Below are 225,704 nucleotides of genomic sequence, written 5' to 3' on the forward strand. Positions count from 1 at the left end.
TGATGGCTTTCTGCACCGAGCCTTCGCCCCAGTTGTAGGCGGCCAGGGCCAGTTGCCAGTCGCCAAACATATCGTACAGGCGCTGCAGATAGGTCAGGGCGGCGTCGGTCGAGGCCAGGATGCCGCGCCGTTCGTCCTTGAAGGCATCCTGCTTGAGGTTGAAGTCGCGGCCGGTGCCGGGCACGAACTGCCACATGCCGGCGGCATTGGCGCTGGACACGGCGGTCGGGTTGAAGGCGGATTCAATGAACGGCAGCAGCGCCAGTTCGGTCGGCATGCCGCGCTTTTCCAGCTCGGACACCACATGGAACAGGTACAGCGAAGCGCGCGCGGTGGTGCGGGCGATGTAATCCGGGCGGGTGGCGTACCAGTTGATGTGCTTGGCGACCAGGTCGTTATTTACATCAGGAATCGCATATCCGCTGCGGATGCGGCCCCAGACGTCTTTCTCGCGGAAAGCCTCTTCATCGACCATCTTGGCCGGCTTGGCAATTTTCAGGGAGGTTACGTCAGGGATGGGGGATTTCGGCAGGGGAGACAGCGCGGTGGTCACCGTCGGCAGGCCCGGCGCCTCGTCATGCGCCTGGGCCAGCACCGGCGCCAGGAGCGCTAACAGTGCGGCGACGGCTGCAGATTTAGGAATTCGTGCTTGCATAGTTTTCCATGGTTGGCGACAAGAAACATCGCGTGGACTATGAATTAAACGTGGAGTGTACGAAGCTCACCCGGTCGAGTCAAGAAATATGTCACGCTTATGACAAATTCTTATATGCAACAATTCCCGGTAAATAAGAGCGAGATGGCGGCAAATATGCGTACAATCCTGTCTTTGCGTAGTTATTGAGGAATTGCAATATGAGTACCCCCATCGATCGCGACGTGGTCATTGCCGACACCGTTCACTGGATGGAAAAGGCCGTCATTGGCCTGAACCTGTGCCCGTTCGCCAAGGCCGTGCACGTGAAGAAACAGGTGCGTTACGTGGTCAGCGAGGCGGAAACGCCGGAAGAGTTGCTGGAAAAGCTGATGGAAGAGCTGCAGCACCTGGCCGATGCTGATCCGGACCAGATCGACACCACGCTGCTGATCCACCCGAACGTGCTGACCGATTTCTTCGACTACAACGAATTCCTCGATGTGGCCGACGCCGCCCTGGAAGACCTGGGCCTGGACGGCTTCCTGCAGGTGGCCAGCTTCCACCCGGATTACCAGTTTGCCGACACCGACAAAAACGACATCGGCAACTACACCAACCGCTCGCCGTATCCCACCCTGCACCTGCTGCGCGAGGAAAGCATCGACCGCGCGGTCGAGGCGTTCCCGGACGCGGCTGATATTTTTGAAAAGAATATCGACAAGCTGGAGCAGTTGGGCCACGACGGCTGGGACAAACTCATGGAGAAGCCATGAGCGATCTGCCGATCCGTCCCGACACGCCGTGCGTGGCGGTATGCTCGACCACCTTTGACGAAGTCTGCCGCGGCTGCGGCCGCACGGTGGTCGAGGTGGCGCACTGGGTGGCCATGACGGCCGAACAGAAGGAAGTGGTGTGGCAACGCATCCTGGCGCAGGGTTACCCGCGCCGCAATACCTGACCGCCGTCGCCCCGGCGCAGGCCGGGGCCCATAGCACCCATGCGAGGCACGGGTCGCAGCGCCTTAGTAGCTGCCAATAAAGTCCTTCTTGCCGATTTCCAGGCCGTTATGGCGCAGGATGTCGTAGGCGGTGGTGGCGTGGAAGTAGAAGTGCGGCAGCGCGTAATGGAACAGATAAGTCTGTCCGACGAAGTGCTTGGTCTTCTCGCCGCTGCCGGTGGTGATGGCGCGGCCTTCGCTGCCCTCGATCTGCGCCTGCGGCACGCTGTCGATATAGGCCAGCGTCTTGACGATGCGCGCCTTCAGCTCGGCAAAGGTTGCTTCCTTGTCTTCATACGAAGGCACTTCCTGGCCGCCCAGGCGGGCTGCGGCGCCCTTGGCAAAATCGCAAGCAATCTGGATCTGGCGGGTGAACGGCAGCATGTCCGGGAACAGACGGTATTGCAGCAGCGCGGCCGGGTCGATTTTCTTGTCCGCGGCGTGGGCTTCGGCCTTGTCCAGGATGGCGTGCAGACTGTTCAAAATCTGCTTGAACACAGGAATGGAGGCGGAGTACATGGAGAAGGTGGTCATGGCAATTCCTATGTGTGGGAAAAAGAGTCGCGATCATAGCGCGCCCGGCGGATTTTTGCTTACGGCGCTGGCTTTTCCGGGCATAATTCCTATCAAGTAACAATTTCAGACCGATGATGCCAATTTACTATTACGCTGCTGGTGCATGACTAGTACTCTTTATAAGCGAGCGCGTGCGCGCCTGAGCGCGCTGTACGGTCTGTCCATCTATGGCGCCCTGTTGCTGGTGGTATTTGGCGGCCTGGTCATCCCGGCCATCATCGGCAGCTATCTGCTGATCGGCGTGCACGAGCAGCAGTCCGCGCGCGTCGCCCTGAATGAATCGCTGCAGCGCAATGCCGACATCCTGGCGCTGGGCATGCAGGAATCGCTGTGGAACATGAATGCCGAATCGGCCCATTCGCTGGTCGAATCGGTGATGCGCGACCGCTCGGTGCTGCAGGTGCAGGTGGTCGGCCAGGCCGACACCCAGTTCATGCACGTGCGTTCGCCGCGCGTGGCCAGTGGTAACGTTTATCGCGCCGAGCGCGAAATCCTGGTGCGCGGCGAGCGCATCGGCCGCATCATGGTGGAGATGGACGACGCCCGCAGCCAGCAGGAGCTGCGCGAGAAGCAGCTGTCGTACGTGTTCGTGCTGGCGGCGCAGCTGATGGTGTCGCTGCTGCTGATCGTGCTGTTCCTGAATGCGCGCCTGATCAAGCCGCTGCGCAAGCTGATGCGCTTCTCCGACCGCCTGTCGCGCGGCGATTTCGAAACCCGGCTCGATGTCACCGGCAGCGATGAACTGGGCCGCCTGGCGCAGCAGCTGGAGCAGATGCGGGTGGCGATCAAGCGCCTGTTCGAGGATATCGGCCAGCGCGAGGAGCGTTTCCGCACCATCGTCACGCAGGTGCCGGGCGCGGTGTTCCGCTTCCGCCCGGACGGCCCGATCGACTTCGTGTCCGACGCGATTGAAGACATCTCCGGTTATTCGGCGGCGCAGTTCATGCGCAGCACCACCCATTCGTGGACCAATCTGATTGCGCCGGAAGACCGCAAGAAGCAGCGCCGCGTGATCGGCCAGGCCATCCGCGATGGCCAGCCTTACGAAATCGAATACCGCATCCTGGACGCTTCCGGCGCCGAGCGCTGGGTGCAGGAAAACGGCCAGCCGCAGCAGCCGGACGGCGAGCGCGATGCGCCGTGGGTGGACGGCATCATCTCCGACATCAGCCAGCGCAAGCACAATGAAATGCGCATCGAGGCGCTGCTGGCCGAGCAAAGCGCGATTCTGGATAACGTGATGTTTGGCGTGATGTTCGTGCGCCATCGTTCGATCGTCTCGGTCAACCGCCGCTGCGAGGAGTTGTTTGGCTACGAGCCGGGCGCCATGACCGGCGCCTCGACCTCCATCCTGTTCCTGAATGCGTTCGATTTCGAGTCTTCCGGCGCGCGCCAGTATCCGTCGCTGTCGCACGGCGACTACTTCAGCGAAGAGCGCCAGTACCGCCGTCAGGACGGCAGCGTGTTCTGGTGCCTGGTCAGCGGCTATGCGCTGGATCACAACCGCGCCAACGAGGGCAGCATCTGGGTGTTTGCCGACATCACCGAGCGCAAGGAAGCGGAAGAAAAACTGCGCCTGTCGGCCACCGTCATCGAGCACATTGCCGACGGCGTGGTGGTGCTGGATGCGCAAGGCATCATCGTGGCCGTCAACCCGGCTTTCACCCTGATCACCGGCTACACCGAGGCCGAAGCGCTGGGCAAGGACCGCACGCTGACGCGTTCCGGCCGCCACGAACCGGCCTTCTACGAAGAGATGTGGCAGGAGCAGGTGGACCAGGGCTTCTGGCGCGGCGAGTTGTGGAGTCTGCGCAAGAACGGTGAGCTGTACCTGGAATTCCTGACCGTGAGCGCGGTGCGCGACACCCACGGCCGCACCACCCATTACGTCGGCGTGTTCAGCGACATCACCAAGGCCAAGGAATCGCAGGAGAAGCTGGACCACCTGGCCCACCACGATCCGCTGACCGCGCTGCCGAACCGGCTGCTGTTCCACGACCGCCTGCAGCACGCCTTGCAGCGCGCTTCGCGCGAGGGCGAACAACTGGCGCTGCTGTTCATCGATCTGGATCGCTTCAAGAACGTCAACGACACGCTGGGCCACCACATCGGCGATGAACTGCTCAAGCAGGTGGCCAAGGCGCTGCAGGATCGCCTGCGCGAAGGCGATACGCTGGCGCGCCTGGGCGGCGATGAATTTATCGTCCTGCTGGAGAACATCGACAACCAGTACGGCGCCAGCCAGGTCGCGGAAAAGCTGGTGCAGATGTTTGAAGAGCCGTTCATGGTGGCCGGCCACGAACTGTTCGTGACCTGCAGCGTCGGCATCAGCCTGTTCCCGGACGATGCCTCCGATCTGAATATGTTGATCCGTAATGCCGACGTGGCCATGTACCAGGCCAAGGCGCGCGGCCGCAATGGCTTCAGCTTCTACGCGCCGTCGATGACCGGCGAGGGCGTCGAGCGGCTGCGCCTGGAGACTTTCCTGCGCCGCTCGATCGAGAAGGAAGAAATCTTCCTCAACTATCAGCCGCAGGTGGAAATCGACACCGGACGCCTGATCGGCGTGGAAGCGCTGGTGCGCTGGAACCATCCGGAACTGGGCCTGATTCCGCCGATCCGCTTCATCCCGCTGGCCGAGGACACCGGCTTCATCAACCAGCTGGGCAAATGGGTGCTGCACGAAGCTTGCCGGCAGATGGTGCGCTGGCAGGAGGCCGGCCTGCATGTGCCGAAGATCGCGGTCAACCTGTCGGCCAAGCAGTTCGAGCGCGGCTCCATCGTCAACATGGTGGCCGACATCCTGCACGACACCGGGCTGGAGCCGCAGCGCCTGCAGCTGGAAGTGACCGAGTCGGTGATCATGAATACCGGCGACGCCATGGTCTTCATCAACGATCTGCACTCGATCGGCGTGGCGCTGGCGATTGACGATTTCGGCACCGGCTATTCGTCGCTGGCCTACCTGAAGCAGCTGCCGGTGCAGACGCTGAAGATCGACCGTTCCTTCATCAAGGACATTTCGACCGACGTCAATGACGAGGCGATTGCGATTGCGATTATCCAGCTGGGCAAGAGCATGAACCTGTCGGTCATCGCGGAAGGCGTGGAGACCGAAGAGCAGGCGGCGTTCCTGCTGCGTCACGGCTGCAACCTGGCGCAGGGCTATTTCTACAGCCGTCCGCTGGCGGCGGATGATATGCTCACACGCTGGCAAAAATAAAAACTTCAGCACAGGAGACGTGCATGCAGGGAGCGAAGAGCAAATCGCGCCGCCGGTTTATCTTGGGCGGGCTGGCGGTGACGGGGGCGTTGGTGGTCGGCTGGGGCGTGATGCCGCCGCGCCAGCGCCTGAACGGATCACACCCGCTGCCGCTGGGCGCCGGCAGCGTGGCGCTGAACGGCTGGGTGGGCATCAACCAGGACGGCACCGTCAGCGTGGCCGTGCCGCGCAGCGAGATGGGGCAGGGCGTGCATACCGCCTTGCCGATGCTGGTGGCGGAGGAGATGGATGTGCCCTTGTCCGCCGTGCAGGTGGTGCAGGCGCCGATCGATAAAATCTTCGGCAATATCGCCATGCTCCAGGACGGGCTGCCATTCCATCCAGACGATACCGGACGTTTGAAAAGCACCGTCAGCTGGGTGGTTGGCAAGGTCGCGCGCGAGCTGGGCTTGATCATCACCGGCGGCTCTTCCAGCGTGAAGGACGCGTGGCAGCCGATGCGCGAAGCCGGTGCCGCCGCGCGCGCCATGCTGCTTGCCGCTGCGGCGGCGGAGTGGAACGTCCGCGCGCAAGACCTGCGCACGGAGAACGCTCATGTGCTGCATGCCGATGGCCGCAAGCTGGCCTATGGTGCGCTGGCTGCCAGGGCGGTCACCGCCAAACCGGGCGAGGTGCGCCTCAAGTCGCCGCAGGAATTCACATTGATCGGCCGTCCGCAGCCGCGCCGTGATACGCCGTCCAAGGTGAATGGCTCGGCCATCTTCGGCATCGATGTGCGTCCGCCCGGCATGCTGTACGCGGCGCTGCGCATGTCGCCGGTGATCGGCGGCACGGTGGCCAGCGTCGACAGCGCTGCGGCGCTCAAGATGCCGGGCGTGGTCAAGGTGGTGAATTACGATGGCGCGCTGCCGGAGCATGCCGGCGCAGGCGCCGGCGTGGCGGTGATCGCGCGCAGTTACTGGCAGGCGAAGCAAGCCGCGCTGGCGCTGGACGTCAAATGGAACGACGGCCCGCTGGCCGGCTTGTCCAGCGCCGCCATCTATGCCGACTTGGCGGCCAAACTGGATAAGGAAGACGGCTTCGCCTACTACAAGGCCGGCGACATGGACGCGGTGGAGGGCAAGGCCGCCGGCGTGGTCAAGACCGTGCAGGCCGAGTATCGCGCACCGTATCTCGCGCATGCGGCCATGGAACCAGTCAACTGCACCGCGCAGGTCAGGGACGGCAAAGTGTACCTGTGGGCACCGACGCAGTCGCCCGGCTTCGCGGTGGACGTGGCGGCCAAGGTGGGCGGCGTTTCGGCCGACAAGGTGGTGCTGACGGTGACCATGCTGGGCGGCGGCTTTGGCCGCAGGCTGGATGTGGACATGGTGGCGCAGGCGGTGGCCATCGCACGGCAGGCGGACGGCTATCCGGTGCAGCTGATCTGGAGCCGCGAGGAAGATACCACGCATGACGTGTACCGCCCGGCCTCACTGGCACGCTTCAGCGCCACGCTGGATGCGAAGGGCAATGTGCTCGGCTACGATAACAAGTCGGCCAGCGGCGCGATCTCGCACCAGTTCTTCAAGCGTAATCTGGGCTTACCGCCGGGAGGTCCCGACAAGACCACCGCCGAAGGCGAATTCGATATGCAGTACCACTTCGCCAACCAGCGCATCCGCCACGTGATCGTGGACAGCGCCGTGCCGATCGGCTACTGGCGCTCGGTGGGGCATTCACATAATGCTTTCTTCAAGGAGAGCTTCATCGACGAACTGGCGCATGCGGCCGGCAAGGACAGCGTGGCGTTCCGGCGCGAGCTGCTGGCGCAGCATCCGCGTCACCTGGCGGTGCTGAACGCGGCGGTGGCCAAAGCCGGTGCCGCACCTGAAGGACGGGCGCACGGTGTGGCCCTGCACCAGTCGTTTGGCACCATCGTTGCGCAGGTGGCCGAAGTGTCGGTGGAAGGTACGGAGATCCGCGTGCACCGCGTGGTATGCGCGGTCGATTGCGGACTGGCGGTGAACCCGAACATCATCGCCCAGCAGGCTGAATCGGGTGTGGTGTTTGGCTTGTCGGCAGCGCTGTTTGGCGCAGTGACCATCAAGGATGGCAAGGTCGAGCAGTCCAACTTCCACGACTATGCTGTGGTGCGCCTGAATCAGGCGCCCGAAGTGGAGACCATTATCCTGCCAAGCGCCGCCCATCCGGAAGGCATGGGCGAACCGGCCACGCCGCCGATCGCGCCGGCCGTGGCCAACGCGGTCTTCAAGCTGACCGGCAAACGCTTGCGCAGTCTGCCGCTGACTTTATAGGGCGTCGCGCAGCAGGGTGCGCAGGTTGCAGGTACGCTGCCACTCGGCGCGTTCCTGGTTGTTGATGATGAGTTCCTGCAGCTCCTCGTCGCTTTGCGCGGCGGTGGATTGCACCAGGCGATGGGCGATGCCGGCGTCCGGCAGCATGGTGCCGAAGAAGGCCACCATTTCGTGGTGCTGGATCAGCAGGGTGGGGAAGTTCTCGACATCCAGGTCGCCAACGATGTCGGCATGGTCTTCGATGTCGATCCAGACGAAGAATTTGTCCGGATGGCGCGCGGCCACGTCGTCGAAGGTGGCGCGGTAGCTGGCGCAGGTGCCGCACCAGGCCGCGCACAGGCAGGCGACGATCCAGCGGTCGCCGGACAGCGCGGCGGCGACGTCTTCGCGGTTTTCGGAATTCAGGGTCAGGCTAGCCATAAGGGAATCAGCAAACAGCGCACTGGGCGCCAAAGCGGTATTCTACCTCTCCGCGCGGGGTCGCGCCTGCTGGCGCGCCGGGTTAAAATACGGGATGCCTAATATTCTTGCCATTGAAACCTCGTCCGAAACCGCCTCCTGCGCACTGCTGCGGGGCGATGCCCTGATCAGCCGCGTCTCCAGCGGCGTGCGCACCCATTCCCAGTCGGTATTGCCGATGATTCAAGAATTGCTGGCGGAGGCCGGCATCAGCTTGCAAGAATGCGACGCGGTGGCGTATGGCTCCGGTCCTGGCTCGTTCACCGGCGTGCGCACCGCGTGCGGCGTGGCGCAGGGGCTGGCGTTTGGCGGCAAGATTCCCGCCGTGCCGGTGGTGACGCTGGATGCGATGGCGCTGGCTTGCCATCAGCAGCACGGCGCCGCCGAGGTGCTGGTGGTGCTGGATGCGCGCATGGGCGAGGTGTATTGGGCGCAGTATCGCTTTGAAAATGGCCAGCCGGTGGCGGTGTTGCCGCCGGTGTTGTCGGCGCCGGGCGAGGTGCAGCCGCAGGGCACGCCGGTGGCGTGTGGCAATGGCTTGTCGGCCTATGCGGAAGCTTTCCCGGCCGGCGGTTTTGCCGAGGTGATGCCGCACGCGGCGCAGGTCGCGCAACTGGCGGCGGTGGCGTTTGCCGAGGGGCGTACGGTCGCTGCTGCCGATGCGCAGCCGCTGTATCTGCGTAACAAGGTCGCTTACACCCAGGCCGAGCGCCGCGAGATGGCGGCCGCCAAGGACGGCGGCGCATGACGGCGCCTGTCTGGGATCTGGCACGGCTCAATTATGAGCCGATGCAGAAGTCCGATCTGGCCGAGGTGGTTGCGCTGGAGCAGAGCGTCTATCCGCATCCCTGGACTCTGGCGAATTTCGAGGATTCGTTGAACAGCAATTACGAAGCCTGGATTCTGCGCGATCGCGATGGGGCGTTGCTGGGGTATTTTCTGCTGATGGCGGTGGTGGATGAGGCGCATTTGTTGAATGTTGCGGTGTCTGCCGCGAAGCAGGGGCAGGGGCTGGGGCGGTTTTTGCTGAATCAGGCGGTGGCTTGTTCGCGTGGTTTGGGCATGGAGTCGGTGCTGCTGGAAGTGCGGCCGTCGAATGCGCGGGCGCTGGAGATTTACGAGCGCTATGGATTTAAGCAGATTGGCCGTCGCAAGGGCTATTACCCGGCGGCGCATGGGCAACGTGAGGACGCAATTGTGATGCGGTTTGGCATATGAGTCAGTCGGCGCGGAGTGCCGTGTTCCTGCAGGAGATGGGGATCGGCGTGCAGTGGAAGTTGCGTCAGGGCGCGCACGAGGAAGATGCGTTTGTCACGGCTGTGCAGGCGTTGGCAGATGGCTTGCCAGAGCAGGATGCACCGCCGGCCGAGGCGCCGGTCGCCGTCTCGCCGCCCGCCGTCCCGCGCGCGCCGGCTGAAGCTGCGCCGCGCCCGGCCGCCGGGATGCCTGCCGTAGTTCCATCTGCCGAAGCGGTCCCGTCAGCTCCCGCCACGCCGGCCCGTCCGGCTGCGCCCGCCGCCTCGCGCCCGCAAATGCAACCACCGGCCGCCGCGTCCGACGACGAATCGACCGCCTGGTTCGACGACGCGCCAATGCCACCGCTGGCACCCGAGCGTCCGGCTGCGGCACAGGCCCGCCCGACGCCGTCCTCGCCCTCGCACGCACCGGAGCTGCCGCCCGCCACTGCGTCTGCCCATGGCGAGCCGGTCAGCGACGAGGCGATTGCTGCGATGGATTGGCCGACCTTGCAAGCTGCCGTCGCCAGTTGCACGCGCTGCACCCTGTGCGAAACGCGCCGTCATGCAGTCAATGGCCGTGGCGCGGAGAAGGCGCGCTGGATCGCCATCAGCGGCATGCCGTCGCGTGCCGACGACGAGCAAGGCCAAGCCGTCACCGGCGAGGCCGGCCAGTTGCTGCACAACATGCTGAAAGCCATCGCACTTCAGCCTGAGGCCGACGTCTACATTACCAACGTGGTCAAGTGCCGGCCTGATGACCGCATGCCGACCGCTGACGAGGTCATCGCCTGCCGCCCCTACCTGGACCGCGAACTGGCGCTGACCGGCGCCACCATGGCCATGACCTTCGGCCAGTTCGCCGCGCGCGGGCTGATGATGGGACCCGCTGCGCGCGGCAAAGTCATGTATTACGGCGCCCACCAACTGCCAGTGGTAGCCACCTACCACCCGGACGATCTGCTGCGCAAACCGGAAGACAAGGCCAAAGCCTGGGTCGACCTCTGCCTGGCGAAAGCCAGCCATGCCTGACCAGCCGCCCGGCGCGCCACCGCTACCGCCGGGCGCCGGCGCCGCATCTGCCGCGCCAGTGCTGTCTTCGCCGGCCACTCACGCCGCATCCGCCGCGCCAGTGCTACCGTCGCCGGCCGCCTCCGCCGTATCTGCTGAGCCGACCGGCGATACCTGTCAAACATTCTTTGAACGCCGCTGGCCGCACCTGACCCATCCGCATGTGCGGGCGCTGGCGTGGCTGCTGGACGCGCCCGACCTGCTCGACCCCGCAGCGCCGGAATGGCAGGGCCGCATCGCCTCGCTGGGCGCCATGCTGCCGGCCACCGCCGACTGGCTGGCCGCACTGGAGCAAGACCCGTCCCCGCTGCAGGCCGCCCTGGGCGACAAACACTATTCGCGTCTGGGGCTGTACGCCGAAAAGCTGATGGCCTTCTATTTCGCCCAGCACAGCCAGCTGTACGACCACGGCCTGCAAGTCCGCGCCGACCGCACCGACACCATCGGTGAATTCGACTTCCTGCTGCACGACGGCGACGGCCTGCGGCACATCGAATTCGCCACCAAGTTCTACCTGCTGGACGCCGACAGCGCCGGCTTCAACGGTCTGATCGGCCCCAACCTGGCCGACACGCTGGGCGTGAAAATGCGCAAAATCTTCGAAAAACAGCTGTCGCTGGCGGCACACCCGGCCGCCCAAGCCATGCTGCCGCTGCCAGTCACCCGCGCGCAGGCTTTGGTGAAAGGCTGGCTGTTCTATCCCAACGGCGTCCAGCCCATGGCCGGCATCACCCGGCAGCACTGCCATGGCTTCTGGATGACGCAATCGCAAGCGGCCAGTCTGCCGGACCAGCAGTACGCCATCATGCCGCGCCTGCAATGGCTGGCGCCGTTGAAAGTGGCCGCCGACGCCGGCATGCACCGCGAAGCGCTGCTGGCGGCCGCAGCAGGCCAGCCGGCACCATTCATGATCGCGGCGTTACGCAAGTCAGGGGAGTGGCTGGTGGAAGAGAGCAGGGGATTCATCGTCCCCGATGACTGGCGCGCGCAGGCCGCGCAGCGCCGTCATGAAGGCGTGCTGCCAGCCTAGTGCTTGGCCTCGCCGATCAGCGCGACCGAATCAAACTCGCGCTGGTTGGCCTTGTGACGGCGCATGATGTACAGCATGGTGCCAGCCAGGAACAGGCCGAACAGCAGAATGATGACATCCAGATTCAGGTGCGCGCGCAGCATCAGCGAGTACACCGCCAGCATGGTCAGGATCGACAAATTCTCATTGAAGTTCTGCACCGCAATCGAGTGACCCGCGCTCATCAGCACGTGGCCGCGGTGCTGCAGCAGTGCGTTCATCGGCACCAGGAAGAAGCCGCCCAGCAGGCCGACCAGTATCAGCAGCGGATACGCAATCTTGACCGAATTCACCATCGTCATGCACATCACAATCACGCCCATGGCAATGCCGACCGGGATCACGGTGAGCGACTTGCGCAGCGAAATGAAGCGCGCCGAAATCACGGCACCGGCCGCCACGCCGATCGCCACCACGCCCACCAGACTGGTCGACTGCTCGTAAGTCAGATGCAGGGTGCGGTTGGCCCACTCCAGCACGATGAACTGCAGGGTCTGCGCCGCGCCCCAGAACAGGGTGGTCACGCCCAGCGAAATCTGGCCCAGCTTGTCTTTCCACAGCAGACCGAAACAGTTGGCGAAATCGCTGATCAGCTTGACCGGATTACGCTCCTGGTGACCGTACACGCAGCCGGTATCCGGAATGCGGGTATTGAACAGCGCCGCCAGCATGTAGATGCCCACCACCACGCACAGCGCAGCCTGGGTAGGCGTCTCGATGCCGGTATCGATCAGCGGCATGTCAAAGCCCAGCAGGAAACCGGAGACGCGGCCGCCCACCAGCGCGCCGCCCATCACCGTGCCGAAGATAATCGACAGCACGGTCAGGCCTTCCACCCAGCCATTGGCCGCCACCAGTTTTTCAGCCGGCAGCAACTCGGTCAGGATGCCGTACTTGGCCGGCGAATACACGGCCGCGCCAAAACCGACGATGGCGTAAGCCAGCAGTGGATGCACGTGGGCGAAAATCAGCAGGCAGCCGCCAACCTTGATCAGGTTGGAAATGAACATGACCTTGCCTTTAGGCATCGAATCAGCAAAAGCGCCGACAAATGCCGCCAACAGCACGTAAAAGAGGGTAAATGAAAGCTTCAGGAGCGGCGTGATCCACCCCGGTGATTTCATATTGACCAGCAAGTCGATCGCAACAAACAGCAGCGCGTTGTCCGCCAGGGACGAAAAGAACTGCGCTGCCATGATGGTATAGAAACCACGATTCATTCTGGGATAGCCTGAAAACTTATCTGGCTTGCTTTATACCATGCTTTGTTCGTATCCCCAAGAATTGAGCAGTGCGTCTGCGCCCGCTCTTGGTAAAATGGCGGCTTCGTTTACCAAGCAGAAAATGTCGTATGCCCCGGCCCATCCTCGCAACCATTCATATTGACTCCATGAAGCATAACTTGACCTTGGCCAAGGCCAAATCACCGGGCGCCAAGGCCTGGGGCGTGCTGAAAGCCAACGGCTACGGTCACGGTTTGGAGCGCGCGATGCGCGGTTTTGCCGAGGCTGACGGCCTGGCGCTGATTGAGGTCGATAACGCCGTCAAGCTGCGCGACCTGGGCTGGAAGAAGCCGATTTTATTATTGGAAGGTTTCTTCAGTTCCGCCGATTTGCACACCATGGCCGGCTACGACTTGCAGGCGGCCGTGCATTGCGAGCAGCAACTGGCCTGGCTGGAAGAGCTGTCCCCGCAGCTGAGCGCGCGCGGCATCCGCTTTGACCTGCACCTGAAAATGAATACAGGCATGAACCGCCTCGGCTTTATGCCGCAGGCTTACGCGGCCGCCCACGCGCGCCTGCAAGCCATTTCCTGCGTCGGCAGCATCACCCTGATGACGCACTTTGCCAATGCCGACGATGTCGACCACCCGCTGCTGCCGATTACCGAGCAGATCCGCCGCTTTGAGCTGGGCGCCGCCGGCCTGCCGGGGCAGCGCAGCCTGTCGAACTCGGCCGGCGTGCTGCTGCATCACGACCACCTGAAAAATGACTGGGTGCGTCCCGGCATCATGCTGTACGGCGGCACGCCGGGCGGCGGCACCGCCGAGGCATTCGGCCTGCAGCCAGCCATGACCCTGAGCAGCGAAATCATCGGTGTGCAGGACATCGCCGCCGGCGAGGTGGTGGGCTACGGCAGCCGCTTCCAGGCCGAAGGGCCGATGCGCATCGGCGTGGTGGCCTGCGGCTATGCCGACGGTTATCCGCGCGTGGCGCCGCTGGGCACGCCGGTGCTGGTCGATGGCGTGCGCACCCGCCTGGTCGGGCGGGTGTCGATGGACATGCTGACCGTGGACCTGACGCCGCTGCCGCAGGCGCGCATCGGCAGCAAGGTGGTGCTGTGGGGGCAGGGCTTGCCAATCGACGAGGTGGCGGAGTCGGCCGGCACCATCGGCTATGAGCTGATGTGCGCGCTGACCCAGCGCGTGCCGGTGGTCGAGGGTTAAGCCATGGCCAAGGCGAAAACCAATTACAGCTGCAATGAGTGCGGCGCCACGGCCACCAAGTGGACTGGCCAGTGCTCGTCCTGCCATCAGTGGAACACCATGGTGGAAACCGTGGTGGAGGCCGGCGGCAATAACCGTTATTCGCAGCCGGCCCACCAGTCGCTGGCGCAGACCGCGCCGGTGCTGTCGCTGGCCGATATCGACGCCATCGACGTGCCGCGCTTCGGCACCGGCATCGAGGAATTCGACCGCGTGCTGGGCGGCGGCCTGGTGGCGGGCGGCGTGGTGCTGATCGGCGGTGATCCGGGCATCGGTAAATCGACCCTGCTGCTGCAGGCGCTGGCCAATGTCTCGCACCTGAAGAAAGTGCTGTACGTGTCCGGCGAGGAATCGGGCGCGCAGATCGCCTTGCGCGCCAAGCGGCTGAATATCGATGCGCGCGACCTCAAGCTGCAGGCCGAAATCCAGCTGGAGAAAATCCTCGGCACGCTGGCCGATCTCAAGCCGGAAGTGGCGGTGATCGACTCGATCCAGACCCTGTATTCGGACGCCCTGACCTCGGCGCCCGGCTCGGTGGCGCAGGTGCGCGAGTGCGCGGCGCAGCTGACCCGTGCCGCCAAGCAGACCGGCGTCACCATTATCCTGGTCGGCCACGTCACCAAGGAAGGCGCGCTGGCCGGTCCGCGCGTGCTGGAACACATCGTCGATACCGTGCTGTATTTTGAAGGTGACAACCATTCCAGCTTCCGCCTGGTGCGCGCGATCAAGAACCGTTTCGGCGCGGTCAACGAGCTGGGCGTGTTTGCCATGACCGAGAAAGGCTTGAAGGGGGTGTCGAATCCGTCGGCGCTGTTCCTGTCGCAGCATGACAATCAGGTGCCCGGCTCGTGCGTGATGGTGACGCAGGAGGGCACCCGTCCGCTGCTGGTGGAAATTCAGGCGCTGGTCGATGCCAGCCACCAGCCGAATGCGCGCCGCCTGTCGGTCGGCCTGGAGCAAAACCGGCTGGCGATGCTGCTGGCGGTGCTGCACCGTCACGCCGGGATTGCGGCATTTGATCAGGACGTGTTCATCAACGCCGTCGGCGGCGTGAAGATTACCGAACCGGCGGCCGACCTGGCGGTGCTGCTGGCGATTAATTCCTCCATGCGCAACAAGCCGCTGCCGCGTGGTTTCGTGGTGTTTGGCGAGGTGGGTCTGGCCGGCGAGATCCGGCCGGCGCCGCGCGGGCAGGAGCGTTTGCGCGAGGCGGCCAAGCTGGGCTTTTCGATCGCCATGATCCCGACCGCCAATGCGCCCAAGCAGCCGATCGAAGGCATGACGATTATCGGTGTTGATCGTATCGATGATGCCTTCAATAAGCTGCGCGAAATCCAATAACGTTGTATTGTTACGTGTTGTAATCGTCAATAGTGCGGATTACGTAACTCATCGGGTAATAAAAGGACAAGAAAGTGTTAGTCGATCAAAGGTCAGGCGCGCGTAAGATCGTGCGTTCCAAGGCAGTGGTAGTGATGGATGGCATGTCGCCCAAGCTGGGCCGCACGCTGGAGATCAGCGCGAGCGGGCTGTCGATCACATTGGATCACAAGCTGTCGACGGGTGATATTGCCATGGTGTCGTTTGAGCTTTTCGTCGAGGGCAAGGCGCAGGTCCTGAGCTGCCAGTCCCGCGTCAATTACTGCATCTTCAGTGGCGACCACTTCAAAATCGGCTTCCAATTCATGAATCCCGACCTGGCCACCATGGCCACCATCAATAAATTCCTGCGTTGAGTATTTCGGCCGGCCCGGTGTAGCGGGCGCGCGGCCGGATCAGGCGGTTGGCTTGCACCTGCTCCAGCGCGTGCGCCAGCCAGCCGACGCAGCGACCCACCGCAAACAAGACAAACGGCGCTTCTTGCGGCAGGCCGCAGTGCGCGGTCAGCAGGGACAGCGCATAGTCGATGTTCGGCAGTTCCCCGGCTTGCTGCTCAGCGGCGATGGCCAACGCTTCATATGGTTGCATTTTCGGCAGATGGCGCAGCAAGGCCCTGGCGCGCGGATCGCCGTCGCTGTACAGCGGATGGCCGAAGGCGGGCAGCGGCCGGTCGCTCGCAAGCCAGTCGCGGACGGCGTCGCTGGCATTACCCGTTTGCGCCTGAGCAATGAGTTGGGCGAATTCCCTGGCCGCACCGCCGTGCAGCGGGCCGGTCAGGGTGGTGAAACCGGCCAGCACACCGGCCGCCAGCGAGGCGCCGGTGGAAATGGCGACGCGGGTGGCGAAGGTGGAGGCGTTCAGTTCGTGATCGGCCATCAGAACGAGTGCGCGGCGGATCAGGTCCGCGTGCTGCTCGGCGTGCCAGCGGCGGGCGAGGCGCAGGCTGATCGCGCCGTCGCCAATGCCAGCCATGGCATCAACCAGCGCGGCCAGCACGCCGGCCGCCTCGGTACGCAATTCGGTCAGCGGGCGGCCCAGCGATGGCGCAGCGGCCGCGCTGCGGCGGGCGAGGACCAGCAGGCCGGCTGCCAGTGCGCTGTCGGCCCCGGCGTCCGTCCGCGCGGCGGCAAGCGCAGGCGCGGCCTCGATCCGGTCGCATTGCCACAGCAGGGCGGCAGCGTCTTCCAGGCTGGCGTGGTCGGCCAGTCTGGCGGCATCGTGGCCGCGGTACAGCAGCTTGCCGTTGGCGGCGGTGGAGATGGCGGAGGCCAGCACCGGATCGCCATACTGCATCGCCTCGCTGGAGACAATGTCGACCTTACGCCGTCCGTTCGCGCGGCGCGCCATGCGCAGCACATCATCGCGGTGGTAGAGGCTGCGGCGTGGATCGCCTTCATCCGCCCTGGCGCGGATTTTCCCCCTGCTGACGTTGGCATACAGGGTTTGCGGGCGGACGTTGAGCACCTCCAGGGCTTGGGCAGCGGTCAGCCAGACCATATTCCCTTCCTATGATGTTGACAGTTCAAGTCAAGATTGACGCTCACGGACCGGCGGTCCTAAGCTGTGCTCAAGGATAACTTATCGGAAGCCGCCATGCCTCATCCACTGCTGAACGCCGCCTGGTCGGCGCTGGACTTGCCCGCTGCCGCGCTGGATGCTATCGCGCTGCGCGGCGAGGGGGAGCTGCCGTCGTATTTCGCCGTCACTGACCTTGCTGCCGCCTCGGTCGGCGCGGCGGCGCTGGCGGTGCAGCAATTGATGGTGGCGCAGGGCGGGGCGTCCGCGCGGGTGCAGGCCGACCGCCGGCTGGCCTCGATGTGGTTCGGCTGGTCCATCCACCCGGTCGGTTGGGAGCGGCCGCCGTTGTGGGACGCGGTTGCCGGCGACTATGCGACTGCGGACGGCTGGATACGGCTGCACACCAACGCGCCGCACCACCGCGACGCCGCACTGGCGGCGCTGGGCTGCGCAGCTGAACGCACGGCGGTGACGCAAACCGTGGCCGCATGGCGCGGACTTGAACTGGAGGAGGCCGTCGTGGCGCACGGCGGCTGTGCAGCGGCCATGCGCTCGATGGACGAATGGCGCGACCATCCGCAAGGCCAAGCTGTCGCCAATGAGCCGCTGATCGCCTTCACGGCTGCCGACAGCTGCGTACCGCGTCCATGGGCGTGGACCCGAGGCCGCCCGCTGGCCGGCCTCAGAGTCCTGGACCTGACGCGCGTGCTGGCCGGCCCGGTGGCGACGCGCTTCCTGGCCGGCTACGGGGCCGGCGTCCTGCGCGTCGACCCGCCGTGGTGGAACGAGCCGGGCGCCATTCCCGAAGTCACGCTCGGCAAGCGCTGCGCGCGGCTGGACCTGACGCGGCCGCAAGACCGTACCGTGTTTGAGGGGCTGCTGGCGCAGGCCGACGTGCTGGTGCACGGCTACCGGCCGGCCGCGCTGGAGCGGCTGGGCTATGGCGAGTCCATGCGTCACCAACTCAATCCCTCGCTGATCGACGTCGCGCTGAACGCCTATGGCTGGACCGGTCCGCTGGCCGGCCGTCGCGGTTTTGACAGCCTGGTGCAAATGAGCAGCGGCATTGCCCATCACGGCATGCAGCGGCAGGGTGCCGACAGGCCGGTGCCGCTGCCGGTGCAAGCGCTGGACCATGCGACCGGCTACCTGATCGCCGCCGCCGTGGTGCGCGCCCTCATCGCCCGCCTGAGCGAAGGCCGCCTATTGCAAGCGCGCCTGTCGCTGGCGCGCACCGCCAGACTGCTGACCGACGTGCCGCCGGCGCAGACGGCCGGCATGCCGCTGGCGGCCGCCACCGAAGCGGACTTCTCGCCCCAGCTGGAACAAACCGAGTGGGGTCCGGCCCGCCGCTACCGCCCGCCGGTGGCGATCGTTGGCGCGCCGATGGCGTGGGCACGGCCAGCCAACAGCCTGGGCAGCGCCCAGCCGCACTGGTAGCCCGGTGACGATGGATAGAGGGGAAAATCCCGCCCTGTTCCACGCTTTGGTGCTTGCGTCCATATTGCATACTAGGTAACCACCAAGGCGGAATCAAATCATGGCTACTTCCAGTATCAGCTCGACCAACGGCTCGACCAGCGCGATGGTCTCGGCCGACGTCTACAACCGCGTCCAGCAAACCATGGCGTCACAGACCAGCGCCGCCGCCAAGCTCAATGCGTCCATTACCAAGGATCAGACCAAGCTGTCCGCGCTCGGCCAGTTGCAGAGCGCGCTGGCCAGTTTCCAGCAGATCGCCGCCAGCCTGACCGGTAACGGTCTGAGCACCAGCGCCGCCAGCTCGGCCAAGACGGTGCTGACCGCCAGCTCCACCGGCACGGCCAAGGCCGGCACCTATGCCATCGACGTCAAGCAGCTGGCGCAGGGGCAGTTCCTGACCAGTGAAGATTTCGACGTCAGTGCCGACGGCAAGGTCGGCTCCGGCGCCACCACCACCGTCAAGATTGAATTTGGCGCCAGCAGCAAGAGCGTGACCATCGACGCCAGCAATAACACGCCGGCCGGCATCGCCGCCGCGTTCAAGGCGGCCGGTATCGATGTCACGGCAGTGAAGGGCGACGATGGCAAGTATGCGCTGTCGATTGCTGGCCAGCCGGGCGCCGCCAACAGCATGCGCATCAGCGTCAGCGGCGACGCCACGCTGAAGAACCTGCTGACCTACGATCCGGCCGGCACCCAAAAGCTCAAGCAGACCAGCGCCGCCATGGATGCCATCCTCACGGTCGACGGCAAGGAAATCAAAAGCCCCACCAATACCATCAAGGATGCCGCCATCGACGGCGCCACGCTGAATCTGGTGGCGACCGGCAAGAGCGATGTCAACATCAGCGCCGGTTCGGCGCAGATCGGCGACAACCTGAAAGCCCTGGTCAGCGCCTACAACGACCTCAACGCCAAGCTGCTCAAGCTGCAGAAGGGCAGCCTGAAGTCCGATACCGCCTTGAACCAGGCCATCAGCCAGCTGAGCACGCTGCTGAAAACCGGCGGCGGTTCGGTCTCGGTCACCAAGCTGGCGGCGGCCGGCATCAGCCAGGACAAGGATGGCAATATGGTGCTGGACGATAAAAAGCTGCAAGCTGCGCTGGCCAGCGATACCGCGGCGGTGGCCAAGCTGTTCACCAGCGATGACAAGCGCGGCATTGCCGACCTGCTGTCTTCCAAGGCCGCCGCGCTGACCTCCACCAATAGCGTGCTGACCAAGGAAACCAGCATGACCAGCAATGAAATCACCAGCCTGAACAGCAAGAAAGCCGCCATGACCAAGGCCATGACGGCCCAGGCCAATGCGCTGGCCGCGCTGTACACCGCCCAGGCCCAGACCGGAGCCGGCAGCGCCCTCACTGCCGGCGGCAAGGGCACCGGTACGCTGTTTGACATGCTAGGCTGAGAATTCTAAGGAACTCCTTGCATCCGGGCGGTGGATGCCCGATCATCACGGCTTATGTGATGAATCCCATTTCGGAGGTGTTATGGCAGGGAAGTTCGTTGGCGCGGCGTTGTTGGCTGCTGGTTTGATGGTAGGCGCGGCCCAGGCGCAAGAGGAAAAAGTCCTCAATATCTACAACTGGTCTGACTATATCTCCGAAGATACGGTTAAAAACTTTGAAAAAGAAACCGGCATCAAGGTCCGCTATGATGTTTTTGATAACAACGAAATCCTGAACTCCAAGCTGGTGGCCGGCAAATCCGGCTACGACATCGTGGTGCCGACCGCGCCTTGGGCGCGCCTGCAGATCGATGGCAAGCTGCTGCGCAAGCTGGACAAGTCCAAGCTGCCCAATCTGAAGAACCTCGACCCGGCCATCCAGGCCAAGCTGGCCAGCATCGATCCGGGCAATGATTACCTGGTTGACTGGCTGTGGGGTTACACCACGGTCGGCATCAACGTCAACAAGGTCAAGGCCGCGCTGGGCGGCATGCCGATGCCGGACAACGCGTGGGAACTGATTTTCAATCCGAAATACGCGGCCAAGCTGAAGTCGTGCGGCGTGTCCTTCCTTGATTCGCCGTCGGAAGTGCTGCCGGCCGCGCTGATGTACATCGGCAAGCCCGCCTACTCGAAGAATGCCGCCGACTATGCCGAAGCCGGCAAGGTGCTGCAGGCGATCCGTCCTTACGTGACCTTGTTCAGCTCGTCGGGTTATATCAATGACATGGCCAACGGCGCGGTGTGCGTGGCGATGGGCTGGTCGGGCGACATCAACATCGCCCGTCAACGCGCCATCGACGCCAAGAACGGCAATGTGATTGAAGCGCTGGTGCCGAAGACGTCCGCCGCGCTGATGTTCGACACCATGGCCATCCCGGCTGATGCGCCGCATCCGAACAACGCCCACCTGTGGATCAACTACATCCTGCGTCCGGAAGTGCACGCCAGTCTGACCAACAAAGTGTTCTACGCCAACCCGAATGCGGCCAGCTTGAAGTTCGTGAAGAAGGATATCGCTAACAACAAGACGGTGTTCCTGTCGGAGGAGGACAAGAAGCGCATGACGCCGCCTGAAGCGGTGCCGGCCGATATCCGCCGCAACATCACCCGCATCTACACCAAGTTCAAAACCGGCGTGTAAACGATGAACGGCGCGAGTGGCGATGTCCGGTGAAGGGCACGCCGCTGGCGCCGTAGGCTTCGATGAAGCTGAGTGCTATTCGTGATAGCGGTCGATCAATCTTTGTTTACTGCCACGCATTTCCTGGACCAATTCGTAAACAACCAGGGCGATCATTCCTCCAAAAATCCCCATAGTGAGCAAGGTGAACATCATGATGGCCTCCCTCATAGTTGATACAATTAAACTTTAGCAGAAGCCCTTCGCTTTGCAAGTTATTTAACTGCGAGGTCAGCGGCCATCACCGCTTTCAGATACACACTCATCGGCTCGCCCGGCTCACGCTGCGCAAACCACCACGCGCTGGCTTTCCGGATGTCCCACTCCAGATCATCTCCGGTCAGCAGCATCGACGCCACCTGGCCCAGCGTCGGCTGATGGCCCACCACCAGCACCGAATCTTTGTTCCCCGGCCAGTTGACGGCTTTCAGGATGTCGGCCGGATCGGCGCCCGGCGCCAGGTCGGTGTGGATCTTGAACTTGCGGCCCAGGGCTTCCACCGTTTGCAGCGTGCGCACGGCCGGGCTAGACAGGATCTTGCAGCTGTCCGGCAGCTGCGAGTTGAGCCACTGGCCCATGCGGCGTGCCTGCTTCTGCCCCTTGTTGGTCAGCGCGCGTTCGAGGTCGGACATGCCGGGACCGGCATCTTCAGCTTCCGCGTGTCGCCATAAAATCAGATCCATGCTTTACTCTCCCAGGTGGGCGTTGGGCGTGCCCAGCGTATCCATCAGGTGTTGCTGGGCGCTGAATGCGGCTTGCTTGCCGCGCGCCTTGCGGCGCTGGTAGTGACCATCCGGTTCCAGTTCCCATGCATTCTGGTTGTCCTTCAGGTAGGGGTTCAGGCCTTCGGCCAGCACCCGGCGTTTCAAAGCCTTGTCCAAAATAGGGAAGGCGACTTCAATGCGGCGGAACAGATTGCGGCTCATCCAGTCGGCGCTGGCCAGATAGGTGTCGTGCGCCAGGTCGTTGCGGAAGTAATAGATGCGGCTGTGTTCCAGGAAGCGGCCGATCACCGAGCGCACCTTGATGTTCTCCGACAGGCCGGGCACGCCCGGCTTGAGCATGCAGGCACCGCGCACGATCAGGTCGATCTTGACGCCATCCTTGGACGCCGCGTACAGCGCGCGGATCACCGATTCGTCCACCAGCGCATTGATTTTAACAATAATCCGGCCCGGCCGTCCCGCGCGCGCAATCCGTGCCTCGTTGCGGATGGCTTTGATGATTTCGTTCTGCAGCGCGAACGGCGCCAGCCACAAATGCGTGAGGCGGTGCGGCTTGGTCAGCGAGGTCAGGTGAATGAACACCTCGTTGACTTCCTGGCTGATGCCGGGGTGGCAGGTCAGCAGGCCGAAGTCGGTATAGAACTTGGTGGTGGTCGGGTGATAGTTACCGGTACCAAGATGGGCGTAGTAGCGCAGCTTGTTATCCTCGCGGCGGATCACCAGCGCCACCTTGGCGTGCGTCTTCAGGCCGACCACGCCGTACACCACTTGCGCGCCAGCCTGCTCCAGCTTGTCGGCCCAGTTGATATTGGCTTCTTCATCGAAGCGCGCCTTCAGCTCCACGATGACAGTCACTTCCTTGCCGGCCTTGGCGGCGGCAATCAGCGATTCCATCAAGTCCGAATTCATGCCGGTGCGGTAAATCGTCTGCTTGATCGCCACCACGCCCGGGTCGTGCGCGGCGCTGCGGATGAAGTCGATCACCGTCTGGAATGACTGGTAGGGGTGGTGCAGCAGAATGTCGCGTTCGCGCAGCGCGCCAAAAATATCCTGGCTGGCGGTCTTGTCGGCCAGGCCGGGGAAGAACGGCGGGAAGCGCAGCGCCGGATTGTGGACATGGTCCATGATCTCGGTCAGGCGCACCAGATTCACCGGGCCGTTGACCGCGTACAGCCGGCTTTGATGCAGGCCAAACTGGTCGAGCAGGAATTGCGACAGCTCGGGCGGGCAGTTCTTGGCCACTTCCAGCCGTACCGAGGCGCCGAACTGGCGGCCGACCAATTCGCCCTTCAGGGCCTGGCGCAGGTTCTTGACCTCATCTTCATCCACCCACAGGTCGCTGTCGCGCGTGACGCGGAACTGCGAATAGCCGATCACCTCGCGGCCGGCAAACAGGTCGGAGATGTGGGCGTGGATCACGGAAGACAGCAGGCAGAAGGAAATGCCGCCGCTCCGGGACAAATGATCCGGCAGGCGGATCACGCGCGGCAGCACGCGCGGTGCCTTCACGATGGCGATGCCGGTGCCGCGCCCGAAGGCATCCTTGCCGCCCAGCTGGACGATGAAATTCAAGCTCTTGTTCACCACCTGCGGGAACGGGTGGGCCGGATCGAGGCCGATCGGCGTCAGCAGCGGCCGTACCTCGGTATCGAAATACTCCTTGACCCAGGCCCGCTGCGCATCGTTGCGCTCGTTGTGGCGCACCAGATGGATGCCGTTGGCGGCCAGCTCGGGCAGAATTTCATTGTTGAGGATTGCATATTGGTGGGCCACCAGCAGATGGCACTCATTGCTGATGCGCGACAGCGTGGCCACCAGCGCAGGGTGGGTGGACAGCGCGCCATCCGCGGCGCCGGCCGCCAGCAGGCTGGCCACGCGCACTTCAAAGAATTCGTCGAGGTTGCTGCTGGCAATGCACAGGTAGCGCAGCCGCTCTAATAAAGGAATGCTCTTATCTTCAGCCTGGGCCAGAACCCGGCGGTTGAACATCAATTGCGAAAGCTCCCGGTCGAGGAAGGCCGAGTTCTTGTTCACTTCTGCATGCAAGTCAGGCTTCATGTCTTTTTAATCACTTTGCAGGTCATCTCATTCTATCCTGTTTGCGGAAGAATGATTGCAACAGTGTAAAGACCAAATATGACAGCTTTGTGACAAACCCTGTCATAAATGCGGGGCAATTATGACAAAGCGATGTCACAAAGGGCGGCAGAGGCCCCGGTTTACAGAGGGAAGGGCGGTTGCGGGGTTAATTTTGAAATATTTTAGCCATGTCATAAAGCTGTCATATTCGCCGGCTAGACTGCGCAGCATCCTAACCTGTCATAACAAAGGACTTGAAATGCGACTGAAACAATTGATCTCTTCCCTGGTGGTTGGCGCAGCAGCCGTGATGGCTTTCTCGTCGGCAGCCCACGCCGCCGATATGACCGGCGCCGGCGCGACCTTCCCGTACCCCATCTACGCCAAGTGGGCTGAGTCGTACAAAGCCGCCACCGGCAACGGCCTGAACTACCAGTCGGTTGGTTCGGGCGCAGGCATCAAACAGATCAAGGCCAAGACCGTCGACTTCGGCGCATCGGACATGCCGCTGGCAGCCGCTGACCTGGATGCCGAAGGCCTGATGCAGTTCCCGGCCATCATGGGCGGCGTTGTGACCGTGGTTAACCTGGATGGCGTCACCCCAGGCCAGCTGAAGCTGACCGGCCCGGTCGTGGCGGACATCTACCTGGGCAAAGTGACCAAGTGGAACGACCCAGCGATCACCGCCCTGAACCCGGGCGTGAAGCTGCCGGCCGAAGACATCACCGTGGTGCACCGCGCTGACGGCTCGGGCACTTCCTTCCTGTTCACCGACTTCCTGTCGAAAACCAGCCCTGAATTCAAGACCAAGATCGGCGCTTCGACCGCGGTGAAGTGGGTGGTCGGCGTGGGCGGCAAAGGCAATGAAGGCGTGGCCGCCAACGTGCAGCGTATCAAGGGTTCGATCGGCTATGTCGAGTGGGCTTACGCTAAAAAGAACAAAATGTCGCACACCCAGCTGAAAAACAAGGATGGCAACTTCCTGCAGCCTGACGACGAGTTCTTCAAAGCCGCCGCCGCCAACGCCGAATGGACCAAGACCCCAGGCTTCGGCGTGGTGCTGACCGATCAAGCTGGCAAAAACTCGTGGCCGATCACCGGCGTGTCCTTCATCCTGATGCACAAGGCACAGGCTGACGCAGCCAAAGGCAAGGAAGTCGTGAAGTTCTTCGACTGGGCCTTCAAGAACGGCGGCACCGCTGCAACCGAACTGGACTACGTTCCACTGCCAGCCTCGGTGGTCAAGCTGGTACAGGATTCCTGGAAAGCCAACCTGAAAGACGCTTCGGGCAAGGCCATCTACTAATCCGGACTGTCCCTTCGCCGCCCCAGTCGCGGCGGCGAGGGGGTTAGCCTGCGGCGCCCAAGCCGGGCACCGCAGGCTAGCTTACATCCACCGAGAAAAAATATGAGCGCAGATATCACTTCCACGCCACTACCCAAGCAAGAGCCGGCCATGCACACCAGCACCGCACCAATGACCGCCGCGGAGCAAGCTGCGATGCAATCCATGCTGCGCACCATGCGCAAGCAGCGCATCCAGGACTTCTTCTTCCACAAGACCACCATGCTGTTCGCGCTGTCCGTGCTGGCGGTGCTGCTGGGGATTATCTTCTCGCTGATGGTGGGGGCCTGGCCGGCCTTCAAGGAATTCGGTCCGGCCTTCATCACCACGGTGGAGTGGGACCCGGTCAACGACCAGTATGGCGCCATGATCGCCATCGTCGGCACCCTGGCCACCTCCGGCATCGCGCTGCTGATCGCCTTCCCGGTATCGTTCGGCATCGCCCTGTTCCTGACCGAGATCTGCCCGACCGCGCTGCGCCGTCCGCTGGGCACGGCGGTGGAGCTGCTGGCCGGCATCCCCTCCATCATCTACGGCATGTGGGGTCTGTTCGTGTTCGCGCCGCTGTTTGGCGACTACGTGCAGCCGCTGCTGAAATCGACGCTGGGCCAGCTGCCGCTGATCGGCCAGTTCTTCAGCGGTCCGACCATGGGCATCGGCATCCTGACCGCGGCCCTGATCCTGGCTGTGATGATCATCCCGTTCATCTCTTCGGTGATGCGCGATGTGTTTGAAATCGTGCCGGCCGTGCTGAAGGAATCGGCTTACGGCCTGGGCTGCACCCGCTGGGAAGTGGTGCGCAAGATCGTGCTGCCTTATACCAAGACCGGTGTGGTGGGCGGCGTCATGCTGGGCCTGGGCCGCGCGCTGGGCGAGACCATGGCGGTCACCTTCGTGATCGGCAACGCCAACAAGCTGTCGTTCTCGCTGTTCGCTGCCGGTAACTCGATCGCCTCCACCCTGGCCAATGAATTTGCCGAATCGGACACCGCGCTGCACACCTCGTCGCTGTTCGCGCTGGCCCTGATCCTGTTCGTGATCACCTTTATCGTTCTGTCCGCCGCCAAGCTGATGCTGGCCGGCATGTCTCGCAAGGAAGGCGTCAAATAATGAGCGCAACTCTGGAAAAAGCCGCGATGAACCCGGTGTACCGCAAGCGTCTGCTGACGCACCGCATCGGCATCGCGCTGTCGGTGGCCGCCATGTCGGTCGGCCTGATCGTGCTGGCCTGGATTCTGGTCACCCTGATCATCAAGGGCTTCGGCGCGCTGAGCATCAATATGTTCACCCAAACCACGCCGGCGCCGGGCAGCGAAGGCGGCGGCCTGATCAATGCCATCTTCGGCAGCGTGATGATCGTCGGCCTGTCGACCCTGATCTCGACCCCGATCGGCATTCTGGCCGGCATCTACCTGGCCGAATACGGCGAAGAAAACAAGATCGCCAGCGTCACCCGCTTCGTCACCGACATCATGCTGTCGGCGCCGTCGATCGTGATCGGCATGTTCGTGTGGGCCATGTACGTGGCCACCACCAAGCACTACTCGGGCTACGCCGGTTCCATCGCGCTGGCGCTGATCGCGGTGCCGGTGGTGGTGCGCACCACCGACAACATGCTGCGCCTGGTGCCGAACAGCCTGCTGGAAGCCGCATTTGCGCTGGGCGCGCCGCGCTGGAAAGTGGCGATGATGGTGCGTCTGCGCGCCGTCAAGGCCGGCGTGATCACCGGCGTGCTGCTGGCCGTGGCGCGCGTCTCCGGCGAAACCGCGCCGCTGCTGTTCACCGCCCTGAACAACCAGTTCTTCAGCTCCGACATGAATGCGCCGATGGCCAACCTGCCGGTGGTGATCTATGGCTTCGCCATGAGCCCGTATGACAACTGGCGCGAACTCGCGTGGGGCGGCGCACTGCTGGTGACCTTCAGCGTGCTGGCCCTGAACATCATCTCGCGCACCGTGTTTGCCCAAAAAGCCCCGAATTAATCTGATAAGCGAATCCATACAATGAATACGCAACTGAACCAGGAAAACGTCGTCGCCATGAACCAAGGCAAACGCAAGACCATTGAAATCGCCGGCCTGAACTTCTTCTACGGCAAAACCCAGAGCCTGCACAACGTCAGCCTGGACATCCACGAAAAGCAGGTGACCGCCTTCATCGGCCCGTCCGGCTGCGGCAAATCGACCCTGCTGCGCACCCTGAACCGCATGTACGACCTGTACCCGGGCCAGCGCGCCGAAGGGGCCATCATGTACCGCGGCCGCAACATCCTCGAAGGCGGCCAGGACTTGAACATGTTGCGCGCCAAGGTCGGCATGGTGTTCCAGAAACCGACCCCGTTCCCGATGTCGATCTACGACAACATCGCCTTTGGCGTGCGCCTGTACGAAGACCTGTCGAAAGGCGAGATGGACGAGCGGGTGGAATGGGCGCTGAAGAAAGCCGCGCTGTGGACCGAAGTCAAGGACAAGCTGAGCAAGAGCGGCCTGTCGCTGTCCGGCGGTCAGCAGCAGCGCCTGTGCATCGCGCGCGGCGTGGCGGTGAAACCGGACGTGCTGCTGCTGGACGAGCCGACCTCGGCACTGGACCCGATCTCGACCTCGAAAGTGGAAGAACTGATCTCCGAGCTGAAGCAGGACTACACCATCGCCATCGTGACCCACAACATGCAGCAGGCGGCCCGTTGCTCGGACTACACCGCCTATATGTACCTGGGCGAGCTGGTGGAATTCGGCGAAACCGACCAGATCTTCATGAATCCGGCTCGCAAAGAGACCCAGGATTACATCACCGGCCGTTTCGGCTGATCCATCTTATAATACTACTCACAATTGGAGTGCAGCATGATCGGTGAACATTCATCCAAACAGTATGACAACGAGCTGGAAGCCATCCGCAGCAAAGTGCTGCTGATGGGCGGCATCGTCGAGACCCAGTTCCTTGACGCCATGACCTGCTTCCGCATTGGCAATTCCGAGCGCGCCGACCGCGTGATGCGCGAAGACGACGCCGTCAACCAGCTGGAAGTGCAGCTGGACGACCAGTGCAGCCACCTGATCGTGCGCCGCCAGCCGGCCGCCAACGACCTGCGCACCATCATGGCCACCATCAAGGTCATCACCGACCTGGAGCGCATAGGCGACGAAGCCACCAAGATCGCCCGCGTGGCCAAGGCGCTGCACGCGCGCGGCGCGGTGACCGTCAACCACTATGAAATGGTGCGCGGGATTGCCAACAACACCTCGGACCTGCTGCACGACGCGCTGGACGCCTTTGCCCGCAACGACGGCAAGCAGGCGCTGCAACTGATCGCCCAGGATGCCGTGATCGACCACGAATTCCGCTCGATCATGCGCAACCTGATCACTTTCATGATGGAAGATCCGCGCACCATCTCGGCCGCGCTGGACACCCTGTGGGTGGCCAAGGCGATCGAGCGCATCGGCGACCACGCCAAGAACATCGCGGAATACGTGATCTACGTGGTGGAAGGCAAGGACATCCGCCACACCAAGTCCCACGCACTGGAAGAACAGCCTGAGCAAGCTGAATAACACCACACATGGCATCTGATAAAACCACTGTACTGATTGTTGAAGACGAACCGGCGATTGTCGAGCTGGTGACATTTTCGCTGCGCGATGCGGGCTGGAACTGCTGCGCCGTGCAAAGCGCGGGGGAGGCCTGGGACTTCATCCAGAGCAAGACCCCGCAACTGATTCTGCTGGACTGGATGTTGCCGGATTCGACCGGTCTGCGCCTGCTGTCGCGCATCCGCTCGGACCGTCAGTTCAACGACATCCCGGTCATCATGCTGACCGCCAAAAGCATGGAAGAAGACAAGCTGGCCGGCCTCAACACCGGCGCCGACGACTACGTCACCAAACCATTCTCGCCGCGCGAACTGCTGGCGCGGGCCAAGGCGCTGCTGCGGCGCAAGGCGCCGGAACACGCGCAGGCGACCATGCGCGCGGCCAACATCATGCTGGACCCGGTCAGCTGCACGGTGTCGATGGACGACCAGAAAATCGACATCGGCCATGCCGAATACAAACTGTTGAAATTCCTGCTGGCGCATCCGGAACGCGTGTTCTCGCGCAGCCAGCTGCTGGACAAAGTGTGGGGCGATCACGTGGTGATCGAGGAGCGTACCGTCGACGTGCATGTGCTGCGCCTGCGCAAGGCCCTGAAAGAAGCCGAGCACCTGATCAAAACCGTGCGCAGTGTCGGCTACATGCTGTCGGAAAAAAGCTGAGTTTTAAATGAATCCAAAACTGGTGTTCTGGGTGCCTGCGGCGCTGCGCACCGCCATCATCCTGGCGGCCTGCGCGCTGGCGGGCTGGATGTTCGGCTGGGTCAACGGCCTGATCCTGGCGCTGATCGCCATGCTGGCGCTGGTGTTCACGCAACTGTCCTACCTCTACCAGCTGAGCAACTGGATGGATGATCCGCAAAGCGCCAAGCTGCCGGACGGCTGGGGCGAATGGACCAACATCTTCTCGCGCCTGTACCGCATGCGGCGCGAAGACGAGAAAAACCAGGCCGAGCTGACCGAATGGCTGGCGCGCTTCCGCCAGGCCATGCACCTGCTGCCCGATGGCGTGGCCATCATGGACGACGTCCTGTTCCTGGAATGGTGCAACCCGGCCGCCGAAAAACACCTCGGCCTGAGCAACGAGCGCGACAAGGGCATGCGCGTGACCAACCTGGTGCGCAATCCGGACTTCATGGATTACATCATCCTGGGCCGTTACGACCAGCCGCTGACCATCAGCTTCCGCGAGCGCAAGCTGATCGTGCACATCATCCCGTTTGAAAACCGGCGCCAGATCCTGGTCACGCACGACGCCACCGAAACCGAGCGCATCGAAGAAATGCGGCGCGACTTCATCGCCAACGCCTCGCACGAACTGCGCACGCCGCTGACGGTGATCGTCGGCTTCCTGGAAATTGCCGCGCAAGAAGGTCTGGACGCCGCCACCCGCGCCGCCCACCTCAAGCTGATGACCGAGCAGGGCCACCGCATGCAGCACCTGATCGAAGACATGCTGACCCTGTCGCGCCTGGAATCGGTGGACTACCCGATGCGGCCCGACCCGGTGGGTGTGGGCAAGCTGATGGACCAGGTGCTGCGCGAAGCGCGCGCGCTGTCGGCCGGCAAGCACGACATCACCATGGAAGTCAGCGGTCCGGACGTGCTGGGCTCCTACGAAGAACTGCACAGCGCCTTCGGCAACCTGGCCTCCAACGCGGTGCGCTACACCCCGGCCGGCGGCAAGATCCACCTGATATGGAAAGAATATGAAGGCGGCGCCAAATTCATGGTGGAAGACACCGGCATCGGCATCAGCCCGGAACACATCTCGCGCCTGACCGAGCGCTTCTACCGGGTCGACAAGAGCCGCTCGCGCGAAACCCAGGGCACCGGCCTGGGGCTGGCGATCGTCAAGCACGTGCTGCTGCGCCACGGCAGCACGCTGCAGATCAAATCGGAAGCCGGCAAAGGCAGCACCTTCATCGTCTGCATCCCGAAAACCGCGGTGGTGCAACCGCAGCCCGAACTGCTGCCGGGCTAAGGCATCAGAGCGCCTCGTGCGCGGCCTGCAGCTGCGCGATCACGCCGGGCGTATGCTGCTCGGCGGTGGCGGCTATTTCCTCCACCTGTCCGGGCGCAATCTGCTCGGTCTGTTCGGGCGTAACGTGCGGCTGGCTACCGTCATCGCTGAAACTGCCGATGCTGCCGGCCAGCGCGGTGCGCATCTCCGGGCTGACATTGGCCAGCAACTGATTGAGCAGCTCCGCGCGCTGCTCCGGACTGCTGCGCAAAAACAGCTGACTGATAGTCAGCGGGAAGGGCGCTTGCTGTTGTGAATGAAGTGCCGCCTTGACGCTGGCGGCGTGTTCGGTATCGCTGGCGAACTGAATAGACATGATAGCTCCTTGTTAGCTTACCAAAGAGCTTACGTTGCTGGCTGAGCAGGTCTGTTCGCAGCCTAACGGAGTGCGCGGCTAAGGATGGTTGATCTGATCGATCACATTGGCGATCTTGGCTGTGGCTTCCGGCGACAGCTTGGTGAACATGCAACCCAGATGCAGCTGTTCACCCAGCAGGAAAGAGCGGAACGAGCGGCCGAAGCGGATTTCCATTTCCGCCACCTCGATCGTCACCTCGCCCATCTCCAGCACCACATTCTGCAGCTTGCGGCCCTTGATCAGGCCCTTGGCGCGGTTTTTCGAGCAATGCATGCCGATGCCGCCCAGCGAGATATCGTAGACCGGCAACTCGTGCTCGGTGCTTTCATTGATGGCGAACGAGGCCATGCAAGTAACCCCGAGCGGCGTTTCCACGCGCTCGGTAGAACGCCGGTTCAGCACCGTGCAGGTTTCCGGGAACACCATGGGAATATGCAGCGGCTGGCCGGGGACCGGGGTCCAGTCATCGCTCGACAGGCGGAACTGCAGCTTGGCCGAGCGCAGGGTGGTGACAAAGGTAATCTTGCCGGGCACCAGCTCGGCGCCGTCATTCAGCTCCACCACAAAATGGGGCAATTCGGGATCGACCGACAGAATGCGTCCGAGGATGGGTTCGCGGCTGCCGGGGGCGTACATGGAAATGGCGTCGCCGTGTTCAGCCAGCAAGGTCAGCGCATCGCCGATCTCGTCTTCGGTGGTCATCTCAAACGAATTGCCGGCCACCGCCGTGAAGGGCGCTATCGCGTCTTGGGGCCGTGGTGGTCCTTTGCGGATCAGGACGGCGTGGGACTCATGGAGCGTCATAATAATTTTTATGCCTCAGACGTTGTTTAGGTCCAGTAACAACTACATCATAGTCCAATTTTTCCGAATGGCAACCTATTTCGGATAACGGGAAACCCCGCCTGTCAAGTCCGGGTAGCGCCCGCAACACAACCCGTTGCCAGATAAACACATCGGGGTCAGCTCTGACATTCGGACACGCAGTGGCAATGTTTGATAAATATCAAAACCTTAACTTCGGTTATGCTATCGGCCTGATATATCCAAACAGGACATCTATGCCGGACGTGACCGCAAAGCTGCACCAATTCCTGCGCGGGACCAGCGACAGCACCGGCCCCAGCCTCGTGCCCGCGACGGCCATGCTTCAGCGTCCGGAAGGCGCGCGCCGTTACCTGGTGGCAGCGCCGTCGGCTGCGATGCCCGGCAAGCGCGGCCTGGTACTGGTGGTGCATGGCGCTGGCGCTTCGGCGGAACAAGTGCTGGGACAGGCATTTCCGCCATCGCCGCTCTCGCTGTGGCTGGACATTGCGGCGCGCGAGCAGTTGGTGGTGATGGCGCCGGACGCAGGCAAGGGCGGCTGGAGCGACTGCTTTGCGTCGCCAGCCCGCATCGCCAGGAAGGATGACGTCGCCTTCATCGGCGCCTTGATCGACCACGCGGTTGCCCATCTGGAGGTGGATCCGCAGCGCGTCTATCTGATTGGCGTCTCGCGCGGCGGCTGGATGGCGTATGCCGTGGCCACCGCGCTGCCGCACAAGCTGGCGGCGTTCTCGGTCGTGCTGGCCGGCATGCCGCTGCCAGGCCGCGCCAGAGAGCCGGCCACGCCGCTGCCGGCACTGATTTTTGGCTGCACCGCCGATCCGCTGATCTGCTATCGCGGCGGCAAGCCCTGGTACGCGCTTGGATTTGCCGAACCGGTACGTGGCATCGAAGCCAGCGTGCACGCCTGGCGCGAGCTGGCCGGCCTGCCGGACACGCCCGACATCACGCATCTGCCGAAAACTGATCCGCAAGCCAGAACCAGCGTCACCCGCCACATGTGGGGGCAGACGGATGGCTTGCAGGTCGGCCTGTACCGCATCAACGGCGCCGGCCATGCCGAGCCCAGCCGCCTGAAGCGCTATCCGCGTTTTATTAACTGGCTGACCGGCTTGCAAAACGCCGACCTCGAAGTCGCGGAAGCGGCCTGGGACTTCTTCCGCACCAAACGGCGTCAGACCGTCGGCAATATCCTGAACGCGTCCTCATAGGAAGCCGCCTCCTCGACGGCGACCTGATCCACACGCGAGGCAGGCGGGCCTTGGCGCGCCCAGCTGATGATGGCATCCAGCGCAGCGGCATCGCCATCCACTTCCGCCTCCACCGAGCCGTCGCGCCGATTGCGTACCCAGCCGCGCAACCCCAGCGCCACCGCCTGCCGCTCAAACGAAGCGCGGTAACCCACGCCCTGTACCCATCCGGTAATCAGCAACCGCTTAGCCATCATTCCCTCCGAAAGTCTGCAGCAAACGGTGCCAGCGCCTGTGCCGCCGCCGCAGGACTGATGGCGGCGGCTTCCAGCGGCCGCATGCTGCGCGCGGCAGTTTTCAGCGTGGCCTGATTATCGGCGATGGAGCGCAGGAGCTGGACAGTGATGCGGTCCAGCTCGGGGCGGATGGTTTTCGCCAGATCGGGCGCGTCGTCGAAGTGCCCGGCTTGCTTGGCTTTCCATTGTGCGTACAGCTCGCGCTGGACAGTCTTGGAAGCTTCAATCTGTGCCTTGAAGACCGTCTCCACCAGCGCATCCGGCAGTCCCAGCGCGCGGCCTTGCTGCACCGCGGCCGCGATCACCTGCGCTTCGCGCGGCAGATCTTCGATCGGCGCCTGCACATTCCATTTGGCGCGCGCCACGGCCGGCGCCAGCAGCAGGCGTTGATCGATTGCCTGCCGCAACGGCTCCAGCTTCCAGGCAAAGTCCAGCCAGCGGTCCAGACTCTTTTTTACGCCGCCATCGGCCATGCGTTGACCCAGCCACTGGTCGACATAGGCTTTGAAAGCATCGTCACGCGGCAGCATGATGGCTTTCTCCGCGCTGTCGAACGGCGTCTCCGGATGCACGGCGCACAGCTCGGGATGCAGGCGCTGCTGCAGGCGCGTTTCGATCGCGTCAGTCATCATCAGATCGGCGGCGCCCGCAACGATCTGGCCGAAGATGGTGACGTTGTCCGGATAGACGATCAGCTGCGCCTGCGGCGCATAGCTGCGCGCAAAACGCTCATTGGTGCCGCCGGGATTGACGATCAGCCGCACGCCCGGCTGGTTGATCTGTGCCAGCGTCTGAAAGCGCGCCTGCTCGCTGCAACGCGTGATCGGCGTCTTGCCATCGCGCAGATAGCTGAGCGAAAACAAGGCCTGCTTCTGGCGCTCGGCCGTCACCGATATGCCGCTCAGTGCGATGTCGAACTTGCCGGCGCCCAAATCACTCATCAGTGTCGGCCAACTGGTCGGCACGATCTGCAGCTTCACGCCGATCGCCTGCGCCAGCTGCCCGGCCAGCTCCACATCCAATCCGATAAATTCCGCCTGACCAGCACGATAGCTGAACGGCTTGTAATCGCCGGTGCTGCCGACCCGCAGCACGCCGCGCGCGTTGATGTCGGCCAGCGTGGTTTGCGCCAGGGCGGGCGCGGCAGCAAGCAGCGTGCCAAACAGGAGCAGGGTTTTCATAAAGTCGCGCGGCCTTTCATGGCCAGCTGGCAGCTGTGCACCGCATCCTCGTACGAGCGCGAGACATGGTCGGCGGTGGGGAAGACGCAGGTTTTCAAATCCGGATTCTCGAACGGGCTCGGCAGCAGCAAGGCAAACTGTTTGCAATGCGGCAGATCGCGGCGCATGCGTTCCAGCGTTTGCGTCATCAGCTCGCAATCCTGCAGCGGATTAACGCTCACCAGGCACACTATCGCCACCAATTCCGGTGACGCTTCCGGCGGTGCCGGCTTGTCCAGATCCTCAAAACTCATGCTGCGCGCATCGATTTTCTGCTCGCGCAGGATGCGCACCAGAATCTCGGTCGCCAGCTCCGCGTACGCCGATCCCAGCCCGATGCTCAGCACCAGGCTGCCTGCCGGCACATCAAACGATCCCTGCCACTCGCCGGTGTCCGAAATACGCCGCTCGCGCAGCTGACGGCCAATGCCGCCGCCGGCCAGCACACTGCTGCGCTTGCGTTTTTTCCACCACTTGGGATTGCCGCTCAGCGCCTCGATCACGGCAATGATGGACGACGTGACTTTCTCTTCTTCATCTGGCGTGATGGCGCTGTCCTTCAAATCGAAATTGGCCAGATGCAGCGCCGGCAGCAGCACGCCGTCGCAATACTCGGCCAGCGATTTGTGCTGCATGTAACGCTTGGCGCTGGTGACGATCTCATGTGCATCGCCCGACAGTGCGCGCTGATAAAAATTCTGCGGCATGGTCAGCGCCGGCAGTTCGCCAAACATGATCTCCAGCACCTTCAAGGCGCGGATGTAGCGGCCCGCCACCACCAGGCACAGGGTCAGCGGCGTCGACAGCACCAGCCCCACCGGTCCCCAGATCCAGCTCCAGAAAATCGCCGACACCACGACCGACAGCGGCGACAGGCCGGTGGTATGCCCGTACAGCTTGGGTTCGATGGTCTGCGCCACGATGATTTCCACCGCCAGGAACAAGCCCAGCGTCATCAAGGCCAGCGACCAGCCCGGATCGACCGCCGCCGCCAGCAGGGTGGCGCAAAACGCCGCCATCCACACCCCGACGTAGGGAATGAAACGCAGCACCGCCGTCATGGTGCCCCACAGCAGCGCCTGCCCGAGCCCCAGCAGACTCAAGCCCAGCCACACCGCCAGCCCGGTGGCGATGTTCACCAGAAACTGCGAAATGAAAAAGCGCGACAGCCGCTCGCCGGCATCGTTGACGGCAATGGTGGTGGCGCGCAAGTCGCCGCCGCCGGCCAGACGGATGAAGCGGTCACGCAGCGATTCATGTTCCAGCAGCACGAAAATCAACACCACGAACACGATGCCGGCGGTCTCCAGCGGCGGCCACACCGAAGCCGCGATCTTGCCCAGCAGCTGGAACGGCTTCAAGGCCGGCTCGTGGATTTCCACCAGCACCGGCGTCTTCACGCTGCCATCGTCCTGCAGCACCGGCTGCGCACCGCTGCCGCTATCGTTGGTGAAATGCTCGATCAACTGGCCCGCCGGCCCGCCCAGGCTGCCCAGCGTGCCGCGCGTCAACTGGTCCAGCGTCTCGATTTTGGCGGCGATGGTGTCCTGGTACTTGGGCAAGCTGGCGCCCATCATGCCGACCTGCTGCACGATCACCGCGCCGATCGCCAGCAGCGTTACGGTCACCACCAGCACGCCGGTGCAGACCGAGGTGGTCTGGCCAAGGCCAAGATGGCGCAAGGCGCGCACGAACGGCGCGATCAGGAAACTGAAAATGAACGCCAGCGTGATCGGAATCAGCACATCGCGGCCGAAGTAGAGCAGGGCCAGCACCGTGGCGGTGCCGACCAGGCCGGCCACCGCGCCGGGCAGGGTGCGGGAAGTAAGGGAAGAATCAGACACCGTGTAACCTGGCCGGGTAAGTAAAACCAATAAAATGCACCGCGTTCAGCGCGATGTGTACCAGAATGGCCGCCTCGATGCGCTGCGTGCGCTGGTAAGCCAGCGCGTAGCCGAGACCGGCGATCGTTGCGAGTATGCCATAGCGCAGCCCGCCGCCGAGGTGCGCCGCGCCAAACAGCAGCGCCGATACCATCACCGCCAGCCACGGTCCCCAGTGCAAACGCGCCAGCGCCGACGCCAGCCGCGCCTGCAGGAAGCCGCGAAAGAACGCCTCTTCCGCCACCACTGTGAACAGCAGATTCACGCCGATAAACAACGGCGCCTGCCGCGGCAGTTTGAAATCGACGCCGACCACGCCGGCCGCCAGCGCAAAGCCCAGCGTGGCCACGATGGTCAGCAGCAGCAGCAGCGCCGTGCGGCGCAGCACCGCGCCCAGCTCGCCCCAGGCGCCTACGCGCTGGCATAGCAAGGCCAGCAGAATCAGCCCGACCGCGCCCTTGTCGAAATTGGCATACAGCGTGAATGGCGCCGCGCCGGCCGACAGCACCACCCCATCCAGCAGCCGCGGATTATGAAAGCCCGGCAGCTTGTGCATGGCCAGCGCCAACGCCAGCACGCCGGTCAGCGCGCCGTACGCCAGCCGCATCCACGTGCGCGGCGCGCGGGCGCAGGCATAGGCAGCGCCAGCCAGCAGCACCAGCGCGGCGATGGCGACCGGTTCCAGCACGCCGGCCACCAGGCCCCAGGCCATGGCCATCACGAACAATAGCAGCCACAGCGGTGGCGCACGGCGCACCGCCCTCAGCGGCGGCGTCCACACCGAACACAGGGCCAGGGCAAGGAGGAGAAAAGCGAGGAGTGTCATTGATTCAACGATGAGTTTTCGTCAATGATACTCCATGGCAGCTTAGAACCTGTACACCAGGGCCGTCAGGACCATCGGCGTGGTTTTGCGCTTGGTCAGCGGGCTGTCGGCGGCGTCGCCGGTCAGATGCGATACGCCCAGCACGCTGCGCACCGCCCAGTTGCTGTCGATGATGTGGGTCCAGTTGACGCCGGCCGTGACGTTCTCAAAGCCGGCCTTGGGCGTATAAGCCCGGTAGCCGGAAGCGGCGCTCTGGCGCGCCGTCACGCCGAAGTAGGTTTGCACGTGCTTGCGGTCGCCATACTCGGCCGAGGCGCCAAAGCCGATCTGGTCGCTGGCGCTGGTATACAGCGGCGCCTCCAGTCCCAGCGTGTAGGTGGCGCCATACTCGCGGTGGCCGAGATTCTGCTTGGTGGTCAGGCTCAGGCCGACCTTGCCGACCTGATAGCCCACGCTCAGCACAGCCTGCGCCGCGCCCTCGATCTTGCCCATGCCTTTCAGCGCATCCGAGCCGGAGAAGTAGTTTTCCTTGCGGTCCTTGCGGCCGCCATCGTAGCCGAGCGCGCCGCTGAACTTGACGTCGCCCACCTCGGTCTGGTAGCCGATGCCGCGCTGGGTGCTGAGGAAGACGCCGTTGGCGTAGGTTTTCTCCAGGAAGGGCAGGGGCAGTACCCGGCTCTTGTCGGCGCCGGCATATTCCGGCACATAGGCCAGGCCGATGCCGGCGGTGAAACTGTCGCCGGGCGTGGCCGGCTTGGCGTCTTCGGCAAAGCTCTTGCCGCTGAAGGCGCACAGGGAGAGGAGGGTTATCGTGATTGCATGGCGCATGGTGGGTTCCCGTTCAGTGGTCCGCCGGTGCCTGATTGCCCGGCTTAAGACCGCGGAAGTTTCCCAGCATTTAATGACCGCCGCTATCGCTGCCGCTGAAGTATCATTTGCTGAAATCTTTGGTATCGCATTCTGGAGCTGACCATGTCACTGACCCTGTATTACCACCCACTGGCCTCGTTCTGTCACAAGGTGCTGATTGCGCTGTACGAGAACGGCACCGCGTTCGACAAGCGCATCATCAACCTCGGCGACGAGGCCGACCGCGCCGAGCTGGAGGCCATCTGGCCGCTGTGCAAATTCCCGGTGCTGCGCGACCAGACCCACCGGCGCGACGTGCCGGAAACCTCGATCATCATCGAATATCTGGACCGCCACTATCCGGGCGCCCAGCCCATGATTCCGGCCGATTGGGATGACGCGCTCGACGTGCGCCTGTGGGACCGCTTCTTTGATAACTATGTGCAAGAGCCGGTGACCACCATCGTCATCGCCCACCTGACCGGCCTCAGTTGCGACCAGACCAAGGAGCGCACCAAGCTCAAGACGGCGTACAAGATGATCGAAAAGCGCATGAGCACGCGCAGCTGGATGTGCGGCGAGGCCTTCAGCCTGGCCGATTGCGCGGCGGCGCCGGCCTTGTTCTACGCCGCCACGCTGTTGCCGTTCCCGGAGGAATACCACCACTTGCAGAGTTACTTCGAACGGCTGGTCACCCGGCCCTCGGTCAAGCAGGTGCTGGATGAGGCCAAGCCGTACTTCTCGATGTATCCGTTCGCCAGCGATATTCCGGACCGCTTCCTGTAAGCGTGCCGCCGCACAGAGCCCGGCGGCGAAACGGCGAATGATGGCCCTTCTCACCGAGAAAGGAACCGTCATGGATACACCGAATCATTCGCGCCGCGCGCTGGTCGGCGCGGCAGCCACCGGCCTGCTGGGCGCGGCAGTGGCGCCCGCCGGCGCGCAACCGGGCGCGGACGCCCCCAGCCAGCTGCCGCGCGACCCCGCCCAGGCCTACCCCAGGCCGCCATTTCCCAAGCAGCAGCAACCGTGGCCCGGCCTGGCCAGCAAGATGTCGCCGCGCCCCGATCACGGCGAAACCAGCTACAAGGGCTCGGGCCGGCTGAAAGGGCGCAAGGCGCTGCTGACCGGCGGCGACTCGGGCATCGGCCGCGCGGCCGCCATCGCCTACGCGCGTGAAGGCGCGGACGTGGCCATCAATTACCTGCCTGCCGAAGAGGCCGACGCGCGCGAGGTGGTGCAACTGATCCGCGCCGAAGGCCGCAAGGCGGTGGCGATTCCGGGCGATATCAAGGATGAGGCGTTCTGCAAGAAGCTGGTGGCCGACGCCGCGCGCGAACTGGGCGGATTGGACATTCTGGTCAACAATGCCGCGCGCCAGTTTTCGCGCGACAGCATCGTCGACATCAGCAGCGCCCAATTCGACGAAACCTTCAAGACCAATGTGTACGCCATGTTCTGGATCACCCGCGCCGCGGTGCCGCTGCTCAAGCCGGGTGCGGCCATCATCAACACCGCCTCGGTCAACGCCTATGATCCCAGCGAAAACCTGATCGATTACGCCGCCACCAAGGGCGCGATCATGATTTTCACCAAGGGACTGGCCAAGCAGCTGGCCTCGAAAGGCATCCGCGTGAATGCCGTGGCGCCGGGGCCGTTCTGGACCCCGCTGCAGGTGACAGGCGGGCAGCCGCCGGACAAGCTGCCCGAGTTTGGCGCCGACACGCCGCTCAAGCGGCCGGGCCAGCCCGCCGAGCTGGCGGGCGTATATGTGCTGCTGGCGTCGAACGAGTCGAGCTACGCCAGCGGCCAGGTGTACGCCGCCACCGGCGCGCGCGGCGGACCGTAACGCCGCTTAATTCTTGTTGCCTTCCTGCGCGTTCTGCATCGAGGCTGGCGGCTGCATGGCCTGGTTTTGCTGGGCCATGGTGGCAAAGCGGCTGGCTTCGTCGATCAGATGCTTGCCGGCAGCCTTGCGGCCGGCGTCGGCCAGCTCGGTGGCGGTGCGCGCCGCTTGCGGCACATGCTCCTGGGCGATCTGGTTGATGTCGGACTGAAAGTCGGTCACCACCTGCGCCAGCTGCTGGTGATAGGCCTGCAGCTTTTGCAGCAGCGCGCCGGCTTGCTGCGGCGTGTTTTCCGGATGGCGTTCGTTGGGCGGGGTCAGCAGCGCATAACGCAGCGCGGCGGTGGATTCGTCCAGCACGTCACGGCTGAACTGGACATTGACCTCGGACAGTTGGCGCAGCGAGCGCAGCACCGACTGGGTCAGGTCGGCGTAATAATCAATGCGGGCTTCTGCGTGATTTCGGGCTGCCGGGGACAGCGTTTCCACAAACGAGTTCATAAGCGTTGCTCCAGTTGGGTTGGGGCCAAAAAAGCAGAGGGGGCGGACGTTTTGGCCTCGCGTCCGATTCCGCTATGATCGCAAATGTCGCCGCTTTTGGGCACTCCAGAGCCTGCTGGAATTATTTGTTTTCCCTACTCAACAGATGGGGCCGGCCGTGGCAGGAGGAACAGCGATTTCTGCCGGCCGTTGATGTAGCGCACGCCACTTTCATCAAAATAGGCATCCTCCTCCAGCATGATGCGCACTGGCTCTTTCCAGCCCGGGATGGTGGCGGCGGCGTTCAGTTCGATCGAATAGGCGGTCTTGTAGCGCAGCAGGTCGTCGCCGGTGCCCGGCACGCCGCCCTGCATGTCCCACATGCCGATGGCCGGACCGGCCGCGTGGCCGTGGTAGCCGATCGGATGGGTGTAGATGGTCGGGTTGATGCCCTCGGCCTTGGCCTGTTGCAGCGCTGCCGCCAGCACCTGATTGCCGCTGCGGCCCTGCTGGAAGTTGGACGTCAAAATATCCTGCAGGCGGTTGGCGCTGGCGAAGGCCTTGGCCAGCGCGGCCGGCGCGGCAGTCTCGCCCGGCTTCAGCACGTAGGCGTGCTGCTGGATGTCGGTGTTCAGGCGCAGGTAAGTGATGCCGATGTCGACGTGCAGCAGATCGCCCGGCACGATCACCTCGGCATTGGCCAGGCCTTTGCCGGTGCGCTGGATTTCCACCGATGGGTGGAACCAGGTGTCATAGCCCAGGTCACGGATCTTCTGGCGGAACCACCACACCACATCGTCGGCGGTGGTGATGCCGGGCGTGATCACGCGCTCGGAGAAGCCTTCCTCGATAATCTTGTGCGTGGCATTCACCAGTTGCGGGTAGATCTGCATCTCACGCTCGGTGCGCGACTCCAGCCAGCGCACCGCCAGCGGTTCGGCCGACACCACGCGCTTTTTCAGCTCGGCCGGCAGGGCTGCCAGCAGCTCGTTATACTCGGTATGGTCAATGCCGTCGGCGTGGGCGAAGTGGGTCGAGGTGTTGAGCGCGATCCTGTTCGGGTTGCGCTGCCTGATGATGTCCACCAGCGCGGCCCACTGGTCCGGGAATTTCTTCATGTCCCAGGCCGCGGTGATGCTCTTGCCGACGTTGTAGCGTGCCACGGCCAGCCGCTCCACCTTGCCGCTGTTGGCGTCGCGGTAGAACACCAGTACCGTGCGACGCCGCGCGTTCAGCCATTCGGCCGGCAGCATGGTCTTCAGCACCGGGTCTTCGTTGTACTCGCGCGAGACCACCACCCACATATCGATGCCGGTCTGCTGCATGATGACCGGCAGCAGATTGTCGAAGCGGTCGACCAGCAGTTCGTTGATGACCGTGGCCTGGTCGCGCACGGACAGCACCTGGGACTGGGCGGGAGCGCCTGCCGCCAGCAGCAGGGAGAGGGCGAGGAGATATTTTTTCATGCAGCGATCTTGAGCCGGGTTTTTGGCAATGTCAATCAACAATATTTATAATGGCCGTTGCATATGCAAAGGAGAGAACATGGCAGCACCTTCGGTTTTTTATCTGCACGGCGGTCCCGGATTGGGTCCGGTGTTTGAGCGCGCCCGCTATCCGGACGCCCGCCACGTCCACTGGTGGCACCAGCCGCTGGCCAAACCCTGCGCCGAACGGCCGTACCGCGATCTGCTGGACGCCACGCTGGCCGAGTTCCGCCGCGTTGCCGCCGAAGCCGGCCAGCCGCTGACCGTGATGGCCAGTTCCTTCGGCGCCCATCTGGCGGTGCATCTCGCGCGCCAGGCGCCGGAGCAGGTCAGGAACATCGTGCTGCTGGCGCCGACCTACAATCCGGAAGATGCCGCCTTGCGCTTCGCGCGCCGCGCCTTCCGCGTGCATACCGACCACGAACATGCCGGCAAGCTGGCCACCGCCCTGGCCATGTATGAGGAAGACCCGGGCCGTCCGCGCTTCTGGGATGTGTTTGGCGCGCTGTCGCTGCTGCCGGATGTGACGGAGCTGTATTTCGGCCCGAACGGCGGCGCGCAAGCAGCGCGTTCGTTTGCGGAACTGATTCAGCAGCCGGGCGCCTTCGATGGTCCCACCTCGGTGGCCACCTCGGACGATTTTTCCGCGCTCGATCACACGCCGGTACAAAGCCCGTTCACCGGGCCGGTATCGGTGCTGTTCGGCGCCTACGACCCGATGATCGATGCGGAAAAAGACCGCGCTGTGTGGGAAGCGATCTTCCCACAGGCGGCCTTCTTCAAAGTGGAGACGGGCCACTTCCCACTGCTGGAACTGACGCTGGAGGAATGCCTGGCTCCGGCCTGAGGCGCACATCCATGATCCCACGCCTCCTTGCCTCAGTGTTGTGCTGTTACGCGTTCAGTGCCGGCGCTGGCAGTATCGAAGAAGCCAACGACCTGACGAAGCAGTCAATACAAAATATTATGCAGGAGCAGCGCATACCCGGCCTGCAAATCGCTGTGGTCAAGGACGGGCGGGTCGTCCTTTCGGAAAGCTACGGCCTGGCCAACGTCGAGAACCGTATCCCGGCCACGCGTGCCATCCGCTTTCCGCTGAATTCCGCCACCAAGGCTTTCACCGGTGTCGCCATGATGCAATTGGCGGAAGCGGGACTGGTCGATCTTGACGCGCCACTGTCCCGCTACCTGGATGACTTGCCAGCGGCTTGGCGTGGGATCCTCGTGCGCCAATTGCTGGGCCATACCTCTGGCCTGCCAGATATCGTGGGCCAGCAAGGCTCCATTGAGGGTGGCGGCGAAGCGGCTGCGTGGCGCGGCGCGAAATCCCGCCCGGTCGCCGCTGCTCCCGGCGAAGTGTTCGCCTATAACCAGACTAACTATGCCTTGCTGGCGCAGATCATCAGCAAGCAGGGCAAGCTGCCGTATGAGCGTTACATCGCCGAGCGTCAATTCGCTGCGGTCGGCATGCCGCTGTCGACGTTTGGCGACAGCTACGATCTGGTCTCCAACGCGGCGATCATCTATGCTTACTCCCCGCGTGGCACGTCGGCAAAAGATGATAGCAATCGCCTGTCCCACTGGTTCTATGACATTCCCTACGGCTTGTGGGCTGGCGGCGGCATTCAGTCGACAGCCGACGAAGTCGCGCGCTGGCTAATCGCGTTATCGAAAGGGCAGTTGATCAGCCAATCGAGCTTGCAGCGGATGTGGACTCCGGAAAAGCTCAATAGCGGCGCCGATGGCGCCTGGGGCGCGGGATGGCCGGTGCTGCAGACCAAACCGGAGCTTCAGGTGGCCGGGATAGGCGGCGCCCGTGCCGCCTTTATCGTCTACCCCGAGCAGCGGCTGGCCGTCGTCGTGCTGACCAACCTGGCGGGAGCCCACCCGCAGCGCTTCATTCCGCGCATCGCGGATCTTTACCGCGATAACGCTCAGCGGGCGAAGTGAGCCTCGATTTCTTCCAGCGTCTTGCCTTTAGTTTCGGGCAGCAGGAAGGTGGCGGTCAGGAAGTACAGCAGGGTGGCGCCGGCCCACCAGAAGAACATGGTCGCGTAACCGTACTGGCCCACCGTCGGCAGGAAGGTGGCGGCGATCATGGTCGAAACGAACTGGTTGATCAGCAGCGCGATGCTCATGCCGTTGGAGCGGATGCGGGTCGGCATCAGCTCTGACAGCGCCAGCCACACGCACACGCCCGGACCGACCGCGAAGCCAGCTACAAACAGGCACATGGCCAGCGCCACCTGCCAGCCGTGCGTGGCGGACGGCACGGCGGCCAGATCGGCGCGCTCGATGTGCAGCGGCGCTGTCTTGCCTTGTGCCGGATCGGCAAAGGGATTCAGATGCAGCTTGCGGAAGAAGGCGCCGATCACGCTGTCGGCTTGCACGGTGTCTTCGCGATTCATGTGCAGCACCGGCAGGGCGGGGTCGTCGCTGCGGCGGGTTTGCACATTGGTGAACGGGCCGTAGGAATAGGCGACCGTCAGCTGCACCGGCGCGCCGCCGGCGTTGGCCGTGCCGAAGCTTTGCAGGGTGGCGGCGTCCAGTTGCAGCGACAGGCTGTCGGACTGCACGCGCGCTTGCAGGGCGTGGCGCACGTCGTGCTGTCCGGATTCCGCGCTGCGGAACAGCAGGCCGGCCGCCAGCAGCGCGGTGACGATGCCGCCGGTGCCCAGCATCAGCAGGAACTTGCGGCCCTTGCGGTCGACCAGGATCACGGCCACCACGGTCATCAGGGCGTTCAGTACTTTCAGCACCACGTCGCCGGCGTTGGCGGTGGTGCCGGGCAGGCCGGCCTGATTCAGGATGTTGACCACGTAGGCCAGCACCGAGTTGATGCCGGTGGCCTGGTTCAAGGCGAGAATCAGGCAGGCCAGCAGGAAAGGCAGCAGGTAGCGGCGGCTCAGAAGCGGATCGGCCGGCACGGCGCGCGCGTGCGCGGTGGCGCTTGCGCCCTTGGCCGTTCCGCCTGCGGCGGCATCCGCCGCAGGGGCAAGGACTTGCAGGATCTCGCGCAGCTCGGCTGCGGCTTCGTCGGCGGGGCGGGTGCGCAGCAGGGCGGCGCGGGCTGCCTCGATCTGGCCGCGGCGCGCCAGCCAGCGTGGCGACTCGGCCAGCAGCAGCGCGCCCACCGTGAAGACGATGCCAGGCGTCAGGCACCACCAGAAGATGCTGCGCCATGCGTGGTCCTTGGCCGCAAACACCGCCGCCGCGCGCTCGCCTTCCGCCAGGTGCCGGGCGGCGGCGGTGGCCGTCTCCACAGAATGCGCCTGCATCAAGCCAATCACCGCGGCCGCCACCAGGCCCACGGTCAGCAGCAACTGGAACAAGGCCGCGCCGCGTCCGCGCTGGCGCGCATGCAGGCATTCGGCCAGATACAGAGGCACGATCACGCCAATCAGGCCGCCGCTCACGCCTTGCAGCAGGCGGCCCAGCAGCAGCGGCACGTAGCCATCGGCCAGCGCAATCAAGGGAATGCTCAGGGTGAACAGCAGTCCGGACAGCACCATGGCCCAGCGGCGGCCGATCCAGTCCGCCAGCGCGCCGGCAAACAGGGAAGACAGCACAGAACCCAGCAACACCGCAGCCACAATAAAACTCAGCTGCTGCGCGCTGAGGCGCCAGGCCACCGAGGCGGTGGATTCAAGATAAGGCAGCGCGCCCGCGATAATGCCAACGTCGATACCGTAAAGCAGTCCACCCATCCCCGCGATGAACAATAAGAATCCCATGGCGCGTGCTTGCATCGAGTCTCCGTCTAGTTGGTCGTCAGATCGATGGCTTCACCTTCCACGAAGACGGCCACCGGTTGTAATTCCGCGTTGAGCACCACAATATCTGCCCAGGCGCCCGGCGCCAGACGGCCGCGCTCCGTCTCGCCCAGATAATCCGCCGGGTAAAGCGACAGGCGATTCGAGGCATCCGCCATATCCAGCCCCAGGCCGACAAAATTGCGCAAGGCCTGGTCCATGGTCAGCACGCTGCCGGCCAGCGAGCCGGTGGCCAATCGCACGCAGCCCAGGCATTTGTAGACGCGCTGACTGCCCAGGCCATATTCGCCGTCCGGCATGCCGGTGGCCGACGTCGCATCGGTCACACCGTACAGACGTGGAATCGCGCGCAGGGCCGCGCGGATCGCGCCCGGTTCGACGTGCTGCAGGTCCGGAATAATCTCCGCATATTCGGCATGCGCCAGGGCCGCGCCGGCGATGCCCGGCTTGTAGTGATTCAGGCCCGTCATGCCGTTGTACAGATGCGTGAAGCCGGCGGCGCCGGCTTCCAGCGCCGCCACCCCGTCTTCATAGGTGCCGTTGCTATGGCCGATCTGCACCCTGATGCCCAGTGTATTCAGCTGCGGGATCAGCGCCAGATGGCCATCGACTTCGGTTGCCAGCGTCATGGCGCGGATCGGCGCCAGTTCGTGGTAGCTGCGCACCAGATCCATGCTGCCCACCACAACCGGTTCGGCCGGCTGCGCGCCCAGGCGGTGAATGCTGAGGAAGGGACCTTCCAGGTGCACGCCCAGCATGCGCGCGGCACCAGTCGGGCGCTGCGCAATGACCGGCGCCAGTCCGCGCAAGGCGCGCCGGATCGAATTGTCGGTGGCGGTCATGGTGGTGCCCAGCATGGCGGTGGTGCCATGCTTCGCATGCGCGCGCGCCACGGTGGCGCCGGCGTGGCCGCCCTGCATGATGTCCACGCCGGCCGCGCCATGCACGTGCAGGTCGATGAAGCCGGGCAGAATGGTCAGCGTGCTGTCCGCGCCATTGTCCTCGCGGATGTGCCGGATGCGCTGGTCGAAAGCGATGCTGCCGTTGATCCAGCCATTCGGGGTGAGAATACGTCCGCTCAGCACAACGTCACTCCGCGATCAGCAGCTCGATGCCGGCTTCCAGCAGGCCGTCGCGGTATTCCGGGCTGATGCCGGCGTCGGTGACCACTGTGTGCACGCTGTCCAACTGCACGATTCGGTGCAGGCTCACGCGGCCGAACTTGGACGCATCCGCCAGCACGATGATCTTCTTGGCACGCTCCACCATCTTGTGATTCAGGCTGGCCTCCGCTTCGTGGTGGGTGGTGACGCCGAACTGCAGATCAAAACCGTCCACGCCGAGGAACAATTTGTCGAAGCTGTAAGCCTGCAGGCAGGCTTCGGCCTGCGTGCCCTGGATCGACAGCGACTGCTTGCGCAGCAGGCCGCCGGTCAGGATCAGGTCCACGCCCGGCGCATCGGCCAGCTCCCAGGCGATGTTCAGGCCATTGGTCATGACTGTGATGTTTTGCGCCTCGCGCAGATGACGCGCCAGCGAAATGGTGGTGGTGCCGGAGTCGATGATGATGTTGTCGCCCGCTTGCACCATGCGCGCGGCGTAAGCGCCGATGCGCTCTTTCTGATCGTGGTTGATGGCGTCCTTCTGGCGGATGCTCTGTTCTGCCGGCGGCGTGCGGGCCAGCATGGCGCCGCCATGGCTGCGCGTGGCCAGGCCCTGGGATTCCAGTGCACTGAGGTCGCTGCGGATGGTCACCGCGGAGACCCCCATTTGCTCCACCAGTTCGTTGACCTGCACTGAACCGTGCTGGGTCAGCGCTTCCAGAATCGCGGCGCGGCGTTGACTACTGAGTCGCATGGGTTTTGCTGTTGATTTGTCAAAAATGGCAGCTTACCAGATCGTGGCTGCCATGCCATCAAACATTGTTGAATCGAAACACAGAGAAAGATATTTCACGTAGAAACGAAAGAAAACGAAAATACAACATCAAAAAGAAATAAATCGAAAGTCTATTGTGTTTTCGTTCTTTGCTAATTACTATCCTTACATAAGTCACAAACCACAGGCAAAACACAGTACAACAAGGGAGAATTGGTATGGGCAGCAGAATGGAAAAGGGACTTCGGCGCAGCCTGATCGCGGCGGCGGTGGAGATGGCGGTATGCGGCATGGCTTTCGCTCAGGCGCAGACGGAAGCGCCGGCGCCTGCCGATGCGTCCGCGCCGCCGGTGGTGGTGGTGAGCGGCGCGCGTGCCGCCCTGGCCAAATCGCTGGAACTGAAACGCAATGCCGACGTCATTCAGGATTCGATCTCGGCCACTGAGCTGGGCCGCTTCCCCGACGATAACGTGGCGGACTCGCTGACCCACATCTCCGGTATCTCGGTATCGCGCACCCGCGGCGGCGAGGGCCAGTACATCAATGTGCGCGGCCTCGGTTCCGGTTACAACATCGTGACCCTCAACAAACGCATTCTGGCAACCGATGGCGACGGCCGAGATTTCGCGTTCGACGTGCTGCCATCGGAGGTGATCAGCGGCGCCGATGTGATGAAGTCGGCCGATGCGGCGCAGATGGAGGGCAGCATCGGCGGCTCGGTCAATCTGCGTTCCGCGCGCCCGATGGACAATCCCGGCTATCACGCCTCGGTGCGATTCGAGGCCGACCACAATGACCTGTCGCGCAAGGATGGCGGCAAGCTGTCCGGCGTAATCAGCAACACCTTCAATGACAACACCATGGGCGTGCTGGTGGGCGCGGTGGTGTCCCGCCGCAAAGTGCGTACCGATTCGCTGGGCTACCAGACCTATAACGCCGATGCGCCGGGCAGCTTTGATGTGAATGGCGATGGCGTGATCGGATCTGGTGAAAGCAATCTGCTGGCGCCATGCTGCATTTCGTTTGGCTCCGTGTTTGAAGAGAAGAAGCGCACCGCGCTGTCCGGCGCGTTTGAGTGGAAAGTCTCGCCGACCTTCAAGATGACGGTGGATGGCCTGGCCACGCGCCTGGACTCGCCGCAAATCGGCTATCAGCAGTCCTACTACATCGAGCATGCGCCGGACCGCTGGTCCGATGTGGTGGTCAAGGATCACCTGATCACCAGCATGACCGTGCACGACCTGATTCCTGAAATGTCCAACGTGACCGCCGACCGCGTGGTCGATACCATGCAGGCCGGCTGGCGCGGCGAATGGAAACCGTCGCCCGATCTGAAGCTGACGGGTGACCTGTACCGCTCGACCTCGAAGCGCGATTCGGGCGGCAAGAATACTTTCGTGGTGGCGGGCATCGCCGGCCATAACACCGGCTACTACCGCGCCAACAACGGCAGCTTCCCCGACATCCGCGTGACACTGCAAGATGGCCGCGACCTGGCCACCGAACTCGCGGCCGGCCGTCTGGGCAACAAGGACTACGGCGTGCACTTCGCCGGCCTGACCGGCACCGACATCAAGGACACCATCGACGGCGCCTCGCTGGACGGGCGTCTTTCCCTGAGCGGCGCATGGCATATCGATGCGTTGCAATTCGGCGCCAGCGCCACCAACCGCAAGAAGGACCGCAACTCGATCGGCAACGAGAAGAGCGGCGGCGCCTGCCAGTACTGCGACATGTATTCCACCACGTTTGCATCGCTGGGCGCCAACGTGGTGCAGCCGATGACGCTGCCGAACTACATGCGCAACGCCGGCGGCAGCTTCCCCGGCAGCTTCGTCAAGTTCGACGTGGCGGCGTATCTGGCGGCGCTGAAGGCGCTGGACGGCAAGCCGATCCTGGATGCGGACGGCAATCCGACCGGCAAGACCTATGACGTCAGCAAGTCGCAGCCGGTGTTTGTGCCGACCGATTCGTATTCGGTGCGCGAAAAGACCGCCACCCTGTACGGCCAGCTGGAGCTGTCCGGCGAAAACTGGAGCGGCAACGTCGGCGCGCGGCTGGTGCGCACCAAGACCACCTCGAAGAGCGCGATCGACAAGATCGTCTCGATCGATGACCCAACGCCGAACATCCCGACCAGCAGTCCGAAGATCGTCTACAGCCCGGCCGTGCCGGTGTCGGAGGATGGCAGCTACACCAAGCTGCTGCCGTCGGCGAACATCAGCTGGTGGGCGCATGAAGATGTGGTCCTGCGCGGCGCGCTGGCCAAGGTGATGGCCCGTCCCTCGCTGGACAAGCTGGCGCCGACCCGCACCGACAACACGCTGGACCGCAGCTACATCCTCAACGTGGTCGGCGATCCGAAACTGAAGCCGACCGAGGCGGTGCAGCAGGATCTGTCGGCCGAATGGTACTACCGTCCCAAGTCGGCCATCACGGCGGCGATCTTTGCAAAACAGATCAAGAACTTCGTCACCTACCAGACCGACGAGCATGTGGATATCGGCGTGCCAGGCTACCTGTACACCGTGACGCACCCGGTCAACGGCGACAAGGCGCGCGTGCGCGGCCTGGAGCTGGGCGTGCAGCACCTGTTCGACAATGGCTTCGGCTTCAACGCGAAGTTCGCCAAGACCTGGACCAAGGCCTATCAGAACGGCGTGTATGTCGGCCAGCTGGAAGGGGTGGCGCCGACCGCGTCCTCGATCGGCCTGTTGTACGAAAAGAACGGCATCAACGCCTCGATTTCGTTTGACTACACTGGTGAATACACGCAAAGCACCAACGTGCTGGCGGGTTATCCGAACAAGGTCGATGCGCTGACCTGGGTGACGGCATCGGCATCCTGGGACGTGACCCGCAACATCACCTTGTTCGTCGAAGGGAAGAATCTTGGCGATGCGGTGATGCGCTCCAACCTTGGCCGCAGCGACGCGCTGTACGGCTTCGAGACCTGGGGCCGCACCTACGTGGCCGGCATGAGCGTGAAATTCTGACGGAGCGCCATGAATACGACGACAAGCACGATATCAACCGAAGGCGCCGCCGTGCGGCGCCCGGGCTGGCTGGGTTATGCGCTGGCCACCACGCTGCTGTGGGGCGTGTGGGGCGCGTTTGCCGGGCTGCCCAGCCAGCACGGCTTTCCTGAAACGCTGATCTATGTGGTGTGGGCGCTGACCATGGTGCCGCCGGCGCTGTTCGTGCTGGCGCGGGCCGGCTGGAAAGTGCGCCGCGACGGCCGCGCGGTCGCTTATGGCCTGGCGATCGGCCTGCTCGGCGCCGGCGGGCAGATGGTGCTGTTCTACGCGGTGAAGGCGGGGCCGACCTACCTGATCTTCCCCTTGATCTCGCTGTCGCCGGTGCTGACGATTGCATTGTCGTTCCTGTTCCTGCGCGAGCGCACCGGCATGATGGGCATGGCCGGCATCGCACTGGCGGTCTGCGCGTTGCCGCTGTTCGACTACACGCCGGGCGGTGCGCCGCAGCAGTACGGCCTGTGGTTCCTGCTGGCGCTGGGCGTACTGCTGGCCTGGGGCCTGCAGGCCTACTTCATCAAGCTGGCCAACGCCAGCATGGATGCGGAAAGCATTTTCTTCTACATGACGGTCAGCGCCTTGCTGTTCATCCCGGTGGCATTGGCGATGACGGACTTTACGCAACCGATTAACTACGGTCCTTCCGGGCCGCTGCTGGCTGCCGCCACGCAGGTATTGAACGCGGTGGGCGCGCTGACGCTGGTGTATGCCTTCCGCCATGGCAAAGCGCTGATGGTGTCGCCGCTGGTGAATGCCGGCGCGCCGCTGCTGACCACTGTCATTTCGATGGCGTTGGCGGCGACGCTGCCGAGCGGTTACCGGCTGGCGGGGATCGTGCTGTCGCTGGCGGCGGCGCTGTTCCTGGCGCTGCAGCCGGATGACAGCGGCGCATGAACTGATTATTCAAGGACTGATCGATGGACTATTTATTGAATCTGGTGCGCCGCCACAAGGCCGGCGAACCGGTCGGCATCCACGCGGTATGCTCGGCGCATCCGCTGGTGATTGAAGCCGCGATGGAAACGGCGCTGGAGCGTGAACTGCCGGTGCTGATCGAAGCGACTTCCAACCAGGTGAATCAGGACGGCGGCTATACCGGCATGACGCCGGCGGCGTTCCGCGATTTCGTGTACGGCATTGCCGACCGTACCGGCCTGGCGCGCACGCGCATCCTGCTGGGCGGCGACCATCTGGGACCGAATGCGTGGCAGGCCCAGCCGGCGGAGGCGGCGATGGCCAGGTCGGAAGTGCTGATCGAACAGTACGTGCGGGCCGGCTTCCGCAAGATCCACCTTGATTGCTCGATGTCCTGCGCCGGTGATCCGGTGCCGCTGCCGGATGCGGTGGTGGCCGAGCGCGCGGCGCGCTTGTGCGCGGTGGCCGAACGGGCATGGCAGGCGGTGGGGGGCGAGGCGCCGGTGTATGTGGTCGGCACCGAGGTGCCGGTGCCGGGCGGCGCCCATGAAGACCTGAAGGAACTGAGCGTTACCACGCCAGGCGCCGCGGCGCTGACGATCAAGGTGCACCGCCTGGCCTTTGCCGCCGCCGGCCTGGAAGCGGTGTGGCCGCGCGTGATCGGTCTGGTGGTGCAGCCGGGCGTGGAGTTTGATCACCACAAGGTCATCGACTATCAGCCGGAGCGCGCGGCGGCGCTGAGCCGCTTCATCGAGGGCGAGCCGACGCTGGTCTATGAGGCGCATTCAACCGACTACCAGACCCCGTCCAATCTGGCCGCGCTGGTGGCTGGCCATTTCGCCATTCTGAAAGTGGGGCCGGGCCTGACGTTCGCGCTGCGCGAGACCCTGTGGGCGCTGGCCGACATTGAAGAAGAGATGGCCGCTGGCAGCGGCTCGCGTTTCAAGAATACGGTGCTGGAAGTGATGCGCGCCGAGCCGGAATACTGGCGCAAATACTACGGCGGCGATGCGGCCAGCGCGCGTTTCGATCAGCAGTACAGCCTGAGCGACCGCATACGCTACTACTGGCCGCACCCCGCGATTCAGGCAGCGCAGGCGCGCCTGATTGACAATTTGACGCGCGCCGCGCCGCCGTTGACGCTGCTCAGCCAGTATTTGCCGGCGCAGTATGAGGCGGTGCGCGCAGGGCGCTTGCGCAACCAGCCTGCCGATTTACTCAAAGAGGGTGTAGCCAGGGTGCTGCGCCAGTACATGGACGCCTGCAACGCAGGCGCCGCAACAAAGGAGTTGGAAACATGCTAGTAGCAGACAAGGAGATTTTGGGCATCGGCGCAGACCGCCTGGACGCGGCGGGAGGTGGCCAGACTGCGCGTGAAATCGCGCAGCAGCCGGCCGTCTGGCCGGAGATCGATGCGCTGGTCAGCAGCCGGCGCGGTGCCCTCGACGCTTTCCTCAAGCCGCTGCTGGCGCGTGCCGATCTGCGCGTGGTGCTGACCGGCGCCGGCACTTCGGCCTTCCTGGGCGAATGCCTGGCGCCGGCCCTGCTGGGCCAGGGGCTGCGCGCCGAAGCCGTGCCGACGACTGATCTCGTCTCCGGCCCGCTGCGCTTCCTGCAGCCGGCGGTGCCGACCCTGATGGTGTCGTTTGCCCGTTCCGGCAGCAGCCCGGAAAGCACGGCCGCTGTGGCGCTGGCGGACCAGCTGGTGGAGAATGTCTGCCACCTGGTCATCACCTGCAACGCGGATGGCGAGCTGTATCGCATGGCACAGGGACGCGACAATGCCTTTGCCATCCTGCTGCCGGATGCCACCCATGACCGCGGCTTTGCCATGACCACCAGCTTCACTTCGATGCTGCTGACGGCGGCGCTGGCGTTCGGCGTGCTGGCGCCACGCGCCGCCGCCGCCGCTTCGGCCGCGGCCAGCCGTCTGCTGGAGGCGGAACTACCCTTGTTGCAGGCGCTGGTGGCGCGCCAGTTCAAGCGCGTGGTCTACCTGGGCAGCAATGAGCTGCGCGGACTGGCGCGCGAGGCCTCGCTCAAGCTGCTGGAACTGACCGACGGCCGCGTGGTGGCGCTGTTCGATTCGCCGCTGGGCTTCCGTCACGGTCCCAAGACCGTTGTCGATGCCGACACACTGGTGGTGGTGCTGCTGTCGAACGATCCCTATGCCCGCCGTTATGACCTGGACCTGCTGCGCGAGCTGCGCAACGATGGCCGCGCCGGCCGCGTGCTGGCGCTGAGCGGCCGCGCTGCGCCGGAGCTGGAGAACGATTGCGTGGTGCTGGAGGGCGCCGAGCATGCGCCGGACCTGGCGCTGGCGCTGCCTTATATCCTGTTCTGCCAGTCGTTCGCACTGTTGCAATCGCTGGCGCAGGGCATCCGCCCGGACACGCCCAGCGCTTCCGGCACCGTCAACCGCGTGGTGCGTGGCGTGACGATCTATCCGTTCGCAGGAGACGAGCATGTTCCTCGGGGTTGATGGCGGCGGCACCAAAACCGCCTTTGCGCTGATCGACAGCCAGGGGCAGGTGCTGGCACGCCATATCGAAAGCAGTGCCTATTATCTGGAAGTGGGCCTGGACGGCATGGCGGCGATGCTGGCGCGCGGCTGCCAGGCGCTGCTGGCTGAAGCTGGCGTCACTGCCAGCGACCTGACCTTCGCGTTTTTCGGTCTGCCGGCATATGGCGAAGACCGCGCGGTCCAGCCGCAACTGGATGCGCTGCCACGCGCCATCCTTGGCCATGCGCGCTACCTGTGCGGTAACGATATGGTATGCAGCTGGGCCGGATCGCTGGCGTGCGCCGACGGCATCAGCGTGATCGGCGGCACCGGTTCGATGGCGTACGGTGAACTGGACGGCCGCCGCGCCCGCGCCGGCGGCTGGGGAGAACTGTTCAGCGACGAAGGTTCGGCCCACTGGATCGCGCGCGCCGGCCTGGCGCTGTTCTCACGCATGAGCGATGGCCGGGCGCCGCGCGGATCGCTGTACAAGCTGGTGCGGCAGCGCCTGGCCCTGGCCGACGATCTGGATCTGTGCCAGGTGATCTACGGCGAACTGCAGGCGGAGCGCAGCCGCGTGGCGGCCTTGTCGCGCCTGGTGAGCGAGGCGGCCGCGCTGGGCGACCTGCAGGCGCAAGCCATCATCATGGAGGCGGCCGCGGAACTGGTGGCGCTGGTCGATGCGGTGCGCGGGTCGTTGGGTGTGCCGGAGGATGAGGAAGTGGCCGTGTCCTACAGCGGCGGCCTGTTTGGCGCCGATGGCCCGCTGCAGGCGCCGTTTGCGCAAGCGCTGGCAGCCAGCACAGGCCCGTACCGTCTGACGCCGCCGCGCCTGGCGCCGGTGCTGGGTGCGGCACTGTATGCGGCCCGCAGTGCCGGTGCGCCGTTGAGCGATGCGGCGCTGGAACGGCTGGCCAGCGCCGATTGAGCACATCAAAGGAGATCTCCATGCCTTGGACCGTGATACCCGCCATGCTGACAGCGCTGCTGATCATGCCGCAAGGCGCCGCAGCCGCCGACGGCTACACCATGGCGGATTTCGCCCGGGTGCCGAAGATCGATGCGCATCTGCACCTGCACGGCGCCAATCAGGAGGCCTGGCTGGCGCTGGCGCGCAAGGACAACTTCCGCGCGCTGACCATCAATGTCGACTATCCGGACTTCCCGCCGCTGGAACAGCAGCGCCGCGTGGCCAGCGCGCTGGCGCACCAGCATCCGGAGCAGGTGGCCTGGGCGGCGACGTTCTCCACTGAAGGCTTTGAGCGGCCGGAGTGGAGCGCCGCCACGCTGATGGATCTGGATAGTGCGCTGGCCGACGGCGCGGTGGGCGTCAAGGTCTGGAAGAATATCGGCATGAGCTTGCGCGACAGTCAGGGCAAGCTGGTGATGATTGACGATGTCCGCTTCGATACCCTGTTCAACGGCCTGGCGCAGCGCGGCGTGATGGTGCTGGGGCACCAGGGCGAGCCGCACAATTGCTGGCTGCCGATCGCACAGATGACAGTAAAGAACGACCGCGAATATTTCGCCGCGCATCCGGCCTACCATATGTATGCCCATCCCGAGATGCCCGGCTACGAGCAGCAGATGGCCGCGCGCGACCATCTGCTGGCCAGGCACCCGGCGCTGCGCTTCACCGGCGTGCATCTGGCCTCACTGGAGTGGGATGTGGAAAGGCTGGGCCGTTTTCTGGACGCCCACCCCGGCGTCCAGGTGGATGTCGCTGCACGCATCGGCCAGTTGCAATACCAGTCCCAGCGCAACCGTGCGCGCGTGCGCGCCTTCTTCATCAAATACCAGGACCGGCTGATGTATGGCTCCGATCTGGCGCAGTCCGCGGAGCAGGACGACGCCGGCTTTGTGGCGGACATGGATCAGGTGTGGCGGCGCGACTGGCGCTACTTCGTCACCGCTGACCGCTTCAGCGTGCCGGAACTGGAGCAGCCGGTGCGCGGCCTGTCGCTGCCGCGCGCGGTGGTGGACAAACTATACCGGATCAACGCCGAGCGGGCGTATCCGCAAGCGTGGCATCAGCCGCAATCAGAAAAATGACGAGGAGATCAATGACACACCCACATGACCAACGCCGCCGCACCTTGTTGCAGTGGCTGGCCGGAACGGCCGTGGCAGGCGCGGTAGGCACTGCCGGCGCGGCCGCGCCCGGCGGCAAGGACATTGCACGCATCGGCGACGCCGCGATGGCGCTGGAATTCGATGGCCAGTTACGCTGCCGCGTGGTGTCGCGCCGTGGTCCGCGTCCTGCCGCCGTGACGGCCTTCGCGCCGAGCGAGTGCCTGCGCCTTGCGGATGGCCGCTGGATCGAACACTTTGCGCTGGCCTCGCAGGCGGCCGACCGCGTCGACGGGCCGCAAGGCCCCGGCGTGCGCCACCGTTTGAGCGGCAAGTCGACAGAGGGCATTGAGAAAACGGTCGTCATCACCTTTTACGAGCGCCAGCCCGGCTTCGCCGTCATCCGGGTGTCCTACCGCAATGCCGGCACCCGGGCGGTGCAGCTTGCGGCATGGGCCAACAGCGCGCACACGCTGCGCCCGGCGGCTGGCCGCAAGGCAGAATTCTGGACCTTCTCCGGCGCCAGCCATCAGGACCGCCGCGACTGGGTGCTGCCGGTGAGCGCCGGTTTTGAGCAGCGCAACTTCATGGGCATGAACGCCTCCGACTACGGCGGCGGCACGCCGGCGGTCGATGTCTGGAACCGCGATTGCGGCCTGGCGGTCGGTCATCTGGATGTGGTGCCGCGGCTGGTCGAGCTGCCGGTGCGCGCTGTGCCGGGCGGCGCCTCGCTGGCGGTCGAATTCAAACAGGCGGCCACGCTGCAACCGGGCGGCACGCTGGATACGCTGGACACCTTCCTCACCCTGCACACTGGCGATTACTTTGCCGCGCTGGACAACTACCGCCAGGCGATGGCGGCGCGCGGCCTGCGCTCGCCGGATTGCCCACCGGAGTGCTATGAGCCGATCTGGTGCGCGTGGGGCTACGAGCGCGACTTCACCATCCCGCTGATGGTCGGCACGCTGCAAAAGGCCAAGGAACTGGGCCTGGAGTGGGCAGTGCTGGACGACGGCTGGCAGAACAACGAAGGCGACTGGAAGCTGGACAGCAAAAAATTCCCCAACGGCGAGGCGGACATGCGCGGCCTGGTCGACGCGGTGAAGCAGGCCGGCCTGAAAGCGCGCCTGTGGATCACGCCGCTGGCGGTGGATCCCGGATCGGACCTGCTGCATGACCATACCGACATGCTGTTGCTGGACAAGGACGGCGCGCCGCAGCTGATCTCCTGGTGGAACAGCCTGTATCTGTGCCCGGCCTACGAACCCACCATCGAGATGACGCGGCAGTGGGTGCGCAAGATCTTTGGCGAGTGGGGTTATCAGGGCCTGAAGATCGACGGCCAGCACCTGAACGGCGTGGCGCCGTGCTACAACCCGGCGCACAAGCACGCACGCCCGGAGGAATCGTTCGAGAAGCTGCAGGACTTCTGGAAGATGGTGTACGACACCGCGCGCGAGATCAACCCGAACGCGGTGGTGGAGCTGTGCCCATGCGGCACCTCGTACGCCTTCCACAACTTCCCTTATATGAATCAGGCGCCCGCCTCGGACCCGCTGTCGTCCTGGCAGGTACGGCACAAGGGCAAGACGCTGAAGGCGCTGATGGGCCGCAGCGCGCCATATGCCGGCGATCACGTTGAGCTGAGCGACGGCGGCCAGGATTTCGCTTCCACCATCGGCATTGGCGCCGTGCTGTCGACCAAGTTCACCTGGCCGCTCGATCCCAAATCCAAGGACAGCTTCCTGCTCACGCCCGAGCGCGAAGCCAAGTGGCGCAAGTGGATCGGCATCTACCGCGACAAGATGCTGGCCAATGGCGTCTATCGCGGCGAGCTGTATGACATCGCCTTCGACAAGCCCGAAGGCCACGTGGTGGAAAAGGAGGGCAGGGTGTACTTCGCTTTCTTTGCGCCGCGCTGGGACGGGCCGGTGGAAATCCGCGGCCTGGGCGGCGGCCGCTGGCGCTTGCGCGACTATGTCGAGGGCAAGGAGGTCGGCGTGGTGGAGGGCGGCCGCAATCGCCTGACGCTGCGCTTCGAACACGCACTGCTGCTGGAGGCGGTGCCGGTGTAATCCCGCGTGCCACCCGCGGATTGGGTGGCGATCATCTGGAGAATTGCCTATGAACTGTGTCAAAGCCTTTGCCACAGGCGCGCGTCTGCTCGCCGGCCTGTTGGCTACCACTCATCTGATCGCGGCGCACGCGGTCACTATTACGGTCAGCCCGGGGCAGTCGATCCAGGCGGCGGTGAATACGGCGAACGCCGGCGATACGGTGCAGGTGAAGGCAGGCACCTATACGCAGAAGGTGCTGATTTCCGGCAAATCGGGCACCGCCTCGGCCTTCATTACGCTGAAGGGCGACGCCGGCGCCATCATCAGCGGCAGCGGCCTGGCGCCGTCCGGGCGCGAAGGGCTCATCACCCTCAAGAATTCGAACTACGTGCGGGTCGAGGGCTTTGAGGTGAAAGGCCTGACGTCCAGCGGCAGCAATACCCCGGTCGGCATTCTGATCGAAGGCAATGGCGCCAATCTGCAGATCGTCAATAACAAGATCCACGACATCAAGAACACCAGCACCTGCAAGGACCCGTGCGCGGTCGGGGCGCATGGCCTGGCGGTCTTTGGCAAGAACGCGACCGGCGTGACCGATCTGCTGGTGCAGGGCAACGAGGTGTACCAGAACGTGCTGCAGGCCAGCGAGGCGCTGGTCATCAACGGCAATGTGGACCGCTTTGAAATCCTCGGCAACAACGTGCACGACAATAACAACATCGGCTTCGATTTCATCGGTTATGAAGGCGAGTGCTCGGGGTGCGGCGAAAATGATCGTGTGCGCAATGGCCTGGTGCGCGGCAATACCTCGGCCAACAACTCCAGTTCCACCAACCCGTGGTATGGCGGCGAAGGCTCGGCCGGCGGCTTTTATGTGGATGGCGGCCGCAACATCATCTTTGACCGCAATATCTCGACTGGCAATGACATCGGCTTTGAGTTCGCCAGCGAACATAGCGGCAAGGCCACCGAAGATATTTTGATGACCAATAATTTTGTGTACAACAACCGCGAAGCCGGCTTGTCGCTGGGCGGCTATTCGTCGGGCGCTGGCCAGGCGCGCCGCATCAATGTGCACAACAATTCGTTTTACAAGAACCAGGGCTGGGGCACTGAGGTGGTATTCCAGTACAAGGTGATCGATTCCCGCTTCAGCAACAACATCTTCTTTGGCAAGGGCACGGCGGCGGAGAGTTATGGGGTGGAAGGCAGTGGCCATAGCGGCAATGTGTGGGGCGTGAACCAGTGGTGGGGCACCAGTTCCAGCTCGTCCGGTCTGCCTGGCACCCTGAAGATTTCCAATCCGCTGTACGTGGCGCCGGCCACCGGCAACCTGCGCCTGCAGCAGGCCTCGCCTTCGATCAATTCCGGTACGGTGGGCACGCCGCTGAGCACCTGGAGCTCGCCGTTGTGGACGCGTTATTTCCCTTCCGGCGCGATTCCGCTGAACGGCACGCGTGACATCAACGGCGAGGCCCGCGTTGAAAACAGCCTGATCGACCTGGGCGCGGACGAATACGGCACCACGCCAGGCACTAACTAAAACAGCTGGGCGGTGTACAATCTGGGCGCTTAAATCCCAGCTCATACACTGCCCATGCTTTCACGCCGCTTAGCTCTTGCCAGTTTAGCTATCCTCTCTGCCGCCGCGATCGTCGGCTGCAAGACCACTCCCGTCGCCGAGACCCCGGCCATTCCCGTGGCGGCACCCGAGCCGCTGCCGCCGAAGAAAATCAAGATCGGCCTGGCACTGGGCGGCGGCGCCGCGCGCGGCTTTGCGCACATCGGCGTGATCAAGGCGCTGGAGGCGCAGGGGATTTATCCCGACATCGTGGTCGGCACCAGCGCCGGCAGTGTGGTCGGCGCGTTGTACGCCGCCGGCAATACCGGCTTCCAGCTGCAGAAGCTGGCGATGGAAATGGACGAGGCGCAGATTTCCGACTGGGCCTTGCCGCTGTTCCGCAAATCGACTGGCGTGTTAAAAGGCGAGGCGCTGCAAGCCTACGTCAACAAAGCGGTCGGCAACCAGCCGATGGAAAAACTCAAGATCCCGTTTGGCGCCGTGGCGGCCGACCTCAAGGATGGCAAGCCGATCCTGTTCCAGCGCGGGAATACCGGCATGGCGGTGCGCGCTTCCTCGGCGGTGCCGGGGGTGTTCCAGCCGGTGACCATCAACGGCCACACCTATGTCGATGGCGGCCTGGTGGCGCCGGTGCCGGTGCGCTTCGCGCGCGACATGGGGGCGGACTTCGTCATTGCCGTTAACATCTCGACCCAGGCCGACGTGCAAGCCACCGTCAGCTCGCTGGATGTGATCATGCAGACCTTCTCCATCATGGGCCAGCGCATCAATGAATATGAGCTGCGCGATGCGGACATCGTCATCACGCCGCCGCTGGGCAAGATGGCCAGCAATGACTTCAACGGCCGCAATCAGGCCGTGCTGGCGGGGGAGCAGGCCGCCGCGCAGGTGATGGCGCAAATCAAACAAAAACTCGAAGCTAAACGTCGACCATAAGGAAGCAGTCATGCAAACCAAACCCTACCTGTCGCTTGCCGACGTTAAAAAAATCGCTGCTGCCGCTGAAGCCGAAGCGGTGGCCAACAACTGGGCAGTGGTGATTGCCATCGTCGACGACGGCGGCCACTTGCTCTGGTTGCAGCGCCAGGATGGCGCCAACCCGTTGTCGTCGCACATCGCCCCGGCCAAGGCGCGCGTCTCGGCGCTGGGACGCCGCGAATCCAAGCTGTACGAAGACATGATCAACAACGGCCGCGTATCGTTCCTGAGCGCGCCGGCGCCGATGGCGGACGGCATGCTGGAAGGCGGCGTGCCGATTATCGTGGACGGCCACGTCATCGGCGCGGTTGGCGTCTCCGGCGTGAAATCGACCGAAGATGCACAAATTGCAAAAGCCGGCATCGCCGCGCTGAACTAAAAAAATCGGCCGCCGGTGCAACGCCGGTGGCTTGCCAAGCAGGGCAGATTTGGTTATAATTCAAAGGTTTAGCCAAATCATATCTCTGCCGTAGCGACTACCACTCATCCATCATCAATCTGACCAACTCCCCCGTGGTGCGCAAGCGCCTGGGTCGCTTGAGGGTCGTCTGACGTGGCGCAGCTACGGTAACTTTATCAGGAGTTGCCCTTGCCGCCATTTTTTTCTGGCCCCGCCGTTCCAGCCATCCTGGCCCTCGCTGACGGAACCATTTTCAAAGGTTTTTCGATCGGCGCTGCCGGCCATACGACCGGTGAAGTGGTCTTCAATACTTCCATGACCGGCTATCAGGAAATCCTCACCGATCCTTCCTACAGCCGCCAGATCGTCACCCTGACGTATCCACACATCGGCAACTACGGTATCAATACCGAAGACGTCGAATCCACCAAAGTGCACGCAGCTGGTCTAATCATCCGTGACCTGCCGCTGATCGCTTCGAACTTCCGCTCCTCGCAATCGCTGGCCGACTACCTGAAGGCCGAGAACATCGTCGCCATCGCCGGCATCGATACCCGCAAGCTGACCCGCATCCTGCGCGAAAAGGGCGCCCAGTCCGGCGCCATCGTCACCGGCACCCAGGGTAACGAACCGTCGGTGTCGCAGGCGCTGGACCTGGCCCGCTCGTTCCCTGGCCTGTCGGGCATGGATCTGGCCAAGGTGGTCACCGTCAAAGAGAAGTACGAGTTCACCGAGACCGAATGGGCGCTGGGCGAAGGCTACGGCAAGCTGGCCGATGCCAAATACCATGTTGTCGCCTACGACTTCGGCGTCAAGAAAAACATCCTGCGCATGCTGACTGCGCGCGGCTGCAAAGTAACTGTTGTTCCTGCGCAGACCACCGCGGAAGAAGTGCTGGCCCTGAACCCGGACGGCGTGTTCCTGTCGAACGGTCCTGGCGACCCGCAGCCTTGCGATTACGCCATCGCCGCCGCCAAGGTGTTCATGGAGAAGAAGATCCCGCTGTTCGGCATCTGCCTTGGCCACCAGATCATGGGCCTGGCGTCCGGCGCCACCACCCTGAAAATGAAATTCGGCCACCACGGCGCCAACCACCCGGTGCAGGACCTGGACAGCAAACAAGTGCTGATCACGTCCCAGAACCACGGCTTCGCGGTCGATCCGAACACGCTGCCGGCCAACTGCCGCGTGACCCACGTATCGCTGTTCGACGGTTCGCTGCAGGGCTTCGCCCGCACCGACACCCCGGCCTTCTGCTTCCAGGGCCACCCTGAAGCATCGCCTGGCCCGACTGACGTCGCTTACCTGTTTGACCGCTTCATCGGCCTGATGGAAGCTACGGAGAAAAAATAAATGCCAAAACGTTCTGATATTAAAAGCATTCTGATTATTGGCGCTGGCCCGATCATCATCGGCCAGGCCTGCGAATTCGACTATTCCGGCGCCCAGGCCTGCAAGGCCCTGCGCGAAGAGGGCTACAAAGTCATTCTGGTCAACAGCAACCCTGCGACCATCATGACCGACCCGGAAATGGCCGACGTCACCTACATCGAGCCGATCACCTGGCAGATCGTGGAAAAGATCATCGCCAAGGAAAAGCCGGACGCCATCCTGCCGACCATGGGCGGCCAGACCGCGCTGAACTGCGCGCTGGACCTGCACCGCAACGGCATCCTGGACAAGTACAAGGTTGAGCTGATCGGCGCCACGCCGGAGGCCATCGACAAGGCCGAAGACCGCGCCAAATTCAAGGACGCGATGACCAAGATCGGCCTGGGCTCCGCACGTTCCGGCATCGCGCACTCGATGGAAGAGTCGTGGGCGGTGCAGCGTGAAGTCGGCTTCCCGACCATCATCCGTCCATCGTTCACCATGGGCGGCAGCGGCGGCGGCATCGCTTACAACGAAGAAGAATTCGAAGCGATCTGCAAACGCGGCCTGGAAGCGTCGCCAACCAACGAGCTGCTGATTGAAGAATCGCTGCTGGGCTGGAAAGAGTACGAGATGGAAGTGGTGCGCGACAAGGCGGACAACTGCATCATCATCTGCTCGATCGAGAACCTGGACCCGATGGGCGTGCACACCGGCGACTCGATCACCGTGGCGCCGGCGCAGACCCTGACCGACAAGGAATACCAGATCATGCGTAACGCCTCGCTGGCGGTACTGCGTGAAATCGGCGTGGACACCGGCGGTTCGAACGTGCAGTTCTCGATCAACCCGAAAGACGGCCGCATGATCGTCATCGAGATGAACCCGCGCGTCTCGCGTTCGTCGGCACTGGCGTCGAAAGCCACCGGCTTCCCGATCGCCAAAGTGGCGGCCAAGCTGGCAGTGGGCTTCACCCTGGATGAGCTGCGCAACGAAATCACCGGCGGCCAGACTCCGGCGTCGTTCGAGCCTTCGATCGACTATGTCGTGACCAAGGTGCCGCGCTTCACCTTCGAGAAGTTCCCGACCGCCGACCACCACCTGACCACCCAGATGAAATCCGTGGGCGAGGTGATGGCGATCGGCCGCACCTTCCAGGAATCGTTCCAGAAAGCCCTGCGCGGCCTGGAAGTGGGCGTGGATGGCCTGAACGAGAAGACCAAGGACCGCGAGAAGATCGAAGAGGAACTGGGCGAGCCAGGTCCGGAGCGCATCTGGTACGTGGGCGACGCGTTCGCGCAAGGCTTCACGCTGGAAGAAGTGCACCAGCTGACCAAGATCGACCCATGGTTCCTGATCCAGATTAAAGAGATCGTCGACCTGGAACTGTGGATGGACACGCAGAAGCTGGAACAGCTGGACAAGACCACGCTGTACAAGCTGAAACAGAAAGGCTTCTCGGACCGCCGCCTGGCCTTCCTGCTGCAAACCACGCCGGCCGAAGTGCGCAAGTACCGCCACTCGCTGGGTATTCGTCCGGTGTACAAGCGCGTTGACACCTGCGCCGCGGAATTCGCGACCAACACCGCGTACATGTACTCGACCTACGACGAGGAGTGCGAGTCCAACCCGACCGACAAGAAGAAGATCATGGTGCTGGGCGGTGGCCCTAACCGTATCGGCCAGGGTATCGAATTCGACTACTGCTGCGTGCACGCCGCGCTGGCCATGCGCGAAGACGGCTACGAGACCATCATGGTCAACTGCAATCCGGAGACCGTGTCGACCGACTACGATACCTCGGATCGCCTGTACTTCGAATCGCTGACGCTGGAAGATGTGCTGGAAATCGTCGACCTGGAAAAACCGGCCGGCGTGATCGTGCAGTACGGCGGCCAGACCCCGTTGAAACTGGCGCTGGACCTGGAAGCCAACGGCGTGCCGATCATCGGCACCTCGCCGGACATGATCGACGCCGCCGAAGACCGCGAGCGTTTCCAGAAGCTGCTGCAGGACCTGGGCCTGCGCCAGCCGCCTAACCGCACCGCGCGCACCGAAGCGGAAGCGCTGGCGCTGGCACAGGAAATCGGCTACCCGCTGGTGGTGCGTCCTTCCTACGTGCTGGGCGGCCGCGCGATGGAGATCGTCCACGAGCAGCGCGACCTGGAGCGCTACATGCGCGAAGCGGTCAAAGTGTCGAACGATTCGCCGGTGCTGCTGGACCGCTTCCTGAACGACGCCATCGAGTGCGACGTCGATTGCATCTCGGACGGCGAAACCACCTTCATCGGCGGCGTGATGGAACACATCGAACAAGCTGGCGTCCACTCGGGCGACTCGGCCTGCTCGCTGCCGCCATACTCGCTGGCGCAGGAGACCATCGATGAACTGAAGCGTCAGACCTCGCTGATGGCCAAGGGCCTGAACGTGGTTGGCCTGATGAACGTGCAGTTCGCGATCCAGAAGCAGGATGGCCAGGACGTGGTCTACGTGCTGGAAGTGAACCCGCGCGCTTCGCGTACCGTGCCTTACGTGTCGAAAGCGACCGGCCTGCAGCTGGCCAAGATCGCCGCGCGCTGCATGGTCGGCCAGAAGCTGGCGGAGCAGGGCATCACCAAGGAAGTGGTGCCGCCTTACTTCAGCGTGAAGGAAGCCGTGTTCCCGTTCGTGAAATTCCCGGGCGTGGATACCATCCTTGGCCCTGAAATGAAATCGACCGGTGAAGTGATGGGCGTGGGCACCACCTTCGGTGAAGCCTTCGTCAAGTCGCAGCTGGGCGCCGGCGTCAAGCTGCCGAAGTCGGGCAAGGTGTTCCTGTCGGTGAAATCGTCGGACAAGCCGCGCGCCGTGAAAGTGGCGCGCGATCTGGTCGACATGGGCTTCACCCTGGCGGCCACCAAGGGCACCGCGGCGGTGATTTCGGCGGCCGGCATCCCGGTCACCGCGGTCAACAAAGTGGTGGAGGGCCGTCCGCACGTGGTCGACATGATCAAGAACCACGAGATCGTCCTGGTCATCAACACGGTGGAAGAGAAGCGCAACGCCATCATCGACTCGCGCGCCATCCGCACCTCGTCGCTGGCCTCGCGCGTGACCACGTACACCACCATTGCCGGTGCTGAAGCGGCGGTGGAGGGCATCCGTCACCTCGACGAATTGCAAGTGTACGATTTACAAGGGCTGCATAAAACCTTAAACTAAGGTTTAATAGGTTTAGGTAGTACCCGGACCACAGAGCCCGCGCTGCTGTCAGGCGCGGCCTCTGTGGTTTTCCATTGTAAAAACAGAGTAAATAGACAACATGACTTCAGTTCCACTTACCAAGTTCGGCGCCGAGCTGCTCAAAGAAGAGTTGCACCAGTTGAAGACCAAAGAACGCCGTATCGTGATTGACGCGATTGCCGAAGCACGCTCGCATGGCGATCTGTCGGAAAACGCCGAGTACGATGCCGCCAAGGAGCGCCAGGCGTTCGTGGAAGGCCGCATCGCGGAACTGGAGGGCAAGCTGAGCACCGCCCAGATCATCGACCCGACCACCCTGGACGCCGATGGCCGCGTGGTGTTTGCCGCCACCGTGGACCTGGAAGACCTGGAAACCGGCGACAACGTCAGCTACCAGATCGTTGGCGTGGACGAAGCCGACATTAAGCTGAACAAGGTCTCGGTGACCTCGCCAATCGCGCGCGCGCTGATCGGCAAGTCGGCCGGCGACGTGGTGGAAGTGCAGGCCCCAGCCGGGCCGCGCGAATACGAAATCCTGAAAGTGCGTTACGTCTGATGTTACTTGCCCGCACACGTTTGCTGGTCGCGACCCTGTGGGCCGGCAGTTTATGGGCGGTGGGTTATCTGGCTGCACCGACCCTGTTCGCTACGCTGAGTGACCGCGTGCTGGCCGGCACCATTGCCGCCAGCCTGTTTACGAATCAAGCCTGGCTGTCCATCGCGTGTGCGCTGGTGATGCTGGTGCTGCTGTGGGCCACCAATACTGGCACGGTGGGCATTTTTGCCGGTCCGGCCGTGAACATGGCGGCCAAGTCGCGCCGCAACCTGCTGCTGATTGTGGTGGTGATGCTGGCGTGCACGCTGGTGTCGCACTTCGGCCTGCAACCGATGATGGCCTCGCTGCGGGCGGCCGCAGGGCCGGGCGGGGTGATGGAAGGCGCCGCGCGCAACGAGTTTGGCATCCTGCACGGGATTTCCAGTGCGATCTACCTGGTCCAGAGCCTGCTGGCCGCGTGGCTGGTGGTAAAACAGTAACGTCATCCCGGCGCAGGCCGGGATCCATGGAACGCTGGCGTAACCTGCGAACTCAGCATGGTCCGCGGCGGCGGACCATCCGGTCTTCGCCGTCTTAACCGAGCACGGTCTTCTTGGTCGACTTCTGGCGTGCCTTGGCGCGCTTGATGTTGCCGCCCTGGGTCACACGTTCATTCCCCTTCAGCAGTACCTTGGTGACCGACGGACGCTTGGTGCCGGTCGGGCTGGCCTTGACGATGGTGACTTCGCGCATGCCTTTGCCGGCGGTGCTGCTGCGGGTTTTCTCGGTTTCCACTTTCGGACGGTACAGCACCAGCAGCTTGCCGATGTGCTGCACTGGCGCCGCTTTCAGCTGTTCGCAGATGGTTTCATACATGGCAATCCGCGCTTCGCGGTCGTCACCGAATACACGGACCTTGATCAGGCCGTGGGCGTCCAGGCCCAGCGAGATTTCTTTGAGAACGTTGGCGGTCAGGCCGGCCTCGCCGATCAGGACGATAGGTTTCAGGCCATGGGCTTCGGCGCGCAGCGCGCTGCGCTCAACGGGAGTCAGTTTGATCATAAAATTATTTTTTGTAGGTTCCTTAAAGGCAGTATTCTACGCGAATGGCTAAGAACAAAATAAACAAAAACTGGATTCACGACCATATTAACGATCCTTACGTGAAATTGGCCCAGAAAGAGGGCTATCGCGCCCGTGCGGCTTTCAAGCTGAAAGAGATCGATGAGGATGAGAAGCTCATCAAGCCGGGCCAGGTGATCGTCGATCTGGGCTGCACCCCCGGCAGCTGGGCCCAGTACACCCGGCGCAAGCTGGCCGGCAAGGAGGGCGGCGGCGTGCACGGCACCCTGATCGGGCTGGACATCCTGCCGATGGAGCCGGTGGCTGATTTCCACTTCATCCAGGGCGATTTCCGCGAGGCCGAGGTGCTGCAGCAGCTGGAAGCGGTGGTGCAGGGGCGGAAAGTTGATCTTGTGCTATCGGATATGGCGCCCAATCTGTCCGGCATCCCGGATTCCGACGCCGCGCGCATGGAGCATTTGATCGATCTGGCAATTGAATTTTCGCAAGCCCATTTGAAGCCGGAAGGTGCGTTGCTGGTGAAATGTTTTAAGGACATGGGGTTCAACGACATCGTCCATAAATTCCGTGCCGAATTCAAAACCGTGATCCAGAAGAAACCAAAAGCCAGCCGCGACAAATCGTCCGAGATATTCCTGCTGGGCCGTGGCCTGAAAAATCCGACCGCAGGGAGCATGGCGTCGGCCCAACCGCTGGATTCCGATGGCTGGCGGCCTTGATATTTGCTGAACAACCCGCACATCGAACTCCGGAGGAGCAGTTTTATCTTGATTGCAGGGTGTTTTTGCTCAAATAATATGCTTTTCAGCCGGTTTTAAGCCGGCGCACGGCAGGGTTCTGGCACCGCCTGCCTATTGCGAGTAAAATCGAATTTCAGCCAGGTTTATCGATGCGCCTCGCATCCAAGGAGTTTTCGTGAATAACATGTTTTCCAAATCAGCCATCTGGGTAGTCGTGGTACTGCTCCTGCTCATGCTGTACAAGCAGTTTGACAGCCATGGCGTAACCGGTGGAGCCAAAGCCATCGCTTATTCCGACCTGCTGGATGACGTGAAAGCCAAGCGCATCAAGGACGTCGTGATTGAAGGCGGCAACATCACCGCCACCCGCAGCGACGACACCAAAGTCCGCACCACCGCCACGCTGCTCGACCGCGGCCTGATTGGCGACCTGCGCGACAACGGCATCCATTTCGACGTGAAACCGCCTGAGGAACCATCGTTCCTGTCGCAGGTGTTCGTGTCGTGGTTCCCGATGCTGCTGCTGATCGGCGTGTGGATTTTCTTCATGCGCCAGATGCAGGGCGGCGGCAAGGGTGGCGCGTTCTCCTTCGGCAAGTCGAAGGCGCGTATGATGGATGAAACCAATAACACCGTCACCCTGGCCGACGTGGCCGGCTGCGACGAAGCCAAGGAGGAAGTGGCCGAGATCGTCGACTTCCTGAAAGATCCAAGCAAGTTCCAGAAACTGGGCGGCCGCATTCCACGCGGCGTGTTGATGGTCGGTCCGCCGGGTACCGGTAAAACCCTGCTGGCGCGTGCCATCGCTGGTGAAGCCAAGGTGCCGTTCTTCTCGATTTCCGGTTCGGACTTTGTGGAAATGTTTGTCGGCGTCGGTGCCAGCCGCGTGCGCGACATGTTCGAGAACGCCAAAAAGCATTCGCCATGCATCATCTTCATTGACGAGATCGACGCGGTGGGCCGTCATCGCGGCGCCGGCATGGGCGGCGGTAACGACGAGCGCGAACAGACCCTGAACCAGCTGCTGGTGGAAATGGACGGCTTTGAAGCCTCGTCCGGCGTGATCGTGATCGCCGCCACCAACCGTGCGGACGTGCTGGACAAGGCGCTGCTGCGTCCGGGCCGTTTCGACCGTCAGGTCAACGTGGGCCTGCCGGACATCCGCGGCCGCGAACAGATCCTGAACGTGCACATGCGCAAAGTGCCGATCGGCACCGACGTCAAGGCCGACATCCTGGCACGCGGCACTCCGGGCTTCTCGGGCGCCGACCTGGCCAACCTGGTCAACGAGGCTGCGCTGTTTGCCGCCCGCCGCTCCAAGCGTCTGGTCGACATGCAGGATTTCGAGGATGCCAAGGACAAGATCTACATGGGGCCTGAGCGTAAATCGATGGTCATCCGTGAAGACGAACGCCGCAACACCGCATACCACGAGTCTGGCCACGCGGTGGTGGCCAAGCTGCTGCCGAAGGCGGATCCGGTCCACAAAGTGACCATCATGCCGCGCGGCTGGGCACTGGGCCTGACCTGGCAGCTGCCGGAGCACGACAATATTTCGGGCTACAAGGACAAGATGCTGGAAGAAATTTCCATCCTGTTCGGCGGCCGTATCGCGGAAGAGATCTTTGTCGGCCAGATGTCGACCGGCGCCTCGAACGACTTCTCGCGCGCCACCAAGCTGGCCCGTTCGATGGTCACCAAGTTCGGCATGTCGGACGCGCTGGGCGTGATGGTGTACGAGGACAGCCAGAACGACGGCTTCCTGGGCGGCACCAACAAGACCATCTCGGAAGCGACGCAGCAGAAGGTGGACGCGGAAATCCGCCGCATCCTGGACGAGCAATATGCGCTGGCCCGCAAGCTGCTGGAAGACAACCGCGAGAAAGTGGAAGTCATGACCAAGGCGCTGCTGGAATGGGAGACCATCGATGCAGACCAGATCAACGACATCATGGCCGGCCTGGAGCCGCGTCCGCCGAAAGCCGGCGTGTCGCTGCGCAAGCCACCACCAAGCGATGGCGGCAGCGGCGTATCGCCCAGCGTGACCGCACCGGCTTAATCGCGCGGTCTTCGCATTCCACAAAAGGGTGAGGAGCAATCCTCGCCCTTTTTCATTCCAGTGACACATGCAATCTACCTTACAGTTTGGCCGTTTCAATTACCCGTGGCGGGGGCAGGGCGTGCGCGCCCGCGTGATGGGCATCCTCAATGTCACCCCTGATTCGTTTTCCGATGGCGGCCATTACCAGTCGCTGGAGTTTGCCCTGTCGCATGCCGAGGAAATGATCGAGGCCGGCGTTGACATCATCGACGTCGGCGGCGAATCGACCCGCCCCGGCTCGCCGCCGGTGTCGCTGGAAGACGAGTTGCAGCGCGTGATGCCGGTGTTGTACGCGGTGCGCGACCTCGGCCCGGCGATCTCGGTCGACACCTACAAACCGCAGGTGATGCGCGAAGCCATCATCGCCGGCGTCGACATGATCAATGACATCAATGGCTTCCGCGCGCCGGGCGCCATCGACGCCGTGCGCGACAGCGACTGCGCGCTGTGCATCATGCACATGCAAAGCGACCCGCAGCACATGCAGCTGGCGCCGTCCTATACCGACGTGGTGGCCGAAGTCAGCGCCTTCCTGCGCGAGCGGGTGGCGGCATTGCTGGCGGCCGGGATTGATCCGCGTCGACTTTGCATCGATCCCGGCTTTGGTTTTGGCAAGACTGTGGAGCATAATTACGCCTTGCTGAAAGCCACCTCGCGCCTGATCGACGAACTGAATTTGCCGCTGCTGGCGGGCCTGTCGCGCAAGTCCATGGTGGGCGCGGTGACCGGCAAGCCGGTGGAGCAGCGCATGGCGGGCAGCATCGGCGGCGCGCTGGCGGCAGTTGCGCAGGGCGCCCTGATCGTCCGCGTGCACGATGTGGCGGAGACCGTCGACGCGCTGAAGGTATGGCACGCGGCACAATAACAATGACTGAAAAGAGCACATAACATGGCACGTAAATATTTTGGCACCGATGGCATCCGTGGCCTGGTCGGCGAAGCACCGATCACGCCTGACTTCGTCATGCGCCTGGGCTATGCGGCAGGCAAGGTCCTGGCCAGCAAGCGCACCGGCTCCGGCCGCCCAACCGTCCTGATCGGTAAAGACACGCGCATCTCCGGCTACATGCTGGAAGCGGCGCTGGAAGCCGGCTTTTCGGCCGCCGGCGTGGACGTCATGCTGGCCGGTCCGATGCCGACCCCGGCCATCGCCTACCTGACCCGGGCGTTGCGCCTGTCGGCCGGCGTGGTGATCTCGGCCTCGCACAACCCATTTCAGGACAACGGCATCAAATTCTTTTCGGCCCAGGGCACCAAGCTGCCGGACGCGGTGGAACTTGACATTGAAGCGGCGCTGGACCAGCCGATGAACTGTGTGCCGTCGGAAAAGCTGGGCCGCGCCAAGCGCCTGGACGACGCCCAGGGCCGCTACATCGAATTCTGCAAGAGCACCTTCCCGAACGAGCTGGACCTGCGCGGCCTGAAAGTGGTGGTCGACTGCGCCCACGGCGCCGCCTACAATATCGCGCCGCACGTGTTCCACGAGCTGGGCGCGGAAGTGATCGCCATCGGCAACAAGCCGGATGGCTTCAACATCAACCTGGAGCACGGCGCCACCGCGCCGAAAGCCATGGCCGCCGCGGTGCAAGCCCACGGCGCCGACCTTGGCATCGCGCTGGACGGCGACGCCGACCGCCTGATCATGTGCGACCACAACGGCCGCCTCTACAACGGCGACGAACTGCTGTACCTGATGGTGATGGACCGTCTGGCCACCGGCCCGGTGGCCGGCGCTGTCGGCACCCTGATGACCAATATGGCGGTGGAAGTGGCGCTGAAAGAGAAGGGCATCGGCTTTGCGCGCGCCAAGGTGGGCGACCGCTACGTGCTGGAAGTGATGCAGGAAAAGGGCTGGATTCTGGGCGGCGAAGGCTCGGGCCACCTGCTGGCGCTGGACAAGCACACCACCGGCGATGGCATCATCTCGGCGCTGCAGGTGCTGTCGGCGCTGAAGCGTGCTGGCAACTCGCTGGAGCAATGCTGCAGCGAGCTGATCATCTTCCCGCAAACCCTGATCAATGTGCGCGTGCCGGCCGGTTTCGACTGGACCCAGAACGCGGCCATGGTGGCCGAGAAGGAAAAAGTCGAGGCGGAACTGGGCAGCAGCGGCCGCGTGCTGATCCGCGCCTCCGGCACCGAACCGCTGATCCGCGTCATGGTCGAAGCGCGCGACGCCGACGCCGCGCAGTCGATGGCCCGTCGGATTGCCGACAAAGTGGAGACCCAGCTGGCTGCATAAAGTTTTAGCACTGAAATATAAATCAGGTGCTTTGATTGACGTGTGGGGCGAGTGAGGCTAAAATACTGTTCATCGGAGTGTAGCGCAGCCCGGTAGCGCATCTGGTTTGGGACCAGAGGGTCCAAGGTTCGAATCCTTGTACTCCGACCAAAATATCAAAACGGGTTGTCTTCGGACAGCCCGTTTTTCATTTCAGCCGCAGATTCCTGCGGCTTCTTTCTGCCCATAGCTCAGTTGGATAGAGCACAAGCCTTCTAAGCTTGGGGTCGCTGGTTCGAACCCAGCTGGGCAGGCCATTCAGCAGACGGTCAGCATTGTGGCACCCAGCCTACTGCTAGCATGCCACTAGTATCATTTATGTTGATTTTTGGAACTTTCTTCTGCATACTGGGCTCAACTTAATGCAAGACGCTGCGCACCGTCCCCAGCTTAGCCGGTGTTTAGTCAGCAAAATTGTCCCCGCCCCGACTTCCCCTCTCTCCGCCGCCCAGATCACGCGAGCCTGTTGTGCTCACAGGAGCGTCACATGGATTCACTCAAGAAGTTAAAAATTGGCACCCAGCTGTCGCTGGGATTCGGCATGCTCACGGCGCTGATGGTGGTGCTGGCGGTGTTTTCGGTGGTACGGGTGTCGTCGTTGTCGGGCGCTTTCCATGCGCAAACCCGCATCTCTTCCGAGCACCTTGAACCCTTGTATCTGGCGCGGGAAGCGCTGGCACAGACCGGTCTGGCGGCGCGCAATGCCTACATCTTTACCGACGACGCCGAAGCGGCCAAGGAACTGGCCATCGTCGATGAGCAAAAAACCGCCTATCTGGCAGCGCTGGACAAGATGACGCCGGCCTACGCCAACGATCCGCAGTTTGCCAAGGTCAAGGAAGGCCTGCTGGCAATGGCGAAGGAACTGCAGCGTCCGCGCCAGTATCGCGAGGCCGGCAAAATGGAAGAATACGGCAAGTTCCTGGTCAATGAGTGCAGCCCGCTGCGGCGCCGCATCGTGCAGGATATGGCAGTGCTGATCACCTCGGCCGAGAAGGAGACCGAAACCGCCACCGGTGTGGTGGAGGATTACGCCAGCAGCGCCCAGCGCATGGTCACGGTACTGGCCGTGCTGGCCTTCGTCCTGAGTGTGGTGATTGCCGGCCTGATCAAACGTGCATTGTTGAAGCAGCTGGGCGGCGAGCCGGCGTATGCCGCAGAGATCGCCAGCCGCATCGCCAAGGGCGATCTGGCGGTCGATGTGCAGTTGCAGCAGCAAGACCAGGATAGCCTGCTGTTTGCGATCAAAGGCATGCGCGACAGTTTGGCCGGCATCGTGAGTGAAGTGCGCCATGGGACGGAAGCCATCGCGCATGCGTCGCAGGAAATTGCGGTGGGTAATCTCGACCTGTCGCAGCGCACCGAGCAGCAGGCACAGTCGCTGGAGCGGGTGGCCACGGCGATGGAGGAATTGACCTCCACCGTCAAGCAGAATGCCAGCAATGCCCAGCAGGCAAATCAGCTGTCGCAATCGGCTTCCAGCGTGTCGGAAGAGGGCGGCGAAGTCATGCGCCAGGTGACCGATACCATGCAATCGATTAATGATTCGTCGAAAAAGATTGTGGACATTATTTCCGTGATTGACGGCATCGCGTTCCAGACCAATATCCTGGCCTTGAATGCGGCGGTGGAAGCGGCACGTGCAGGTGAACAGGGCCGTGGTTTTGCAGTTGTCGCCAGCGAAGTGCGTGTGCTGGCACAGCGGGCCGCACAGGCCGCCAAAGAAATCAAAGTCCTGATTGACGATTCGGTCGACAAGGTCGGCAGCGGTTCGGAACTGGTGGCAAAAGCCGGGACTACGATGCAGGAAGTCGTTTCCAGTGTCCGCCGGGTCACCGAGATCATGGCCGAGATCAGCGATGCCAGCCAGGAGCAAAGCATAGGCATTCAGGAAGTCAGCCAATCGCTGGGGCAAATGGATGGCGTGACGCAGCAAAATACCGCCTTGGTGGAAGAGGCCAGCGCGGCAGCGGAAGAGCTGAAAGAACAGGCGGCGCGTTTAACCGATGTGGTGGGCCAGTTTAAACTCGATGCAGCAGCTTCTACGATATCGGAAATGCTGAAAAAACCTGGCCGTCACGCCAGGCAGTCTGCGCGTCCCAACTTGCGCCTGGCCACTGGCTAAATGAAATACATTCGCGCCAGCGTAATTCGCTGGCGCGATATTCACTTCCATTCCCAGATAGCCGGCCTGCGTATTCCGATGCGCTGCGGCAGGAGGTAAAAACCGTCACATTAATTCGTCCGGTTAAACAGGAATTAATCGAGGGTATTCCTTGGAGAATGGATAATATCCCGCCAGCTATCGCCTACTTTATTATCACGGCAAACCCCGGCGCAGCGCCAGCCGCTGGAAAGGTGGATGTTTCCCTATCAGGGGCTATTTGGACGGCCAGCCGCCGCCAGCGCAGGCAATTCAGCATTTCCTACAGCGGGGCGCCTCAAAATCGGCTAATATCATGCTCAAATTTGGCATGAACATGCCGGTTTCTAGTACGGAGAGGGGCGTCATGAAGATAGACTATGTGCACTTCACACCATGGGCGTCGCTCGCCGGCGGTGTGCTGATCGGCCTGGCGGCGGCGCTGCTAATTGCACGCATGGGCCGAATTGCTGGTATTAGCGGGATTATTGGCGGATTATTTCGGCCGGTAAAAGGCGATATTGGCTGGCGGCTGGCGTTTATTGCCGGCTTGATTATCGCGCCAATGGCAGCTGCGGTTTTCGGCTATCGGCCCGAAGTACAAGTGGATGCCTCGTGGACGAGCTTGATTATTGCCGGCTTATTGGTTGGCCTCGGTACCCGATATGGCTCGGGATGTACCAGCGGTCATGGCGTGTGCGGGATATCCCGTCTTTCTCCACGGTCGTTGGTTGCCACGCTGAGTTTCATGGCGGCCGGATTTATTACCGTTTATCTTTTACGGCATTTATGATGATCCCGTTTATTGTTGGCCTGATATTTGGCCTGGGCCTGATTGTTTCCGGGATGGCGAATCCGGCAAAAGTTCTGGGTTTTCTGGATTTAGCGGGAAACTGGGATCCATCGCTGATGTTTGTCATGGGCGGCGCCATTGGCGTCGCTTTCTTTGCCTTTCGCTGGGCTAAATCCCGTCATATACCTTTGCCGACAGGAACGAATATCGATCGCCGCCTGATATTCGGCTCGCTGGCATTTGGCGCGGGTTGGGGCATTGCAGGATTCTGTCCCGGCCCGGCATTGGTGGCGCTGGGAATGGGCTTGCCCAAGGCCCTGGTTTTTATTGCCGCTATGCTAGCCGGCATGGGCATTTACGAACTGGTCAACCGTGCTCAGAAGCGATAGCGCGCCGTCAGTTGTACCGAGCGCGGAGCACCAGGCAGGTTGAGATTCTTGTTACTGCCGTGCCCGGCGATGGTGTACGCCTTGTCCGCCAGGTTCAGCAGATTCAGCGTCAGGTCCAGGCCGCGATCGCGGTAGTAAACCATGGCATCGGCTGTCACATAGCTTGGCAGCACCACTGTGTTGCCGGGATTGGCAAAGCGGTCGCCCACGTAGTTCAGGCCGGCGCCAGCGCCAAAGTGGCCTGCCAGCGCCTTGGTCAGCCACAGGTTGGCGCTGTTTTTGGGCGTCAGCGTCGGACGTTTGCCTTGCACGAACTGGCCGTCGTCCTTGGCGACGGAGGCGATCATCTTGCCGTCCAGCCAGGCATAACCGGCCCACGCCTGCCAGCCGTCGCCCAGATCGCCGCTGAAGGTCAGTTCCACGCCATTGGTGCGCTGGGTGCCGACCGGCAGCAGCTTGTTGCTGACCGGATCGGTGGATTTCATGTTGTCGCGGGTTAGCTGGAACAGCGAAACCCCAGCCGAGGCGCGACCGCCGAACAGGTCGTATTTGGCGCCGATTTCCTTGTTTTTGGTGGTTTCCGGCGCGATATCGACGTTATTCGCCGCCAGCGCGAAGCCTTCGCCAGATGGCTGGAACGAGCGGCTGAAGGAGGCATAGTAGGACTGCGCGCTGTCTGGCTGGTACACCAGGCCGGCGCGCGGGCTCCAGTTGCGGTCGGTGCGGGCCAGATTGGCGGCGCTGGCAATGCGCTGCAGGGTTTGCTGCTCAAAACGGTCGTAACGCACGCCTGCCAGCGCTTTCCATTCCGGCGAGAGCGTCACCAAGTTCTGCACATAAGCGCTGGCGACGCGGAATACGCCCAGATTGTTCGTCGTCGGCGCACCGCCAGCGGTAAAAGGTACAACTGGCGCGACGGGATTGAACAATGACACGGTGGCGGCATTGGCTTGGGAGCGCACCAGCTGGTACTTGTTCTGCTTGCCGAACTCCACGCCGTACAGCAGCGTGTGCTGCATGCCGCCCAGTTCGGCGTGCTGGGTCAGCTCGGTCTGGTTGCTGTAGCCGTCCTCGTCGCGCAGGACGTTGCCGCGCGTCAGCGACACGGTCTTGGCCACCTCGTTTACGGAGCCGACCAGCGTATTATTCCGGTTCAGCGAATAATCGTAGTGACGGAACGCGTTTCTAATCGAAAACTGCTGATTGAAGCGGTGATCCAGCGTAAAACCGTAGGCGTACACGCGCGATTCGCTGAAGTCGAACTGGCGGGCGTTGGCCGCGCCATAGTAGGTGCTGGCCGCTACGTTCACCGGCCGCCCCTGGTAAGACGGGTTGCCGAAGTCGGTCAGGCGCTTGTCGTGCAGGTATTCGGTCTGCAGCAGCAATTGCGTATCCGCACTGATGCGGAACAGGGCGGAAGGCGCCAGCGCCTGGCGCTCAAGGAATTGCTGATCGCGGTAGCTGTCGGCGTCTTCCACCGCGCCCGTCAGGCGCACGGCGGCGTTCTGGTCGGGCAGGTTGCGCGCCAGGTCGAATTCGCCGCGCTTCTGGCCCCAGCTGCCAACCTGCAGGCTGACTTCAGTGCGGTCGACGCCCGGTTTCTTGGTGATGCGGTTGATCATGCCGCCCGACGAACCCCGGCCGTACAGCACCGAAGCCGGGCCTTTGACGACCTCGACTTGCTCAATATTCGACAAATCGCGGAAATACGGGGCATCGTCGCGCATTCCGTCGACAAACTGGTCGCTGATGGCGCTAAAACCGCGGATGGTGACCTGGTCGCGCTGACCGTCGCCGGTTGAAAGGCCGATGCCCGGCACATTCTTCAGCGCGTCCTGCAGCGAACGCGCGCCCTGGTCGTGCAGCAACTGGGCCGGCACCACGTTGACGGTTTGCGGGATGTCGCGCAGCGGAGCGTCGATTTTGGCGGCACTGCTGGAGGTCGCGATGCGGTAGCCGTCTTCGCTGGCGCCGGTCACGGTCACCGTTTGCATGGTCTGCTCAGTCTGGGCGGCAACGAAAGAAGAAAAGGAGAGGCCCGCAAGCATTAGCGCCAGCGGGGTTTTTTGCATAGCCATGGTAGTCCTTGAAGTAGTTGCATGGCTGGCTTTTGGCTGGCTAAATGAGAATTGTTATCATTGAATTATGCTCCTAAGTTGAAAGCCGCGCAAGCGTGGGAATCACCGTGCGGTGGATAACTTAGCTGCGAAAAAATTACGCAGCAAAACTTTATCTTTTAAATACAAGGGCTTGGGTGGTACTGCTGGCGCTTGTTAACAGCCTTATCCACAGAATTTGTTAACAACCGGACGGCAGGCTGTCGATCAGCGCCCGGCTGGCGGCGGACATGCGGCGGTGCGGTGGATAAATCAGCGAGAACGGCCGGCTGCGGCCGCGCAGGCCTGGCAGCACTTCCACCAACTGTCCGCTGCGCAAACGTTCCTCGGCAACGAACTGATAGGTCTGGCAAATACCCAGTCCCTGCTGCGTCAGCGAGACTACACCCAGCACATCGTCTGTCACCAGCATGCGCGCCGGCGCCAGCCAGTCGACATTGTTGCCATCGACCTGCAACAGCCATGGCGCTTGCCGGCCACTGCTGGGCATGACGAAGGGCAGGCAGGCGTGCGCGGCCAGCTCTTCCAGGCTGGACGGAGTGCCAGCCTGGCGCAGGTAGGCCGGCGCCGCGACCAGGCACAGCGCCTCGTCGCCCAGTCGTCTGGCGGCCAGCCCGCTATCGGCCAGTTCGCCAAGGCGGATCGCCATGTCATAGCCTTCATCCACCAGATCGACATTGCGGTTGCTGATGCTGAGTTCGATGGTGACCTGCGGGTGCTGCTCCATGAATTGCTTCAACAGCGCCGGCAGACGGTAGTGTCCCCAGGTGGTCGGCACGCTGATGCGCACCTTGCCCGACAGTGCGCCGCCTTGGCCCTGGATGGCGCGCTCGGCGTCGGCTATCAGGGCGAATGCGCTGCGCGCCTGCTCAAGATACAGGTTGCCGGCCTCGGTCACGCTCAGGCGCCGGGTGGTGCGCCGGATCAACTGCACGCCCAGCCGCGTTTCCAGCCGCGCCACCGCCCGGCTCAGCACCGATGGCGTGGTGCCCAGCGCCACCGCCGCGGCGCTGATGGTGCCTTTGTCGACGATGGTAACAAAGGCTTCCACGTCCGCCATGTGATCGAATTGCCGTGCCATTCATGCCTTTCAAGAACAAATGATTTGGTTGTGAGCGTATTTAATCATAGCAAAGGCATGAATACACTGTCGTCATTGCAAACAAGGAGTCTGACCATGACAAATACCATCCGCCCAACCATCGCCGGCGCCGTGCTGGGCCTGGCCGCCATCGGCGCCAATGCCGCCAACGTGCTGGTCGTGCTGTCCGACGAATCCCGGCTGGCGCTGCGCGACCAGCGCAGCTTCGATACCGGTTTCTACGCCAACGAGTTGATGCAGCCGGTCAAGAAGCTGCTGGACGCCGGTCACACCGTCACCTTCGCTACACCGCTCGGCAAGGCGCCGACAGTGGACCGCAGCTCGCTCAACAAAATGTACTTCGGAAATGACGAAGTCAGCATGCAGCAGCATGTGGCGCTGCTGGACAAACTGCAAATCACCTCGGTGGCCAATTCGCCGGTGATCAGCCTGGCGCGCGTGGAGCAGGCCGGGTACGATCGTTACGACGCGGTCTACATTCCCGGCGGCCACGCGCCGATGCAGGATTTGCTGCACAGCGCGCCGCTGGGGCGCCTGCTGACCAGCTTCCATCAGCAGGGCAAACCGACCGCGCTGGTGTGCCACGGACCAGTTGCGCTGCTGTCGACGCTGGCGCAGCCGCAAGCCTTCACCAGGCCGCTGGAAACCGGCGCCAAGGCAGGCAAGGCGCCAGCCTGGATTTATGCCGGCTACCAGATGACGGTGATCAGCAACGACGAGGAAGAAGCGGCCAAGCCGATGTTGAATGGCGGCCAGATGAAGTTCACACCGCAAACGGCCTTGCAGCGTGCCGGCGGCATCTACAGCAGCGCCGCCAACTGGCAGGCGAAAGTGGTGGTGGATCGCGAACTGATCACCGGCCAGAATCCCGCCTCGGCCAATGACGTGGCGGACCAGCTGCTGGCCCGCCTCAAGCCTTAATGCGGCTGCGGAGAGAACAGCCGGGGCTGGAAGGGATTGATTTCCTTGCGCAGCAGACGCGGCAGTAGGGGGTCGGTTACGAAAGCCTGTGATTTGTAGAAGTTGTCGGTGCCGTCGCCGGCTTCCAGCAGCAGGCGGCGGATGCCGATGCTCAGCGCATATTGCTCGATCCGCTTCATGATCCAGTGGCCGATGCCTTGGCCACGGTACTGGCTCAGTATCATCAATTCCGACACGAAGCAGAATTCCGGCGCCGCCAGCTCCAGCCGGGCGATGCCGATCTGCTTGTTCTTGTGCTCTACCGCCACCCATTGCACCTTGCCGCGCGCGTCGGCCGCGCTGGCGCGCGGCAGGGCGCCCTCAGTGTCGGCGTCCCGGCGGAATGCCATCACAACCTTGGTTGAGGGCGCTGTTTTCAGCAGGCGGAATAGCAGATCGAGGTCCATGATACGTGTTTCCTGTAAGCGATTCACGTATGCTGCGGCGCGCACGGCAGGGGCGCAACCCCCAATTTGTATAAATTGTTTCCCATCTGGCATGTGCGACAATGGGGCATGGACAATCAATACTTCTACCAGCCGGCACAAGGACACGGCCTGCCGCACGATCCCTTTAACGCCATTGTCGGCCCGCGGCCTATCGGCTGGATTTCCAGCCGCTCAGCAGATGGCATGCTGAACCTGGCACCTTACAGTTTCTTTAATGCCTTCAATTACACGCCGCCACTGATCGGCTTTGCCAGCCTGGGCCGCAAGGACACCTTGCGCAATATCGAAGAAACCGGGGAATTTGTCTGGAATCTGGCCACCCGCCCGCTGGCTGATGCCATGAACGCCAGTTGCGCTGCCGCGCCACCGGAAGTGGATGAATTCCAGCTGGCCGGCCTGGCCACCGCGCCGTCGCGCATTGTCTCGGTGCCGCGCGTGGCGGGCAGCCCGGTATCGTTCGAATGCAAGTGCAGCCAGATCATCCGCCTGCAAGGCGCGTCCGGCGTGGAGACCAACAGCTGGCTGATCCTGGGCGAGGTGGTGGGGGTGCACATCGCCCACAGCGCGCTGCGCGACGGCATATACGACACGGCCGGATCGCGCCCCATCCTGCGTGGCGGCGGCCCGGCCGATTACTTTGAAATCACGCCGGATAGCTTGTTCCGCATGACGCGGCCCAGCTACCCGTAAGCGCGATCAATAGGTGTAGAACATGCGCTGAATCTGCTTGGTGTCGCTGGTCTTGGTCAGCGCCAGCATCAACAGGATGCGGGCTTTCTGTGGATTCAGGGTGTCGGAGGCAACGAAGTCCAGCTCATCATCGTTGGCTTCGCCGTTGCGCGCTACGATGCCCTGGCCAACGCGGGCCGAACGCACGATCAGCACGCCTTGTTTGCGCGCCGCCACCAGGCCGGTCTTGACCGAGGTCGCCAGGCTGCCGTCACCCACGCCGGCGTGGATGATGCCCTTGGCGCCAGCGGCCACCAGCGCGTTCAGCGCAACCGGGCTAACATTGGCGTAGCCGTAAACGATGTCCACTTGCGGCAGCGTGTCCAGCTTGCTGACGTCGAACTCGCTGTCCACGGTGTGTTTGCGGGTCGAGGCACGGTAGAAGTACGGCTTGTTGCCCTGGATATAGCCCAGCAGGCCCAGTTCCGGGGTCTTGAAGCTGTCCGGGGTCGAGGTATTGGTCTTGGTGACATCGCGGGCGGCGTGGATCTGGTCGTTCAGCGCCACCAGCACGCCTTTGCCGACCGCGTCCTTGCTGGCGGCCAGCAGCACGGCGTTATACAGGTTGATCGGACCGTCAGCCGACAGCGCGGTGCCCGGGCGCATGGCGCCGACCAGCACCACCGGTTTGCTGCTCTTGACGGTCAGGTCCAGGAAGTAGGCGGTTTCTTCCAGCGTGTCGGTACCGTGGGTGATGACGATGCCGTCCACGTCGGGTTGCGCCAGCAGGGTGTTGACGCGCTTGGCCAGCTTCAGCCAGTGGTCGTTGCTCATGTTTTCGCTGGCGATCTGGAACACTTGCTCGCCCTTGACGTCGGCTACCTTGGCCAGCTCCGGCACCGCCGCGATCAGGCGGTCCACGCCGACGGTGGCAGCGGTGTAGCCAACCGTGGTGGTGGTGCTGGCGCCGCTGCCGGCAATGGTGCCGCCGGTGGCCAGAATGGTTACGTGGGCCAGTTTTTCTGCTGCCCCGGCATAAGAACTGAGCAACATTGCACAGGCGAGCACGGCTTGGCCCCAGCGGTTAGAATTATTATTAAAGAACATGAAGTCTCCTGATGGGTTTGTAAAGTTTTACATTTTAACAAAGCGACTGCCTGTCAACAATGCGCTGCGTTGCTGCGTTAATACGAGGTTGCGGGATAATAAAGAGAATACATATGAGATTGGTTATCACGATCGCATTATTGCTGGCGCTGGGCGCTTGCGGCAAGACTGCGGAGCAAAAACAGCGCGAAGAAGCCGCTGCGCTCACCACACTGGGTGAAAAATACGTCAGGGAGAAGGTGTTGGAGCCGACTCAGGCGCAGTTCCGCAACCAGTTCATCGGCAAGGGCGGGGCGCCGTGCGGCGAGGTCAACGCCAAGGATGCGTTTGGCGGCTATATCGGTTTCCAGCGCTATATCTCGGTGGCGCGTGACTTGACCGTGCTGGCGCAGGACGTCCCGCCGGCGGAATTTGAGGCACAGTGGCGGCAGCTGTGCCGTTAAATAAAAAACGGAGCCAGCTGGCTCCGTTTTTACGCGATACCGCGCGGGGTGCGGCTCAGGCCTTGCGGCGGCGAACCAGTGCCAGGGCTGCCAGGCCAACGCCCATCATGGCCCAGGTCGAAGGCTCGGGAACAGCCGGCAGGGTGCCGAGGAAGGCGCGGTCGTGCAGTTCGCCCGGACCGGTGTAGCTCTCGGCGTACAGGAAACCGTTCATGGCCGAACCGGCTTGCACGTCCGAGGTGCCGGCCAGCACGGTGCCGTACCAGCCTTTGAAGTTGACCTGGGTGGTATCGACGAAGTTCCAGATGATGCGGTTGCCCAGGTGGGTGTCATCGTTGAAATTGCCGTTGATGGTCAGGGCTTTTTCGCCATTGGCGGCGATCGAGCCGTCGTAGCGCACATTGATCACCACGGTGTTGGCGGTGCCGGCAAATTTGATGGTGGCAGCCGAGGCCAGCTGGCTGGTGGTGATGTTGAACACCGAGGTGCTGCTGGCGTTGCCGGTCAGGCTGAAGGTGAAGTTGTTCGGATCAGCCGCGTTCAGCACGCTGTTGGCGCTGCTCAGGCCGGCCAGCTGGCTTTCCAGCGCGTTCAGCGGGGTGGAAAAGTCCGAGATGGAGAAGGTTGGCACGCCGTGCTTGACGCTGCCGCCGCCGTTCAGGTTGAACGCGCCGGCGTTGCTGTTGACGTAGTTGACGCCGCCGCCATTGTTGACGTTGCCGCCGCCGTTGGCGCCGATATTGATGGCGTTCACGGCCGAGTAGTCCGAGGCGGTGCCGCGCGGGTTGTTATAGAAAGTGGCGCCCTTGACCAGATTATTGACGACCAGGCGGCCCTCGATATCGCTGGTGGTGGAGACGTCGCCGGTAACCACGGCGTTGAACTGGTTGAGGATCTGGCTCGAAGTCAGCGAGGCAGCCTGAGCCGATACGGCAGCGAAGGTCGCCACGGTGCCGATTGCAAACGTTTTCAGAAGGCGCATAGTCAGAAAATAAAAAGGTAAGAAGAAGTGTCCGGCGCTATTCTAACCCAAAAGCAATACGAATTAGTAAATTTGAATCAGAAATATTTTTTCAGCACTATTATTGCAATATTGCAACGACCGGCGCAGCCATGGAATTAGCGCTATCATGGTGGTCGCATTACACGCGAGGACATGCATGGAACAGAAAAACGGGAGCATCACGGCGCCTCACCTGGCATCATCGGACGTCGGCAACCGCCGCCACCAGATTTTTCCCACGCTGAGCGAAGACCAGTTCGACATTCTGATGCGTTATGGCGAGCGCCGCCACTTTGCCGCCGGCGACGTGCTGTTCCGCCAGGGCGACCGGCACATTGCCATGTACGTCATCATTTCCGGCTCGATTGAAATCGCGCGCGGATCGGCGCTGGGCTCGACCGTGATCGGCGTCCATGGACCCGGCATGTTTACTGGGGAGATGGGCTCGCTGGCCGGCCGGGCCGCCGTCGCCACCGCGCGCGTGGTGGCCGACAGCGAGCTGCTGGTCATCAGCGAGGACTCCTTGCGCACGCTGGTGATTTCGGAAGCGGCGCTGAGCGAAACCATCATGCGCGCCTACATTTTGCGGCGCGTGGTGTATATGTCCGACCAGACCGCCGGCGTGGTGCTGTTTGGCGCGCGCGATTCGCAGCAAACCCTGATCCTGCGCCATTTCCTCAACCGTAACGGCCAGCCGGCCGCCTACTTCGATACCGATGCCGACGAAGAGGCGCAGGCGCTGATGGCGCGTTTCGGCGTCACGCCGGACGACGTGCCAGCGGTGGTCACCCTGAATGGCGAGGTGCTGCGCCGGCCGACGCTGCGCCAGCTGGCGGATGGTATCGGCATCAGTTCGGACAATGTCGACGGCCGCCTGTTTGACGTGGTGGTGGTCGGCGCCGGCCCCGCGGGTCTGGCGGCGGCCGTGTACGCGGCCTCGGAAGGCTTGACGGTGGCGGTGCTGGACGCGAAAGCGCCCGGCGGCCAGGCCGGCGCCAGCTCCAAGATCGAAAACTACTTTGGCTTCCCGACCGGCGTGTCGGGGCAGGCGCTGGCCGGCCGCGGCCTGTCGCAGGCGCGCAAGTTCGGCGCCGAGGTGGCGGTGCCGTTCAAGGTCAGCAACGTCAATTGCGACAGTCCGGAATACGCTATCCAGGTCGATACCGGCGAGCGGTTGCGCGCGCGCGCCATCGTGATTGCCAGCGGTGCGCGCTATCGCAAGCCGGACCTGCCGGGCCTGGAGCGCTTTGAAGGGAAGGGGGTGTATTACAGCGCCTCCTTCATGGAAGCGAACTTCTGCGCCGATGAAGAAGTGGTGATCGTTGGCGGCGGCAATTCGGCCGGGCAGGCGGCGGTGTTCCTGTCGTCGCACGCCAGACATGTGCACATTGTGGTGCGCTCCAGCGGACTGGCAGCCAGCATGTCGCGTTATCTGATCCAGCGTATCGAAGCGTCACCGCGCATCACGCTGCACACACACAAGCAGATCGTCGAGCTGCGCGGCGGCGACCGGCTGGAAAGCATCTGCTGGCAAAGCGCCGGCGGCGAGCCGCGTGAGGCGCCGGCGCGCCATCTGTTCCTGTTCCTGGGCGCGGAACCCAGCACCGCGTGGCTGGGGGATTGCGTGGCGCTCGATGATAAAAACTTCGTCCTCACCGGACCGGACGTGCCGGAGGCGAAGTGGCCGCTGGAGCGTCCGCGCCACTTCCTGGAAACCAGCCGCCCGCGCATCTTTGCCGTCGGCGATGTGCGCAGTGGTTCGGTCAAGCGGGTGGCGGCGGCCGTGGGCGAAGGCTCGGCGGCGGTGGCTTCCTTGCATCAGGCGCTGGCTTCGGACTTCCTTTAAGGCTCGATGCTGCTGAGAGGTTTGCTGTGCCGGTTGGCGCGGCGGATCGGCGGCTGCTGCAACGGCGGCCGCGCCAGCGCTTCCTGCGCGCGTGCATAGCCGAACTGCCACTGATCCTTCATGTGCTGCACGAAGATGGCGTAATTCGGCGGCATGCGCAGCTCAATGCGGTTGCGCAGCCAGTCCAGCTTTTGCTGCAGCTGCTGCTTCTCCAGCACCACCGAGACATCCGACGAATCGATGCGCATGTCGGCCAGGTGCGAGTTGGCGTAGCGCAGGCGCGCGTTGCCGTCCACGCCCAGCACTGAGCGCCAGGCGGGGATCGAAAACACCTGGTCGAAGGCTTCCTTGAATTCCATGATCACTTCCACGCCCAGCCTGCGGGCGATTTCAACCGGGAACAGATCCAGCACACCGCCAATATATTCGTCGCCGCGCAGATGGGCGCAGCGGAAGTAAATCATGTCCGCGATGGAGATGCGGGCGGCTTCGGTGACGCTCACACTGCTGTCGGTCAGCAGCTCGCGCGCGATGGCGTGGTCGCCCCAGCGCGGATCGCTCAGCGGCGAGTCCATGCCTTCCAAAGCGGCGGCCGCGCGCTCCTTGCAGAATACCGTCTCCGCATACAGCTTGCGCTGGCCGCGTGGTTGGCCGACGTCCGCCTCGCTGAACAGCAGCTTGCCGCCGATGATGGCGACGTCCACTTCAGGTGTGGCGGCGGCGGGCGGGAAGGGCAGCTGCGGCGGAATCTCAAACAGATAATCGTTGAACAGGTCCGGAATCACGGGCGCGCTGGCGCTGCTCATCTTGCGTCTGGCCGCGCGCAGCAGCGTGCCAAGCAGCACGGCATTATCGGTCGAACGCAGGCTGCACCAGAACTGATACATGTCCTCGGACGACAGCCAGGCCCGCTGCGCCTCGGGATCGGGCAGGTTGTGGATGATGGCTGCGGCGATGGCGCCGCCGCAGCTGGCCAGCAGCACGTCCGGCGCCTTGCCGGCCTGCCGCAGCGCGGCATACATGCCGATGTAGATTCCGAAACGGAATCCGCCACCGCCCATCACCATGCAGCGTTTATACGGTTTATACGATTCTTGCGTCATAGCCCGCCACCATACCACAGCAAGCAGCGTCCAGCTTGCTTGACGGTTCTCACGACAGGCATATGATGAGCCATGGACAGCCAAACAACATCGCTGGAAGAAGCGCTGCGTACCTTGTTGGCGGTCCGAACTCTACAAGGCGATCGAAGCGCAAACCTGGCGTTTGCTGATCTGGATGACCGCAGTTTGTTCCGGGTTGACTGCCGCGGTCTACTACATCGCGCGAAATGTCAGTTGATCACAACTGCTGCTCCAGCATGACGCGAAGGGTGGCGTGGGTTGGCGTCAGGCGGATGCGTTGCATGGCGCCGCTGCTGTCGGTGTAGCGGTAGGTTTCGCTGGCTTGCTGGCGCAGCAGGTTGCTGGCGGAAAAGCGCAACTGCGTTTTGGCGTTCAGCTTCCACAGCGCGTACAGGTCCAGTTCGCGCTTCGGGCTGGCGCTGGCCAGCACGGCCAGCGATTGACGCGTTGGCCCGGCGGCCTGGTAGTTCAGGTTGCCGCCCAGCGTCCATTGCTGCCAGCGATAATCGGCGCCGAGATTGATGGTGGCCGGCGTCTGGTTTTCCAGCCGGTTGTCCGGTCCCGGCACGTTATCCACCCGCGACCAGTTGCGCGACAGGTTGGCCCGCAGGTCCAGCGTCTTGGTCAGCGGCAGTCTGGCTTCCAGTTCCACGCCGTGCGCGCGCGCGTTGCCGTCGTTGAAGGGCGCCTCGACCCACACGCCATCCTGCTGGAACAAGCGCGATTGCGTGACGTCGCGGATGCGCCGCAGATAGGCGCTGACGCTGAGCAGTGCGCCGCCGCCGGGATAATGTTCATACGCCGCGTCCAGTCCCCACGCCAGTTCCGGCCGCAGATGCGGATTGCCCTGTTCATCGGGATTGGTCTGGTTATTGTTGTTATCGCTGGTGTAACGGCGCGGCACCAGCTTGACCAGCGGCGGTGCCTTGTAAGTGCGGCTGACCGCCAGCCGCAGCACGTCCTTGTTGGCCAGTTCGTAGCGCGATTGCAGGGACGGACTCCAGACCGCCGAGCTGCTGTCCAAAGCATCCGGCGCATTGGCGGCATTGGCTCGGCTGGCGGTGTCCAGCCGTTCGTGGCGCAGGCCCAGGTAGAGCGAGTACTGCTTCGTCATCTGCCATTCGTCCTGTGCGAACAGGGCCAGGCGATTGACGTTGGCGCGGTAGTCGGCGTTGTTGGAACCTGTCTGCCTGCCGTCGCCATCGAACAGGATTTCGTTGCGGTCTTCGCTGCGCACGGCGTGGCTGGCATCCCAGCCGATGGCGATCGCATGCTGCTCGCCGATCGGATGGCGATAGGTGCCGGTGCTGGTGACGGCGTTTTCCACCGGGCCGGAGTCGACATGGTGGCGGCCCAGCGGCTTGCCATCGGCGTCGCGGCCGTGGAAGTCGAATGTGCCGGTGCGGCGGTTGGTGCTGGCGCCAAGTTTCATTTCCAGTTTGGCGCCGTCTGCCAGCAGGTGCGTCCAGTGCAGGTCGCTGCGCAGCATGACGAAGTTGGCGATGAAGTTGGCGTCATTGTGCGGGTACTCGCTGTGCGTGCCAATCAACGCGGTTTCATCGGCGCCGGACAGATTGTCCACGCGACGCAGGTAGGCGAAGCTTTGCCAGCTCAGCGTGTCGCCGTCCGCCAGCTTCCAGCTCAGACGCGGCGTCAAGGTGAGGGCGTCGGTGCGGCCGGATTCCGTTTGCGGCGTATGGCGCAGCAGCGTGAGGGTGCCGTTGGCGTCGCGTTGTTCCTGCCAGTCGGTGAAAGGCTTTGCATTGCGCTTGCGCGTCAGCGTGGCGGCCAGGCTCCAGGAATAAGCATCGCTTTGATCCGAGAGCTGGGCGCTGACGGCGGGTGTGGTTGCGCCGCCTTGCCGCGCGACGCTGGCGCTGACCGAACGCTGGCCGCGCGTGGCCTTCTTCAGGATGATGTTGATGGCGCCGGCCACCGCCTGGTTGCTGAGTTCCGCGGTGGTGCTGCGCAGAATGTCGATGCGTTCTATGGTTTCGGGCGCGATGCTGTCCAGCGAGAAGCCGGCGGCCACCGGCTCGCCGTTGAGCAGGATTTGCGTGTAGCCGTTGCCCAGGCCGCGCATCTGGATCGCGCCGCTGCCGGAGATGCTCACGCCGGGCAGGCGCTTGAGCACATCGGCCAATGTCTGGTCGCCCTGGCGGACGATGTCGGCGTGGTGGATGGTGATGGCGGTGGTGGTCTCGCGCTGGCGCTGATCGGTACGTGTGCCGGTGATCTGGACCTGTTGCGGTGGCGTTTCCGAAGCGTAGGCGCAAGCGGAGACCGCCAGCAGCAAGCTGCTGGTGATGCGTTGTACAGCCATGGTTTATCCCTTTTGTTGGCGGCGTACTTTGAGCGCGCGCGGTGTGGCGTAGGCGTCGAGGTTGGCGAGTCTGGTGGCCGGATCGATGATCTTGCCGTTTTCGCGCACTTCGAGGTGCAGGTGCGGGCCGGTGGCGAAGCCGCTTTGGCCGACCGCGCCGATCAACTGGCCGGCTTGTACGCGTTGGCCGGGCGTGACGTTCACGCTGTCCAGATGGGCGTACAGGGAGCGCTGCGCGCCGTGCTCGATGATGACGGTGTTGCCGTATCGGCCGCCGTTTTCCGTGATCGGCCCGGCGGCGATGACGATGCCGCTGGCGGTGGCGCGCACCGGCGTGCCTTTGGCAGCGGCGAAGTCGATGCCTTTGTGCGCCGTTGGCATTGCACTGCGCATCACGCCGAAGAAGCTGGTAACGCGCACTTTATCCAGCGGGGCGCGCCAGGCTTCGCTGGCTACGGCCGGTGGCGCGGCAGCCAGCGCTGCGCGCGTCAGGTTGCCGTCAGTATGCCCGATGCTGGTCGCCGTGGCACCGGCTGCGGCTGGAGAACTGTACGCTAATGCCGGCTGCAGCACTGCGGCCAGCGCGAGGATGGCTGCCAGTGCGGCGGTGATCAGCCATACGGTCACGCCGCTCAAGGCCGGCAGGCCGTTCTGCTGCATGCTGCGGATGCGCGCGGTAATGGTCGCGCCGCCGAAGGCCGCGGCGCCGGCTGGCGTGAACGCTGTCCATTGCTGGAGCAGGGCTGCGGCGTACTGCTTGCGTTGTTGTTGCGGGCGGCCGGCGAGGACGTGCTGATCGCATTGCAGCTCCAGTGCCCATGCCATTTGCCTGGCCATCCAGCGCTGGGCGGGATTGAACCAGAAAACCGTCTGCAGCGTTGCGGCGATGGCGAGGCACAACGGATCGCGGGTGCGCAGATGATGCAGTTCGTGGGCGACGATCATGTGCTGCTGTTCTTTGGTGAGCGCGTCCAGATGGGCGGGCAGCAGGAGATGCGGACGGCGGAAGCCGATCAGCATCGGGGACACCGCGGCGTTGGTGCGCAGCACGATCAGTTTGCGCTGGGCGATCTCGCTCAGTTGCGCGGCGCTGAATGCGCCGTGGTCGCGCAACGCCTGCGGCGACAGACGCTGCGCACTGGCCAGCAGCCGGCGCCACAAACGCCGCGCACGCAGCGATCTCGCGCAGTAGCGCGCCAGGCCGGCGGCGTAAATCAGCAACCAAAGCGCAGCCAGGCCGAGCGCACCAAGCAGGACTTCTGCGCCAGCATCCGCGCCGGCAGCCCCGGAGGCCCGGACGTCTGCCGCCGACACGCCGTGCGGCGCCACCGCATGCCGCTCAGCCTCGATCATCCCCAGCAAGCTGACCGCTGCTGCCTCGGCGGCGGGCTTCGCCGCGGTGCCAGGTGCGTCACCGCCAGTCTTCGCTGCGCTGGGCCGCGCAATAGCCGTGCCAGGCGTGCCGTCGCCGCCCGCCCCGCTGGAGCGAGGCAGCTCGGCTCCCAGCGTACCCACGCCGGCCTGCGCCCCGCTGGAGCGAGGTAGTTCGACGCCCGGCGTATCCACGCCGGTCTGCGACACGTTGGGGCGCGATGCGATGGCGTCGGGTCCGCGCGCCTCGGTGTTGAAGGCTGCCGCTGGCGCCAGCGTGATTTGGGGGGCGATGCCGGCGTGCGGCAGGAAGGGCAGCACGGCGGCGGCAGCGGTGACGATTTGCGCTGCCAGCCATACATCCCGGCGCGTCCGCAGCGCTGGCCAGCGCCGCGCCGCGACGCTCAGCAGCGCCCACGCCAGCAAGCCCACCACCAAGCAGCTGACGCTGGCCAGCGCCCATTGAAGCATCCAGATCGACCAGATCATCATCAGGTTTCGTCCGCCGGCCAGTCGTGCAGCATCTGCTCCAGCTGCGCCAGCTCCTGCTGATCCACCAGCTTGCTGCCAGTGAACATGGCCACCGGCAGCGGCGCATCCATCTCCATCACGCGCCGCCCGAAATCATGCGCAAACGCCGCCAGCGTGCCAACCTTCTCCAGCCGCGCGCTGTAGACATTCACCCCATGGACCGCCTGCACCGCCACCATCTGCTTCTCCAGCATGCGGTCCAGGGTCTTGCGCGTGGACGAAAACGACCAGTCCAGCTCCGCGCCGGCCGCATCATGAATCTCGCGCGCGCTCAGCGGCTGCTGTTTCCACAGCGCCTTCAGCAAAGTCAGCTCCGTAACCGATGGAATAACCATGAAATATCCTCTATGCGACTAACAGGATTAGTATGCGACAAATGTCGCATGCCGGTCAAGCGAATGTATCTCATTTTGTAACATTGCTTCTTATTAATTCTAAATATGCTACGATGAATTTTTTGCTAACTAGCAACAAGGCATGTGCATGAAGCTGGCGGCGCGTGGCGGCGAGGCGCTATACAATGCCGGTGGCCGCAGCTATCCCAGCCGCAGCCGGCCCTGCATTGGAACCCATTTATGTATTACGGAGAGCGCTTCAATAGCATCACGCACACCGTGGGTGCGGCGCTGGCGGCCATCGGCGGCACACTGCTGATCATCCAGGCTGCCCGCAGTGGCGACGCCTGGAAAATCGTCAGCTTCAGCATCTACGCCGCCACGCTGCTGGCCCTGTACCTGACGTCCACGCTGTATCACAGCCTGCGCGGACGGGCCAAGGACGTGTTGCGGCAGCTGGACTACTGCGCCATTTACCTGCTGATCGCCGGCAGCTACACCCCGTTCACGCTGGTCAGCCTGCGCGGACCGTGGGGCTGGAGCCTGTTTGGCGTGGTGTGGGGACTGGCAGTCATCGGCATTGTGCAGGAGCTCATGTTTGCCAAGGGCGCGCGCTTGCTGTCGCTGCTGATTTACGTGGCGATGGGCTGGGTCGGCGTAATCGGCGCCAGCCCGCTGATCGACGCGCTGGGCTGGGATGGCTTCATGTGGCTGGCGATCGGCGGCCTGGTGTACACGCTGGGCATTGCCTTCTTTGTCACCGACCACAAGTGGCGTTACGGCCACGGGGTCTGGCATTTGTTTGTACTGGGCGGCAGCGCATGCCATTTCGGCGCGGTGCTGCTCTACGTGGCGTAAGGATAGAACACCGGTGGACATCAACTCGGACGACTTAAAAACCTTCATCACCGTGATCGATAGCGGCACCCTGAGCGCCGCTTCGGTCCACCTCGGGCAGACCACCTCCGGCGTCAGTCGCGCGCTGTCGCGCCTGGAAGACAAGCTGGCCACCTCGCTGCTGACGCGTACCACGCGCCGTATGGAGCTGACCGAGGAAGGCCAACTGTTCCTGGAAAAAGCCCGCGCCATCCTGGGCGCCATGGAAGAAGCCGAAGAAACCATCCGCATCCGCCGCCAGAAGCCGGCCGGCCGCCTGTGTGTGGACGCCGCCTCGCCGTTCATGCTGCATTGCGTGGTGCCGCATGTGGCCGAGTTTCGTGAAATGTACCCCGAGATTCGCCTGGAATTGAGCAGCAACGACCAGATCGCGGACCTGATCGAGCACCGCACCGACATCGCCATCCGCATCGGCACGCTGACCGACTCCACCCTGCACGCGCGGCCGCTGACCTCCAGCCCCTTGTACGTGCTGGCCAGCCCGGACTACCTGGCGCGCCACGGCACGCCGCAGACCCCGGAACAACTGGCGAAGCATTCGCTGCTGGGCTTTGTGCAGTATGAGCTGGGCAACCAGTGGCCGCTGCGCCATGCGGCCGGCAACACGCTGCCGATCACGCCGTCGGTTTCCGCGTCCAGCGGCGAGACCTTGCGCCAGCTGGCACTGGCGGGTCAGGGCATCGTCTGCCTGGCGGACTTCATGACCCGCGCCGACATCGAAGCCGGCCGCCTGGTGAAGGTGCTGGAGCCGGACTACACCGGCTACCGCCAGCAGATCCACGCGGTCTACTACCGCAACACCCAGCTGGCCCAGCGGATCAGCTGCTTCCTGGAGTTTTTGCAGCAAAAACTCTGATCTGCACAGTGTGCGCGCCCGTACAGAGCGACGGGCGGGGTAGGCCTACACTGAACCTACCAAATAACGATGTTGCCGCCACATGGAGGTCATCATGACGCCCACTACGCATCCTTCGAAGTACCTGGTCCGTGCTTATCTTGAACGTCGTTCGCACGAAGTGAAGCCGCCGCCAACCCCGGAAGAGATTCGCCGCCAGCTGGGCTGGGGCCTGATGGCCTTCGAACAAAAAGTCGGCAACGGCCGCAACTGATCCGCCTCCCCACAGCCGGCGAACGCCTCCTTTCGCCGTTCACCGGCCCATTTCCGCCATTCACCGAATAGCGGTTCCCCCGCCAGCAGTTCCCCGGTATTGTTACATTCATACCGACTTGGGGGCATACACATGAACGTAGAAACCGCTTACCGCTGGCGCAAGCAGCTGGTCTGGGGCTTGTCGCTGATCGCCATTGGCTCGGCCGTCCTGCTGGAACGCGCCGACATGCTGGAGCTGGACATCAACTGGACGCAGATCTGGCGCTACTGGCCATGGCTGCTGGTCATCAGCGGCATCACCAAGATTATTCCACCAACCACCCCGCGTTACCTGCTCAACGGCTGCTGGGAGATTTTCTTCGCCGGCTGGTGGTACGTCTCGTTCAACCGCATCTGGGGCTGGGGCTTTGGTGAAACCTGGCCGGCGCTGCTGGTGGCGTGGGGCGTGGGTCTGCTGCTGCGCCCACTGCTGGACAATCTCTTCGCATCATTCAAGGAGCAAGCATGAAAACCCGCCGCGACCGCAACCCCGCCACGCAGATGGTCATCGGCCTGTTCGTCATCGGCCTGGGCATGCTGTTCCTGTTGGATAACCTGGGCTGGCTGGATATTGACCTGCGCATCCACATCCTGCCGACCATTCTGATCGGCGCCGGCATCCTGAAGGTGCTGCAGACCCGTACCCAATCGGGCATCGTGGTGGGCGGCGTGATGATCGCAGCCGGCAGCCTGATCATGCTGAAAGAGCTGGGCTTCATCGACATCAGCTGGCGCACCCTGTGGCCGCTGCTGCTGATTGGCGCCGGCGTGGCGGTAGTGGTCAAGTCCACCGTCAACCGCTCCGCGCTGGAGCAGCAGCTTGGCTCGCTGGACAAGCCGGACGCCGATGCGGTGGTCAACTACACCGCCATCATGGGCGGCTTCAAGCACCGCATCACCACGCAGGACTTCCGCGGCGGCGAAATCACCGCCATCATGGGCGGCTGCGATCTCGATCTGCGTCAAGCCTCGGTGACCGGCGACGCCGTGCTGAATGTGTTTGCCCTGTGCGGCGGCATCACCATCAAGGTGCCGGTCGACTGGACCGTGGTGTTTGACGGCACGCCGATCATGGGCGGCTTTGACGAAAAAACCGTGCCGCCAACCGGACCCGGTTCCGGCAAGCGCCTGATCGTGCGCGGCTACGTCATCATGGGCGGCATGGAAGTCCGCAACTGATGCAGGAGCTGTCCGCAACGCGCCGGGGGACGGTCATCTACCTGCTGGTATGGCTGTTCCTCGGCAGTGCATTGGGCGGGGTGATCTCGTTAGCCAGCGATACGCCGCTGGCCAACGCCATGCTGTTCGCCATTCCCATGAACCTGTGGTACGCGTTCGCGGCCGGCTACTCGGCCTACTACCTGTGCCGCGCTTATCCGCTGGGAACGCGTGGCCCCTGGCAGACCGCAATGGGACTGACGTTGGCGGCGATGGTGCTGGGCTTCCTGTGGCTCATTATCGGCAACCTGTGGAACGCGGTGTGCCTGCTGCTGGGGACTGAATGGAGCGGCATCGTCATCACGCCGCAACTGTCGGTGCTGATCGTGGTGCTGGGTGTGCTGCTGTATGGCTTTGCGGTCGCGCTGCATTACCTGGTGATTGAGTTCGTGCGCGCCAAGAATGCCGAACAGCGCGAGCTGGAATCGCTGCTGATGGCGCAGGAGGCCGAGCTGCGCATGCTGCGCACGCAGATCGATCCGCACTTCCTGTTCAACAGCCTGAATTCCATCAGCGCGTTGACCTCGCAAGACCCAAAAGCGGCGCGGCGCATGACGCTGGAACTGGCCAGCTTCTTCCGCCAGAGCCTGGGCATGGAAGCGCACAAGAAGGTGACCCTGGGCGAGGAGATGGTGCTGATCCGGCATTTCCTCGCCATCGAGCAGGTGCGCTTTGGCGAGCGCCTGCAAGTGGAGGAGGACATTGGGGAGGGCGCGGCCGAGTGCCTGGTGCCGCCCATGATAATCCAGCCGCTGGTGGAGAACGCCGTCAAGCACGGCATCTGCAATATGCCGGAGGGCGGTACCATACGGATTACCGCACGGCGCGCGGGATCGATATTGAAGATCGGCGTGGCCAATCCGGTGGACGAGGACATGGCGTCGATCCGCAGCGAGGGCCACGGCATAGGTCTGAGCAACGTGCGCCAGCGTCTGGCCGGCGCTTACAAGCACGAAGCCGGCATCCAATGGGGACGGCATGACAACAGCTTTGGCGTGGACATCACAATGCCCGCGCAAACGAGCGAACAAGGGGATTGAGGTATGCGTATCATCATCGTGGACGATGAAATGCTGGCGCGCGGCGTGGTGCGCGAATATTTGTCCGAGCATGCGGACGTGGAAGTCGTGGCTGAATGCGCCAACGGCTTCGAGGCGGTAAAGGCGATTACCGAGCTGTCGCCGGACCTGGTGTTTTTGGACATCCAGATGCCCAAGCTGGATGGCTTTGAGGTAGCGGAACTGGCGGGCAACAAGACGCGCTACATCTTCGCCACAGCGTACGACCAGTATGCGATCAAGGCGTTTGAATTCCACGCGCTGGATTATCTCCTCAAGCCCTTCAGCCAACAGCGCTTCGATCAGGCGCTGGCGCATGCGCGCGCCAACCTCGGAGCAGGGGGCGATGCCGTCGACAAGATGGTGCGCGAAGCGGCCGGCCGCAACAAGCCGCTTGGCCGCGTGCTGATACGCGACGGCGCCAAGGTCCACGTCATCAACGCCGAAAAGATCGAGCATATCGAAGCACAGGACGACTACGTGCAGATCCGCTCGGAGGGCAAGTCCTACCTGAAGAACCAGCGCATGTCGGAACTGGAGGAGCAGCTCGATGCCGGGCAGTTCCTGCGCGTCCACCGCTCTTACATCGTCAACATCGCGTTTGTGGACCGCATCGAGCAGGCCACCAAGGACAGTCACGTCGCCATCCTGAAAGACGGCAGCCGTGTGCCGATCAGCCGCAGCGGCTACCAGAAGATACGCGCGGTGGTGCAGTAATGCTGCATGAGGAATTTGATACGCCCGCCGATCTGCGCGAGGCCGTCAAATGCTTTTGGTACAACCGCTGGGACTTCGGTCCGCAGCCGTCCAGCTTTGAGGTGCTGCCTGACGGTTACGCGGAAATCATCTTCTGCTTCGGCCGTGTCGCGCGTGATGGCGCTGTGCTGCGGTCGCCGTTCATGATGGGCTTGCTGAGTCAGCCGGTGACGTTCAGCGCTGCGGGGCGGCTGGAAATCCTCGGCATCCGCTGCTATCCATGGACCGTGTTTGACCTGCTTGGCCTGCCGTCCGGGAAGCACGGCGTGCACACGTTTGAACATCCTGTCGCGCAGCTGCAGCCAGTGTTGGCGCGGCATCTGCAGGCCGGCGATATCGCTGCGGCAGTGGCCGAGCTGCGGCGCTACTTTCTGCAGGCGCGCGCACAACTGGCGACCGACAGCATGCTGTTCAAGGCCGGCGAAGCGATGCGCAAGGCGCATGGCGCCATGCCGGTCAGCGAGGTGGCGGCAGCGGCCCATGCCACAGTGCGCACGCTGGAGCGCAAGTTCAAGCACTCGTCCGGCCACACGGTGAAAGACGTCTCCGGCCTGATGCGCTTCGAGCAGGTGCGCAACCGCCTGTGGCACGCGCCGCAGACCAATCTCGCCGCGCTGGCGCAGGAACTGGGCTATACCGATCAATCGCACCTGAGCCGTGAATTCAAGCGCTACAGCGGCACCACGCCAGCCGCCTTTGCCCGCAATGCGCGGGCGGCCAGCAAGGAAATTGTCGCATTTGTACAAGCCCGGACGGGAGATGCGCCCTAGACTGCGGGGCATGAAAACACCTTATCACGTCATCATTGCAGGCGCCGGTCCGGTCGGCCTGTTCCTGGCCGGCGAGCTGGCGGCGGCCGAGTGCTCGGTGCTCATCCTGGAAAAAGCGGCGGATCCGCATTCGCCATTGAAGCAGCTGCCGTTCGGCATGCGCGGCTTGTCCGCTCCCTCGATTGCAGCGCTGCACCAGCGCGGTGTGCTGGATGTCAGCGCCGCGTCCATCAAACCGGGAGGCCACTTTGCCGGGATTCCGTTCGACGCCGCCAACGTCGACACATCACAGTGGCCGACCGATCTGCCGCTGCACTGGTTATCCGAACTGGCGGAACTGGAATCCGCCTTGACGCAGCGTGCGCTGGCGCTGGGCGTCGACATCCAGCGCGGCCATGCCATCACCGGCTGCCGGCAAAGTCAGGACGGCGTGTGCGTACAGGCCGGCGATCGCAGCTTCCATGCGGACTGGCTGGTCGGCTGCGACGGCGCGCGTAGCGTGGTCCGGAAGGAGGGCGGCTTTGAATTCGCCGGCACCGAACCGGAATTCACCGGCTATTCGGCCAAGGTCGATCTGGTCGATGCCGACCAGCTGCAATCGGGCCGGGTCATGACGCCGCAGGGCGTGTACGTGCACTCGCAGCCGGGCTACCTGAACCTGCAAGATTTTGACGGCGGCGCTTTCCACGGCCAGCCGGTCACGCGTGAGCATCTGCAGGCGCTTTTGCGCCGCATCTCCGGCACCAACGCCACCATCAGCGCGCTGCATATTGCCACTACCTGGACCGATCGCGCACGGCAAGCCACGCGCTACCGCAACGGCCGTATCCTGCTGGCCGGCGACGCCGCCCACATCCACTCGCCGCTCGGCGGCCAAGGCCTGAATCTTGGCCTGGGCGACGCCGTGAACCTTGGCTGGAAACTGGCCGCCACCATCCACAACTCCACGCCGGAAGGCCTGCTGGACAGCTATCACGCGGAACGTCATCCCGTCGGCGCCAAGGTGCTGGACTGGTCGCGCGCGCAGGTGGCGATCATGCGCCCCACGCCCGCAAGCCGTGCCCTCAACGCCATCTTCCGCGACCTGATGAAAACCCGCGACGGCGCCACCTATTTCGCCAGCCGCGTGTGGGGACTGAGCGATCCCGCCTAAGCGCGATGAATCGATACGCCGCCATCCGCCAGCAGCGCGGTGCCGGTGACGAAGCTGGAAGCGTCCGACGCCAGGAACAGCGCCGCCTGCGCGATTTCGGCCGGATCGGCAATCCGCTTCAACGCGTGGAGTCCCTCGACGTATGCGCGTGCGCCGGGCGCGCTGGTAGCTGCACGTCCCATCGGCGTGTCGGTCCCGCCGGGCAGCAGCGCATTGGCGCGTATGCCCTGGCTGCCGTATTCGGCGGCGATCGTCTGCGTCAGACCGATCAGCCCCGCCTTGCTGGCCGCGTATGCGCCCATCCCCGGCATGCCAGCAGTGTGGCCGACAAAAGTGGAGGTGAAGATTAGTGAACCGCCGCCACGCGCCACCATCGCCGGGATCTGGTATTTCGCGCCGAGGAAAGCGCTGGTGAGGTTGACGGCCAGAGTGTCGTTCCAGTCGCCCAGCGCGACGCCCGGCAATTGTTCCGCAGGCCCCATGGTGCCGGCGTTGTTGAAAGCGATGTCCAGCCCACCGTAATGCTCCAGCGCGGTATTCACCAGCACGCGCGCCAGCCATTCTTCGCGGACGTCGCCGGCGATGGCAACAGCGCTGCCCTGCTCAAAGCGGATCTGTTCAACCAACGCTTGCAGCTCCTGCTTGCGCCGCGCTGTCACGACCAGCCGCGCACCCGCACGCGCAAACAGCAAGGCTGCCTGATAGCCGATGCCCGAGCTGGCGCCGGTAATGATGGCGACTTTGCCAGCCAGTTGTTCCATGTGTCTCTCCTTATCGTGGTTGCATTGAGCGCCACGATAAGCTTCAGCGCACGGCGGGGATATCCGTATCTTGCGCCTGAATCTCCACGCGCCACCAAGCCGGCATCAATTCCTGGATCTCCGGCCGGCCGAAGCGGTCGTCGATCAGGTACACCGTGCCGCGGTCGGACGTGGTACGGATCACGCGGCCGGCCGCCTGCACCACTTTCTGCATGCCGGGATAGGTGTAGGTGTAGTCGTAGCCGGCGCCGAAGATGGTGTCCATGCGCTGGCGTATCTGCTCGTTGACCGGGTTGACTTGCGGGAGGCCCAGCGTGGCGACGAAGGCGCCGATCAGGCGCGCACCCGGCAGGTCCACGCCTTCGCCAAACGAACCGCCCAGCACTGCGAAGCCGATGCCTTCGCTGTCCAGCGTGAAGCGGTCGAGGAATTGCGCGCGTTCCGCTTCATCCATGCGGCGCGACTGGCGCCAGGTCGGCACATCCGGATATTGTTCGCTGAACTGGTTGGCCGCCTTTTCCATGTAGTCGAAACTGCTGAAGAAGGCCAGGTAGTTGCCGCGCTGCCGCGCGTACTGCTTACCCATCAGCTCCGCGATGGGCTTCAGCGATTGCTGCCGGTGCTGATAGCGCGTGGAGATGTGTCTGGCCACCTGCACGGACAATTGCTCCGCCACGAACGGCGATTCCACGTCCACCCACGCGGTGGTTTCCGGCATGCCGAGCATGTCGCCAAAGTAGTTCCATGGACTGAGGGTGGCGGAGAACAGCGCCGTGGTGTGCGTGCTTTCAAAGCGCGGCTTCAGGTACGGGGCCGGTACGATGTTGCGGATGCAGAGCACGGAGTTGCTGTTGCTGGCGCGTGCCCCCGGCGCTTTTTCGATATCGAACAGCGCGTGGTCGCCAAAGCTTTCCGCCAGCCGCGCGAACATCAGCGCGTTGAAGTAGAAGCTTTGCAGGTCCGGTTCCACATAGCCGGGATGATCGGCCATGTAGTCGGAGATGGCGGTGGACGCGGTCTGCAGCGCGCCCATGAATTTCTCCGGCAGCTCGGCGTACGACTGGTACTCGGCCGTCTGTTCTTTCTCCAGCTGGTTCCACTGTTTGTGCACGCGGTCCAGCGGTTTTTTCAATTCATCCGGCACGATCTTGCGCAGCAGGCGCAGGCTGTCGTGTTCCATGTCGGCCGAATACATCTTGCGCGCGCGGGAGACCATGTTGTGCGCCTCGTCCACCAGCACGTTGACCTTCCAGTCGTTCAGCTGCGTGAGGCTGTACAGCATGGCGCTGATGTCGAAGTAGTAGTTGTAGTCGCCAATGACGATGTCGCACCAGCGCGCCAGTTCGCTGCTCAGGTAATACGGACAGACATTGTGGGCGAGGGCGATGGCGCGCAGCGTGTCGCGGTCCAGCGCCGGCGGCGCGGCACCATTTGCTGATGGCGCCATGACGGCCAATGCCGATGCGCGCGCCGCCGGCAGGCGATCATAGAAGCCCTTCGCCAGCGGGCAGGATTCGCCGTGGCAGGCCTTGTCCGGATTGACGCAGGCGGTGCTCTTGGCGGCCAGTTCCAGTGTCCGCAGTGGCAGCAGCGGGGCGCCTTCGCGGATCAGGTCCACGGCGTCGAGCGCCATCTGGCGGCCCGAGGTTTTCGCCGCCAGGAAGAAGATTTTGTCGACGCCATGTTCGGCACTGGCTTTCAGCATCGGGAACAGGCTGCCGACGGTTTTGCCGATGCCGGTCGGCGCTTGCGCCAGCAGGCACACCTTGCGGTTGCTGGCGCGGTACATGGCTTCCGCCAGCTGGCGCTGGCCGGGACGGAAATCGCCGTAGGGGAAGCGCATCGCTTTCAGTTGCAGGTCGCGTTCCGCGCGGTGCGCCATTTCCTGCTGCGCCCATTGCAGGAACAGGCCGCACTGCTGCTCGAAGTAGGCTTGCAGATCAGCGGCCGTGTAATCTTCGTGCAGCACGGTTTCCTTCTGGCTGCCGATGTCGAAGTAGACCAGGGCCAGGCGGATTTTTTCCAGCCCCTGATCCTTGCACAGCAGGTGGCCGTAGATCTTGACCTGCGCCCAGTGCAAAGCGCGCTGGTTGTCCGGCATCTTCTTCAAGTCGCCGCGGTAGGTCTTGATTTCTTCCAGGCGGTTGGCGCGGACGTCATAGCCGTCGGCGCGGCCGCGCACATGCAGCGGGCCGAAGTCGCCCGAGAGCGCGATCTCGGTCTGGTAGTCATCATCGCGGCGCGAGGTGACCACGCCATGGCCGGCGATGCCTTCCTGCGCGGTGGGCGAAGGCGTGAAGCGCAGATCGAGATCGCCGGTCTTGGCGGTGAACTCGCACAGGGCGCGTACAGCGACAGTGTAAGTCATGCCGCCCACTGCAGATAGCAGACCGAAACCGGCATCTGATGCGCGGCGCAGTACTCGATCCAGCGCAGCTGGTTGTCCTGCAGGCGGTCGCCCGGGCCTTTCACTTCGATCATGTTGTAGCGGCGTTCGGCCGGCCAGAATTGAATCAGGTCGGGGAAGCCGCTGCGGTTGGATTTGATGTCCAGCAGGATGCGCTCAAAGGCGCGCTTCAGATGCAGCGGCGGGATGCAGTCCAGCGCCAGGTCGAGCAGTTCTTCGTCGATCGCTTCCCAGTACATGAACGGCGACTGGATGCCGTATTTGGCCGCATAGTTGGCGCGGATGGTGGCGCGATATTGTTCGCTTTCCAGCTGTGCCAGCGCATCCGCAAACTGCGGCGCGCGGCGGCGCTGGAAGTCGGCGCTGTGCAGGTCAGCCGGACCGCGGTGATACGGGTGGAAGAACGCGCCCGGGATCGGCGCGAACACCACGTCCCAGCACAGCAGGCCAAACAGGGAATTCATCAGCGAGTTCTCGACGTAGAACACCGGCGCCTCGTCGCTGTGCAGGTGATCGCGCACCACGAATTCAACGTAGGTGGCTTCCTCCGGCGGCGGCAGATTCAGATCGATGCGCGTCGCCTGCGCCAGCGTTACCGGCGGCGGCCTGGCGTGACCGAGCTTGCGCGCCAGCCGTGGCGCCATGCGCAGCAGCTGCTGGCGTTCGGCCTCGCTCTCGGGCGCTTGCATGGCGCTTTGCAGCAGGTCGAAAGCCTCGCGTGGTTGCTCGTTCTTTTCCAGCACGCGAATGGCGCGCGCGCGGGCGCCAGGATAATCGCAATCGGCATACAGCGCATACGCGGCCGGCCAGTCGGCCTGTTTTTCCACGTGCTGGGCGATGGCGTAAATCAGCTTGCTGCGGCGGCTGCGCAGCCATTCGTTATCGGCGGCGCAGGCTGGCAGGTCGGCCATCACGTCGGCCACTGCTTCGCCTTCGGCAAAGCGTTCGTGGCATTGGTGAATGGCGAGGAAATCATCGATATCGCGCCGGCTGCGAAAGCCGCGCGCAGCCGGCGAGAATTCCACTTTTTCGTACTGGTAGATGCCGAGATCGGACAGCACGAAGTCGGTCCAGTCCTGGTGATAGTTGCCGAAGAAGATGAGGCGCAGACGGTCGCACAGAGCCTGCGTCTGGTTGCGGTAGACATGGTCGCCGGAATCGGCGTACCAGCCGGAGAAACGGCGCTCGGCACCATATTCTTCGCGCAACGCCTCCAACTGCTCGGCCTTGCGCAAATGCCTGACGTGCGCGGCCAGTTGAAAGACTTTGGCGATTTCCGGTTTTTGCAGCAGGTCGAACAGCTCGTCCAGGCCCAGTTGCGGATCCTCTTCGATCAGGCCGCTATCCGCCAGCGGCCGGGCCGCCTCATGCGTGCTGCCTATCTCGGCGTAGACCAGCTTGCTGGCGCGGAACACCGTGCCCTTGCGCATGACCATGCGCACCAACAGCGCGCGCGAGGATTGCGGCAGGGAAGGGAAGATGGTCAGGAAGTGGCGTTCCTCGGCGTTCAGCAGATCGTCATAGCGTTCGCTGATCCACGCCAGCACCTGGTGAAAATTCTCCAGATAGTAGAACGGATTTTCCAGGACTTTGATCATTGCAGCGGGGACGAACGGCGATTAACTGTATTTTTGTACAGTGTATCGCGTTCGTCCGCGCTTGCCCAGCTATTTCTTGCTGTTGGCGGGCGTGGCCTGGGCGGCCACCAGCGCGTTGGCCTTGGCGATTTCCGCTTCCACCGCCTCGACCGCCTGCTTGGTGGCCTTGGTCACCTGCTCGTAGCCGGCGAAGGCGTTGTCGATGGCGGTCTTGACGATCTGCACGGCGTTTTCCGAACCCGGACGCACGTTCCTGGTAACGTCGTGGATCAGCGCGCTCAGATTGTTCTTGGCTTCGGCCATGTGCGCGTCGGCGGCGCGGGTGAATTCTTCGCGGATCTCGGCAACGATATCGCCCAGCTGCTGCTGGTAGGCTGCGGCGCCGGCCACGCCAGGCTGGATTTTGTCGGCGGCGGCCTTGAGTGCCGCCTTGGGATCTTGGGCCTGGCTGATTTCCTTGCCGGCGGCCAGACTGTCTTCCAGCTGGGATTTGGCGGTGGACATGTTGAGGGCGATCACCTGTTCCACGCCTTGCACGGTTTTGCTGGTCAGGGTGTTGAACGTTTCAAGTTGGAATTCAAACAGCGCCTTGGTGGCGTTGGCAAATTGCTCGGGATTCGTAAACATACAGTCTCCTCATGGTTAATGTAGGGATGCAGCTTGCAGCGATTCCGGTTCACCCGTGTTTTTGTGTTTTGATTATCTAGTAACAATGAGTTTTACGCAACGGGCATCGCGGAACGGCCCGTAAGCCTTTTCCCAGCCCGGCCCCAGCGGCGTCTGCGAGCAGACCAGCGCGCCATCGATCTTGCTGCGCCACTTCCACCACGGCGCCGGTTCGGCATTCAGTGCACTGGAATACATGGCGATGACTATCATGCATAGTCGGATCGATGCGGTTCGCGCAAGGGGACGCAGGAATGGAGTGCCCATTTATAGTCTCGGCTTTAAAGGCGGGCTATCAATCACTCGTCTGGGTTCAGGCGGTGCTGGTGGCGGTGGAGCGGGTTCTGGACGGTTATTTGTTGTCATTCGCGCGGGCTCCTTGCTGACTTGGTTGTGGGCGCTTGATAATTTCGACCCCTTCACGGATCTGCCGGGGGGGCGGAGGTGCTGGTGGAGGTGGCGGTTTCGCAATGGACATGATTTAATACCGACGTTCGTTTTATGAATACGCAGCGAGCGTGTGTCGTTTGCATCAGTATTTTTCGACGAATACTTCACATAGTAATCCATTATGTAATCGTTGAATGCGGCAGAAGACAATTCCCCATCGGTTTCGTAAGGAGCAAAATGATTGATGAGCTGCTGACGATAGGCTTCGCTTTCCACTGCTGGAGGAAGAAAGAAATACTCTGTCCCCATCCATGACTTCACAAAAAAATACATTGCTACTACCAATGAAACAGCGGCTGCGCTGGCAAAAATGATGAAGAATGCCGCAAGAAGAGCACCGCGCTGATGGCTGTAGTTTTGAACCAGAAATGCCAGTGCACCGATTAAAGACACGATGAGTGTCAAAGGTGTTTGTAAGCGTGAATTCAACTTTTCCCGCGCATCAATCTCATGGAATAGAGTTTTTCGTAGAGCTGGAATAGTTCTTTCTTGTCCATGACCTCTGAGGCTAAACCAGTTGTTGCGCGCAGACGCGGTTGCGGCCGCTGTTTTTCGCAGCGTACAGCAAATCGTCGGCGGCGGCGATCATGTTGAGGTGCGCGTCGTGGGTGGAGGTGGCAAAGTCGACGCTGGCCACGCCAAAACTGGCGGTGACCTTGATCTGCTGTCCGGCATGCTCGACCGGCGTACTGGCCAGCGCCTGGCGCAGGCGTTCGGCCAGCAGTTCGCCGCCGGCCAGGTCGGTTTCCGGCAGGATCAGCAGGAATTCCTCGCCGCCGTAGCGCACGACGCTGTCGATGCTGTCGCGCGTCATCGATTGCATCAGGGCGGCAAAGCTTTGCAGCACGGCGTCGCCGCCGTAATGGCCATAGGTGTCGTTGACGGCCTTGAAATGGTCGAGGTCGCACATGATGACGGTCAGGCTAAGCCGGTAGCGCTGGGCGCGCGAGATTTCGGTTTCCAGCAGCTGCTCGTGCAGGTGGCGCCGGTTGTAGCAGCCGGTCAGCGGATCGCGCACCGACAGGTTTTTCAGCACCATCTGCGCGCTGTATTCTTCCCGCCACAGGATCTGGTAGCGCCGCGCCGCCACGTAGCCAAACAGATTGGTCAGGGCCAGCAGCGCCGCCATGGTGGCCAGTTCCATGGTGTGCAGCTGTCCCAGCCACCACGCCAGCAGCATGAACAGGGTGGTGGCCGCCGCCGCAATGCCGGCCGCGTACACCAGCCGGTTGGGAATGTAGATGTACAGCACGATGATGACAATCGACATCGAAATCGCGTGCAGCGAAAATTCGCTCGGCCGCAGCGCGGCAATCAGCAGGAAGCCGACCGAGCCCGCCACTTCGACGATAGTGGCGGCCACCCGCGTGAACGGAATCGAATCGGGCCGCCGCTTGAGCAGGGCCAGGCAGGTCAGCACAACGGCGGCCACGCCCATGCGCGCGCCCACCAGCAGGCAGGTTTTCAGCTCGTAGCCGACCCACAGCAGGTCGGTCAAGGCAAAGCACAGGTAGAACAGGGCGCAGAACAGGAAGGTGACGCGTAGTTGCGCCTGCGTCATGGCCAGGTGGTGACGCAGGAACTCAGTCTCGGTCGTGGCGTCGCAAAATTCGCAACGCAAGGGCGCGACTTTAATTGTTCTGGACGAAACGGGGTTAGGTGGCATGGCCGCGTGCTCTCCGTTGGCGCCGGCTGATTGCCGGTCTGATAGCGACCATTATACGACTGCAACAATTGCGAGGCGGAAAAAACTTCGCGCTGGTCAGAGCGGCGCCACCTTGGGCAGGCGCAGCATGAAGCTGGCGCCGTGGCCGGGCGTGCTGGCGGCCTCGATGCGGCCGCCCAGCACGCCGGTCACGATGTTGTGCGTTATATACAAACCGAGGCCGGAACCGCCCGCGCCCAGCTTGGTGGTGAAGAAGGGATCGTAGATGCGCGGCAGGTGCCCGGCGGCGATGCCGCTGCCGGTATCGCTCAGGGTGATGGCAATTTCGCCGTTGCCGCTGTCGTGCGCGGACAAGGTGATGCTGCCTTGACTGCGGTTGCTGCGGGTGTCAAAGCCGTGCAACAGGCTGTTTTCGATCAAGTTGTGCAGCGCTTGCGACAGCGGCCCGGGGTAGCTGTCCATTTCCAGCCAATGCTCGACATCCTCGATCAGTTCCAGGCCGCGCTGGCGCACCTCGCCTTGTACCGATTGCAACAGCTGGGCGATGACGTCGCCCAGCACGAAGCGGCTGCGCTGGCCATCGACGCCATCCACGGCAATGCGCTTGAAACCGGCCACCAGCGCGGCGGCGCGGTTCAGATTGCGCAGCACCACCTCATCGGCGGCCGCTGCCTGGTCGAGATAGTCCTGCAGCACCGAGCGCCGCAGGCCGCTTTCCAGGTCGTGCCGCAGGGCGGCGGTACGCTCGCTCATGCTGCCGGCCATCATCAGGCTGTTGCCGATCGGCGTGTTCAGCTCGTGGGCGACGCCGGCCACCAGGGCGCCCAGCGCGGCCAGCTTGTCGCGCCGGGTCAGTTCCTCCTGTGTCCGGCCGAGATTGTCGAGGGCCGTGGTCAGCTCGTGGTTGGCGTCTTCCACTTCGTCTTTGGCTTGCTGCAATTCGGCGGTGCGGGCGGACACCAGTTCTTCCAGATGTTCGCGGTGGCGTTGCAATTCCTCCTCGCGCCGGGTGCGGGCGATGGCAATGCCGGCCAGATGGGTGGCGGTATGGATCAGGCGGCGGTCTTCCCCGGTTGGCGTGCGCACTTCCGGGTAGTACATCGCAAACGAGCCCAGCACGATATCGCGGTCCAGCAGGATGGGCATCGACCAGCAGGCGCGCAAGCCATAGTGCAGGGCCGCCTCGCGGTAGGGTTCCCAGCGCGGATCGTTCAGGATATCGCTGACGATCACGGTGTCCTTGTGGTACATGGCGGTGCCGCAGGAACCGGCCGCGGGGCCGATCTGCAGGCCATTAAGTGAGTCCAGGTAAGCCTGCGGCATGCTGGGGCCGGCCGCGCTTTGCACCGTGGCGCCATCGGCATTGAGCAGCATGACGGTGCAGTGGCCGCCCTCCAGCTGGGCTTCGATCAGGCGCACCAGCTTGTCCAGCGTTTCCTGCAAGGGAGCGCCGCGCGCAATCATTTCCAGCAGGGCGTTCTTGCCGTCGCGCAGCTCGGCCGCCAGCTTGCGCGGCGTGACATCGACGATGCGCAAGTGCATCAGGCGGTGATCCTGCGTGGTCAGCGGCACCATGCGCAATTCGCACGCCATGGCGCGGCCAGAGCTGTGGCGCATGTCCAGCTCAAACACCTGGACTTCGCCGGACATCACCTGTTCCAGATCGGTGGCGAACACCGCGGCGCTGGGGCGCCCGTCCGCCTGCGTGGCCGGGCATAAGGCCAGCAGGTCGGTCTGCAGCATCTCGGCCTCGCTCATGCCGAACAGCTGGCGCGCGCGGCGGTTGACGTCGAGGATCAGGTTGCTGCCGCGCTGGATCAGCAAGATGGCGTCCGGCGAGCCGGCCAGAATGGTGTGATAGTTGACTTCCAGCGTCGCCATGGTCGGCAGGCCGGCCAGCACCGGCGCCGGCGAAATGGCCTGCAGGTAGAGCAGAATTTTTTCCGCCATGTCATCGACCGGGAAATTCATCGGCAGATAGGCGGCGGCTCCGGCCTCATAAGCGCGGACGCGTTCTTCCTCGCTGGGGTGGGTGGACAGCAGGAACACCGGCAGCGGCTGCTGGCTGGTCTGTTGCAGGCGGGCGCACAGCTCCAGGCTGGCACTGCCGGCCAGGGCCACGTCCAGCAGGACCAGGGCGATCGGCCCACGGCGGGTGGCGGCCAGCGCTTCGTCGCCGCGGCTGACGGCGTGCACTTCAAAATGATGGCGCGCCAGCATCTGACGCAGGGCTGCGGCATCGTAAGCCGTGCTGGAGGCTATCAGGATGGTGTGCGGCTGATCGGCTGAGAACGGCGGCATCATGTCTGGCTGGTGCGGCTCCGGCAAGGCGGCGTCTGGTCAGTGTATTACAAGATTGGCATGCGCGGCCAGTGTTACGCCGCCTTCTGTGTGTAGGCTTGCTGCGCCTGTTGGATCAGCGGGAAATTGTCCTCGATCCAGTCGACCAGCACTTCCAGCCGTTCGGCGGCCGCGCGGCCCAGCGGCGTCAGGCTGTATTCCACGTGCGGCGGCACCACCTGATGCGCTACCCGCAACACCAGGCCGTCCTGAGTCAGGGCATCCAGCGTTTGCGCCAGCATCTTCTCGCTGACCCCGCCGACGGCGCGGCGCAGCTCGCTGAAGCGGTGGGTGCGCTCCAGCAGCATCACCAGCACCAGCACGCCCCAGCGGCTGGTGATATGGCCGAGTACGGCGCGGGAAGGGCAGTCGGCCGCCATCACCTGGGCGCGTTGCGGATCTTGCTGCGTCATCTGCTGGATGGTCTTGAGCAGGGATTTGCTGGTCATGGCGGGCTCCTTGGGGTACTTACTAAAATGTGCGTACTTACAAATCGTAAGTATAGCCTATATCATGGCCTCATCAACTTTTTGAACGGAGGATTCCATGATTGTCGTTACCGCTGCAACCGGCCAACTGGGCCGTCTCGTCATTGCCAACCTGCTTAAAACCACCCCTGCGGCGCAGATCGTTGCCGCCGTGCGCGATCCGGCCAAGGCGGCCGATCTGGCGGCGCAAGGCGTGCAAGTGCGCCGCGCCGACTATACCGATCCGGCCTCGCTGGACGCGGCGTTTGCCGGCGCCAGCAAAGTGCTGCTGATTTCGTCGAACGACCTGGGCAACCGCGTGGCGCAGCACCGCAACGCGATCGACGCCGCCGCGCGCGCCAAGGTCAGCCTGCTGGCCTACACCAGCGTGCTGCATGCGGATCGTTCGACGCTGGGGCTGGCCGGCGAGCACCGTGAAACCGAAGCTGCGGTACGTGCTGCAGGCTTGCCCTACACCTTGCTGCGCAATGGCTGGTATGTGGAAAACCACACCGCCGGTTTGGGCGGTGCGGTAGCGCATGGCGCGTTGGCTGGGGCGGCGGGCGAGGGCCGCATCTCGGCGGCGGCGCGGGCGGACTATGCGGAAGCGGCAGCGGCGGTGCTGACCAGCGCCGGGCCGGTCGCGCAAGTGTACGAACTGGCTGGCGACACTGGCTTCACCCTGGCAGAGCTGGCGGCGGAAGTGTCGCGCCAGACTGGCAAGAACATCCCGTTCCACAACCTGCCGCAACAGGACTTCCGCGACATGCTGGTGAGCGTCGGCCTGCCGGCGCCGCTGGCCGACCTGATCGCGGACTCGGACGCCCAGGCCGCAAAAGGCGCGCTGTTCGACGACAGCCGCACCCTGAGCAAACTGATCGGCCACCCGACCATCGCGCTGGCGGACGCGGTCAAAGCGGCGCTGTAAGCAGAAATGAAAAAAGCCTCCCGAAGGAGGCTTTTTTGCGGAATTCCTGGTGCCCACGGAGGGACTCGAACCCCCACACCTTGCGGCACATGGACCTGAACCATGCGCGTCTACCAATTCCGCCACGTGGGCATGTGTAACTTGCAGCTATCAGCGCTTGGTGCCCACGAAGGGACTCGAACCCCTACACCTTGCGGCACATGGACCTGAACCATGCGCGTCTACCAATTCCGCCACGTGGGCGCTGATGCTGTCTCGTTACTTTCTGCTGCGTTGTTCTGCAACAGAAGGCACGCATCTTAAAGGGCGATCGGCCAACCGTCAATAGTAAATTGCTGCTTTTGTGAAATTATTTCCGCGACATCATTCAACTCAGGTCGTGCAGGTCTTTTTCCAGGGCAGGCGTGAGGGCAAAGTCTTCAAACCGCACCGACAGGCCGGCGCGCTCCGGCGTGCAGCACATGACGCCCACCGCGCACTGGTCAAAGCCGGGAAAGTGGGCCAGCCGCAGCAGCGGCCAGTGCCTGCCATCGGCCGAGTATTGCAGGCGCAGCGCATCGCCCTTGCGGGTCAGACGCATCCAGAATTCCCTGGCGTCGCCGGGGAAGACGCCGGTTGCCCAATCGGAGTGCTGCAAGGTGAGCACGCTGCCGATGGCCGGTGCGCCATCGTTGAATTCGATGCCGGCCTTGAGCCAATGGGTTTCGTCGCCCAGCAACATGATGCCGGCCTGATCGTAAAGCGCCTCAAAGCCGGCCTTTACGTTGACCTGGAAAGTGAAGTCGCCGCTGACATCGGCGCCATAAAAGTGTCCGGAGAAGCGTTCAAAACCATACCAGGTCTTGCTCCAGAAGTCGGTTTTGCCATCCGTGACGACCGACAGGGTGTCGCCATCACGGTGCCATGCCCTCGGTTCATTTACCCAGTAGAAATTGTTCATCGCAAGCTCCTTGGCGGCATTATGGCACCGGAAAACAAAAAAGCCTCCCGAAGGAGGCTCTTTGCGGAATTCCTGGTGCCCACGGAGGGACTCGAACCCCCACACCTTGCGGCACATGGACCTGAACCATGCGCGTCTACCAATTCCGCCACGTGGGCAATTTTACTGCTGCTCTGTTGCGTTTTGTCCGCGTCAGAGGCCAACATTCTACGGGTGCGGCTTGTTTTTCGCAAGTATTTTTCTTCTTGCATCTTGTGATGCTGTTTCGTAAGCTTAATACTGTCATTTCAACAATCCGGAGGCGGGAAATGGAAATGATCAGTAACTGGTTCAGCAGCGAAGGATTCATGCCTCACGGCCACTGTTTTCTGTGGATTCCTTCCATCCTGTGGACGAGTGTGATCTCCGACGCCCTGATCGCGCTTGCTTATCTCTCCATTCCGATCAGCCTGATTTATTTCATCCGCAAGCGGCGCGACATGCCGTTCGACTGGATGTTTATCGCTTTCGGCATTTTCATCCTGGCCTGCGGCGCCACCCACGTGGCCGATATCTGGGTGGTGTGGAAGCCGGACTATGTGCTGTCGGTCAGTCTGAAAGCCATCACTGCCGCCGCCTCGGTGGTGACCGCCATTGCCATGATCCGCCTGGTGCCGATCGCGCTGCGCATCCCCAGTCCGGCGCAACTGGCGGCGGTCAACGCCGAACTGCAAAAGGCCAACGATGATCTGCGCGCCGCCATGGAGCGCGCCGAGGTGGCCAACCGCGCCAAGAGCGCTTTCCTGGCCTCGATGAGCCACGAGCTGCGGACGCCGTTGAATGCCATCCTCGGCTACACGCAAATCCTCAAGCGCGACAAGAGCCTGACTGCGCAGCAGCAGACCGGCATCAGCACCATCCATCAGGGCGGCCAGCACTTGCTGGCGCTGATCAACGATGTGCTCGACCTGTCGCGTGTGGATGCCGGCAAGATGGAGTTCCATCCCAAGCCGGTGGGGCTGGGGGAGTTGCTGTCGGTGGTGGCCGACATCATGCGTGTGCGCGCCGAGCAAAAGCATCTGCACTTTGAGCTGGTGCTGGTGGCGGATTTGCCGCCAGCGGTCAGCGTCGATGAAACGCGGCTGCGCCAGGTGCTGCTCAACCTGCTGGGCAATGCGCTGAAATTCACCGACCGCGGCGCGGTGCGCCTGCGCGTCTCGCCGCTGCCGGCGGAGCAGGGGCAGGCCGCCGACGTGGCGCGCTTGCGTTTCGAGGTGCTGGATGACGGTATCGGCATTGCCGCGGATCAGCACGAAGCCATCTTCCGGCCGTTCGAGCAGGCTGGCGATGCTGCGCGCCGTGCCGGCGGCACCGGCCTCGGACTGGCCATCAGCCGCCAGCTGGTGCAACTGATGGGCGGCGTGTTGCAGGTGGAAAGCGCGCCGGGGCAGGGCAGCCGCTTCTGGTTTGATGTGCCGCTGCCGGTGGCCGAGGTGGCGGGCGTAAAAGTCGGGACTGAGCAGATCGCCACCGGCTACGTCGGCCCGCGCAAGACCATCCTGGTGGTGGACGACGTGGCCACCAACCGCGCGCTGCTGCGCGATCTGCTGGGCTCGCTCGGCTTCCGCACGCTGGAGGCGGAAAACGGCATGTCGGCGCTGATGCAAACCCAGGCCATCCGGCCCGACATGGTGCTGCTGGATATGGTGATGCCGGGCATGGATGGCATCGAGACCTTGCGCCGCCTGCGCGCCGACGCCCGCACGGCCGACACGCCGGTGCTGATTATCTCGGCCAGCTCCACGCCGGAAGAGGAAGAGCGTTCGCTGGAGGTTGGCGCCAAGGCTTTCCTGCCCAAGCCGGTCAACGAGCATGATCTGCTGCGCGAAATCGGCGCCCATCTGAAACTGGAGTGGACAGAATGAAAAAAGCCGCCGGACATGAACGCGATCTTGAGCGCGTTCAGCCGGGCGGCTATTTTTTGCGGAATTCTGTGGTGCCCACGGAGGGACTCGAACCCCCACACCTTGCGGCACATGGACCTGAACCATGCGCGTCTACCAATTCCGCCACGTGGGCACTGATGCTGCTCAACAACTCTGCTATTATATTGACCGGGAGAGTTTTGCGCCAGATGAACTGTGACATTCCTTACTGCACATCAACCCTGTCTTGCAGATCCCGCTGCTTGCGCTGCGGGAGACCAGAATTATAGAGGAATCTTTGGCGAAGTCAAATGCCTCCCGTAAAAATTTTTGGCCGGCGTCCGCCACGCGGCGTGAAATGGTCAAGGCTGGCGTTTCCAAGTACACTACGCCTGTCGCCGTGCCATATATATGCTAACACTGTAAAAATAAGAAAAACTTTTGAACCAATCTACCCATACCATTCCCAGCCGTGAGGAAATTCTCGGCATCTTCCGCAGCGCCCAAGGCCCGCTAGATCTGCGCGCGCTGGCGAAAACGCTCAAAGTCGCCACCGAGGCCCAGGCCATCCTGTCGCGCCGTCTGAACGCCATGCAGCGCGACGGCCAGATCATTGTGGACGACAGCGGCCACTACACGCTGGCCACGCAGACCGGCTTCATCGCCGGACGCGTCAGCAGCCACCGCGATGGTTTCGGCTTCGTGATTCCGGATGAGCCGGGCGAAGACCTGTTCCTGCCTGAGAAGGAAATGCAGAAAGTGCTGCATGGCGACCGCGTGCTGGCCAAGATTGTCGGCGTGGACCGCCGAGGCCGCCCGGAAGGCACCATCGTGGAAGTCACGCAACGCGCCAACACCCACATCATCGGCCGCCTGCTGAACGAAAACGGCACCTGGGTCGTGGCGCCGGAAGACCAGCGCATCCAGCAGGATGTGCTGGTGGAAGGCGCGATCGGCAAGGCCAAGGCCGGCCAGATCGTCAGCGTCGAGCTGACCGAACAGCCGATGCGCTTCAAGCAGCCGGTCGGCAAGATCGTGGAAGTGCTGGGTTCGCTGGACGATCCCGGCATGGAAATCGAGATCGCCGTGCGCAAGTTCGGCGTGCCGCATATCTTTTCGGACGCCGCGCTGAAACAAGCCAACAGGCTGCCCGACCACGTGCGCGAAAGCGATTGGGGCGACCGTGTCGACCTGCGCGACGTGCCGCTGGTCACCATCGACGGCGAAGACGCACGCGACTTCGACGACGCGGTCTACTGCGAACCGATCAAGATCGGCCGCAGCAAAGGCTACCGCCTGATCGTCGCGATTGCCGACGTCAGCCACTACGTCAAGCCGAACGATGCGCTGGATGCCGATGCCCTGCAACGCAGCACCTCGGTCTACTTCCCGCGCCGCGTGATTCCGATGCTGCCGGAAAAACTGTCGAACGGCCTGTGCTCGCTGAACCCGGCAGTCGACCGTCTCACCCTGGTGTGCGACGCGGTGGTCACCGCCAAGGGTGAAATCAAGGCTTACCAGTTCTATCCGGCCGTAATCCACTCGGCCGCGCGCCTGACCTACACCGAAGTGGCCGACATCCTCGGCAACACCAGGGGGCCGGAAGCCGCGCGCCGTCCAGGCATCGTGCCGCACCTGCTGAACCTGTACGACGTGTTCCAGGCGCTGCTGAAAGCGCGCGCCGAGCGCGGCGCCATCGATTTCGAAACCACCGAAACCTACATCGTCTGCAACCCGAACGGCAAGATCGAAAAGATCATCCCGCGCACCCGCAACGATGCGCACCGCCTGATCGAGGAGTGCATGCTGACCGCCAACGTGTGCGCGGCCGATCTGCTGATCCGCCACAAGCATCCTGGCACCTACCGCATCCACGCCACGCCGACTGCTGAAAAGCTGAAGCAGGTGCGCACCTTCCTCAAGCAGGTCAATCTGCACCTGGGCGGCGGCGACAAGCCGGCCGCGGCCGACTACGCCGCCCTGATGAAGGAAATCAAGGAGCGTCCGGACGCCTCGCTGCTGCAAACCATGCTGCTGCGCTCGATGCAGCAGGCGGTGTACTCGCCGGACAATATCGGCCACTTCGGCCTGGCGTATGAGGCGTATGCCCACTTCACCAGCCCGATCCGCCGCTATCCGGACTTGCTGACGCACCGCGCCATCAAGGCCATCCTGCTGGGTAAAAAGTACGAGCCGAAGATCGCCGACAACAGCGTGCTGAACACCAACGTCTCGAACGCCACCCGCAAGCAGCAGGCCAAGGACAAGGCCGAAGGCAAGGAGAAAAAAGCCGCCGACATGACCGTGTGGGACGCGCTGGGCGTGCACTGCTCGGCCAACGAGCGCCGCGCCGACGAAGCCTCGCGCGACGTCGAGAACTGGCTGAAGTGCTACTTCATGCAGGACAAGCTGGGCGAGGAATACACCGGCATCATCACCGGGGTGACCACCTTTGGCATCTTCGTGCAGCTGGACCAGTTGTTCGTGGAAGGCCTGGTGCATGTCACCGATCTGGGCCAGGATTACTTCCAGTACGACGACGCGCGGCACGAGCTGAAAGGCGAGCGCACCGGCAAGAAGTTCCAGCTGACCGACCACGTCAGCGTGCAAGTGGTGCGCGTGGACCTGGAGTCGCGCAAGATCGACCTGCGCCTGGCCGGCGCCGACGCGCCCGAGCCGCGCGAAGGCAAGCCCGACGCGCCGTCCAGGGACCGCAAAACCAACATCAAGCCTGGCCCGGCGATCCCGGCCGCCAAGCCGACGACCCGCAAGCCGGCTGCTGCGCCTACAAAGCCAGCCGCCAAGAAGGCTGCCAGCAAGCCCAAGGCGGCCCCGGCAGCCAAACCCAGAGCAGTCAAAAAAGCTGCCCTAAAAAGTAAGAAGAAGCGATAAATGAGCAAGAACAAAATGATTTTCGGTTTCCACGCGGTGACCTCGCGCCTGCGTCACGAAGCCGCCTCGGTGGAAGAAATTTTCGTCGACGCCACGCGCGACGACCGCCGCATGAAAGACCTGATCGCCAATGCGAAAGCGGCTGGCGTGCGCGTGATGCCGGTCGATGCCGCGCGTCTGGATAAAATCGTCGGCACCCGCCGTCACCAGGGCGTGATCGCGTTTGCCTCGCAGATCGCGCTGGCGCGTAATCTGGATGAGCTGCTGGACGCCATTGACGGCCCGCCGCTGCTGCTGGTGCTGGACGGCATTACCGATCCGCACAACCTGGGCGCCTGCCTGCGCGTGGCCGACGGCGTCGGCGCGCACGCGGTGATCGTGCCGAAGGACCGCGCGGTCGGCCTGAATGCCACCGCCGCCAAGGTCGCCTCCGGCGCGGCCGAGACCGTGCCTTACATCACCGTCACCAACCTGGCGCGCACCCTGCGCGAACTGAAAGAACGCGACATCTGGCTGATCGGCACCTCGGACGACGGTGAAAAAGGTCTGTACGAAGCCGACTTCACCGGCCCGACCGCGCTGGTCATGGGGTCGGAAGGCGAGGGTATGCGTCGCCTGACGCGCGAAACCTGCGACATGCTGGTCAGCATTCCAATGTTCGGCTCGGTTGAGAGCCTGAACGTCTCCGTTGCATCGGGCGTCTGTCTGTACGAGGCCCGCCGCCAGCGTCTCGCCAAGGAAGTGTAAGCGCGATACGCATTCACCGGCGGCCGACTTCGAGGGCCGCCGGTTCTCTCCCTCCTTCAAAGTCAGCCGCTGTTCAGCAATCCCCAGCCGGATACGCTACCATGCAAATACCGGTTGTCATTCTGGATAAGCCATGTTTCATCGTCTGCGCCAAGACATCAACAGCATCATCGAACGCGATCCCGCCGCCCGCAACGCCTGGGAGGTATTGACCTGCTATCCCGGCCTGCAAGCCATTGTCATGCACCGCTGGGCGCACTGGTGCTGGACCCATCAGTTGAAATGGCTGGGCCGTTTCATCTCTTATCTCGCGCGCATCATTACCGGAATTGAAATTCACCCCGGCGCCACCATCGGCCGCCGCGTGTTCATCGACCACGGCTTCGGCGTGGTGATCGGCGAGACCGCTGAAGTGGGCGACGATTGCACCATCTATCAGGGCGTGACCCTGGGCGGCACCTCGCTGCATACCGGGACCAAGCGCCATCCGACGCTGGCGCGCGGCGTCATCGTCGGCGCCGGCGCCAAGGTGCTGGGCGGCTTTACCGTGGGCGAATACGCCAAGGTCGGCTCGAATGCCGTGCTGCTGAAGCCGGTGCCGCCAGGCGCGACGGCGGTCGGCAATCCGGCCCACATCGTGCAGAAGGAACTGAATGCCGTGCCGAATCCGTTCGCCGCGTATGGCGTCACGCCAAATGGCGACGATCCTTTATCCAAGGCCTTGCGCGGGCTGATCGAAAACGCCGTCAAGCAGGAGCAGCGCATCGAACAACTGGTGGCAACCATGAAGGCGGCGGGGTTGGAGTGTCAGAGCGTACCCGAGTGTGATAAATTGAATTCCGCCCAACTGAACAAGCTTGTCGAATAAGGAAGCAGTCATGGAAGAAGGTGCAGAAGTACTGGACCCGTTTGAAATCCGCGTACTGGCCGTGCTGGCCGAAAAGGAAGCGCTGACGCCGGATAATTATCCGATGTCGCTCAACGCGCTGGTGAATGGCTGTAATCAGCTGTCGAGCCGCGATCCGGTGATGGCATTGTCGGAAGAGACGGTGGCCGATGTGCTGCAGCGCCTGATGCAGCGCAAATATGTCAACGGCATCACGCAAGCGGGCGCGCGCGTGACCAAGTACGAACACCGCATGCGCATCAAATGGTCGCTGGAGCAGGACAAGCTGGCGGTGCTGACCGTGCTGATGCTGCGCGGCCTGCAGACCGCCGGCGAAATCCGCACCCGCACCGGCCGTCTGCACGACTTCAAGTCGGTGGGCGATGTGGAGCTGGCGCTGCAATTCCTGATCGATAAATATCCGCCGCTGGTGTCGCGCCTGGCGCTGGCGCCGGGCACCAAGGAGCCGCGCTACGGCCAGCTGCTGGGCGGGGAAGAAGCGCTGGCGCGCGAAGAAACGGCGGCCAGCCTGGGCGGACCGGTGAGCGGCGGCGGGCAGGGCACCCGCATCGGCGCGCTGGAGCAGGAAGTCCAGCAACTGCGGCGGCAAGTGGATGAACTCACCGCGCAGTTTGCCGAATTCCGCAAGCAGTTCGAATAAGGCTTACACCTCTTCGCGGCGGCGGCGCATGATGACGGCGACGGCAATCATCGCCACGCCGGCGGCGGCGCCGACCCACATGCTGGGGTTGCCCAGCGACGCCCACGACAGGTTGAAGATCACTTCCGGCACGGCCATCCGCTGCGCCGCCGCTTCGGCCATCTCCTCTTTGTGGGGGAAGTTCAGCCACGAGCCGGGCACCACACTCAGCAGCAGGCGGCTGGTGACGTTGCTGGCAAACCAGCCGGTGTTGAAGCCCAGGTGCAGCGCTTTCTCGGCCCACAGCATCAGCAGCGTGGTGATCAGCGGCGTGCCGACCGCCCACAGGAACACCTTGGAGCGCGCCATGCTGGACACCATCAGCAGCCAGCCCACCGTCGGCAAGGCCCACAGCGCGTACACCGGCAGCAAGCCCACCAGCCGCAGCGGGGTCAGGTAGAAGTCCGGCTGCGACAACACTGCGCCAAACATATTCGTGCCGTGCATGGCCAGCATCACGCAGGCGGCCAGCAGGATGACCAGGCCCAGCGCGATGGCGATGCCCATCGCGATCAGCGGCGCCACCACCACCGCCAGCAGCAGCTTGGACATCACCGTGGTGAAGTCCGACACCGGCAGCGATTTCCAGAACAGCAGGCTGCGGTCGCGGCGTTCGTCGTGCAGCGCGTTCAAGCAGTAGAAGAACACCAGCAGGCTCAGGATCATCAGCACCGGCATGCCGGCGGCGACGTACACCTGCGCCATCATCTCGGCAATCTGCGCACGCATCTTGCCCTCGATGGTGACGCTGCCGAGGTGTTGGCCCTGCACCTCGAAGTTGCCGGACTTGCCGAGGAAGATGCTGGCCAGGGCCAGCACGGCCACCGCGGCGGCGATCGCCACCGGCGTCCACAGCAGCATGCCCTTGTTTTCCCACATCTCGCGCTTGATCAGCCATTTCATGGTTTTCATGCGTAGCTCCCTTTCATGGTGGCGACGAACAGATCGGCCACGCTCGGCGTGCGCAGTTCGCCAAAATTCGACAGTTGCTGGCGCTGCACGCCATCAAACAGCATCACGGCCTTGCCGAACACGGTGCGCTGGCTCAGCGGCCGCAGCGCGTTGGCGGCGGCCACGAACTGCGGCTCCACCATCACTTCGGTAAAGCGCTCGCCCACTTCATCCATCGACGCGGCCAGCGAAATCTTGCCGTTTTCAATGAACATCAGGTCGGTGAGGATGTGCTCGACTTCCTCGATCTGGTGGGTGGTGATGAGAATGGTCTTGTTCTCGTCGAAGTAGTCTTCCAGCAGGTTCTGGTAAAACTGCTTGCGGTACAGGATGTCCAGCCCGAGGGTCGGTTCGTCCAGCACCAGCAGCTTGGCGTCGATGGCCATCACCAGCGCCAGGTGCAGCTGCACCACCATGCCCTTGGACATGGCTTTCACCTTCATGTCCGGCGTCAGCTTGGTGTTGGCGATGTATTTTTCCGCCTTGGCGCGGTCAAAGCGCGGGTGCACGCCTTCGACGAAATCGATAGCGTCCTTGACCTTGAGCCAGCGCGGCAGGATGGCGACATCGGCAATGAAGCAGACCTCGTTCATCAGTTCCTCGCGCTGGGTGCGCGGGTCCATGCCCAGTACCGACAGCTCGCCCTCGAACTGCGTCAGGCCGAGGATGGCCTTGAGGGTGGTGGTCTTGCCGGAACCGTTGGGGCCGATCAGGCCGACAATGCGGCCTGCTTCGACTTGGAAACTGGTGCCATCCAGCGCGGTCTGCTTGCCGTAGCGCTTGCCGAGATTGGTGGCGGTGATGATGGCGCTCATACGGCACCTCCGGGCGCCGCCTTCAGCAAGGCTTCCAGATCCAGGCCAAGGCGGCGGATGCGTTCCAGCATGGCCGGCCAATCTTCGCGCAGGAAGCGTTCGCGTTCGCTGGCCAGCAGTTTGTCGCGGGCGCCATCAGTCACGTACATACCTAAACCCCTCCGTTTTTCGACCAGCGTCTCGTCCACCAGTTCCTGGTAGGCACGCGAGACCGTGATCGGATTGAGTTGATAATCGGCGGCGATCTGCCGCACCGAGGGCAGGGCATCGCCCGGTTTCAACAGGCCGTCCAGCATCATGCCGACGACCTTGTCTTTCAGCTGCCGATAAATCGGCGCATTGTCATTCCACATACATAGTTACCCCTTACGCTGTGTTGATGAAGTGGTGTTGTAGTGAAGTATAACACTAGAAATCAAAAAAACAAGCGATTTGTCAGATGCGCACGATAGAAAGCGGTCATTGTTGACTGAATGCTATATAGTGCGATGGTTACATCAACCAAAATCTGGGGATTGAATGAGCACCAATGACACCGTCCAGCGCCTGAGCGCACTGATCAAGCAGCATGAGCACGATATCCTGTCGGTCTGGACCGGCGAACTGCAGGCCAAGAGCTTCCGCAGCGACGCCAACACCAGTCAGCGCCATACGCAACAGTTCCTGGCCTTGCTGCCGACCGCGATTGCGGCCGGCGGTTTCGAGGATATCAATAGCCGCCACTGGGACGAGGTGCGCGACCTGCTGGGCGATATCTCCAGCCAGCGCGCGCGTCAGGGATCGACCCCGAATGAGACGGCCACATTTGTGTTCTCGCTCAAGCAGTCGCTGTTCAGCATGGTGCGCCGCGAGCTGGTGCAGGAGCCGCAATTGCTGGCCGACGCCCTGTGGGCCGTCAGCACCTTGCTTGACCAGCTGGGCCTGTACGTGGTGGAAGTGTTCCAGAAAAGCCGCGACCAGATCATCGTGCGCCAGCAGCAGGAGCTGATGGAACTGTCGACCCCGGTGGTCAAGCTGTGGCACGACGTGCTGGCGCTGCCCCTGATCGGCACCCTGGACAGCGCGCGCAGCCAGGTGGTGATGGAAAGCCTGCTGGAAAAAATTGTCGAGACCGGCGCCGCCATTGCCATTATCGACATCACCGGCGTGCCGACCGTGGACACCCTGGTGGCCCAGCACCTGATGAAGACCATCGCCGCCGCCCGCCTGATGGGGGCCGACTGCATCATCAGCGGCATCCGGCCGCAGATCGCCCAGACCATCGTCCACCTGGGCGTGAACCTGGAAGATGTGGTGACCAAGGCCACGCTGGCGGATGCTTTCGTGGTGGCCCTGGGCCGGGTCGGCGCCACCATCCACCGCAACAACGCCTGAGCCGCCCATGGACCGCATTCCTATTTTGCGCATCGGCGACCTGCTGCTGGTCACCATCCAGGTGGACATGCACGACCGCCTGGCCATGACCTTGCAGGATGACCTGACGGAACGGATCGTCAGCGACCGCGCCAAGGGCGTGCTGATCGACATCTCGGCGCTGGATCTGGTCGACTCGTTTATCGGCCGCATGATCAGCAACACGGCCGCCATGGCGCGCGTGCTGGACGCCGACACGGTGCTGGTCGGCATGCAGCCGGCAGTGGCCATCACGCTGGTGGAACTGGGCCTGACACTGCCCGGTGTAAAAACCGCGCTCAATGTGGAGAAAGGCATGCTACTGCTTGGGAAGAATTACCACTGATGGCCGCCAACGGTACTGTGGACATCGCCCGCTACGGTTCGCCGCTGCTGACGCGCTACGACGGCAAGGCCGACGAGCAGCACCTCTTGCCGCTGAGCTCGGACGAGCACGTGGTGGGGGTGCGCAAGGCGGTGCGCGAGCACGCCATTGCCATGAAGCTGAGCCTGGTCGACCAGACCAAGCTGGTGACGGCCGCCAGCGAGCTGGCGCGTAACACCATCAAGTACGGCGGCGGCGGCGTGGTGCTGCTGGAGCGCTTGCGCGACGGTGTGCGCCAGGGGCTGCGGCTGGTGTTTGCCGACACCGGCCCCGGCATCGCGGACATCGAACTGGCGCTGCGCGACGGCTATACCAGCGGCGGCGGGCTGGGATTGGGACTGGGCGGCACCAAGCGCCTGGCCGATGAGTTTACGATAGATTCACGCCCCGGCGAGGGCACAGCGGTAGCAATTATTAAATGGAAAATCTAAGCAGTTCCCTGTCTCCCTCCGAGTGGATCGCCATCACCCATGCCAGCGACGTTGCTGCCGCGCGCCGCATCGGCCAGCGTCAGGCCGACGCGCTGGGCCTGGATGAGACGCGCAGCGGCCAGCTGGCCATTATCATCACGGAGGCCGCGACCAATATCCTCAAGCATGCCGGCGAAGGCCGCATGCTGTTGTCCACGGTCAGCCACGGCGGCCAGATGTGCGTGGAAGTGCTGGCGATCGATCGCGGGCCGGGCATCGCCAACCTGGCGCGCGCCATGCAGGATGGGGTGTCCGGCGCCGGCACCTCGGGCACCGGCCTGGGCGCGATGCGGCGCCTGGCCGACCGGTTTGACGTGTACGCGCCGGCGGGACAGGGCGCCGTGCTGTTCATGCGCATGTGGGGCGCCGCCGCCGCAGTGCCCGGCTGGCGCGCCGGCGGCGTCTGCCTGCCGCTGGCCGGCGAGACCGCCAGCGGCGACGCCTGGGCCGTGCGCCGCCACGGCGAGACAGTGGTGCTGATGTTGGCCGATGGCCTCGGCCACGGCCCCGAGGCGGCCAAGGCCGCAGCAGCCGCGCTGCGGATGCTGGGCGCCACCAGCACGCAATCGCCGGCCACCCTGATGCTGGCTTGTAACGAAGCGCTGCGGCCGACGCGCGGCGCCGCGCTGGCCATTGCGGCGGTCGACACCGTGGGGCAGCAATTGCAGTTTGCCGGCGTCGGCAACATCAGCGCCAGCATTCATGCAGAAGGCGGACGGCGCCAGCTGATGTCGCACAACGGCATCGTCGGCCACAATATGCGCCGGGTGCAGGACTTGCCATTTGCCTGCCCGGCCGGGGCGGTGGTGGTGCTGGCCAGCGACGGCATTGCCAGCCAGTGGGACCTGGACAAGTATCCGGGCCTGGCCGGCTGCGAGCCGGTCCTGATTGCCGCGGTCCTGCTGCGCGACCACGCCCGCGGCCGCGATGACGCCTGCGTGCTGGTGCTGGCCAGGATGGCGGCATCATGACGCAAGCGATCCGCATTCTGCAGGTCGGCATCGACAGTGCCGAGGACGTGGTGGCGGTGCGCCAGCGGGCGCGCCAGATTGCCGCGCTGCTCAACCTGAGCGTGCAGGACCAGGTGCGCATCGCCACGGCGGTCTCGGAAGTGGCGCGCTGCGCGCGCGACCGGCAGTCCGGCGGGCGCGCCACGTTTGCGGTCCGGCCGCAGCCGCCGCAGCTGCACGTGACCATCGTGGCCGAGGGCGGCGCACGGCTGGACTCGGCCAACGACGCGGCGCCGGCCTTGCTGGACGAGGCCCTGATCACCGCCCAGCGCCTGATGGATGATTGCCAGATCGAGACCGCCACCACGGGCGCGCTGCATGTGGCGATGAGCAAGGCCATCCCGGCCGCCGGGCTGAGCCTGCCGCAGCTGGCCCGGCTGGGCGCGCTGCTGGCTGGCACGCCGGTGCAAAACACGTTTTCCGAAGTCGAGCAGCAAAACCGCGAGCTGGCGCAGGCGCTGGCCGAGCTGCGCGAGCGCCAGGAAGATCTGCTGGAGCTGACGCGCGAGCTGGAAGACACCAACCGCGGCGTGGTGGCCCTGTACGCCGAAATCGAGGACAAGGCCGAACGCCTGCGCAAGGCCGATGAAATGAAATCGCGCTTCCTGTCCAACACCAGCCACGAGCTGCGTACGCCGCTCAGCTCGATCCGCGCGCTGACCACCTTGCTGCTGGACCGCATGGATGGGCCGCTGACGCCGGAACAGGAGCGCCAGGTCAGCTTCATCGCCAACGCTGCCGCCGACCTGTCCGAGCTGGTCAACGACCTGCTGGACCTGGCCAAGATCGAAGCCGGCAAGGTGGAGGTCAACCTGGCGCCGATCCAGCCGGGCGAACTGTTCAGCGCCCTGAAAGGCATGCTGCGGCCGCTCACGCGCAACTCGGCGGTGGAGCTGGTGTTTGTCGACCCGGCGCCGCTGCCGCTGCCGCTGGTGTCGGACGAGGGCAAGGTCACGCAAATCCTGCGCAACTTCATTTCCAATGCGCTGAAGTTCACCGAGCAGGGCCAGGTGGTGGTCCAGCTGCTGGGGGAGGAGGACGGCCGCATCACGTTTGCCGTGAGCGACAGCGGCATCGGCATCAGCCCGGAAAACCAGCAGCTGATCTTCGAGGAATTCAGCCAGATCGCCCATCCGCTGCAGCGCCGCGCCAAAGGCACCGGCCTCGGCTTGCCGCTGTGCCGCAAGCTGGCGGTCTTGCTGGGCGGCGAGGTCGACGTCCGCAGCGCGGAGGGCGAAGGGTCGACGTTTTACCTGCGGCTGCCGGGCGCCGCAGCAGAAAGGAAACCGTGATGGATAACAGCTCTATCCTGATACTCAACGTTGATGACAACGACGGTGCGCGCTACGTCAAGACCCGCATCCTGCAGAGCGCCGGCTTCCAGGTGATCGAGGCCGAGAACGGCACCGACGCGCTGGAGATGGCGCGCAAATGGCTGCCGGCGCTGGTGCTGCTGGACGTCAAGCTGCCCGACATCAGCGGCATCGAGGTGTGCCGCCGCATCAAGGCCGATGTTGCCACCTGCACCGTGCTGGTGCTGCAAACCTCGGCCGCGCTGATCGGCCGCGACGACAAGATACGCGGCCTGGACGGCGGCGCCGACAACTACCTGGCCGCGCCGATCGAGGCTGACGAGCTGATCGCCAACGTCAACGCGCTGCTGCGCCTGCAGCGCACCCAGACCGAACTGCGCAACAGCGAGGAGCGCTTCCGCCAGTTGGCCGAAAACATCGAAGACGTGTTCTGGATGTTCCGCACCGCGGATGGCTGCCTGCTGTACGCCAGCCCGGCCTATGAGCGGCTGTTCGGCCTGCCGCTGGCGCAGCTGGAACAGGCTGCCGACGACTGGACCCGCGCCATCCACGCCGACGACCGCGCGCGCGTGCTGGCGAGCTGGGCTAACTTGCTGCACAGTGGCCAGTACGACCAGGAATACCGCCTGAGCGGTGGCGGCGAGCGGGTGCGCTGGGTGCGCGACCGCGCCTTCCTGGTGCGCGACGACCAGCAGCAACCCTATCGTATCGCGCGCATCAGCAGCGACATCAGCGAGCGCAAGAACATGGAAGGCTTGCTGCGCGCGGCGGACGAGAACAAGAACGACTTCCTGGCGACGCTGGCGCACGAGCTGCGCAATCCGCTCAGCCCGATCCGCAACGCGGTCGCGCTGATGAACACGCTGCCGCCCGAGCGGCCGGAACTGCACCAGAAAGCGCGCGACGTGATCTTGCGCCAGGTCGGACATCTGACCCATCTGGTGGACGACCTGCTGGACGTGGCGCGCATTTCGGAAGGCAAGCTGACCTTGCGCCATCAGGATGTGGAACTGCACGCCGTGGTCGAGCCGGCGCTGGAAACCGTCCGGGCGCTGGTCGAGTCGCGCGGCCACACGCTGCGCGTCAACCTGCCGCAGCAGCCTTTATGGCTGCATGGCGACCCGGTGCGGCTGGCGCAAATCATCGGCAACCTGCTGCACAACGCTGCCAAGTTTACCGATCCCGGCGGCCAGATCGCGCTGACGGTGAGCGTGCCGCAGCCGGACCGCATCCGGATTGCCGTCAGCGATAACGGCATCGGCATCACCAGCTACAACCTAAAGCGCATCTTCGACATGTTTGCCCAAGGCGCGTCGACCGCGGACCGCGTGCATGACGGGCTGGGGATCGGGCTGTCACTGGTGTCCAAGCTGGCCGAACTGCATGGCGGCAGCGTGCAAGGGTACAGCGGCGGGATCGGCCAGGGCAGCACCTTTGAACTCGACCTGCCGCTGAAAGCCACGCGGTCAGACACCCCGGCACCGGCCGCAGCGGCGGCGCCGGGCGCGCCGCAGCGCCTGCTGCTGGTGGATGACAACACCGACTCGGTGGCGGTCATGGCCGAGCTGCTGACGCTGACCGGCCATCAGGTCTGGACCGCGAACGACGCCGCCACCGCGCTGGCGCTGGCGCGTGCCCATGTCCCGCAAGCGGTGGTGCTGGATCTGGGCATGCCTGACATGGACGGCTACGCGCTGGCGCGCCAGTTGCGCGCCGACCCGGCGCTGGCGCAGACGCGGCTGATCGCCCACACCGGCTACGGCGCCGAGCGCGACCGTGAGCGCACGCGCGAGGCCGGCTTCGATTTTCACCTGGTCAAGCCGGCCACGCTGGAAGAACTGGAGCAGGCGCTCAACGCGCCGCGCTAAACCTGCGCCAGAAGCTGGCGCAGGCGCAGGGCTTGCAGGGTCTGGCGGCCGGTCATGGTATTGTCGAAAACGCACCAGGCGTGCCGGCTGCCGGCCAGCGTGGCGGCCACCTGCTGCAGCTGCGCGTCCGCATACAGCGAGACGTAGATCTGCGGACTGCCGTGCAGGCGGACATACAGCGCTTCCGTGGTCGGCACATACGGTCCCGGTTTGCCGGCGGGCGGATCGGCAATCACGCGGGTCACCTGCTGCGCTTGCAGCAGCGCGGTGGCCGCTGGCGTGAACCAGCTGCCATGGCGGGCTTCACAGGCCAGCATGCCGGAAAAGCGGGCGCGCAGCTGCGTGAAAAACTGCTGCGCGGCAGCGGCGTCCAGCGCCAGGCTGGGCGGCAGCTGCACCAGCACGCAGCCCAGCTTGTGGCCAAGGGCGCCGGCTTCGGCGGCAAAACGGTCGAGCAGGGCGTCGGCGTCGTGCAGGCGCCGTTCGTGCGAGATGCTTTTGGGCAGCTTGACGGCAAAGCGGAAATCGTCGGGCACGCTGTCGGCCCAGCGCGCGTAGGTGTGCGGCTGATGGGGGCGATAAAACGAGGAATTGATCTCCACCGCGTTCAGCACGGCGCCGTAGCGCTGCAGGTGGCTGCCGTCGCCGGGAAATTCCTTTGCGGCATCGTTGCTGATACTCCAACCGGCGCAGCCGATTCGTGTCTGGGTCATATAATGTGGGGGTTCCAAATTTTCCAAGGATCTCCCGATGAATCTTAAACGCTATGCGAAATTTGCCGCGCCGCTGATGATGGCCGGTCTGCTGGCGGCATGCGCCGGCCTGATCGGCCCGCGCGAGGTGGAACTGCCGCAAGAGCGCCTGCAAACCAGCCTCGACCGTAAATTCCCGTTGCATCAGCGCGCGCTGGGTGTATTTGAAGTGGAACTGAGCCATCCGCGCCTGGCCATCATGCCCGAGAACGACCGCGTGGCGCTGACCGTGGACCTGGGCGTGACGCCGCTACTGGCGCGCCAGTCCTGGCATGGCAGCATGCTGATTTCCGGCCGATTGCGGGTGGACAGCCCGCGTAACGCCATCTACCTGGCCGACGCCCACGTCGACCGTTTCATCCTTGACAACCTGGACGAAGGCAAGCAAAACCAGCTGGCCAGCGTGGCCAACCTGCTGAGCGACCAGGTCATCCGCGAAGTGCCGTTGCACAGCTTCCGTCCGGAAGACCTGCGCTACGCCGGCGTGCAATTCGTACTGACCGGCATCGACACCCGTCCCGGCGGCCTGGTCGCCAAGCTCCAGCCCGCGCAATAAATCCGGGGTCAGGTCCGCCATTTCTACACGGTCTCATCCGTAACATGCGTTACGGATGAGACCGTGTAGAAATGGCGGACCTGACCCCGGAGTATTTCGCGCCGGCTGGCTGCATTTCGCGCCGCGCCGGCGCATTTCGTCGCAGCGCGCTCCGCGGCGCGGCCGGCACGCGCATCATGGCGCCATCGAAACGCACTTAACGGAGCTAACTATGATCAGCCAAATCCTCGCACATACCCCCGTCTACGTTTGGGCCCTGCTGGCCTTTCTGCTGTACCGCGGTTACCTGGCCACCCAGGATCGTGAGATGACCCTGCAAAAAATGGCCATCATCCCCGGCGTGATGCTGGTGCTGGCCGTGACCAGCATCAATCCCCACGGTGTGCTGGGCGCGGCGGTGTGGGCCGCCTGGGCCGCCGGCGTGGCGCTGGCCGTGGCGCTGGTCTGGACCCTGAGCAAGGGCGGGATCGCCGTCAACCGCGCCGCCGGCACTGTGTTCCAGCGCGGCAGCTGGGCGCCGCTGATGCTGATGATGGCCATCTTCATCACCAAGTACACCGTGGGCGTGTTGTCGGTAATGCGTCCTGAGCTGGTACACGGCCTGGCCGGCTCGCTGGTGGTGACCACCCTGTACGGCCTGTTCAACGGCGTGTTCATCGGCCGCCTGGCCCGCTGCGCTGCCGCCTACCTGCGCCAACCAGCGGCCGTGGCCGCCTTGTGATGCGCGGCCGGAGCTTCTACAATCTGGGTTCATTTTGATTGCAGAGGCAGGTCATGGAAATTTTTGGCGTGGGATTGCATGTGCTGGTGGCGATTTTCTTCGCCATCCATGCCATCCGCAGTGGTCAGCAGTTGTATTGGGTGGTGATTTTGTTCCTGTTCCCCGGCTTGGGCAGCATCGTGTACTTCTTTGCCATCTATCTGCCGAATTCGAAGATTCAGCACGGCGCGCGCAAGGCGGTGACGGTGGCGGCGAAAACGCTGGATCCGGGCCGGGAGTTGCGCGAAGCGCGCCAGGCTTACGAGTTCACGCCAACCGCGCAAAATCAGATGCGCCTGGCCAGCGCCCTGCTGGCGGCCGGTAACGCGGAAGAGGCGGCATCCACCTACGAGGCTTGCCTGCAAGGCCCGTTTTCCGGCGATCTGGAGATCCGCTACGGTGCGGCCCAGGCCACGCTGGCCTGTGGCCGCGCGCCGGCAGCGGTGTCGCACCTGCAAACCATCCGCGCCAGCGATGCCAAATTCCGCCCGGAGCAGGTGTCGCTGCTGCTGGCGCAGGCTCTGGCCGCCGCCGGCCGCAATGAGGAAGCGCGCGCCGAGTTTGAATATGCCCTGAGCCGTCACAACAGCTTTGCCGTGCAGGCCGAGTTTGCCATCTGGGCGGCCGGCGTGGGGGATGCCGACAAGGCCAATCAGCTGTACGCCGAACTGCAGCGCACCATGGACCGCTGGGCACGCCACACGCGTGATCTGAATCAGCAACTGGTGCGCCGCCTCAACACCGCCATGGCGGCCATCAACCGTTAAGCTTATCTGGCGGGTTTGCTGTGGCCGGGGTTGTTCATGCCGCCGGTCGCGGCAATCGCCTGATTGAGTTTGTTCATCACGTCCGGCGGCACGTCGCGGCTGCAGACGATGTAGCGCCGCAGGCCCGGCGGCATGTTGGGCAGGTCGTAGCGCACCAGGTTTTGCGCCGACTTTTCCTTGCGCCGGAAGAAGTCCCAGTCTTCGCGGTCGACAAACATGAAGGAGGCGCGGCCCACTGCCAGCATGCGCATCATTTGCGTGGTTTCCACGGTGCGGCTCATGACCTGGTTTTTGCTGGTCTTGATGGCCTGGTCCAGCACCGGGCCGTAGGATACGCCTTCAATCGCGCCCAGCGTCAGCGTGGTGTCCGACAGCAGGGATTCCAGCGTGCCGTGGGCCTGCACCCGCTGCGCCATGCCGGGCGCGATCAGGATGGTGTGCGGCAGGTCTTCGTGGATCGGCTGGCTGAATTGCGCCGCCGCTTCGCGCTCGGGCAGGCGATACCAGCTGATCGAGCAGTAGTGGGTGGCGCCGTGCTGGAAATTGGCCCAGATGCGTTTTTGCGGCTCGTTGACGAAGCGTGTGCTGAGGCCGGCGGCGTCGAAGATCGCGCGCGCCCGCGCCAGCAGAAAGCCCCTGGGCTGGCCGTTTTCAATGTAGTGGTAGGGCGGTTTGTCGCGCCACGCCACTGTGTACTGCGGCGGCGCCGGCCACGCTGTGTTGCCCAGCAGGGCGCAACACAGGCCGGCAAGCAGCGGATATTGTTTCACGATGCGATGACCGCACCGCTGAGGTCGTGACGCGTAATCACGCCATGGTCATCGATGGCGATCCAGCCGCCGCGCGGCGGCGTGGCGTCCGGTTCCCAGTCCGGCAGCACGTAACGGCGCTTGCCGTCCACCTGGTGCAGGGCGGGGCGGTGGGTGTGGCCGTGGATCATGACGTTGGTGCCGGTTTCTGCAAACACGTCCGCAATCGCTTGCGGCGTCACATCCATGATGTCGTAGGATTTGCCGCTTTGTTCCTTGCGGCTGTCGGCGCGCAGGCCGGCGATGATGGCCTTGCGCTGCGCCAGTGGCATGGCGGTAAATTGCGCCTGCCATGCGGGCTGCCGCACCATGGCGCGGAATGCCATGTATTTGCTGTCTTGCGTGCACTGGGCGTCGCCGTGCAGCACCACGACCTTCTGGCCGCCGATCTCGGCCACCCAGGTTTCGGGCAGCAGGATGACGTTGGCCGCCTCGGCAAAACGGGCGCCGACCAGGAAATCGCGGTTGCCGGCGATCCAGTAGACCACCACGCCGGCGTCGCTGACGGCGCGCAGCGCCGCCACCACCTGCGCGTGGAAAGGCTCGGCGATGTCGTCATCGCCGGCCCAGTATTCAAACAGGTCGCCAAGCAGATACAGTTGCTGCGCGTGCCGCGCATGCCGCTCCAGGAAGTCGAAAAACGCCGCACTGGTCGCGGGATGCGCGGGCTGCAGATGCAGATCGGAGATGAACAGCGCGCAGACTGCAGTCATTCTCAAGCAGCCAGTTCGATGCTTTCGATGACCACGTCTTCCGCTGGCACATCAGCGAACATGCCGCTGCGGGTGGTTTTAACCTTTTTGATGGCGTCCACAACCTCGGTGCCTTCCACCACTTTGCCGAACACGGCGTAGCCCCAGCCGTCCTGGCCTGGGTAGTCCAGGAAGGAGTTGTTTTTGACGTTGATGAAGAATTGTGCCGACGCCGAGTGCGGCGCCGAGGTGCGGGCCATGGCCAGGGTGTAGGTGTCGTTCTTGAGGCCGTTCTTGGCTTCGTTTTCCACGGTCTGGTCGGCTGGTTTTTGCTTCATGCCTGGCTCGAAACCGCCGCCCTGGATCATGAAACCATCGATCACGCGGTGGAAGATGGTGTTGTTGTAGTGGCCGGCTTCCAGGTAGGACAGGAAGTTGGCGACGGTTTTCGGCGCTTTCTCCGCGTCCAGTTCGGCAGTCATGGTGCCCAGGTTGGTTTTGATGATTACTTTGGTCATGTTCTTGTCCTGAATGGTTAAAAATTACAGCAAGGCCGCTATTTTACTGTTTCGGCTGGATTGGTGTCTTCAAAATCGTGGCGGACTTCACCGTGATCGGAATCACCGGGATGTTCTGGAAGATGCCTTTGTCGTCCACCAGCACGCCCTTGATCTTGTCCACGGTCTCAAAACCTTTGACGACTTTGCCAAACACGGTGTAGCCGCCCGAGCCATCCGGACCCGGATAATCGAGCGGGGCATTGTCTTCGACGTTGATGAACCATTGCGAGGTGGCCGAATTCGGATCACCCATGCGCGCCATGGCCAGCGAGTATTTCACGTTGCTCAGGCCGTTATTCGACTCGATCGGCACCGGTTTGTTGACCGGTTTGCCCTTGAGTTTTTCATCGTAGCCGCCACCCTGGATCATGAAGCCGTCGATCACGCGGTGGAAAATCGTGCCTTTATAGAAACCGGACTTCACATAGGTGAGGAAGTTGTCGACCGTCTTCGGTGCTTTCTCGCGATTCAGTTCCACCACGATATCGCCCATGGTGGTCTTCAGTTCAACCTGGGTGACGGCGGGCGCGGCCAGCACAGCGGCGGAGAGCGTCAGGCCGGCGAGGGCGGTCAGCAGTTTTTGATACATCGGGCATCCTCTTCAAGATGTTGGATAGGCAAAATCCAGTTACAGATGAGGCCTATGCTGTTTTTATCAATGCTATACTTGTTCCATTCTACCCCTTAGAAGGTAGAAACAAGAACATTCCCAAGGTTCCCTCAGGCACACGATGATGACTGGTGCGCGCTGCTTCAGATGACGCACCGGGCCATCGTATTGCCCGTGGACCCAGCAAAACCGCAAGAGTCCGATGAGCAATTTAAAGATTTACAACACGCTGGCGCGTGACAAGCAAGTATTCGTACCGATCGAACCGGGCAAAGTCCGCATGTATGTATGCGGCATGACCATCTACGATTACTGCCACGTCGGTCACGCCCGCATGATGATGGCGTTTGACGTCATGTACCGCTGGCTGCTGGCTTCCGGCTACGACGTCACCTACGCCCGCAACATCACGGACATCGACGACAAGATCATCAAGCGCGCGGTGGAAAATGGCGAGACCATCTCGCAGCTGACCACCCGCTTCACGCAATACATGGACGAAGACACCACCGCGCTGGGCATCCTGCCGCCAACGCTGGTGCCGCGCGCCACCGAGTATGTGCCGCAAATGCTGGCGCTGATCGAGAAGCTGGAAGCCAGGGACCTGGCCTACCAGGGCGAGGACGGCGACGTCAACTACGCAGTGCGCAACTTCCCGCAGTACGGCCGCCTGTCCGGTAAGTCGCTGGACGACCTGCGCGCCGGCGAGCGCGTCGACATCAACACCGGCAAGCGCGATCCGCTGGACTTCGTGCTGTGGAAAGCCTCGAAAGAATCCGAGCCGGAAGAAGTGAAGTGGGATTCCAAGTGGGGCAAGGGCCGGCCGGGCTGGCACATCGAGTGCTCCGCCATGTCGTGCGAGCTGCTGGGCGAACACTTCGACATCCACGGCGGCGGCGCGGACCTGCAGTTCCCGCACCATGAAAACGAGATCGCGCAGTCGGAAGGCGCCTCCGGCCATCCGATGGTCAACTACTGGGTGCACAACGGTTTCGTGCGCGTGGATAACGAAAAGATGTCCAAATCGCTGGGCAATTTCTTCACCATCCGCGACGTGCTGAAGAAGTACGACGCCGAGGTGGTGCGCTTCTTCATCCTGCGCGCCCACTACCGCAGCCCGCTGAATTACTCGGACGCGCACCTGGACGACGCCCGTGGCGCGCTGACCCGCCTGTACACCGCGCTGGATGGCGTGGCGGGCGACGGCCAGCCGCTGGACTGGAAAGAGGAACACGCCGCCCGCTTCGCGGCAGCGATGGACGACGACTTCAACACGCCACTGGCCGTGGCCGCGCTGTTTGACCTGGTCACCGAGCTGAACAAGTCGAAATCGCCGGTGCTGGCGCGCCAGTTGAAAGGCCTGGCGGCCGTGATCGGCCTGCTGGACCGCACGCCGCAGCAATTCCTGCAGGCGTCGGTGGGCGGCGCGGGCGGCGACGATGCCGCCATCACTGCGGCCATCGCCCAGCGCGCGGCAGCCAAGAAGGCGCGCAACTTCGCGGAATCGGACCAGATCCGTGCCGACCTGCTGGCGGCCGGCATCATCCTCGAAGACAAGCCTGACGGCACCACCAACTGGCGCCGCGCATAACATGGTGATCGCCAGGGATAACGAGGCCGCGGGCGGCGTGCCGCCGTACTGGGAGCAAGCCAAGGCTGAGCTCATGAAGCGGGACCGCATCATGAACAAGCTCATCCCGCAGTTTGGCGACCTGCACCTGCGCGGCCATCATGATCCGTTTACCACCTTGGCGCGTTCCATCGTCGGCCAGCAGGTGACCGCCAGGGTTGCCGACGTGGCCTGGAAAAAACTGCTGGATATCAGCCCGAAATGCACGCCGGCGCAGATCATCAAGGCCGGTCCCGAGCAGCTGGCGGCATGCGGCCTGTCCAAGCGCAAGACCGAGTACATCCTTGACCTGGCCGACCACTTCAAGAACAAGCGCGTCCACACGGCCCAGTGGGACCAGATGGACGACGAGGCGGTGATTGCCGAGCTGGTGCAGATCCGCGGCATCGGCCGCTGGACAGCCGAGATGTTTTTGATATTTAATCTGCTCCGACCTAACGTTCTGCCGCTGGACGACCCCGGCCTGATCCAGGGCATCAGCCAGAATTACTTCTCCGGCGAACCGGTCTCGCGCAGCGATGCGCGCGAGGTTTCCGCCAACTGGGAACCCTACCGCACGGTCGCCACGTGGTATTTATGGCGTAGTCTCGACCCGGTTGCTGTAGAATAGATACTCTAATCGCTGTGCGAGGACTTTTTGTGCCTGTCACAAACGGGCAACTGAGCCGCAGCTGAGAATAAACACGGAGGTACAATGACCAAAACGACTTTCCTCAATTTTGAGCAACCGATTGCTGAACTCGACGGCAAAATCGAAGAACTGCGCTTCGTACAAGACGATTCCGCTGTCGACATCTCTGAGGAGATCGACCGTCTGGCCAAAAAAAGCCAGCAGCTGACCAAAGACATCTACGCCAAGCTGACGCCATGGCAGGTATCGCAAATCGCGCGTCACCCACAACGTCCATACACCATGGACTACGTGAATGAAATCTTCACCGACTTCCACGAACTGCACGGCGACCGCACCTACGCGGACGACCTGTCGGTGGTGGGCGGCCTGGCGCGCTTCAATGGCCAGGCTTGCATGGTGATCGGCCACCAGAAGGGCCGCGACACCAAAGAGCGTGCCATGCGCAATTTCGGCATGCCGAAGCCGGAGGGCTACCGCAAAGCCATGCGCCTGATGAAGCTGGCCGAGAAATTTGGCATTCCGGTGTTCACCTTTGTGGATACGCCGGGCGCCTTCCCCGGCATCGACGCGGAAGAGCGCGGCCAGTCGGAAGCGATCGGCCACAATCTGTACGTGATGGCGGAACTGAAAGTGCCGCTGATCGCCACCATCATCGGTGAAGGCGGTTCTGGCGGCGCGCTGGCAATTGCCGTGGCCGACCAGGTGCTGATGCTGCAATATGCGACCTATTCGGTGATCTCGCCGGAAGGCTGCGCCTCGATTCTGTGGAAGACCTCGGAGCGCGCGGCCGACGCCGCCGAAGCGCTGGGCCTGACCGCGCACCGCCTGAAAGCGATCGGCCTGATCGACAAGATCGTCAGCGAGCCGCTGGGCGGTGCACACCGCGATCCGAAGCAGATGGCCACGCTGCTGAAGCGCGCGCTGGCCGACTCGCTGCGTCAGTTCCACGGCATGAAGACCAAAGACCTGCTGGAAGCCCGTCACGAGAAGCTGATGAGCTACGGCAAATTCAAAGAAACCACGCCGCAGGAATAAATTGGGTACCGGCGTTCGCCGGTATGATGCCGTCGCACCGGCGAACGCCGGTGCCCATAGAACACCACCGGGAGCCCGCGCCTGCGCCGCTCCCGGTTTGCATTTGGAGCCACACCTTGAAGCAGCAGAAACCGACACTGGAGTCCACCTTCCACCACGCCACCACCGCCGCCCGTGGCGACGCCTCGCGCATCGCCATCGCCCTGAGCGGCGGCCTGGACTCCTCGGCGCTGCTGCACCTGGCCCATGCCTACGCGCAGCGGCACGAGCTCACCTTGTGCGCCTTCCACATCCACCACGGCCTCAGCCCCAACGCCGACGCCTGGCTGGCCCATTGCGAACACGCGTGCGCCGCGCTCGGCGTTTCTTTTGAAGCGCGCCACATCCAGCTGCAGGACGCTAACAAATCCGGCACCGAAGCCGCCGCCCGCAAAGCCCGCTATGCCGCTTTGGGCGCGCTATGCCGCGAGCACAAGGTGCAACTGCTGCTGACCGCCCACCACCTCGACGACCAGGCTGAAACCGTGCTGCTGCAACTGCTGCGCGGCTCCGGCCCGGCCGGCCTGTCCGGCATGGACGCCGCCAATACCGCCGCCGGCCTGCTGCAAAATGACCAGCTGGTGATGGCCCGGCCGCTGCTGCAAGCCTCGCGCCGGCAGCTGGAAAGCTACGTCAGCCAGCACAACATCAGTCACATCCACGACGAATCCAACGACGACCCGTGCTACGCCCGCAACGCGCTGCGCCACACCGTCATGCCGGCGCTGGAACAGCACTTCCCCGGCTTCCAGGAGCGCTTCGCCCGCAGCGCCCAGCACGCCCAATCCGCCACCCGCCTGCTGACCGAACTGGCCGAACAAGACCTGGCCGCCACGCAGGACGGCGACCAGCTCGACATCAGCAAACTGCGCGCCCTGGGCCAGGACCGCGCCTACAATCTGCTGCGCCACTGGTTTGGCACGCGCGGCTACAGCATGCCCAGCACTGCCTGGCTGGCGGAAATGCTCACGCAGCTGCTGGAAGCCAAATACGACGCCCAGCTGCTGGTCACCCATCCCGACTGCCACGTGCGCCGCTACCGCGACCGCCTGCATCTGACGCCCAAACTGGCCGAGCTCGAAGGCACCCGCGAAGACCAGTTCGACGACAAACCCGGCACCGGCTTCAGCTGGAACGGCGAAACCGCGCTGGCGTTCCCGGCCTATGGCGGCGTGCTGCACTTTGAGCCGGCGGAAGAGGGCTTCGATCCCGACTGGCTGCGCGCGCAGCCGCTGCTGATTGAATTCCGCCGCGGCGGCGAAAAACTCAAGCTGGCGCCCAACCGTTCCACCCGTCCGGTGAAATACCATTATCAGGCCCTCAACATTCCAGCCTGGGAGCGCGGCCGGCTGCCGGTTGTCAAGAATGCCAGCCGCCTGCTGTTCGCCGCCGGCATCGGCATGGACTGCCACCATCTGGGCGCGGGGGCAGGGCGGGTGCGTCTGCGCTGGGAAGCTGTATAGACATTGAAGCGCTTTCTGCCGAATTTTGTATGTAGATATGTCTATTCAGTATGAGTTTATGAGCTTTTTGACTTGTTATTTTGCACTGCGACATGTAGAGTTAAGGGTTCCATTTACCTTTATTTGAGCGGAAAACTCACTGTTATGGCTTTAATCGTGCACAAATATGGCGGTACGTCGATGGGTTCGACGGACCGTATCAAGAACGTCGCGCGGCGTGTCGCCAAGTGGCATGACGCCGGGCACCGCATTGTGGTGGTCCCGTCGGCAATGTCGGGCGAGACCAACCGCCTGATCGCCCTGGCCAAGGAAATTCAAGCCCAGCCCGATCCACGCGAGCTGGACATGGTTGCGTCGACCGGCGAACAAGTTTCGGTCGGCCTGCTGTCGATGGCGCTGCAAGCCATTGGCAAGAAAGCCATTTCCTACGCCGGCTGGCAAGTCGCGATTAAAACCGATTCCGCATTCACCAAAGCCCGTATCCAGTCGATCGACAACGAAAAGGTCAACCGTGATCTGGACGAAGGCAAGATCGTCATCATCACCGGCTTCCAGGGCGTGGACGAAGAGGGCAACATCTCGACGCTGGGCCGCGGCGGTTCGGACACCTCGGCAGTGGCGATAGCCGCCGCCATGAAGGCCGACGAATGCCTGATCTTCACCGACGTCGACGGCGTCTACACCACCGACCCGCGCGTGGTGTCGGAAGCGCGCCGCCTGAAAGCCATCACCTTTGAGGAAATGCTGGAACTGGCGTCGCTGGGCTCGAAAGTGCTGCAGACCCGTTCGGTGGAATTCGCTGGCAACTACCGCGTGCCGACCCGCGTTTTGTCGTCGCTGACCGACCCGATGCTGGACATCGAAGAAGAAGCCAACTCCGGCACCCTGATCTCGTTTGAGGAAGATACACACATGGAACAAGCAGTCATCTCCGGTATCGCGTTCAACCGCGATGAAGCCAAAATCACCGTGCTGGGCGTGCCAGACCGTCCGGGCGTGGCCTACCACATCCTGGGCCCGGTGGCCGATGCCAACATCGAAGTCGACATGATCATCCAGAACCAGTCGGTGGATGGCAAGACCGACTTCACCTTCACCGTGCCGCGCAACGACTACCAGCGCGCGCTGGACGTGCTGAACGGCACCAAGGCTGAACTGGGCGCGGCCAGCGTGACTGGCGACGCCAAAGTCTCGAAAATCTCGGTGGTGGGCGTGGGCATGCGTTCGCACGTGGGCGTGGCCTCGAAAATGTTCCGCACCCTGTCGGAAGAGGGCATCAACATCATGATGATCTCGACCTCCGAGATCAAGATTTCGGTGCTGATCGACGAGAAATACATGGAACTGGCCGTGCGCGCGCTGCACAAGGCGTTCGAACTGGAAAAGGCGTAAATTTTTCCAAAAAAACCGCCGGGTTGCCTTGACCAAACGGGTCACGGTCTATACTATGGCGGTCGTCTGCTTCACGGCGGACATAGTTGAGCGATCGACTAGGAGACGTGGCCGAGTGGCCGAAGGCACTTCCCTGCTAAGGAAGCATACGGGCAAAACCTGTATCGTGGGTTCGAATCCCACCGTCTCCGCCAGAACAAAACAAAAAAGCCTCCCCTGCGGGAGGCTTTTTTGTTTTGTTCGGACGGAGACGGCGGGATTCGAAGGGTTTGCGCTTGCAAGCGCAAACCCTCTCCGAATCGTCCGACTGCTGGGCGCGCGCCCAGCCCCGCGCGCCGAGGGCGCGCGACGCATGCTCCGCTGGGCTGCCTCCCTTGACCAAACGGACCCCAGCCTATACTATGTCGCACGTCATCTCTGCAGTTGCAGAAACGACATAGTTGAGCGATCGACTAGGAGACGTGGCCGAGTGGCCGAAGGCACTTCCCTGCTAAGGAAGCATACGGGCAAAACCTGTATCGTGGGTTCGAATCCCACCGTCTCCGCCAGAACATAGCAAAAAAAGCCTCCTTTGTCGGAGGCTTTTTTGCTTTTCTGGCGCGGTAGCGCAGTGTCTAAAGACGGCAGCACAAGACTGGTCAACAATCGTGGAGGTAGCAATGGTGGGGAAGTCCAGGCGCGCCCGCAAGACGCCATCGTCGGACGCTTTGCTGGCGGTCGCTGACCGCCTTGTCCGCATCGAGGGCCTCGCCGGCCTGACCTTGCGGCCTCTGGCCGAGGCGCTGGGCGTATCGGTGACTGTACTTGGTTCGCGTGCGGAAATGCTGGAGGCAATCTGCCGCGCCGCCGCCGAGCAGGACGCCTCGCTGCTGGCCGCGTGGCAGCAAACGCTGGATGCGTTGCCTGGCAGCCTGTCCTCCGCAATGGCCGCGCAACTGGCGGAAGCCGTTCTCGACGACCTGGTCACACGCCAGCGCGCCCTCTCCATGCTGTATCTGGAGCTCCTGCACGCCGCCACATGGGACGAGGCGGCGCATACCGCGCTGCAGCCATGGGCCGCGCGCCGCCGGGCGTTCTGGCAGGGTTTCGGCCAGAGGGCGGGACTGCCGCCCGCGCTGCTGGATGGTGGTTGGTGGAATGGCTATATCATCAGCGAGCTGGCGTACAGCATGGTGCTGGAAGCGGATCTGTCTTACCGGATGCTGCGCCGCCTATGCCTTCAGCGCTTGTTCGCCGGCGGTCTCGGTGCGCCTGACCAGCCTGCGGACGCCGCGCTGCACGCCGCGCTGCAGCGGCGCATGCACGCTGATATCGACAAGGCCGCGAGCGGGCCTGAATGGTCGGCACGCGCAGCGCGTGCATGCGGAATCCGGCTGGCGGCCCAAGGCGTCGGCGGCCTCACGCACCGCGCCATTGCGGCCGATATCGGCATCGCGCCGGCCACGCTCAGCTACCACTATCCCACTCAGCGCTCGCTGGTCGTCGCCGGGCTCGAATCGATCATCGCGCACATGTTGACTGCGGTGGACTCGGCCAGCCTGGCCGAACTGGAGCGCCTGCGTGCGCAGGACGACGGCAAGAAGCTCGATCTCGCACGCGCCGCGATGGCGGTTGCGGTGGCCGCAGCGCGTATGCCGGAACTGGCCGCGCACACGGCTGACATGCGCGGCCGGCGTGGTGGGCATCTGGCGAAGGTGCTCCAAAAATACCTGCCCGATACACAGGGCATCGATGCGCTGTGCGCGCAGATCATCTCGATGGGCCTGACCGGCCTGACGAATATGGAGCCGCCCGGCGATGCCTCCGAGCGGTCCGTGGCGGCGGCATTTGGCGCCGCCGCGCAGTGGCTAAAGCGGAGCGCCTACTCCGCGTAGGCCCACAGATCGACCAGCGTGCTGCCGCTGGAGGTCAACAGGCGAAACGTCGCTGGTGCGTAGTCGCTATCCGCCACCAGATAACCTTCCGATTGCGCCGGCAAGTCGCCGCACGACGACGCCGTCAGCGACGCCTTCAGCGTGTTCGGCAAGGTGCTGGTGGACAGTTTGCCGGTCAATTTGCAGGTGGTGGCGCCGGCCACGATATCGCCGGCGCTGCTGATGGTGAAAGCGGCGGCCGTTCCGCTCGACAGGCGCACCATATAGCTGCGCGCAACCGAGGTCACATTCAATACGGTCGACGGCACCGCACTGCTGTTCAGCAGGTCCAGCGTGGTGTTCTGCTTGGCCGTTGGCGTCATCTGCCAACTGCCATTGCCTTCGCGCCGATACAAAGCCGAGGCCTGCGCCGAGCTGTTATTCAAGACCAGCAAGCGGCTGCCATCCGACGCCGCATAGTACTTGCCGGCCTCAGGGGTGCTGGCGTCGCCGGTGGCGACCGCATACACACCGGCCGCCAGTTCAGTGACTTTCACTTCAGGCGCCGGAACGTTGTTGTTGCTGCTGCCGCAGGCGGCCAGCACCAGTAGCATGCCCGCGCCGATGCACGCGTTGATATGACGGTTCATGGCGCGGCTCACTGGGCAAACAGATCGCGCAGACGCAGGCGCAGCCACTGCTGGCCAGCCGGGCGCTGATCGTATGCCACTTGCATGGCGGTGACGGCAATTTTGGTTTTGTAGACGATTGCCTCATCCTCGGCCTGCTCGGCAGTGGCGGCGGCCGGCAGTGACCCGGACAGGCCCCACGGGGCGGCACTGCTGAATTTCAGGTTGTAGGTATCGTAGGTGCCGATGCGCGAGAACGCCCAGCCGGTATTGGCATTCACCGCGTCCGGGAAGTTAACGTTGAGCGCCAGGCCGTTTGGCAGCAGGGCGGATGAACCGGCCTTGGCTTGCAGCGCTGCGATCAGCTTCATCGATTGCTGCGCAACGATCTTCGAATTGGCGTTGGCCAGGGCGGTGTTGTCGATGGTGTTGGTACCAGCACTGAGGGCGATGGCGGGAATGCCGCGGCCAGCCGCGAACTGCGCGTTGCCGATGGTGCCCGAGCTGATCACCACTTTACCGACGTTCTGGCCCTCGTTCGGGCCGGACAGTACCAGATCTGGCGCCTTGCCCCAGCGCGCCTGCGCCAGCACGTCCAGGCCGTACATGGTGGCCATGACAGGCGTGCCGTGCACGTAATTGAAGTCGCCGCCAGTGTAGCCGCTCTTGGTGAATGGACCGACAGCCGGCGCGCCGGTGGGCGCGGCGCCGTTGTGGCAGCCGCCTTCGGCATCGATCTGGGTCTTGTCGTTGTCCGGAATGATGGTGGTGGTGCTGTACATGACGATGGCCGAACCGCGGCCGCTTTGGCCCGAGCAAGGCACAGAGACGATCACCGAATGGCCTGCAGCCTTCAGTTGATCGTACAGCGCTTTTAGATTGCTGGTCAGGCCATCGTCATTGGCCAGAAGGATATTCAAGGCGAAAGCAGGGCTGGCACACAGCGCCAGTCCCGCGCCCATCATCATGCGGTAATTCATAGCTTCCTTTGCTTGATAGGGGAGGTGGAAGCCGTGATCATATTCAGCTATTGTTACTGCATTATGACGAGTGTTCGATTTTAACTGGTCGGCCAGGCCATATTTTATTTAATAAAAAACGACTGTATGAATTTATTTGTCCGCCAGCGGTGCCCCGAAGTCCGGCGTGCCATCGCTGCGCCAATGGATGAGCTGGGCGCGAGTGTGGCGGTTGGGATCATTCAGCGGATCGCCTTTGATGTCGCGGTAGTTGCGCGCGTGGTAGACCAGCACGTCCTGCTTGCCGTCCGGCGTGGTGGTGAAGGAGTTGTGGCCGGGGCCATATTGGCCGTTGGCGGCGCTGCTGCTGAACACCGGCTGCGACGATTTTTTCCACGCCGCTGGATCGAGCAGGTTGGCCGAGGCGTTCGCGGTCAGCATGCCGAGTGTGTAGTTGGCATCGGTGGCGCTGGCCGAGTAGGTCAGGAACACGCGGCCGTTTTTCACCAGCACCGCCGGCGCTTCATTGACATCAAAGCCGATTTTCTCCCAGGCGTACTCCGGCTGGCTCAGCAAGACCGCCGGCCCGGTGATCGATACCGGGCTATCCATTTTTGCCAGGTAGATCGCTGTCAGGTGTTTGGCCGACGATGCCGGCCGCTGCGTCCATACCAGATAGCGCTGCCCAGCAAGCGCAAACGTGGTCGCATCCAGCGCAAATGATTCCCAGCCGGTCTTCAGCTGGCCGCGCTCGGTCCACTGGCCATCCAGCGGATTGGCGGACGCATTCTCCAGCACGTACAGGCGAATATCAAACGGCGCGTCGGCGCGGCCGGCCGTGAAGTACAGATACCACTTGCCGTCGATGTGATGGATCTCCGGCGCCCAGATATTGGCGCTCATGACGCCGCTGGCATGTTTGCGCCAGACCGTCTTCGCCTCCGCCTTGCCCAGTTCATCGAGGTTCTTCACGCGCCGCAGTTCAATGCGATCGTACTCCGGCACGGTGGCGGTGAAGTAGTAATAGCCGTCGCTGTGCAGCATCACCTGCGGGTCGGCGCGTTGCAGCAGCAGCGGGTTATTGAATGCCGAGGCCTCAGTCATCCACAGCGCGGCGGCCAGCGTGCAAGCCAAGCGGATCATTTCTTGTCTCCTGTAGGTTTTTTCGAAGCATAATGTGATGAAATCGCAGCAGCTGCCAATAACTTTTTAGCGTTCAGCGATAACTTTTTATAACAAAGGAGATTTCATGACGTTGTTTCGCGCGATCGCGTTGATCGCACTATGCTGTGCCGCCCTGACGGCGCGGGCGCAGCCAACCACGCCGGTGAAGGTGTCCGGCGGCGAGATCGTCGGCGTCCATGCCAATGCCATGAATACTTATTTCGGCATTCCCTATGCCGCACCGCCAGTGGGCAAGCTGCGCTGGCGCGCGCCGCAGCCGGTGGCGCCATGGAAGGGCATCCGCCAGGCGACCAGCTTTTCGGCCGCCTGCGCGCAAACCGCCGTCTGGATCACCGATCCCAAAAGCGAGGACTGCCTGTATCTGAATATCTGGGCGCCGGAAAAAGCAGAGAAGCTGCCGGTGCTGGTCTGGATCCACGGCGGCGGCTACTACGGCGGCACCGGCGCGCAGCCTGGCTTTAACGGCGCCAACCTGGCCAGACGCGGTGCCATTGTCGTGACCATCAACTACCGCCTGGGCATTTTCGGCTTCTTCGCCCATCCGGAACTGAAGGAAGACTCCGGCAACCAGGGCTTGCGCGATCAGATCGCCGCGCTGCACTGGGTGAAGAACAACATCGCGGCCTTTGGCGGCGATGCCAGCCGCGTCACCATCTTTGGCGAATCGGCCGGCGGCATCTCGGTCGGCATCCTGATGGCGTCGCCGCTGGCCCAAGGCCTGTTCCACCGCGCCATTGCCGAAAGCGGCAACGCTGGCTGGCCGATGAATCCCGAAGAAAACGCCCCGTACACGCAAAAAAGCGTGGAAGCCACCGGTGTGGCGCTGGCCAGGACGGTGGGCGCGAAAAACCTGGCCGCCCTGCGTGCCATGAGCGTGGAGGCGCTGCACAAGCAGCCGTGGAGCGCGCGCGTCAGCGTGGACGGCCGCGTGCTGCATGAGGATCAGACCAGCCTGTATCGCAACCATCGCCAGAACGACGTGCCTTTGCTGGTGGGCTGGAATGCGGAAGAGGGCAAGGACCTGGCGCCGGAAATCCTCAATACCGCCGAGTTCACCGCGGCCCGTCATAAAGAGCTGGTGACCAAGCTGATCGGCCGCGCGCCTTCGGATGACCTGCTGGCCGCCTATCCGGGCGCCACCGACGCGCAAGCCAAAGCCTCTATCGACCAGCTGACCACCGACTGGTGGGGCTGGCGCAAGGCGTATTGGGCGGGGCTGCAGGCCAAGTACGGACAGTCGCGTGCCTATGTTTACTACTTTACCCATCGTCCGGCGGAACCTGCCACGCCGTGCGGCTATGGCTGCGGCGCTGGTCATGGCGCGGAAATCCGCTACGTCTTCGACAACCTCGATCAGGACCAGCGTCGGTGGAGCGCCGCCGATCGCCAGCTGGCGGCGCGCATGGCCGACACCTGGGTGCAATTCGCCCGCACCGGCAGCCTGCCGGATTGGCCCGCCTACGACGGTTCCACCGCCTCCATCGTGCGCATCGGCGAGGGCAAGGACAAGCTGCCGGACTTCTCGCTCTTCCAGTAAGCGCAGTCTTACGCGCGCACAGCGTGCGCCCCGATGCCGTCGCGGTACACGATTGCAGATAATCTTCCGCACGATAATTTTATGTGGATGAATAATGACAGCAATCGTGGTCCACGGTGGCGCCGGCGCCGGTCAACAATTGAGCGACGGCTGCCAGCGCGCCGCCGAAGCCGCTGCGGCGCGCCTGCAGGCCGGCGATGATGGCTTGGCCGCCGCCATCGCCGCAGTGCTGGTGCTGGAGGACGACGAGCGCTTCAACGCCGGTACCGGCGCTGCGCTCGGCCTCGACGGCACAACCATTGAAATGGATGCTGCTGTCATGGACAGCCGCGGCACGCTGGGCGCCGTCGCCATCCTGCGTTCCGTCAAGAATCCGGTGCTGGTCGCGCGCGACGTGGCGCGCACGCCGCATTGCCTGCTGGCGGGCGAAGGCGCGCTGCGCTTTGCGCGGGCCATGGGCCATGCGCCGTACGACGTGGTAACCGATACAGCCCGCCGCGAGCATGCCGGCATGCTGGAACAACTGTCCAGCGAGGAACCGGCCATGCCGGGCGTCGATAACGATGCCTTCGCCCGCTACTGGAATTACGCCTGCTCGCCGGCCTTCCGTGGCCGGCGCGGCCACGATACGGTGGGCGCCGTAGTGCGCGACGCCGACGGCCACTTCGCGGTAGCCGGCTCCACCGGCGGTTCGGCACCATCGCTGCTGGGGCGGGTGGGCGACACGCCGCTGATCGGCAGCGGTTTCTACGCCGGGCCGGACGGTGCGGTGGCCGCCACCGGCGTCGGTGAATACATCATGCGCCACACGCTGGCCAGCAAGGTCTACCACTGGATCGCGGCCGGCATGGATCTGCAGGAAGCCCTGCAGCGCGGCATCGCGCTAGTGCCGCCCGACGCCGACACCGGCCTGATCGCGGTCAGCAAGACCCAGTCGGGCTGGTGTGCCAATGCCGAGACACCCATCGCGCAGATCTCACGTGCTGTGTGAGGGGCCGCACACAGTCTCGGGCTGCAAGTCTTTACCATGATTTCTCCGTCAACGTTGTTTTATAACATTAAAGGGGGTCGTATGAACTTCATTATCTGGTTGGTGATCGGTGGTGTGCTGGGTTGGCTGGCAAGCATCATCATGCGCACGGATGCGCAGCAGGGCATGTTCCTGAACGTGGTGGTTGGCATCATTGGCGCCGTGCTGGGCGGCCTGGTGCTGGCGCCGATGATCGGCAGCGGCACCATCAATGATGGCGACTACAGCCTGGCCTCGCTGGGGGTATCGTTTGTCGGCGCGATTGTGCTGCTGGCCATCGTCAACCTGCTGTTCCGCGGACGCGCCCGTTAAGGAATCACCCCTTTGACGGCTATGTCTGAGTGCGTCGAGCGCACGGGCACAACCTGAAAACATCAGTGTCGGCCTGCGGCGCAACGCGCTGGTGGTGTTCACTGGGGTATCAGGATCGGGCAAGTCGTCATTGGTGTTTGGCGCGCTGTACGCCGAGGCGCAGCGGCGCTTTCTGGAATCGGTGTCGCCCTGTGCGCGGCAGATTTATGTATTGAGATAAATCAAAGAACTGGCTCGTGTGTCCGAATGTCAGAGCTGACCCCGAATTCCCGATCACAGAGGGGAATACTCATGAAACATACTGAGCAGGAGAACGCAGCGGGCGGTTGGGGATCGTTAAAGGAAGTCGGCAATGCGCTGCTGCATGAGCACGTTGTGCTGGAAGGCAGCAAGCTGCTGCTGCATCAGAATAAGCCGGATGGCTATGCCTGCGTCAGTTGCGCATGGGCCAAGCCGGCCAATCCACATCCGTTTGAATTCTGTGAAAGCGGTGCCAAGGCTACGGCGTGGGAGGTCACCAGCAAGCGCTGCTCGGAAGAGTTCTTCGCCCAGCACAGCGTTGGCGAGTTGCTGGGCTGGAGCGACCATCAGCTGGAAGCTGTCGGCCGCCTGACCACGCCGCTGCGCTGGGACTCGGCCAGCGACCGTTATCTGCCGATTGACTGGGATTCCGCGCTGCAGGAAATTGGCCGGGAGCTGCGCGCAGTGCCGGCTGAGCAGCGCAAGGGCGTGGTGTTTTACAGCTCCGGCCGTGCTGCGCTGGAAGCGTCGTATATGTACCAGCTTTTTGCCCGCATGTACGGCAACAATAATCTGCCTGACAGTTCCAATATGTGCCATGAGAGTACTTCGGTGGCGCTGCCCAAGACGATTGGCGTGCCGATCGGCACGGTGTCGCTGGAAGATTTCGAGCAGACTGACTGTATTTTCTTCTTCGGTCAGAATGTCGGCACCAACAGCCCGCGCATGCTGCACCAGCTGCAGGAGGCGCGCCGCCGTGGTGTGCCCATTATTACCTTCAATCCGTTGAAGGAGGCGGGGTTGATGCACTTTTCCAATCCACAGTCGCCGCTGGAGATGTTGACGCCAACCGAGACCACCATCAGCACGCAATACCTGCAAGTGCGCGCCGGCGGCGATATCGGCGCGCTGCTCGGGCTGTGCAAGGCGCTGGTGGAGGCCGACGATACCGCACGCGCCTATGGCACGCCGCGCGTGCTGGATGTGGCTTTCCTGGCTGAGCACGCCGCCGGGCTGGAAGAGTTCCTGGCAACAGTGCGCGCCACTACGTGGGAGCGCATCGAGCACGAGTCCGGGCTGATGCGCCAGGACCTGGTGGCCGCCGCTGCCACCTATGCGGCCGCCGAGAAAGTGATCGGCATCTATGGCATGGGCCTGACCCAGCACCGGCATGGCGTGCTGAATGTGCAGATGCTGACCAACTTCCTGCTGCTGCGCGGGAATATCGGCAAGCCGGGCGCGGGCGTGTGTCCGGTGCGCGGCCATTCCAATGTGCAGGGCCAGCGCACGGTGGGCATCACGGAAAAGCCGGAGCTGGCACCGCTGGACCAGCTGAAGGAGCTCTACCATTTCGAGCCGCCGCGCGAGAAGGGCTTGAATACGGTGGAGGCCTGCGAAGGCATGCTGGATGGATCGGTCACAGCATTCATCGGCCTGGGCGGCAATTTCCTGCGCGCGGTGCCGGACACGGAACGCATGGAGGAAGCCTGGTCGCGCTTGCGGCTGACGGTGCAGGTGTCCACCAAGCTCAATCGCAGTCATCTGGTGCATGGGGAGATTGCCTACATCCTGCCTTGCCTGGGTCGGATCGAGATCGACCGCCAGGCCAGCGGCGAGCAGTCGGTATCGGTGGAAGACAGTACCGGTTGCATGCACGGTTCCAAAGGCAGGGCGGAGCCGGCAGGGAAGCTGCTGCGTTCCGAACCGGCGATTATCGCTGGGCTGGCGCGCGCCACGCTGGACGACAATCCGGCTGTGCCATGGGATGACTGGGTGGCCGATTACAGCCGCATCCGCGATGCCATCGCCCGGACGTATCCAGAGATTTTCCATGATTTCAATGCGCGCATGTGGACGCCCGGCGGCTTTCGCCGTCCCGTCGCGGCTGCGCACCGGCAGTGGAAGACGCCCAACGGCAAGGCCAACTTCATCGTGCCGGCGGTGATGGATGCCGATCCTGATCAGGCCCGGCCGCACAACGGCATTCTGCGCCTGTTCACCCTGCGCAGCGACAGCCAGTTCAACACTACCATCTATAACGAGGATGACCGCTTCCGTGGCATCAAGGGCGGCAGGCGCGTGCTGCTTATCAATGCTTCCGATCTGACGCAACTGGGCTTGCAGGAGGATCAACTGGTCGATGCGCATGCGGTCAGCACGGATGGCGTCGAGCGCACCGTGCATGGCTTGCGGCTGGTGCGCTATGACGTGCCGTCCGGCTGTGTGGGCGGCTACTACCCGGAGTGCAATCCGCTGCTGGCCTTGTCGCATCATGCGCTGGAAAGCAAGGTGCCGGCCGCCAAATCGATAGCGATCACGCTGACGCCATCGCAGCTTGCAGCCGCAGTCGGCGGCTAGTGCGATGAGCGGCGACAAGTCCGCCATCATTCCCGTTGCCCAGGACGTATTGCGTCCCGGCGGCGTGCAGGCTGAGCATATCCTGAATCTGTGGCATGGCACCCTGGCGCTGTGCACGCTGGTGTTTGTGCTGATGCTGGGCGCGGTGTTGCTGGCGCTGTGGCGTGCGCGCCGCCGCGCTGCGCCAGATGCCGCTGGTACGCCAGGCGCGCCGGACCTGGCGCCGCTGTCAATGGCGGAGGCAGGCCCGCGCCGCGCCGTGACCTGGGCGGCGGTGTTGTCGACCATCGGGCTGGCCGGCCTGCTGTGGGCTGATGTGCGGACCGGCAGCGCGCTGGCGCAATTGCCGGCCGAGGGCGCGCTGCGCATCGAGCTGACCGGCAAGCAGTGGTGGTGGCAGGCGGTCTACGATGATCCTCAGACCGGTATGCGCTTTACCACCGCGAACGAACTGCATTTGCCGGTCGGGCGCGCGGCCATCATCACCTTGCGCAGTGATGATGTGATTCATACGCTGTGGATACCTAACCTGCATGGCAAGAAGGATTTGATCCCGGGGCGCTTGACGGAGATGCGGTTGCGGGCAGATCAGGCGGGCTTGTATCGTGCGCAGTGCGCGGAGTTTTGTGGCGAGCAGCATACTTTGATGGCCTTGATGGTGGTGGTCGAGCCGCCGGCGCAGTATGCGGCATGGGCGGCGGCGCAGGCACGTCCTGCGGTGGCGGCGGAGGGTGCGGCGCAGCGCGGCCTGCAGGTATTCATGGACAGCCGCTGCGCCAGCTGCCACACGATCGCGGGCACGTCGGCGGCGGGACAGGGTGGTCCGGATCTGACGCATGTGGCGTCACGGCAGACGCTGGCGGCCGGCACGCTGCCCAATACGCGCGGCCACCTGGGCGGCTGGATCGTCGACGCGCCGTCGCTCAAGCCCGGCACCATCATGCCTGCCACGCCGCTGCCCGCCGACCAGTTGCACGCGCTGCTCACCTACATGGAGACGCTGCAATGACCCGCGCCGACGCGGCCGGGCCGCTTACCACCGCAACGCCCGCCGCCGCCGGCGCACCGCCGCCGGCCGCCTCAACGCAAGCTGCCGACGGTGTACCGCCGCCGGCCGCCCTAACGCACGCTGCCGGAGGCGTACCGCCGTGCGCCGCTGCAACGCACGCGAACGCCGCTTCGGCCGGCAGCTCGGTGGACGCCGCAGCGCTGGAGGCGACGTGGCGCGACCCGCCGGGATGGCGGGGCTGGATCTGCGCCGTCAACCACAAGACCATCAGCCGCCGCTTCATGGTGGCCTGCTTTGGCTTTTTCATCGCCGGCGGCATCCTGGCCCTGCTGATGCGCCTGCAGCTAGCGCAGCCGTCGCTCAAGCTGGTCGATGCCAGACTGTATAACCAGCTATTCACCATGCACGGCACCACCATGATGTTCCTGTTCGCCGTGCCCATCATGCAGGCCGTCGCTACCTACCTGGTACCGCTGATGATCGGCGCGCGCACTGTGGCATTCCCGCGCATGAACGCCTTCGCCTTCTGGACCTTCCTGTTCGGCGGCCTGATGCTGTACGCCGCCTTCCTCGCCGGCATCGGCCCGGATGCCGGCTGGTTCGCCTATGTGCCGCTGTCCAACCTGCATTATTCGCCGGAGAAAGGCGTCGACTACTGGGCGCAGATGATCACCTTCACTGAACTGTCCGGCCTGTTGGAAGCGATCGTCATCATCACCACCATCCTCAAGATGCGCGCACCCGGCATGAGCTTGCGGCGCATGCCGCTGTACGTCTGGAGCATGCTGGTGACCTCGGTGATGGTGCTGTTTGCGCTGCCGGCCGTCATGCTGGGCAGCACCGCGCTGATCACCGACCGCCTGGTCGGCACCCATTTCTATGCGCCGGCACAAGGAGGCGATGTGCTGCTGTGGCAGCACCTGTTCTGGTTCTTCGGCCACCCGGAGGTGTACCTGATCTTCATCCCGCCGCTGAGCTTTATTTCCAGCATCATCGCCACCTTCGCGCGGCGGCCGGTATTTGGCTACACGGCCATGGTGCTGTCGCTGGTGGCCACCGGTTTCCTGGCTTTCGGCCTGTGGGTGCATCACATGTTCGCCACCAATCTGCCGGAACTGGGCAAGACCTTCTTCACCGCCGCCAGCCTGATGATCGCCATTCCGACCGCCATACAAATTTTCTGCTGGATTGCCACGCTGTGGCGCGGACGGCTGGTCTTCAAGACGCCGTTGCTGTTCGTGCTGGCTTTCTTTGCGATTCTGCTGCTGGGCGGGCTGACCGGATTGATGCTGGCCTCGGTGCCGCTGGATCTGCAACTGCACGACACCTACTTCGTGGTGGCGCATTTGCACTACGTGCTGCTGGGTGGCGCGGTGTTTCCGCTGTTTGGCGCGTTTTTCTACTGGTTCCCCAAGTTCACTGGCCGGCTGCTCAGTGAGCGGCTGGGGCGCTGGCAGTTCTGGCTGTTCTTCATTGGCTTCAATGTCAGCTTCTTCCCCATGCATGTGCTGGGACTGCAGGGCATGCCGCGCCGCGTCTACACCTACGGCGCCGAGATGGGCTGGGCCAACCTGAATCTGACCGCCAGCGCCGGCGCGGTCATGATTGCAGTCAGCGTGCTGCTGTTCATTGTCAATGTATGGCGCAGCCGGCAGCCGGCGGGCGATGACCCTTGGCGTGCGGGCACGTTGGAATGGGGAACCTCCTCGCCGCCGCCCGCCGCCAACTTCCCGCTGCTGCCGGTGGTGCGCAGCCGCTTCCCGCTGTGGGAAAAAGACGGCGTGGCAGGCCATGTCTGCGGCTTGTCGAACACGCAGCGCGAGGTGCTGATTACGTCCGGCCCGGATGCGCACCCGGACCATCGGGCGCGGATGCCGGAACCGACCCCGTGGCCGTTCATTGCCGCGCTGGCGACCACGGCGCTGTTTATTGGCTCGATCTACACGCCGTGGGCGGTGGTGTGGGGCGCGGTGCCGGTGGCGATCGCCTGCACGGCGTGGTTCTGGCCGGGCCGGCAGGGGAGTAAATCATGAGTGAGCCGCATAATGTCGATGCCGCCGCCTTGCCGGATTACGCGTTCGGTTCGTCCAGTCCGATGTGGTGGGGCACGATCGGCATGATCGTGGTGGAGGGCATGCTGTTCGCGCTGACCATCATGAGCTATTTCTACCTGCGCAGCCAGGCGCCGGAATGGCCGATCCGCGCGCCGCCGCCGGATCTGCTGTGGGGGACGCTCAACACGGTGCTGATGCTGTTGAGCGGCCTGCCCAATGCCTGGACCAAGCGTTGCGCCGAGCGGTTCGATCATGAACGTGTGCGGCGCGGCTTGTGGCTTTGTGCCTTGACCGGCGTGCTGCTGATGGCCGTCCGCGTTGTTGAGTTTGCCACACTCAACGTGAAATGGGATGACAACGCTTACGGCTCGGTGGTCTGGATGCTGATGGGCCTGCACACCACGCACCTGATTACCGACACCTACAACACTGGCGTGCTGGCGGTGCTGTTTTCGGACCAACCGCTGGAGCGGAAGCGTTATGTGGATGTCAGCGAGAATGCGGGATATTGGTACTTTGTGCTGATCAGCTGGCTGGCGGTGTACGCCGTGGTGTTTTGGGGAGCGCGGCTATGATGCGCACGCGGTCGCTCTTATTTGCGTTGCTGCCAGCCGTTCCCGCTTCGGCACACGTGGCGGCAGCCGGCGGTGAGCCGGGATTGACCTGGGGCGCCGAGCGGTGGGTGCTGGTGTGTCTCGCGCTGTCGGTGGCGATGTATGTTGTTGGCGCAGTGCGACTGTACGCGCGCGCGCGAAACGGCCGGGCGCGGTTGCTGCGGCAGGCTGGCTGGTTTGGCGCCGGTTGGCTGGCGCTGGTGCTGGCGCTGGCGTCGCCGCTGGACGCGGCAGGAAGCGTCTCGTTTGCGGCGCACATGGTGCAGCATGAGTTATTGATGATCGTCGCCGCGCCGCTGCTAGTGCTGGGCCGGCCGTTGGGCGTGTGGCTCTGGGCTTGGCCGGCAGTGGCGCGACGCAGCGGCGGCGCGGTCACGCGACAGCCGGCGCTGCAGGCTGCATGGCGCTGGCTGACCCGCCCGCTGCACGCATGGGTAGTGCACTTTGCCGCGCTGTGGCTGTGGCATGCGCCGTATCTGTTTCAGGCTGCGCTCACCCATCCACCACTGCACGCCCTGCAGCACGCCAGCTTCCTGTTTCCGGCGCTGTTGTTCTGGTGGGCGGTGCTGGACGGCGTGGCGCGCGGCCCGGCCATCGCCTATCTGTTCACGACCATGCTGCACACCGGCGCGCTGGGGGCGCTGTTTGCCGTGTCCGGGCGCATCTGGTATCCGGCGTATGGCGGCGGCGCGACGCAGTTTGGCTTGTCCGCACTGGAAGATCAGCAGCTCGGCGGACTCATCATGTGGGTGCCGGGCGGACTGGCATACCTGATCGTTGCGCTGGCGCTATGCGCGCGCTGGCTGGCGGCGGAAAAGAACGGCGCCGGGGAGGCGGCATGAAACGCCTGCTGATGCTGTGTGTGTGCCTCATGCTGGCCGCGTGCGAGCAGGATCGCGCCGCAGTGCCGCCGGCAGAACGCAGCGGTAATCGCTATGTCGGCAAGCAGTTGCTGGAGCGTTATGGTTGCGCAGCCTGTCATCGCATCCAGGGCATGCCGCTGCACGACACGCAGGCAGGCCCTTCGCTTGAACGTATCGCGCACGCCAGCTATGTGGCCGGCGTGCTGCCCAACACGCAGCGCAATCTGGAGCGCTGGATTATGCAGCCATCGCCCGGCAGCGCCATGCCGAATCTGGGTGTCAACGAGGCTGAAGCGCGCGATATGGCGGCTTATCTCTACAGTCAGGAGACGAAGTAATGCGGGTACTGCGCACTGTGCTGATCACCTTGGGCGTGGCGGCGCTGGCCGGCGCGCTGGGCGCCGCTGTGTTTGTAGGGCAGGGATGGTACAACGTTGGCGCTGTGACGCAGCATTGGCAGCCCGTGTTCACCTTGCTGGAGACCGGCCTGCGCTACTCGGTGCGCCATCATGCGCGCGAGATTCTGGTGCCTGAACGGACCTCCGCCATGGTGCAGCAGGGCGTGAAGGTCTACGCGCAGCATTGCGTGCAGTGCCACGGCGCGCCCGGTGTGGCGCCGAAGCTGGCCAGCCTGGCGTTGCAGCCGTCGCCAGGGCCGCTGGTGCACATGACGCAACGCTGGCAGCCGAATGAGTTATATTGGATCATCAGCAACGGCATCAAGATGACCGGCATGCAGGCCTGGCGCTTCCATCTGAGCGAGCGCGAAATCTGGAGCGTGGTGGCGTTGATTGAACGGCTGCCGCGGATGACGCCAGCAGAAGGACAAGCGCGGTTTGCCAGTCCGCCGGAGCCGATGGGCGAAGTTCAGGCGGAGATCGCGCGGCCGGATGGGGATCGCGGACGAGTCGCGCTGGCGCAATATGCCTGCCAGTCCTGTCATATTTTGCCTGGCGTGCCAGGGCCGAGGGTGGATGTCGGGCCTTCGCTGAAGGAATTCAGCCGCCAGCGTTATGTGGCGGGCCGCCTGCCGAACACGGAAGACAATCTGGTGCGCTGGATACGCGACCCCCAGCAGGTCAAACCGGGCAGCGCCATGCCATCGCTGCAAGTCACCGAACGCGATGCGCGGGATATGGCGCGCTGGCTGCTGCGCGACACTGCCAGGCAATAAGCCGCGCGGGCCGCCGCAGCTTACTTGTTGCCCGGCTTGGGGTGGTAATCATCCGGGCACAGCACCGGCACTTGCAGGCAGACGCTTTTGGTCGGCAGTACCGCCGACCATTTCTGGATCAGGTCGCGGTACGCCGTGCCCACCGGCCGGATCTTGCGGTCCAGGTCGTACAGGCCGAGGTGATTGACCACGCCGCGGTCCTCGCGCAGGGCGCAATCCCAATCGACCTGGTCGGTGAGGGAGTACCAGGTGAAACCGACGATGGGCACGCCGCTGTTGCGCACGCATAGCACGTTGGCCCATTCCTTGCGCAGCCAGCGCACCGCTTCATCGCCGTTAGCGCCCTGGCATAAGTTGGTTTCGGTGTGCATCACCGGCAGGCCATAGCGGCTGCAGTATTGTTCGGTGATGGTGGCGTAGCCGAAGACCTCGCCCGAAGCCCAGGTGTTGCCATCGCTGGACACGTAGTGCTCGTTGGTCTGGTAATAATCGTTGCCCATGATGCAGTGCTGCTTGAGGTTGTTGTGCATGAAGAAGCTGTACTCCTCGCGCGTCATGCCGTTTTCCATCAGGTACTCGTACATCACCGAATCGACGCGGCGGCCGTAGTTCAGGTCGAGCGACAGGAAGCGGCGCGAGTTCATGGTTTCCGCCGGTTCGATAGCGTCCGGATTCTCGGCGTGGAAATATTCGCTGGACTCGCTTTGCACGAACAGGGCTTCCGGCTGCACCTCCAGGATGGCCTGCATGGCCAGCACATTGGCCTGGACCAGATGCTTCAGCGCGGTGACGAAAGCGCGGTCGTCGCTCAACTGCTCGTTCCACCAGCCATACAGGGCGGAGAAGCGGGCGCAGATCGACATTTCATTGACCGGCGTGTACAGTTGCAGCCACGGGTAGCGCTGGGCGAAGGCGCGCGCGTAATCGGCAAACAGGGCAGGGAAGTCCGGGTTCTGAAAGTTGCCGAGCCAGTCGGGCAGGCCGAAGTGGCACAGGTCAATGATGGCCACCATGTTCCGGCGTCGGAGCTCGTTCAGGGTTTCATCGGCAAACGACCAGTCATAACGGCCCGGTCCCAGCCAAGTGGTGTGCAGCGGCGGCCCGTAGCGCAGCGCGGCGACCCCCAGCTCCTGCACCAGATCGAAATCGGTTTTCCAGTAACGATAATGGCCGCACTTTTCCATCTCATCCATGCGTGTGCGGCCGTGATTAATGGTGGGAATGCTGTTCTCGATACCGGTGGCAAAAATAAAACGACGAAACATGGCAGCTCCTCTCCGTGTATCAATGTCATGCTAGCGGAGTTGGCCACGCCGTGGCGTCCGTTAAGGATGTCAGTTATTTCCCTGCGTCCGTCTGCCAACCGCCGCCGAGGGCCTGGAACAGGGCGACGGTGTCGGCGTAGCGGCTGGCTTTGGCCTGGATCAGGTTGATGGTGGCCTGTTGCCAGGCCTGGCCAGCTTGCAGCACCGGTGGATAAGCGCTCAGGCCAAGCTGCCATTGGCGTTCGGCCATGCGCAAGCTGCTGCGCTCGGCTTGCTCGGCGTGCGCCGCGGCTTGCAGGGCGCGGGCGTCGGCGTCGATCGCGTGCAGGGTGTCGGCCACGTTCTGGAACGCTGTCAGCACGGCGGCGCGGTATTGTGCGGCCGCTTGATCGTAAGCTGCTTCCGCCGCGCGCTGCTGGTGCAGCAGTGCGCCGCCACGGAACAATGGTTGTACCAGGTCGGTGCCGATGCTCCAGAAGCCGGCGCCGGATTTGAACAGGGTGCCAGCATCCAGCGCGGAACTGCCCATGCTTGCGGTCAGCGCGATGTTGGGCAGGCGCGCCGCCCTGGCGATGCCGATCTGCGCCGATGCCGCCTGCAACTGCGCCGCCGCGGCGCGGATGTCCGGCCGCTGCTCAACCAGTCTGGCCGGCACGCTGAGCGGCAGCTCGGCCGCCAGCACCAGCTTGCTGAAGTCGAGATGCCGGTCGATGTATTCGCTCGGATAATGTCCCGCCAGCACGGCCAGCAGGTCGTGCTGTTGCGCCAGTTGCTTCTGCAATGGCGGCAGCTGCGCTTCGACCTGGGCCAGCGCGGCTTCCTGCGCCGCCACATCCGCCGCGCCCACCTGTCCCGCCTGCTTCTGCTTACGAACCGCGTCCAGTTGCCGGCCTGACTGCGCCACCAGTTGCTGCATGGCGGTGAGCTGGGCATGCAGCGCGGCTTCTTCGATGGCGGCGCTGACCACGTTGGCGGCCAGGGTCAGGCGTGCGGCCTCGCGCTGGTAGCGCGCCACGTCCGTCTGGGCGTCAGCTGCTTCCACCTGCCTCCGCGTGCCGCCGAACACGTCCGGCGTGTAGCCGATGTTGAGTTGCGCGGTATGCAGGCTGTATAAGTTGGCGCCCGAAGCCGTCGGGCTGGACAGCGTATCGGCCACGCGCTGGCGGCTCGGCTGCAGGTGCAGGTCGGCGCTGGGGAGGTAGGCGCCGCGTTGGGCCGCTGCGGTTTCGCGCGCGGCGCGCAGGGCGGCATCCGTCGCTTGCAGTTCCGGATTGGCCTGCAGTGCCGCATCCACCAGTTGATTCAGTTCTTCCGAGCCGAACACGGTCCACCATTGGGCCGGCACTTCCTTGCCGGCGGCCAGGCGCTGGTCGGCGGGGCCGGCCAGTGGTTCGGCGGTGTAGCTGGCGACGGCGGGGGCGGCCGGGCGCGTGAAGTCGGGACCGGCCGCGCAGCCGCTCAGCAGCAGCGCCACCATCAGCTTCAGCAGCACGGTGGCCAAGGTCGCCGCCGGCGCGCCAGCCAGCGGCGCGGCCAACGCGCTCATGCGGATGGTCAGGACTTTGATCATGCTGGTTCTCCTTGGCCGTAGCGTTGTTCGATCAGGTAATACAGCGCTGGCAGCAGCACCAGCGTCAGCACGGTGGCCGTCACCAGACCGCCGACCACCACGGTGGCCAGCGGACGCTGGACGTCGCTGCCCAAGCCGTGCGCCAGCGCTGCCGGCACCAGGCCCAGCGCGGCAACGGTGGCGGTGGTCAGCACCGGCCGCACGCGCTCGCGAGCGCCCTTGATGACAGCGCTGCGCAGATCGCCGGGCAGTTGCTGGCGCCAGTGGTTCAGGCTGGCCAGCATCACCACCGCGTTCAGCACCGACACGCCAAACAGCGCAATGAAGCCGACCGCCGACGAGACGTTGAGCGTCATGCCGCGCAAGTGCAGCGCCACCAGCCCGCCCAGCAGCGACAGCGGCACCGCCAGCAGGATCAGGCCCGGCTGGCGCAGGTTGCCGAATGCCGCGAACAGCAGCACAAACATCAGCGCCAGCACGGCCGGTACGATGACTGCCAGGCGGGCTTGCGCGCGCTGCTGATTCTCAAACTGGCCGCCCCAGCTGATCTGGTAGCGCGCGTGATCGTACGGAATCTCGCGGGCAATGCGGCCCTGCGCCTCGGCCAGGAAGGACGACAGATCACGTCCGCGCAGATTGGTGCGCACTGTCAGGTGACGCCGGTTCATCTCGCGCGTGATGGTGGTTTCGCCCTCGGCCAGGCGGATGTGCGCCACCTGCGCCAGCGCCACGTGGGCGCCGTTGGCGGCGTTCAGCACCAGGTCGCCGATGGCCTGCGGATCGTTGCGGGTGGGGCCGCTGAAGCGTGCCGCCACGTCGTAGCTGCGGTCGTCCACGTAGACCTGCGCCACCGGGCTGCCGCCGATGCCGGTCTGGATCAGCGCCATCACGTCGGCCACGTTGATGCCGAGGCGGGCCGCGGCGGCGCGGTCGACGTCGATGCGCACCTGCGGCAGTGGCGGTTCCTGGTCGATGATCACGTCCTGCGCGCCCGGCACCGTGCGCAGCAGGCGCTCGACCGCGCTGGCCAGCTTGCGGGTGGCGTGAAAGTCGTCGCCGTAGACCTTGACCACCAGGTCACTGTGGGCACCGGCCAGCTTGTCCAGCACGCCGTCGATCATCGGCTGCGAAAAGCCCACCTCGGTGCGCGGCAGTTGCTTGTAGCGCGCTGCCAGCTTGTCAATCAAATCTTGCTTGCTCATGCCGGATGGCCAGGCGCTGTAGGGTTGCAAGGTCACCGCGCATTCGATGTGCGAGGGCGTGAATGGGTCGGTGCCTTCGTCGTTGCGGCCCAGTTGCGTGACCACGTGGGCCACTTGCGGCTCCTGCAGGGTGGCGGCGCGCAGGGCGTCGGCCATCTGCGTCGCCTTGGTCAGCGAGATGCCGGGCGGCAGCGTGACTTGCAGCCAGATCGAGCCTTCATCCAGCGTCGGCAGGAAGTCGCGGCCGACCGCGCCGCCCACCAGCACCACCGCCGCCAGCGTGGCGCCGGCGATGGCCAGCACCAGCTTCGACTTGCCCACCAGCCGTTGCAGCAGTGCCTCGTAGCGCGGCATCAGCCATTCCAGCACGGGATTGTGGAAGATCTTGCGTGGCTTGCGGAAGGCCCAGAAGGCCAGGCCAGGAATCAGCATCATGGTCATCAGCAGCGCACCCAGCAAGGCGAAACCGACCGCAAACGCCATCGGCGAGAACAGCTTGTATTCGATGCGCTGGAAGGCAAACAGCGGCAGGTAGGCGATCATGATGACCAGCATGCCGAAGCAGGTCGGCTTCATCACCTGCAGCGCGGCATGCACGGCGTCGCCGCCGGACATCAGCCCATCGGGTTGTTCCTCGCGCTTGCGCAGGATGGCTTCCAGCACGAAGATGGCGCCGTCGACGATGATGCCGAAGTCGATCGCGCCCAGCGACAGCAGGTTGGCCGGGATCTTGAAGTGCTGCATCAGGATGAAGGCGGTCATCAGCGATACCGGAATGGTGGCCGCCGCGATCAGCGCCGCGCGCGGGCTGCCCAGGAACAGCACCAGCACCAGCGTCACCAGCACCACGCCTTCCACCAGCGTCTTGCCGACCGTGTGCACGGTGGCGTCCACCAGCGTGCTGCGGTCCATATAGGGCACCACCTTGACGTCCTTGGGCAGCAGGTGCTCGTTGAGGTCCTGCACCGCCGCGTGCACGCCGTCGATCACGCGCGAGGGGTTTTCATGCTTGAGCAGCAGCACTACGCCGGACACGGTATCGGACAGCTGGTCCTTGCCCAGCACGCCGTGGCGTTCCTGCTGGCCCAGTGTCACGTTGCCCAGGTCCTTGACCAGCACCGGGACGCCATTCTTCTGCGCCACCACCACGTTGCCGAGATCGTCCAGACTGCGGATCAGGCCGACACCGCGCACCACCAGTCCCTGCTCACCGCGCGTCAGCACGCTGCCGCCGGCGTTGGCGTTATTGGCCGCGATGGCCTGCGTGATTTGCGCCAGCGACAGGTTGTACTTGGACAGCTTGGCCGGATCGAACTCCAGCAGGAATTGCGTGGTCAGGCCGCCGAAGTTGCTGACATCGACCACCCCAGCCGCCTGTTTCAGGCGCGGAATCACGGTCCAGCGCTGCAGCTCGGACAGCGAACGCAGGTCGCGGCTTTTCGATTCCAGCGTGTAGCGGTAGATCTCGCCAATGGGCGAAGTCAGCGCATCGAGCGAGGGCTGGGCGCCGTACGGCAGCGTCACGCCGGCAATGCGCTCCTGCAGGCGCTGGCGCGACCAGTAATCTTCCGCGCCATCCTCGAACACCACGGTAATCAGCGACAGGCCGAAGGTGGATTTGGAGCGCATCACATGCATGCCGGGCGTGCCCATGATCTCGCGTTCCAGCGGAATGGTGATCTGCTGCTCGACCTCCTCGGCGGCCAGGCCGTTGACCTGGGTGACCACCTGCGAGGTGACATCGGCGATATCGGGATAGGCTTCCAGCGGCAGCTGGGTCCAGCAGTAGCCGCCGTACAGCGCGACCAGCGCAAACACCAGCGAGACGATGCCGCGCCGGTTGAAGCACAGGGTGACCAGACGTTCAATCATTGAGCAGCACTCCATCCTTGGCCACGATACGTTCGCCGGCTTTGAGGCCGGCCAGGACTTCCACCTGTTCGCCGATTTGCGCGCCCAGTTGCACGTCACGCGGCGCAAACTGCCACGGCTTGACTTCGACAAAGGTGCGGCTGGTGAAGCCGCTCTGGATCACGGCGCTCATCGGCACCAGCAGGCCCTGGTGCGGACGCGCCAGCAGGGTGGCTTCGGCAAACATGCCTGGTTTCAGGCGGCCGTCGCGGTTGTCGAAGGGCAGGCGGAGCTTGATGGTGCGGGTGTCGGGGTCCAGCATTTCGCCGATATAGCGCACCTGGCCAGTGAGCGGCTGCGGCCAGGCGTCGAGCTTGACACGGGCCTGCTGGCCGACATAGAGCTGAGGCAGGTCTTTTTCCTGCGCGCTGGCGCTGATGAAGACCTGGGACAAGTCGGCCACTGTCATGACCGGCGCGCTGGCGTCGTTCCACCAGGCGCCGGTGGCGGCCGACAGCTCGACCACGCGGCCGGCGATCGGTGAGCGCACCACGATGCGGCCGCTCCCCGTGCCGGCGCGCGCGCCCAGCTGGGCCAGACGGGCGGCGGCGCGGGCCGCTTCGGCGGCGGCATTGTCGTAGTCGCCCTGGGCCTGCTCGACGTCGCGTTTGGCGGCGATATCGGACTGCGCCAGTTCATGCTGGCGTTGCAGGTTGCTCTGGGCCAGGACCAGCGCAGACTGTGCCTTGGCTTGGTCGGCCCCGGCCTGGGCCATGTCCGGCGCGTCCATGGTGAACAGCACCTCGCCGGCCTTGACCTGATCGCCCAGCTGCTTGTTGAGGCTGATGATGCGGCCAGCCAGCGGCGGCGTCACCTTGACCAGGCGGCCGGGATCGGCCTCCACCAGCGCCGGCAGCGTGAATGGTGCGGCAATGCTTTGCGGGTCGATAGCGCTTACCGTCAACGAACGCCTGAGCGGAGATTGCTCCGGTATGCGCAGCAGATCGCCTTCGTGCAGCAGCGCCGGCGTGTCCGCAGCCGCCGGTGCTTCCCTGGCGTGGCTGCCGTACAGGCGCAGCGCGGCCGCGATCAGCAGGCCGGACAGGATCAATTTGAATAGCGTGGCTCGTTTCATGGTGGTTCTCCGCAAAGTGCCGCCATGGTAGGGAAATTTGCTGCATTGCATCCTGAATTCTTCTTCAGGAAACACCGGCCGGGCCGCTGTTATACTTGCTTCATGCACATATTGCTCGTAGAAGATGATCACAAAGCGGCGCGGCTGCTGGCCCGTGGCCTGGAAGAAGAGGGCTATGTGGTGACGGTCGCCCATGCCGCGCAGGAGATTGAGCCCAGTGACCTGGCGCGCGCCGACCTGGCCATCCTCGACTGGATGTTACCGGGCAAGGATGGCATCACGCTGTGCCGCGAATGGCGCCAGCGCGGCCTGCCATTGCCGGTGCTGATGCTGACCGCACGCGATGCGCTGGCCGACCGCATCGCCGGCCTCAACACCGGCGCCGATGATTACCTGACCAAACCGTTTGAATTCGACGAATTGCTGGCACGCGTGCGGGCGTTGCTGCGGCGCGCAGTGCGCGCGGCGCCGGCCTTGCGGCAGGTGGCGGACATGACGGTGGATCCGCAGACGCACGAGGTGCGGCGCGCTGGCGTCAGCCTGGATCTGACGCCGAAAGAATACGCCATCCTGGAATTCCTGCTGCAACACGTGGGCGAGGTGGTCAGCCGGCTGCAGCTGGCCGAACACGTCTGGCATGCCGACCTGATCGCCATCGACAACCTGATTGACGTGCACATGAAAAACCTGCGCCGCAAGGTTGACGCGCCGGGCAGCGTGGCGCTGATTGAAACTGTGCGCGGGCGCGGCTTCCGTCTGGCGCCACCGGGAGCGCTGGATGCTTAGCCTGCGCCGCCGCCTGGTGCTGATGCACCTGATGGTGAGCGTGGCAGCCATCTCCGTCACGGCGGTGGCCGGCTGGTGGCAGTTGTCGCGCTCGGTGCGTGGGCAGCTGGATTCGGCGCTGCTGGCCCTGGCCGACACCGAAGCGGGCATGCTGGCCGACAGCGCGGGTGCCGTGGTGCGCGTGCATGAAGCGCCGGCCGGCAGCGCGCCGTTGTCGCTTACCCGGCTGGACCGGCTGGTGCAAATCATCGACGGCAACGGCCGGGTGCTGGCGCGCAGCGCCAACCTGGGCGACGACAAGCTGCCGCTGCCGGCGTCGCTGCTGGCGCAACTGGGCGCCGGTGAAACCGTGTTCGATACGCTGCCCGATGCGCGCGAGGAACCGCTGCGCATGGTCTCGGTGCCGGTACTGGTGCGTGGCGAGCGCTACGCGGTGCAGGTGGCCGGCTCGCTGGATGATGCCGACCAGATCCTGCAATCGGCCGCCATCCTGTTTGCGGTGATGGCGACCGCCTTGCTGGCCCTGGTCGGCTGGGCCGGGGCGCGCCTGTCGCGCAAAACCTTTGTGGCGATTGAAAACATCGTCGATCAGGCGCGCAAGATCGGTGACAGCAGTCTGGACAGCCGCCTGCCGCACCCTGGTGACGATGACGAGATCGGCCACCTGGCCGACACGCTGAACGCCATGCTGGACCGCATCGAGCACGCGTTCGAGGCGCAGCGGCGGTTTACCGCCGATGCCTCGCATGAGCTGCGCTCGCCGCTGTCGCGGCTGCGCACCGAGATTGAAATCACCTTGCGCCGGCCGCGTAGCGAGGCCGAATATGTCAGCACCTTGCGCTCCTGCCTGGACGAAGTCGGCGGGCTGACCATGCTGGTGGAGGAATTGCTGATGCTGGCGCGGCTGGACGCCGGGCAGCAGCTGGCGCAGGTGGAACTGGCGTCGCTGTCCGCGCTGGCCGGGGAAGCGGTGCAGCGCCTGAGCGCACCGGCGGCCGAGCGGCGCATCCGCATCCTGCTGCAGGACGAATTGGCCGAGCCGGTGCAGGTGGACCGTGCGCCGGTCAGCCTGGTGCTGCGCAACCTGCTGGAAAATGCCCTCAAGTTTTCGCCGTCTGACGGCCACATCACCGTGCGCATCCAGCGCGTGGCGCAGGGTGTGACGCTGTCGGTGGAAGACCAGGGCGCCGGGATCGCGGAGCACGAGCTGCCTTTCCTGTTTGAACGCTTCTTCCGCGGCAGCGGCGCGCGGGCCGGGGAGGTGGACGGCGTCGGCCTCGGGCTGGCGCTATCGCAGGCCATCATGCAGGCCTGCGGCGGCAAAATCACGGCAGAGAACGCAACAACAGGCGGCGCGCGCTTCACGCTCCACTTGCCGTAGCCAGGGCTGTGTTCGCCTCATGCGGAGAATAAGCGCATAATCTCCGCATGGAACGCGGAGATTGCCTCTATATCTGGCAGGCCCCCGATTGGCCTCGTTGGCGCTATGATCTGGCAGTGCTGGGGACCGCGATGTCCGAAGTTAGCCGCGCCCGAGGCTATCTGCTTGGCCGGCTGGAAGAGGCCGGTTTGCTGCTGCGTGATCAGCTCAGCCTGACAGCGCTGACGGCAGTCCGCAACGTTTCCATAGCCTGTCAGCGCAAATTCAGCGTGAACGCAAGGCTTATTACCGCATATTGGAGCAGACACAGAAAGCCACGATGGACGTGACGGCGTGGCTTTCATGGTTTTTAACCACCTTGCGCCATGCGGTCGATCAGGCGCACGCTGGGCTCGATTCTGCGCTGACCAAGGCGCGCTTTTGGCGGCAATACGCAGGGCTGGCGCTGAACGAGCGGCAGGTGAAACTGCTTAACAGATTGCTGGATGGCCTGGAGAGGAAACTTACCAGCAGCAAATGGGCAAGCATCGCAAAATGCTCTCCCGACACCGCGCTACGCGACATCACCGATCTGTTGAACAGAGGCCTGCTCCGCAAGACCGCGGCCGGTGGCCGCAGTACCGGCTATGAACTGAGCAAATAAAAATGCCCGCGCGAGGCGGGCATGCGGGACAACGGCAAGCGGAAATTAGCCGACCTGCTCGTCCGGGAAAGCGTTGGTGGCTTTCGAGCCCCAGACAGCGTAGAACAGCACGTACAGTTCGCAGGCCGCGGTCAGCAGGAAGGACAGTTGCAGGCCGACGGTGTCGGCCAGCCAGCCTTGCACCACCACCAGCGCGCCGCCGGCAATCGCCATGATCAGCAGGCCGGCGCCTTCTTCGGTCAGCGGACCCAGACCCTTGATGCCCAGCGTGAAGATGGTCGGGAACATCACCGAGTGGAACAGGCCGACCGAGATCAGCGCCCACATGGCCATGCTGCCGGTGCCCAATGCCGCGATCATCATCACGATGAACGCGCCGATCGCGCAGAACGCCAGCACGCGCTCGGCGCTGGTTTTGTTCATGGCCCAGGCGCCGACGAAACGGCCGACCAGCATGCCGCCCCACAGCAGGAACAGATAGTGCGCGCCTTGCTCATGGCTCAGGCCGCCGATCTCCGGCTGGCCGGTGAAGTTGATGAACAGGTTGGCCACGCCGATTTCGGCAATCAGGTAGATGAAGATGGCGGGAATGCCGAACACCAGGTTGCGGTGCTTCCACAGCGACAGCTTGGCGCGCTCGCTGCTGCTAACGCGGCTGGTGGCGCTGTGGTGCATGGCCGGCATCTTGAAGCGCGCGATGACCAGCGCCAGGATCACCAGCACGGCCGCCACGATCAGGTACGGCAGTTGCACTGCCTGCGCATCGGCCAGTTTCTCGGCCTGCGTCAGCAGGTGGCCTGCTTCGGCTGTGCCGGAGTTGGAGCGGCCCAGGATCAGGTAGGCGCCGAACAGCGGCGCCAGCGTGGCGCCCAGCGAGTTAAACGCCTGCACCAGATTCAGGCGCGAGGAAGCGGTTTCCGGCGAACCCAGCACGGCCACGTAAGGATTGGCCGACACCTGCAGCAGCGTGATGCCGCAAGCGATCACGAACAGTGCCACCAGCGTCACGCCGTAGGACGGCAGGCGGGCGGCCGGTATCATCAGCAGCGCGCCGACCGCCATCATGCACAGGCCGAACACCATGGATTTCTGGTAGCCGATGCGCTCGATCAGGCGCGCCGATGGAATCGAGGCAAAGAAGTAGGCAATGAACCAGACCGATTCGATCAGCGTGGTTTGCGTGTAGTTCAGGTCGAACACGCTGCGCAGGTGCGGCAGCAGGGTGTTGTTGATGACGGTGATGAAGCCCCAGGTGAAGAACAGGCTGGTCAGCAGCGACAGGACCGCGCGTGGACTGGTGGAATGGGACTGCGTCGGCAGGGCGCCGGTGGCGCTGGGCAGGGGAGCTGGCATGGGGGTGTCTCTGTGAGTTTTCTTAACTCGGTATGCTATCCCAGCGCTTGTCTGATCTCCAATGCCAAAGAGACCAGGATCAATATCATTTGGATATAGCTCGGCCGGGGTTGAGCTTGCCGACCAGGAAGTCAACAAAGGTGCGCACCCGCAGTGATAAATGGCGCGCGTGCGGATACAGCAGGATGAAGGGGCGCGAGGTGCCGCCATGCTGCGGCAGCAGTTCCACCAGTGCGCCGCTGGCCAGATCCTGCTCGACGATGAAGCGGTAAGTCTGCACCAGGCCGGCGCCGCTGCGCGCCAGCGTGACGATGCCCAGCACATCTTCCGAGCAACTGAGGCCGCCCTCGGTCGGCAGGTCGGTCGCTGCGCCATCCTGCATGAAGATCCATGGAATGCGTTTGCCGGTGCTGGGCAGGTCGAACTGGATGCATTCGTGTTTGGCCAGGTCGGCCAGCGCCTTCGGCTTGCCGGCGCGCTTGAGGTAGGAGGGCGCGGCCACCAGCACCAGTTCCGCATCTTCCAGCTTGCGCGCGATGAGGTTGGAGTCGGCCGGCGCGCGGCCGCGGATGGCCAGGTCGTAGCCCTCGTCGGCAAAGTCGATATTGCGGTTGCTGACATGGATGTCGATGGTGACGTCCGGATATTTGCGGCGGAATTCGCCCAGCAGCGGCAGCAGGCGGTAGTGCGCATACGGCGTCGGTGCACTGATGCGCAGCGGACCGGATGGCTCAACCTGGGCGCCGGTGATCTGGCGTTCAGCCTCGGTCAATTGCGACAGCGCCTGCCGGCATTGTTCAAAGTAGACGCGGCCGCTGTCGGTCAGGCGGATCTGGCGCGTGGTGCGCACGAACAGGCGCACGCCTAGCCGCTCTTCCAGCCGCGAGACCGACCGGCTGACGGCCGCCGGCGTCACCCCGGCTGCAGTGGCGGCGGCGGTAAAGCTGGAGAGTTCAGCGGCAAGGCAGAACAGTTCGATGCTGCCCAGCAGCACATCGTCAAATTGGCGTTTCATGGCAGTGGATTGATTACGCGATGTATCAATTGTCTTGTTTTTCAGGGTATTTATCAAGGTATGAGTCACGAATATAGTGACTCCACCTCAACACAACTCTGAAAGGAAACATCATGAGCAAGACTGTTATTGTGACCGGCGCATCGAGCGGTATTGGTTTCGCTGTTGCCGAGGCTTACCTGAAACGTGGCTACAACGTGGTCGGCAATGCCCGCACCATCGCCCGCCTGAAAGAAGCCGCCGATAAATTGGGCAATCCGGCCAACTTTCTGCTGGTGCCGGGCGATATCGCCAAGCCGGCAACCGCCAAGGCGCTGTTTGAGCGCGCCGTGGCCGCCTTTGGCAAGGTCGACATCCTGATCAACAACGCCGGCATCTTCATCGCCAAGCCGACCATCGACTACACCGAACAGGAACTGGATGACCTGCTCAACACCAACCTGAAGGGGGTGTTCTTCCCGTCGCAGCAGGCGGCCGCACACATGGGCGCCAACAAGTCCGGTCACATCGTCAACATCACCGCCAGCATTGCCATGCAGCCGAACGTGAAAGTGCCGGCGCTGCTGCCGGTGCTGATCAAGGGCGGCCTGAATCACGCCACCCGTGCGCTGGCGATCGAACTGGCGGCTTCCAACGTCAAGGTCAACGCGGTAGCGCCCGGCATCATTGCGACCCCGATGCATAGCACGGATGAGGCCACGCAGTCGTTCTTCCGCACACTGTCGCCGAGCGGCACCACCGGCATCACGGACGACGTGGTGAACGCCGTGCTGTATCTGACCGAATCCAACTTCACTTCCGGCACCATCCTGCCGGTCGATGGCGGCGCCACTGCCGGTACCTGGTAATCAACTTCAAGGAGCATCACAATGCCATACGTAAATATCCGCGTCACCAATGAAGGCGTGACGGCTGAGCAGAAACAGCAACTGATCGAAGGTTCGACTGACCTGTTGCAAAAAGTGCTGAACAAGGACCCTGCCACCACCTTCGTCATCATCGATGAGGTGGAAACCGACAATTGGGGCGTCAACCGCGAAAACATCACCACGCGCCGCCAGCGCGAGAAGGCGGCCAAATGAAGCTGCTGTACGTGGGCGACCCCATGTGCTCGTGGTGCTATGGCTTCGGCAAGGAAATGACCGAGCTGATGGCCATGCACCCCGAACTGCAACTGGAGATTGTTGTCGGCGGCGTGCGCGCCGGCGCCACCGATGTGCTGGATCAGGCGGGCAAGGATTTTCGCCTCGGTCACTGGGCGCGGGTGGAGGCGCACAGCGGACTGCCGTTCAACCGCGCGGCCCTGCAGGCGCGCGAGAATTTTGTCTACGACACCGAGCCGGTCTGCCGTGCGGTGGTGACGGCGCGCAAGCTGGCGCCGCAGGCGGATTTGCTGGCAGTGTTCCGCGCCTTGCAGCATGCGTTCTACGTGGACGGGCTCGATACCACCAATGGCCGCGTGCTGTCCGCAGTGGTGGCGGCACAACTGCAACTGGAGGTCGATGCCGTGCTCCGGGTTTGGCAAGACACTGATACCATTATGCAAACCAAGGCCGACTTCGTGCGTGCGCGTGCGCTGGGCGTACGCAGCTTCCCGGCACTGTTGTTGGACACCGGGCAGGGCATCATTGAGATCAGCGGCGGCTACAGCCATGCGGCGCAGCTGAACCAGCAATTGCAACGCGCGCTGGCAGCGGGCTGAGCCCATGTGCGGCAGCATACTGAAGCGATGGTTCGCTTTCGGTATGCTGCGTATTTCTATGGGGATCAGCGATGACATTGGCAACGGATCAGAAGGAAACCGCAGCAGGGCTGTCGGCCACCTCCAGGGCCATGTTGGCCTTGCGCGAGCAGGTGATCGACCTGTGGGAAGCCAAGTTGCGCGAGCATGTGCAGGAGGCGCAAGGGGTATCCGGCCCACTGCTGGTCAATACCTTGCCCGCCTTTTATGACAATATCGCGGAGGCGCTGACGCCTTCGTATCCGCGCAGCCATGGCGCCAGCCACACCACGTCCATGTCCGCCCATGGCGGCGAGCGCGCCCGCATGACGCCGTTTCGCGCCGATCAGATCATCCATGAGTATCAATTGTTCCGCGACGCCATAGGAACCGTGGCGCAGCGCAACGGGCTACAGTTTACGGCGGACGAATGGCAAATCGTGGTGCGCTCGGTTGACGTGGGCATGCGCGAAGCGGTGCGCGAGTATGCGCTGATCCAAGAATCGATCCGCGAACGGCTGGCGGCCACCTTGTCGCACGATATGCGCAATCCCTTGTCGCTGATCACAGCTGGGGCGCAGCTGATTGCCTTGGTGCCGGACTTGCCGGCGGCATGCCGCACTGCCGAAAAAATCCAGCACGGCGCCGCGCGGCTGGAGCACATGCTGATTCAGCTGGTGGATGCGCTGACGTTCGACCGCGGCGTCACCTTGCCTTTGAGCCTGTCGGAATTCGATGTGCAGAGCGTGGTCAGTACCGTGGTCCAGGAGTTTGACTTGCTGGTGGTCGGCAAAATCGAGACGCGGGTGGCGCCGGTGGTGGGCCACTGGTGCAAGAATTCGCTGCTGCGGGCGCTGGAAAACCTGGTCACCAATGCCTTCAAGTACGGCGACGGGCAGCGCGTGCTGATTGCGGCGCAGAGCGAGCGTGGCCGTTTGTCGTTGAGCGTGCACAACACCGGCAATCCGATTCCCGAGGAGCGGCGCGAGCGGATTTTTGAATATCTGCGGCGCGAAGACAGCGGCAACCGCGCGGACGGCTGGGGCATTGGCCTGCCGTTCGTGCGCAGCGTGGCCGAGGGACATGGCGGCAGTGTGGTGGTCGACAGTTCCGCCGCCACCGGCACCACCTTTATCATTGATATTCCGATTGATTGCCGGCCGCATGTAAAACGGCCGGCCAGCGGAAGAAGTTCTGGAACACGGGAGACAGCGTAAGATTGGCGGCGTAGTTCAGGAACAGGCCAGGCTGGATGTCCTGATTGACTTCGCGGTTTTCCAGGCTGGGATCGGCCCAGTGCGCAAATGCGAGGATAGCGACTGCGTGCTGTGGTTCCACGATCAAGCCAAGTCGCACCGCCGCCGCTGGTGCAGCATGGCGCTGTGCGGCAACCGCAACAAGGTCGCGTCGTTCCGCCAGCGCCAACAGAAAGAAGCTTAACCGGCCGTCTTGGCCGCCGCTTCCCTGGCGCGCTTGCGCAGCTCGGTCACGGCGGTGCCACCGACGCCCCAGTTGTCAGTCTCCACTTCATCAATGATGACAAAGGTGGTGGCCGGGTTCTTGTTCAATACCTTTTGCAGCAGATCGGTCACACCCTGGATCAGTTCCTGCTTTTGCTCGGCAGTGGCGCCTTCATTGGTGATGCGGATATTTACGAATGGCATAGTTTTTCTCCTTGGTTAAAAATCGTCAGATAGGCCAGCAGCGCGCCGCCCAGCAGCAGCGCGGTCGAGACGGCCATGGCGGCTTCGATGCCCGCCAGGATAGCAGCCGTGGTCGGGGTCGCCACCAAAGCGCCATATACTGCCACACCCATGGCGCCGCCGACCTGGCGCGCTGTATTCAATACGGCCGAGGCGGTGCCGCCCTGGCGCTTGTCGACCGCTGCCAGGATGGCGGTGGTCATGGCCGGTACGGCCAGCCCCATGCCGGCCGGAATCAGCGCCAGGCCGGGCAGCATGGCCCAGAAGCTGGCCGTTTCCGAAATCCCGAACATGCCCAGCAGAGCATAGCCGCTGCCGCCGATCAGGCCGCCGATAATCATGGGCTGGCGCGAACCGACCCGCGCTTGCAGCCAGCCGCTGGTGATGTTGGCAAACAGGAAGGTGCCGGTCAGCGGCAGGAAGATCAGGCCCGCATGCAGGACCGAAAAGCCGCGCACCTTTTGCAGGTAAAAACTCAGCACGAAAATCACGCCGTAGTAGGCAAAGTTGACGAACACGCCGAACAGCACGGCCGGCGTGAAGCCGGTCAGGCGGAACAACTGCAGCGCCAGCATGGGCGCGGCGCTGCGCCGCTCGACGCGAATGAACAACGCCGCCGCCGCCACCGCCACCAGCAGTGCGGCCAGCACGGCCGGATGCGTCAGGCCCAGCGCGTGGATTTCAATCACGGCGCCGATGAAGGCGGTCAGCGCCACCACCGCCAGCAGCTGGCCCGGAATGTCGAAGTGGCGTGCCGGGCCGCTGTGGCGCAGCGGTGGCACCACGCGCAAGGTCAGCCAGAAGCCCAGTATGCAGATCGGAATGTTGACCCAGAAGATGGAGCGCCAGCCGAACACCGACATCAGCAAGCCGCCCAGCACTGGCCCGGCCGCGATCGAGACGCCGCCGGCCGCGGTCCACCAGGCGATGGCCTTGGCCAACATCTTGCGATCCCCGGCGTAGACGGCGTTGAGGATGGCCAGCGAACTGGGCACCAGCAGCGCCGCGCCGACGCCCTGGGCGGCGCGGGCGAGGTTGAGCGACATCGCGTCCGGCGCCATGGCACAGGCCAGCGAAGCGACCGTGAACAGCCCGAAGCCGCCCAGGAAGACGCTGCGCGAGCCGAAACGGTCGCCCATGGCGCCGGCCGACAGCAGGAACACGGCAAAGCCCAGCGTGTAGGCATCCACCACCCATTGCAGCTGGCTGACGCCGGCCTGCAGCTCGCGGCCGATTTCCGGCAAGGCGACGTTGACGATGGTGACGTCCAGCTGGACGATGATGAAGGCAAAGCTGCATGCCAGCAGGATGGCGAGGGAAGGGGAGGATTTCATGATGAGACTCCAGGTTCGATAGTGCCACTATAGGCTGGCTGGTGCATCATGAAAAATGAATTATAATGAACCAATGATTCTTTAATCGAGAACTTAACCATGGAACTCTCATCCCTGCGCATTTTCAAGACCGTGGCCGAGGAGGGCGGCGTGACGCAGGCTGCCGCGCGCCTCAACCGCGTGCAGTCGAACGTGTCCGCCCGGTTGACCCAGCTGGAGGAATCGCTGGGCGTCAGCCTGTTCCACCGCTCCGGGCGGCGCATGTTGATCACCGAAGAGGGCGCGCGCCTGCTGGCCTACACCGAGCGCCTGCTGCAACTGGCCGACGAGGCGCAGGAAGCCATGCGCGGCGACCGCCAGCCGTCCGGCCAGCTGCGCATCGGTTCGATGGAAACCACTGCCGCCGCGCGTCTGCCGCTGGTGCTGGGGCAGTTCCACCGCCAGTATCCGCAGGTCGACCTGGTGCTCGATACCGGCCCCACCGATTACCTGATCCAGGCCGTGCTGAATCACCGCCTGGACTTGGCGCTGGTGGCGGCGCCGGTCGAGCGTCCTGAACTGATGCAGCTGCCGGTGTTTGACGAGGAACTGGTGCTGCTGACCGATAGCCTGCACGGCCCGGTCAAATCGCCGGCCGACGTGGCGCGGCGCACGCTGCTGGGTTTCCGCAGCGGTTGCTCCTACCGGCGCCGGCTGGAACGCTGGTTTGCGGAAGGCGAGGTGTCGCCGGCGCGGATTGCCGAATTTGGCACGTTTGAAGCCATCATCGGCTGTGTGGCGGCTGGCATGGGCGTGGCCATGATGCCGAAAGAGGTGCTGAAACAGCGCGAACTGGCCAAGTCGGTCCGCGTCCATACATTGCCGGCCGACGTGGCGCGCGTGCAGACCGTGCTGGTGTGGCGCCGCGACATCGCCCAACATGCCGCGCGTGATGCGTTTGCCGCCACATTTGGCACGCTGAAGGGTGACTAGATTGTTGATAGTCATGTGTTGAATGCCGTATGATTGTTGCATGAGACCATGTCGTGCAATTTCATTGCTGCTTGCCGCAGCCATTCTGGCCAGCAGTGCTCAGTCTGGGGCGGCGGAGCCAGCACCGCCCCAGACCGATGCCGAAGCCGAGCGCTGCATGACCCTGAGCGCCAGCGATCCGGCTTCCGCATTGAAAATGGCCGAGGCCGGGCTGGCGCAGCAAGGCGACCAGCGCCGCATGGCTCGCCTGCAGCTGTGCAAAGGCCACGCCTTGCTGATGAGCGGCAAGCGCGAGCAGGCCATCGATGCGTTCCAATTGTCCGTATCGGAAGCTGAACGCCTGCAGGACCAAGCCTTGCTGGCCAATGCTCTGCTGCTGCGCGGTGAACAGCGCGGCAACGATGGTCAGTATGCCGACGCCATTGCCGACCTCAAGCGGGGGTACGAGCTGGAAGTCAAGCTTGGCAACGTTCACAACCAGAATTACGCGCTGACGGCCATTGCCAACCTGTACGCCGACAGCAACGTCAAAGATTACGAACAGGCGCTGGCATATTACCGCAAGGCGCTGGCGTCGGGCGAGGGGCCGCACCGGTTGCAAAATCAGGGCGTGGCGCATTTCAATATCGCCAGCACGCTGGAAAAGATGGAACAGCTGGAGGCGGCGCAGCAGGAGTTCGAACACGCATTGGCGATCGACCTGCAGCGCGGGGCCGATGCCGATGTGGCCGAGGACCGGCGCGCGCTGGCGGTGGTGCTGTCCAAGCGCGGCCGGCACGAGGAGGCGCTGCGCCTGCTGGAGCAGGCTTTGCAACAGCAGCGCAAGGACAAGGACGAGGATGGCGCCGCCGCCGTGCAGCTGTCGCGCGGCGCAGCGCTGCGGCGGGCCGGCCGTTACGCGCTGGCCATTCCCGATCTGCAGGCCGCGCACGCGCACTACAGCAAAGGCGGCAATCTGCGTTTCCTGGACAAGATCTACGAGGAACTGGCGCTGGCCCATGCCGGCGCCGGCAACTGGCATGACGCTTATCTGGCGCGCGGCGAGCAGATGCGTGTCAAGCAGGCACTGCAAACGCAGCTGCTCGACGAGCGCAGCAGCCGTTTGCGGGTGCAGTTCCACACCGAGCAGACCCAGCGCAATAACGAAGCGCTGGCGCAGGCGCTGGCGGCGGCCAACACCCTCCGCCGCTGGCAATATGCGGCGCTGGCGCTCAGCCTGGTGGCGATCGCTGCGCTGGGCGTGATGGTGAAGCGTCAGGTGACCCAGGCACGCCGCATGCGCGACCTGGCGCTGACCGACGAGCTGACCCGGCTGCCGAATCGCCGTCACTTCCTGGAACTGGCGCGCAGCGCGCTGGCGCAGGCGCAGCGCGACGGCAAGCCGCTGGCGTTTGCGGCGCTGGATATCGACCACTTCAAGCGTATTAACGATACCCATGGCCACGCGGTGGGGGATGTGGTGCTGCAGAGGGTGTCTCATGCGGCGCGCAGGGCGCTGCGTCCCGGCGACGTGATCGGCCGCATCGGCGGCGAAGAGTTTCTGGTATTGCTGCGCGCGGCAACGCTGGAGCAGGCGGTGAGCGCGGCCGAACGCATCCGCGAAGCGGTGGCGGCCGCCGATTGCACCGACCAGGCGCCGGACCTGAAGCCCAGCATCAGTATCGGCGTGGCTGCCTACGATGCGCTGGCCGGCACGCTGGAGCTGATCTGCAAGCGTGCCGATGATGCGCTATACCGCGCCAAGGCCAATGGCCGCAACCGGGTGGAAGCGGCCCTGGCTTAGCAACGCGTTGCTGACGCTTAGCGGTTGTTGCTTGGCGGCGGCGTTTCGTTGGTGGCCGGCGGCGGCGTCTGGGTAGGTGCGTCAGGCGCTGGGGTGGTGGCGTTCGGCGTGGTGGCGCCAGGCTCGGTGGTTGGCGTCGGCGGCGTGGTTGGCGCCGGCGTAGCCGCTGGTGCCGGGGTGGCTTCAGGCACTGGTGGCTGGTCCGCGTCTTTTTTCTGGCAGCCGCTGATGACGGCGACGGTGGCAATCAAGGCGCAAGCAATTTTACCGCTGAGATGGAACTGTTTCATGGTGGTTCCTCCTGTTGGATGGATAAGCGCTCATGGTAAGCATTCCTGAGACCGCGTCGTATCGGCGGGATTGCACTGCGTTTGTAGGACTAATGCCCGTCGTGCTCCGGTAGAATGGCGTTTGTTCAAATTCAGGAGATGTCATGCGTCGTTACATCGCAGTTGTACTGCTGGCTTTTGCCGCGCTGGAGTGCAGCGCCAGCGAGTCCGCCAGCGGCAGTTTTACCGCCACCCAGAGCTGCGAGGCTTATTCCTCCTTCGCCAGGCGCACCAATCCGGGTGACGTGAAAGTCACGGCCGGCACGTCCTACACCGTTCGTGAAATCAACAAAACTGATTATGACTGGCTGCGGGTCGATGTTCCAGGTGCGCAACCATCGTTGCGCTGGGTGCAGCGCACCTGCGGCACGCCGGCGCTGGAAGACAAGCAGGCCGGCCGTCCGGACGAAGGCGTCAGCGGCGCGGTATGCTCGGCGCCCAACCAGCAGGACAGCTATGTGCTGGCCATCACCTGGCAGCCGGGCTTTTGCGAACACGCCAAGTACAACGGCAAAAAGCCGGAATGCGACGCCATGAACAGCGGCGCGCTGGCAGCGAAAACCCTGAGCCTGCACGGTCTGTGGCCCAACAAGAAGGAGTGCGGCACGCAGTACGGCAGCTGCCAGGGCAAGCAGTTTGAACTGAGCAAGGACACCATCGAGAAAATCGCGCCGTGGATGCCCAACTTCTTCTACGAGCGCACATTTGGCGCCTATGAGTGGAACAAGCACGGCAAGTGCCAGTCGCTGCCGCCGGACGATTATTTCATCAAGGCGGTGTCGGCGGTGCGGGTGGTGAACGATTCGGAAGTGGGCAAGCTGGTGCTGGGCAATACCGGCAAGAGCTTCAAGGTGAACGATTTCTTTGACCGCGTGAAGGCGCGCTACGGCGAGAAGGTGGCCGACACCATCACGCTGGTGTGCGTGCAGCGCAAATACCTGCAGGAGATCCGCGTCTCGCTGGCGCTGGACTTCAGCACCGAGCGCGACCTGCCGCAGATGGTGGCGAACGCCCGCCCGGTGGGCGCCCGCACCGTCGGCTGCGCCGACGAAGTGTACGTCGAGGCAGCCGGCAAGAACTGACGCTTACGCTTACGCCGCGAAGCCGCCGTCGATCAGCAGGTCGGCGCCGGTGACGAAAGCGGCTTCCGGACCGGCCAGGTAGCTGACCATGGCCGCCACTTCATCGGCGGTGCCGTGGCGTTTCAGGGCCATCAGGCTGTGCATGCCGCTGGCGAAATCGCTGTCGGCCGGGTTCATGTCGGTATCGACCGGGCCGGGCGACACGTTGTTGACGGTGATGCCGCGTGGGCCGAGATCGCGCGCCAGGCCTTTCACCAGGCCGACCAGCGCCGATTTGCTCATCGCGTAGGCTGCGCCGCCTTCGAACGGCATGCGCTGGGCGTTGGTGCTGCCGATGTTGATGACGCGGCCGCCTTCTTGCATGTGCTTGACCGCAGCCTGCGTGGCGACAAACACGGCACGCACATTCACCGCCACGGTGTGGTCGAAATCTTCCAGCGAGAATTGTTCCACCGGGCCAAGGCGCAGCACGCCGGCGCTGTTGACCAGGATGTCGAGGCGGCCGTAGCGGGCGGCCACGCTGTCGATGGCGTGGGTCAGGGCAGCGGCGTCGGCGGCGTCGGCCTTGATGGCGAAGGCGTCGCCGCCGGCGGCCTTGATTTCCTCGACCAGCGCTTCGGCGGCGATGGCCGATGCGGCGTAGCCGATGGCGACTTTGGCGCCCTCGCGTGCCAGGCGGCGGGCGGTGGCAGCGCCGATGCCGCGCGAACCACCGTTGATGAAAGCGACTTGACCGTTGAATTTGGTGTTCATGATTTGTTTCCTTTCGGGTTGGTTGATGAACACAGTATGGTCGCCGCCGGCTTGTCGCGGTAGTCATGAATTTGCATGTACAGTTTCAACCAATGGTATAAGATGAGCGCATGTTTACCGAACTGAGCAGCTATCTGGATGCCTTTATTGCTGCCGCCGACGAGGGCAGCTTTTCGTCGGCCGCGCGCCGGCTCGGCCTGACGCCGGCGGCGGTCAGCAAGAGCGTCAACCGGCTGGAGCTGCGGCTGGGCGTGCGCCTGTTCCAGCGCAGCACGCGCAGCCTGTCGCTGACCACCGACGGCGAGCGCCTGTACGGGCAGGTGCGTCTGCCGTGGAGCGAGATCGGCGATGCGCTGACGGACCTGAGCCAGGGCGCCGGCAAGCCGGCCGGCACGCTCAAGGTGTCGTTGGCGCCCACGGTGGGGCGGCAGTACTTCGTGCCGCTGCTGGAGGAATTCTCGCGCCGCTATCCGGACGTGATACCCGATCTGTATTTCGATAACCGCCAGGTCGATCTGGTCGCGGAGGGCTTTGATGTCGGCATCGGTGGCGGCTTTGAACTGACCGATGCGCTGATCGCGCGCGAGCTGGCGCGGGTGGATGTGGTGCTGGTGGCGGCGCCGGCCTATCTGAAGACGCACGCGGCGCCGGCGGCGCCGCAGGAGCTGGCGCGTCATCGCGGCCTGCTGCGCCGCTCGCTGAGCACCGGCCGGCTGATGCCGTGGACCCTGAAGCACAGCGCCGGGCAGGAAGTGGTGGCCAGCGTGCGCCCGGTGGCGGTGCTGGATGATCCGGAAGCCATCGCGCGTGCCGCCGCCTGCGGCATGGGCATTGCCATGCTGCCGCTGCCGCATGCCTTGCCGCTGCTCGACAGCGGAGAGCTGGTGCGGGTGCTGCCGGACTGGCATGCCGAAACCCGGCCGCTGTCGATATATTATTCAAGCCGCAAACTGGTTCCGGCCAAGGTGCGGGTTTTTGTTGATGACATGGTGGAGCAGTTCCGCGCCAGCGGCCACGCTGCGCGCTTCCGCCAACACTAAAGGAGATGGTTCAATGAAGTTCAAAGCAGGATTGGCAGCCTTGCTGCTGGCAGGGCAAACGTTTGCAAGCGTGATGGTGGGGGCGGACAACCCGCAGCTGCAGTACACCGGCCGCATTGACTTTGCCGATCGCGCGCGGCCGGTGCTGTCCTGGCCCGGCACCAGCATTGCCGCCAATTTCACCGGCAGCAGCTTGTCCATCACGCTGGACGACCAGTTGGGCAAGAACTTCTTCAATGTCTTCATCGATGACGAGCCGGTGGTGATCGAGGCGGCGCAGGGCAGCAAGACCTACGCGGTGGCCAGCGGCTTGCAGCCGGGCGCGCACCGCCTGCTGATCACCAAGCGCACCGAAGGCGAGGAGGGCAGCACGGTATTCAAGGGCCTGGAACTGGCCGACGGCGGCCAGTTGCTGGCGCCGCCGCCGCGCAAGCAGCGCCGTATCGAGTTCTTTGGCGATTCCATCACCAGCGGCATGGGCAACGAGTCGCCGGATGATGGCCCGGACCATCTGCTGAAGGACAAGAACAACTACATGTCGTATGCCTCGATCACGGCACGCGCGCTGAATGCCGAGGCGCATATCACCTCGCAGAGCGGCATCGGCATCATGATCAGCTGGTTCCCGTTCACCATGCCGGACTTTTACGACCAGCTGAACGCGGTCGGCAATAACGACAGCAAGTGGGACTTCAGCTCGTGGACGCCGGACGTGGTGGTGGTCAACCTGTTCCAGAACGACCGCTGGCTGATCGACCGCGAGAAACGCCTGTCGCCGATGCCAACCGACGAGCAGCGCATCCAGGCGTACAAGACCTTTGTACAAAAGGTGCGGGCGCTGTACCCGCGCGCCTACATCGTGTGCGCGCTGGGCAGCATGGACGCGGTGCAGGAAGGCTCCAAATGGCCGGGCTATGTGCGCACGGCGGTAGATCAGATGCGGGACGGCGGCGACCAGCGCATCGACACCATCATCTTCCCCTGGAACGGCTTTGGCGGTCATCCGCGCGTCAAGCAGCACCAGTACAACGCAGGCCTGCTGACGGATTTCATCCGCAAGAAGGTCGGCTGGTAAGGCCATGCTGGCGCGCGCGCGACAACTGCTGACGGCAACCGGACTGGCGGCCCTGCCTGCCGGCCCGGTGCTGCTGGAAGCCGGCTGCGACGCGCGCGCGGCCTTCGATCGGGCGCATATTCCCGGCGCCGGTTATATTGACACCAACACCATTGAGCACGCGCCACTGTGGGTGAAGGTGGATGACGCCGAGTTGCTGGCCGTGCTGCTGGCGCACGGCATCCGGCATGACAGCACGGTCATACTCTATGGCCGCAATAACCTGGCCGCCGCGCGGGTGGCGCAATTGCTGCTGTACGCCGGCGTCAGCGACGTGCGGCTGCTGGATGGCGGCTTCCATGCGTGGCAGGCTGCCGGTCTGCCTTGCGAGGCCGGCCCAGCGCGCGCCGCCGCGCCGGCAAAGGACTTTGGCGCCGCGTTTCCTGGGCGTCCCGAGTACATCATCGATACCGCGCAGGCGCGCCTGTTGCTGGCGCGCGCGGACGGCATACTGGCCAGCATCCGCACCGAGGCCGAGCACCTGGGACTGACCTCCGGCTACAACTACATCAGCGCCAGGGGCGAGATCCCCGGCGCCCACTGGGCGCGCGCCGGCGACAACGGTGACGTCAACAGCATGAGCGCCTACCAACAGGCCGATGGGGCCATGAAACCGGACGCCGACATTGAGCAGCAATGGCGCGCCGCCGGCATCACGCGCGAACACGAGGTCGCGTTTTACTGCGGCACCGGCTGGCGCGCCTCCATGGCGTTCTTCTATGCGTGGCTCATGGGCTGGCCGCGCATCAGCGTCTACGACGGCGGCTGGGGCACATGGAGCGCAGAACCGGCATAGGCGATTGTGCCGATTTCGTCACGCTTTTCGCGGCGCCAAAACAAGACGCCGGCGGCTCTCAAGTCGTACATTATTGGTTAAACACTGACCATGAGGGTACGTATGCACCGCCGACAGATATTGCAGGGCGCCGCCAGTCTGGGACTGGTCTCCGGCTGGAATATGAATGCCAACGCCGCCAGCGTGGCCCAGGGCGGTGCGCCCGCCACCGCGCGCGCCTTGCCGCTGTCGTCGGTGCGGCTGCTGCCGTCGGTGTACCTGGATGCGGTGCAGGCCAACCAGGCTTATTTGCTGCGCCTGAGCGCCGACCGCTTCCTGCACAACTACCACCGCTTTGCCGGGCTGCCGGCCAAGGGCGCCATTTACGGCGGCTGGGAGTCTGATACGATCGCCGGCGAAGGGCTGGGGCACTACCTCTCGGCGCTGTCGCTGATGTATGCGCAAACCGGCACGCCGGCGCTCAAGCCGCGCATCGACTACATCGTGGCCGAACTGGCGCGCGTGCAGCAGGCCCAGGGCGATGGCTATGTGGCGGGCTTCATGCGCAAGCGCAAAGACGGCAAGGTGGTGGACGGCAAGGAGATCTTCCCCGAGATCATGCGCGGCGAAATCCGTTCGGCCGGCTTTGACCTGAACGGGTGCTGGGTGCCGCTGTATAACTGGCATAAAGTGTTCGCCGGCCTGTTCGACGCGCAGACCTATGCCGGCAATGATCAGGCGCTGCAAGTGGCTGTCGGCCTGGCCGGCTATATCGACAAGGTGTTCGCGGCCTTGAACGACGAGCAGGTGCAGCAGGTGCTGGCCTGCGAACATGGCGGCATCAACGAGAGCTTTGCCGAGCTGTATGCGCGCACGCTGGACAAGCGCTGGCTGGCGCTGGCACAGCGCCTGTATCACACCAAAGTGCTGGTGCCGCTGACGCAGGGCCGGGATGAACTGGCCAACCTGCACTCCAACACGCAGATCCCCAAGCTGATCGGCCTGGCGCGCCTGCACGAACTGACGGGCCGCCGCAGCGACGCCGACGCGGTGAACTTCTTCTGGAAGCGCGTCACGCAGCATCACAGCTACGTCATCGGCGGTAACGGCGACCGTGAATACTTCTCGGCGCCGGACAGCATCGCCGCCCACATCACCGAGCAGACCTGCGAGGCCTGCTGCAGCTACAACATGCTGAAGATGACGCGCCATCTTTACAGCTGGGCGCCGGATGCGGCGTATTTCGATTACTACGAACGCACCCACCTGAACCACATCCTCGCGCACCAGAATCCGCGTACCGGCATGTTCACTTACATGACGCCGCTGATGTCCGGCGTGGCGCGCGAATACTCCAGTGAGGAGAATGATTTCTGGTGCTGCGTGTTGTCCGGCATGGAGAGCCACGCCAAGCATGGCGATTCCATCTATTGGGAGAACGGGGACACGCTGTTCGTCAATCTCTACATTCCGTCGACGGTGGAGTGGAAGGCGGCCGGCGCGGCGCTGGAGCTCAACACGCGCTATCCGTTTGAAGGCGATATCGATCTGAAGGTGCGCGGCCTGGCCGGCGCGCGCGATTACACGCTGGCGCTGCGCGTGCCGGCATGGGCGTCCAGTCACACGCTGCTGGTCAACAGCAAACCGCACAGGGCAGGCAAGGACAAGGGCTACTTGCTGATCCGCCGCCGCTGGAAGGCCGGCGATACGGTGCGCCTGTCGCTGCCGCTGGATCTGCGGTTGGAGTCCGCCGCCGGCAACGATCATGTGGTGGCCTTGCTGCGCGGCCCGATGGTGCTGGCGGCCGACCTGGGCGCGGCGGACAAACCGTACAACGGTCTGGCGCCGGCGCTGGTGGGCGCCAATATTCTCGGGTCGTTTGCGGCAGTGGATAAAGCGAAGGCGGTGTACCGCAGCGTGGGCACCGGCCGGCCGGGCGATATGAAATTCACGCCGTTCTTCGCGCAGTACGAGCGGCGCGCGGCGGTCTACTTCAGCACCTATACCGAGCCGGAATGGGCGGCGTCGGAAGTGGCGTTCCGCCGGGAAGAGGCGCGCCTCAAAGACCTGGCCGAGCGCTCGGTCGATGTGATGCACCTCGGTGAAATGCAGCCGGAGCGCGATCACGATCTGCAGTCCGATATTTCGTACCCGGTGTCCTACCGCGGCCGCAATGGCCGCGACGCGCGCACTGGTGGCTTCTTCAGTTTCCGCATGAAGTGCACCAACGGCCCGCTGGTGCTGCAGGCCAGCTATTGGGGCGAGGAGCGCAATCGCGACTTCTACATCAGCATCGATGGTGAACGGATCGCGCATGTGCAGCTGTATGGCCGTCAGCCGGGCGTGTTCATCGACCAGGAATATCCGGTGCCGGAACGCCTCACCAGCGGCAAGGCCAGCGTGGTGGTACGCTTTGATCCGGAGCCGGGCCACACCGCCGGACCGGTATTCGGCGTCCGGCTGTTCACTGCGGCGCCTGTCCAACTTTCCATACAAACGCCTCCTGTGGCGTCTTGATTTTCAGACCGCCTGGCGGCGGTGTCGGTAGTTTCCTTAAAGAATCTCCTTTTCAGTCAAGCACTTGCGGCGCCTTCGGGCGCCGTTTTGCGTTGGCACAGGCATTGCTATCCAAGCCCGATAATCAAAAAACCTGGAGGAGCAAAATGAACAAGAAACGTCCGTTAACGCTGTACATCCTGATCGCCATGGTGCTGGGCGTGGCGGTGGGCTACGCCTGCCACGAAACCATCGCAGACCAGAAGCTCAGCGCCACCATTGCCAGCCACATCTCCATCGTGACCGATGTGTTCCTGCGCCTGATCAAGATGATCATTTCGCTGCTGGTGTTTTCCACGTTGACGGTCGGCATCGCGCATATGGGCGACGGCAAGGCGGCCAGCCGGGTCGGCATCAAGGCCATGGCGTGGTTCGTGATCGCGTCGCTGATCTCGCTGACGCTGGGCATGGTGCTGTCCAACCTGATGCAGCTTGGCTCCCACCTTGGCTTGCCGCTGCCGCCACTGGACGCGGCCACCGGCCTGAAAACCTCGGCCTTCACGCTCAAGGACTTCATCGCGCACATGGTGCCGAAGTCGCCGATCGAGGCGATGGCCAATAACGAAATCCTGCAGGTGCTGGTGTTTGCCGTGTTCTTCGGCGGCGCGCTGGGCGCGCTGGGTGAATCGGCGCGCCAGCTCACCGGTGTGATCGACCAGCTGGCGCAGGTGATGTTGCGTATCACCGGCACCGTGATGAATCTGGCACCGCTGGCGGTGTTTGCGGCCATGGCGTCGGTGATCACCACCAACGGTCTGGCCATCCTCGGCACGTTCGCCAAGTTCATGGGCGGCTTCTACCTCGGCCTTGCGTGCCTGTGGGCGTTGCTGATCCTGGGCGGCTTCGCCTTCATTGGCAAGCGCGTGTTCCGGCTGATCGCGCTGATCCGCGAACCATTCCTGCTGGCGTTTTCCACTGCCAGCTCGGAGGCGGCCTATCCCAAGCTGCTGGTGGCGCTGGACCAGTTTGGCGTGCAGCGCAAGATCTCCAGCTTTGTCATGCCGATGGGGTACTCGTTCAATCTGGACGGCTCCATGATGTACTGCACCTTTGCGGTACTGTTCATCACCCAGGCCTACGGCATCGAACTGTCGCTGGGCACCCAGATCACCATGCTGCTGCTGTTGATGGTGACCTCGAAAGGCATCGCCGGCGTGCCGCGCGCTTCGCTGGTGGTGATCGCCGCCACGCTGAATCAATTCCACATCCCCGAAGCCGGCCTGCTGCTGTTGATGGGCATCGACCAGTTCCTCGACATGGGCCGCTCGGCCACCAATGCGGTCGGCAACGCGGTGGCCACCGCGGTCGTCGCCAAATGGGAAGGCGCGCTGGCGGATGAGGAGCCGGCGCCTGCCGCCACTGCCGTGCCGCGCGCAGCTTGAACAAAAATTCATAAACAGGAGACTTATTGATGCAGAAGTATGTAATCGGCGCATGTGCGCTGGCCGTGGTATCGCTGGGCGCGCAGGCGCAATCGTCGTTGACCGTGTACGGCGTGGCCGACGCCGGCCTGTTGCTGGAACGCGGCGGCGAGGGCGGCACGGTGCAAAAAATCGGCAGCGGCATGGCATCCAGCTCGCGCCTTGGTTTCAAGGGCAAGGAGGACCTCGGCGGCGGCACGGTGCTGACCTTCATTCTGGAGAACGGTTATTCGATCGACACCGGTACGGCCAAGCAAAACGGCGCGCTGTTTGGCCGCCAGGCCTTGCTGTGCCTGAGCGGCAAGGCCGGCTCGCTGAGCGTCGGCCAGCAGTACACGCCGTTCTATAAGACCTTGAACAATGTGGCCGATCCTTTCGCCACCGGCATGGCGGGCAATGCGCAGAACGTGTTTGACGGTACCACGCGCATCAGCAACACGGTGGAGTACATCACACCGCGCGTGGGCGGCTTCCTGGTCGACGTGCAGTATGGCCTGGGCGAGGCGGCCGGCGACAGCGTGAAGAACCGCTATCTGGGCGCCAGTGGCAGTTACGAGCAGGGCCCGCTGACGCTGGAACTGGCCCACCAGCGCAAGGAGGATGCGCTGGCCAGCGCGCATAGCCGTAACACCATGCTGGTGGCACGTTACCGCTTCGGTGCCGTCACCGGTCACGCGGCCCACGCGCGCAATCGCGATGTGCTGGGCCGCGAAAGCCACGATACCCTGCTGGGCTTCTCCGCGCAGCTGGGCGGCACCAACAAGCTGTTTGCCTCCCTGATCGATCACCGCGACCAGGCCGCCGCGCAGCAGCACGCGCGCCAGGCGGCGGTGGGCGTCAGCCACGGCCTGTCGCGCCGCACCGATTTGTACGCGGCCTATGGTCATATTCGCAACAGCAATGGTGCGGTTTTCCACGTCGGCACGGCGGCCGACAGCGGTTCCGGCAGCACCGGGGTTAACCTAGGTGTACGTCATGTGTTTTAATGTTAACCTCACATGACTAACAGCAGGGAAGACTATGGCAAGAACGCGGGTGCGGCGACTGGCGCGGTGGGCGTTGGCGTTGGCCGTTGCCCTGGCGCTGGCCGGCCTGGCAGGGCGCTGGGCCGGTGACGCGGCCACCGACAGACTGCGGCTGGCCGGCGCGCAGCGGCTGGACGGCTACGCGGTCAGTCTTGAGAACCTGCTGTCCAAGTATGACTTCCTGCCAGGTACGCTGGAGCTGAACAAGGAGGTGGTGGCGCTGCTGGAGCGCCCCAACGACGAAGAGCTGCGCGACGAGGTCAATGCCTATCTGGAGCAGCTCAACCGCCAGTCCGGTTCCACCACCATCTACATCGTCAATCTGGATGGGGTGACGCAGGCGGCCAGCAACTGGCGCTCGATTTATAGTTTTGTCGGCGACCATGTGGCTTTCCGCCCGTATGTGCGCGACGCGCTGCGTGGGGTGCCCGGCGGTTTTTACGGCGTCGGCACCACCAACGGCGAGCCGGGATATTTTTTCGCCCACGGGATCTATCATAACGGCCGCATGCTGGGCGTGGCGACCGTCAAGGTCAACATCGAACGGCTGGAGCGCGGCTGGGAACAGGGCGCCGACAAGGTGCTGCTGGCGGATGCCAACGGCGTGGTATTCCTCAGCTCCGTGCCGGCGTGGAAGTACCGCACGCTGGCGCCCTTGTCGCCGGAGGCCACGCGGGAACTGGCCGTATCACGCCAGTATTCCGGCCATGATCTGACGCCGCTGGGCATGCGTGAACTGCGCCGGCTGGATGGCGAGGCCACCATCGTCGCGCTGCCGGAAGACCTGCGTAAGCCGGTGCTCAGCCAGACCCACTCGCTGATGCCGCGCCACTGGAAATTTGTGTATCTGTCCGACCTGGGCAGCGCACGCGCCAGCGCCCGCAACGTCTTCCTGTTTGCCTTGCTGCTGCAGGCGTTGTTGCTGATGCTGGTGTTGTATGCGCGCCAGCGCAGGCAGACACGCGAACATCTGGAAGCCATGGTGGCCGAACGCACCACCAGCCTGCGCGAGATGACGCAGCACCTGAGCGAGGAAAACAGCGTGCGCCGCGCCGCCGAGGAAAAGCTGCGCCGCGCCCAGAGTGAACTGGTACAAGCCGGGAAGATGGCGGTGCTGGGCCAGATGGCGGCCGGCATGACGCATGAATTGAACCAGCCGCTGACGGCCTTGCGCACCATGTCCGACAACGCCCAGGTGCTGATCGAGCGCGGAAGGCTGGAGGAGGCCAAGGGTAATCTCGCCACCATTTCGCAACTGGTGGCGCGCATGGGCGCGCTGACCGGCCAGTTGCGCCAGTTCGCGCGCAAGGCCGACGCCAGCCTGACCGCGGTGCAGGTGACGGCGGCGATTACTTCCGCGTTGTTCCTGGTCGAGCGGCGCGTGGAGCAGGAGCGCGTGAATTTCCGCCTGGCGGTGCGGGACCAGGATGTGTATGCGTTGTGCGACACCAACCGGCTGGAGCAGGTGCTGGTCAACCTGTTCAACAACGCGCTGGATGCGATGGCGGAAAGCGAAACGCGGCATCTGACCGTGAACGTGGAACGCGCCAACGGCCGCGCACTGATTGCGGTGACGGACTCCGGCCCGGGCATACCGGAAGAGATCCGCGCCCACTTGTTTGAACCATTTTTTACCACCAAACCGCAGGGCAAGGGCCTGGGGCTGGGGTTGGCGATCTCGGAACAGATCGTCCGCGAGTTCGGCGGCGAGTTGCGCGCCGAAGCGCCCGACACCGGCGGCGCCAGGTTTGTCATTGCCTTGCCATTGGCGCAGCAGGAGACACGATGAAGGTTTTACTGATTGAAGACGATGCCACCGTGCGCGCAGGCAGCGCACAGGCGCTGGATCTGGCGGGCTTTGCAGTGGAGGCTTATGCCGCCGCCGAACCGGCGCTGGCGCTGATCACCCCCGGTTTCGCCGGCGTGGTGGTGAGCGATGTGCGTCTGCCCGGCATGAGCGGGCTGGAATTCATGGCGGCGGCGCACGGTATCGATGCGCAGCTGCCGGTGGTGCTGGTGACCGGCCATGGCGACATTACCATGGCGGTTGGCGCAATGCGCGACGGCGCCTACGATTTTATCGCCAAGCCGTATTCGTCCGAACAGCTGGTGGATGTGGTGCAGCGCGCGCTGGAGACACGCCGCCTGATGCTGGAGGTGGCGGCACTGCGCCACCGCATCGAGCATGGCGAAGGGATCGAGGCCACGCTGCTGGGCGACTCGGCGCCGATGCGTGCCTTGCGCCGCCTGATCCTGGATCTGGCCGACGAACCGGCCGATGTGCTGATCTACGGCGAAACCGGCACCGGCAAGGAGATGGTGGCACGCTGTCTGCACCAGTTCAGCCGCCGCCACAAGCGCCATTTTGTGGCGCTGAACTGCGGCGCCATTCCTGAAACGATCTTCGAGAGCGAGGTATTCGGCCACGAATCCGGCTCCTTCACCGGCGCCGGCAAGCGCCAGATCGGCAAGATAGAACATGCCGATGGCGGCTCGCTGTTCCTTGATGAAATCGAGAGTCTGCCGATGGGCTTGCAGGTCAAGCTGCTGCGCGTGCTGCAGGAGCGCTACATCGAGCGTCTAGGCTCCAACACGCCGGTGCCGGTGGACGTGCGCGTGATTGCGGCTTCCAAGGTGGACCTCAAGGAATGGTCGGACCAGCAGAAGTTTCGCAGCGACTTGTACTACCGCCTGAACCTGATCGTATTGAATCTGCCGCCGCTGCGTGAGCGGCGCGAAGATATTCCGCTGCTGTTTGAGCATTTCCTGCTTGGCGCGGCGGCGCGCTACAAGCGCGAAACGCCGCCGGTGCCGGGCGCGCTGATGCAGTCACTGATGGCGCACAGCTGGCCGGGTAATGTGCGCGAGCTGCGCAACATCGCGGAACGCTATGTACTGGGCCTGGCCAGTGGCGCGGATGGCTTGCTGTCGGCGCGCAGCATGGAGGCGGTGCCGCTGGCCGATCAGGTTGGGGCGTTTGAACGCGCCGTCATCGAGCAGGAATTGCGCAAGACTGGCGGCAGCGTCAGCGCGGTCAGCGTGGCGCTGGGCGTGCCGAAGCAAACCCTGTACTACAAGATGCAGAAGTACGGCCTGACGGCGGACGGCTACAAGGCCTAGCGCTTTTTCACCGGCTGGGTCTTGGCTTCCTTGCGGGTTTCGTTGGCCTGCGCCAGCGCGGCGGCGCAATCCACCGGTTCCACTTTGCCCGGATTGACCAGCGGGATGATCGCCGCCGCCGGATTGACGATGGTGGCCAAAGCCACCGCGGCGCCGGCCTTCAGCGCCAGCGGGCCTTTTTGCGGGCCGACGTCCGGGTTGGTGAAGGTGCCGCGCGCGTACAGCGGCGTGCGCAGCGAGATGATGCGCACGCCCTTGGTTTGCGGGCGCACATCGAGGTCCAGCGTTTCCTTGGCCATGTCCACACTGCCGGTGACGTTAATCACGGCTTCCTTGGTGTCGACCACAAAGCGGCGCGTCTGCGCCTTGCCGTGTTCCACCACGAAGTCCCCGGCCAGGCAGTTGAGCTGGATCTGCTTGTCGCCAAACAGTTTGACGAACACCAGGTTGGCGATATTCAGACCCGCCGCTTCCAGGATGAATTTGCTGACCGAGCCTTCGCTGACGGTAGCACCCAGCTCGCCGCTGGAAGTGGCCAGCATGGCGGAGACGGAGTTGCCCTTGCCGGCCAGCGCCGCATCGGCGCTGACTTCACCCACGCTGGCCTGCATCGATTCCAGTTTGGGGAACAGCTGGCGTATCTTCAGGTGGCGCGCGGCCATGCGGATCTGGGCATCGATCTGCTTTTGGCGGCCATCCAGTTTGACGTTGGAGGTGATGTCGCCGCCGGCCATCCCGAAGTTGAGCGGCGTTAGGGTCAGCACCTTGTCCTTCATGATGATGTGGGTCTGAATATCCTGTAGCGGGATGTCGTGGGTACGTATCAGTTTTTTGCCGGTGAATTTGACGTCGGCATCCAGTGCGCCCCATTTGGCGGTGTTGAACTGATCGACCGGCAGGGCTTTATCGGTCTTGTCGTTGCCCTTGGTGCCGATGGTAGGACCGAGATCTTCCAGCCGCAGCTGGCGCGAGGTGAGGGCGCCGGTCAGCAGCGGGCGCGGTTTGCGCGGGCTGTAGGCCAGCGTGCCTTCCAGGTCGCTGCCGCCCACGGTGCCGGTGAAGTCCTTGTAGGTCCAGTTCCAGATGGCGCCGGATTTCTTGCCGATCAGGCGGCCGGTGGTGGTGTAAGGCGGCGTTTCCGGCAGCAGCACGCCGGTCAGCGGATACAGGTCGGCCATGCTGCCGCCGCCCAGCGTCAATTTCAGATCGAGACCGGCCGGCTTGCGTGGATCAGTCAGCGTGCCTTCGATGGCGATCTTGTTTTCACCGAGGTTGGCCTTTGCCTGCAGCGGGAAGTTGGCATGTTGATCGCGCAGGGCCAGCACTTTGCCGACCTTGCCGCCGCCGGTGACAGGGGCGTTGCGGTAGCTGCCGCTGAGGTCAAAGCGCAGGCCATATTTTTGCGCGTCCGCGCCTTCGTTGATGCCGCTGGCTTTGGCGCGCAGATCGAGTTTGATGCCGTCGTCGAGGTAGCGCAGGTCGCCTTCGCCCAGCGTCATGCGCTGGATGTCGATGTCCCACTCGGACGGACCGTTGTCCTTGAAGGTCCAGGTATTGCTGCCGTCAGCGCGGCGTTGCGCCGCCACGGTGACCTTGTCCACCGCCAGATCGGCGATGGCGACTTCCTTGTGCAGCAGCGGCAGCGGATGCACCGCCGCCATAATGCTGCCGACGCTGACCAGGCGCGGGCCGGTGCTGGTCCAGGTGGGATTGGCGATGCTGACGTCAGCGGCGCTGATGCGCGGGTGCGGCACATAACGGCGCCAGCCGGCTTCAGTGGCGTCGCCTTGTTCCCAGCGCACGCGCAGGTCGCCGTTGATGGCGAATTCGCGGCCGATGTTGTCCGAGACGCGCTGGTTAATCCATGGGCGGGCACGGTTCCAGTCGAAGGTCAGCACGAAGATGACGATCGCCGTCAGCACCAGCAGCAACGTGGCGAATAAGCCAAGCACGATTTTGAGGAGGCGCGATTTTTTCATGGGTATTCATGCTACGCCTCGTGCCTTGATCGTTATGTGCGCTATGCCACAGTGGCGTTAAACCGGTGGCTTGCCTACCAGCCAGGCGTGGAGTAGTTCCCGGTCTTCCTTGCCGCCCTGGTAGTGGAATTTGCCGGCGATTTGCGTGGCGGCCGGCAGGCCGTCGCGGAACAGGATGCGGTTGCCGGCCAGCGCAGGAACTTTGTCGCCAGGGAGCAGGGTGCCGCACAGGTTGAGCGGATCAACGCCGGAAATGCAGACGTAGCTGCCGTCGTGCGGCCGGCGGCGCATGTCGCGCAGCAGGGGGATGGCTTCCGGCAGCGCGAATTGTTCACCCGAGAGCCCGGCGACGAAACGGCCGCCGCGGATGTCGCCGCGCGCTTCCAGGCGATGGTAGACCGGCAGCAGCTCGCGCCAGTTGGGCATCCAGTTGGCTTCGCGTTCCAGCAGACGCCAGAACATCACACCGTAGCGCCGCAGCAGCGTCATGGCGATGTGCTCCAGCGTTTCCGGATCGGTGCGTCCGCGCTCGTTCCCGCGCAGACGCGAACCCATACCCGGCATGGCTTCCTTGCGCGGCGTGGATGACGCGGCATCGCCTGGCGGAGCGGCAAGGGCGGTTTCGACCAGGCGGACGGTGATGGTCACGTTATCGCCGCGCCGCACCAGCGCCCAGCGGCCGGCTTCCTCCATCGTCGGACCGGCACCACGGCGGCGGCGCTTGTCGTTGCTGGCGCGCTTGTTGGCCGGGACCAGCATGGCGCGCAGGCCGGCGTAGCTGTCCGCGTTGACCAGGCCGGTGGCCACCAGTTCGCCCAGCGTGTTCTCCAGTTCCGCCGGCAGCAGGCGGGCGTCGTGCGACAGCTCGTCGAAGAACATGGCGCCTTCGCGGCGCAGGGTTTCCAGCACGCGGGCGGCGCGCGGCGAGACTTCGATCTCGCTGGCCACGGCGGGCAGGGCGTGCCACAGGGCCAGCTGGCGGCGCGGCAGCAGCACCAGCGGCGTACTGCGTACCGGACCGCCTGCTGCGCTGGCCGGTGCGCCCACACGGGTCCAGACGATTTTGCCGGCGCGGCACAGGTCATCCAGCCACAGGGCAGAGTAGTCGCGCACGCGCAAGGCCAGCAGGTCGCTTTCCCAGGCGCCGGCGGCTGCTTCGTAGCCTTCCAGCTGGGCCAGTGCCTGCGGCAGTGCGTCGCTGCCTTGCAGCTGGGCGTCTGGCGTGAGGTGCTGCCATTCGAACAGGAAGCGCATGAAGTCCTGCAGTTCGACCGGTTCGATCTCGCGCCGCAGACTGCGGATGGTGTAGCGGTGGATGCGTGCCAGCAGATGGCGCTCGCACCATTCCTCCTCCGTGGCGCCGGGCGTGAAGCGGCCGCGCATCACATAGCCTTCGCTTTCCAGCTGCGTCAGCGCGATGGTCACGGTGGACGCCGTCAGCGCCAGCGGCGCGGCGATCGCCGCCACCGTCTGCGGTCCGAAGCCGCTCAAGCGCGCCCGCAAAATCTCCACCAGCGCCGCATCCCGCGTCCACACCTCGTCGCCGGCCGCAGCGGCGGCCAGCCCACCGGCCGCCGCTGTGCTCTTTGCGGCAGCCTCCGAGTCGACGGAGATGGTGGCCGCGCCGGGCCAGGCGGCTTGGGCGCAGGTCAGCCGTTCGAGCGCCACCCACAGGTCGGCGCCGCTGCTGGCGTCGCGCAGGCGCATGGCGCGGCCGCCGGCGGCAAGGCCATCTATCCATCCCTGCCAGCCTTCTTCGCGCGCCACCTCGGACGGCGTAACGCATGCCAGCGACATCAAGGCCTCGTGCATCTCATCGCCACTGCGCGCCGAAGGCCATGCCTCGGCCGCCACGGCCGCAATCGCGCCGGCGTCCAGCGCTCCCAGATCATCGGTCGACGCCGGATCGGTCCAGCGCCGGTTGGCCACCGCCCGCGCGCGCCGTTCCTCCAGCGGCGCATCATCCAGAAACGCATACGGCCGCGCATTCAGAATCTCCATCGCCAGCGGCGAGGGCGCCGGCAAATCGCGCGACAGCAAGCGCACCTCGCCGGCCTCCATGCGCCGCAGCAGTGCCAGCCAGCCCTCGCTGTCCATCGCCTCGTGCAGACAATCATCCAGGGTCTGATCCACCAGTGGATGGCTGGGCAGCTCCCGTTCTCCGACAATATTTTCCAGGCACGCCGCCTGATCAGGGAACACCGCCGCCAGCAGATCATCGCTCTTCATGCGCTGCAGCTGCGGCGCCACCTTGCGTCCACCGCTAAAGCGCGGCAAGGCCAGCGCGGTGGTGGCATTCCAGCGCCATCGCACGTTGAACAAAGGGGCATCGAGCAAAGCCTGCACCAGCACATGCTCCGCAGTATTCGAACGCAGATAGCGCCACACCTCATCCAACGGAAAACTGTGGCTGTCCGACAGCGACAACACAATCGCATCCTCGGTGGCCGCCGCCTGCAGTTCAAAGTTGAAGGTCCGGCAGAAGCGCTTGCGCAAGGCCAGCCCCCAGGCGCGGTTGATGCGGCTGCCGAATGGCGCATGCAGGACCAACTGCATGCCGCCGGATTCATCAAAGAAGCGTTCCATCACCAGCGTATCGCGTGTCGGCAGCGCGCCCAGTGCGGCGCGTGCCCGCGCCAGATACTCGGCAATCTGGCGCGCCGCCGCATCCTGCAGACAAAGATGCCCGATCAGCCAGTCCACCGCGCTTTCAATACCCGCCTCGCCATCCGGCGCCGCCGCCAGCAGACGATCGATCTCGCCGCGCAAGCGCGCCACGCCGACCGACAACTCATCGCTGCGGCCCGGCGCCTCGCCCAGCCAGAACGGGATATTCGGCGCCGCCCCATGCGCGTCCTCCACCCGCACCTTGCCCGCTTCTACGCGCTGGATGCGATACGAGGTATTCCCAAGCTGGAAAACGTCGCCGGCCAGGCTCTCCACCGCGAAATCCTCGTGCACGGTGCCGATGTTCTGGCCCTGCGGTTCCAGCAGCACCGTGTAGTCGGCGTTGTCCGGAATGGTCCCGCCGGACATTACCGCCGTCATCTTGCCGCCGCGCCGCCCGCGCAGCGTGCCGCTCACCGTGTCGCGGTGCAGATAGGAGCCGCGCACGCCCTGGCGGCTGGTATAGCCATCGGTCAGCATGTGCAGCACATCGTCATAGCGCTTGCGTTCCAGCTGCGCATACGGCGAGGCGCGGCGGATCAGGTGGTACAGGTCATCCTCGCGCCATTCACGGCAAGCCACTTCCGCCACGATCTGCTGCGCCAGCACGTCCAGCGGCGCGACAGGGATGTGCAGCAGATCCAGTTCATCGCGCCGCACGCAGTCCAGCAGGGCAGTGCATTCAATCAGGTCATCACGCGAGGTGGGGAACAAGCGGCCCTTGGGCAGGCCGCCGACCTGGTGGCCGGAACGGCCGACGCGCTGCAAAAACGCCGCAATGCTGCGCGGCGAACCGATCTGGCAGACCAGATCCACATCGCCAATGTCGATGCCGAGTTCGAGCGAGGCAGTCGCGATCAGCACCCGCAGGGCGCCGCGCTTGAGGCGCTGCTCGGCGTCCAGCCGGTATTCCTTGGCCAGGCTGCCGTGGTGGGCAGCCACGTGTTCCGCCCCGATGCGCTCCGCCAGGTGACGTGCCATGCGCTCGGCCATGCGGCGCGTGTTCACGAAAATCAGCGTGGTCCGGTGCATGGCTGTCAGCTCGGCCAGGCGGTCGTAGACGCGCTCCCATACCTCGTTCGGCATCACCGCTTCCAGCGGCACCGGCGGCAGCTCCAGATTCAGGTCGCGCGCCCGCACGTGGCCGACATCGACCACCGCGCAAGGCCGCGCGGCGCCGGCCAGATACTGCGCCACCGCCGTTATCGGCTTTTGCGTGGCGGAGAGGCCGACCCGCACCGGCGGCCGGCCGCACAAGGCATCCAGCCGTTCAAGGCTCAGCGCCAGGTGGCTGCCACGCTTGCTGCCGGCCACCGCATGAATTTCATCGACGATCACCGTGCGCACGCTGGCCAGCATGGCGCGGCCGCTGTCCGATCCCAGCATCACATACAGCGATTCCGGCGTCGAGACCAGGATGTGCGGCGCGCGCCGGCGCATGGCTTGGCGTTCTGCCTGGGTGGTGTCGCCGGTGCGCACCGCAGCGCGGATGCCATGCGGCGGCTGGCCGGCGGCCTCCAGCTCGCGGCCGATTCCCTCCAGTGGCGCCAGCAGGTTGACGCGGATATCGTTGGACAGGGCCTTCAGCGGCGAAACGTACAGCACCCGCGTTTCGTCCGGCAGCGGCGCGCGGCGGCTCTCGCGTACCAGCGCATCGATGGCGGCCAGAAAGGCGGTCAAGGTTTTACCGGAACCGGTGGGGGCGGCAATCAGTGTGGTCTGGCCGCCCTGGATCAGTGGCCAGGCGCGCCGCTGGGCTTCGGTGGCCCCGGCAAAGGCCGCGTCAAACCAGGCCGTCACCGCAGGGTGAAAGCGATAGATCTCGGCGGTGTGCAGGGCGTCAGTCATGATCGGCGCATGGTAAGCTTGAAAACATTGTAAATCATGAATGGTCCAGACCCATGTCCATAGCGGCACCGGATGACATACCGATGTTCCTCAGCGCGCCGGGCGAGCTGGGTGCCCGTATCTGGGCGCACGATTGGCGCAGTACGCCGCTTGGCCCGATCGAAGGCTGGCCGCATAGCCTGAAAACCGTGATTAACCTGATGCTCAACTCCCCGCAGCCGATGTGGATGGGGTGGGGCGAGCAGGTGACGTTTTTATACAACGACGCCTATATCGATGTGCTCAGCATGGCCAAGCATCCGTGGGCGCTGGGCCGGCCCACGGTCGAAGTGTGGGCCGAGATCTGGGACTATTGCGGGCCGCTGGTGGAGCGCGTGTTCACGCATGGCGTCTCCACCATGGCCGACGATGTGCAGCTGTTCATGCGCCGCGGCGACTTCCTGGAGGAGACCTTTTACGCCTTTTCCTATAGCCCGGTGCGCGACGAATCCGGCCAGGTGGCTGGCCTGTTCTGCGCCAATCTGGATGTCACCAGCCGCCACCTGAACGCGCGCCGGCTGCGTACCCTGTCCGACCTGAATGTGCGCACGCTGCAGGAAAAGACCGTGCTGGGCGCCTGCGCCATCGCGCTGGATGCGATTGGCGCCAATCCCGACGACGTGCCGTTTGCCCAGCTATACCTGAACGATGGCCAGGGCAATGTGCAATTGCTGAAGTCCACCCACGCGCACATGGAAAACGCCAGCCAGCGCTATGCCGTCGGTACGGTGATCGCCGGCGCCGGGCCGTGTCTTGTCACGCTGGAGCAGGCGCCCGCCGGCTTGCCGCCAGGCCGGTCGCAGCAGCCGGTGCGGCTGGCGCTGACGCTGCCCGTGCTGGATTCGGGCGCGCTGGTGCTGGGCGTGAGTCCGGCGCGGCGGCTGGACGCCGAGTACCGCAGCTTCCTGGAACTGATCGCCACCCAGACCGGCAACGCCATGCGCCATGCGCGCGCAGCGGAAGACGAGCGCCTGCGGGCCGACATGCTGGCGGAGGTGGACCGCGCCAAGACCCAGTTCTTCGGCAATGTCAGCCACGAATTCCGCACGCCGCTGACGCTCCTGCTGGGGCCTGTGCAGGATGCGCTGGAGGACGATGGCGCGCCGCTGCCGCCGGCCCAGCGCGAGCGCCTGCAAATTGTTCAGCGTAACGCGCTGCGCCTGCAAAAGCTGGTCAACACGCTGCTGGAGTTTTCGCGGGTGGAGGCCGGGCGGGCTCAGGCCCGTTTCATCGCCACCGACCTGGCGGCGCTGACGATCGATCTGGCCAGCAGCTTCCGCTCGGCCATCGAGAGCGCCGGCATGCGTCTGCAGGTCGAGTGTCCGCCGCTGCCGTCGCCGGTGTACGTTGATCCGGCGATGTGGGAAAAAATCGTCCTGAATTTGCTGTCTAACGCCTTCAAGTTTACCTTTGAGGGGGAAATTCGCGTCAGCCTGCGCGCCACCGGAAGCCAGGTGCGCCTGTCGGTGGCCGATACCGGCAGCGGCATCCCGCACGACCAGTTGCCGCACCTGTTCGAGCGCTTCCACCGCGTCGAAGGTGCGCGTTCGCGCACGCACGAAGGCTCGGGCATCGGCCTGGCGCTGGTGCGCGACCTGGTGGAGCTGCACGGCGGCGCCATCGGCGTGGAAAGCGTGCTGGGACGCGGTTCGGTATTCAATGTGGCGCTGCCGCTCGGCAGCGCGCACCTGCCGTCCGACCAGTTGGGCGTGACGCCGGCACGGCCGGTGCAAAGCGCGGCGGCGGCCTATGTGGCGGAAGCGGAAGGATGGATGCAGCACAGTGCCGTGCCGGGCGCTGGCAGCGTGCGGCACGGACGTTTGCTGATCGTCGATGATAACGCCGATATGCGCGATTATCTGCAGCGCTTGCTGCAGCAGCAGTGGCAGGTGGAGGTCTGCAACAACGGCATCGAGGCGCTGGCCATCATCGAGCGCGGGCCGCCGGACCTGATCCTGTCCGACGTGATGATGCCGCAACTGGACGGCTTTGGCCTGCTGGCCGCCGTGCGCGCGCAGGAAGCGACCCGCCATATCCCGTTCATGATGCTGTCCGCGCGCGCCGGCGAAGAGGCGCGGCTGGAGGGCTTGCAGGCTGGCGCGGACGACTATCTCGTCAAGCCATTCTCCGGGCGCGAGCTGTCCGCGCGCATCGAGGTGCTGCGGCTGCGCCAGCGCATGCGCACGGTGCAGGACGAGGCCACGCGGCGCATGCGCAGCATTTTCAGTCAGGCGCCGGTGGCGATCTGCATCCTCAACGGCCCGCAACATGTGTTCGAGCAGGTCAATGACTACTACCAGCAGCTGATCGGCCCGCGGCCGTTGCTGGGCCTCCCGGTGCGCGAGGCGCTGCCGGAGCTGGAGTCGCAGGGCATTTTTGAATTGCTGGACGGCGTGCTGGCAAGCGGCCAGCCCTATGTCGGCCGTTCGATGCAGGTGCGGATGTTGCGCAGTCCGGAACTGCAGCTCGGCGACCGCTGGTTCGACTTCGTCTACCAGCCGCTGTTCGACGACGACGGCAAGACGCAGGGCGTGGCGGTGGTGGCGTTTGAGGTGACGGAATTGGCTACGGCCAAGCGCGATGCTGAAGCGGCCAACCGCGCCAAGGATGAATTCCTGGCCATGCTGGGACATGAGTTGCGCAATCCGCTGGCGCCCATCGTCACGGCGTTGCAGCTGATGCGCATGCGCGGCAGCGACTTTGCGCTCAAGGAGCGCGCCGTGATCGAACGTCAGACACGGCATCTGGTGGCGCTGGTGGATGACCTGCTGGATGTGTCGCGGGTGGCGCAGGGGAAGATCCAGTTGCGCCGGCAGGTGGTGGAGATGACCGATGTCGTTACGCGCGCGATCGAGACGGCCAGCCCGCTGATTGAACAAAAGCGCCATGCACTGGCGATCGAGGTGCCGCCGTCCGGATTGACGGTATTGGCGGACCCGGTGCGGCTGGCGCAAGTGCTGGCCAACCTGCTGACCAATGCCGCCAAATACACCGAGCCCGGAGGGCAACTGGCGGTGCGTGCGCGCCGCGACAGCCATGAGGTGGTGGTGGAAGTGCGCGACAACGGTATCGGCATCTCGGCGGCGATGCTGGGCTCCGTGTTTGAGCGCTTTACCCAGGAGCGGCAGGCGCTGAGCCGTTCGCAAGGCGGCCTGGGACTGGGGCTGGCGATCGCGCGCAGCATGACCGAGCTGCATGGCGGCCGCATTGCCGCCCACAGTGACGGCATCGGCTGCGGCAGCAGCTTCGAAGTACGCTTGCCGGCGTGGCTGGAAAGGCGCACCGACCCGCGCCGTATTGCGCCGTTGACGCCATCCGCGCTGCCGCCCGGGCATCTGAGAATCATGGTGGTGGATGACAATGAGGATGCGGCGCGGGCGCTGGGCGAGGGACTGGAGCTGCTCGGCCACACGGTGCAGGTGGCCTTCAGCGCGCCGGACGCGCTGGTGCTGGCGTCGCACTTCCGGCCGCAGGTCGGCATTCTCGATATCGGCCTGCCAGGCATGGATGGCTACGAACTGGCCCAGCGCCTGCGGCAGCAGGGCGGCGCCGGACTGCGTCTGTTCGCGGTAACCGGCTACGGTCAGGATGCGGATCGCCAGCAGGCTGCGGAAGCGGGCTTTGAACAACATCTGACCAAGCCGGTCGAGTTGCGCCAGCTGGATATGCTGTTGCAGAGCAGCGGCGTGGCCTGAGTCAGCGGGCGCGGAAGCTGTCGCGGTATTGCGTGGGCGTGACGCCGAAACGCTGCGCGAATACCAGCCGCATGCGCGCCGCGCTGCCGAAGCCGCAGCGGTAGGCGATGGTCTTGAGCGGCAGCGCGCTGCCTTCCAGCAGGTTGCGCGCGGCGTCGACGCGGGCGCGCTGCACAAACTCGGCCGGCGTCACGCCCATCTCCTTGACGAACTGGCGTGCAAAGCTGCGTGTGCTCATGCCTGCCACATCGGCCAGATGCTCGACCGGCAGCGCCTGCGCCAGATGATCCATCACGTGGCGCTGGATCACGGTGGCCAGCGCGTCCGGCGTGCCGGTCTCCGGCAAGTAAGGACTGAATTGAGATTGGCCGCCCTGGCGTTGCGCCAGCACTAGCAGCCGCTTGGCCGCCGCCAGCGCAATCGCTGGGCCGTGGTCTTCCGCCACCAGCGCCAGCGCCAGATCGATGCCTGCCGTGACGCCGGCCGACGTTACCAGGCCGCCATCGCGCACGTGGATGCGGTCATGCTCGACTTGCGCCAGCGGGAACTCCGCCGCCAGCCGCGCGGCGTCACGCCAGTGGGTGGTGGCGTGCTTGCCGTCCAACAGCCCGGCGCGTCCCAGCAGGAAAGCGCCGGTGCAGATCGAGCCGTAGCGTGCCACGCTGCCTGCCACTGCGCGCAGCCAGCTTGATAAGGCGGGATCCGCCGGCGCCTGCGGCAATTGCGGGCCGCCGGCCACCAGTACGATGTCGTAATCCATGCCAGCTTCGTTGAGCGCGCGGTCTGCCAGCAGCCATTGGCCGTTGGAGGCGCGGATGGGAGATGGCCCGGTGCCGATGGTGAGCAGCCGATAGTGCTGTCCCGGCGGGAGGAAGGCATTCGCTTCCGCGAAGACGTCCATCGGCCCGGACACGTCCAGCGACTGTACGCCGGGGAACAGCACGATTGCCACCGTCTTCAAGATGGGCGCCCCATGACCGGCGCTGGCGGGAAGTAGGCGCCGCGCGCCAGCAGGCGCAGCGAGCCCCACGCCACGTACAGCACCAAGACCAGGGTGGCGGCAAACACGGCGCCTGCCACGGCTTCCAGCACCGGATGGGCATGATGGTGAGCCATCAGCATCAATCCCTGGCCCAGCGTGGCCAGACCGAAGGTGTAGGCCCAGTAGCCCGGCGCGAATTCCTGCTGCGCCAGCCATGGCATGGCCAGCGCCATCGCGGCAAACACGAACAGGGCGTAGCCGGCCAGCGCGCAGGTGATGGCCATGTTGGCGCTGTCGCCAGCCAGCACCTGGTAGGCCACCAGCGCCACAACTGGCGGTGCGCTGTAAATGCCCATGAAATTGCGCGTCTGGTCCGGCAGGCCGCCCGTCATCAGCTGATGCGTGATGGTGGAGTCCAGCACCAGCCAGGAGATGCCGCCGGCGCCGAACAGCATCCAGCCGTAATCCAGGTAGCCGAAGCTGCCGGCCGCCAGTGCGTTCACCAGCACGCTGGCGGTGTAGGGGAGGTACAGCGGCGGCACGATGTGCGCGGCCTGGCGCTGGCAGCTCCAGTGCGCGGCCAGCCGCCATGCGCCGTAGGCCAGGTTGGCGGCGGAGCCGACCCAGAACAGCGGGCGCGCGGCATCCTGCGCGTACGGCTGCACCGCCAGCGCCACCAGAATCAGCGATTCCGGGATCAACGCCAGGAAGGCCGATTGCACGGGATCGCGTGCTTCGGCGACTGCCGCCGCGCGGTGCGCCAGCCACTTGTGTGCATACATCGCCGCGAACAGCACGAAGGACAGCAAGGCCAGCGCCTGCAGCGCCTCGCCGGCCAACGGCGGCAAGGCCCAGAGATCGTGTGCGAAGCGCCAGGCGTTGCCGGTTTCGGCCAGCCCCAGTGTCAAGGCAAAGAAGGAGGCGGGGAGCAGCTTGGTTTTCATGGCAGTGTCGTTGAGTGATCGATGGACCGATTGTAGGCGCGCCGCGTGGCGGCATAAATCGCTCAATGGGATCGAATCCTGCCAATGTAGCACTGTTTTTTGCGCCAGGCGCAAAAGTGTTGATGAGCGGGAGGCCCTTATCGGCACCGGTCACCAGCGCTACAGTGGCGCATCTTCCATCAACCGGAGTCACTCTCATGACCAAGCTGCTGCAACCGATCCAGATCGGCGACCTGACCTTCAACAACCGCATCGCCATGGCGCCTGTCACGCGGGCCCGTGCCGGCACCGACGGCGTGCCGGTGGCGCTGACTGCCGAGTATTACGCCCAGCGCGCCAGCGCTGGCCTGATCATCACCGAGGCCACCAACGTATCGCCAAACTCCGCCGCCTTTGAACTGGCGCCTGCCATCTACAACGATGCCCAGGTGGCAGGCTGGCGCCGCGTGACGGAGCAGGTGCACGCGGCCGGCGGCAAGATGTTCATGCAGCTGTGGCATAGCGGCCGGGTTAGCTCGTATGCGCTGCTGAAGGGCGGCGAGCCGCTGTCGCCGTCGGGCCTCAACGACGATCTCGGACTGCTGCAGGTCTACGGCGCGCTGCGCAATGGCCATTACACCCGCATCTACGCCTCGCCGTCGCGCGCGATGAGCAAGGAAGAAGTGTATGCCGCGATTGAAGAATTCCGCGTCGGCGCCGCAAACGCGAAACGCGCAGGACTGGACGGCGTCGAGATCCACGCGGCCAATGGCTATCTGCCGCAGCAGTTCCTGTCGCCGCTGGTCAACCGCCGCATGGACGAATTTGGCGGCAGCGTCGAGAACCGCGCGCGCTTCCTGCGGCTGGTGCTTGAAGCGGTGCTGACGGTGTTCCCCAAGGAGCGCGTCGGCGTGCGCATTTCACCTTATGCGGCTTATAACAACGCCGCCGATCCGAATGTGGCAGAGACCTATGGCTATGTGGCGCGCATGCTGAATGAATACGGCATCGCCTACATCCATGGCGCTGATACCAATGCCTGGGGCGGAGTGCCGGACATGCCGAAGCTGCTGGAGCTGATCCGCTCCAACTACAGCGGCGTGCTGATGGCCAACGCCGGCCTGACGCCGCAGGCCGCGCAGTGGTTGGCAGCGGAGGGCAAAGCCGACATGGTGGCCTTCGGCCGCCTGTATGTATCCAATCCCGATCTGGTGGCGCGCATTGCCGCCGGCGGCCCATACAACGAGCCGGACCCGTACACGTTCTACGGCGGCACGGAGCGCGGCTACACCGACTATCCCGCGCTCAGTTGAGGACCCGCCAGCGGCAGGTCGAACCAGCGCTTGCCGGTGGCGTCGGCCAGCGCATTGCCCAAGGCCCCGGCCATCGGTCCTTGCGCCGCTTCGGCCACGCCGAGGAATGGAGCGCCTGGGCGGTTGACCAGGACGACTTCCACTTTCTCCGGCACGTTCGAATAGCGCATGATCGGGTAGCTGGCCCAGTCCACGCTGGTGATGCCGTCTGGCGTGAACTGCAGCTTTTCATACAGTGTCCAGCTGGACGACTGCAGAATGCCGCCTTCCACCTGGTTGCGGATGCCATCCGGATTCACGCCCTGACCGCAATCCACCGCCGCCGTCACACGGAGGATGTGCACCGCACCGGTGCTGCGCTCCACCCGTATCTCCACCGCCAGCGCCACGTAGGCCATGATGTTCTTGTACTGGCCAAAAGCGAAGCCGAAGCCATGGTCGCGGCGGCGCTTGCGCTGGCTCCAGCCGAACTGGCTGGCGGCGCGTTCGACTACCTCGCGGGCGCGCGGATCGTCCAGGTGGCGCAGGCGGAACGCCACCGGGTCGGTGTGCGCGGCCGCCGCCAGTTCATCCATCATGCCTTCGATGGCAAACAGGTTGATGTGCGCACCGAGCGAACGCATGGCCGAGGTACGCAGCGGCGTCACCGGCAGGAAGTGGTTGACGATCTTCGCCTGCGGCAGCGTGTACAGCGGAATGGCGTTGCGGTCGCCGCCGCCTTCCGGCATCGGCATTGGCTGCGATGGACTCGGCACGAACGGTTGTGCCAGCAGTTGGGCGGGCAGCAGCTTGCCGGCATTGCCGGGACGTTCGTTGTGCGAGCCGCTCCACAATTCGTACTGCCAGTCGCAGATAGTGCCGCTGGCGTCCAGCGACGCCGCCAGCTGGGTGCTCATGGCGGGGGCGTAGGGTTCCCACTGATTTTCCTGGTCGCGCATCAGTTGCACGCGCACCGGCCGGTCCGGCATGCTGCGCGCCAGCAGCGCGGCATCGGCCGCCACATCGTCGGCGCCGTTCTGGCCATAGCAGCCGGCGCTTTCGGTATGGATGCAGCGCACGTCTTCCATTCTCATGGACAGCATTTCGGCCAGTGCCGCGCGCAGCGGGTAGACGCCCTGCGTGTGCGTCCATACTGTCATGCTGCCTTGCTCCAGCAGCGCCAGCGCGCAGGAAGGTCCGATCGAACCGTGCATCACGTACTGCTTGGTGTAACGGCGCTTGAGCGTCAGCACCGGCTTGCCGGCAGGGCCGGATTTGTTGGCGATCACGATGTCCTGCGAGGGCAGGGCACGCAAGGTGGCGTGGATGCTGGCGGGTGCCGGCAGCGCCGGGCCGCGCTGCCATCTGGCGCTGGCCGACAGGGTGCGCATGGCTTGTACCGCCTGCCATTCGTCCTCGGCGATGACGGCCAGGTAGTTGCCGTCCACATGCACCTTCAGTACGCCCGGCATGCGCTGCACGCCGGCGCTGTCGGCCGACAGCAGACGCGCCCCCGGCGCCGGCGGCCGCACCACGCGGGCGTGCACCATGCCGGGCAGACGCATGTCCTGCACGTAGGCGGCACCACCGGTCAGCTTAGCCGGGATGTCGACGCGCGGCAGCGATTGGCCGATCACGGTGTAATCGCTGGCTTTTTTCAGCGGCGACTTTACCTGCGCCACGCGGTGCAGGTCGAGTGCGCGAACCGCTTCGCCGTAATGCATTCTACGGCCGTCCGGGGCGATCACCATGCCGCCGCCGGTCTTGAGTGTCGCGGCATCGAGCTTGAACTGCCGCGCCGCGCCTTGCACCACCAGTGCCCTTACTTGCGCCGCGGCGTTGAGCAGCGCGGTGCCGCTGTCGGCCATGGTGTGGCTGCCGGCGGTGAAGCCCTCATTGGGTGTGCGCGCGGTGTCGCCGGTGACGAAGTTGATGGCGGCCGGCGCCAGGTCCAGCTGCTCCGCCGCCACCTGCAGCAGCGCGGTACGCACACCAGTACCCAGTTCCACCTTGCCGGTGAAGACGGTGACCTGGCCGTCCGGCGCGATCCTGATCCACGCGTCCAGCATCGGCGTGCGTTGCAGGCTGCCCGCCAGATCCTTGTTGGCGATGGGTGGCACGCCCATGCCGTTGAATTCCGCCAGCGCGCGGCGCGGCAGCAACGTGAACCCCAGTACCAGGGCGCCGGCATTCAGGATGGCGCGGCGGCGCAGATCGATGACAGCTTCGCTCATGCCTTGCTCCCTTCAGCCACGTCCTTGATGGCGGCGATGATGCGCATGTGGGTGCCGCAGCGGCAAAGGTTGGGTTCCATATGCCGGCGGATCTGCGCTTCGGTCGGATGCGGGTGCTGCTCCAGCAGCGATTGCGCGCGCATCACCATGCCGGCGATGCAGTAGCCACATTGGGCCGCCTGGTGCTTGATGAAGGAGGCTTGCAGCTTGCCCGGCTTGTCGGCGCTGCCCAGACCTTCGATGGTGCGCACCTGGCGCCCTTCGCAGGCAGCCACCGGCGTCAGGCAGCCGAAGACCGGCTGACCGTCCAGCAGCACGGTGCAGGCGCCGCACTGGCCCATCCCGCAGCCGAACTTGGCGCCGTTCAGTTCCAGCTGGTTGCGCAGCGCGTACAGCAGCGGCGTGGAGGGATCGATGTCCAGCGTGTGGCGGACGCCGTTGACGGTCAGGGTGTTCATTGTTGGTTCTCCTTGCGGATGTCGGCAGTGCGTTTTTCCAGGTTGTTCCAAGCCGGGCGCTTGCCGATATCGGCGCGCACATAGGCGGCGATGCTGGCGATCTGGGCGTCGCTCAGCGCAGCCGAGAAGGGCGGCATGAAGGTGGTTTGCTGTGCGTGGCTCCATGGCACGCCGTTCAGCACAATCTGGATCAGGTTGTCCGGCCGGTCGCTGTTGACGGCGGTGCTCAGGGCCAGTGACGGCCGGCCGCCCGCCGTCATCATGGGGGCGGCCGCGCCGTGGCAGCCGGCGCAGGCGCCGGCGAACAGCGTGGCGCCTTGCGCGACGCGTGCGGCATCAGCGGTTGCCGCCGGCGCCGGCGCGACGGCATGGGTTGCCGGCTGCTGCAACGACATGATGTAGGTGGCGATGGCGTTAGTGTCTGCCTCTGGCACTTGCGACAGGCTGTGTGCCACGGGTCCCATCGGGCCCGCAGCGGCGCCGTGCTCCGGCGACCAGCCGTGGCGCAAGTACAGCGCCAGCTGTTCACGCGTCCACGGCTTGGGCGCCTGCAGCAGCGTGGTGAGGGAAGGCGCATCCCAGCCGTCGACATTGCCGCCGCTGAAGGCCGGACTGCGTTCGCCGCCGATCGGGCCCAGCGCGCTATGGCAGGAAGCGCAATGGCCGGCGCCGTCGACCAGATAGCGGCCGCGGTTCCATTCGGCCGTCTGTCTCGGATCATCCGCCACCGGGCCGGGACGCAGATAAAGCAGATTCCAGCCCGCCAGCAGAGGGCGGAAGCGCAGCGGCAGCAGCAGGTCGTTGGCCGGCGGCTTTGCTGTCACCGGCGTGCGTGTCATCAGGTAGGCGTAAGCGTCGTTGATGTCGACGGTCGACATCCTGGTGTAATGGATGTACGGGAAGGCCGGGTATAGCAGATGGCCGTCGCGCGCCACGCCATGGCGCAGCGCACGCGTGAATGCGGCCAGCGACCAGGCGCCGATGCCGGTGTCCCGGTCGGGCGTGATGTTGGTGGTGTAGATGGTGCCGAACGGCGTGCGCAGCGGCAGGCCGCCGGCATATGGCGCACCGCCAGCCGCGGTGTGGCACACCATGCAATCACCCTGGGCGACAACGCGGGCGCCGCGCGCGATGCTGGCGCTGTCGAAGTCCGTATCCGCTGGCGGCTGGACCGGCGCTATTGGCGGCTGTATCACCCAGGCTGCGGCAGCGGTGGCCAGGGCCAGCGCTGCGCCCGCCCAGATTCGTGTTCTCGCTTTCATGCTTGCTCCCAAGTCGCTAAGCCTGCACTGTGCCACCGGCGGCGCTGGTTTGTAACCGGTCAAATGGCATGGCAGGCAGGGGAACAGGGAAACTAAACTTTAGTATGAGTTTGCATACGAAGGTGCAATTTCGCTCAGGCCTTCCTGATTTTATATTGGCATCTGTGTCAATCAGGGAGGGGTTATGTTTGTCAAACACTACAAGAAGCTGCCCGGTTTCCGCACCATGGCCGCCGAGTGGCTGATGCTGGGCTTTGTGCTGGTACTCAGCGGCCTGCTGATCGCGTACTTCGTCTGGAACGAGCGAGGACTGCTGATGACATCCAATATCGAGCGCATGCGCCTGCAAACGCTGATCATCGACGAAAACCTCAGCCACCAGCTGGAAGGTGTGCGCAGTGCGCTCGACAGCGTGCGCGACGCCCTGCGTGAAGGCGGCAACTGCGCGCTGGACTGCCGCCGCACGCTGCTGCAGTCGCTCAAGCGCGCCATGCCCGGCGTGCGTGCCTTGCTGGTGCTGGACCGCAGAGGCGCGATCATCATGTCCGACGATGACCTGCGCGACCGCCGCCTGGATGATCGCAACTACACCAGCCGCGTGGAGCGCATGCGCGATCCCGATACCCTGTACCTGTCGCAGCCCTACGAGAACACGCCCGGCGTCTTTAACATCAAGCTGTCGATGGCGGTGATCGGTCCGGACGGCGCCAACAACGGCGCGGTCAGCGCCATCCTCAATCCGGAATACTTCGACGCCGTGATGCGCTCCGCCCTGTACGCACCGGACATGAACAGCGCCATCACCGAGAACAGCGGCCGCCGCATCCTGTTCGTGCCGGCCGATCCCGCCGCCATGCGCAATACCAGCGCGGCGCCAGATCCTTTCTTTGCTCGTCATCAGCACAGCGGCCGTGCCGAGACGGTGCTGGACGGCTTCACCGCCAACGGCGAACAGCGGCTGGTAGTCCAGCGCACCATGCAGTTGCGCGGACTGGGCCTCGACAAGACCCTGGTGGTGAGTCTGGGGCGCAACCAGGCGTTGATCGCCGCCGGCTGGCACAGCATGGCCTGGACCTGCGGCGTGGCGTGGCTGGTATTCGGCCTGACTTCCAGCGGCGCGCTGCTGCTGGTGCAGCGCCGGCGCCAGGTGCTGGAAGACCTGGCCGCAGCGCGTGCGGACGAACAGGCCGCCGCTGCGGAAAAGGTTGAACTGGCGCTGAACGGCGCCAACCTCGGTCTGTGGGAATGGCAGATGGTGGACGATGTGCGCACGGTCGATGGCCGCGCCGCCGCCATGCTGGGCTACACCAGCGAGGAACTGAATGCCGGCGATATCGACTGGCGCAGCATGGTCAAGGCCGACGATATTCCGGCCGTGGAAGCCGCCCTGGCCGCGCATCTTGCCGACAGCTCGCGTTCCTTTGAGGCCGAATACCGCATGCGGCACCGGGCCGGCCACTGGATCTGGGTGCAGAGCCGGGGCCGGGTGGTGGAGCGCACCGCCGGCGGCCGGCCGCTGCGCATGCTGGGCACGCGCATGGACATCAGCGCCCGCAAGCTGGCGGAAGCGGAGATCGCCCACCTGGCGTTCTATGACGGCCTGACCAACCTGCCAAACCGCCGTCTGCTGCTGGACCGCCTGCACCATGCCATTGCCAAGGCGGCGCGCGGCGGCAATCATGGCGCGGTGCTGTTTGTGGACCTGGATAACTTCAAGTCGCTCAACGACACCATGGGCCATGACATGGGCGACCGCCTGCTGGAGATGGTGGCGTTCCGCCTGGGTGAGGTCACGCGCGAGACCGACACTGTGGCACGCCTGGGCGGCGACGAATTCGTGATCCTGCTGGAAGACCTGGGGACGGAACAGCAGCAAGCCATGGGCAATGCCGCCGCCGTCGCCGGCAAGGTGCTGGATGCGCTGAGCCGCAGCTACACGCTGGAGGCGCATGAACTGCGCAGTACCCCCAGCATCGGCGTGGTGCTGTTTGGGGCAGAGCACCACACCATCAATGACCTGCTGCGGCAGGCCGACATGGCCATGTATGAAGCCAAGGCGGCCGGCCGTGCCACCTTCCGCTTCTTCGATCCGCACATGCAGGTGGCGCTGGACGCTTCCGCCACGCTGGAAGCGGACCTGCGCTTCGCCCTGCAGCGCGATGAACTGCGCCTGTACTTCCAGCCGGTGGTGGATAACGGCGGCCGCGTCACTGGCGTGGAGGCGCTGGTGCGCTGGCAGCATCCGCTGCGCGGCCTGATCGGCCCCGGCGATTTCATACCTCAGGCGGAGAAGTCGGGCCTGATCGTGGAACTGGGCGAGTGGGTGCTGGAAGCGGCTTGCCGGCAGCTGGTGCAGTGGGCCGGCTGCGCCGACAGCGCGCATCTGAGCATGGCCGTCAACGTCAGCGCGCGCCAGTTCCGCCAGCCGGCGTTTGTCGATCAGGTGCTGGCGGTACTGGACCGCACCGGCGCCGATCCGCGCCTGCTCAAGCTGGAACTGACGGAAAGCATGCTGCTGACCGACATGGATGACGTGATCGCCAAGATGACAACCTTGAAAGCCCACGGCGTCGGCTTCGCGCTCGATGATTTCGGCACCGGCTATTCATCGCTCAGCTATCTGAAGCTGCTGCCGATCGACCAGCTGAAGATCGACCGCTCGTTTGTGCACGACATGCTGCACACGCGCCATGCCTCCAGCATTGTGCGCGCCATCATTACGCTGGCCTACAGCATGGATCTGGCGGTGGTGGCGGAAGGGGTGGAAACGCGCGAGCAATGGTCCGAGCTGGAAGCTTTTGGCTGCACCGCCTTCCAGGGCTATCTGTTTGGCCGTGCGGCGCCGCTGGCCGAACTGGCGCTGGCTGTACTCCCCAACGACGACACAGACTGTACTCCTGTCGGAAGCCAGGCCGAGGCTATGCTCGACACATCGATTTAAGGAGCATCCTGCATGGCCATCAAACCCTATCACCACGCAGCCGCCGGCTGGGGCGCGCTGAAATACGTCGCGATCAACCTGGTCAAGGAACGCGTCAGCGGCGTCAATTACAGATCGCTGCTGGCGCAGAACCAGCCGGATGGGTTTGACTGCCCCGGCTGCGCGTGGCCGGACCGCGAGCACGCATCCACCTTTGAATTTTGCGAAAACGGCGTCAAGGCGGTAGCGGCGGAATCCACCAGCAAGCGCGTGACGCCGGCGTTCTTTGCCGGGCACACCGTGGCGCAGCTGCTGGAGCAGTCGGACTATGAACTGGAACAGCATGGCCGGCTAACGCATCCCATGGCCTACGATCCCGCCAGCGACAAGTACCTGCCGATCGCCTGGGATGACGCCTTCAAGCTGATTGCGGAGGAATTGAATGCGCTGGACGACCCGGATCAGGCGGCGTTCTACACCTCCGGCCGCGCCAGCAATGAAGCAGCCTTCCTGTACCAGCTGTTCGTGCGCGCCTACGGCACCAACAACTTCCCGGACTGCTCCAATATGTGTCATGAGGCCACCAGCCGCGGCTTGCCGGGCACCGTCGGCATCGGCAAGGGCACGGTGACGCTGGACGACTTTGAACATGCCGATACCCTGCTGATCTTTGGCCAGAACCCGGCCACCAACCACCCGCGCATGCTGGGCGAGTTGCGCGACTGCGCCCGGCGCGGCGCCACCATCGTTTCCATCAACCCCTTGCGTGAGCGCGGTCTGGAGCGCTTTACCAGCCCGCAGCACCCGCTGGAGATGCTCACGCTGTCCAGCACCCCGATCAGTTCCATGTTTGTGCAGCCCAGGCTGGGCGGCGACCTGGCGCTGATCAAGGCCATGGCCAAGCGCCTGCTGGAGCTGGATGACAGGGCGGTGCTGATCGGCGCACCGCGCACGCTAGACATGGACTTCATCAGCGCGCACACGGTTGGTTTCGCGGAGTTCGCGCGCGACCTGCGCGCCGAAAGATGGCCCTTGCTGGTGGAGGAGTCGGGCGTCTCGCGCGAGCAGATCGACCAGTTGACGCATATTTATATCAACGGACAGCGCGTGATCGCCACCTGGGGCATGGGACTGACGCAGCATAAGCATTCGGTAGCCACGGTGCAGATGCTGTCCAACCTGATGATGATGCGCGGCCAGATCGGCAAGCGCGGTGCCGGTTTGTGTCCGGTGCGCGGCCACTCCAACGTGCAGGGCGACCGCACCATGGGGATCGAGGAGCAGCCGACCGCCGCCTTTCTGGACCGCATGGAGCGGGTGTTCGGCTTCGCCCCGCCGCACCGCCACGGCTATGATGTGGTGGCCACCATCGGCGCCATGGCGCAGGGGAAGATCAAGGTGTTCGTAGGGCTGGGCGGGAACTTCGCCATGGCCACACCGGATACGCCGCTGACCTTCAAGGCGCTGCAGTCCTGCGCGCTGACGGTGCAAATCGCCACCAAGCTGAATCGCGGACACCTGATCCACGGCCGCAAGGCATTGATCCTGCCGACGCTGGGCCGCACCGAGATCGACCTGCAGAACGGCGTGCCGCAAGGTGTGACGGTGGAGGATTCGATGAGCATGGTGCATATCTCATATGGGCTGAACAAGCCCGCTTCGCCGGAGCTGCTGTCCGAAATCGCCATCGTGTCGCGCATGGCCGAGGCCACGCTGGGCAATCGCCATCAGCTGAAATGGCGGGCCTACCGCAATGACTATGCCGTCATCCGCGACGATATTGAAAAAGTGTTTGATGACTTCTACGACTACAATGCCCGCGTCGCCAGGCCGGGCGGCTTCCATCTCAAGGTGGCTTCGCGCGAACGCGAATGGCTCACGGCCAGCGGCAAGGCGCAGTTTGTGCCGCAGGCGATCGCGCTGGACACGCCGATCCATCGCGCCCGCGCGCGCTACGGCCAGCGCCTGCTGGTGATGATGACCACGCGCTCGCACGACCAGTACAACACCACCATCTATGCCATGGACGACCGTTATCGCGGCGTGTTCGGCATGCGCCGGGTGATCTTTATCAACCAGGCCGATATCGACATGCTGGGCATGCTGGCCGGCGACTGGGTCGACGTGCAAAGCGTGTGGGACGATGGCGTCGAGCGCCGCGCCGGTGGTTTCATGCTGGTGGCGTATGACATTCCGCGCGGCTGCATCGGTGCCTACTACCCCGAGACCAACCCGCTGGTGCCGCTGGCCAGCGTGGCCGACGGCGCCGGCACGCCAACCTCCAAATCGATCCCGGTGCTGCTGACGCCAGCGGTGGCGTCATGATTGTCCGCCCGCCCGCCAACTGGCTGCGCATGCTGTTCGTGTGGGACGGATCGGTCCTCAAGACCATCGTGCCGCAACTTCTGCTGATGCTGGCGGTCAGCGTGCTGGCGGTGGCCACTGGCGGCCGTGTGTTTGGCGCCAGAATTCCGCTGGATACGGTGCCGTTCCCATTGGTCGGCGTCAGCCTGGCGATCTTCCTCGCCTTCCGCAACAACGCCGCCTATGCGCGCTATGTTGAGGCGCGCCAGATCTGGGGCCGCATCCTGATTGCCGCCCGGGCGTTGACTTCACAGGTGATCAATTACCTGCCCGAGGATGGCGACGGCTTTGAGCGCAAGCTGTTCGTGCAGCGCCTGATCGCCTTTGTCTATGCGCTGACGCACCAGTTGCGCGGCACCGATCCATGCGCAGACCTGGCGCGCTATCTGTCAAAGGATGAGGTGGAGGAGCTGCGCGGCATGCACTACGTTCCGGTGGCGCTGCTGGATCGCATCCGGCTGATGCTGGCGCGCGCCGGACGCAAGCGCGGCGAAGGCGAGCCGTTGCTGTGGATACTGGATGCCCAGGTGAGCGAACTGGCGGCGGCCGTCGGCGGCTGCGAACGCATCTCGCACACACCGATCCCGTTTGCCTACAGTGTGCTGTTGCATCGCACGGTTTATCTGTACTGCTTCATGCTGCCGTTCGGTCTGGTGGCGGATCTGGGCATGGCCACCCCGCTGGTGTGCGTGTTTGTGGCCTATACGCTGTTTGCGCTGGAAGCCATCGCGCAGGAGATTTCCGAGCCCTTCGGCACCGATCCGAACTGCCTGGCGCTCAACGCCATGACGCGCAATATCGAGCGTTCCCTGCTGGAGCAATGCGGCGAGGAGATGCCGCAGATGCTGGAACCGTGCGACCGCTATAAGGTCTTATGACGTCAGTTCGCCGGCCAGCAGACCGAGGGTGCGCACTGCCGCCTCCACGCCGGCGTTCCAGGGATAGCTGTAGTTGAGACGAATGCAGTGCTGAAAAGCGTCGCCGGTGGCGAAGATATTGCCGGCGCCGATGCTGATGCCGCGCTCCTGGGCGCGCGCATACAATTCCAGTGCGCGCACGCCGTGCGGCAGCGTCACCCACAATAGATAGCCGCCGGCCGGTGCCGATACGCTGGTCCCGGCCGGGAAGAAGCGCCGCACCGCCGCCGCCATGATGCTGGCCTGCTGCGCGTAAGCCTTGCGCACCTTGCGCAGGTGGTAGTCGTATCCATCGTTTTTCAAATACTCCGCGATCGCCAGCTGCGGCAGGGCAGGGGTGTTCAGCGTGTTCAGAAACTTCAGTTTTTCCACCTGCGCCTTGTAGCGCCCGGGCAGCGCCCAGCCAATGCGATTGGCCGGGCTGAGCGTTTTGGAGAAGGAATTGCAGTGCAGGACCAGGCCGCGCGTGTCGTAATTCTTCAATGAGGTAGGGTGGACGTCACCGTAATACAGCTCGTGATAAACGTCGTTCTCGATCGCCGGCACCTGGTGCCGGGCCAGCATCTCCACCATGGCGCGCTTGCGCTCATCGCTCATCTGGAATCCCAGCGGGTTCTGGAAATTGGGCATGACGATGCAAGCCGCCACACCCTGTTCCACGATGGCGCGCTCCAGCGCTTCCAGGTCGATGCCCTGTGCCGGGTCGGTGGCGATCTCCACTGCCCGCATGCCCATGCGTTGTATCGCCTGCAGCAGCGCGTAGTAAGTGGGCGACTCCACCGCGATGGCGCTGCCGGGCGGCGCCGCCGCCTGCAGGCATAGGTTGATCGCTTCGGTGGCGCCGGTGGTGACGATGATTTCGCCGGCGTCCACCGCCAGCCCGTTTTCCAGATGACGGCGGGCGATCTGGCGTATCAGTTCCGGATTCCCCGGCGGCAGGTCGGCGGTCATGCCCATCTGGCCGACGCGGCGCGCCAGGCTGCTGGCGTACTGGTTCAGGCGCGCCCACGGGAACAAGGCCGGATCGGGATATGGGGAGCCGAGCGGCACGCTGCCCTGGTTAATCGAGCGCAGGGTGGTGAGCACGAACTCGCTGGTGTCCAGCGTGTCGCCGCGCGCCATGTCGGCCGGCGCCGGCGGAACGATGGCGTCGACGGGTGCCGGCGCGGCGGGCTTGCGGCGCACGAAATAGCCGGATTGCGGACGGCTTTCGATCAGGCCCTGGCTTTCCAGCAGCAGGAAGGCGCGGATCACGGTAGAGACGCTCAGGTTGTGGTGCTGGCTGGTCTGGCGCACCGACGGGATTTTTTCCCCTTCGCGGATCACGCCCTGGGCGATCTGGCCGGCGATATCGGCAGCCAGGGTTTCGTACAGTTTCACGGACTAATCTCTCCCGGCAGTGCCTGAACTCATACTGGAGTATAGGATGCAAGTGGCCAGAATCACACTATAATTGGATAGATTGCCAATATAACCCATAAGGATAGGCATGTTACGGGTACCCCGCACTCCCTGGATGTCTGCGTTGCTGATTATTTTGATGTTGTTGATCTTCGCGATCGACACGTTTTCACCGCTGGACATGGCCATCGCCGTGATGTACGTGGTGGTGGTTCTGCTGTCGGCCGGGATCTGGGCCCGGCGCGGGGTGCTGCTGGCGACCGCCGCCTGCCTCGGACTGACCCTCCTGTCCTATGTGCTGACCCACAGCGAGGTGTTTTCCGCCGCCGCCTCCGGGCGTCTGCTGGTCGGACTGCTGGCGATCAGCGTCACCAGCGTGCTGGTGCTGCGCGCGCAGGCCGCCACCAATGAGCTGCTGGCGCGCGAAGACGCGCTGCGCCGCAGCGAAGCCTTCCTGGCCGGCACCCAGCGCATCAGCAAGACCGGCAGCTTCAGTTTCAAGTCGCCCGGCGGCGAGATGTATTGGTCGGACGAGGCGGCCCGCATCTATGGTTACCCGCTGGACGTCAAGCCCACCATGGAGCGCGTTCTGGCCCACACCTCGCCGGAAGACCGGCATGTGGTGCAGGCGGCGATCGACCAGTCGCTGCGCTGCGAAGGACCGATCGAGTTGCGCCACCGCCTGCTGCTGCCGGACGGAGAACTCAAGTACGTGCATGTGCTGTCGCATCCGCGTCACAACAAGGACGGCGAGTGCGAGTATCTGGGCGCGCTGACCGATGTGACGGCGGCGGTGCTGGCCGAACAGGCGTTGCACCGTTCGCAGGTACAGCTGGCGCACGCCACCCGCGTGACCATGCTGGGCGAACTGGCCGCTTCCATCGCCCACGAAGTGAATCAGCCGCTGGCCGCCATTTCCACCAATGGCGAGGCCTGCCTGCGCTGGCTGAACCGCCCGCAGCCCGAGTTGGACGAGGCCAGGGCCACTGTCACCAGCATCCTGGAGGCCAGCGCCCGCGCCACAGGCGTCATCAAGCGCATTCGCGCGCTGGCGCGGCGCAGCGATCCGCAGTATGCGCCGCTGGACCTCAAGTCGGTGGCGGAGGAAAGCGTGGACCTGGTGCGGCGCGAACTGAATAACCACCATGTCGCCCTGATGCTGGGATTGACGCCGGACCTGCCGCTGGTCTATGGCGACCGCGTGCAGCTGCAGCAGGTCTTCATCAATCTGCTGATGAACGCCATCCAGGCCATGGCAGCCTGCCAGCCCGGCCAGGCGGTGCTGACGGTGCAAACCCAGCGCAACGCCGACGGTGCGCTGCAGGTCAGTGTCAGCGATTCCGGCCCCGGCATCCCGCCGGCCGACGTGCCGCGCCTGTTTGAGGCCTTCTACAGCACCAAGGAGGACGGCATGGGCATGGGCCTGCCGATCTGCCGCTCCATCATTGAAAACCACGGCGGCCGCATCTGGGCCAAGCCAGCCGCACCGGACATCCCATTGGCCGGCGCCACGATTATCTTCACGCTGCCCATCCATGAACCAGATTGATTATTCCGACGCGCTGATTTACATCGTCGACGACGAGGCGCCGCTGCGCGACGCCATCTCCAGTCTCCTGCGTTCGGTCGGCATGCAGGTGGCCAGCTTTGCCTCGGTGGCCGAGTTCCTGGCCCAGCCGAGGCGCGAGATCACCAGCTGCCTGCTGCTGGACGTGCGCATGCCGGGCGTGAGCGGGCTGGATTTCCAGGCCGAGCTGAATCGCGACGGCGTGGCGCTGCCGATCATCTTCATGACCGGCCATGGCGACATTCCCATGTCGGTGCGGGCCATGAAGGCCGGCGCGGTCGACTTCCTGGCCAAACCGTTTCGCGACCAGGATCTGCTGGACGCGATCCACGCCGCCCTTAGCGCCGACAGCGAGCGGCGCCAGCGCGACCAGGCCCGCAACGGCATCACCGCGCGCTACGCCACCCTGACGCCGCGCGAGCGCGAAATCATGGCGCTGGCCGCGCGTGGCCTGATGAACAAACAGATCGCCGGCGAGGTCGGCACCAGTGAGATCACGGTCAAGATCCATCGCGGCAACGCCATGCGCAAGATGGAAGCCAAGACCTTCGCCGATCTGGTGCGCATGGCCGAAGCCCTGGGTTTAGCCTGACCTATACCCTTGTATAATTTTCTCAACTGGTAGCAAACTGTATTGTTCTCCCATGCGCTGGACGGCCGCGAGCCGCCGTCCGAACAAGGGAGTAACCAGTGTCTTATCCGGATCCACAATTTTCCAGTATCGCCATCGTTGACGACGACGCGGCCGTTCGCGTCGGTTTGCGCAGTCTGCTGCGCTCCTACGGTTACGAGGCCCATGCCTACGATTCCGCGCTGGCCTTCCTGGCCTCCGGCGCGCTGGGCGACTACCACTGCATCATCACAGACCTGCAAATGCCTGGGATGAGCGGCATCGAGCTGCTGGAGCAGCTGCGCCGCGAAGGCAACCCGCTGCCGGTGATCCTGATGACCGCCTTCCCCGAGGCCGCGCTGCGCAAGCGCGCATTTCAGGGCGGCGCTTCCTGCTTTTTGAGCAAACCCTTTGAAGCGAATGAACTGCTGCTTTGCCTGAAGCAGGCCAGCGGCAACCACAACGCCACCGCCGAGGAGTAAGCCGATGAATCACACCACCAGCAGTTCGCGCCGATTGATCTATCTTTTGCTGCTGCTGGTGATTGCGGCCAGCGTGGCGCTGTCGATCGTGATGGAGCACACCGCGCACAATATCCGCCGCAACGAAACGCCGCTGCTGAACAGCACCATCCCGCAGATGCGCTACCTGGGCGACTTTGAAAGCGCCTTGCTGCGCTATCAGCTGGCACTGGACAAACGCTTCACCGATTCGATCACGCCGGACCGCTTCCAGTTCCTGGAGAGCATGGGCCGCACCGAACTGGATGCCACGATCGCGCAACTGCGCCCCAGCCTGGGCGATGGCCCGGAGCTGGGTGCCCTGCGCGACGGCTATCAGAGCATCGTCCGCCTGACGCCGGAATTTGAGCGCAACGTCGACCGCAATCCGGCCGCCGCCCGCGCGGTGCTGATCAAGATGAACGAAGAGGTCAAACTACTGCGCGCCCATGTCGACGACCTGCAGCAGGATGTGGAAAACGCCATCTACGACAACGGCACCATGGCCAACCGCGCCATCGGCTGGATTACGGGGCTGGTACACGTGTTTGATGTACTGGCGCTGGTGACAAGCGTCTTCCTGTTCTATCACGTGCGGGCCCGGGTGCGGATGGAGGATGAGCTGAGCCACCAGGCGCGCCACGATCCGCTCACCGGCCTGGCGCACCGCCGCAGTTTCGAGGCGCGCCTGGCCGCGCTGCCGGCCGTGCCGCACGTGGTGGTGCTGGGCACCATTGACCGCTTCTCGCGCATCATCGGCGGCTTTGGCCATGCCTTTGGCGACCGTATCATGGTCGGCCTGGCGGCCCGCATCCGCGCCGCGGCGGAGCGCAGCGGCGGCGAAGTATTCCGTCTGGATGGCGCCAACTTCGCCATCCTGTACCGCATGTCGTGCGAAGACGAGGCATTCAGGCAGGCCCTGTCCAGCTTGCGCGACGAAGTGCGCAACCCTTACGATTGCGAGGGCCATGAAATCTACACCACCCTGAGCCTGGGCGCGGTCACTTTCCCGCTGCATGGCGCAACGCCGCACACCCTGCTGCGCAACGCCGACGCCGCGCTGCAGGCGGCGCGCAAGGCGGGCGGCGACCGCCTGGTGGTCTACTCGCAGCAGCTCAACGCCGAAGCCGGCGAGCGGCTGGACATGGAATCGCTGCTGCGCCACGCGGTGGAACGCAACGAGCTGGAACTGCACTATCAACCGCAGCAGGCATTGCTTGACGGCGGCTTGATCGGCTTTGAAGCGCTGCTGCGCTGGCGCCGTCACGGCAAGCTGATTTCGCCGGCCGAATTCATTCCGCTGGCCGAGGAATCGGGCCTGATCGTCGCGATCGGCAACTGGGTACTGGAGGAGGCTTGCCGCCAGATCAGCGTGTGGCAGGCGGAGACCGGCCAGCGGGTGGTGGTGGCGGTGAATATCTCACCGCGCCAGTTTGCCGCGCCGGGCTTCCTGGCCCACATCGAGGATCTGCTGGCCACCACCCACGTCGACCCATCCTGCCTGGAGCTGGAAATCACCGAGAGCGTGATGGTGGAAGACGCCGAAAGCGCGATCGCCTTGCTGCACCGACTGCGCGCGCTGGGCCTCAAGCTGGCCATCGACGATTTCGGCACCGGCTATTCCAGCCTGGCCTACCTGTCGCGCTTCCCGATCCACAAGCTGAAGATCGACCAGTCGTTCGTGCGCAATATGCACGCGGTGAGCGAGCAGGGCGCCATCGTGCAGGCCACCATCGGCCTCGGTCACAGCCTGGGGCTGACCGTGATCGCGGAGGGTGTGGAGTCTGAAACCCAGCGCGCCATGTTGAGCAACTGGCGCTGCGACGAAATCCAGGGTTATTACTACAGCCGTCCGCTGCCGGCGGCATCGGCCCTGAACTTCCTCGAAGGAAGCCTGCAACTGCAGGCAGCATGATTAATTAAGGAGATCGCCATGAAATGGTTCCGCAACCTGAAAATCGCAAAGAAATTGAATGTGGTGGTCGCCGCCATGCTGGCGCTGATGATGGCGCTGGGCGTGTTTTCCGTATTCCAGCTATATGAACTGGACCGTGTGACCAATGAAATCAATCATCGCTGGGCGCCCGGGGTGCGCAATGCGCTGGACATCAAGTACGGGCTGACGCGCTTCCGTACCTTTGAGCTGTTCCATGTGGTGTCGACCGAGCCGGACATCCTGCGCAAGTACGAACAGGACATGGAAAACCAGATGCAGCAGGTGCAGCAATCGGTGACGGCTTACGCGGCGCAGCCGCGCAGCGGCGAGGAGATGGAAATCATCGCCCAGTTGCGCGACTCGCTGGCGGATTACAGCGGCGCGGTACGCAAGGTGGTGTCGCTGTCGCGCGGCGGCGATGACGTGGCGGCGCTGGGCGTGGTGCGCGGCGATTCGCGCAAGTACGACTTCCAGGCCATGGCCCTGGTGGACAAGCTGGTCGCCATCAATGAAAACGGCAGCGCCCAGGCGGCGTTGTCGGCCGATCAGACCTATCTGCATGCACGCCACCTGATCTTCGGCTTCATGGCCGGCGCCCTGGTGCTGGGCCTGCTGCTGGCCGGCCGTGTGGCGCGTCTGATCTCGGCGCCGCTGGCGCGCGCGGTGGACGTGGCGCGGCGCGTGGCCGACGGCGACCTGCGGGTGGACGCTGAAGTGGCCGGCCGCGACGAAACCGCCGACCTGCTGCGCGCCATGAACCAGATGAGCGCCAACCTGCAGCGCATGGTGACCCAGGTGCGCAGCGGCACCGACACCATTGCCAGCGCTTCGGCGCAAATCTCGGCCGGCACCGGCGACCTGGCGCAGCGCACCGAAGGCCAGGCCGCCACGCTGGAGGAAACCGCGGCCACGGTGGAACAACTGAGCACCACGGTGGCCAACAATGCCGACAAGGCCGAACAGGCGTACAAGCTGATGGACCAGACGGCCTCGGTGGCGCGCGAGGCCGAACTCGCGGTATCCACGGTGACCGCCACCATGGAGCGCATCAGTGCCTCCTCGCGCCAGATCGGCGATATCGTCGGCCTGATGGACAGCATCGCTTTCCAGACCAATCTGCTGGCGCTGAACGCGGCGGTGGAAGCAGCACGCGCCGGTGAACATGGACGCGGCTTTGCGGTGGTGGCGGGCGAGGTGCGCGCACTGGCGCAGCGCAGCGCGCAGTCGGCCAGGGAGATCAAGGAGCTGATCGCGCATTCGCTGGCGGAAGTCAGCGGCGGCGGACGCGCCGTGAAAGAGGCCAGCGCCACCATCGACGACGTGGTGCGGGGCGTGCTGCGCGGCGCCGCGCTGATGGGCGACATCAGCAACGGCACGCGCGAGCAAAGTCTGGGACTGCAACTGGTGAACCGCACGCTGGCGTCGATGGACAGCGTGACCCAGCAAAATGCCACCCTGGTGGAGGAATCGCTGGCGGCCATCGTCTCGCTGCAGGAACAGGCCGAGCGCCTGGCGCGCAGCGTCAGCCTGTTCAAACTGGCCGGCAGCGCGCGCGAGGAATTGACCGTGATCGACATGCCGGCCCCGCTGGCGGCCAAGAAACCGCGCCACGCGCCAGCGGCCAGCGGCCTGAATTACGTCGCTGGCCTGGTTTGAGCGGCTGAGGTATGCTGGTGCTTTCCACAGCGGGGACCACCAGCCATGCGACGCATTCTTCTCATCCTCTTCCTGGCGCTGGGCGCGGGCGGCGCGCTGGCGGCGCAGGTGGCCGGCGTGGTGCTGCAGGTGAGCGGGCCGATGACGGCGCGCTCGCCGGCCGGTGTAGTAAAAAACCTGCAGGCGAAGTCGGAAGTGGAGAGTGGCGATACGCTGAGCACCGCAGCCGGCGCGTATGCGGTGGTGCGCTTCATCGACAACAGCGAGCTGGCGCTCAAGCCGGGAACCACCGTCAGGATCGAACAGTTTGCCTTTGACGCGGCCAGGCCGGAAGCCGACCGCGCGGCCTACACCCTGGTGAAGGGCGGCCTGCGCTCCATCACTGGCCTGCTTGGCCAGCGCAACAAGGACAGGTTCGCGATGAAAACCCCCAGCGCCACCATCGGCATCCGCGGCACCACCTTTTTTCTTGAATACCTGACCGGCAAAGGCGATGCCGACCCGTCGCCGGGACTGGAGCCGGGCCTGCACGTGCACGTCAGCGCCGGCGGCATTTCCATCGTCAACGGCGCCGGCGAATTCCGGTACGATCCCGGACAATTCGGCTTCATCAAGGACGATAAAACCAGGCCAGTGAAAATGTTTGCCAATCCCGGCATGCAGTTCACGCCGCCGGTCTCCTTCGGCACTGCCGATACCCTCACGCCCTAAGTCCGGCGCAGTTTTTTGGCCGCCATCGGCTTGATGGTGGCGGCGCAGTCCCCGCAAAAGCCGTACAGCGACAGCGAGTGCTCGTGCAGCACGAAGTTGCGTTCGGCCGCCACCGCTTCCTGGCGCTGCTCGATTTCGGCATCGAGGAACTCTTCCATGCGGCCGCAGTTGGTGCAGATCAGGTGGTCGTGGTGGCCGCCTTCGTTTAATTCAAATACCGAGGCCACCGACTCGAAATGGCGGCGGATCAGGATACCGGCGTCGGCAAACTGCATCAGCACGCGGTACACCGTGGCCAGGCCCATGTCGATATTTTCATCGTGTAGCAGGCGGTACACATCATCCGCGCTCAGGTGCTTGCTCTTGGTTTCCTGGAACAGTTGCAGGATGCGTAAGCGGGGCAGGGTGGCTTTCAAGCCAAGTTTGCGCAGTTCTTGAGGGATGTCCATGGGTCTTTAGAATGATAATGATTCCTATTCTCACTATAGCTGAAATTTAATTTCCTGGCAACGTGCGCGCACGCGCGTTAGCTTCCTGTCATCGAAATTGCCGGAATTGCACGGCAAACGTGTGATTTTTGGAGAGAATTTTTGGTATATTGCTCTAAAGTATCGACAGTTTCTTTCGGGAAGTATAAAGTTGATGGGTCAAATTAAATACCTCGCTGCGGCACCCCATCCTTGTGCCGCACGCCGGACCCTCTCCCATCCAGCCCAAATCAACGCTGCCTCGCGCGGACTGCGCACGCACGTAAGGAACTGTGTAATGAACGCCGATTTTTCGACGATGCGCGCCTCCATGGCCACCGTCACGATGCTGAGCTGCTGTGCAGCCCTGGCAGGCGAGCCTGTGGACGAGGAAGGCGCGCGCGTGAACTTCGGCGGATTCGGCACACTGGGCGTGGTGCACAGCAGCGACAGGCACTCGGACTTCACCGCCAACGCCCTGACGCCGGGCGACGCCGGGCACACCCGCCGCTGGAGTCCGGCGGTCGACAGCCGCCTTGGCGTGCAACTGGGCGTGGACCTGGACAGCAAGTGGTCGGCGGTGCTGCAACTGGTGGCCGAGCACACGCTGCGCAACGGCTACGCGCCGGTGGTGGAGTGGGCCAATGTGCAGTATCGCGCCACGCCGGATCTGAGCCTGCGCGTCGGCCGCATCGCGCTGCCGCTGTTCCTGAGCGGCGATTATCGCAAGGCCGGCTACGCCTTGCCGTGGGTGCGGCCGCCGGTGGAACTGTATGGCGCCATCCCGCTCTCCAACAGTGACGGCTTTGACGCCAGCTACCGCTGGCAGCTGGGCGATACCCATCATCTGACCCAGTTCTTCCTCGGGCATACCGATCTGCCGCTGGCGGCGGGAACGCGGGCGCAGGCGCGCCGCCTGACCGGCTTGTCCAACACCGCCAGCGCCGGCGCGCTGACCATGCGCGCCAGTGTGATGACTGCGGAACTGAGCGTGGACGTGGCGCGGCCATTGTTTGACGGCTTGCGCCGGTTTGGCCCGCAAGGCCAGGTGCTGGTCGAGCGTTACGAACTGGCGGCCAAGCGCGCGCTGGTGGTGTCGCTCGGTTTCAACTACGACCCCGGCCAGTGGTTTGCCATGGGCGAAATCGGCCGCATGAAAACGCATTCCTACCTCGGCGATAAAACCACCGGTTACCTGAGCAGCGGCTACCGCCACGGCGATGTGACGCCTTACCTGGTGTACGCCTTCTCGCGCGCGAACATGGAAACCAGCGTGGCCGGCCTCGATCTGGCCGCCATGCCGGCGCCGCAGTCGTTTGCCGGCACACAGCTGAACGCGGGCCTGAACCAGCTGCTGGCGGCGATCCCGCGCCAGCATGGCGTCAGCGCCGGTGTGCGCTGGGACTTCCGCCCCAACTACGCGCTGAAGCTGCAGGCAGGGCGCTTCACGCCGGAGCAAGGCTCCACCGGCACCTTTATCAACGTGCAGCCGGGCTTCCGCTCGGGGCGGCCGATCACGGTGCTGAGCGCCGCGCTGGATTTTGTGTTCTGACCATGCAGAAGCTCTTTTCCACATTGCTATTGAAGCTGGTGCTGGCCTGCCTGCTGCTGTGGGGCGGCGCGGCGGCGGCGTCCGACTTCGTGGTCATCGTTTCCGCCAAAAGCCCGGTCACGGCCTTGCGCGCCGAGCAGGTGGCGGCCATCTTCCTGTCGCAGACCGGGCACTTTCCCGGCGGCGAAGAAGCCACCGCGCTTGACCTGCCGTTTGGCAGCCCGCTGCGCGACGCTTTCTACAGCAAGGTGGCGGCGCGCACGCCGGCGCTGATGAAAGCCTACTGGACCAAGATGGTGTTCACCGGCCGCGCGCAGCCGCCGCGCGAACTGCCCAACAGCGCCGCCGTGCGCAAGATGGTGGCCGATAACCCGGCCATGATCGCCTACATCGACCGATCGGCGCTGGATGCCAGCGTCAAAGCCATACAGGTGACCCCATGAACTCTGCCAAGGAAACCCTGCGCGCGCGCTGGCTGCGGCGCGGTCTCGATACCCATGTTTCGCTGCCGCTGTTTGCCCTGTTGCTGCTGGTGTCGATCTGGGTGGTGACCTTCCACGAGATCGACGCCGAGCGCGAACACGCGCAGGACGCGGCCGTCGATTCGCTGCAGGAGATGCTGGGCACCTATGAGGCGCAGGTGGCGCGCAGCATCGACGGCATCGACCAGACCCTGCGCGTGTTGAAGTACGCGGTGGAGCGCAAGGGCGCGTTGGGCGCCTTGCCGGAACTGGGACGCGAAGGCTTGCTGCCGCCGGGCGTGGTCTTTGTGGTCAGCATCGTCGACCGCAATGGCACTACGGTGGCCAGCAATCCGCGCGCGCTGCCGATCTCGGTGGCGGACCAGGGCTATTTCAAGTTCCATCTTGAGCGCGACAGCGGCGCCACCTACGTCAGCCCGGCCACACGCGACGCCGCCAACAGCGAATGGCATCTGCACTTCACGCGCAGGCTGGATGACGTGAACGGCAATTTCGCCGGCATCGTCATTGTGGAAACCGATCCGGCTTACTTCACCAGCAGTTATGAGCGCAGCCGCCTTGGCGAGCATGGCCAGCTGGGCCTGGTGGGCACGGACGGCGTGGTGCGCGTGCTGCGCACCGGCGACAGGATCTCCTTCGGCCAGCGGCTGGAGGGCGGCGCCGGCAAATACAGCGGCATGCGCGAGCTGCATGGCATCGGCCTGAGCGTGTTGGTCGGTCTCGATGAAGGCGACCTGATGGCCGGCTTCGAGCGTCAGCGGCGCGAGAAGCTCTGGGAGGGCGGCATCCTCAGCACGGCGCTGGTGTTGGTCGCCGGCCTGTTGTGGATATGGTCGTGGCAAGGGGCGCGCACCCGGGCGCGCATGCGGCACGCGCAGGAGACTTACGCCGCCGCATCAGCCGCCAGCCTGGATGCCTTCTTCGTCATGCGCGAACTGCGCGACGCGCAGGGCGAGATCGTGGACTTCAGCTTTGTCGACGCCAATGTGCGCGCCGAGAAAATGACCGGTTTCCGCAAGCAGCGCTTGTGCAGCATGACGTTGTGCCAGTTGATGCCGCAGGCGCGCGAGAATGGCATGCTGCAACACCTGATCCATGTGGCCCATGTGGGCGGCGTGCATGAGCAGGAGTGGCAAAGCACCGTGCCGCATCTGCGCGCCAGCTGGCTGCACCAGCAGGTGGTGGCAGTACGCGGCGGCATTGTGGCCATCGTGCGCGACATCTCGGAACGCAAGCTGGCCGAGGAACGCATGCTGCATCTGGCGCACCACGATACCCTGACCGGGCTGCCGAACCGCAGCCTGATCAGCGACCGCCTCGACCTGACCATCGCCCAGGCCCAGCGCAACGGCGGTTCGGTGCTGGTGGCCTTCATCGACCTGGACGGCTTCAAGCTGGTGAACGATGGCCTGGGCCACAACGCTGGCGACGAACTATTGAAAGTGGTGGCGGAGCGCATGTCCGGCTGCCTGCGCGCCAGCGACACCGTGGGCCGTTTTGGCGGCGATGAATTCGTGCTGCTGCTGACCGAGCCGGGTTCCGGCGTGGATGCGGCGCCGGTGCTGGAGCGCGTGCGTGAAGCGGTGCTGCAGTCGATCAGCCTGTGCGGACAGGAAGTGCAGGTCAGCTGCAGCATCGGCGTGGCCGTGTACCCGAACGATGGCAACGACGCCGAAACCTTGCTGATGAATGCCGACGCGGCGATGTACCGCGCCAAGGAGAAGGGCAAGAACAACTGCCAGTTCTACACCCGCGAAATGAACGCCAGCATCGAGGAGAAGCTGGTGCTGCTGGAAGGCTTGCGCTGTGCGCTGGACGAAGGCCAGTTCCGCCTGGTCTACCAGCCCAAGGTGGACCTGCACAACGGCCGCGTGTTTGGCGTCGAGGCACTGGTGCGCTGGGAGCATCCCGAGCACGGCGTGATCGGGCCGGACCGCTTCATCCCGCTGGCCGAGGAAAGCGGCATGATCGTGGCGCTGGGCGAGTGGGTGTTGCGTACCGCCTGCGCGCAAAACCGCGCCTGGCAGGACATGGGCTTGCCGCCGCTGCGCGTCTCGGTCAACGTGTCGCCGCGCCAGTTCGAGGAACAGGGACTGGTGGAGCGCGTGCGCCAGGCGCTGGATGACAGCGGCCTGGCGCCGGAATGGCTGGAGCTGGAAGTGACGGAAGGCGTGATCATGCGCGACCTGCAGCAGGCCGTGGCCAAGATGGCGCAGGTGCGGGCGATGGGCGTGTCGCTGTCGATTGACGACTTCGGCACCGGCTATTCCAGCCTGTCGGCACTGAAGTCCTTCCCCATCTCCACCCTGAAGATCGACAAATCCTTTGTGCGCGATCTGGGCCGCAGCTGCGGCGACGAAGCGATCGCCAGCTCCATCATCGGGCTGGCGCACCGCCTGCGGCTGCGGGTGATTGCGGAAGGCGTGGAGACCGAACAGCAGCGCAGCTTCCTGCGCGAGAACGGCTGCGACGAGATGCAGGGCTACCTGTTCAGCCGTCCGCTGGCGCCCGGTCAGCTGGCCGCGCTACTGAGCGCGCCAGCGATGAGGGCCGCCTGACTTAGTAAGTCCAGCTCAGGGTGGCGCTGCCGTTGCGCGGCGCCGCGTAGTAGCTCTGGGTCCAGTACAAACTGGTCAGGTGCTTCTTGTCGGTCACGTTGTTCAGGTTGACCGACAGCGACAGGTGCTTGTCGATTTCATAGCGCGCCATCAGGCCCAGCGTGGCATACGATGGCTGTACGGTGCGGATGCCGCCGCCCTGGTCGACCGAGGTTGCGCTCTGCCAGGCCAGCGTGCCGCCCACCTTCAGCGCCGGCAGCGCCGGCACGCGGTAGGTGGTGTTCACGCGCAGCGTGGTGCGCGGAATGAAGGTGCGCACCGCCTTGCCATCGTCGCCCTTGAGCGACGTCAGCCGGGTCAGGCCGGCGCTGGCTTGCCAGTTCTTGTCCAGATCGCCCGACAGATCAAATTCGTAACCCTGCGATTCCGCATTCACGCCGCGGTAGTAGGTCTTTACGCCGATCATGCCGGCCGCTTCGGCGGTATTGTCCTGTTGCGTCTTGAACACCGCAGCCGAAGCATTCAGCTTGCCGTTGAACAGGGCGGCTTTCAGGCCGGCCTCGGTGGTCTTGCCTTCGATCGGATCAAGCGGGGCGCCGGTGGCGTCGATCTCGCTTTGCGGATTGAAGATCTCGGTGTGGCTGGCGTAGGCCGACCATTCATGGCTGATGTCGTACACCACGCCCACATAAGGCGTGGTCTTGTTGGCCGACTTGTACTTGCTGGTGCCGTAGGAATTGCCGTTGCTGCGGGCGCGGGTCGAATTCAGGCCGGTCAGCAGCTTCCAGTCGTCGGCCAGGTTGAAGCGGGCGGCCAGGAACAAGGTGTTGCGGCGGTCTTCGTAGCTGCTGCCGTCGACGGAAGCGTCAAAGGACGGCATCGGGTAGCTGCCGTCAAACGCGGTCTGGCCCGGCATTTCGGTGCCGATGCCCTGGCCGTAATGCGAGGCGTCGTTCAACTTCGAGCGCGACCAGCTGTAGCCGAAGCTCAGGTCGTGCTGGCGCCCGCCCAGGCTGAACTTGCCGTCGACCGCAAGGTCGGCCAGGGTTTGCTTCTGATCGGCGCCGTATTGCGACGGATAGGCATACAGGCCGCCGCCACCGGTCTTGTTCGGCGTGCCGTAGACGTACAGCAGGTTCGAGTCCGACTTGTCGGTGATGTAGCTCAGCGTGCCTTGCACCTTCCAGCCCTGGCCCAGATTGTGGCTCAGTTCGGCGAAGGTGGTATTGGTGGTGGTGTCCCAGCGCGACCAGTTGGCCGAGGTGTTGGTCGATACCGGGTAGTTGGTCGGACTGCCATCGGCGTAGTACAGCGGCAGCGCGCCCCACATCACGCCCTTGCTGCGGTTGGTTTCGTAGGTGTGGCCCACGGTCAGCAGGCTGTCCTTGCCGAGCTGCGCTTCCACCACCGCGTATGCCACGGTTTTCTTGGGCGAGAAGCGGTCCAGATAGGAGTCGCTTTCCTGCTGCACCAGCACGGCGCGGCCGGCAACGGTGCCGCTGTCATTCAGCTTGGTGCTGACATCGCCCTCGATGCGGCGCTGGTTCCACGAGCCGAGCGTCAGGCTGGCGCTGGCGGTCGTGGTGGCGGTCGGACGCTTGCGGATGAAGTTGACGGTGGCGGAGGGGTTGCCGGTGGATGCCATCAGGCCGTTGGCGCCGCGCACGATGTCGATGCGCTCATACAGGGCGGTGTCGATATCGCCCTGCACATTGCCGAATACCTGCGGCATGCCGACGCCGTCGTACTGGAAATTGACCACGTCAAAACCGCGCGCGGTGTAATAGGTGCGGCTGGTTTCCACCTTTTCCACGGTGACACCGGTGGTGGCGGCCAGCACCGAGTTGATGTTATCCAGCTTGAAATCGTCCATCAGTGCGCGCGTGACCACCGAGACCGATTGCGGGGTCTCGCGCAGCGACAATTCCAGCTTGCCGGCGGACTTGGTGTTGCGTGCGGTGTAGACGTTTTCTTCCGCAGTGCCGGTGACCGTCACCGTCTGCATTTGCGTGTCGGACGTGTCGTCGGCGGCGACGGTCAGGCCGGAATAAATCATCGACAACGCCAGCAACATCGGGCGCAGGTGCAGGTGACGGGGCATGCAGAACTCCTTGAATAAGAATGAGAATGATTCTTATTATAGAGTTTTAATGACGTACACGCAACGGCGCGCGCCTCCGAGCAGGTGTTCGACCCGTCCGACCGAGCAATCCGGCCCCAGCACGCGCTGGAACACGTCCAGCTCCGAGCGGCAGAATTTCTGGCACTGCCGGGCGGCGGCGCAGATCGGACAGTGGTTTTCGATCAGCAGCAGGCTGCCGTCCTCCTGTTGTTCAAGCTCGGCCATGTAGCCTTCGCCGCTGCGGGCTTGCA

General features: G+C 64.0%; 194 protein-coding genes, 8 tRNA genes and 3 pseudogenes (1 of these 205 running past the window's edge). 129 read left to right on the forward strand and 76 right to left on the reverse strand.

Annotated features, from left to right (window positions below):
* Window positions 1–655, reverse strand: a 655-nt coding sequence (locus ABDW57_RS05020; RefSeq protein WP_343729116.1) for a lytic transglycosylase domain-containing protein, incomplete at its 3' end; no start/stop codon positions are given.
* A 200-nt stretch (window positions 656–855) separates the two neighbouring features.
* Between ABDW57_RS05020 and ABDW57_RS05025 the strand changes: the two genes are divergently transcribed.
* Window positions 856–1,410, forward strand: a complete 555-nt coding sequence (locus tag ABDW57_RS05025) for a DUF1415 domain-containing protein (protein WP_343729117.1) — start codon at window positions 856–858, stop codon at window positions 1,408–1,410.
* The gene (locus tag ABDW57_RS05030) at window positions 1,407–1,595 is read left to right on the forward strand and encodes a DUF1289 domain-containing protein (RefSeq protein WP_343729118.1); all 189 of its coding nucleotides are present in this window, start codon (window positions 1,407–1,409) and stop codon (window positions 1,593–1,595) included. Before ABDW57_RS05025 ends, ABDW57_RS05030 begins: the two co-directional genes overlap by 4 nt.
* Window positions 1,596–1,658: 63 nt before the next feature.
* Here the strand turns inward: ABDW57_RS05030 and ABDW57_RS05035 are convergent, their stop codons facing one another.
* A complete protein-coding gene (locus tag ABDW57_RS05035) occupies window positions 1,659–2,168 on the reverse strand; it encodes a DUF1993 domain-containing protein (protein WP_343729119.1) in 510 nt (169 codons plus the stop codon).
* Window positions 2,169–2,313: 145 nt separating this feature from the next.
* Between ABDW57_RS05035 and ABDW57_RS05040 the strand changes: the two genes are divergently transcribed.
* Together ABDW57_RS05040 and ABDW57_RS05045 are read left to right on the forward strand one after the other, a co-directional pair.
* The gene (locus ABDW57_RS05040; RefSeq protein WP_343729120.1) at window positions 2,314–5,433 is read left to right on the forward strand and encodes an EAL domain-containing protein; all 3,120 of its coding nucleotides are present in this window, start codon (window positions 2,314–2,316) and stop codon (window positions 5,431–5,433) included.
* A gap of 23 nt (window positions 5,434–5,456) precedes the next feature.
* Window positions 5,457–7,730, forward strand: a complete 2,274-nt coding sequence (locus ABDW57_RS05045; RefSeq protein ID WP_343729121.1) for a molybdopterin cofactor-binding domain-containing protein — start codon at window positions 5,457–5,459, stop codon at window positions 7,728–7,730.
* Here ABDW57_RS05045 and ABDW57_RS05050 read toward each other — a convergent pair.
* On the reverse strand, window positions 7,725–8,150 hold the full coding sequence (locus ABDW57_RS05050; protein ID WP_343729122.1) for a thioredoxin family protein: 426 nt from the start codon (window positions 8,148–8,150) through the stop codon (window positions 7,725–7,727). The two genes, ABDW57_RS05045 and ABDW57_RS05050, sit on opposite strands and share 6 nt — an antisense overlap.
* A 94-nt stretch (window positions 8,151–8,244) precedes the next feature.
* On the opposite strand from ABDW57_RS05050, the gene tsaB reads away from it, so the two are divergent.
* Genes tsaB through ABDW57_RS05070 form a run of 4 tightly spaced genes read left to right on the forward strand, consistent with a single transcriptional unit; the run spans window position 8,245 to window position 11,525 of the window.
* Window positions 8,245–8,937 carry a tRNA (adenosine(37)-N6)-threonylcarbamoyltransferase complex dimerization subunit type 1 TsaB gene (tsaB, locus tag ABDW57_RS05055; protein WP_343729123.1) on the forward strand — a complete coding sequence of 231 codons (693 nt, stop codon included), beginning with the start codon at window positions 8,245–8,247 and terminating at the stop codon, window positions 8,935–8,937.
* Window positions 8,934–9,407 carry a ribosomal protein S18-alanine N-acetyltransferase gene (gene rimI, locus ABDW57_RS05060; RefSeq protein WP_343729124.1) on the forward strand — a complete coding sequence of 158 codons (474 nt, stop codon included), beginning with the start codon at window positions 8,934–8,936 and terminating at the stop codon, window positions 9,405–9,407. The genes tsaB and rimI overlap by 4 nt, the downstream gene beginning before the upstream one ends.
* Window positions 9,404–10,456 (forward strand): uracil-DNA glycosylase family protein, encoded by a 1,053-nt coding sequence (locus tag ABDW57_RS05065; protein ID WP_343729125.1) that lies wholly within the window; start codon window positions 9,404–9,406, stop codon window positions 10,454–10,456. Before rimI ends, ABDW57_RS05065 begins: the two co-directional genes overlap by 4 nt.
* Complete coding sequence (locus tag ABDW57_RS05070; protein ID WP_343729126.1) at window positions 10,449–11,525, forward strand: DUF1853 family protein; 1,077 nt, start codon at window positions 10,449–10,451, stop codon at window positions 11,523–11,525. Before ABDW57_RS05065 ends, ABDW57_RS05070 begins: the two co-directional genes overlap by 8 nt.
* Here ABDW57_RS05070 and lplT read toward each other — a convergent pair.
* Window positions 11,522–12,784, reverse strand: coding sequence for a lysophospholipid transporter LplT (gene lplT / locus ABDW57_RS05075; protein ID WP_343729127.1), 1,263 nt, complete (start codon window positions 12,782–12,784; stop codon window positions 11,522–11,524). The genes ABDW57_RS05070 and lplT overlap by 4 nt on opposite strands.
* Window positions 12,785–12,915: 131 nt before the next feature.
* On the opposite strand from lplT, the gene alr reads away from it, so the two are divergent.
* From alr to ABDW57_RS05090, 3 genes are all read left to right on the forward strand, one after another.
* Window positions 12,916–14,010, forward strand: coding sequence for an alanine racemase (gene alr / locus ABDW57_RS05080; RefSeq protein ID WP_343729128.1), 1,095 nt, complete (start codon window positions 12,916–12,918; stop codon window positions 14,008–14,010).
* A 3-nt stretch (window positions 14,011–14,013) separates the two neighbouring features.
* Entirely contained in the window at window positions 14,014–15,390 is a 1,377-nt protein-coding gene (gene radA, locus ABDW57_RS05085) for a DNA repair protein RadA (protein ID WP_343729129.1), read from the forward strand.
* A gap of 74 nt (window positions 15,391–15,464) precedes the next feature.
* Complete coding sequence (locus ABDW57_RS05090) at window positions 15,465–15,785, forward strand: PilZ domain-containing protein (RefSeq protein ID WP_343729130.1); 321 nt, start codon at window positions 15,465–15,467, stop codon at window positions 15,783–15,785.
* Here the strand turns inward: ABDW57_RS05090 and ABDW57_RS05095 are convergent.
* Entirely contained in the window at window positions 15,766–16,926 is a 1,161-nt protein-coding gene (locus ABDW57_RS05095) for a citrate synthase family protein (RefSeq protein WP_343729131.1), read from the reverse strand. The genes ABDW57_RS05090 and ABDW57_RS05095 overlap by 20 nt on opposite strands.
* A gap of 96 nt (window positions 16,927–17,022) precedes the next feature.
* Between ABDW57_RS05095 and ABDW57_RS05100 the strand changes: the two genes are divergently transcribed.
* The 3 genes from ABDW57_RS05100 (at window position 17,023) to ABDW57_RS05110 (ending at window position 21,020) form a co-directional block, all read left to right on the forward strand.
* Window positions 17,023–18,387: a CoA transferase gene (locus ABDW57_RS05100; RefSeq protein WP_343729132.1), complete on the forward strand. Its 1,365-nt coding sequence runs from the start codon at window positions 17,023–17,025 to the stop codon at window positions 18,385–18,387.
* Between the two features lie 100 nt (window positions 18,388–18,487).
* Window positions 18,488–19,837, forward strand: a complete 1,350-nt coding sequence (fliD, locus tag ABDW57_RS05105; protein ID WP_343729133.1) for a flagellar filament capping protein FliD — start codon at window positions 18,488–18,490, stop codon at window positions 19,835–19,837.
* Between the two features lie 82 nt (window positions 19,838–19,919).
* Complete coding sequence (locus ABDW57_RS05110) at window positions 19,920–21,020, forward strand: polyamine ABC transporter substrate-binding protein (protein WP_343729134.1); 1,101 nt, start codon at window positions 19,920–19,922, stop codon at window positions 21,018–21,020.
* A 254-nt stretch (window positions 21,021–21,274) separates the two neighbouring features.
* On the opposite strand, the gene sixA is transcribed toward ABDW57_RS05110, so the two are convergent.
* The gene (sixA, locus tag ABDW57_RS05115; RefSeq protein ID WP_343729135.1) at window positions 21,275–21,742 is read right to left on the reverse strand and encodes a phosphohistidine phosphatase SixA; all 468 of its coding nucleotides are present in this window, start codon (window positions 21,740–21,742) and stop codon (window positions 21,275–21,277) included.
* Between the two features lie 3 nt (window positions 21,743–21,745).
* Window positions 21,746–23,842 carry a polyphosphate kinase 1 gene (ppk1, locus tag ABDW57_RS05120; RefSeq protein ID WP_343729136.1) on the reverse strand — a complete coding sequence of 699 codons (2,097 nt, stop codon included), beginning with the start codon at window positions 23,840–23,842 and terminating at the stop codon, window positions 21,746–21,748.
* 280 nt (window positions 23,843–24,122) lie between these two features.
* Here ppk1 and pstS point away from each other — a divergent pair, with 280 nt between their 5' ends.
* The 7 genes from pstS to phoR all read left to right on the forward strand — a co-directional run bounded on the left by pstS (window position 24,123) and on the right by phoR (window position 30,784).
* Window positions 24,123–25,169, forward strand: coding sequence for a phosphate ABC transporter substrate-binding protein PstS (gene pstS / locus ABDW57_RS05125; RefSeq protein ID WP_343729137.1), 1,047 nt, complete (start codon window positions 24,123–24,125; stop codon window positions 25,167–25,169).
* A gap of 150 nt (window positions 25,170–25,319) precedes the next feature.
* Window positions 25,320–26,318 (forward strand): phosphate ABC transporter permease subunit PstC, encoded by a 999-nt coding sequence (gene pstC, locus ABDW57_RS05130; protein ID WP_343729568.1) that lies wholly within the window; start codon window positions 25,320–25,322, stop codon window positions 26,316–26,318.
* A complete protein-coding gene (gene pstA / locus ABDW57_RS05135) occupies window positions 26,318–27,190 on the forward strand; it encodes a phosphate ABC transporter permease PstA (protein WP_343729138.1) in 873 nt (290 codons plus the stop codon). Before pstC ends, pstA begins: the two co-directional genes overlap by 1 nt.
* 21 nt (window positions 27,191–27,211) lie before the next feature.
* Complete coding sequence (gene pstB, locus ABDW57_RS05140; protein WP_343729139.1) at window positions 27,212–28,015, forward strand: phosphate ABC transporter ATP-binding protein PstB; 804 nt, start codon at window positions 27,212–27,214, stop codon at window positions 28,013–28,015.
* Window positions 28,016–28,051: 36 nt separating this feature from the next.
* A complete protein-coding gene (gene phoU, locus ABDW57_RS05145) occupies window positions 28,052–28,762 on the forward strand; it encodes a phosphate signaling complex protein PhoU (protein WP_343729140.1) in 711 nt (236 codons plus the stop codon).
* Between the two features lie 8 nt (window positions 28,763–28,770).
* On the forward strand, window positions 28,771–29,463 hold the full coding sequence (phoB, locus tag ABDW57_RS05150; protein ID WP_343729141.1) for a phosphate regulon transcriptional regulator PhoB: 693 nt from the start codon (window positions 28,771–28,773) through the stop codon (window positions 29,461–29,463).
* Window positions 29,464–29,470: 7 nt separating this feature from the next.
* On the forward strand, window positions 29,471–30,784 hold the full coding sequence (phoR, locus tag ABDW57_RS05155) for a phosphate regulon sensor histidine kinase PhoR (protein ID WP_343729142.1): 1,314 nt from the start codon (window positions 29,471–29,473) through the stop codon (window positions 30,782–30,784).
* Between the two features lie 4 nt (window positions 30,785–30,788).
* Here the strand turns inward: phoR and ABDW57_RS05160 are convergent, their stop codons facing one another.
* Together ABDW57_RS05160 and ABDW57_RS05165 are read right to left on the reverse strand one after the other, a co-directional pair.
* Window positions 30,789–31,139 (reverse strand): hypothetical protein, encoded by a 351-nt coding sequence (locus ABDW57_RS05160; protein WP_343729143.1) that lies wholly within the window; start codon window positions 31,137–31,139, stop codon window positions 30,789–30,791.
* A gap of 78 nt (window positions 31,140–31,217) precedes the next feature.
* Window positions 31,218–31,985, reverse strand: coding sequence for a PilZ domain-containing protein (locus ABDW57_RS05165; protein WP_343729144.1), 768 nt, complete (start codon window positions 31,983–31,985; stop codon window positions 31,218–31,220).
* A 257-nt stretch (window positions 31,986–32,242) separates the two neighbouring features.
* Between ABDW57_RS05165 and ABDW57_RS05170 the strand changes: the two genes are divergently transcribed.
* Window positions 32,243–33,217: an alpha/beta fold hydrolase gene (locus tag ABDW57_RS05170; protein ID WP_343729145.1), complete on the forward strand. Its 975-nt coding sequence runs from the start codon at window positions 32,243–32,245 to the stop codon at window positions 33,215–33,217.
* Here the strand turns inward: ABDW57_RS05170 and ABDW57_RS05175 are convergent.
* The 6 genes and pseudogenes from ABDW57_RS05175 to ABDW57_RS05200 form a co-directional block, all read right to left on the reverse strand.
* Window positions 33,181–33,450: an acylphosphatase gene (locus ABDW57_RS05175; RefSeq protein ID WP_343729146.1), complete on the reverse strand. Its 270-nt coding sequence runs from the start codon at window positions 33,448–33,450 to the stop codon at window positions 33,181–33,183. The two genes, ABDW57_RS05170 and ABDW57_RS05175, sit on opposite strands and share 37 nt — an antisense overlap.
* Window positions 33,450–33,899 carry a gamma subclass chorismate mutase AroQ gene (gene aroQ / locus ABDW57_RS05180; protein ID WP_343729569.1) on the reverse strand — a complete coding sequence of 150 codons (450 nt, stop codon included), beginning with the start codon at window positions 33,897–33,899 and terminating at the stop codon, window positions 33,450–33,452. The genes ABDW57_RS05175 and aroQ overlap by 1 nt, the downstream gene beginning before the upstream one ends.
* Window positions 33,900–33,935: 36 nt before the next feature.
* Window positions 33,936–34,673, reverse strand: a pseudogene (locus tag ABDW57_RS05185) (transporter substrate-binding domain-containing protein); the annotation flags it as partial.
* Window positions 34,670–36,556, reverse strand: a complete 1,887-nt coding sequence (locus ABDW57_RS05190; RefSeq protein WP_343729147.1) for an AI-2E family transporter — start codon at window positions 36,554–36,556, stop codon at window positions 34,670–34,672. The gene ABDW57_RS05190 and the pseudogene ABDW57_RS05185, both read right to left, overlap by 4 nt.
* Window positions 36,549–37,421 carry a CPBP family intramembrane glutamic endopeptidase gene (locus ABDW57_RS05195; RefSeq protein WP_343729148.1) on the reverse strand — a complete coding sequence of 291 codons (873 nt, stop codon included), beginning with the start codon at window positions 37,419–37,421 and terminating at the stop codon, window positions 36,549–36,551. Before ABDW57_RS05195 ends, ABDW57_RS05190 begins: the two co-directional genes overlap by 8 nt.
* A 42-nt stretch (window positions 37,422–37,463) precedes the next feature.
* Window positions 37,464–38,249 carry a MipA/OmpV family protein gene (locus tag ABDW57_RS05200; protein WP_343729149.1) on the reverse strand — a complete coding sequence of 262 codons (786 nt, stop codon included), beginning with the start codon at window positions 38,247–38,249 and terminating at the stop codon, window positions 37,464–37,466.
* Between the two features lie 144 nt (window positions 38,250–38,393).
* Here ABDW57_RS05200 and ABDW57_RS05205 point away from each other — a divergent pair, with 144 nt between their 5' ends.
* Both ABDW57_RS05205 and ABDW57_RS05210 read left to right on the forward strand, forming a co-directional pair.
* A complete protein-coding gene (locus ABDW57_RS05205) occupies window positions 38,394–39,056 on the forward strand; it encodes a glutathione S-transferase family protein (protein WP_343729150.1) in 663 nt (220 codons plus the stop codon).
* 70 nt (window positions 39,057–39,126) lie between these two features.
* Window positions 39,127–40,119, forward strand: coding sequence for an SDR family oxidoreductase (locus tag ABDW57_RS05210; protein ID WP_343729151.1), 993 nt, complete (start codon window positions 39,127–39,129; stop codon window positions 40,117–40,119).
* A 6-nt stretch (window positions 40,120–40,125) separates the two neighbouring features.
* On the opposite strand, the gene ABDW57_RS05215 is transcribed toward ABDW57_RS05210, so the two are convergent.
* Together ABDW57_RS05215 and ABDW57_RS05220 are read right to left on the reverse strand one after the other, a co-directional pair.
* Window positions 40,126–40,617 (reverse strand): phasin family protein, encoded by a 492-nt coding sequence (locus ABDW57_RS05215; RefSeq protein WP_343729152.1) that lies wholly within the window; start codon window positions 40,615–40,617, stop codon window positions 40,126–40,128.
* Window positions 40,618–40,751: 134 nt separating this feature from the next.
* On the reverse strand, window positions 40,752–42,062 hold the full coding sequence (locus ABDW57_RS05220; RefSeq protein WP_343729153.1) for a M24 family metallopeptidase: 1,311 nt from the start codon (window positions 42,060–42,062) through the stop codon (window positions 40,752–40,754).
* Between the two features lie 79 nt (window positions 42,063–42,141).
* Between ABDW57_RS05220 and ABDW57_RS05225 the strand changes: the two genes are divergently transcribed.
* Window positions 42,142–42,930 carry an alpha/beta hydrolase gene (locus tag ABDW57_RS05225; RefSeq protein WP_343729154.1) on the forward strand — a complete coding sequence of 263 codons (789 nt, stop codon included), beginning with the start codon at window positions 42,142–42,144 and terminating at the stop codon, window positions 42,928–42,930.
* A gap of 11 nt (window positions 42,931–42,941) precedes the next feature.
* On the forward strand, window positions 42,942–44,033 hold the full coding sequence (locus ABDW57_RS05230) for a serine hydrolase domain-containing protein (protein WP_343729155.1): 1,092 nt from the start codon (window positions 42,942–42,944) through the stop codon (window positions 44,031–44,033).
* Here ABDW57_RS05230 and ABDW57_RS05235 read toward each other — a convergent pair.
* Genes ABDW57_RS05235 through ABDW57_RS05245 form a run of 3 tightly spaced genes read right to left on the reverse strand, consistent with a single transcriptional unit; the run spans window position 44,018 to window position 47,713 of the window.
* Window positions 44,018–45,817: an MFS transporter gene (locus ABDW57_RS05235; RefSeq protein WP_343729156.1), complete on the reverse strand. Its 1,800-nt coding sequence runs from the start codon at window positions 45,815–45,817 to the stop codon at window positions 44,018–44,020. The genes ABDW57_RS05230 and ABDW57_RS05235 overlap by 16 nt on opposite strands.
* A 26-nt stretch (window positions 45,818–45,843) precedes the next feature.
* On the reverse strand, window positions 45,844–46,941 hold the full coding sequence (locus ABDW57_RS05240) for an N-acetylglucosamine-6-phosphate deacetylase (RefSeq protein WP_343729157.1): 1,098 nt from the start codon (window positions 46,939–46,941) through the stop codon (window positions 45,844–45,846).
* A 4-nt stretch (window positions 46,942–46,945) separates the two neighbouring features.
* Window positions 46,946–47,713: a DeoR family transcriptional regulator gene (locus tag ABDW57_RS05245; protein ID WP_343729158.1), complete on the reverse strand. Its 768-nt coding sequence runs from the start codon at window positions 47,711–47,713 to the stop codon at window positions 46,946–46,948.
* Window positions 47,714–47,964: 251 nt separating this feature from the next.
* On the opposite strand from ABDW57_RS05245, the gene ABDW57_RS05250 reads away from it, so the two are divergent.
* From ABDW57_RS05250 to ABDW57_RS05315, 14 genes are all read left to right on the forward strand, one after another.
* Window positions 47,965–50,730 carry a TonB-dependent receptor gene (locus ABDW57_RS05250; RefSeq protein WP_343729159.1) on the forward strand — a complete coding sequence of 922 codons (2,766 nt, stop codon included), beginning with the start codon at window positions 47,965–47,967 and terminating at the stop codon, window positions 50,728–50,730.
* Window positions 50,731–50,739: 9 nt separating this feature from the next.
* The gene (locus tag ABDW57_RS05255) at window positions 50,740–51,663 is read left to right on the forward strand and encodes an EamA family transporter (protein ID WP_343729160.1); all 924 of its coding nucleotides are present in this window, start codon (window positions 50,740–50,742) and stop codon (window positions 51,661–51,663) included.
* 23 nt (window positions 51,664–51,686) lie between these two features.
* Window positions 51,687–52,988: a D-tagatose-bisphosphate aldolase, class II, non-catalytic subunit gene (locus tag ABDW57_RS05260; RefSeq protein WP_343729161.1), complete on the forward strand. Its 1,302-nt coding sequence runs from the start codon at window positions 51,687–51,689 to the stop codon at window positions 52,986–52,988.
* A complete protein-coding gene (locus ABDW57_RS05265; protein WP_343729162.1) occupies window positions 52,982–54,166 on the forward strand; it encodes an SIS domain-containing protein in 1,185 nt (394 codons plus the stop codon). The genes ABDW57_RS05260 and ABDW57_RS05265 overlap by 7 nt, the downstream gene beginning before the upstream one ends.
* Window positions 54,150–55,115: a BadF/BadG/BcrA/BcrD ATPase family protein gene (locus tag ABDW57_RS05270; RefSeq protein WP_343729163.1), complete on the forward strand. Its 966-nt coding sequence runs from the start codon at window positions 54,150–54,152 to the stop codon at window positions 55,113–55,115. The genes ABDW57_RS05265 and ABDW57_RS05270 overlap by 17 nt, the downstream gene beginning before the upstream one ends.
* A gap of 20 nt (window positions 55,116–55,135) precedes the next feature.
* Window positions 55,136–56,239 carry a hypothetical protein gene (locus ABDW57_RS05275; protein ID WP_343729164.1) on the forward strand — a complete coding sequence of 368 codons (1,104 nt, stop codon included), beginning with the start codon at window positions 55,136–55,138 and terminating at the stop codon, window positions 56,237–56,239.
* Between the two features lie 11 nt (window positions 56,240–56,250).
* Window positions 56,251–58,332 (forward strand): glycoside hydrolase family 36 protein, encoded by a 2,082-nt coding sequence (locus tag ABDW57_RS05280; protein ID WP_343729165.1) that lies wholly within the window; start codon window positions 56,251–56,253, stop codon window positions 58,330–58,332.
* 49 nt (window positions 58,333–58,381) lie between these two features.
* Window positions 58,382–59,857 (forward strand): hypothetical protein, encoded by a 1,476-nt coding sequence (locus tag ABDW57_RS05285; protein WP_343729166.1) that lies wholly within the window; start codon window positions 58,382–58,384, stop codon window positions 59,855–59,857.
* A gap of 54 nt (window positions 59,858–59,911) precedes the next feature.
* Window positions 59,912–60,832, forward strand: coding sequence for a patatin-like phospholipase family protein (locus ABDW57_RS05290; RefSeq protein WP_343729167.1), 921 nt, complete (start codon window positions 59,912–59,914; stop codon window positions 60,830–60,832).
* A gap of 10 nt (window positions 60,833–60,842) precedes the next feature.
* Window positions 60,843–61,253 (forward strand): heme-binding protein, encoded by a 411-nt coding sequence (locus ABDW57_RS05295; RefSeq protein WP_343729168.1) that lies wholly within the window; start codon window positions 60,843–60,845, stop codon window positions 61,251–61,253.
* 210 nt (window positions 61,254–61,463) lie between these two features.
* Window positions 61,464–62,627, forward strand: coding sequence for a glutamine-hydrolyzing carbamoyl-phosphate synthase small subunit (gene carA, locus ABDW57_RS05300; RefSeq protein ID WP_343729169.1), 1,164 nt, complete (start codon window positions 61,464–61,466; stop codon window positions 62,625–62,627).
* Window positions 62,628–65,846, forward strand: coding sequence for a carbamoyl-phosphate synthase large subunit (gene carB / locus ABDW57_RS05305; protein WP_343729170.1), 3,219 nt, complete (start codon window positions 62,628–62,630; stop codon window positions 65,844–65,846).
* A 100-nt stretch (window positions 65,847–65,946) separates the two neighbouring features.
* On the forward strand, window positions 65,947–66,423 hold the full coding sequence (gene greA / locus ABDW57_RS05310) for a transcription elongation factor GreA (RefSeq protein WP_343729171.1): 477 nt from the start codon (window positions 65,947–65,949) through the stop codon (window positions 66,421–66,423).
* Entirely contained in the window at window positions 66,423–66,902 is a 480-nt protein-coding gene (locus ABDW57_RS05315) for a DUF4149 domain-containing protein (RefSeq protein ID WP_343729172.1), read from the forward strand. Before greA ends, ABDW57_RS05315 begins: the two co-directional genes overlap by 1 nt.
* A 94-nt stretch (window positions 66,903–66,996) precedes the next feature.
* Here ABDW57_RS05315 and ABDW57_RS05320 read toward each other — a convergent pair whose 3' ends face one another.
* Entirely contained in the window at window positions 66,997–67,464 is a 468-nt protein-coding gene (locus tag ABDW57_RS05320; protein WP_343729173.1) for a YhbY family RNA-binding protein, read from the reverse strand.
* Between the two features lie 44 nt (window positions 67,465–67,508).
* On the opposite strand from ABDW57_RS05320, the gene ABDW57_RS05325 reads away from it, so the two are divergent.
* From ABDW57_RS05325 to ABDW57_RS05365, 9 genes are all read left to right on the forward strand, one after another.
* Entirely contained in the window at window positions 67,509–68,204 is a 696-nt protein-coding gene (locus ABDW57_RS05325; protein ID WP_343729174.1) for an RlmE family RNA methyltransferase, read from the forward strand.
* A 196-nt stretch (window positions 68,205–68,400) separates the two neighbouring features.
* Entirely contained in the window at window positions 68,401–70,284 is a 1,884-nt protein-coding gene (ftsH, locus tag ABDW57_RS05330) for an ATP-dependent zinc metalloprotease FtsH (RefSeq protein WP_343729175.1), read from the forward strand.
* Between the two features lie 67 nt (window positions 70,285–70,351).
* Window positions 70,352–71,191 (forward strand): dihydropteroate synthase, encoded by an 840-nt coding sequence (gene folP, locus ABDW57_RS05335; RefSeq protein WP_343729176.1) that lies wholly within the window; start codon window positions 70,352–70,354, stop codon window positions 71,189–71,191.
* 24 nt (window positions 71,192–71,215) lie between these two features.
* Window positions 71,216–72,565, forward strand: a complete 1,350-nt coding sequence (gene glmM, locus ABDW57_RS05340; RefSeq protein ID WP_343729177.1) for a phosphoglucosamine mutase — start codon at window positions 71,216–71,218, stop codon at window positions 72,563–72,565.
* Between the two features lie 73 nt (window positions 72,566–72,638).
* Window positions 72,639–72,715 (forward strand) — tRNA-Pro (locus ABDW57_RS05345).
* Between the two features lie 69 nt (window positions 72,716–72,784).
* Window positions 72,785–72,861: transfer RNA gene (locus ABDW57_RS05350), tRNA-Arg, on the forward strand.
* Window positions 72,862–73,091: 230 nt separating this feature from the next.
* A complete protein-coding gene (locus ABDW57_RS05355; RefSeq protein ID WP_343729178.1) occupies window positions 73,092–74,729 on the forward strand; it encodes a methyl-accepting chemotaxis protein in 1,638 nt (545 codons plus the stop codon).
* A 385-nt stretch (window positions 74,730–75,114) separates the two neighbouring features.
* The gene (locus ABDW57_RS05360) at window positions 75,115–75,540 is read left to right on the forward strand and encodes a YeeE/YedE family protein (RefSeq protein WP_343729179.1); all 426 of its coding nucleotides are present in this window, start codon (window positions 75,115–75,117) and stop codon (window positions 75,538–75,540) included.
* Window positions 75,537–75,929, forward strand: a complete 393-nt coding sequence (locus ABDW57_RS05365; protein WP_343729180.1) for a DUF6691 family protein — start codon at window positions 75,537–75,539, stop codon at window positions 75,927–75,929. The genes ABDW57_RS05360 and ABDW57_RS05365 overlap by 4 nt, the downstream gene beginning before the upstream one ends.
* On the opposite strand, the gene ABDW57_RS05370 is transcribed toward ABDW57_RS05365, so the two are convergent.
* Window positions 75,917–78,007, reverse strand: a complete 2,091-nt coding sequence (locus ABDW57_RS05370) for a TonB-dependent siderophore receptor (protein WP_343729181.1) — start codon at window positions 78,005–78,007, stop codon at window positions 75,917–75,919. The two genes, ABDW57_RS05365 and ABDW57_RS05370, sit on opposite strands and share 13 nt — an antisense overlap.
* Before the next feature lie 220 nt (window positions 78,008–78,227).
* On the reverse strand, window positions 78,228–79,127 hold the full coding sequence (locus ABDW57_RS05375; protein WP_343729182.1) for a LysR family transcriptional regulator: 900 nt from the start codon (window positions 79,125–79,127) through the stop codon (window positions 78,228–78,230).
* Between the two features lie 96 nt (window positions 79,128–79,223).
* Here ABDW57_RS05375 and ABDW57_RS05380 point away from each other — a divergent pair, with 96 nt between their 5' ends.
* A complete protein-coding gene (locus ABDW57_RS05380) occupies window positions 79,224–80,069 on the forward strand; it encodes a type 1 glutamine amidotransferase domain-containing protein (protein WP_343729183.1) in 846 nt (281 codons plus the stop codon).
* Here ABDW57_RS05380 and ABDW57_RS05385 read toward each other — a convergent pair.
* Window positions 80,066–80,515 carry a GNAT family N-acetyltransferase gene (locus ABDW57_RS05385; protein WP_343729184.1) on the reverse strand — a complete coding sequence of 150 codons (450 nt, stop codon included), beginning with the start codon at window positions 80,513–80,515 and terminating at the stop codon, window positions 80,066–80,068. The genes ABDW57_RS05380 and ABDW57_RS05385 overlap by 4 nt on opposite strands.
* Window positions 80,516–80,623: 108 nt before the next feature.
* Between ABDW57_RS05385 and ABDW57_RS05390 the strand changes: the two genes are divergently transcribed.
* Window positions 80,624–81,247, forward strand: coding sequence for a flavin reductase family protein (locus ABDW57_RS05390; RefSeq protein ID WP_343729185.1), 624 nt, complete (start codon window positions 80,624–80,626; stop codon window positions 81,245–81,247).
* A gap of 6 nt (window positions 81,248–81,253) precedes the next feature.
* Here the strand turns inward: ABDW57_RS05390 and ABDW57_RS05395 are convergent, their stop codons facing one another.
* Window positions 81,254–82,279, reverse strand: coding sequence for a type II asparaginase (locus ABDW57_RS05395; protein WP_343729186.1), 1,026 nt, complete (start codon window positions 82,277–82,279; stop codon window positions 81,254–81,256).
* A 167-nt stretch (window positions 82,280–82,446) separates the two neighbouring features.
* Between ABDW57_RS05395 and ABDW57_RS05400 the strand changes: the two genes are divergently transcribed.
* Window positions 82,447–82,776, forward strand: a complete 330-nt coding sequence (locus ABDW57_RS05400; RefSeq protein WP_343729187.1) for a hypothetical protein — start codon at window positions 82,447–82,449, stop codon at window positions 82,774–82,776.
* Window positions 82,777–82,831: 55 nt separating this feature from the next.
* Here ABDW57_RS05400 and ABDW57_RS05405 read toward each other — a convergent pair whose 3' ends face one another.
* Complete coding sequence (locus tag ABDW57_RS05405) at window positions 82,832–83,725, reverse strand: collagen-binding domain-containing protein (RefSeq protein WP_343729188.1); 894 nt, start codon at window positions 83,723–83,725, stop codon at window positions 82,832–82,834.
* A 211-nt stretch (window positions 83,726–83,936) separates the two neighbouring features.
* On the opposite strand from ABDW57_RS05405, the gene ABDW57_RS05410 reads away from it, so the two are divergent.
* The gene (locus tag ABDW57_RS05410) at window positions 83,937–85,625 is read left to right on the forward strand and encodes an FAD-dependent oxidoreductase (RefSeq protein ID WP_343729189.1); all 1,689 of its coding nucleotides are present in this window, start codon (window positions 83,937–83,939) and stop codon (window positions 85,623–85,625) included.
* Here ABDW57_RS05410 and ABDW57_RS05415 read toward each other — a convergent pair.
* From ABDW57_RS05415 to ABDW57_RS05430, 4 genes are all read right to left on the reverse strand, one after another.
* Complete coding sequence (locus ABDW57_RS05415; RefSeq protein ID WP_343729190.1) at window positions 85,622–86,728, reverse strand: patatin-like phospholipase family protein; 1,107 nt, start codon at window positions 86,726–86,728, stop codon at window positions 85,622–85,624. The genes ABDW57_RS05410 and ABDW57_RS05415 overlap by 4 nt on opposite strands.
* A 238-nt stretch (window positions 86,729–86,966) precedes the next feature.
* Window positions 86,967–89,072, reverse strand: a complete 2,106-nt coding sequence (locus ABDW57_RS05420; protein WP_343729191.1) for a TonB-dependent receptor — start codon at window positions 89,070–89,072, stop codon at window positions 86,967–86,969.
* A 3-nt stretch (window positions 89,073–89,075) separates the two neighbouring features.
* On the reverse strand, window positions 89,076–90,935 hold the full coding sequence (locus ABDW57_RS05425; RefSeq protein ID WP_343729192.1) for a M23/M56 family metallopeptidase: 1,860 nt from the start codon (window positions 90,933–90,935) through the stop codon (window positions 89,076–89,078).
* Window positions 90,935–91,309, reverse strand: a complete 375-nt coding sequence (locus ABDW57_RS05430; RefSeq protein ID WP_343729193.1) for a BlaI/MecI/CopY family transcriptional regulator — start codon at window positions 91,307–91,309, stop codon at window positions 90,935–90,937. Before ABDW57_RS05430 ends, ABDW57_RS05425 begins: the two co-directional genes overlap by 1 nt.
* Before the next feature lie 240 nt (window positions 91,310–91,549).
* Here ABDW57_RS05430 and ABDW57_RS05435 point away from each other — a divergent pair, with 240 nt between their 5' ends.
* The 9 genes from ABDW57_RS05435 (at window position 91,550) to ABDW57_RS05475 (ending at window position 98,311) form a co-directional block, all read left to right on the forward strand.
* The gene (locus tag ABDW57_RS05435) at window positions 91,550–92,167 is read left to right on the forward strand and encodes a hemolysin III family protein (protein ID WP_343729194.1); all 618 of its coding nucleotides are present in this window, start codon (window positions 91,550–91,552) and stop codon (window positions 92,165–92,167) included.
* A gap of 13 nt (window positions 92,168–92,180) precedes the next feature.
* Complete coding sequence (locus ABDW57_RS05440) at window positions 92,181–93,062, forward strand: LysR family transcriptional regulator (protein WP_343729195.1); 882 nt, start codon at window positions 92,181–92,183, stop codon at window positions 93,060–93,062.
* A gap of 94 nt (window positions 93,063–93,156) precedes the next feature.
* Entirely contained in the window at window positions 93,157–93,315 is a 159-nt protein-coding gene (locus ABDW57_RS05445; RefSeq protein WP_343729196.1) for a hypothetical protein, read from the forward strand.
* Between the two features lie 132 nt (window positions 93,316–93,447).
* A complete protein-coding gene (locus ABDW57_RS05450) occupies window positions 93,448–93,825 on the forward strand; it encodes a DUF5668 domain-containing protein (RefSeq protein WP_343729197.1) in 378 nt (125 codons plus the stop codon).
* The gene (locus ABDW57_RS05455) at window positions 93,822–94,535 is read left to right on the forward strand and encodes a DUF5668 domain-containing protein (protein ID WP_343729198.1); all 714 of its coding nucleotides are present in this window, start codon (window positions 93,822–93,824) and stop codon (window positions 94,533–94,535) included. The genes ABDW57_RS05450 and ABDW57_RS05455 overlap by 4 nt, the downstream gene beginning before the upstream one ends.
* On the forward strand, window positions 94,535–95,614 hold the full coding sequence (locus tag ABDW57_RS05460; protein WP_343729199.1) for a histidine kinase: 1,080 nt from the start codon (window positions 94,535–94,537) through the stop codon (window positions 95,612–95,614). Before ABDW57_RS05455 ends, ABDW57_RS05460 begins: the two co-directional genes overlap by 1 nt.
* 3 nt (window positions 95,615–95,617) lie before the next feature.
* The gene (locus ABDW57_RS05465) at window positions 95,618–96,349 is read left to right on the forward strand and encodes a LytTR family transcriptional regulator DNA-binding domain-containing protein (RefSeq protein WP_343729200.1); all 732 of its coding nucleotides are present in this window, start codon (window positions 95,618–95,620) and stop codon (window positions 96,347–96,349) included.
* Window positions 96,349–97,158, forward strand: a complete 810-nt coding sequence (locus ABDW57_RS05470; RefSeq protein WP_343729201.1) for a helix-turn-helix domain-containing protein — start codon at window positions 96,349–96,351, stop codon at window positions 97,156–97,158. Before ABDW57_RS05465 ends, ABDW57_RS05470 begins: the two co-directional genes overlap by 1 nt.
* A 10-nt stretch (window positions 97,159–97,168) precedes the next feature.
* Window positions 97,169–98,311: an FAD-dependent monooxygenase gene (locus ABDW57_RS05475; RefSeq protein WP_343729202.1), complete on the forward strand. Its 1,143-nt coding sequence runs from the start codon at window positions 97,169–97,171 to the stop codon at window positions 98,309–98,311.
* Here the strand turns inward: ABDW57_RS05475 and ABDW57_RS05480 are convergent.
* The 9 genes from ABDW57_RS05480 to ABDW57_RS05520 all read right to left on the reverse strand — a co-directional run bounded on the left by ABDW57_RS05480 (window position 98,308) and on the right by ABDW57_RS05520 (window position 108,612).
* Window positions 98,308–99,072, reverse strand: coding sequence for an SDR family oxidoreductase (locus ABDW57_RS05480; protein ID WP_343729203.1), 765 nt, complete (start codon window positions 99,070–99,072; stop codon window positions 98,308–98,310). The two genes, ABDW57_RS05475 and ABDW57_RS05480, sit on opposite strands and share 4 nt — an antisense overlap.
* Window positions 99,073–99,115: 43 nt before the next feature.
* A complete protein-coding gene (locus ABDW57_RS05485; RefSeq protein WP_343729204.1) occupies window positions 99,116–101,440 on the reverse strand; it encodes an ATP-dependent DNA helicase in 2,325 nt (774 codons plus the stop codon).
* A complete protein-coding gene (locus ABDW57_RS05490; protein ID WP_343729205.1) occupies window positions 101,437–103,077 on the reverse strand; it encodes a VRR-NUC domain-containing protein in 1,641 nt (546 codons plus the stop codon). The genes ABDW57_RS05485 and ABDW57_RS05490 overlap by 4 nt, the downstream gene beginning before the upstream one ends.
* A 69-nt stretch (window positions 103,078–103,146) precedes the next feature.
* Window positions 103,147–103,704 carry a phasin family protein gene (locus ABDW57_RS05495; protein WP_343729206.1) on the reverse strand — a complete coding sequence of 186 codons (558 nt, stop codon included), beginning with the start codon at window positions 103,702–103,704 and terminating at the stop codon, window positions 103,147–103,149.
* A gap of 72 nt (window positions 103,705–103,776) precedes the next feature.
* Window positions 103,777–103,956: a hypothetical protein gene (locus tag ABDW57_RS05500; RefSeq protein ID WP_343729207.1), complete on the reverse strand. Its 180-nt coding sequence runs from the start codon at window positions 103,954–103,956 to the stop codon at window positions 103,777–103,779.
* 54 nt (window positions 103,957–104,010) lie between these two features.
* The gene (locus ABDW57_RS05505) at window positions 104,011–104,622 is read right to left on the reverse strand and encodes a hypothetical protein (RefSeq protein ID WP_343729208.1); all 612 of its coding nucleotides are present in this window, start codon (window positions 104,620–104,622) and stop codon (window positions 104,011–104,013) included.
* 79 nt (window positions 104,623–104,701) lie between these two features.
* Complete coding sequence (locus ABDW57_RS05510) at window positions 104,702–105,814, reverse strand: GGDEF domain-containing protein (RefSeq protein WP_343729209.1); 1,113 nt, start codon at window positions 105,812–105,814, stop codon at window positions 104,702–104,704.
* 141 nt (window positions 105,815–105,955) lie between these two features.
* Window positions 105,956–108,163, reverse strand: a complete 2,208-nt coding sequence (locus ABDW57_RS05515; RefSeq protein WP_343729210.1) for an ATP-binding protein — start codon at window positions 108,161–108,163, stop codon at window positions 105,956–105,958.
* 71 nt (window positions 108,164–108,234) lie between these two features.
* The gene (locus ABDW57_RS05520) at window positions 108,235–108,612 is read right to left on the reverse strand and encodes a helix-turn-helix domain-containing protein (RefSeq protein WP_343729570.1); all 378 of its coding nucleotides are present in this window, start codon (window positions 108,610–108,612) and stop codon (window positions 108,235–108,237) included.
* 133 nt (window positions 108,613–108,745) lie between these two features.
* On the opposite strand from ABDW57_RS05520, the gene ABDW57_RS05525 reads away from it, so the two are divergent.
* A complete protein-coding gene (locus tag ABDW57_RS05525) occupies window positions 108,746–109,594 on the forward strand; it encodes an NAD(P)H-binding protein (protein ID WP_343729211.1) in 849 nt (282 codons plus the stop codon).
* Between the two features lie 47 nt (window positions 109,595–109,641).
* Here ABDW57_RS05525 and ABDW57_RS05530 read toward each other — a convergent pair.
* From ABDW57_RS05530 to ABDW57_RS05545, 4 genes are all read right to left on the reverse strand, one after another.
* Window positions 109,642–109,726, reverse strand: a tRNA-Leu gene (locus ABDW57_RS05530).
* A gap of 26 nt (window positions 109,727–109,752) precedes the next feature.
* Window positions 109,753–109,837, reverse strand: a tRNA-Leu gene (locus tag ABDW57_RS05535).
* A gap of 124 nt (window positions 109,838–109,961) precedes the next feature.
* Entirely contained in the window at window positions 109,962–110,534 is a 573-nt protein-coding gene (locus ABDW57_RS05540) for a DUF1349 domain-containing protein (RefSeq protein WP_343729212.1), read from the reverse strand.
* A gap of 73 nt (window positions 110,535–110,607) precedes the next feature.
* Window positions 110,608–110,692, reverse strand: a tRNA-Leu gene (locus ABDW57_RS05545).
* Between the two features lie 150 nt (window positions 110,693–110,842).
* Here ABDW57_RS05545 and ABDW57_RS05550 point away from each other — a divergent pair.
* Window positions 110,843–112,438, forward strand: coding sequence for an ATP-binding protein (locus tag ABDW57_RS05550; RefSeq protein WP_343729213.1), 1,596 nt, complete (start codon window positions 110,843–110,845; stop codon window positions 112,436–112,438).
* A gap of 69 nt (window positions 112,439–112,507) precedes the next feature.
* On the opposite strand, the gene ABDW57_RS05555 is transcribed toward ABDW57_RS05550, so the two are convergent.
* Window positions 112,508–112,592 (reverse strand) — tRNA-Leu (locus tag ABDW57_RS05555).
* Between the two features lie 287 nt (window positions 112,593–112,879).
* Here ABDW57_RS05555 and rnr point away from each other — a divergent pair.
* The 4 genes from rnr to ABDW57_RS05575 all read left to right on the forward strand — a co-directional run bounded on the left by rnr (window position 112,880) and on the right by ABDW57_RS05575 (window position 117,624).
* The gene (gene rnr, locus ABDW57_RS05560; protein ID WP_343729214.1) at window positions 112,880–115,330 is read left to right on the forward strand and encodes a ribonuclease R; all 2,451 of its coding nucleotides are present in this window, start codon (window positions 112,880–112,882) and stop codon (window positions 115,328–115,330) included.
* The gene (rlmB, locus tag ABDW57_RS05565) at window positions 115,331–116,077 is read left to right on the forward strand and encodes a 23S rRNA (guanosine(2251)-2'-O)-methyltransferase RlmB (protein WP_343729215.1); all 747 of its coding nucleotides are present in this window, start codon (window positions 115,331–115,333) and stop codon (window positions 116,075–116,077) included.
* A gap of 133 nt (window positions 116,078–116,210) precedes the next feature.
* Complete coding sequence (gene cysE / locus ABDW57_RS05570) at window positions 116,211–116,945, forward strand: serine O-acetyltransferase (RefSeq protein WP_343729216.1); 735 nt, start codon at window positions 116,211–116,213, stop codon at window positions 116,943–116,945.
* A 10-nt stretch (window positions 116,946–116,955) separates the two neighbouring features.
* Window positions 116,956–117,624, forward strand: coding sequence for a YceH family protein (locus ABDW57_RS05575; protein ID WP_343729217.1), 669 nt, complete (start codon window positions 116,956–116,958; stop codon window positions 117,622–117,624).
* A 3-nt stretch (window positions 117,625–117,627) separates the two neighbouring features.
* Here the strand turns inward: ABDW57_RS05575 and ABDW57_RS05580 are convergent, their stop codons facing one another.
* Genes ABDW57_RS05580 through ABDW57_RS05590 form a run of 3 tightly spaced genes read right to left on the reverse strand, consistent with a single transcriptional unit; the run spans window position 117,628 to window position 119,782 of the window.
* Complete coding sequence (locus ABDW57_RS05580; protein ID WP_343729218.1) at window positions 117,628–118,575, reverse strand: hypothetical protein; 948 nt, start codon at window positions 118,573–118,575, stop codon at window positions 117,628–117,630.
* Window positions 118,572–119,429: an ABC transporter ATP-binding protein gene (locus ABDW57_RS05585; RefSeq protein WP_343729219.1), complete on the reverse strand. Its 858-nt coding sequence runs from the start codon at window positions 119,427–119,429 to the stop codon at window positions 118,572–118,574. The genes ABDW57_RS05580 and ABDW57_RS05585 overlap by 4 nt, the downstream gene beginning before the upstream one ends.
* Complete coding sequence (locus tag ABDW57_RS05590) at window positions 119,426–119,782, reverse strand: GntR family transcriptional regulator (protein WP_343729220.1); 357 nt, start codon at window positions 119,780–119,782, stop codon at window positions 119,426–119,428. The genes ABDW57_RS05585 and ABDW57_RS05590 overlap by 4 nt, the downstream gene beginning before the upstream one ends.
* A 166-nt stretch (window positions 119,783–119,948) precedes the next feature.
* On the opposite strand from ABDW57_RS05590, the gene ABDW57_RS05595 reads away from it, so the two are divergent.
* The 6 genes from ABDW57_RS05595 to ABDW57_RS05620 are packed head-to-tail and all read left to right on the forward strand — an operon-like array spanning window position 119,949 to window position 125,867.
* Complete coding sequence (locus ABDW57_RS05595) at window positions 119,949–120,803, forward strand: STAS domain-containing protein (RefSeq protein WP_343729221.1); 855 nt, start codon at window positions 119,949–119,951, stop codon at window positions 120,801–120,803.
* 7 nt (window positions 120,804–120,810) lie between these two features.
* Window positions 120,811–121,167 (forward strand): STAS domain-containing protein, encoded by a 357-nt coding sequence (locus ABDW57_RS05600; RefSeq protein ID WP_343729222.1) that lies wholly within the window; start codon window positions 120,811–120,813, stop codon window positions 121,165–121,167.
* Window positions 121,167–121,637, forward strand: a complete 471-nt coding sequence (locus ABDW57_RS05605) for an anti-sigma regulatory factor (protein WP_343729223.1) — start codon at window positions 121,167–121,169, stop codon at window positions 121,635–121,637. Before ABDW57_RS05600 ends, ABDW57_RS05605 begins: the two co-directional genes overlap by 1 nt.
* Window positions 121,625–122,647 (forward strand): ATP-binding SpoIIE family protein phosphatase, encoded by a 1,023-nt coding sequence (locus ABDW57_RS05610; RefSeq protein WP_343729224.1) that lies wholly within the window; start codon window positions 121,625–121,627, stop codon window positions 122,645–122,647. The genes ABDW57_RS05605 and ABDW57_RS05610 overlap by 13 nt, the downstream gene beginning before the upstream one ends.
* Window positions 122,644–123,978, forward strand: a complete 1,335-nt coding sequence (locus ABDW57_RS05615; protein ID WP_343729225.1) for an ATP-binding protein — start codon at window positions 122,644–122,646, stop codon at window positions 123,976–123,978. The genes ABDW57_RS05610 and ABDW57_RS05615 overlap by 4 nt, the downstream gene beginning before the upstream one ends.
* Window positions 123,978–125,867 (forward strand): response regulator, encoded by a 1,890-nt coding sequence (locus ABDW57_RS05620; RefSeq protein WP_343729226.1) that lies wholly within the window; start codon window positions 123,978–123,980, stop codon window positions 125,865–125,867. Before ABDW57_RS05615 ends, ABDW57_RS05620 begins: the two co-directional genes overlap by 1 nt.
* On the opposite strand, the gene ABDW57_RS05625 is transcribed toward ABDW57_RS05620, so the two are convergent.
* Window positions 125,864–126,580, reverse strand: coding sequence for a DUF72 domain-containing protein (locus ABDW57_RS05625; protein ID WP_343729227.1), 717 nt, complete (start codon window positions 126,578–126,580; stop codon window positions 125,864–125,866). The genes ABDW57_RS05620 and ABDW57_RS05625 overlap by 4 nt on opposite strands.
* A 37-nt stretch (window positions 126,581–126,617) precedes the next feature.
* Here ABDW57_RS05625 and ABDW57_RS05630 point away from each other — a divergent pair, with 37 nt between their 5' ends.
* From ABDW57_RS05630 to ABDW57_RS05645, 4 genes are all read left to right on the forward strand, one after another.
* Window positions 126,618–127,175, forward strand: coding sequence for a DUF1439 domain-containing protein (locus ABDW57_RS05630; RefSeq protein WP_343729228.1), 558 nt, complete (start codon window positions 126,618–126,620; stop codon window positions 127,173–127,175).
* Between the two features lie 71 nt (window positions 127,176–127,246).
* Entirely contained in the window at window positions 127,247–127,375 is a 129-nt protein-coding gene (locus tag ABDW57_RS05635) for a hypothetical protein (protein ID WP_343729229.1), read from the forward strand.
* Window positions 127,376–127,386: 11 nt separating this feature from the next.
* A complete protein-coding gene (locus ABDW57_RS05640) occupies window positions 127,387–127,896 on the forward strand; it encodes a DUF6622 family protein (protein WP_343729230.1) in 510 nt (169 codons plus the stop codon).
* Window positions 127,897–127,949: 53 nt separating this feature from the next.
* Entirely contained in the window at window positions 127,950–128,702 is a 753-nt protein-coding gene (locus ABDW57_RS05645) for a tetratricopeptide repeat protein (RefSeq protein WP_343729231.1), read from the forward strand.
* A 2-nt stretch (window positions 128,703–128,704) separates the two neighbouring features.
* Here the strand turns inward: ABDW57_RS05645 and ABDW57_RS05650 are convergent, their stop codons facing one another.
* From ABDW57_RS05650 to ABDW57_RS05665, 4 genes are read right to left on the reverse strand one after another with little or no spacing between them, the layout of a single operon-like run.
* The gene (locus ABDW57_RS05650) at window positions 128,705–129,472 is read right to left on the reverse strand and encodes a transporter substrate-binding domain-containing protein (protein WP_343729232.1); all 768 of its coding nucleotides are present in this window, start codon (window positions 129,470–129,472) and stop codon (window positions 128,705–128,707) included.
* A complete protein-coding gene (locus ABDW57_RS05655; protein WP_343729233.1) occupies window positions 129,469–130,224 on the reverse strand; it encodes a UDP-2,3-diacylglucosamine diphosphatase in 756 nt (251 codons plus the stop codon). Before ABDW57_RS05655 ends, ABDW57_RS05650 begins: the two co-directional genes overlap by 4 nt.
* Before the next feature lie 2 nt (window positions 130,225–130,226).
* Entirely contained in the window at window positions 130,227–130,721 is a 495-nt protein-coding gene (locus ABDW57_RS05660) for a peptidylprolyl isomerase (protein ID WP_343729234.1), read from the reverse strand.
* 43 nt (window positions 130,722–130,764) lie between these two features.
* Window positions 130,765–131,352: a peptidylprolyl isomerase gene (locus ABDW57_RS05665; protein WP_343729235.1), complete on the reverse strand. Its 588-nt coding sequence runs from the start codon at window positions 131,350–131,352 to the stop codon at window positions 130,765–130,767.
* A gap of 223 nt (window positions 131,353–131,575) precedes the next feature.
* On the opposite strand from ABDW57_RS05665, the gene cysS reads away from it, so the two are divergent.
* From cysS to ABDW57_RS05705, 8 genes are all read left to right on the forward strand, one after another.
* Window positions 131,576–132,964: a cysteine--tRNA ligase gene (gene cysS / locus ABDW57_RS05670; RefSeq protein WP_343729236.1), complete on the forward strand. Its 1,389-nt coding sequence runs from the start codon at window positions 131,576–131,578 to the stop codon at window positions 132,962–132,964.
* A 1-nt stretch (window position 132,965) separates the two neighbouring features.
* Entirely contained in the window at window positions 132,966–133,613 is a 648-nt protein-coding gene (locus tag ABDW57_RS05675) for a DNA-3-methyladenine glycosylase 2 family protein (RefSeq protein ID WP_343729237.1), read from the forward strand.
* Window positions 133,614–133,697: 84 nt separating this feature from the next.
* Window positions 133,698–134,672 (forward strand): acetyl-CoA carboxylase carboxyltransferase subunit alpha, encoded by a 975-nt coding sequence (locus ABDW57_RS05680; protein ID WP_154357951.1) that lies wholly within the window; start codon window positions 133,698–133,700, stop codon window positions 134,670–134,672.
* A 116-nt stretch (window positions 134,673–134,788) separates the two neighbouring features.
* A complete protein-coding gene (tilS, locus tag ABDW57_RS05685) occupies window positions 134,789–136,174 on the forward strand; it encodes a tRNA lysidine(34) synthetase TilS (protein ID WP_343729238.1) in 1,386 nt (461 codons plus the stop codon).
* Between the two features lie 144 nt (window positions 136,175–136,318).
* Window positions 136,319–137,566 (forward strand): aspartate kinase, encoded by a 1,248-nt coding sequence (locus ABDW57_RS05690; protein WP_343729239.1) that lies wholly within the window; start codon window positions 136,319–136,321, stop codon window positions 137,564–137,566.
* A 101-nt stretch (window positions 137,567–137,667) separates the two neighbouring features.
* A tRNA-Ser gene (locus ABDW57_RS05695) sits at window positions 137,668–137,760 on the forward strand.
* A gap of 261 nt (window positions 137,761–138,021) precedes the next feature.
* Window positions 138,022–138,114: transfer RNA gene (locus ABDW57_RS05700), tRNA-Ser, on the forward strand.
* Between the two features lie 111 nt (window positions 138,115–138,225).
* Window positions 138,226–139,440 carry a hypothetical protein gene (locus ABDW57_RS05705; RefSeq protein ID WP_343729240.1) on the forward strand — a complete coding sequence of 405 codons (1,215 nt, stop codon included), beginning with the start codon at window positions 138,226–138,228 and terminating at the stop codon, window positions 139,438–139,440.
* On the opposite strand, the gene ABDW57_RS05710 is transcribed toward ABDW57_RS05705, so the two are convergent.
* From ABDW57_RS05710 to ABDW57_RS05720, 3 genes are all read right to left on the reverse strand, one after another.
* Window positions 139,428–140,069 (reverse strand): hypothetical protein, encoded by a 642-nt coding sequence (locus tag ABDW57_RS05710; protein ID WP_343729241.1) that lies wholly within the window; start codon window positions 140,067–140,069, stop codon window positions 139,428–139,430. The two genes, ABDW57_RS05705 and ABDW57_RS05710, sit on opposite strands and share 13 nt — an antisense overlap.
* 8 nt (window positions 140,070–140,077) lie before the next feature.
* Window positions 140,078–141,028: a 5'/3'-nucleotidase SurE gene (locus tag ABDW57_RS05715; RefSeq protein WP_343729242.1), complete on the reverse strand. Its 951-nt coding sequence runs from the start codon at window positions 141,026–141,028 to the stop codon at window positions 140,078–140,080.
* A gap of 132 nt (window positions 141,029–141,160) precedes the next feature.
* Window positions 141,161–142,150 carry a glycoside hydrolase family 43 protein gene (locus tag ABDW57_RS05720; RefSeq protein ID WP_343729243.1) on the reverse strand — a complete coding sequence of 330 codons (990 nt, stop codon included), beginning with the start codon at window positions 142,148–142,150 and terminating at the stop codon, window positions 141,161–141,163.
* A gap of 106 nt (window positions 142,151–142,256) precedes the next feature.
* On the opposite strand from ABDW57_RS05720, the gene ABDW57_RS05725 reads away from it, so the two are divergent.
* The 10 genes from ABDW57_RS05725 to ABDW57_RS05770 all read left to right on the forward strand — a co-directional run bounded on the left by ABDW57_RS05725 (window position 142,257) and on the right by ABDW57_RS05770 (window position 153,383).
* Window positions 142,257–143,729: a carboxylesterase family protein gene (locus ABDW57_RS05725; RefSeq protein WP_343729244.1), complete on the forward strand. Its 1,473-nt coding sequence runs from the start codon at window positions 142,257–142,259 to the stop codon at window positions 143,727–143,729.
* Between the two features lie 94 nt (window positions 143,730–143,823).
* Complete coding sequence (locus tag ABDW57_RS05730) at window positions 143,824–144,720, forward strand: isoaspartyl peptidase/L-asparaginase (RefSeq protein WP_343729245.1); 897 nt, start codon at window positions 143,824–143,826, stop codon at window positions 144,718–144,720.
* 81 nt (window positions 144,721–144,801) lie between these two features.
* Complete coding sequence (locus ABDW57_RS05735) at window positions 144,802–145,071, forward strand: GlsB/YeaQ/YmgE family stress response membrane protein (RefSeq protein ID WP_343729246.1); 270 nt, start codon at window positions 144,802–144,804, stop codon at window positions 145,069–145,071.
* Between the two features lie 291 nt (window positions 145,072–145,362).
* Entirely contained in the window at window positions 145,363–147,669 is a 2,307-nt protein-coding gene (locus ABDW57_RS05740; protein ID WP_343729247.1) for an FdhF/YdeP family oxidoreductase, read from the forward strand.
* A gap of 4 nt (window positions 147,670–147,673) precedes the next feature.
* A complete protein-coding gene (locus ABDW57_RS05745; RefSeq protein ID WP_343729248.1) occupies window positions 147,674–148,678 on the forward strand; it encodes a c-type cytochrome in 1,005 nt (334 codons plus the stop codon).
* Window positions 148,675–150,711, forward strand: a complete 2,037-nt coding sequence (gene ctaD / locus ABDW57_RS05750) for a cytochrome c oxidase subunit I (protein WP_343729249.1) — start codon at window positions 148,675–148,677, stop codon at window positions 150,709–150,711. The genes ABDW57_RS05745 and ctaD overlap by 4 nt, the downstream gene beginning before the upstream one ends.
* Window positions 150,708–151,307 (forward strand): cytochrome c oxidase subunit 3, encoded by a 600-nt coding sequence (locus ABDW57_RS05755; protein WP_343729250.1) that lies wholly within the window; start codon window positions 150,708–150,710, stop codon window positions 151,305–151,307. The genes ctaD and ABDW57_RS05755 overlap by 4 nt, the downstream gene beginning before the upstream one ends.
* Window positions 151,304–152,188 carry a cytochrome c oxidase assembly protein gene (locus ABDW57_RS05760; protein ID WP_343729251.1) on the forward strand — a complete coding sequence of 295 codons (885 nt, stop codon included), beginning with the start codon at window positions 151,304–151,306 and terminating at the stop codon, window positions 152,186–152,188. Before ABDW57_RS05755 ends, ABDW57_RS05760 begins: the two co-directional genes overlap by 4 nt.
* Window positions 152,185–152,547 carry a c-type cytochrome gene (locus ABDW57_RS05765; RefSeq protein ID WP_343729252.1) on the forward strand — a complete coding sequence of 121 codons (363 nt, stop codon included), beginning with the start codon at window positions 152,185–152,187 and terminating at the stop codon, window positions 152,545–152,547. Before ABDW57_RS05760 ends, ABDW57_RS05765 begins: the two co-directional genes overlap by 4 nt.
* Window positions 152,547–153,383, forward strand: coding sequence for a c-type cytochrome (locus tag ABDW57_RS05770; RefSeq protein WP_343729253.1), 837 nt, complete (start codon window positions 152,547–152,549; stop codon window positions 153,381–153,383). Before ABDW57_RS05765 ends, ABDW57_RS05770 begins: the two co-directional genes overlap by 1 nt.
* A gap of 20 nt (window positions 153,384–153,403) precedes the next feature.
* Here the strand turns inward: ABDW57_RS05770 and ABDW57_RS05775 are convergent, their stop codons facing one another.
* From ABDW57_RS05775 to ABDW57_RS05790, 4 genes are all read right to left on the reverse strand, one after another.
* The gene (locus ABDW57_RS05775) at window positions 153,404–154,648 is read right to left on the reverse strand and encodes a family 1 glycosylhydrolase (protein WP_343729254.1); all 1,245 of its coding nucleotides are present in this window, start codon (window positions 154,646–154,648) and stop codon (window positions 153,404–153,406) included.
* Window positions 154,649–154,721: 73 nt separating this feature from the next.
* Window positions 154,722–156,125 (reverse strand): efflux transporter outer membrane subunit, encoded by a 1,404-nt coding sequence (locus ABDW57_RS05780; protein ID WP_343729571.1) that lies wholly within the window; start codon window positions 156,123–156,125, stop codon window positions 154,722–154,724.
* Window positions 156,126–156,214: 89 nt separating this feature from the next.
* A complete protein-coding gene (locus tag ABDW57_RS05785; RefSeq protein ID WP_343729255.1) occupies window positions 156,215–159,292 on the reverse strand; it encodes a CusA/CzcA family heavy metal efflux RND transporter in 3,078 nt (1,025 codons plus the stop codon).
* Window positions 159,285–160,406, reverse strand: a complete 1,122-nt coding sequence (locus ABDW57_RS05790) for an efflux RND transporter periplasmic adaptor subunit (RefSeq protein WP_343729256.1) — start codon at window positions 160,404–160,406, stop codon at window positions 159,285–159,287. Before ABDW57_RS05790 ends, ABDW57_RS05785 begins: the two co-directional genes overlap by 8 nt.
* A gap of 102 nt (window positions 160,407–160,508) precedes the next feature.
* Between ABDW57_RS05790 and ABDW57_RS05795 the strand changes: the two genes are divergently transcribed.
* The 3 genes and pseudogenes from ABDW57_RS05795 to ABDW57_RS05805 all read left to right on the forward strand — a co-directional run bounded on the left by ABDW57_RS05795 (window position 160,509) and on the right by ABDW57_RS05805 (window position 163,216).
* Window positions 160,509–161,192, forward strand: coding sequence for a response regulator transcription factor (locus ABDW57_RS05795; RefSeq protein WP_343729257.1), 684 nt, complete (start codon window positions 160,509–160,511; stop codon window positions 161,190–161,192).
* Window positions 161,185–162,573, forward strand: a complete 1,389-nt coding sequence (locus ABDW57_RS05800) for an ATP-binding protein (protein ID WP_343729258.1) — start codon at window positions 161,185–161,187, stop codon at window positions 162,571–162,573. The genes ABDW57_RS05795 and ABDW57_RS05800 overlap by 8 nt, the downstream gene beginning before the upstream one ends.
* Before the next feature lie 47 nt (window positions 162,574–162,620).
* Window positions 162,621–163,216, forward strand: a pseudogene (locus ABDW57_RS05805) (DUF4172 domain-containing protein).
* A 45-nt stretch (window positions 163,217–163,261) separates the two neighbouring features.
* On the opposite strand, the gene ABDW57_RS05810 reads toward ABDW57_RS05805, so the two are convergent.
* Together ABDW57_RS05810 and ABDW57_RS05815 are read right to left on the reverse strand one after the other, a co-directional pair.
* Complete coding sequence (locus ABDW57_RS05810) at window positions 163,262–164,569, reverse strand: sugar MFS transporter (RefSeq protein WP_343729259.1); 1,308 nt, start codon at window positions 164,567–164,569, stop codon at window positions 163,262–163,264.
* An 85-nt stretch (window positions 164,570–164,654) separates the two neighbouring features.
* Window positions 164,655–165,584 carry a LysR substrate-binding domain-containing protein gene (locus ABDW57_RS05815; protein WP_343729260.1) on the reverse strand — a complete coding sequence of 310 codons (930 nt, stop codon included), beginning with the start codon at window positions 165,582–165,584 and terminating at the stop codon, window positions 164,655–164,657.
* 113 nt (window positions 165,585–165,697) lie between these two features.
* Here ABDW57_RS05815 and ABDW57_RS05820 point away from each other — a divergent pair, with 113 nt between their 5' ends.
* From ABDW57_RS05820 to ABDW57_RS05840, 5 genes and pseudogenes are all read left to right on the forward strand, one after another.
* Window positions 165,698–166,432, forward strand: a complete 735-nt coding sequence (locus ABDW57_RS05820; protein ID WP_343729261.1) for an SDR family oxidoreductase — start codon at window positions 165,698–165,700, stop codon at window positions 166,430–166,432.
* Window positions 166,433–166,453: 21 nt separating this feature from the next.
* Window positions 166,454–166,666 carry a 4-oxalocrotonate tautomerase family protein gene (locus tag ABDW57_RS05825; RefSeq protein WP_343729262.1) on the forward strand — a complete coding sequence of 71 codons (213 nt, stop codon included), beginning with the start codon at window positions 166,454–166,456 and terminating at the stop codon, window positions 166,664–166,666.
* Window positions 166,663–167,286 (forward strand): DsbA family protein, encoded by a 624-nt coding sequence (locus ABDW57_RS05830; protein WP_343729263.1) that lies wholly within the window; start codon window positions 166,663–166,665, stop codon window positions 167,284–167,286. The genes ABDW57_RS05825 and ABDW57_RS05830 overlap by 4 nt, the downstream gene beginning before the upstream one ends.
* 71 nt (window positions 167,287–167,357) lie before the next feature.
* On the forward strand, window positions 167,358–168,521 hold the full coding sequence (locus ABDW57_RS05835; RefSeq protein ID WP_343729264.1) for a HAMP domain-containing sensor histidine kinase: 1,164 nt from the start codon (window positions 167,358–167,360) through the stop codon (window positions 168,519–168,521).
* Window positions 168,522–168,600: 79 nt separating this feature from the next.
* Window positions 168,601–168,744 (forward strand): annotated as a pseudogene (locus ABDW57_RS05840) (CGNR zinc finger domain-containing protein); the annotation flags it as partial.
* On the opposite strand, the gene ABDW57_RS05845 reads toward ABDW57_RS05840, so the two are convergent.
* Together ABDW57_RS05845 and ABDW57_RS05850 are read right to left on the reverse strand one after the other, a co-directional pair.
* Window positions 168,741–168,968 (reverse strand): 4-oxalocrotonate tautomerase family protein, encoded by a 228-nt coding sequence (locus tag ABDW57_RS05845; RefSeq protein ID WP_343729265.1) that lies wholly within the window; start codon window positions 168,966–168,968, stop codon window positions 168,741–168,743. The pseudogene ABDW57_RS05840 and the gene ABDW57_RS05845 overlap by 4 nt on opposite strands.
* A complete protein-coding gene (locus tag ABDW57_RS05850; protein ID WP_343729266.1) occupies window positions 168,956–170,341 on the reverse strand; it encodes an MFS transporter in 1,386 nt (461 codons plus the stop codon). Before ABDW57_RS05850 ends, ABDW57_RS05845 begins: the two co-directional genes overlap by 13 nt.
* 99 nt (window positions 170,342–170,440) lie before the next feature.
* Here ABDW57_RS05850 and ABDW57_RS05855 point away from each other — a divergent pair, with 99 nt between their 5' ends.
* Window positions 170,441–171,313 carry a LysR substrate-binding domain-containing protein gene (locus tag ABDW57_RS05855; protein ID WP_343729267.1) on the forward strand — a complete coding sequence of 291 codons (873 nt, stop codon included), beginning with the start codon at window positions 170,441–170,443 and terminating at the stop codon, window positions 171,311–171,313.
* A gap of 64 nt (window positions 171,314–171,377) precedes the next feature.
* Window positions 171,378–173,096: a diguanylate cyclase gene (locus tag ABDW57_RS05860; protein WP_343729268.1), complete on the forward strand. Its 1,719-nt coding sequence runs from the start codon at window positions 171,378–171,380 to the stop codon at window positions 173,094–173,096.
* Window positions 173,097–173,113: 17 nt separating this feature from the next.
* Here ABDW57_RS05860 and ABDW57_RS05865 read toward each other — a convergent pair whose 3' ends face one another.
* Window positions 173,114–173,386 carry a hypothetical protein gene (locus tag ABDW57_RS05865; protein WP_343729269.1) on the reverse strand — a complete coding sequence of 91 codons (273 nt, stop codon included), beginning with the start codon at window positions 173,384–173,386 and terminating at the stop codon, window positions 173,114–173,116.
* Between the two features lie 143 nt (window positions 173,387–173,529).
* Here ABDW57_RS05865 and ABDW57_RS05870 point away from each other — a divergent pair, with 143 nt between their 5' ends.
* On the forward strand, window positions 173,530–174,507 hold the full coding sequence (locus ABDW57_RS05870; RefSeq protein WP_343729270.1) for a ribonuclease I: 978 nt from the start codon (window positions 173,530–173,532) through the stop codon (window positions 174,505–174,507).
* Window positions 174,508–174,516: 9 nt separating this feature from the next.
* On the opposite strand, the gene ABDW57_RS05875 is transcribed toward ABDW57_RS05870, so the two are convergent.
* On the reverse strand, window positions 174,517–175,260 hold the full coding sequence (locus ABDW57_RS05875; protein ID WP_343729271.1) for an SDR family oxidoreductase: 744 nt from the start codon (window positions 175,258–175,260) through the stop codon (window positions 174,517–174,519).
* A gap of 110 nt (window positions 175,261–175,370) precedes the next feature.
* Here ABDW57_RS05875 and ABDW57_RS05880 point away from each other — a divergent pair, with 110 nt between their 5' ends.
* The 8 genes from ABDW57_RS05880 (at window position 175,371) to ABDW57_RS05915 (ending at window position 186,311) form a co-directional block, all read left to right on the forward strand.
* On the forward strand, window positions 175,371–176,300 hold the full coding sequence (locus ABDW57_RS05880; protein ID WP_343729272.1) for a LysR family transcriptional regulator: 930 nt from the start codon (window positions 175,371–175,373) through the stop codon (window positions 176,298–176,300).
* 13 nt (window positions 176,301–176,313) lie between these two features.
* Window positions 176,314–177,375, forward strand: coding sequence for an SGNH/GDSL hydrolase family protein (locus ABDW57_RS05885; RefSeq protein ID WP_343729273.1), 1,062 nt, complete (start codon window positions 176,314–176,316; stop codon window positions 177,373–177,375).
* A gap of 4 nt (window positions 177,376–177,379) precedes the next feature.
* A complete protein-coding gene (locus tag ABDW57_RS05890) occupies window positions 177,380–178,210 on the forward strand; it encodes a rhodanese-like domain-containing protein (protein ID WP_343729274.1) in 831 nt (276 codons plus the stop codon).
* 102 nt (window positions 178,211–178,312) lie between these two features.
* A complete protein-coding gene (locus tag ABDW57_RS05895) occupies window positions 178,313–180,706 on the forward strand; it encodes a glycoside hydrolase family 127 protein (protein ID WP_343729275.1) in 2,394 nt (797 codons plus the stop codon).
* A 146-nt stretch (window positions 180,707–180,852) separates the two neighbouring features.
* On the forward strand, window positions 180,853–182,127 hold the full coding sequence (locus tag ABDW57_RS05900) for a dicarboxylate/amino acid:cation symporter (protein ID WP_343729276.1): 1,275 nt from the start codon (window positions 180,853–180,855) through the stop codon (window positions 182,125–182,127).
* Between the two features lie 29 nt (window positions 182,128–182,156).
* On the forward strand, window positions 182,157–183,152 hold the full coding sequence (locus ABDW57_RS05905; protein ID WP_343729277.1) for a porin: 996 nt from the start codon (window positions 182,157–182,159) through the stop codon (window positions 183,150–183,152).
* Between the two features lie 79 nt (window positions 183,153–183,231).
* Window positions 183,232–184,980, forward strand: coding sequence for an ATP-binding protein (locus tag ABDW57_RS05910; RefSeq protein WP_343729278.1), 1,749 nt, complete (start codon window positions 183,232–183,234; stop codon window positions 184,978–184,980).
* Window positions 184,977–186,311 (forward strand): sigma-54 dependent transcriptional regulator, encoded by a 1,335-nt coding sequence (locus ABDW57_RS05915; RefSeq protein ID WP_343729279.1) that lies wholly within the window; start codon window positions 184,977–184,979, stop codon window positions 186,309–186,311. The genes ABDW57_RS05910 and ABDW57_RS05915 overlap by 4 nt, the downstream gene beginning before the upstream one ends.
* Here the strand turns inward: ABDW57_RS05915 and ABDW57_RS05920 are convergent.
* Window positions 186,308–188,290 carry an AsmA family protein gene (locus ABDW57_RS05920; protein WP_343729280.1) on the reverse strand — a complete coding sequence of 661 codons (1,983 nt, stop codon included), beginning with the start codon at window positions 188,288–188,290 and terminating at the stop codon, window positions 186,308–186,310. The two genes, ABDW57_RS05915 and ABDW57_RS05920, sit on opposite strands and share 4 nt — an antisense overlap.
* A gap of 57 nt (window positions 188,291–188,347) precedes the next feature.
* Window positions 188,348–192,805 carry a DEAD/DEAH box helicase gene (locus tag ABDW57_RS05925; RefSeq protein WP_343729281.1) on the reverse strand — a complete coding sequence of 1,486 codons (4,458 nt, stop codon included), beginning with the start codon at window positions 192,803–192,805 and terminating at the stop codon, window positions 188,348–188,350.
* 53 nt (window positions 192,806–192,858) lie between these two features.
* Between ABDW57_RS05925 and ABDW57_RS05930 the strand changes: the two genes are divergently transcribed.
* Complete coding sequence (locus ABDW57_RS05930) at window positions 192,859–196,539, forward strand: ATP-binding protein (protein ID WP_343729282.1); 3,681 nt, start codon at window positions 192,859–192,861, stop codon at window positions 196,537–196,539.
* Between the two features lies 1 nt (window position 196,540).
* Here the strand turns inward: ABDW57_RS05930 and ABDW57_RS05935 are convergent, their stop codons facing one another.
* Window positions 196,541–197,500 carry a GlxA family transcriptional regulator gene (locus ABDW57_RS05935; RefSeq protein ID WP_343729283.1) on the reverse strand — a complete coding sequence of 320 codons (960 nt, stop codon included), beginning with the start codon at window positions 197,498–197,500 and terminating at the stop codon, window positions 196,541–196,543.
* Entirely contained in the window at window positions 197,497–198,465 is a 969-nt protein-coding gene (locus ABDW57_RS05940) for a hypothetical protein (protein WP_343729284.1), read from the reverse strand. The genes ABDW57_RS05935 and ABDW57_RS05940 overlap by 4 nt, the downstream gene beginning before the upstream one ends.
* Window positions 198,466–198,662: 197 nt before the next feature.
* On the opposite strand from ABDW57_RS05940, the gene ABDW57_RS05945 reads away from it, so the two are divergent.
* Window positions 198,663–199,757 carry an alkene reductase gene (locus tag ABDW57_RS05945; protein WP_343729285.1) on the forward strand — a complete coding sequence of 365 codons (1,095 nt, stop codon included), beginning with the start codon at window positions 198,663–198,665 and terminating at the stop codon, window positions 199,755–199,757.
* Here ABDW57_RS05945 and ABDW57_RS05950 read toward each other — a convergent pair.
* From ABDW57_RS05950 to ABDW57_RS05960, 3 genes are read right to left on the reverse strand one after another with little or no spacing between them, the layout of a single operon-like run.
* Window positions 199,739–201,970 (reverse strand): molybdopterin cofactor-binding domain-containing protein, encoded by a 2,232-nt coding sequence (locus ABDW57_RS05950; RefSeq protein WP_343729286.1) that lies wholly within the window; start codon window positions 201,968–201,970, stop codon window positions 199,739–199,741. The two genes, ABDW57_RS05945 and ABDW57_RS05950, sit on opposite strands and share 19 nt — an antisense overlap.
* Entirely contained in the window at window positions 201,967–202,428 is a 462-nt protein-coding gene (locus ABDW57_RS05955) for a (2Fe-2S)-binding protein (RefSeq protein ID WP_343729287.1), read from the reverse strand. Before ABDW57_RS05955 ends, ABDW57_RS05950 begins: the two co-directional genes overlap by 4 nt.
* Entirely contained in the window at window positions 202,425–203,690 is a 1,266-nt protein-coding gene (locus tag ABDW57_RS05960) for a cytochrome c (protein WP_343729288.1), read from the reverse strand. Before ABDW57_RS05960 ends, ABDW57_RS05955 begins: the two co-directional genes overlap by 4 nt.
* Window positions 203,691–203,874: 184 nt before the next feature.
* Here ABDW57_RS05960 and ABDW57_RS05965 point away from each other — a divergent pair, with 184 nt between their 5' ends.
* The 3 genes from ABDW57_RS05965 to ABDW57_RS05975 are packed head-to-tail and all read left to right on the forward strand — an operon-like array spanning window position 203,875 to window position 209,852.
* Window positions 203,875–206,631: an EAL domain-containing protein gene (locus ABDW57_RS05965; RefSeq protein WP_343729289.1), complete on the forward strand. Its 2,757-nt coding sequence runs from the start codon at window positions 203,875–203,877 to the stop codon at window positions 206,629–206,631.
* Window positions 206,632–206,643: 12 nt separating this feature from the next.
* Window positions 206,644–208,935: an FdhF/YdeP family oxidoreductase gene (locus ABDW57_RS05970; RefSeq protein WP_343729290.1), complete on the forward strand. Its 2,292-nt coding sequence runs from the start codon at window positions 206,644–206,646 to the stop codon at window positions 208,933–208,935.
* Window positions 208,932–209,852: a bestrophin family ion channel gene (locus ABDW57_RS05975; RefSeq protein ID WP_343729291.1), complete on the forward strand. Its 921-nt coding sequence runs from the start codon at window positions 208,932–208,934 to the stop codon at window positions 209,850–209,852. Before ABDW57_RS05970 ends, ABDW57_RS05975 begins: the two co-directional genes overlap by 4 nt.
* On the opposite strand, the gene ABDW57_RS05980 is transcribed toward ABDW57_RS05975, so the two are convergent.
* Complete coding sequence (locus tag ABDW57_RS05980) at window positions 209,847–211,271, reverse strand: PLP-dependent aminotransferase family protein (RefSeq protein WP_343729292.1); 1,425 nt, start codon at window positions 211,269–211,271, stop codon at window positions 209,847–209,849. The genes ABDW57_RS05975 and ABDW57_RS05980 overlap by 6 nt on opposite strands.
* A gap of 160 nt (window positions 211,272–211,431) precedes the next feature.
* Here ABDW57_RS05980 and ABDW57_RS05985 point away from each other — a divergent pair, with 160 nt between their 5' ends.
* The 6 genes from ABDW57_RS05985 to ABDW57_RS06010 all read left to right on the forward strand — a co-directional run bounded on the left by ABDW57_RS05985 (window position 211,432) and on the right by ABDW57_RS06010 (window position 218,272).
* Window positions 211,432–212,841, forward strand: coding sequence for an ATP-binding protein (locus tag ABDW57_RS05985; protein ID WP_343729293.1), 1,410 nt, complete (start codon window positions 211,432–211,434; stop codon window positions 212,839–212,841).
* Complete coding sequence (locus ABDW57_RS05990) at window positions 212,828–213,451, forward strand: response regulator transcription factor (protein WP_343729294.1); 624 nt, start codon at window positions 212,828–212,830, stop codon at window positions 213,449–213,451. Before ABDW57_RS05985 ends, ABDW57_RS05990 begins: the two co-directional genes overlap by 14 nt.
* A 98-nt stretch (window positions 213,452–213,549) precedes the next feature.
* Window positions 213,550–213,951 (forward strand): response regulator, encoded by a 402-nt coding sequence (locus tag ABDW57_RS05995; protein ID WP_343729295.1) that lies wholly within the window; start codon window positions 213,550–213,552, stop codon window positions 213,949–213,951.
* Window positions 213,952–213,955: 4 nt separating this feature from the next.
* Complete coding sequence (locus ABDW57_RS06000) at window positions 213,956–215,884, forward strand: bifunctional diguanylate cyclase/phosphodiesterase (protein ID WP_343729296.1); 1,929 nt, start codon at window positions 213,956–213,958, stop codon at window positions 215,882–215,884.
* A gap of 18 nt (window positions 215,885–215,902) precedes the next feature.
* Window positions 215,903–217,561: a methyl-accepting chemotaxis protein gene (locus ABDW57_RS06005; RefSeq protein ID WP_343729297.1), complete on the forward strand. Its 1,659-nt coding sequence runs from the start codon at window positions 215,903–215,905 to the stop codon at window positions 217,559–217,561.
* A 45-nt stretch (window positions 217,562–217,606) separates the two neighbouring features.
* Window positions 217,607–218,272, forward strand: a complete 666-nt coding sequence (locus ABDW57_RS06010) for a FecR family protein (RefSeq protein ID WP_343729298.1) — start codon at window positions 217,607–217,609, stop codon at window positions 218,270–218,272.
* On the opposite strand, the gene fur is transcribed toward ABDW57_RS06010, so the two are convergent.
* Window positions 218,269–218,721, reverse strand: coding sequence for a ferric iron uptake transcriptional regulator (fur, locus tag ABDW57_RS06015; RefSeq protein WP_161008354.1), 453 nt, complete (start codon window positions 218,719–218,721; stop codon window positions 218,269–218,271). The genes ABDW57_RS06010 and fur overlap by 4 nt on opposite strands.
* Window positions 218,722–219,037: 316 nt before the next feature.
* On the opposite strand from fur, the gene ABDW57_RS06020 reads away from it, so the two are divergent.
* Genes ABDW57_RS06020 through ABDW57_RS06030 form a run of 3 tightly spaced genes read left to right on the forward strand, consistent with a single transcriptional unit; the run spans window position 219,038 to window position 223,331 of the window.
* Window positions 219,038–220,291, forward strand: coding sequence for a hypothetical protein (locus ABDW57_RS06020; RefSeq protein ID WP_343729299.1), 1,254 nt, complete (start codon window positions 219,038–219,040; stop codon window positions 220,289–220,291).
* A 2-nt stretch (window positions 220,292–220,293) separates the two neighbouring features.
* Window positions 220,294–220,734, forward strand: coding sequence for a phosphate ABC transporter substrate-binding protein (locus ABDW57_RS06025; protein ID WP_343729300.1), 441 nt, complete (start codon window positions 220,294–220,296; stop codon window positions 220,732–220,734).
* Window positions 220,731–223,331 (forward strand): EAL domain-containing protein, encoded by a 2,601-nt coding sequence (locus ABDW57_RS06030; RefSeq protein ID WP_343729301.1) that lies wholly within the window; start codon window positions 220,731–220,733, stop codon window positions 223,329–223,331. The genes ABDW57_RS06025 and ABDW57_RS06030 overlap by 4 nt, the downstream gene beginning before the upstream one ends.
* A 1-nt stretch (window position 223,332) precedes the next feature.
* On the opposite strand, the gene ABDW57_RS06035 is transcribed toward ABDW57_RS06030, so the two are convergent.
* Together ABDW57_RS06035 and ABDW57_RS06040 are read right to left on the reverse strand one after the other, a co-directional pair.
* On the reverse strand, window positions 223,333–225,432 hold the full coding sequence (locus ABDW57_RS06035) for a TonB-dependent siderophore receptor (RefSeq protein WP_343729302.1): 2,100 nt from the start codon (window positions 225,430–225,432) through the stop codon (window positions 223,333–223,335).
* Between the two features lie 36 nt (window positions 225,433–225,468).
* A protein-coding gene (locus ABDW57_RS06040) for a metalloregulator ArsR/SmtB family transcription factor (RefSeq protein ID WP_343729303.1) crosses the window boundary here: on the reverse strand, window positions 225,469–225,704 show its 3' portion. The gene runs 385 nt beyond the window's last position; the window shows 236 of its 621 coding nt (coding positions 386–621); its start codon lies beyond the right edge, outside the window; the stop codon is at window positions 225,469–225,471.

Source organism: Duganella sp. (genome assembly GCF_039595735.1).
Taxonomy (GTDB): Bacteria; Pseudomonadota; Gammaproteobacteria; order Burkholderiales; family Burkholderiaceae_D; genus Rugamonas.

What these genes read in the sequence shown, in the direction of transcription:
- ABDW57_RS05285 (WP_343729166.1), top strand. Translation starts at nt 58,382, where the DNA reads ATGAACTGTGTCAAAGCCTTTGCCACAGGCGCGCGTCTGCTCGCCGGC.
- ABDW57_RS06010 (WP_343729298.1), top strand. Translation starts at nt 217,607, where the DNA reads ATGCGACGCATTCTTCTCATCCTCTTCCTGGCGCTGGGCGCGGGCGGC.
- ABDW57_RS05690 (WP_343729239.1), top strand. Translation starts at nt 136,319, where the DNA reads ATGGCTTTAATCGTGCACAAATATGGCGGTACGTCGATGGGTTCGACG.
- ABDW57_RS05415 (WP_343729190.1), bottom strand. Translation starts at nt 86,728, where the DNA reads ATGACGCAAGAATCGTATAAACCGTATAAACGCTGCATGGTGATGGGC.
- ABDW57_RS05590 (WP_343729220.1), bottom strand. Translation starts at nt 119,782, where the DNA reads ATGTGGAATGACAATGCGCCGATTTATCGGCAGCTGAAAGACAAGGTC.
- ABDW57_RS05855 (WP_343729267.1), top strand. Translation starts at nt 170,441, where the DNA reads ATGGAACTCTCATCCCTGCGCATTTTCAAGACCGTGGCCGAGGAGGGC.
- ABDW57_RS05100 (WP_343729132.1), top strand. Translation starts at nt 17,023, where the DNA reads ATGCCTCATCCACTGCTGAACGCCGCCTGGTCGGCGCTGGACTTGCCC.
- ABDW57_RS05320 (WP_343729173.1), bottom strand. Translation starts at nt 67,464, where the DNA reads ATGATCAAACTGACTCCCGTTGAGCGCAGCGCGCTGCGCGCCGAAGCC.
- ABDW57_RS06000 (WP_343729296.1), top strand. Translation starts at nt 213,956, where the DNA reads ATGAATCACACCACCAGCAGTTCGCGCCGATTGATCTATCTTTTGCTG.
- phoR (WP_343729142.1), top strand. Translation starts at nt 29,471, where the DNA reads ATGAATCCAAAACTGGTGTTCTGGGTGCCTGCGGCGCTGCGCACCGCC.
- ABDW57_RS05030 (WP_343729118.1), top strand. Translation starts at nt 1,407, where the DNA reads ATGAGCGATCTGCCGATCCGTCCCGACACGCCGTGCGTGGCGGTATGC.
- ABDW57_RS05465 (WP_343729200.1), top strand. Translation starts at nt 95,618, where the DNA reads ATGCGTATCATCATCGTGGACGATGAAATGCTGGCGCGCGGCGTGGTG.
- ABDW57_RS05865 (WP_343729269.1), bottom strand. Translation starts at nt 173,386, where the DNA reads ATGAAACAGTTCCATCTCAGCGGTAAAATTGCTTGCGCCTTGATTGCC.
- ABDW57_RS05665 (WP_343729235.1), bottom strand. Translation starts at nt 131,352, where the DNA reads ATGTATCAAAAACTGCTGACCGCCCTCGCCGGCCTGACGCTCTCCGCC.
- ABDW57_RS06005 (WP_343729297.1), top strand. Translation starts at nt 215,903, where the DNA reads ATGAAATGGTTCCGCAACCTGAAAATCGCAAAGAAATTGAATGTGGTG.
- cysS (WP_343729236.1), top strand. Translation starts at nt 131,576, where the DNA reads ATGAGCAATTTAAAGATTTACAACACGCTGGCGCGTGACAAGCAAGTA.
- ABDW57_RS05970 (WP_343729290.1), top strand. Translation starts at nt 206,644, where the DNA reads ATGGCCATCAAACCCTATCACCACGCAGCCGCCGGCTGGGGCGCGCTG.
- ABDW57_RS05680 (WP_154357951.1), top strand. Translation starts at nt 133,698, where the DNA reads ATGACCAAAACGACTTTCCTCAATTTTGAGCAACCGATTGCTGAACTC.
- ABDW57_RS05820 (WP_343729261.1), top strand. Translation starts at nt 165,698, where the DNA reads ATGAGCAAGACTGTTATTGTGACCGGCGCATCGAGCGGTATTGGTTTC.
- ABDW57_RS05575 (WP_343729217.1), top strand. Translation starts at nt 116,956, where the DNA reads ATGGAAGAAGGTGCAGAAGTACTGGACCCGTTTGAAATCCGCGTACTG.
- ABDW57_RS05065 (WP_343729125.1), top strand. Translation starts at nt 9,404, where the DNA reads ATGAGTCAGTCGGCGCGGAGTGCCGTGTTCCTGCAGGAGATGGGGATC.
- ABDW57_RS05615 (WP_343729225.1), top strand. Translation starts at nt 122,644, where the DNA reads ATGACGCAAGCGATCCGCATTCTGCAGGTCGGCATCGACAGTGCCGAG.
- ABDW57_RS05785 (WP_343729255.1), bottom strand. Translation starts at nt 159,292, where the DNA reads ATGATTGAACGTCTGGTCACCCTGTGCTTCAACCGGCGCGGCATCGTC.
- ABDW57_RS05830 (WP_343729263.1), top strand. Translation starts at nt 166,663, where the DNA reads ATGAAGCTGCTGTACGTGGGCGACCCCATGTGCTCGTGGTGCTATGGC.
- ABDW57_RS05225 (WP_343729154.1), top strand. Translation starts at nt 42,142, where the DNA reads ATGGCAGCACCTTCGGTTTTTTATCTGCACGGCGGTCCCGGATTGGGT.
- carB (WP_343729170.1), top strand. Translation starts at nt 62,628, where the DNA reads ATGCCAAAACGTTCTGATATTAAAAGCATTCTGATTATTGGCGCTGGC.
- folP (WP_343729176.1), top strand. Translation starts at nt 70,352, where the DNA reads ATGCAATCTACCTTACAGTTTGGCCGTTTCAATTACCCGTGGCGGGGG.
- lplT (WP_343729127.1), bottom strand. Translation starts at nt 12,784, where the DNA reads ATGAATCGTGGTTTCTATACCATCATGGCAGCGCAGTTCTTTTCGTCC.
- ABDW57_RS05850 (WP_343729266.1), bottom strand. Translation starts at nt 170,341, where the DNA reads ATGAAATCCTCCCCTTCCCTCGCCATCCTGCTGGCATGCAGCTTTGCC.
- ABDW57_RS05365 (WP_343729180.1), top strand. Translation starts at nt 75,537, where the DNA reads ATGATGATCCCGTTTATTGTTGGCCTGATATTTGGCCTGGGCCTGATT.
- ABDW57_RS05445 (WP_343729196.1), top strand. Translation starts at nt 93,157, where the DNA reads ATGACGCCCACTACGCATCCTTCGAAGTACCTGGTCCGTGCTTATCTT.
- ABDW57_RS05275 (WP_343729164.1), top strand. Translation starts at nt 55,136, where the DNA reads ATGCCTTGGACCGTGATACCCGCCATGCTGACAGCGCTGCTGATCATG.
- ABDW57_RS05810 (WP_343729259.1), bottom strand. Translation starts at nt 164,569, where the DNA reads ATGCCAGCTCCCCTGCCCAGCGCCACCGGCGCCCTGCCGACGCAGTCC.
- ABDW57_RS06030 (WP_343729301.1), top strand. Translation starts at nt 220,731, where the DNA reads ATGAACTCTGCCAAGGAAACCCTGCGCGCGCGCTGGCTGCGGCGCGGT.
- ABDW57_RS05710 (WP_343729241.1), bottom strand. Translation starts at nt 140,069, where the DNA reads ATGAACCGTCATATCAACGCGTGCATCGGCGCGGGCATGCTACTGGTG.
- ABDW57_RS05580 (WP_343729218.1), bottom strand. Translation starts at nt 118,575, where the DNA reads ATGAAAACCATGAAATGGCTGATCAAGCGCGAGATGTGGGAAAACAAG.
- ABDW57_RS05495 (WP_343729206.1), bottom strand. Translation starts at nt 103,704, where the DNA reads ATGTTTACGAATCCCGAGCAATTTGCCAACGCCACCAAGGCGCTGTTT.
- ABDW57_RS05425 (WP_343729192.1), bottom strand. Translation starts at nt 90,935, where the DNA reads ATGATGATCTGGTCGATCTGGATGCTTCAATGGGCGCTGGCCAGCGTC.
- ABDW57_RS05325 (WP_343729174.1), top strand. Translation starts at nt 67,509, where the DNA reads ATGGCTAAGAACAAAATAAACAAAAACTGGATTCACGACCATATTAAC.
- ABDW57_RS05780 (WP_343729571.1), bottom strand. Translation starts at nt 156,125, where the DNA reads ATGGTGGCGCTGCTGCTGAGCGGCTGCGCGGCCGGTCCCGACTTCACG.
- ABDW57_RS05070 (WP_343729126.1), top strand. Translation starts at nt 10,449, where the DNA reads ATGCCTGACCAGCCGCCCGGCGCGCCACCGCTACCGCCGGGCGCCGGC.
- ABDW57_RS05360 (WP_343729179.1), top strand. Translation starts at nt 75,115, where the DNA reads ATGAAGATAGACTATGTGCACTTCACACCATGGGCGTCGCTCGCCGGC.
- ABDW57_RS05660 (WP_343729234.1), bottom strand. Translation starts at nt 130,721, where the DNA reads ATGACCAAAGTAATCATCAAAACCAACCTGGGCACCATGACTGCCGAA.
- ABDW57_RS05265 (WP_343729162.1), top strand. Translation starts at nt 52,982, where the DNA reads ATGCTAGTAGCAGACAAGGAGATTTTGGGCATCGGCGCAGACCGCCTG.
- ABDW57_RS05370 (WP_343729181.1), bottom strand. Translation starts at nt 78,007, where the DNA reads ATGGCTATGCAAAAAACCCCGCTGGCGCTAATGCTTGCGGGCCTCTCC.
- ABDW57_RS05500 (WP_343729207.1), bottom strand. Translation starts at nt 103,956, where the DNA reads ATGATAGTCATCGCCATGTATTCCAGTGCACTGAATGCCGAACCGGCG.
- ABDW57_RS06035 (WP_343729302.1), bottom strand. Translation starts at nt 225,432, where the DNA reads ATGCCCCGTCACCTGCACCTGCGCCCGATGTTGCTGGCGTTGTCGATG.
- ABDW57_RS05235 (WP_343729156.1), bottom strand. Translation starts at nt 45,817, where the DNA reads ATGGGATTCTTATTGTTCATCGCGGGGATGGGTGGACTGCTTTACGGT.
- ABDW57_RS05380 (WP_343729183.1), top strand. Translation starts at nt 79,224, where the DNA reads ATGACAAATACCATCCGCCCAACCATCGCCGGCGCCGTGCTGGGCCTG.
- ABDW57_RS05930 (WP_343729282.1), top strand. Translation starts at nt 192,859, where the DNA reads ATGTCCATAGCGGCACCGGATGACATACCGATGTTCCTCAGCGCGCCG.
- ABDW57_RS05890 (WP_343729274.1), top strand. Translation starts at nt 177,380, where the DNA reads ATGCTGGCGCGCGCGCGACAACTGCTGACGGCAACCGGACTGGCGGCC.
- ABDW57_RS05480 (WP_343729203.1), bottom strand. Translation starts at nt 99,072, where the DNA reads ATGGAACAACTGGCTGGCAAAGTCGCCATCATTACCGGCGCCAGCTCG.
- fur (WP_161008354.1), bottom strand. Translation starts at nt 218,721, where the DNA reads ATGGACATCCCTCAAGAACTGCGCAAACTTGGCTTGAAAGCCACCCTG.
- ABDW57_RS05430 (WP_343729193.1), bottom strand. Translation starts at nt 91,309, where the DNA reads ATGGTTATTCCATCGGTTACGGAGCTGACTTTGCTGAAGGCGCTGTGG.
- ABDW57_RS05825 (WP_343729262.1), top strand. Translation starts at nt 166,454, where the DNA reads ATGCCATACGTAAATATCCGCGTCACCAATGAAGGCGTGACGGCTGAG.
- ABDW57_RS05245 (WP_343729158.1), bottom strand. Translation starts at nt 47,713, where the DNA reads ATGCGACTCAGTAGTCAACGCCGCGCCGCGATTCTGGAAGCGCTGACC.
- ABDW57_RS05470 (WP_343729201.1), top strand. Translation starts at nt 96,349, where the DNA reads ATGCTGCATGAGGAATTTGATACGCCCGCCGATCTGCGCGAGGCCGTC.
- ABDW57_RS05025 (WP_343729117.1), top strand. Translation starts at nt 856, where the DNA reads ATGAGTACCCCCATCGATCGCGACGTGGTCATTGCCGACACCGTTCAC.
- ABDW57_RS05205 (WP_343729150.1), top strand. Translation starts at nt 38,394, where the DNA reads ATGTCACTGACCCTGTATTACCACCCACTGGCCTCGTTCTGTCACAAG.
- ABDW57_RS06025 (WP_343729300.1), top strand. Translation starts at nt 220,294, where the DNA reads ATGCAGAAGCTCTTTTCCACATTGCTATTGAAGCTGGTGCTGGCCTGC.
- ABDW57_RS05375 (WP_343729182.1), bottom strand. Translation starts at nt 79,127, where the DNA reads ATGGCACGGCAATTCGATCACATGGCGGACGTGGAAGCCTTTGTTACC.
- ABDW57_RS05400 (WP_343729187.1), top strand. Translation starts at nt 82,447, where the DNA reads ATGAGATTGGTTATCACGATCGCATTATTGCTGGCGCTGGGCGCTTGC.
- pstC (WP_343729568.1), top strand. Translation starts at nt 25,320, where the DNA reads ATGCACACCAGCACCGCACCAATGACCGCCGCGGAGCAAGCTGCGATG.
- ABDW57_RS06020 (WP_343729299.1), top strand. Translation starts at nt 219,038, where the DNA reads ATGAACGCCGATTTTTCGACGATGCGCGCCTCCATGGCCACCGTCACG.
- radA (WP_343729129.1), top strand. Translation starts at nt 14,014, where the DNA reads ATGGCCAAGGCGAAAACCAATTACAGCTGCAATGAGTGCGGCGCCACG.
- ABDW57_RS05410 (WP_343729189.1), top strand. Translation starts at nt 83,937, where the DNA reads ATGGAACAGAAAAACGGGAGCATCACGGCGCCTCACCTGGCATCATCG.
- ABDW57_RS05815 (WP_343729260.1), bottom strand. Translation starts at nt 165,584, where the DNA reads ATGAAACGCCAATTTGACGATGTGCTGCTGGGCAGCATCGAACTGTTC.
- ABDW57_RS05540 (WP_343729212.1), bottom strand. Translation starts at nt 110,534, where the DNA reads ATGAACAATTTCTACTGGGTAAATGAACCGAGGGCATGGCACCGTGAT.
- ABDW57_RS05625 (WP_343729227.1), bottom strand. Translation starts at nt 126,580, where the DNA reads ATGACCCAGACACGAATCGGCTGCGCCGGTTGGAGTATCAGCAACGAT.
- ABDW57_RS05875 (WP_343729271.1), bottom strand. Translation starts at nt 175,260, where the DNA reads ATGAACACCAAATTCAACGGTCAAGTCGCTTTCATCAACGGTGGTTCG.
- ABDW57_RS05035 (WP_343729119.1), bottom strand. Translation starts at nt 2,168, where the DNA reads ATGACCACCTTCTCCATGTACTCCGCCTCCATTCCTGTGTTCAAGCAG.
- ABDW57_RS05725 (WP_343729244.1), top strand. Translation starts at nt 142,257, where the DNA reads ATGACGTTGTTTCGCGCGATCGCGTTGATCGCACTATGCTGTGCCGCC.
- ABDW57_RS05745 (WP_343729248.1), top strand. Translation starts at nt 147,674, where the DNA reads ATGAGCGGCGACAAGTCCGCCATCATTCCCGTTGCCCAGGACGTATTG.
- sixA (WP_343729135.1), bottom strand. Translation starts at nt 21,742, where the DNA reads ATGGATCTGATTTTATGGCGACACGCGGAAGCTGAAGATGCCGGTCCC.
- ppk1 (WP_343729136.1), bottom strand. Translation starts at nt 23,842, where the DNA reads ATGAAGCCTGACTTGCATGCAGAAGTGAACAAGAACTCGGCCTTCCTC.
- ABDW57_RS05940 (WP_343729284.1), bottom strand. Translation starts at nt 198,465, where the DNA reads ATGAAAACCAAGCTGCTCCCCGCCTCCTTCTTTGCCTTGACACTGGGG.
- ABDW57_RS05730 (WP_343729245.1), top strand. Translation starts at nt 143,824, where the DNA reads ATGACAGCAATCGTGGTCCACGGTGGCGCCGGCGCCGGTCAACAATTG.
- ABDW57_RS05200 (WP_343729149.1), bottom strand. Translation starts at nt 38,249, where the DNA reads ATGCGCCATGCAATCACGATAACCCTCCTCTCCCTGTGCGCCTTCAGC.
- ABDW57_RS05715 (WP_343729242.1), bottom strand. Translation starts at nt 141,028, where the DNA reads ATGAATTACCGCATGATGATGGGCGCGGGACTGGCGCTGTGTGCCAGC.
- ABDW57_RS05355 (WP_343729178.1), top strand. Translation starts at nt 73,092, where the DNA reads ATGGATTCACTCAAGAAGTTAAAAATTGGCACCCAGCTGTCGCTGGGA.
- ABDW57_RS05885 (WP_343729273.1), top strand. Translation starts at nt 176,314, where the DNA reads ATGAAGTTCAAAGCAGGATTGGCAGCCTTGCTGCTGGCAGGGCAAACG.
- rimI (WP_343729124.1), top strand. Translation starts at nt 8,934, where the DNA reads ATGACGGCGCCTGTCTGGGATCTGGCACGGCTCAATTATGAGCCGATG.
- ABDW57_RS05630 (WP_343729228.1), top strand. Translation starts at nt 126,618, where the DNA reads ATGAATCTTAAACGCTATGCGAAATTTGCCGCGCCGCTGATGATGGCC.
- ABDW57_RS05610 (WP_343729224.1), top strand. Translation starts at nt 121,625, where the DNA reads ATGGAAAATCTAAGCAGTTCCCTGTCTCCCTCCGAGTGGATCGCCATC.
- pstS (WP_343729137.1), top strand. Translation starts at nt 24,123, where the DNA reads ATGCGACTGAAACAATTGATCTCTTCCCTGGTGGTTGGCGCAGCAGCC.
- ABDW57_RS05595 (WP_343729221.1), top strand. Translation starts at nt 119,949, where the DNA reads ATGAGCACCAATGACACCGTCCAGCGCCTGAGCGCACTGATCAAGCAG.
- ABDW57_RS05515 (WP_343729210.1), bottom strand. Translation starts at nt 108,163, where the DNA reads ATGATGCCGCCGTTCTCAGCCGATCAGCCGCACACCATCCTGATAGCC.
- ABDW57_RS05845 (WP_343729265.1), bottom strand. Translation starts at nt 168,968, where the DNA reads ATGCCATTCGTAAATATCCGCATCACCAATGAAGGCGCCACTGCCGAG.
- ABDW57_RS05490 (WP_343729205.1), bottom strand. Translation starts at nt 103,077, where the DNA reads ATGATCAAAGTCCTGGAAAATCCGTTCTACTATCTGGAGAATTTTCAC.
- pstB (WP_343729139.1), top strand. Translation starts at nt 27,212, where the DNA reads ATGAATACGCAACTGAACCAGGAAAACGTCGTCGCCATGAACCAAGGC.
- ABDW57_RS05475 (WP_343729202.1), top strand. Translation starts at nt 97,169, where the DNA reads ATGAAAACACCTTATCACGTCATCATTGCAGGCGCCGGTCCGGTCGGC.
- ABDW57_RS05835 (WP_343729264.1), top strand. Translation starts at nt 167,358, where the DNA reads ATGACATTGGCAACGGATCAGAAGGAAACCGCAGCAGGGCTGTCGGCC.
- ABDW57_RS05390 (WP_343729185.1), top strand. Translation starts at nt 80,624, where the DNA reads ATGGACAATCAATACTTCTACCAGCCGGCACAAGGACACGGCCTGCCG.
- ABDW57_RS05550 (WP_343729213.1), top strand. Translation starts at nt 110,843, where the DNA reads ATGGAAATGATCAGTAACTGGTTCAGCAGCGAAGGATTCATGCCTCAC.
- ABDW57_RS05165 (WP_343729144.1), bottom strand. Translation starts at nt 31,985, where the DNA reads ATGACGCTCCATGAGTCCCACGCCGTCCTGATCCGCAAAGGACCACCA.
- ABDW57_RS05110 (WP_343729134.1), top strand. Translation starts at nt 19,920, where the DNA reads ATGGCAGGGAAGTTCGTTGGCGCGGCGTTGTTGGCTGCTGGTTTGATG.
- ABDW57_RS05880 (WP_343729272.1), top strand. Translation starts at nt 175,371, where the DNA reads ATGTTTACCGAACTGAGCAGCTATCTGGATGCCTTTATTGCTGCCGCC.
- ABDW57_RS05385 (WP_343729184.1), bottom strand. Translation starts at nt 80,515, where the DNA reads ATGGACCTCGATCTGCTATTCCGCCTGCTGAAAACAGCGCCCTCAACC.
- ABDW57_RS05900 (WP_343729276.1), top strand. Translation starts at nt 180,853, where the DNA reads ATGAACAAGAAACGTCCGTTAACGCTGTACATCCTGATCGCCATGGTG.
- ABDW57_RS05895 (WP_343729275.1), top strand. Translation starts at nt 178,313, where the DNA reads ATGCACCGCCGACAGATATTGCAGGGCGCCGCCAGTCTGGGACTGGTC.
- ABDW57_RS05450 (WP_343729197.1), top strand. Translation starts at nt 93,448, where the DNA reads ATGAACGTAGAAACCGCTTACCGCTGGCGCAAGCAGCTGGTCTGGGGC.
- ABDW57_RS05210 (WP_343729151.1), top strand. Translation starts at nt 39,127, where the DNA reads ATGGATACACCGAATCATTCGCGCCGCGCGCTGGTCGGCGCGGCAGCC.
- ABDW57_RS05975 (WP_343729291.1), top strand. Translation starts at nt 208,932, where the DNA reads ATGATTGTCCGCCCGCCCGCCAACTGGCTGCGCATGCTGTTCGTGTGG.
- rlmB (WP_343729215.1), top strand. Translation starts at nt 115,331, where the DNA reads ATGAGCAAGAACAAAATGATTTTCGGTTTCCACGCGGTGACCTCGCGC.
- ABDW57_RS05605 (WP_343729223.1), top strand. Translation starts at nt 121,167, where the DNA reads ATGGCCGCCAACGGTACTGTGGACATCGCCCGCTACGGTTCGCCGCTG.
- ABDW57_RS05280 (WP_343729165.1), top strand. Translation starts at nt 56,251, where the DNA reads ATGACACACCCACATGACCAACGCCGCCGCACCTTGTTGCAGTGGCTG.
- ABDW57_RS05920 (WP_343729280.1), bottom strand. Translation starts at nt 188,290, where the DNA reads ATGAAAAAATCGCGCCTCCTCAAAATCGTGCTTGGCTTATTCGCCACG.
- ABDW57_RS05525 (WP_343729211.1), top strand. Translation starts at nt 108,746, where the DNA reads ATGATTGTCGTTACCGCTGCAACCGGCCAACTGGGCCGTCTCGTCATT.
- ABDW57_RS05915 (WP_343729279.1), top strand. Translation starts at nt 184,977, where the DNA reads ATGAAGGTTTTACTGATTGAAGACGATGCCACCGTGCGCGCAGGCAGC.
- ABDW57_RS05640 (WP_343729230.1), top strand. Translation starts at nt 127,387, where the DNA reads ATGATCAGCCAAATCCTCGCACATACCCCCGTCTACGTTTGGGCCCTG.
- ABDW57_RS05755 (WP_343729250.1), top strand. Translation starts at nt 150,708, where the DNA reads ATGAGTGAGCCGCATAATGTCGATGCCGCCGCCTTGCCGGATTACGCG.
- ABDW57_RS05195 (WP_343729148.1), bottom strand. Translation starts at nt 37,421, where the DNA reads ATGACACTCCTCGCTTTTCTCCTCCTTGCCCTGGCCCTGTGTTCGGTG.
- glmM (WP_343729177.1), top strand. Translation starts at nt 71,216, where the DNA reads ATGGCACGTAAATATTTTGGCACCGATGGCATCCGTGGCCTGGTCGGC.
- ABDW57_RS05955 (WP_343729287.1), bottom strand. Translation starts at nt 202,428, where the DNA reads ATGAACACCCTGACCGTCAACGGCGTCCGCCACACGCTGGACATCGAT.
- ABDW57_RS05600 (WP_343729222.1), top strand. Translation starts at nt 120,811, where the DNA reads ATGGACCGCATTCCTATTTTGCGCATCGGCGACCTGCTGCTGGTCACC.
- ABDW57_RS05945 (WP_343729285.1), top strand. Translation starts at nt 198,663, where the DNA reads ATGACCAAGCTGCTGCAACCGATCCAGATCGGCGACCTGACCTTCAAC.
- ABDW57_RS05160 (WP_343729143.1), bottom strand. Translation starts at nt 31,139, where the DNA reads ATGTCTATTCAGTTCGCCAGCGATACCGAACACGCCGCCAGCGTCAAG.
- ABDW57_RS05760 (WP_343729251.1), top strand. Translation starts at nt 151,304, where the DNA reads ATGATGCGCACGCGGTCGCTCTTATTTGCGTTGCTGCCAGCCGTTCCC.
- ABDW57_RS05965 (WP_343729289.1), top strand. Translation starts at nt 203,875, where the DNA reads ATGTTTGTCAAACACTACAAGAAGCTGCCCGGTTTCCGCACCATGGCC.
- ABDW57_RS05770 (WP_343729253.1), top strand. Translation starts at nt 152,547, where the DNA reads ATGCGGGTACTGCGCACTGTGCTGATCACCTTGGGCGTGGCGGCGCTG.
- greA (WP_343729171.1), top strand. Translation starts at nt 65,947, where the DNA reads ATGACTTCAGTTCCACTTACCAAGTTCGGCGCCGAGCTGCTCAAAGAA.
- ABDW57_RS05040 (WP_343729120.1), top strand. Translation starts at nt 2,314, where the DNA reads ATGACTAGTACTCTTTATAAGCGAGCGCGTGCGCGCCTGAGCGCGCTG.
- ABDW57_RS05775 (WP_343729254.1), bottom strand. Translation starts at nt 154,648, where the DNA reads ATGTTTCGTCGTTTTATTTTTGCCACCGGTATCGAGAACAGCATTCCC.
- ABDW57_RS05420 (WP_343729191.1), bottom strand. Translation starts at nt 89,072, where the DNA reads ATGGCTGTACAACGCATCACCAGCAGCTTGCTGCTGGCGGTCTCCGCT.
- ABDW57_RS05395 (WP_343729186.1), bottom strand. Translation starts at nt 82,279, where the DNA reads ATGTTGCTCAGTTCTTATGCCGGGGCAGCAGAAAAACTGGCCCACGTA.
- ABDW57_RS05645 (WP_343729231.1), top strand. Translation starts at nt 127,950, where the DNA reads ATGGAAATTTTTGGCGTGGGATTGCATGTGCTGGTGGCGATTTTCTTC.
- ABDW57_RS05960 (WP_343729288.1), bottom strand. Translation starts at nt 203,690, where the DNA reads ATGAAAGCGAGAACACGAATCTGGGCGGGCGCAGCGCTGGCCCTGGCC.
- ABDW57_RS05950 (WP_343729286.1), bottom strand. Translation starts at nt 201,970, where the DNA reads ATGAGCGAAGCTGTCATCGATCTGCGCCGCCGCGCCATCCTGAATGCC.
- ABDW57_RS05800 (WP_343729258.1), top strand. Translation starts at nt 161,185, where the DNA reads ATGCTTAGCCTGCGCCGCCGCCTGGTGCTGATGCACCTGATGGTGAGC.
- ABDW57_RS05260 (WP_343729161.1), top strand. Translation starts at nt 51,687, where the DNA reads ATGGACTATTTATTGAATCTGGTGCGCCGCCACAAGGCCGGCGAACCG.
- ABDW57_RS05870 (WP_343729270.1), top strand. Translation starts at nt 173,530, where the DNA reads ATGCGTCGTTACATCGCAGTTGTACTGCTGGCTTTTGCCGCGCTGGAG.
- phoU (WP_343729140.1), top strand. Translation starts at nt 28,052, where the DNA reads ATGATCGGTGAACATTCATCCAAACAGTATGACAACGAGCTGGAAGCC.
- ABDW57_RS05170 (WP_343729145.1), top strand. Translation starts at nt 32,243, where the DNA reads ATGCCGGACGTGACCGCAAAGCTGCACCAATTCCTGCGCGGGACCAGC.
- ABDW57_RS05250 (WP_343729159.1), top strand. Translation starts at nt 47,965, where the DNA reads ATGGAAAAGGGACTTCGGCGCAGCCTGATCGCGGCGGCGGTGGAGATG.
- ABDW57_RS05095 (WP_343729131.1), bottom strand. Translation starts at nt 16,926, where the DNA reads ATGGTCTGGCTGACCGCTGCCCAAGCCCTGGAGGTGCTCAACGTCCGC.
- ABDW57_RS05635 (WP_343729229.1), top strand. Translation starts at nt 127,247, where the DNA reads ATGGCGGACCTGACCCCGGAGTATTTCGCGCCGGCTGGCTGCATTTCG.
- ABDW57_RS05220 (WP_343729153.1), bottom strand. Translation starts at nt 42,062, where the DNA reads ATGAAAAAATATCTCCTCGCCCTCTCCCTGCTGCTGGCGGCAGGCGCT.
- alr (WP_343729128.1), top strand. Translation starts at nt 12,916, where the DNA reads ATGCCCCGGCCCATCCTCGCAACCATTCATATTGACTCCATGAAGCAT.
- ABDW57_RS05735 (WP_343729246.1), top strand. Translation starts at nt 144,802, where the DNA reads ATGAACTTCATTATCTGGTTGGTGATCGGTGGTGTGCTGGGTTGGCTG.
- cysE (WP_343729216.1), top strand. Translation starts at nt 116,211, where the DNA reads ATGTTTCATCGTCTGCGCCAAGACATCAACAGCATCATCGAACGCGAT.
- phoB (WP_343729141.1), top strand. Translation starts at nt 28,771, where the DNA reads ATGGCATCTGATAAAACCACTGTACTGATTGTTGAAGACGAACCGGCG.
- ABDW57_RS05990 (WP_343729294.1), top strand. Translation starts at nt 212,828, where the DNA reads ATGAACCAGATTGATTATTCCGACGCGCTGATTTACATCGTCGACGAC.
- ABDW57_RS05795 (WP_343729257.1), top strand. Translation starts at nt 160,509, where the DNA reads ATGCACATATTGCTCGTAGAAGATGATCACAAAGCGGCGCGGCTGCTG.
- ABDW57_RS05720 (WP_343729243.1), bottom strand. Translation starts at nt 142,150, where the DNA reads ATGATCCGCTTGGCTTGCACGCTGGCCGCCGCGCTGTGGATGACTGAG.
- ABDW57_RS05270 (WP_343729163.1), top strand. Translation starts at nt 54,150, where the DNA reads ATGTTCCTCGGGGTTGATGGCGGCGGCACCAAAACCGCCTTTGCGCTG.
- ABDW57_RS05460 (WP_343729199.1), top strand. Translation starts at nt 94,535, where the DNA reads ATGCAGGAGCTGTCCGCAACGCGCCGGGGGACGGTCATCTACCTGCTG.
- ABDW57_RS05455 (WP_343729198.1), top strand. Translation starts at nt 93,822, where the DNA reads ATGAAAACCCGCCGCGACCGCAACCCCGCCACGCAGATGGTCATCGGC.
- pstA (WP_343729138.1), top strand. Translation starts at nt 26,318, where the DNA reads ATGAGCGCAACTCTGGAAAAAGCCGCGATGAACCCGGTGTACCGCAAG.
- ABDW57_RS05790 (WP_343729256.1), bottom strand. Translation starts at nt 160,406, where the DNA reads ATGAAACGAGCCACGCTATTCAAATTGATCCTGTCCGGCCTGCTGATC.
- ABDW57_RS05675 (WP_343729237.1), top strand. Translation starts at nt 132,966, where the DNA reads ATGGTGATCGCCAGGGATAACGAGGCCGCGGGCGGCGTGCCGCCGTAC.
- ABDW57_RS05765 (WP_343729252.1), top strand. Translation starts at nt 152,185, where the DNA reads ATGAAACGCCTGCTGATGCTGTGTGTGTGCCTCATGCTGGCCGCGTGC.
- ABDW57_RS05175 (WP_343729146.1), bottom strand. Translation starts at nt 33,450, where the DNA reads ATGGCTAAGCGGTTGCTGATTACCGGATGGGTACAGGGCGTGGGTTAC.
- ABDW57_RS05655 (WP_343729233.1), bottom strand. Translation starts at nt 130,224, where the DNA reads ATGACTGCAGTCTGCGCGCTGTTCATCTCCGATCTGCATCTGCAGCCC.
- ABDW57_RS05585 (WP_343729219.1), bottom strand. Translation starts at nt 119,429, where the DNA reads ATGAGCGCCATCATCACCGCCACCAATCTCGGCAAGCGCTACGGCAAG.
- ABDW57_RS05255 (WP_343729160.1), top strand. Translation starts at nt 50,740, where the DNA reads ATGAATACGACGACAAGCACGATATCAACCGAAGGCGCCGCCGTGCGG.
- ABDW57_RS05620 (WP_343729226.1), top strand. Translation starts at nt 123,978, where the DNA reads ATGGATAACAGCTCTATCCTGATACTCAACGTTGATGACAACGACGGT.
- ABDW57_RS05985 (WP_343729293.1), top strand. Translation starts at nt 211,432, where the DNA reads ATGTTGTTGATCTTCGCGATCGACACGTTTTCACCGCTGGACATGGCC.
- ABDW57_RS05050 (WP_343729122.1), bottom strand. Translation starts at nt 8,150, where the DNA reads ATGGCTAGCCTGACCCTGAATTCCGAAAACCGCGAAGACGTCGCCGCC.
- ABDW57_RS05520 (WP_343729570.1), bottom strand. Translation starts at nt 108,612, where the DNA reads ATGACGCAGCAAGATCCGCAACGCGCCCAGGTGATGGCGGCCGACTGC.
- ABDW57_RS05925 (WP_343729281.1), bottom strand. Translation starts at nt 192,805, where the DNA reads ATGACTGACGCCCTGCACACCGCCGAGATCTATCGCTTTCACCCTGCG.
- tsaB (WP_343729123.1), top strand. Translation starts at nt 8,245, where the DNA reads ATGCCTAATATTCTTGCCATTGAAACCTCGTCCGAAACCGCCTCCTGC.
- fliD (WP_343729133.1), top strand. Translation starts at nt 18,488, where the DNA reads ATGGCTACTTCCAGTATCAGCTCGACCAACGGCTCGACCAGCGCGATG.
- ABDW57_RS05435 (WP_343729194.1), top strand. Translation starts at nt 91,550, where the DNA reads ATGTATTACGGAGAGCGCTTCAATAGCATCACGCACACCGTGGGTGCG.
- ABDW57_RS05315 (WP_343729172.1), top strand. Translation starts at nt 66,423, where the DNA reads ATGTTACTTGCCCGCACACGTTTGCTGGTCGCGACCCTGTGGGCCGGC.
- ABDW57_RS05485 (WP_343729204.1), bottom strand. Translation starts at nt 101,440, where the DNA reads ATGACTTACACTGTCGCTGTACGCGCCCTGTGCGAGTTCACCGCCAAG.
- ABDW57_RS05215 (WP_343729152.1), bottom strand. Translation starts at nt 40,617, where the DNA reads ATGAACTCGTTTGTGGAAACGCTGTCCCCGGCAGCCCGAAATCACGCA.
- ABDW57_RS05230 (WP_343729155.1), top strand. Translation starts at nt 42,942, where the DNA reads ATGATCCCACGCCTCCTTGCCTCAGTGTTGTGCTGTTACGCGTTCAGT.
- ctaD (WP_343729249.1), top strand. Translation starts at nt 148,675, where the DNA reads ATGACCCGCGCCGACGCGGCCGGGCCGCTTACCACCGCAACGCCCGCC.
- ABDW57_RS05290 (WP_343729167.1), top strand. Translation starts at nt 59,912, where the DNA reads ATGCTTTCACGCCGCTTAGCTCTTGCCAGTTTAGCTATCCTCTCTGCC.
- ABDW57_RS05295 (WP_343729168.1), top strand. Translation starts at nt 60,843, where the DNA reads ATGCAAACCAAACCCTACCTGTCGCTTGCCGACGTTAAAAAAATCGCT.
- ABDW57_RS05905 (WP_343729277.1), top strand. Translation starts at nt 182,157, where the DNA reads ATGCAGAAGTATGTAATCGGCGCATGTGCGCTGGCCGTGGTATCGCTG.
- ABDW57_RS05705 (WP_343729240.1), top strand. Translation starts at nt 138,226, where the DNA reads ATGGTGGGGAAGTCCAGGCGCGCCCGCAAGACGCCATCGTCGGACGCT.
- ABDW57_RS05740 (WP_343729247.1), top strand. Translation starts at nt 145,363, where the DNA reads ATGAAACATACTGAGCAGGAGAACGCAGCGGGCGGTTGGGGATCGTTA.
- ABDW57_RS05045 (WP_343729121.1), top strand. Translation starts at nt 5,457, where the DNA reads ATGCAGGGAGCGAAGAGCAAATCGCGCCGCCGGTTTATCTTGGGCGGG.